Below are 230686 nucleotides of genomic sequence, written 5' to 3'. Positions count from 1 at the left end.
CCAAAGGTGCGTAGCGCTTCGGCCTGTTCAGGCGTGGCGCCGGCGAGGATTGCGGCACTGTGGGTCGAGGCCTCGAAGAGCATCGCGGTTTTGCCGCGGATGACTTCCATGTAGGTTTCTTCGGTGGTGCTGGCGTCACGAACCTTCGACAGTTGCAACACTTCGCCTTCAGCGATGATTCGCGTGGCTTGCGAAAGGATCTTCATCACCGGCATCGAGCCCAGTTCGACCATCATTTCGAAGGAGCGCGAGTACAGGAAGTCGCCGACCAGCACGCTCGGGGCGTTGCCCCACATGGCGTTGGCGGTCGAGCGGCCACGGCGCATGCCGGACATGTCAACCACGTCGTCGTGCAGCAGGGTGGCGGTGTGCAGGAACTCGATGGTCGCGGCGAGCAGACGCATGTCGTCGCCTTCGCGACCCAGGGCCTTGCCACACAGCAACACTAATAACGGACGCAGGCGTTTACCGCCGGCCGAGGTAATGTAATCGCCGATTTTCGATACCAGCGGCACTCGAGAAGTCAGCTGCTTCTTGATGATGCCGTCGACGGCGCTAAAGTCGTCCGCCACCGCGCGGTAGAAAGCTTGGGGTTGCATCAGCGACAGGTGCTCCAGAAGGGTTGCGCGGCATGCTAGGACCCATGCCCGCGGGTGTCAAGGCACTATGCTCAGGCACTTGCATCGACTTCGCCGCTTGCGTACAATCGCGCACCCTGAACTTCCTGGGCAGCACCTGCCTTACGCAATTGCATCTGGGCCGTTCCAGCCTCATGCAGCCATGCCAGCCAATACCTCTTCTTATAAAGAGCTGGGTGAGCAGGATTATCGGAGAAATACCATGTCTTACGCAGTAATCGTTACAGGCGGCAAGCAGTACAAAGTCGCTCCAGGTGAATACCTGAAGATCGAAAAGCTGGAAATCGCTACCGGCGAATCCGTTACTTTTGATCGCGTTCTGTTGGTTGCCAATGGCGACGACGTGAATATCGGTGCTCCAGTTGTTCCTGGCGCTACCGTTGTTGCTGAAGTGATTTCCCAAGGTCGTCACGATAAAATCCGCATCATCAAGTTCCGTCGTCGTAAGCACCACATGAAGCGTATGGGCCACCGCCAGTGGTACACCGAGATCAAAATCACCGGTATTCAGGCTTAATTTCAGCCTAATTCCTCACTAGGAGAATTGAACTCATGGCACACAAAAAAGCTGGTGGTAGTACCCGTAACGGTCGCGACTCAGAAGCCAAACGCCTTGGCGTGAAGATGTATGGCGGCCAGGTTATCATTCCGGGCAACATCATCGTGCGTCAGCGCGGCACCCAATTCCACGCCGGTTACGGTGTTGGCATGGGCAAAGATCACACCCTCTTCGCTAAAATCGAAGGCGTGATCAAGTTCCAGGTTAAAGGCGCCTTCGGTCGCCGTTATGTAAGCATCGTTCCGAAGACTGAAGTCGTCGCAGCGTAATTGCATAGTTGCTGGAAAAGCCCTGTCTTGCGACGGGGCTTTTTCGTTTGTGGGGTGAGTCTCTTGCAAAACTGTTTGTATGGGCTGCCAGCGCTGGATTTTGCGGTCGTTGATTGAGGTCGCTGCGCTCATTTTTGCAAGAGTCTTATGTCTTAGTGCTTTTCAGCTCGCCCGCGCGGCGAGGGGCGTTTTGTTATGAAGTTTGTTGATGAAGTTTCGATTCGAGTAAAGGCCGGTGACGGCGGCAATGGCTGCATGAGTTTCCGTCGGGAAAAATTCATCGAAAACGGTGGTCCGAACGGTGGTGATGGTGGTGATGGCGGCTCGATCTACATGCTTGCCGACGAAAACCTCAACACCCTGGTGGACTACCGCTATACCCGGCATTTCGATGCCGAGCGCGGCGCCAACGGCGGCAGCACTGACTGCACCGGCAAGAAAGGCGAAGAGCTGATTCTGCGGGTTCCAGTCGGCACTACGGTGATCGATGCGAGCACCCAGGAAATCATCGGTGACTTGACCAAGGCTGGTCAGCGCCTGCTGGTGGCCAGCGGTGGCTGGCACGGTCTGGGTAACACCCGTTTCAAATCCAGTACCAACCGTGCGCCACGCCAGACTTCTCCGGGTAAGCCGGGTGAGGCGCGTGACCTCAAGCTGGAAATGAAGGTATTGGCGGACGTCGGTCTGCTCGGTTTGCCGAACGCCGGCAAAAGTACCTTTATCCGTTCGGTGTCGGCTGCCAAGCCGAAAGTCGCCGACTACCCGTTCACCACGCTGGTGCCGAACCTGGGTGTGGTCAGTGTCGATCGCTGGAAGAGCTTCGTGGTTGCGGACATTCCGGGTCTGATCGAAGGCGCTTCCGATGGCGCGGGTCTGGGGATTCGTTTCCTCAAGCACTTGTCGCGTACCCGTTTGCTGCTGCATCTCGTGGACATGGCGCCACTGGATGACGCTAGCGCCCCGGATGCTGCTGAAGTGATCGTCAGTGAGTTGACCAAGTTCAGCCCGTCTCTGGCTGAGCGTGATCGTTGGTTGGTACTGAACAAGTGCGACCAGATCCTTGAAGAAGAGCACGATGCTCGCGTCAAGGAAATCGTTGATCGCCTGGAGTGGACGGGGCCGGTTTACGTGATCTCCGCTATCTCCAAGCTGGGCACCGAGCGTCTGTGCCACGACATCATGCGTTACATGGAAGATCGTGCTGATCGCCTGGCTAACGATCCGGTTTACAAAGAAGAGCTGGCCGAGCTCGATCAGCGCATCGAAGATGAAGCCCGTGCCCAGCTGCAAGCGCTGGATGATCAGCGTGCCCTGCGTCGCAGCGGCGTGAAGAGCGTCCACGACATCGGTGACGATGACTGGGATGAAGAAGATGTGGATGATGAAGATGGTCCGGAAATCATTTACGTCCGCGACTGATTCTTGTAGGAGCGAGCTTGCTCGCGAAGACGGTTAATCTGGCTGGATGCGGTGTTATCATCGCGACAAGCCAGTTTCCAAGGCGCCGCTCATTGAGCGGCGTTTTGGTGTCTGCAAAACGCAAATACAAATAATTTCATGGGTGGCGCTGGGTCGCGTCACTCGCCGGCATAGGTTGAAGAAGATGCGGAGCAAGGTGGCAGGTGCGCAGCGCTGGGTCGTGAAGATCGGCAGCGCTTTGCTGACGGCGGACGGCAAGGGCCTGGATCGCGCGGCAATGGGTGTCTGGGTCGAACAGATGGTGGCTTTGCATGAGGCCGGTGTCGAGTTGGTGCTGGTTTCCTCCGGTGCGGTAGCGGCCGGTATGAGTCGTTTGGGTTGGACTGTACGACCCAGTGCCATGCATGAGTTGCAGGCTGCTGCGGCAATCGGCCAGATGGGTCTGGTGCAGGCCTGGGAGTCGAGCTTTGCCGAGCATGGTCGGCACACCGCACAGATCCTGCTGACTCATGACGATCTGTCTGACCGCAAGCGCTACCTCAATGCTCGCAGTACCTTGCGAGCGCTGGTCGAGCTCAAGGTGATCCCGGTCATCAACGAAAACGACACCGTGGTGACCGACGAAATACGTTTCGGCGATAACGACACGCTGGCGGCGTTGGTGGCCAACCTGGTCGAGGCTGATTTGCTGGTGATTCTCACGGATCGCGACGGCATGTTCGATGCGGACCCGCGCAATAACCCCGATGCGCAGCTGATCTACGAGGCGCGCGCCGACGATCCGGCCCTTGATGCAGTGGCGGGCGGTACTGGTGGTGCGCTCGGGCGCGGTGGTATGCAGACCAAGTTGCGGGCTGCGCGTCTGGCTGCTCGTTCCGGTGCTCACACGATCATCGTGGGTGGGCGTCTGGAGCGTGTGCTGGATCGGCTGAAGGCTGGCGAGCGCATTGGCACTTTGCTGTCGCCTGAGCGCGGCATGCTGGCGGCGCGCAAGCAGTGGCTGGCGGGGCATCTGCAAACCCGCGGGACTCTGGTGCTGGATGCGGGTGCGGTGGCTGCATTGTCCCAAGGCAATAAAAGTTTGCTGCCGGTGGGGGTCAAGCTGGTCCAGGGCAGTTTCCGTCGTGGCGAAATGGTGGTCTGCGTGGCGCCGGACGGTCGTGAAATCGCCCGTGGCCTGGCCAACTACAGTGCCTTGGAGGCGCAAAAAATCATCGGTCAGTCGTCTGAGGCGATTGTCGGTTTGTTGGGTTACATGGCGGAGCCGGAACTGGTTCACCGCGATAACCTGATTCTGGTCTGAAGGAATACCTGAATGCGTGTGGCAAAAGGATTGTTGGGTTTGTTGTTGGCAATGCCACTGCTGGCCTCGGCCGAGGAAATTGGTCAGGTGTCGACGGTGTTCAAGTTCGTCGGCCCGAACGACCGTATCGTTGTCGAGGCGTTTGATGATCCGAAAGTGGATGGCGTGACCTGCTACCTGTCGCGCGCCAAGACGGGTGGTGTGAAAGGTGGGTTGGGGTTGGCTGAGGATCGCGCTGAGGCGTCTATTGCGTGCCGTCAGGTCGGGCCGATCAGCTTCAAGGGTGAGCTGAAGGATGGCGACGAGGTGTTCAAGGAGCGCACCTCGTTGGTATTCAAGACCATGCAGGTGGTGCGGTTCCTCGACAAGAAGCGCAATACCCTGGTTTACCTGGTCTATAGTGACCGCTTGATCGAGGGCAGTCCGCAGAATGCGGTGACGGCCATTCCGATTCTGCCTTGGGCGCACGCTCAGTAATTTAGCGAAGATCAAATGTGGGAGCGAGCTTGCTCGCGAAGGCGGTGTCACAGTCAACGATGATGTTGAATGTTATGGCCTCTTCGCGAGCAAGCTCGCTCCCACATTTTTTTTGCGGTGTACCCACCAAATCGCAGGCAATAAAAAACCGACCCTAGGGTCGGTTTTTTAACAAGCGTGTCGCTTAGGCTGCAACGGCAAGGTTCAGAGCCTTGACGTGGCCATTCAGGCGGCTCTTATGACGAGCAGCCTTGTTCTTGTGGATGATGCCTTTATCGGCCATACGGTCGATAACTGGCACGGCCAGAACGTAAGCAGCTTGAGCTTTTGCAGCGTCTTTTGCGTCGATGGCTTTAACTACATTCTTGATGTAGGTACGAACCATGGAACGCAGGCTGGCGTTGTGGCTGCGACGCTTCTCAGCCTGTTTTGCACGTTTTTTGGCGGAAGGTGTGTTGGCCACCGTCGAGCTCCTCGAAAGACTTTTTAGGAAATAGCAAACAAAATAGGCCGCGAATCATGCCGATGAGTTGAAGTCTTGTCAAGGGCAGGTGATGCGCTCCGCTGAGTGGTAGATGAAGAACACCGGGATATTTCTTTCCGGCGTGCGACCTGTAAACTCGCGAGCTTTGGCTCTGTGCTGTTGCGGCGCGGAGTATCGCATATGTGGGCGCTTTGTTCGCCTGCTCTTTATCTACAGGCAAAAACTCTTTCAATGAATCTGCTCAAGTCGTTGGCCGCCGTCAGCTCTATCACAATGCTTTCCCGGGTTTTGGGGTTTGTGCGTGACACCATCATCGCGCGCGCATTTGGCGCAGGGATGGCCACCGATGCATTCTTTATTGCATTTAAACTGCCTAATTTGCTGCGGCGGATCTTTGCCGAAGGGGCTTTTTCCCAGGCCTTCGTACCGATTCTGGCGGAATACAAAAGTCAGCAGGGCGATGAGGCGACGCGCACCTTTATCGCCTATGTCTCGGGTTTGCTGACGCTGGTTCTGGCCTTGGTCACGATAGCGGGGATGCTCGCCGCGCCTTGGGTGATCTGGGCGACCGCGCCGGGTTTCGCCGTTACTCCGGAAAAATTCGCGCTGACGTCCGATCTGCTGCGGGTGACCTTTCCCTATATATTGCTGATCTCCCTGTCTTCGCTGGCCGGAGCGATCCTCAATACCTGGAACCGTTTCTCCGTACCCGCCTTCGTGCCGACCCTGCTCAACGTCAGTATGATCATCTTTGCGCTGTTCCTGACACCGTATTTCGATCCGCCAGTGATGGCCTTGGGCTGGGCGGTACTGGTTGGCGGTCTGGCGCAATTGCTGTACCAACTGCCGCATCTGAAGAAAATCGGCATGCTCGTACTGCCGCGCCTGAACCTGCGCGATACCGGCGTCTGGCGGGTGTTGAAGCAGATGCTGCCGGCGATCCTCGGGGTTTCGGTCAGCCAGATCTCGTTGATCATCAACACCATCTTCGCCTCGTTTCTGGTGGCCGGCTCGGTGTCCTGGATGTATTACGCCGACCGTTTGATGGAGCTGCCGTCCGGCGTACTGGGCGTAGCCTTGGGGACGATTCTGTTGCCGACGCTGGCCAGGACCTACGCCAGCCAGGATCGTCACGAATACTCGCGGATTCTCGATTGGGGCTTGCGCCTGTGTTTCATGCTGGTGCTGCCGTGCGCTCTGGCGCTGGGGATTCTGGCCGAACCGCTGACCGTTTCGCTGTTTCAGTATGGCCAATTCAGTGCGTTTGATGCGTCCATGACCCAGCGTGCGTTGATCGCTTATTCGGTGGGCCTGCTCGCAATTATCCTGATCAAAGTGCTGGCTCCCGGCTTTTATGCGCAACAAAACATCCGCACGCCGGTCAAAATCGCTATCTTCACGCTGATCGTCACCCAGTTGCTCAACCTGGCCTTTATCGGGCCGCTGAAGCATGCGGGCCTGGCGTTGGCCATCAGCGTCGGTGCCTGCATCAATGCCGGTCTGCTGTTTTATCAACTGCGCAAGCAGCAAATGTTTCAGCCGCAACCGGGCTGGGGCAAGTTTGCTCTGAAGCTGGTGGTCGCGGTGGCGGTAATGTCCGGGGCATTGCTGGGTTTGATGCAGTTCATGCCGGCTTGGGATCAGGGGCACATGCTTGAGCGTTTCTTGCGTCTGGGGGCATTGGTCGTGGCGGGCGTGGTGACGTATTTCGGCATGCTGGCGCTGATGGGCTTCCGTCTGCGGGATTTCAATCGCAAGGCGCTGAACTGAAGACTTTTCACGGATAAGTGCGGGTTAAACGTCGGTTTTATCGATTCGATCACTTTGGGTTACGGTGTTGCCTGTCGTCGGCCGCCGGGTGTGGTTATAATCGACCACTTTATGAGCAAGAAGCGCGTTATGCAGCTGGTTCGAGGCCTCCACAACTTGCGTCCCCGGCATAGGGGCTGTGTCGCCACTATTGGCAACTTTGACGGTGTTCACCGTGGTCACCAGGCTATCCTGGTCCGACTGCGTGAGCGAGCGCTTGAGTTGGGCGTGCCCAGCTGCGTGGTGATATTTGAGCCGCAGCCCCGTGAGTTCTTTGCTCCGGACACGGCTCCGGCCCGTCTGGCGCGCTTGCGCGACAAGCTGCAACTGCTGGCTGACGAGGGTGTCGACCGGGTCTTGTGCCTGGCCTTCAACCAACGGTTGAGCAAGCTCAGTGCGGCCGGGTTCGTCGATACCATTCTGGTCGATGGCCTCGGCGTGCAACATCTGGAGGTCGGTGATGACTTCCGTTTCGGCTGTGATCGGGCAGGGGATTTCAATTTCCTGCAACAGGCCGGGAGCGATCGAGGTTTTACCGTCGAAGCGGCGCAGACCGTTGAACTCGACGGGATACGGGTCAGCAGCACCCAGGTACGCAATGCCTTGGCTGCTGCCGATTTTGCTTTGGCCGAGCGTCTGCTTGGTCGTCCGTTCCAGATTTGCGGGCGGATACTGCATGGGCAGAAGCTGGCGCGCCAATTGGGCACGCCAACGGCCAATGTGCAACTCAAACGCCGTCGTGTGCCGCTGTCCGGGGTTTACCTGGTGAGTGTCGAGATCGACGGTCAACCATGGCCGGGAGTCGCCAATATCGGTGTTCGGCCAACGGTTGCAGGTGACGGCAAAGCCCACCTGGAAGTCCATCTTTTAGATTTTGCCGGCGATTTGTATGACCGGCGTGTGACGGTGGTTTTCCACCACAAGCTGCGCGAAGAGCAGCGTTTCGCCTCTCTGGAGGCGCTTAAGACGGCGATCCATGCGGATGTCGCCGCAGCCCGTGCTTATGCCGCACCTAGCGCCAATCGCTAATGAAGAGCCTTAAATGACCGACTATAAAGCCACGCTAAACCTTCCGGACACCGCCTTCCCAATGAAGGCCGGCCTGCCTCAGCGCGAACCGCAGATTCTGCAGCGCTGGGACAGCATTGGCCTGTACCAGAAGTTGCGTGAGATTGGTAAGGATCGTCCCAAGTTCGTTCTGCACGACGGTCCTCCGTACGCCAACGGCACTATTCACATCGGTCATGCACTTAACAAGATTCTCAAGGACATGATCGTCCGTTCGAAAACCCTTTCGGGTTTCGACGCGCCTTATGTTCCAGGCTGGGACTGCCATGGCCTGCCGATCGAACACAAAATCGAAGTGACTCACGGCAAGAACCTGTCCGCTGACGAAACCCGCGAGCTGTGCCGTGCTTACGCCACCGAGCAGATCGAAGGGCAGAAGTCCGAGTTCATCCGCCTCGGCGTGCTCGGCGACTTCGCCAATCCCTACAAAACCATGAATTTCACCAACGAAGCCGGCGAAATCCGCGCTCTGGCAGAAATGGTCAAGGGTGGTTTCGTATTCAAGGGCCTCAAGCCCGTGAACTGGTGCTTTGACTGCGGCTCGGCACTGGCTGAAGCGGAAGTCGAATACCAGGACAAAAAATCCTCGACCATCGACGTGGCCTTCCCGATTGTCGACGTAGCCGAACTGGCGACCGCTTTCGGCCTGGCTACGCTGAGCAAGCCAGCCTCGATCGTGATCTGGACCACCACGCCGTGGACCATCCCGGCCAACCAGGCACTGAACGTTCACCCGGAGTTCGACTACGCCCTGGTCGATGTCGGTGACAAGCTGCTGGTGCTGGCTGAAGAACTGGTCGAATCCTGCCTGGCTCGCTACAACCTGGAAGGGTCGGTCATTTCCACCGTTCCGGGCGCGGCGCTGGAAATGATCAATTTCCGTCACCCGTTCTACGATCGTCTGTCGCCGGTTTATCTGGCCGAGTACGTCGAGCTGGGTGCGGGCACCGGTGTGGTTCACTCCGCGCCAGCCTACGGTGAAGACGACTTCGTGACCTGCAAGCGTTACGGCATGGTCAACGACGACATCCTCACACCCGTGCAGAGCAACGGCGTATACGCCACCTCGCTGGAATTCTTCGGCGGCCAGTTCATCTGGAAAGCCAACCCGGCCATCGTCGACAAGCTGGCTGAAGTCGGTGCGCTGCTGCACACCGAAACCATCAGCCACAGCTACATGCACTGCTGGCGCCACAAGACCCCGCTGATCTATCGCGCCACGGCGCAGTGGTTCGTCGGCATGGACAAAGCGCCTGCGACCGGCGAGACCCTGCGCAAGCGGGCGATCAAGGCTATCGAAGACACCGCGTTCATTCCGGCCTGGGGCCAGGCGCGTCTGCACTCGATGATCGCCAACCGTCCGGACTGGTGCATCTCCCGTCAGCGTAACTGGGGTGTGCCGATCCCGTTCTTCCTGAACAAGGAAAGCGGCGAGTTGCACCCACGTACCGTCGAGCTGATGGAAGAAGTCGCCAAGCGCGTCGAAGTGCAAGGCATCGAAGCCTGGTTCAAGCTGGATGCCGCCGAGCTGCTCGGTGACGAAGCGCCGCTCTACGACAAGATCAGCGACACCCTGGACGTCTGGTTCGACTCGGGCACCACTCACTGGCACGTGCTGCGCGGTTCCAACTCGATGGGCCACGAGACCGGCCCGCGTGCCGATCTGTACCTGGAAGGCTCGGACCAACACCGTGGCTGGTTCCATTCGTCGCTGTTGACCGGTTGCGCCATCGACAACCACGCGCCGTACCGCGAGTTGCTGACCCACGGCTTCACCGTCGACGAAAGCGGCCGCAAAATGTCCAAGTCCCTGGGCAACGTGATCGCGCCGCAGAAGGTCAACGACACCTTGGGCGCCGACATCATGCGTCTGTGGGTCGCGTCCACCGACTACTCGGGCGAGATCGCGGTTTCCGAGCAGATCCTGCAGCGCAGTGCGGACGCTTATCGGCGGATCCGCAACACCGCGCGCTTCCTGCTTTCCAACCTGAGCGGTTTCAACCCGGCCACCGACCTCCTGCCGGCTGAAGAAATGCTCGCGCTGGACCGTTGGGCGGTGGATCGTACGTTGCTGCTGCAACGCGAGTTGCAAGAGCATTACGGCGAATACCGTTTCTGGAACGTCTATTCCAAGGTGCACAACTTCTGCGTGCAGGAGCTGGGCGGTTTCTACCTGGACATCATCAAGGACCGTCAGTACACCACTGGCACCGACAGCAAGGCCCGGCGTTCCTGCCAGACCGCGCTGTTCCACATCTCTGAAGCGCTGGTGCGCTGGATCGCGCCGATCCTGGCCTTCACCGCCGATGAGCTGTGGCAGTACCTGCCGGGCGAGCGTAACGAATCGGTCATGCTCAACACCTGGTACGAAGGCCTGACCGAACTGCCGGAAGGCATCGAGCTGGACCGTGCCTACTGGGAACGGATCATGGCGGTCAAGGTTGCGGTCAACAAGGAAATGGAAATCCAGCGCGCGGCCAAGGCCGTCGGTGGCAACCTGCAAGCCGAAGTCACGCTGTTTGCCGAAGAGGCGCTGAGCGCCGACCTGGCCAAACTGAGCAACGAACTGCGCTTCGTGTTGATTACCTCGACTGCAAGCGTTGCACCCTTCGTGCAAGCGCCGGCCGATGCGGTGGAAACCGAAGTGGCTGGCCTCAAGCTGAAAGTGGTCAAGTCCGCTTTCGCCAAGTGCGCCCGTTGCTGGCACTGCCGTGAAGACGTGGGCGTGAACCCGGAGCATCCGGAAATCTGCGGTCGCTGCGTCGACAACATCAGTGGTGCCGGCGAGGTTCGTCACTATGCCTAATGCTGCTAGCCGTTTCGGACGGCTGAGCTGGCTCTGGTTGAGCTTGCTGGTACTGGTCATTGACCAGGCCAGCAAGTTCTACTTCGAAGGCTCGCTGACGATGTACCAGCAAATCGTGGTGATCCCGGATTACTTCAGCTGGACGTTGGCCTACAACACCGGCGCTGCGTTCAGCTTCCTGGCTGACAGCTCAGGCTGGCAGCGCTGGCTGTTCGCCGTGATCGCAATTGCGGTCAGTGCGGTGCTGGTGGTCTGGCTCAAGCGTCTGGGACGCAGTGAAACCTGGCTGGCGGTTGCGCTGGCGTTGGTGCTCGGTGGCGCTCTGGGCAACCTGTACGACCGCATTGCCCTGGGCCATGTGATCGATTTCATTCTGGTGCATTGGCAGAACCGCTGGTATTTCCCGGCGTTCAACTTTGCCGACAGCGCCATCAGCGTGGGTGCAGTGATGCTGGCGCTGGATATGTTCAAAAGTAAAAAAACCGGAGAAACCGTTCATGACTGAACAGTTATTGGCTGAGCAACGCATCCGCCAGAACACGGAAGTCACCTTGCATTTCGCATTGCGCCTGGAGAACGGCGACACCGTCGACAGTACCTTCGACAAGGCCCCGGCGACCTTCAAGGTCGGCGATGGCAACCTGCTGCCAGGTTTCGAAGCCGCACTGTTCGGCTTCAAGGCTGGCGACAAGCGCACCCTGCAGATCCTGCCGGAAAACGCTTTCGGTCAGCCTAACCCGCAAAATGTGCAGATCATCCCGCGTTCGCAGTTCAAGGATATGGAACTGTCCGAAGGCCTGCTGGTGATCTTCAACGATGCGGCGAATACTGAGCTGCCCGGTGTGGTCAAAGCCTTCGATGACGCCCAGGTGACCATCGACTTCAACCACCCGCTGGCCGGCAAGACATTGACCTTTGATGTCGAGATCATCGACGTCAAGGCGTTGTAACTGACCAAATGCGGTCAAAATGTAGGAGCGAGCTTGCTCGCGAAGGCTGACTGACATTCAACATTGATGTCGGCTGTTACACCGCTTTCGCGAGCAAGCTCGCTCCCACAGTAAGTTTTCTACTGTCTACGCTATTTCTTGCGCGCAAGCCACGAGGCACAGTATGCAAATCAAACTCGCCAACCCCCGTGGCTTCTGCGCCGGTGTAGACCGGGCGATCGAAATCGTCAATCGCGCTCTGGAAGTCTTCGGGCCGCCGATCTATGTGCGCCACGAAGTGGTCCACAACAAATTTGTCGTCGAAGACCTGCGCTCTCGCGGAGCGATCTTCGTCGAAGAGCTGGATCAGGTGCCGGACGACGTCATCGTGATCTTCAGCGCCCACGGTGTTTCCCAGGCCGTGCGTACCGAAGCGGCGGGCCGTGGCCTGAAAGTCTTCGATGCGACCTGTCCGTTGGTGACCAAGGTTCATATCGAAGTGGCGCGCTACAGCCGCGACGGTCGCGAGTGCATCCTTATCGGCCACGCCGGTCACCCGGAAGTCGAAGGCACCATGGGCCAGTACGATGGCAGCAATGGCGGGGCGATCTACCTGGTCGAAGATGAAAAAGACGTCGCCGCGTTGCAGGTGAAAAACCCTGAAAGACTGGCGTTCGTCACCCAGACCACCTTGTCCATGGACGACACCAGCCGCGTGATCGACGCCCTGCGTACACGCTTCCCGGCAATTGGCGGTCCGCGCAAGGACGACATCTGCTACGCCACGCAAAACCGCCAGGACGCAGTCAAGCAACTGGCGGACGAGTGCGATGTGGTGTTGGTGGTCGGCAGCCCGAACAGCTCCAACTCCAACCGTCTGCGCGAACTGGCCGAGCGCATGGCCACCCCGGCCTATCTGATCGATGGTGCCGAAGACCTGCAGCGCAGCTGGTTCGATGGCGTCGAGCGGATCGGCATCACTGCCGGCGCTTCGGCACCGGAAGTGCTGGTGCGTGGCGTGATTCAGCAATTGCAGGCCTGGGGCGCAACCGGAGCCGATGAGCTGGCCGGTCGCGAGGAGAACGTCACCTTCTCCATGCCCAAAGAGCTACGCGTTCGCTCGCTGCTGTGAGTTGTTGCTCTGCGCGCACAGTTTCTGCTCGGTCTTGTCGCTGCGCAGGCTGATGCGGCCACTCTTGGCCAGCACCACTTGATGCTGGCTGATGCCCTGGTCCGTGGCACAAACATGCACGGTCCCGGCACGAAAGCCGCCGCCTGGCAGCAGCGCTTCGCCCAAACCGGTGAAACGAACATAGGTTTTCACCGGTCTATTGCCGACAATTGTCACCCGTCCGCTCTCCTGGCGCTCATGCAGCACCGGGTTATCGGCGTCTTCATGGCCCTTGCCGCTGATATCCAGAATGATTCTCCAGCCCTGGCCCCAGTTGTCGTCCACGGCATGGATGACGATGGTCTGGTTGCGCAGGATGGCTTCGGCACGGGCGTTGCGCAGGCCGCTGACGAGCGTCTGAGCGGCATTCTCCCGACGCACCGATTCGATCAGCTGCTTGAAATGCGGGCCGACAAACTGCAAGAGCGCGGCGGCAATCGCCAGTCCTGCGAGCAGTTCGATCAGGTTGAAACCTTTCTGATGCATAGCGTCTCCCTCCATGGAGATGGTGTTGGCGTGCGCGATCCGTGCGCGGGTCCTGGCAAATCAACCGTACATTCAGGTGTCGAATGTTCTAGCTTGTATAACCAGTTATAGACGATGGCAGTTGAGGAGTGTGCGATGCGCCACCGCGTAAAGGGTTTTACGCTGATTGAGTTGATGGTCACTCTGGCGGTTTTTGTGATTATGCTGACCATGGCCATTCCGGCATTTACCCGGTCGGTACAGAGTGCCAAAGCCGATACCGAGGTCAGCGACCTGCTGCGCGGGCTCAATCACGCACGTTTGACGGCGATGGACCGGGGCATCACCACCCGGTTCAGACCGACCGCGGAGGGTGGCAGCTGGACCGGGGAACTGTCGGTTTACGATGGCACCGGCACCCCGGCGAATGTATTGCGGGTTGTGCCAGCCATGAGCAGCGGCGCCACGTTGACGCTAACCTCAGGCGTAACCAACATCGATTTCAACAACCTGGGAGGGTTGTCGGCACCTGCTACAGCCGTGACCATAAATTATGTGTTGGGGGCGCAAACAAGGACGATCAATGTGTGTCTGAATGGACGAATCGTTTTGGGCGGAAATTGCGGATGACGGGATCGGACAAGCGTGCACAGGACGGCATGACCCTGATCGAAGTATTGGTTGCGGTACTGATCCTCGGCGTGGGGTTGCTGGGCGCGGCGTCAGTTCAGTTGAATGCGCTGAAATACACCGACAGTTCGCTGATGACCAGCCAGGCCAGTTTTATCGCCTACGACATGCTGGACCGGATCCGCGCCAATTCCAGCGCCGATTACACCGTCACGCCTCCTGGCTCGAGCAACCTTAGCGTCGCTCGGGATCAGGACCTTTATGACTTCACCACCAATATCGTCGCTTTTGGCGGTCCGACGGCGACCGGTAGCATCACGGTGAACCAGCGAGTGTTCACCATCACCATCAACTGGGACGATTCACGGGCTGTGGGAGCGGCCGACCCGGCTCAGGGCAGTGCGCCCCAGCGGACCTTTGTGCTGACCAGCCGCGTCGCCGTCGACCCTGCGGTGTCGCCATGAGAAGCACCAGAGGTTTCGGCCTGATCGAGTTGATGGTGGCGCTGGCGTTGGGCCTGATCGTGGTGCTGGGTGTTGCGCAGATATTCATTTCGGCGAAAAACACCTACGTCAGCCAGAACGCGTCAGCCAGCATGCAAGAGGATGCGCGTTTCGTCCTGAGCAAAATGCTCCAGGAAATCCGTATGGTCGGTATGTTCGGTTGCCTTGGATCGATTACCGATTCGAGCTCGGGCTCGGACTTCGCCGCCAACTCGGCAACACCCATCAGCTGGGACAACGCCAACCTCAAGCTGACCCTGGTGACCGCCGATGTCGGCAACAACGGCGGTGCGCCGACCTGGACCGTCATCTCCGATTGTCGAAACAGCGCCACGGCCTATTCCGGCACCCATGCGGCCTCGACCGGGCAGTTGGCGTTCCCGATCCGGCGACTGACCTACACCTTCAGCAACAATCAACTGTTGATGGGTACTGGCACCACCGCCAGCCAAGTGTTGGTGGACCACGTCAGCGCATTCGGGGTGACCTTCGGCGTCGCCAGTTCGGCCACAGAGATCGCCGCTTCCAGCTACACCAGCAACCCGTCCGATCCAGCACGCATACGCAGTGTGCGCTTGACCTTGACCCTGACGGACCCGAACAACCGCGTCCGCAACCAGACCTATAACGTGGTTGCCGCTTTGCGCAACCGGTTGCTGTAGGTGGAGTGCCGATGAGTATTCCCCGAATGACGGCAAAATCCGAGCGCGGCATGGCGCTGTTGGTCAGCCTGGTGTTTCTCCTGCTGCTGACCCTGATCGGCATTTCGTCGATGCAGAATGCGACCTTGCAGGAAAAAATGGCCGGCAGCGTGACCCTGCGCAATCAGTCTTTTCAAGTGGCCGAGGCGGCATTGCGAGTCGGTGAAAGTGCGGTGCAGGTGGAGGCCTACTCACTACCGATGTGTGCGGGTACCCAATGCAGGCCGCCTGCCGAGTCGTCGGTGGTGATTGCAGCAGGGCACAACTCCAGCTCAGGGGTGACCTGGATTGCCGCCGGTAGCGGCTTTTATGGGGTGCAGAACATAGGTACCACAAAAGGCGCCGTCAACGTGCCGAGCGGCACCTCCTCGACGCTGTACCGGGTCACAGCGGTAGGGCTGGCAGGTAATTCGCGCAGCGTGCTGGAGAGTATTTATGCGAAGTAATGAAGCCCGCACAGATTGGCGTCGCTGGTTGTTGCAGCTGTTCTGTGGCGCCGTCTCGAGCCTTTACCTGGCAGCGCCGACTTACGCCTTCACGCCCTCGGACTCGCCGCTGTTTAGCGGCGCCGCCGTGGCACCCAATGTGATGCTGTTGCTCGATGATTCGGAGAATATGAACAACATTATCTGGGAGGCAGGCTTCGACCCGACGGTCGCACGCGCCCCGGTGACTACTTGCCACTCGAATGGCGCGTGCAACAAAGGCCGGGATCTTGACATGGCCGATACCAATATTTCTTTGTCGAGTTTGATTCGTGGGACATGCTCGCCGGGTTGGTACGGTTTCTATCGCGGCTCAGGTTTGAATGCGATTTGCCTGAGGCTTCCCGATCCGGTGGGTGGCGAGGAGACTCGTTACTCAGCCAATTACCTGTCCTATCTGATAAGTCTGGCCAACAATTCCGACCGGGATTTCACCGACGGTTCGATTCCCAATGATTACCGGATGAACGTGGCGCGCAACTCCACCACGGCGTTGGTGGCCGGCAACCGCGCGCTGCGCATCGGCCTGGCGACGTTCAATCCAGCATCCGGCAATAAAAATGTCGGCGGTTACATCGTCCGTTCGGTCAGTGATTTGTCGGTGGTTAGTGCAAGCGTGACTCAGGCTCAGGCCGATACCAACTACAACGCACTGATCGCCGGGATCAACGGGTTGAGCGTCACAATCCACGGACAAAGCTCCGGGAGCAGTGGAGTGAGCGAGGTGCCCCATGCGCCGCTGGCCGAAACCTATTATGAGGTCACCCGCTATTTCCGTGGTATGACGCCGTACTACAACTCCACGCCTGCCACCTACACCGGCCCGATCCAGTATCGCTGCCAGAAAAATTACGGTGTGGTGATTAGCTCCGGTTTACCGACCTATGACAGAACGTTCCCCACCGACGATCCTTTGGGCGGCAGCAATCTGCCTAATTGGGATGGCGTGAACAATGACGGCAATAACCTGAATGGCAATGAGATAGGCGACACCTTGTACCTGGATGACATCGCCAAGTTCGCCTTCGACATCGACATGCGCTCAACGGGGACCGATGCCGCAGGGAAAAGCTGGAGCTCGGTGGATTTCCCCAGGCAGTACATGAATACCTACACCGTGGGTTTCACCACAGCGAACCAGATGTTGTCCGATGCAGCCACCTACGGGCAGGGCAAGTATTACCAGGCCAGTAACAGTACCGGTCTCAGTAGCGCTCTGTCTTCGGCCTTGAGCAGTATCATCGCCACGGCGGGCTCCGGCGGCAGCGGCACGACCAGCGGGACCACCCTGGCCGCGGGTTCGAGGTATTACCAGACCAGCTACGACCCCAAGGACTGGCGCGGCACGATCAAGTCCTTTGGCTTCACCTCAAGCGGCGCGGTCAATACCGCATCGGTGCTCTGGAACACCGACACAACCATCGTGCCGGCCGCCACGGCACCGACCTTCCAGTCCTGGAACACCACGAGCAACGCGGCCATCACCCTGGCATACAGCAACTTTTCCAGTGCTCAGCAGACTGCGCTCAGCCAGAGCCTGCCGACGGGCATCACTGGCAATGACCTGGTGGAGTGGAGCAAAGGCATCAATAAAACCGGCTTGAAGGTTCGTACCGTTCTGCTCGGGGACATCATCAACTCACCGTTGGTGCTTGCGTCACCCTTGGACAAAACCGCCTCCGATCTGGCCGGTGACACCAGCTACAGCACCTATCTGACCACCAAAACGGCAAACATGAGTGCCAGTCTGGTGGTGAATGCCAACGATGGTTTTCTCAACGTCATCAATGCGGCTAACGGCGCCCGACGTTACGCCTACATGCCCTCCAGCGTGCTGGCGTCCCTGCATTCGATCGCCGATACCGACTACATCAATGGCCTTGGCCACAAGTTTCTCGTTGACGGTCAGATCGGCGTCTTTGATGCCCAACTCAATAGCGCCTGGAAAACCCTCGCCCTTGGCGGAGTCGGGGCAGGCGGCAAGACCTTCTATGCCGTACAACTTTTCGACGCCTCGGCAGGGAATGAGACCAAGGTGTTGTGGGAAATCAGTGCCCCGGCGACGGCCAGTACCGACCCATTCAATGATCTGGGTTATGCCTATGCCCGTCCGGAAGTGGCACGCTTGTCGGATGGCCGCTGGGCGGCATTCATTGCCAACGGCTATGGCAGTCACTCCGGGGTGGCCGCGTTGTACGTGGTGGATATTCGCGACGGTTCGCTGATCAAGAAAATCGTCATCGACAGTACTGAGACGACCAATGGACTCTCTTCCGTGAAGCTCAGGGTCAATGCGCAGAACGTGGTGCAGGCTGCGTATGGCGGCGACTTGAAGGGCCGGCTATGGAAGTTTGATTTGAGCAGCGCCTCCACCGACGGCTGGGGCCTGGCCTTTTCCGGCAATCCGTTATTTACCGCCCCCGGTGGCGCGACCCAGTCAATCACTGCGCAACCCGTGCTGGCGGATCATCCCACCAGCGGTGAAGTGGTATTTTTCGGGACGGGAAAATTCAACGAAACCGCAGATAAATTGACCACGGATCCACAAGGGTTCTATGCCATTTGGGATGCAGACGGCGGCGCAGGGCAGCTCACGGTCGCCAGTTTGCAGGCCCAGGCGGTGACAGGGGTGTCGTCGGGGTTCATCACCACCACCCAGAATGAGGTGACCTACCCGGCACAGAAGGGCTGGTATCTGCCTTTGGTTTACAACAGCGCGCTGACTGGCGAACGTGTCATCAATCAGGCCAGTCTGGTGGCGGGGCGCATTGTGTTTACCAGCGCCGGCATGGGCAGCACTGATCCCTGTTCCAGCTTCGGTACCGGCAAACTGGTCGAACTGGATGCGTTCAGCGGTAAGATGCTCAGCTACGCGGTACTCGATACCAACAGTGATGGGGCGATCGACAGCACGGACGTCCCGTCCAGTGGGGTGGTTTTTACCGGTGGTATCCCAACGCTGAATGCGGTCGTCAACGACGCGACCCGCAAGATTGTCAACGACTCCAGCGGCGGCGTTACTACGCTGGTTGAGGCAGCGGGCGACGGCGGCACAAGCCGACGGATCATGTGGCGACAAATACAGTAAGTGAGAGATGAGACATGCGCAGATTCAACCAGGGTTTTACCTTGATCGAAATCATGATTGTGATCGCGATCATCGGTATTGTGGTGACCATCGGCTACCCGAGCATTACCGAGTATGTGAAGAAAACCCACCGCACCGAAATCGCCGGACTGCTCTCCGAACAGGCACAAAACCTGGAACGGTTCTATTCGAAGAACAGTGTGTATACCAATGCCTCCGGCCTCAGCGCGGGTAACGACTACTACACCATCACCCCGACGCTGACCGATCAGACCTTCTCGCTGACGGCGGCCCGCAAAAGCGGATCGATGATGGCGAGCGACAAATGCGGGGACTTCACCATCACCAATACCGGCCTCAGAACCATTGCCAATGCGACCACCGGCCTGACCACCAAGGATTGCTGGGGTCGTTGAGTACATTTTTCGGGCGCACTTTGCGCCATTTGTCTATTTATTGTTGGATCAGAAGATGACCAAGCAACAGCAAGTGGTGATTGTCGGCGGTGGCGTGATCGGCCTGCTGACGGCGTTTAATCTGGCGTCTGAAGGGCAGGGTGTGATCCTGCTGGATCGCTCGAATGTGGGGCAGGAGTCGTCCTGGGCGGGTGGCGGGATTGTTTCGCCGCTGTACCCATGGCGCTACAGCCCGGCGGTCACGGCACTGGCCCATTGGTCGCAGGATTTTTATCCACAGCTCGCCGAGCGCCTTTTTGCGGCAACCGGGGTTGACCCCGAAGTGCACAAGACCGGTCTGTACTGGCTTGATCTGGATGACGAAGCCGAGGCGCTGGCCTGGGCCGTGCGGGAAAACCGTCCGCTGAGCACTGTGGATATCTCGGCCGCGCACGATGCGGTGCCCGTGCTGGGTGCCGGGTTCTCCCGGGCGATCTACATGGCGGATGTGGCCAATGTGCGTAATCCGCGGCTGGTGAAGTCGCTCAGGGCCGCGTTGTCGGCGTTGCCCAATGTCACGATCCATGAGCAATGCGAAGTCAGTGGTTTTGTTCGCACGGGTGAGCGTGTCGTTGGCGTTCAGACGTCAGCGGGCGAGATTCAGGCTGATCAGGTCGTGCTGTCGGCGGGTGCCTGGAGCGGCGAGTTGTTGCAAACCCTTGGCCTGGAGTTGCCGGTCGAGCCGGTAAAAGGGCAGATGATTCTCTACAAATGCGCGCCCGGCTTTCTCTCGAGCATGGTCCTGGCCAAAGGACGTTATGCGATTCCACGCCGTGACGGCCATGTGCTGATCGGCAGTACGCTGGAGCATGAAGGCTTCGACAAGACGCCTACTCAGTCCGCGCTGGAGAGCTTGAAGGCCTCGGCCATCGAGCTGATTCCGGTGCTGGCGGATGCCGAAGTGGTGGGGCATTGGGCGGGGCTGAGGCCGGGTTCGCCGCAGGGCATTCCCTATATTGGTAAAGTTCCGGGCTTTGCAGGGCTGTGGCTGAACTGTGGACATTATCGCAATGGCCTGGTGCTGGCGCCGGCCTCCTGCCAGTTGTTCGCCGACTTGATGCTGGGTCGCGAGCCGGTCATTGATCCAGCGCCTTATGATCCAGAAGGTCGCATTTAGCGGGGTTTGGGTGGCTTAGGAGATTTCGAGGCATGAGGTAATTCTGTGGCGAGGGAGCTTGCTCCCGCTGGGTCGCGGAGCGGCCCCAAAGTCAGGCGCTGCGGTTTATCAGATAAATCTCGTTGTTTGGTTTTACGACTGCTGCGCAGCCGAGCGGGAGCAAGCTCCCTCGCCACAATGAATCACCTGACAGGTGCTTTCGCAAAAGCCCTCACTCAATCGAGCCCCAGCTTCTTCAAACGATAGCGCATCGAACGAAACGACAGATTCAAACGCTGAGCCGCCGCCGTGCGGTTCCAGCGGGTCTCTTCGAGAGCCTGGAGAATCAGTTTGCGTTCGACGTTTTCCAGGTAGTTTTCCAGATTGTCGATGTGCGCCAGATCCGCCTCTGCGGGGGCGGCTGTGGGACTTGTTTCTGCCAGACGCAGGTCGCTCGCTTCGATCTGTTGGTTTTCGCAGAGGGTATGCGCCCGTTCGAGCATGTTCTCCAGTTCGCGCACATTGCCGGGAAAACGATAGCTTCTGAGCGCTTCCAGGGCTTGCGGGTGGAGCTTCGCTGGCGGCAGGCCGCTGTCTGCCGCCAGTCGCTTGAGGACATTGCTGGCCAGACATTCGATATCGTCGCGCCGCTCGCGCAGGGGCGGTACGCGCAATTCGATCACATTCAACCGATAGTACAGATCCTGACGAAAGCGTTCGGCGGCGACTTCGGCGTCCAGGTCCTTGTGCGTGGCGCATAAAATGCGCACATCAACCACGACTTCCTGTTGGCCGCCGACGCTGCGAACGGCTTTCTCCTGAATGGCCCGCAACAGTTTGACCTGCATCGCCAAGGGCAGATCGGCCACTTCGTCGAGGAACAGCGTGCCGCCGTTGGCTGCTTGAAACAGCCCGGGCTTGTCTTCGATAGCACCGCTGAAGCTGCCTTTGCGATGGCCGAAAAATTCGCTCTCCATCAGTTCGGACGGAATCGCTCCACAGTTGACCGGTACGAAAGGTCGACTGGCGCGAGGACCTTGCCCATGAATCAGCCTGGCCACCAATTCCTTGCCGCTGCCGGATTCGCCGCTGATGTACACCGGTGCCTGGCTGCGGGCCAGTTTATTGATGTGTTTGCGCAGGTTGCGCATGGGCAATGAGTCGCCGAGCAGGCGACTGTCGATGGAGGGCGGCACACCGCTCGCAGTCGGCAGGCGAAGGGCACTTGCTACCAGCTCCCGCAGACGAGCGAGGTCCACTGGTTTGGTCAGAAAATCGAAGGCGCCCGCTTTCAAAGCATTGATTGCCGTCTCCAGGCTGCCGTAGGCGGTGATCATCGCCACCGGAACCTGCGGGTGACGCTGCTGGATGTGCTGCACCAGTTCCAGTCCTGTGCCATCGGGCAGGCGCATGTCGGTCAAACACAGATCGAAGGGCTCCTGAGCCAGCCACTCACGAGCCTCGCTGACGTTGCGGGCACTTTGGGTGTCGAGCTTCATCCGGCCCAAGGTGATTTCCAGAAGTTCGCGAATATCCGGCTCATCATCGACGATCAGGATTTTTTGCCGTGGGCTTATGTTCAACACTGTTTCCGTCCGTGAGCAAAGGTGATGCAAAAACAACCGCCGCCTTGGCGTGATTTGAAGTCTAGGCGGGCCTGGTTGCTTTCGCACAGCTCACGGGACAGATAGAGACCCAGGCCAGTGCCCTGGCTTTCGGTGGTGAAGAAGGGTTCGAACAAATGCGGCAGTTGCTCATCGGCCACACCGGGGCCGTTATCCAGCACTTCCAGGGTCGGTAGCTCTCTATCGGGTTCGATAAACAGCTTCAGCCAGACCGTGGCGGTTTCGTGAGCCTGAGCGCTATGGCGCAAAGCATTTTGCAGCAAGTTGTTCAGCACCTGGGTCAGTTGATCCGGGTCCATCAGGGTGTCGAAAGAGCCCGTACCGATCTCCAGATGAATCTGTTGCTTATCAGCAACGCCGCTGCGCGCGTCACTGACAAAATGCTCCAGCCACGGCTTCAGATCGAGTCGTTGCGGCTCGGTTTGCTGGCGGCGAGACAGTTGCAGAACGTTTTCTATCACCCGATTCATTCGTTGGGAGTGGTCTTGAATAATCTGTGTCAGACGTCGATCGGCGCTGATCAGTTCCTCGGATTCGTTCAACAGCTGTGCGGCATGGCTGATAGCGCCCAGCGGATTGCGGATTTCATGGGCGATCCCGGCGGTCAGGCGGCCGAGGGCGGCCAGTTTGAGTTGCTGGGCTTGTTGGGTGACTTGCGCGATGTCTTCGAGAAACACCAGCGTCTGGCGCTGTGGGTCCAGGCCCAGCGCGATGAAGCTCGGTTGTAGCACCAAACCGTTGCCTGCGACTTTCAGGCTGTGCGGCCGCAAGGTGGGATTGTTGAGCCACAGCTGCAGGCGTTCGACCAATTGCGGCGAACAGATATCGATCAATTGGCCACTCAGGCTTTCCTGGCCCAAAAGGCTCAATGCGCCCTGATTGGCCAGCAGGATTCGGCGTTGACTGTCGAGCACCAGAATGCCGGTGCGCATGCGTTGCAGAATCAGCGCGTTAAGGGTTTCAAGGCTGGTGACTTCGCTGGCACGCTGCTGCGACAGCATCTCGCTGACTTCCAGCAGGCGGGTCAATCCCTGCACCAGCAGCGCGGCAGCGAAGCACAGGACGCCAAGAGCGCCGGCCTGCAAGTAATAGTTGGCGAGCGTCGGGCGGCTGAGGTTCAGGTAAAAGGTCAGGGAAATGATACCGATGGACGCGACCGCAGCAATCACCAGGCCGATGCGCCCACGCAATAACACGTTGCTGATGGCCACCGAGGCAATCAGCAGGTTGCCAATAGCACTTGGCGCTCCGCCGGCGGCATAAAACAAGCCTGAAAGCAGCACGACGTCAGCCAATGCCAGGCTGAAGACTTCAGCGGGCCTTTTGGGGTTGTCCAGGAGGACAACCGCCAGAATATTCAGAATCAGATACACCCAGCTGCCGGCGCGAAACAACTCGCCGTTCGCGAGCTCCAGTAGCTGGCTGTCCATGTTGCTGGAAATCAGCAACACCAGGGTGATGCCGATACTTAAACGGTAGAGGTGATAGAGCCGCAGCAATCGCCGGGCTTGTTTGCCGCCGGGACTCAGGGTCTCAGCGGTCACGTGAACCCGGGCCTTGTTCCAGGTGGGCCTGGCTGCAATACCATTGTTGTTGAAGGCTTAGCGCCCGGTCACGGGGCAAATGTACGCCACAGTGGGCGCAGCGAACCATGGGCGGCGCGTTTTGCTCGCTGGGCGTATGGGGCACGGAAGCAGAGCGCTGGAATTTACGCCAGAGCCATACCGCGGCGGCAATCAGAGCGATCCAGAACAGTAAACGAAGCATGGTGATCAGCTATTCGACGGATAATCTGGCAGTTTAGCCAAGGACATGGCAGGCGCACAGCGCAATAAAACGCCGCAATAAAAAGGGAGACTCGAAAGTCTCCCTTTTGGCACCACGCTGACGTCAGTCGAACACGCCAAAGGTCATGCGGCTGAACCACGAACGGTCGCTGTCGTTACCTTGCGCCTCGGGTTGTTCTTCTTCGACCGCATCGCCGTTTTCATCTTTAGGCTTGAGTTCGGCCGGGATCGCGTCCTTGGCATCCTGGAACTGCCTCTGCACGTCCTGGTTGGCGCGGGTTTCGCCCGGCGGCAGCGGTGGACGGGATTCGATCAGGCCCAGGGTCGCCTTGCTCAGCCATGAACGGTTGTCTGCTTCGGCAACCCGCGGCACGAACTGACCGTCCACCAGCGTCGGGTGGTTCGGGTAGTTGAGTTTCAGGGTTTCCAGGCTGGAGTTGGCCAGTTCGTCCAGGTGCAGGCGCTGGTAGGACTCGACCATCACCGCCAGGCCGTCACCGACTGCAGGGGTTTCCTGGAAGTTTTCCACCACATAACGACCACGGTTGGCAGCAGCTACATAGGCCTGACGGGTCAGGTAGTAGTCGGCCACGTGGATTTCGTAGGCCGCCAGCAGGTTGCGCAGATAAATCATGCGCTGCTTGGCGTCCGGCGCGTAGCGGCTGTTCGGGTAGCGACTGGTGAGCTGGGCGAACTCGTTGTAGGAGTCACGAGCGGCACCCGGGTCACGCTTGGTCATGTCCAGCGGCAGGAAGCGCGCCAACAGGCCGACGTCCTGGTCAAAGGAGGTCAGACCCTTGAGGTAATACGCATAATCCACGTTCGGGTGCTGCGGGTGCAGGCGAATGAAACGCTCGGCGGCGGACTTGGCGGCCTCTGGCTCGGCATTCTTGTAGTTGGCGTAGATGAGCTCGAGTTGAGCCTGATCGGCGTAGCGACCGAACGGATAACGCGACTCCAGGGCCTTCAGCTTGGCTGTGGCGCTGGTGTAGCTATTATTGTCCAGGTCGGTCTGAGCCTGCTGGTACAGCTCGACCTCGCTCAGGTTTTCGTCGACGACTTCCTTCGATGAGCAAGCAGCAGTCAGTGCGAGGATGGCGATCAGCAGCAGGTGTTTCACTTGCATGGCGGCTTGCGTCCCTATGACGGCCGCTGTCTTGGGCGGGGCCGTCCTGTTATGATGAGCACCCCGTTGAAAAGCCTCGGGGCAAAAGACGCCGTATTTAACCACAAGCGCGCAGCCGAAACCAAAGGCTGTGCCGACGCCTAGTCTGAGCATGTCCGATAAAATTGAACTTCGCGCAGAGGTGCCGTCCGAATTGGGCGGCCAACGCCTCGATCAAGTCGCCGCACAATTATTCGCTGAGCACTCGCGCTCGCGCCTTTCCGCCTGGATCAAAGACGGCCGCCTGACTGTGGATGGAGCGGTTATCCGCCCGCGAGACATAGTCCATGGTGGCGCCATTCTTGAGCTGACTGCCGAGCAGGAAGCCCAAGGAGAATGGATCGCTCAAGACATCAAGCTCGATATCGTCTACGAAGACGACGACATCCTGGTGATCAACAAACCTGCGGGTCTGGTGGTACACCCGGCGGCCGGTCATGCTGACGGCACCTTGCTCAACGCCTTGCTGCATCACGTGCCGGACATCATCAATGTGCCGCGTGCGGGTATCGTGCACCGTCTCGACAAGGACACCACCGGTTTGATGGTGGTGGCCAAGACGATTCAGGCACAGACCCAGCTGGTGACTCAATTGCAGAGCCGCAGTGTCAGCCGGATCTACGAGTGCATCGTGATCGGTGTGGTCACCGCCGGCGGCAAGATCAACGCGCCGATCGGTCGTCATGGCCAGCAACGTCAGCGCATGGCGGTGATGGAAGGCGGCAAGCAGGCGGTCAGTCATTACCGCGTGCTCGAGCGTTTCCGCTCCCACACTCACGTGCGGGTCAAGCTGGAAACCGGTCGTACGCACCAGATTCGTGTGCACATGGCTCACATCAACTACCCGTTGGTCGGAGATCCTGCCTACGGCGGACGTTTCCGAATTCCGCCGGCAGCCAGTCTGACCATGGTCGAATCGCTGAAGACTTTCCCGCGTCAGGCTCTGCACGCGCGTTTCCTCGAGCTGGATCATCCGACGACCGGGAAGCGCATGAGCTGGGAATCGCCGCTGCCGGATGACTTCGTCTGGTTGCTGTCGCTGCTCAAGCAGGACCGTGAGGCGTTCATCGGATGACCAGCTGGCTGATTCCTGACTGGCCTGCGCCGGCCGGGGTGAAAGCCTGCGTCACCACCCGTGCGGGCGGCGTCAGTCTGGCGCCGTTCGACAGCCTCAACCTTGGCGACCATGTCGAAGACAGCCCTGAGGCTGTTGCCGAGAATCGCCGTCGTCTGACCGAGCGCTTTGCTATTCGGCCGGCCTGGTTGCAGCAAGTTCACGGCATTGCCGTAGCTCATGCCGATCCCGGTCTGGTCGCGACCGCCGACGCCAGTTGGTCGGCGACGCCGGGTGTTGCCTGCACGGTCATGACGGCGGACTGCCTGCCTGCGCTGTTCTGTGACCGCGCCGGTACTCGTGTCGCAGCGGCCCATGCCGGTTGGCGCGGGTTGGCGGCCGGGGTGCTTGAGGCCACGCTGGGCAGTCTTGCCGTGCCGCCTTGCGAGGTGCTGGTCTGGCTGGGCCCGGCCATCGGTCCGCAAGCGTTTGAAGTCGGTCCGGAAGTCCGTGAAGCGTTTGTTCAGCATCTTGCGCAAGCGGCGCAAGCCTTTGTGCCAAGTCGTAACGCCGGGCGCTTTATGGCGGACATTTATAAGCTGGCGCGCCTGCGTCTGGCTGCGTGCGGTGTAACAGCCGTCTATGGCGGCGGTTTCTGCACTGTGACCGATCCGCGCTTCTATTCTTACCGCCGCAGTCCGCGCACCGGTCGGTTTGCCTCTCTCATCTGGCTTGAACGCTAGACTCTTCTGATCTGCATCAACTCTGCATTGCTTGAATCTTCCAGAATCGACCTCATCTACTGAGGTATCTGGCAGGTTTTCTTCATTAAGGTGTGTCCATCGCTCCGGCCTGCCCAACTAGGAAGGTGACTCATGCGTATAGACCGTTTAACCAGCAAGTTACAGTTGGCTTTATCCGATGCTCAGTCTCTGGCGGTCGGCCTCGATCATCCGGCTATTGAACCCGCGCACTTGATGCAAGCGCTGCTTGAACAGCAGGGCGGCTCGATCAAGCCGTTGCTGATGCAAGTGGGCTTTGACATCAACAGCCTGCGCAAAGAGTTGAGCAAAGAGCTCGACCGTTTGCCGAAAATCCAGAACCCTACCGGCGACGTCAACATGTCGCAGGATCTGGCGCGCCTGCTCAATCAGGCGGATCGCCTGGCGCAGCAAAAAGGCGATCAGTTCATTTCCAGTGAGCTGGTTTTGCTCGCGGCGATGGATGAGGGCAGCAAGCTCGGCAAGTTGCTGCTCGGTCAGGGCGTCAGCAAAAAAGCGCTGGAGAATGCGATCAACAACCTGCGTGGCGGCGAAGCGGTCAATGACCCCAACCACGAGGAGTCGCGCCAGGCCCTGGATAAATACACCATCGACCTGACCAAACGCGCCGAAGAAGGCAAGCTTGACCCGGTGATCGGCCGTGACGACGAAATTCGCCGGACTATCCAGGTGCTGCAACGCCGCACCAAGAACAACCCGGTGCTGATCGGCGAGCCTGGCGTGGGTAAAACCGCCATCGCCGAAGGGCTGGCTCAACGGATCATCAACGGCGAAGTGCCGGACGGCTTGAAAGGCAAGCGTCTGCTCTCGCTGGACATGGGCGCGCTGATCGCCGGTGCCAAGTACCGCGGTGAGTTCGAAGAGCGCCTCAAGTCGTTGCTCAATGAGCTGTCGAAGCAGGAAGGGCAGATCATCCTGTTCATCGACGAACTGCACACCATGGTCGGTGCCGGTAAGGCCGAAGGCTCGATGGATGCTGGCAATATGCTCAAGCCGGCTCTGGCGCGAGGCGAGTTGCATTGCGTTGGCGCGACCACGCTCAACGAGTACCGCCAATACATAGAGAAGGACGCGGCACTCGAACGGCGTTTCCAGAAGGTCCTGGTAGACGAGCCGAGCGAAGAGGACACCATTGCGATCCTGCGCGGCTTGAAAGAGCGTTATGAGGTCCACCACAAGGTGGCGATCACCGACGGTGCAATCATCGCAGCGGCCAAGCTGAGTCATCGCTACATTACCGATCGTCAGTTGCCGGACAAGGCTATCGACCTGATCGACGAAGCGGCCAGCCGCATTCGTATGGAAATCGACTCCAAGCCGGAAGTGCTGGATCGGCTGGAGCGGCGCTTGATTCAACTGAAGGTTGAAGCCCAGGCCCTGAAGAAAGAAGACGACGAAGCTGCGATCAAACGCCTGGAGAAGTTGCAGGAAGAAATTGCCCGGCACGAGCGTGAGTATTCGGATCTGGAAGAAATCTGGGCCTCGGAAAAAGCCGAAGTGCAGGGTTCGGCGCAGATTCAGCAAAAAATCGAACAGTCCCGTCAGGAGCTGGAAGCTGCCCGCCGCAAAGGCGACCTCAACCGCATGGCCGAGTTGCAATACGGGGTGATCCCGGACCTGGAGCGCAGCCTGCAGATGGTCGATCAGCACGGCAAAAGCGAAAACCAGTTGCTGCGCAGCAAGGTGACTGAAGAAGAGATCGCCGAAGTCGTTTCGAAGTGGACCGGTATTCCAGTGTCGAAAATGCTCGAAGGCGAGCGCGACAAGCTGTTGAAGATGGAAAGCCTGTTGCACCAGCGTGTGATCGGTCAGGACGAGGCGGTGATAGCGGTAGCCAATGCGGTGCGGCGTTCCCGTGCCGGACTGTCCGATCCGAATCGCCCAAGCGGCTCGTTCATGTTCCTGGGCCCTACCGGTGTGGGTAAAACCGAGCTGTGCAAGGCGCTGGCCGAATTCCTCTTTGATACTGAAGAGGCCATGGTGCGGATCGACATGTCCGAATTCATGGAGAAACACTCCGTGGCGCGTCTGATCGGTGCTCCGCCGGGCTACGTGGGCTACGAGGAGGGCGGTTACCTGACGGAGGCGGTGCGTCGCAAGCCTTACTCGGTGATCCTCCTGGACGAGGTCGAGAAGGCCCACCCGGACGTGTTCAACGTGCTGTTGCAAGTCCTGGAAGATGGCCGATTGACTGACAGTCACGGGCGGACTGTGGATTTCCGTAATACGGTGATCGTGATGACCTCCAACCTGGGCTCGGTGCAGATCCAGGAATTGGTCGGTGATCGTGAAGCGCAGCGGGCTGCGGTGATGGATGCGGTGTCTAGCCACTTCCGTCCGGAGTTCATCAACCGGATCGATGAAGTGGTGATCTTCGAGCCTTTGGCCCGGGATCAGATTGCCGGCATCACTGAAATTCAGCTGGGCCGTTTGCGTATCCGTCTGGCTGAGCGCGATCTGAAACTGGAGCTGAGCAGCGAGGCGCTGGATAAGTTGATCGCGGTAGGTTACGACCCGGTCTACGGCGCGCGGCCGCTCAAACGAGCGATCCAGCGCTGGATCGAGAACCCGTTGGCGCAGCTGATCCTTGCGGGGCGTTTCATGCCCGGGGCCATCGTGAAGGGGACTGTGGAAAACGACGAAATCGTTTTCGCCTGATCGTTCGCTACGTCCCTCATAGAGGAGGCCTCGCACTGCGAGGCCTTTTTTTTGCGATAGGGCGTTGAACTGTAAGGCAAAGGCTTGTAAAGTGCGCCCCGCAGTATGTCAGCCCAAGGGTTTCTTCTCCCCAAGGAGAAATCTTGAAACAAGCGCAAATCATTGTCTTAAAAGCAATTTAAAGGGTTGACAGGGGTTTTTAAGATTGTAGAATAGCGCGCCTCAGACACACGAACGCAGCGATGCGAACATGTAGAAGAGAGTGAAGTACGTAGCAAATGTTGTAATTGAAATGTGTAGTTCCGTGATAGCTCAGTCGGTAGAGCAAATGACTGTTAATCATTGGGTCCCAGGTTCGAGTCCTGGTCACGGAGCCAATTTCAAACCGGGGTATAGCGCAGTCCGGTAGCGCGCCTGCTTTGGGAGCAGGATGTCAGGAGTTCGAATCCCCTTACCCCGACCATTTTTGGGTCGTTAGCTCAGTTGGTAGAGCAGTTGGCTTTTAACCAATTGGTCGTAGGTTCGAATCCCACACGACCCACCATTTTTGAAACCAGCTCGCTGGGATTAAATCTTAAGATCCAAGGCCAAAAGCCTGGATCGCAGAAGGCGCCTTTCAAGAGGTGCCTTTTTTTTACCGGGGTATAGCGCAGTCCGGTAGCGCGCCTGCTTTGGGAGCAGGATGTCAGGAGTTCGAATCCCCTTACCCCGACCATATTAAAAATCCTCGTATCGAAAGATACGGGGATTTTTTTTGCCTGCGTGAAAAGCTAAGACACCCTGCTGGTGCCGCGCTCGGTCTTGATCGTTCCCACGCTCTGCGTGGGAATGCAGCCCGTGACGCTCCGCGTCATGGACGCAGAGCGTCCGGTGAGGCATTCCCACGCGGGAGCGTGGGAACGATCAGGCGATCAGGCGAGGGAGTCAAACCCGGAAGTGGCTGACCATCATCTGCAACTGGTTGCCCAGTCGCGCCAATTCAACGCTCGATGCCGCGGTTTCGTCGCTGGCGGCGGCGGTCTGTTCGGACACGTCACGCACGTTGATGATGCTGCGGCTGATCTCTTCGGCCACGGCACTTTGCTGCTCGGCAGCTGCGGCGATCTGTTGGTTCATCGACTGGATGTTCGACACAGTGCGAGTGATGTTTCCCAATGAGGTGCCGGCCTTGCGGGTCAGCTCGACGCTGCTGTCGGTCAGGCTACGGCTGTTGTTCATCACTGCGGCCACTTGCTTGGTACCGTTGTGCAAACCGGCGACCAGCCCTTCGATTTCCTCGGTGGACTTTTGCGTGCGCTGAGCCAGGCCACGGACTTCGTCGGCGACCACCGCGAAACCACGACCGGCTTCACCGGCGCGAGCCGCTTCGATGGCTGCGTTGAGCGCCAGCAGGTTGGTTTGTTCGGCCACGGCTTTGATCACGTCCATGACGCTGCCGATCTTGTCGCTTTCCTGTTGCAGCACGGTCATGGCGGCGGTGGAACGCTCGACTTCAGTGGCCAGGCGTTCGATCTGGGCGATGGCTTCGGCAACCACTTTGTCACCTTCGCGGGCTTGGCCGTCGGCATCTGCAGCGGCTTGCGAGGCTTGCTCGGCGTTGCGCGCGACTTCCTGCACGGTGGCGGTCATTTCGTGCATGGCAGTGGCGACCTGGTCGGTCTCGATTTTCTGGCTGTTGACTCCAGCGCTGGTTTCTTCGGTGACGGCCGACAGCTCTTCGGCAGCGCTGGCGATCTGCGTGACGCCATCGCGAATGCCGCTGATCAGATCGCGCAAGGTCACGCCCATGCGCGCAATGGTTATTCGAACCCTCTCGTCCCTTTAAGCCGTCATCCACTACTTGAAAGGCCATACCAGCGTGTATTGCCCGGTAGAAACCACCCGATACGCCTGCGGTGCACTGGCTCAGGCTTTGCCTGTTAGCGCTCACGGAGCGGTGAGCGTGGTCGGTTCTGATGTTTGATCGACCTGAGGTGCCGAAGGTGGGGGGCGGCGAAGAGGGGAGATCAGGTTGGTGTATTCCTCGATCAGGCGCTGAATGCCTTCTGGTGGTTCGCATGCTTTGAACTCCATGCTGATTTGCACTTCATCCGGGTCTCTATCATTGGTCGCTCGTTTCTCTTTGCAGAAGGTAACGAAGAACCGCTCACTCTGCAGCTCGCCATTCTCCAGGTCATGACTGGCCTTCTCTTGCTCGGTGCCGTGCATCTTGACTGACAGATCGATCTTCATGGCCTCCAGCATCAACCCTTTGGGGGCCACCAGCGCAATCAACGGGACGCTCATGCTGTGCTGTTCGTCGAGCTGCACCTCGACCATCTTGGCCTTCATCGGTGTGCCCAACTCGTCGATGTCGTAGTCGAAAAACTGATCGAACAGCTTGATGTACTGTTGCGCAATGAGGTTTTGGGTAGCGGCTGCCGCTTGTTGCAGGCCACGGGTAATGTGGCTTAGATCGCTGGCGGACATGGGTTCCTTGCGGGCAGAGAAAAATGCCATGCGGGCGAGCTCCAGAGGGTGTTGGCAGATGCCCCGCCTTTTGGGGTGGGGCAGTTTTTACGGGATGGGGACAGATTCCAGATGTTCGTGGTTACGGGGCTGGAGCTGCGGCCTTGTCTGGCAGCGGTAGTACCCCGGTTTCCGGCATGTTCGAGGTGTCATCCAGTGCTGCCTGGGGCAAGGTGACGGGCTTGACGGCAGCATCCGTCAAAAAGTCGATCACTCGCATCAGTGCTTCGGGAGGCGGTTGGCGCATCACTTTGGTACTGATGGCGTAGCGCGCCCGGGTGTCGGTTTTACGGGTCTGGGACGAGCTGTGGCTGACCGAGCCCTTGACGCTGACTTTAAACGGCCCCCAACCCAGCGATGCATCAAATCCGGCCTCAGCGCTGGTGGTACTGGTGTCCTCGGCCATTTGGCTGATGTTCAGCTCGAAGTCGATCGTGCCTTCTTCGATGGAAATATTTGGATGCGTAATGGCCGCAAGGAGCGGGATGCGCATTTTCTTGCTGACAGTACCTTGATAGACGCCTTTGTCGTCGACCATGGTTTCGTCGTAATCGAACTGTACCGAAACGGCCTTGCCGTCCTGGATGCAGACGCCCAACAGGAAGTCGGCATAGGACTTGCTCGCCTGTACCTGTGCCTGAATCATTGCTTGCAGAGGACCAGAGATCATCCGGTCCAGAGGAAGAGAGTTTATTACTGCGCCGATGAGGCCGTTGTCTATTGCTGCCATTATCAAGATCCTTCTTGTTTGTGAAATACTTGGGCCGATTTATTCAGCGGCTCTGTAGGTGATTTGATTCGTTTGAGGGTGTTGCAATAGTTGGTTTGTTAGTTTGTTTCTGTAAGTTGGATTGTTATATCTGAATATAAGATCGGTTGTATAGGGTTGACCTTGGTGTTTGTCGAGTAATGTGTTTCCGGTCATGAAGAGTTAGGCTTGGTCAAGCCTGGTGTGGGTCGTGCATGTACAAGTAAAGTTGCTGTTGTGACGTGGGCAGTATGCGTGGAAACTGAGACTAACAAGGCCGGGTCAGCATCAGGCTGACCATGTACATCGCTCTTCCGTCAGCGGGTGTTGCATAATCCGGCAGACTGCGCCAGTCAACCCAAAGGCAGATAGCGGTCATCGGGGTTTTGTCATGAACACCGACTACCCTGGGAGCAAAATCATGGCGGTAAAGCGCTTGGGTCGTTTTTCGCGTTGTCGTGCTGTGAGCCTCGCCCAACGTGGTTGAAAGCAATGCTGGAAGTTCATTCATCGGCACCGTGAATCGGTGCGACGGGCCTGCCGTGTCGAAATGGCCGGCATCGCGGGTATTTTTCCAAAGTTGTTGCCACTGATAGGTTGTCGCCGTTTTGCTCAAGGTCTTGCCATAAATCTGTAGTGTGGCAGGGGAAAGGTTTTCGGTATCAAGTGCATAAGCAGGTGGGATTCCCAGCACGAGGCTGACAATCAATAAACGAAATAGCATCATGGAACTCCTTTGTCATAGTCGAAGCCCAGGTAGGCGTTATGGGAAAACGGGTGTCGGGTCTGATGGGGTTAAATATGACGTGTTGGGGGTATGTCTACAGTATGTTTTTGATTTTATATGTTTGTAAATTTTTACTGGATAAATCGTCTGTAACATACGAAGGTTGAAATGGTTTTATTATAATTCGGATTTTATACCCGTTCTCCTGAATAACTCTGCGGGAGACCTGCATTCAATATGAAAACGGCACCTGATGAAGGTGCCGTTCTTTACCTGTGGCTAAACGCGGTTCTGTCGTTAAGTGATTGGTGACTATCGGCCTGAGAGAAGGCTCAGCTCCGTTCGATAAATCGTGCAATGACCGCATTGACGATGTCTGGATGCGTAACGGGCCCCATGTGGCCGAGCCCTTCAAATTCTACAAGCTCGACGTTAGGGAGAGCGCCGGCCAGTAACCGCGCCACCCCAAGTGACGACGACGGCGAGAGCTTGCCTGTCATGTAGAGCACTGGGAGGTCGAGCGAGCGAAAAACCTGCAGCGACGTCGGCTCGGTTAACAAGGCGTGGGCCCAGCCCCGCACATTTGCCACCGCGGCGGCGATAGGTTGCTTGCGTTGTTCCGGCGTCCGCTTCCAGGTCGCGGACCCCATCCAATAGTCAATGAATCGCTCGGCGGCGGCGTCCTGGTTACCTGCATCGAGGGCACGCCCGGCGTCGGCCACTACCTCACGGATTCCGTCCGCCTCGTTGGGTGGAGGCATTTCAGTGTCAAGGAGCGCAAACAGCGTTGGTTCATACACCGCGATGGCGCGCACCCGGTCGGGGTTCAGCAATGCTGCAATCAGTGCGACTGCGCCACCGTAAGAATGGCCAACCAGTGTCAGCGGTGTGCCCGCTCTGGCGAGAACCGGCTCTGCGAGGGCAACTTCGTCGCTGAGGGTGACGATCCGATCGGATGGCCATGCCGGGCTCTTGCCGGCGCCATAGGAATCGGGAGCCAGTACGTGAAAGCGCGGAGCCAGGCGCTCCAACAGCCCCCGCCACTGCGCCGAGCTGCTCGCGTTGGCGTGAAAACACACCACTCCAGGGCCCGCGCCCGACTCCTGGAAAAAGGGTTCGATGAGTTCCATGCATGCCTCCTGAAGGAGGGGGATTGGGAACAGGCCATTTGGTGTCTGCCTGATCACTCAACCAGAAACCGTGGCGTGTCCCGGAATTATTTGCCTGATCGGAAAAACAGGACAGCGTTATTTATTTTGGGCGATCAAGAACTTGAATTCAGCTGCGATCCGAAATTTCCTACACGGGGCGGCGGTTGACGGAGAAGTCGGGTATGGCCTAAAGTCCGCTCAACAGCTCAGTACAGCGCGTAGGCAATCGTTAGAACCTGCCCAGCAGTCCTGGGCTTTTTTTTGCCCAAGGAAAACCCTATGAAGCGAACAGCCGTCCTCATAGATGGGGGATTCTTCTTTCAGCGGGTTATGTTTTTCACCCGGAAATACTTTGCCGACGATCTGTTGCTCAGCGCTCAGCGCTCAGCGCTGAGCAGCTTGGGCAGATCATCAAAAAAATTGTGAAGCTTCACATCGAGGATGAGCGTTCGGCCAGCCGGGAGCTTTACCGCGTCTACTATTATGATTGCCCTCCACCCTCGAATCAGGTTCGCTTGCCGATTATCCCGGCGGGACATAAAACCTCAGGGCACATGAATTTCAATTCGCACCCTCCCTACCAGCTTCGGCGCGACTTGCACGATCAGCTTCGGTCCAGTCGCAAGACCGCTCTGCGTCTAGGGGAGTTGGCTAAAAATGGGGAATGGCAGCTCAACACCCATTCGCTCAAGACTCTCATCAACGGGCAAAAGACCTGGGACGACCTCACAAATGATGACTTCCATTACAGGATTGAGCAAAAAACCGTTGATACCAAACTTGGTATGGACATAACCACGCTGGCGCTGGACAAGCTGGTCGATGTAATTGTTCTGGTTGCGGGAGATTCAGACTTTGTTCCAGCAGCAAAACTGGCCAGGATGAAGGGCATCGACTTTGTGCTTGATCCCATGTGGGCCAATACCACTGGAAGCCTAAGCGAGCATGTGGACGGGCTGCGATCCTTTGATCTGGTGCGCATTATCCGCGACCTGACAGGTGCTGCCTTGGCCAAACAACCGGAATGGTGGGCGGAGCGGGGAGGTGCTGTTGCCCAGCAGGCGGATAATGTGGGAATCGCAATATCAGGGAATTTTGACGCAGTTCCGGGGCTAAGGGCAGCAGCCGAGATTGGCTAGAGCTATAGGCAAGTTGCCAATACGCAGCCAAAACGATGTGGCCAGATACAACAAAGCCCGCACAAGGCGGGCTTCGTTGATGCTTCGTTTGGTGGGCCGGGGGGATTTGAACCCCCGTCTAGTTCCCGTATTGCTTGGCTCACAGCATCGGAGCTGTCATTTTGCTGTCATTGTTCATTATGCTCTGTAGACGATATAGGAGATGGACAGGCGTATGGCGAGTAAAGACAAGAAGCAAAAAGTACAAACGCCACGGGAGGGGATGTGCGGGCTTCTAAATGTTCACGGAAAATTTGCCAAGTCCCATCTCATTCCCCGAGCTTTGACTGGAGCACAGACGCCAGGTGAGCGATTTATAGAAACGGGAAGGGGGACCAGGCCTATTCGTAGATTTACGAGTTGGTACGACCATCAGCTTGTCATAGCTGCGGGTGAAAAAATACTTTCAGAGATTGATGACGCTGGAATTGCCGAGCTGAGGAAGCATCGTCTAGTTTGGAGCGGCTGGGAAGGTAAAAAAAGACTTCATATCAAAGAGTTTATAGTTGCGCCAGATCCAACTTCAGGTGTCGGTATGCGTAGCATTAAGGGTGTAGATGCTCGCAGCCTCCGTCTTTTCTTTCTAAGCCTATTATGGCGCGCGCTAAAAACCAAGATAAAAGAGTTTGGTTATCTTCCAAATCTCGGAATCGACTTGGACCTACTCGGTCAGCATCTAATCAAGAAAGACTCCGGCGATCCAGCATATCTGCCGGTGGCAATTTTGCAGATTTCCACTATGGGCTTTACCCACAACCATTCACCAACCGTGCAGGAACTTGTCATCCCTGACGAAGACGGTAATGAAGCCGTTTATCAGTTTTATCGATTTTATATGCAGGGAGTTATTGCGCATATATATCCAATGGACTGTGCAAAGTTATACTCTAGCTCGACGCCCATGTTTGTTGGTGGCGATGAAAATCTAGTGGTTATCACTCATAAGTTTGAAAACTCCAGACAGCTTGCTGAGGCGACAGACTCAATAGTTGAAGCGGTTACGCTTTGGCCCCAAGCGAACCCTTAACGGCAGTCTGCTCCAGTAATTGATCCTTCCACATTGTTTCTGCGCGGGTGCCGGCCGCACTGTCTGCCGCCGGCATCCACCTGCCATAAACCCGAGCAATCATTGTCCAGTCCGTATGCCCCATCTGCTTGGCCACCCACATCGGATGCTCGCCGGCGGAAAGCATCATCGAGGCGTAGGTGTGCCTGGTCTGGTACGGCCGCCGGTATCGAACACCAGCCTTCTTCATCGCCGGCACCCACATCGTTTTCCTGATTGGCCCGTCGCCGGCCCAGCGCTCGAGTGTGCGAGGGTTCTGGAAGACTTCGGCGTCAGCCAAGAATGTGTGGAGCTTCTGGGCTTTTAGTGCTTCCAGGGCGGGTCTGAGTAGCTTCACGCTACGGCGCCCGGCGGTGGTTTTTGTGGTCTCGGCTTTACCGCGTGCGGCCTGGGTCATCGCCCGGCTAATCATCACTTCCTCGCGCAGCCAGTCGATATCGCCCCAGTCCAGCGCCACCAGTTCGCTGGTGCGCAGGCCAGTCCACAGCGCGAACTGCATCATATTGCGGGCCTGGCCGGAGAGGGCGCTCAGCACCTCTTGCTGCTCTTCGGGACTGAACGGGTCGACGTCATCCTCTTTCAGCGGCGCGGCTTTGCGGGAGTACGTCCAGCCGGCAAGAGGATTCAACTCAATCAACTCCTCCTCGGTCGCATCATTGAGCGCGGATCGTAGGCAGCTCTGGATATTGCTCAGGGTTTTGTTGCTCACCTTTAGGGTGTCGAGCCAGTCGCGTACCGCCTTTCGCTTCAGTTCGACCATCATCGTATCTCCCAAAGCGGGAATCAGGCGCAGCGTGACTAGCTTCCGGTAGCCATGAAAGGTGCTGCTTGCAATGTGCTTCTGCTTACCATCAAGCCACCTAGTCAGAAACCCGTTCACGGTTTCGCGGGAGGCCTCGGGCGCGAACTTCGCCGCCCGGGCAGATCCCGGGAACGTCACCGAGTAGTCGAAGGTGCCGATCGATATCGCATGCTCGATCGCCGCTTTGTGCTGCTCAGCCTTCTTCAAATTAGTGGCGGTGGGCTTGAGCGTGATCCGCTCGCGGCACCTGACGCCCCGATACATGAACGTGATTTCGACACTCGTATCGGAGACTGCCCGAACTCCCCTCCCGCCTCTACCCATGACTCATATCCTTCCACATCAATTAACGTCCTGCCATCCGGGGCCTTGATCCATATTTCTCCGAGTCGCCAGATCCCGTCGCGGATCTTTGAGCGAATCGCATCCTCGGTGTAGCCAGACTCGCTGGCGAATTTCCTGATGGTGACATAGCGCATATGTCGTCATTCCTGACCCTTCAGATTCATGATTGACCCCTGCGTGGAGGGCTCATCGATTTGCTGTTCCTCATGACTAGCATTGTTTGGTGCATCACTACGATCTCCTCGGAATATGTGGCTAGGTTAGCGAGGAAAAATCGGGTTGAGTTTCGTTTTCAAGCGCTAAAAGCGTCTGAAAAAATGTTGGCAAGATCCCTGCCAAGGGGCGATTTTTCATAAGTCTGTGTTCTCGGGTAGTGGGGTGAAACGTTGCTGGTCGGGCAACAAAAAATGGAGGTTCTTCTCCGTCGATTGAGATGAGTACAGTTAAATTCGATACATCTTTTGCTGCTCAAAAACGAGCCGATTCATTAGGCATAAAGGGATGGTGTACCCTTGAATACGGGCTATAAAAATATTGCCCGTATTTAGAACCATTACGCAGGGCATGCCACGGCGGAAGCGCAGACTTTTCCCAGGATAGTTGCGAAAAATAATTTCCCAGTAATCATCGTTGTAGTAAATGCCGAGGATTTCCGACCAGAGAGTTTTAACGTCGGCGCTAATTATTCCCTCCGAAGTCAGACATAAATTTCCCACCTGGTTCTCCTGTTCAGTAAGTACCGCGTAGATGCGGCCGTTGGGAGCGATTGGCGGGAAGTAGCGATTGTTGCCGAGATGGCGGAATTCCAATGTGTTTCTCCATATGTTTAAGGTCGCATACCACCCTATGTCAGCTCTGGAAAAACCCAAGATGGAGGTGCAGTTGGGATTTCTGAGCAATGGCGCAGTATCAGCTCATGAAGAACGAGCCGAGGTGCGACATGCGACACTCCATGGTTACTTGCCAATGCTGTGGAAACACGATGGTCCCAAGAACTAGTTACACACGTTGTTTCTGGGGATACACCCCTTCGTCGAACCACTGCCCCTTTTGTCTCAGTGAAAACTGGCATCAGGGCAACCCTGGGTTGGGAGCTCGCTTGTTTGCATTGCTTGGCCTAGCCCTAGGAATTCTGGCCTGCGTGTTGGTAGGGGCTTTCTTGTTTAAAGTGCAGTGGTGGTTGGGAATTGAGGGGCAATACCCATTACTGTCCATTGGTACCTGTGTAGTGTCGGTTTGCGCCGGGTATCTCTTCTACAACTGGTTTGTGGATTGTTGATTCCGCAGAGCTAAAGCGTTTGCGTGTATCAACGATTTCCGGAGCTGAACAGATGCTCGGTCGACTGCTGAGGCTAATTCGCCGGATATCAGCCTCGTGTCTGATTTCATTCTCGGGAGGCTGCCTGGAAGGCCGCTGGAGGCGTTTTTTCTGTGATGTGGCTGTTGGTGTATTATTTAGCGCTCCGCGAGCACTACAGCGCTTCTAGCGATATGACAACAGACCAAAGAGCTAGCAGATGAGTCGCTAGGAGGGGCCAATTGGTCACAGAGGCCCACAAGCGCTCCGAAGTGTCTGATCCTTATGCGAATCTACGCCCATCATTCCAGCCACCACAGCCGCGTGCTGTCTTCAAGACTCAGTCGGTATCATTTTTTTTGTCGAGGCGATCCGCAATTATGTAGGCCACTGCAGCAGCTATAGCAAGTGTGCCAAGCACCCCGACTACCGAGTAAAAAAGTAGCTCAATCGAGTTCATGGTGTTTTTCTCCTGACTGCAAATTTGCGGTGGAATCAGCTTCTCACTCTCAGTGTAAATCCCAAGGATTTAACCCTCTCCAATGCGCCCTCCCCGCAGTTCAGATCCGGATCTATCCCATTCACCCCTTACATCCGCTTCGCGACACGGTTTTCTCATAAACAGACTCACACCTCATAGCTTGCTTATGGGAGTCTGACCATTCACTTCCCATAGGGAAAAGCTAGTTTTTCTGTATCGAAGGTGAGCGTCGGAGGTGAGTGGCTGGAAGCCCCGGATTTAAAGGGCTCCAGCCATTCACCTCCGATGCTGGTAACGAGGATGGCCAAGGCGGTGAGTACCGGAGGTGAGCGTCGGAGGTGAGTGCCAGAGGTGAGTGGCTGGAAGCCCCGGATTTAAAGGGCTCCAGCCACTCACCTCCGATGCTGGTAACGAGGATGGCCAAGGTGGTGAGTACCGGAGGTGAGCGTCGGAGGTGAGTGCCGGAGGTGAGTGGCTGGAAGCCCCGGATTTAAAGGGCTCCAGCCACTCACCTCCGATGCTGGTAACGAGGATGGCCAAGGCGGTGAGTACCGGAGGTGAGCGTCGGAGGTGAGTGCCAGAGGTGAGTGGCTGGAAGCCCCGGATTTAAACGGCTCCAGCCATTCACCTCCTGACTTCGGTAAGGGGTGAATGGTCGAATGGGTATCCGGGCAGGCAAGCACCAAAATCCCAGGCAATAAGGACTCCAAACTATTTATGCGTAGAGACAACGATGTATGGATGGGCGCTGATTGGCGCTCGATTTGCCCATGGCCACTGGCCGCAGGATGATCGTTTTGACCAGTTATTGATGATCGCGACGGGCCGGAGTTGGCCGATTTCTGCCTGTCGCCACCGTCAGCTTTGGGTCGCCGCTCCCTTCGCCTGTGGCGACCGGCAGAGAGCTGCCAATATCAGCAGCTCAACACCAACGAAATCGTGCGCGATTCAGTCCACTTGGCTCTACCTTTTGGCGGGTTTGTAGTGGGTAGTTTTCCCTCTGTCAAAAGGGGCAGATAAAAATCAACACAGAAAAACCGTGACCAGTCCCTGAAGTTTTCTATTTAACATTTATCTCACCTTGCCCCTTAAGCAACTGACGAATTTTATAATCCCATCGGCCGTCATGAATAATTCTATCGTGCTCGTATTCACCATTTATGATTTCATCTTTACTCAAAGACGAGAGCTCTTCCCAGTCATGACCGAAGACATATGTAGCGTTATTTAGATGTATGCTTTCTAGGAAATATGCCTTTTTCTTGGCGAATCCATATACAAAATACCCTGAATAGCCGCCTCGACCAGTTGCCAAAAAATCCGGCTCATATTGAGAAAGGAGCCTCATACGATGCTCGATTACACCTTTTGCAGAAGGAGTTAATCGTTGAAGATGTGGCTCAACGTACCCTTTGGCTTCATTCCATGGATACTTACCTGGCGGCAGTACTTCCCACTGAAGCTGGCGAATAGGTACGTTGGCAATTTTGTGGTCTGCGATATCAAATATTTTGAAGTAACCAAAGCATTCGAGGAGTAGATTTGCCAAGTGCAAAACAGCACTTTCGCCATCTGTATCAAAATCAATTTCGCGAGTTGTGAGATACAACTCACCATCTATGTTTTTTAGGATAATTCGTTCAATTGGTGCATGGATAAAATCTATAGGGTAAACATCCATGATCCGATGCTGTACACCAGAGTGTTCTTGACCATGCCAGTCCTTCCAAGTCCGATATGTTGGTATTGCCTTTTTTATCATGGGGAGATCTCTTCTTTTAATCTCCTTCCCGCTTATATTGAAATCACTTACTTTCCCTGCGTTACTAGGGAGAGCTGCATCGCCATCTCGCCCAAGCTTATCCAAACCTAATTTACGAAGATTGTCGTCGGCTATATTTTTAGCATCGACAACAAAATATACTTTCCTTGCACCTCTAGCTTCTGCGTAAATACGGGCTACACTTTTTATAACCTTTGCTTCAATCATAACTAGTCCCTGTGTGATCTCTGAGGTAGAGTCATGACGCTATCACTAGGCTGCTAATAATATCAACGACTATCCTCATCTACGTATGAGTCGTTTTGCTTCAGCAGGGTATTTCGAAAAACTTTAAACCGATAACTACAGATGTAGCGGGATCGCTTTCGACCGTTTTTATGTTTTACGGCTATCCTGAATAACCGCCTTGATTTCGTAGACGCTGAGTGACTGCTTTTGGCCGATTGCGGTCATTCAAATTCCCCTCCTGATGGGCAATTGTGCCTCATTCCTCATTCCAGAGCTGACGACTCACCTTGAGCATGACTAGCATCAACCGATAGCTAATGCGGCGGCCGACACCCGTAACGATTTCAGCAAGAAGAACATGGGCACATTTAGCAAGTCGCCCATTGACGTACCGCGCGACCATGACAACTTCGACCCGAGAACTGTCGGGAAGCACCAGTCCCGCTGGACAGGGTTCAAGGGCCAGAGCCTTTCGCTGTAGGCCCGTGAAGCACACGCCTCACGCCGATTACGAGTATTACAGCGCTCCAGATTCGAGCTGCTACGCTTGTGATAATAGCCTTCGTCGCTTGCCATGATGCTGGCGCAAGGGTTGTTCGCAATGGCGATTTAGGCCCGCTGAACAATGAGTAACCTCATCCAGTAAACACTGAGCCTAAGTGCTGATCGAGCAGAAATCTCTGCGCCATTCCAGCGAGGAGAGAGGCTGATTCAGTACGCCTATAGCCAGGTGTAACTGCACTACAGCCAAGGGGCTTGCCGGTGAGGTGAAGAATGGGACTCTGCGATCTCGGGCAAGTACTGGTTTTTTTACCTGTGACTCTGTGGGCTGATGGAGCCGGCGCGAGAACCGGTCTGGCGCACAAGCGAGTTCGACTTCGTTGAGCAAAGGAGTGGAAATGTCTCCCAGCAAAGAAAAGTCTGCCAAAGGTACGACAAAAACAGCGAAAGCCACGGGGGACGAGCCAGCCTTTCGCTCGCGCAAAGAACGCCTGATCGCGGGTGAGCAATTACGCCAGAGCGTGCCACATTCGGTTCACTCGGTATGGAAACCACCGCGCAAGCACCGTGACCCTATCGATCTCCTTGAAGAGTCCAACCGGTATCGACTCCCCATTCTGGTGCCTGTGCGCTATGGGCGCATGTTGCGCAGTCCATTCACCTTTTTGCGCGGCTCTGCGGGGTTGATGGCTCATGACTTGGCCACTATCGCGAACACCGGCATTCGGGTACAGGCGTGCGGGGATTGCCACCTCTTGAACTTTGGACTGTTTGCGACGCCCGAACGTAATCTGATTTTTGACATTAACGATTTCGATGAAACGCTTCCTGCCCCTTGGGAATGGGATGTCAAACGTCTGGCAATCAGTTTTGCCGTGGCCGCACGGGATAACCGTCTCAGCGACAAGGACGCCCGGGCTGTCGCCGTCGAATGTGTTCGTGCTTACCGTGAGTGCCTGCGCAAATTTTCGAAGCTGAGTCCGCTGGAGGTCTGGTATGACCATTTGGATGCCCAAACGATCGTTGATATGGCCCCCAATGCCAAAGACAAAAAACGTCGGGAACAGGTGGTTGCAAAGGCAAAGATGCGGGTCGGCGATTACCTTTATCCCATGATCAGTAGCGTAGTCGCAGGTCGACGGCGCCTGATCGATCAGCCCCCCATACTGTTTCACCTTCATGAAAAAGCCCTTGAGCAGCGCGCTCAAATGGCGCTGCAAGATTATCGATTGTCGCTGCCCCATGAACGGCGTGTGCTCTTCGATCGTTACCGACTCGAAGACGTTGCCGTCAAGGCGGTCGGGATCGGCAGCGTCGGCACATATTGTTTTATCGGCCTGTTCTTTTCCGCGGAAAACCATCCTCTACTCCTGCAATTCAAGGAAGCCTGTCCCTCTGTACTGGCACCTTATGCGGGCAAGAGCGTCTACGAAAATCAAGGTCAGCGCGTCGTCACCGGGCAGCGGCTGATGCAGTCCTCCAGCGACATTTTTTTGGGCTGGACGCAAGGCAAAAAAGGCCGACATTTCTTCGTACGTCAGTTACGGGACATGAAAATGTCCGCGCCTATCGAAGGCGCATCGACCGCACAAATGACGTTGTACGCCGAGTTGTGCGGTCTTACCTTGGCCCGAGCCCATGCCAAATCCGGGGATGCGGCGCTCATTAGTGGCTATTTGGGCAAATCGGACTCCTTCGACCAGGCCATCGGCAAATTTGCCCTAACGTATGCGGATCAAAATGCGAAAGACCATGCGGCGCTGGTGGCCGCAGAGAAATCAGGGCGGATCAAAGCGCTGAGAGAAGAAGACTGATGAAGCCGATCCAGTGTGTTGCCTTTGCCAAGTGCGCTAAACGGTTTGGCCTGCTGCAACAGCACTATGCGTCATGAGGCAAAACATGGATCACGCACCTTCAGCGTCGAAGCTCAGGCACCTGCCAGGCCGAATCCGCTTGATAGTACTGATCGTCACCACCTGCTACGTCGTCGGGTGCGGGACGCTGGGGCCGACCTCGATTCAGCGTGACCGCACAGACTATGGCGGAGTGATTGCCACGACCTGGAAAGAACAGACACTGCTCAATATCGTCAAGTTGCGCTACGGAGACGCGCCGGTGTACCTGGAAGTCTCCTCGGTGATCAGCTCCAGCGCGATGCAGAGTCAGGTCAGCCTCGCTGCGGGCTGGTTTTCGGGATTTCCTAGCGACGGAAACAGCCAGCTCATAGGCGCATCAGGCGTGTACACAGATCGTCCGACGATCAGCTATACACCGCTCTCCGGGGAGAGGTTCTCCCGCTACCTGCTGCGGCCGTTATCCCCAGCGGCCGTATTCTCTCTTATTCAGGCAGGCTACCCGGTCGATCGCTTGCTGCAATTGACCACCCGAGCCGCCAATGGCGTCTACAACCGATCCGCATCGCCCGCGCGTTTTCGTGCTGCTGACCCGCGGTTCTATCAGTTGCTGGAGGCATTAAGGCGGATACAGCGTTCGGAATCGCTAGGAATACGAATTAATTCACGCACGAACGATGACAGCACGCTGCTCATGATTACGCGGGACGTTCCCGATGATGTCGAGAACGATCGCCATGCTGTACGAGAGATTCTTCGCTTGCGCCCCGATTCGAATGAACTGACGCTGACCTTCGGCATGGTATCCAGGAGCGATACCGAGATTGCCTTGCTGACGCGCTCCATGTCGGAAATATTCCTGGAACTCGCCTCGACCATCGAGGCCCCTCCCGTCCATGTGCAGGAGGGACGTGCCAACCCAGCGCCTGTCCTGCCTGAGCATGCCAGTCCATGGGACGATCCGCTGGTGCGCATCCATTCGAGTGCGGAACGACCCGCCGATGCGTATGCAGCCGTTCACTATCGCGACTATTGGTTCTGGATTGACGACCGCGATATGAAATCCAAATCGGAGTTTTTGTTCATTCTCGTGCTGTTCTCTCTTGCCGAAACGGGCGTGTCACCGCAGGCGCCTGTGATCACCGTGCCTGCGAACTGAATCGCCCCTGATTCCATAGACACTCTGATCGTCCTCTTCTGGCCGTTTTCTGCCTGTCACGCCCGACCGGTTGGAATCGTTTTTTCCCTGTCAAAGTTGTTGCCTAGGTCTTGGAAAGGCGCGTCAGTGGGAAAGTGAAGTAAGAGGTATTTCTTTCAATACGTCGCCATTCCTGGTTGGAATTGCTACTGACAAATACAGAATTCAGGTAGTCCTCAGTTTCTCCAATCGCTGTCATCGGCTGCGTATCAGTCCGAGTGCGGGTAATCGGCCTTGTTCTGTCGTTGATTTTTAGGGTATGCCTATCCAGATACGGGCAGATTTTGCCTTTTTCAGCCTTTTCGCTTGATAAGTAACACCCAAAGTGAAACAGTGTTATGAGAACACCCTAACTGATACAGGCACCCATCATGTTCATCCGCGCATACCTCCGAGCATCGACCGAAGAGCAGGACGCCGGCCGCGCCCGCGAATCACTCGAGCAGTTCGCCGCCGATCACGACAAGACGATTGCCAGTGTGTACCTGGAGAATGCCAGCGGTGCGACCGCAGACCGGCCTGAACTGTTGCGTCTGCTCAAAGATGCGCGCAAGGGTGACGTACTGCTGGTGGAGTCGATCGACCGCCTCTCACGCCTTCCTGTAGAGGACTGGCAGAAGCTCAAGGCTGCGATTGATTCCAAGGGGCTGCGCATCGTCGCGCTCGACTTGCCAACGAGTCACCAGGGAATGCAGGACACCAAGGGCGACGAGTTCACCGGCAGAATGCTGGGGGCGATCAACTCAATGCTGGTGGAAATGATGGCCGCCATTGCGCGTAAGGATTACGAGCAGCGCCGCGAGCGTCAGGCCCAAGGCATCGAGAAAGCCAAGGCCGCCGGCAAGTACCAGGGGCGCCCGGTTGACGCCGATCTGCACAAACGAGTTAAGGAGTTGCTTGGCGCAGGCTTGGGAATCCGCGCAACAGCACGACACGCTGACTGCTCCACCACCACAGTGCTTCGAATCAAAGATTCATCGTCACGCTGAACACTCCCGTTGCTCTTGGCCAAGTTTGACCATCGCCATCAAAGTGCTAGCGTCAAGGTTTCCGCGTGAAGTGAACGCAGAAACGGGCAGCATAGATCTGCCCTGCCATGGATCGAATAAGGAAAACTATCATGGGTCTTGATTACAGGAATATTGACGCACGCTCACGTGAGCATATGGTTCAAGAAATTGAAGCAGACATTCGCGCGGATAAGCTTTTTTCTGGCAAGCGTCTAACTGAAGAGGGAGTAAAAGCCTGGCCCGAACTGTTGAAAGAGGCAGCAGCCAATCATTCGGATGACTGGCTAGCCGATCAGATAAGAGCTCGTCGACTGATAAAAACCCAAGAGCAAAAAGCCAAGCCAAAAGGTGGGTTCACGCTAGCGCAAGTCCCACATAACGCCCCAGAAACCCTCGCAGAGGGCGAATTCAACCGTTACTTCGTCCGCGGCCTATGCCTTAAAGCCATCGAAGAACAAATCCCTGAACTGGTAGCGTATCGTGCGCGACACTCAGCGGCACCTCGTCCAGAGTCAGAAGCGGTCATAGGAAGAAGGTTCGCCCCTGAGCAGTTACTCGAAGATCTCCGTAACTCCCCAGGCGTAGAGCCGGCATTGGGCGTTCCTCCGGGACCTAACTCTGGACTGTCTGTGAAAATCCCATAGTTGGCGATTCGATAGCCGACACAAAAAAGCCCCGCCAAGTTCAGCCTGAGCGGGGCTTTTTCATCTGCGCTTGCTGTCACCCTGCTGTCACGAGTATTTCATGCTGTTAGGGATTTTCCAGAAAGCGCCTTGTTTTATTGGTGTCCCAGGGCAGGTTCGAACTGCCAACCTTCCCCTTAGGAGGGGCGAATTAATTTCGTAGGAGCACCCGAATTGCGGTTTCTGGTCGGCTGTTGCCCCTCACCAGCGGCAACAGTTGATCCAATATAGATCGGCGGCCGCTAGTAGGAGTCGGGCAACTCCAGCACAAACAAATGCTGACATGGCCTGATACGCCCGCTTTTCCTGTTGGCTGATCTACTTCTCTCGGCTATGCGGAGCCGTTGCGGCTCCACTGCTGCTACCGCGTCTTCAGGGCGCAATCTGTCGCAGTTATCTCCCTTGGTTGCATCGTGAACACCGTCAGGAGCGCCTTACCAGGTGAGCGCGCTGCTAGATGTTTCACACTACGACATTGTTCGATTGTTCGATTGTTCGATTGTTCTGCCTCGGCCTTGGTAGCTATGTGCTTGCCGACGGCGGCTTACTTACCGACAAAGTACATGGCCTTCCCTTGGTTGAGTATTGCTGCTGGTTTAGCGTTCTTTCGCAGCTGTTGGCCAGGATGGTAGATGTAAAACCATTCAGGGAGGTTTTGCGACATGAGCTGCATGGCTTCGGCCGGTGTTAGATCGTTCTTGCTCCCGTCCACCGTGAACCGATTGTTCAGAATGAAGATCGGCCCGTAAGCGCTTTTCGCCTTCACGAATTCGGGTGGGGAGGCGTTAGTTGCAGTAAACGGAGTGGGGCGGTCTGCAAGAAACGCCGCCGGGTTCGGATAGGCACGAGAGTGATTACTTGGGTACATCCCGACTTGCAAAGCCAGAGAGGATCGAGCCTTCGGGAACGATTTTTTCCTTGCGTCCTCCATGGTTTTCAGCACAAGCGTGGATGCTTCCTCGGGTGAGTGTGCGAGTTCGCTGGGCACCCATGCGGCGGTCTGGTAAGTCCGTGCTGGATCGCTTGAACCGCCTAGTAGCATCAGGCCAATTCCAACCCCAGAAGCCACGCCACTGCTGAGTCCGGCAGGAGGGGCAACAAAGTTAACACCTGCCAAAGCTGCGTCTGCAGCTACACCACCAGAGGGTGCCGCTGTCATACCTCCTGGTGCTTTAGCAATCAGATCAAGCGGAACGTCACGCTGACCAGAAATCCCCATGGCGGTCAGGATGTTCATGGCATCAGACCATTTCTCTTTCGGTACATCTTTGGGATCGGGAAGCTGCACAGTGTTTTCCTGCGTTGCCCCTGCGCAGCCAACCAGTACCGCTATTGTCGCTGTAAGGATGGTCATGCGAATCGTTGTTTGTTTTTGCATCGTGAACTCCTTGTCTTGATGGCTATAGGCTACCAGTGTTGCTTGGTAACCCAAACAACACTGGTCCAAAGCAGGTAATGTCTTGCGATCCTTTTCTTGAACTGAATAAGCGGAGAGGGCAGCTATTCCCACCCAAGAAGAGCGCCCACTGAACGGCTTTTCTTGGTTGGGGGGCTTTATCTCGGTAATGGCTGGATTTTCCAAGCAGACCGTCCACCACTTACCGATTTCCATGAATAGGAAAAGAGAGGTACCTACAAAACCTACAAAACTGGCTTTCGTAGGTTTTGTAGGCGAGATCGCAGGCCTTTTTGAGTAAATCGGTCGGGTCGAGCCTACGTTCTCCGCCAAACATATCGTGTTGACGGACGTCCTCCTTTCTCGCCGGCAACCTCGTAACCAACAATGAAGTCGTGTTCCAGCAGAATTGCGAGTGCATTGTTTACAGCGTCCTGGGAGCCCAATCCCGTCCAGTTCTTCTGGCGTACCTCCCGTGGGGTAAACGGCTCGGGCAATTTCCGCTGTCGCTCCAAGATCAACCGTGCCCCCAGTAGCGGAGCGTTGATTGCAACGCCGTAAAACCTCTCGGCGTGGCTCATAAGGTAATCCGCCCACTTGACCGCTCGTGTGGTTGCAGCGCTACGTACCTCCTGCATTCCTCCGTCGATTAGCTCAAACAGAAGGGCCAATCCAGCAATGGTTTGCGGCATTTTCATGTAGTGAGATTGCAATGCTGGATGCAAATCTCCACATCTGATTTGCTGCATGTGACGGGAATACCACGCATTAAATATCTCCTGCGCCTCAGTGCTGAATCTGAGTTCGGAGCGAGGTGCATCGGGGAGTTGGTCTAGCTTTTCGATAACCCTCTCTGCTCGCTCAGCAGCGGCTTTATTGGGCATTCGGTCCACGAGTCGCCATTCACGAGCATCGTCGGGATATACGGCGAGTTGCATGCGTTGAATCAGACCATCATCCATTTCACCGTTGATTGCTGCACGTACAAGGGATTCTATTCGGGATGGTTGAATACATCCTATCAACGATAAGCAGCATGACTCGATGAAAATGGTGCCGCGACCGATTCGGTCGTAGGTGAACGATCCATTTCCATCAAAGCACTCCAGGTAGAAGGCTCTGGCTACGGAGCCTTCCTCACTCTGTATTGTCGCCAACCAACCACCGAGCTCGTCACGCGCGAGCAACAGTCCATTGGGGTTCTCGTTGAGCAGCTCTCCAAGCTTCTCAACGGAAGAGTCGTTGACAATGTATCTGCGCGGGACCGGAGCCTGTGGGTCACTGGAAAATCTGTTCAACTCAGCGAGTGCTGCACTTTTGTCTCCGTTGTTGAGAAGTTTTTTTGCTTTCTCTCTGGCGCTCTTGCGCTCCATCTCAAGCAGTTCGCAGTTTGCATTGTGGTCGGCTTCAGCCTGACAGTGCTTTGTTCGCTCCTTTGATTCCAGTGCTTCCAAAGGACGTAAAGCTCGTTTTAACGCGGGGGACTTCATCGCTGATGGGCGACCAATGATGACGCCCCACTGGTTGGGAATCACAGTCCAGTCATCATGTTGCTTCGGGTGGATGGAAAACTTGCGACCGACCACGGCGCTGATAGCAACCAGCAGCGCCACTCCAACAAAATCTGGCGGACACTGGGTGCGTTCAGCTATATCGCGAACGTGCTCGCACAGGTCCATTGGCAGGAGTTCATCGCGCCAAGGCATGACCTTCGGAAGACCGTTTGGGAGTGGGATTGGAACAATGCTCGGGTTCAAAAACAAGGAAAGCGCAGGATCAGGCATCTCCACTGTAAAAGCAGGGAGCCGCTCGTATTTGGTCATTGCTCATCCCGCCTTACGATGTCGAGTGCATCTCCATCTCGCTCGAGAATTTTTTTCTCCAGCCAGGCTTCCACCTCCGCGACGACAAAATATATTGCAGCCTGTTTGCTCTGCCCGAATTTGATTGGGCGGGGGAAGCTGAGATCTGATTCGCGCATTTTCTCTAAGCCGGAGCGGCTTTTGTCAAAGCAACGCTGCAGGGTGGCATGGCTGATCAGATACTTTTTGTGGGTATATGTCGGCATGTATGGGTCTCTGTGAGTAAGCCGACACCCATTTAATACGCCCTCCCGGTAGCTGGGGTGCGATTTCACAACACAAAAACGACTGAAAACATTCGTGAGGACGTGAGGCGGAGAATGGTTCGCAGGGTAGGTATAGAGGCTGTCATTAAGCTGGCATAACCGAGCCAAAACCACCCATTCAGGCACAAAAAAGGCACTTGCGATAATCGCCAAGTGCCTGATTTGTAACGCTTATTTGGTGGAGCCGGGGGGATTTGAACCCCCGTCCGCCAGTACTCCGCTGTCGGTACTACATGCGTAGCCGTGTCTATTAAGTTAACCCTCAGCGACCCGACGGGCAGGGTGCTTTGGGCGAGTTGTGTGAGTTTTAGCCGCTTCGTCCACAACGTACTGCACGGCGATTCTGTTCTATATGACAATCACTTTGGGTTTACAGACATCCCCTGATGATTGCTGGCACCGAAGTGACCAGGAGGGAAGGGCTAAGGCTGCTTACGCAGCGAGAGCGTATTCCCCGTAGGTTTCGTCATTGGCAACTATAAGTAGTTGCAACAGTGGATTTACGAGTTCTGTTACCAACTCGGCATGCACCTAGAGTTTCGCAACCGGCGTCGAATCCTAAACGGCCCCGAACCTGCTGTGTGTAACCAGCAGGTAGGCACAGTGTACGCCAATGCGCGCGGCGAGTCGACCTTCTGTCCGTGCTTGCGTGTCAGGGCCAACGCTGGATTGGCTCTGGGCCGGCCCTATTGGCTATTGGTGTGGCTTTGAATCTCCTGGAGCGCCTGCTGCGTCAGGGAAACACACTCTTTGTCATTCTTTGCTTCGTGGGCGGCTTTGGCTCGCTCGGTTTTGGTGATGGCCTCACCTTTGGTGGCGGCGTCCAGCGTGGCAGCGCTGGCCAGCTTGCTATTGACTGCCTGGAGGTTCATTACGCACTGATCGCTCTCGTTTGAAGCGTACGCGGGGGAGGCCAGCAGTGTTGCAGTGATGAGCAGTCCAGCCAGGGCGGAACGCTTCATGGGTATCTCCTAAAACGAATGGGCAGTGGGCCACGCTCATTGGGGCCTAATAAATGGACTGTGACGGCGCGCAAGGGTTCTGTTTTGCTTACGATGGAGTGAGAGATTTTTCCGGGACGCGGATACGAAAAAGGGGCAAAACGCCCCTTTTTTCGTTCCGCGGTGTCAGACCGCTCTGGCCTGGGTGACCCGGTCCACGAGGTAGACCAGCCCGTGATAATCGATCCCGCCGTGCCGAGTCAGACCAATTTCACAGGTGCGACTGGTGGAAATGCCTTCGCTGCAATGCTGTACCGCATCCTTCAAGCTGCGCAGCGAATGAGCATTCAACTCGGGTGTGGTGAAGCCTTTGTCGCCGGCAAAACCACAGCAGTGAATACCCTCGGGGATAACCACGTTGTTGCTGCAACGGCGGGCCAGATCGATCAGCGCCTGGCTTTCCCCGAGGTGCTGGGTACTGCAGGTGACATGTACCGCGATCGGTTCTTCCTGAGGCGTGAAGTCGAGTTTGTCCATCAAGTGGGTGCGGATAAACCGTACCGGGTCGTACAGGTCCAGCCGCACATCACCGAGGTCTTGTACCAGACGCAAGGTGCAGGGGCTGGTGTCGCAGTAGATCGGATCGAGCCCGCCGCGGCTGGCGTGCAGCAGTGCGCCGATCAGCTCCTGGCGCTTGTGTTCGGCCTGTTCCGCGTAGCCCTTGGAGGCGAACGGCTGACCACAGCACAGGCTGTCCTGATTGTCCGGGAACACCACTTGGTAACCGGCCTTTTCCAGCAGGCCACGGGTCTTGTCATAGAGCGGCATCTGCTCCTTGTCGCCCGCCGCGGGCCCCATGACCCGCGATACACAGGCCGCCAGATAGACCACCCGCGGCCGTTGATCTGTCACCGCCGGACTGAAGCGAATCGCCCGTTCCGGTTGCGGCATGGCGTTGGTCCATTGCGGGACTTTGCCTTTGGACAGTCTGGTCACTGCAGCAGAAATCTTCGCCAGCCGCGGCGCACCCAGCAACATGCGCGCCCCGTTGGCGGCGTGCAGGGTGAAGCGCGCGCCTTGCAGTGCGGTTTCAAAGTGCGTGCCCAGCCAGTCAGCGGTTTTTGTGTGGGTGGCGGTGCGGCTGCGCAGCTTCTTCACCAGTTCGCCGGTGTTGATGCCCACCGGGCAACGTTGCGCGCACAGACCGGTGGCGGCGCAGGTGTCGAGGCCCTGATATTGGTAGGCCTCTTCCAGCTCCGAGGTGTCGATGCCGGCGCGTTTTTTCGCCTGGATATCGCGCCAGATCACGATGCGTTGGCGCGGGCTCAGGGTCAGGCCTTTCGACGGGCAGACCGGTTCACAGAAGCCGCACTCGATGCACTTATCCACAATCTCGTCGGCGGCGGGCAGCGGCTTGAGGTGCTTGAGGTGGATTTGCGGGTCTTCGCTGAGGACCACGTCCGGATTGAGAATTGCGTTCGGATCGAGCAGTCGCTTGATTGCCCACATAAGCTGGTAAGCGTCGCTGCCCCATTCCAGCTCGACGAAGGGCGCCATGTTGCGCCCGGTGCCGTGTTCGGCTTTCAGCGAACCGCCAAACTCTACAGCCACCAGTTGCGCGACGTCGTCCATGAAGGCCTGGTAGCGCGCGACTTCCTCCGCGCTGTTGAAGCCCTGGGTGAAGACGAAGTGCAGATTGCCTTCCAGGGCATGGCCGAACAGGATCGCTTCGTCATAGTGATGCTTGTCGAACAGTTCGATCAGCCGGTTCACGCCGATGGCCAGTTGTTCCACCGGAAAGGTCACGTCTTCGATGATCACCGTGGTGCCGGTTTTGCGCACTGCGCCGACGGCGGGGAAGGTGTCTTTGCGGATCGCCCAGAGTTTGGCGTTTTCCACCGGGTCTTCGGTGAAGTCGACCTGCTTCTCCACGGGAAACGAGACCAGCGAAGTCATGATCTGCGCCAGTTGTTCCTGCAGCAGCGTTGAAGTGGCGGCGCGGGACTCGATCAACAAGGCGCAGGCGTTGGCCGACAGTTGCTGAACGAACGCCGGCATCCCCGGTTTGTCCTGTACCGAGCGCAGGCTGCGGCGGTCGAGTAGTTCGACGGCCGAGACCGGTTGGCTTTTCAGGACGGTGACGGCGTTGCAGCAGGTTTCGACATCAGGAAAGACGATCAGCGCCGAGGCTTTGTTCGGATGATCGATCACGGTGTCGTAGGTCACCGCGCTGATAAAGCCGAGCGTGCCTTCGGAGCCCACCAACAGGTGGCTGAGAATATCCAGCGGCTCGTCGAAATCCACCAAGGCATTGAGCGACAGGCCAGTGGTATTTTTCAGGCGATATTTGTGGCGGATTTTCGCGGCCAGTTCGGTGTTGGCGCGAGTCTCGCGGCTGAGGGTTGCCAGTCGTTCCAGCAGGTCCGCATGACTGTCACGGAAGGCAGCGACGCTCGCCGCGTCCTCGGTATCGAGACGACTGCCATCAGCCAGTACCAGACGAATGCCAGCGAGGGTGTGATAGGTGTTTTGCGCCGTGCCGCAGCACATGCCGCTGGCGTTGTTGGCGACGATGCCGCCGATTTTGCAGGCATTGATCGAGGCCGGGTCCGGGCCGATCTTGCGTCCGAACGGCGCGAGCCAGGCATTCGCCTGAGCACCGATGACACCCGGTTGCAGGCGGATCTGCGTGCCCTGGCCGCGAATCTCTTTGCCGCCCCAGCTATCGCCTAGGACGATCAGCACCGAGTCGCTGATGGCCTGCCCTGAGAGACTGGTGCCCGCCGCGCGGAAAGTCACCGGAACCCGGTCGCGTTGCGCCAGTTTCAGCAGGGCGACCACTTCGTCTTCGGACTCGACGCGAATCACCAGTTTGGGAATCAAGCGATAGAAGCTGGCGTCGGTGCCGAATGCGAGGGTCGAGAGCGGATCATCGAAACGCCGATCCTGGGGAATCAGTTGTTGTGCATCGCGCAGAAAAGCGGCCGGTAGACTCATTGGTCCTCCAGGATCAATACAACCAGGTCTTTCGGACCGTGAGCACCGTAAGCCAGGACTTGTTCGATGTCGGCAGTCTTCGACGGGCCGGACACCAGCAAAGCGTTGGTCGGCATGCCTTGGGCCCACTCGAACTGCATCTGCACCTGATAGAAATTGTCATGGATTTCGCTGGCCTTGAGCAGCGCGAAATGCACCGGCGGCACCAGGCTCATCAAGCGTGGCTCTTCGCGGGTCGGCCAGATGATCAGGCTGCCGGTGGCGGCAATGGCCCCGAGGGTGGTGGTAAGGCTGGCCGGGGTGTCGTTGAACAGCTCGGCTTTCCATTCTTCCACGGGGCGGTCGTAGGCTTTGAGTGTTGGCAGCGTCGGATGTTGCGCCCAGTGCTCGGTCACGCGCTGGCCGTGTGGCGTTGTCGGCGCGATCAACAGGCTTGGCAGCTGGCGGTCATGCAACAGTTGCGCGAGCAGCGCGGGCCACGCCTGTTCGGACGTCAGGTGGATTTCGGTGTGGACCGCTTCCATCTGTTTGCACAGTTGGGCGATGCGCTGCTGCGGTGGATAAGTCCAGGACTCGGTCACCAGTGCTTCGTCGAAGTTGTCGGCCACAGGCGTAGTGCCGGCCAGACTTTTGCGCAGCTTGTTGAGGATGTTCTGCTTGGCGCTCATCAACGATCTCCCTGTTTGGCCAGGTGCTCGCGGGCCATGTCGTGCAGTGAACGGGCGGCAGGTTTCGGCGCGCTGTGGTTTTGCGTCCAGGGGCCGACGTTGCTCGGAGTCAGGGCGCGCAGGCGGGTGGCGCAGAACACGAACAGCCGATACAAGGTTGGCGAGGCGTTCAGCCGGGCCCAGGCGTTCCAGATGAAACGCTCTTTGCGCGAGTACTTGCTGCCCTGGCCGCGCATCACTGGATGAGGGCTGTCCGGGGCTTTGACGTTTTCTTCGCGCAGGCGGCGCAGCAACGCCGGGATCGGAATTTTCACCGGACAGACTTCACCGCAGGCACCGCACAGCGATGAGGCGCTCGGATGATCCGGGACTTTTGCCAGACCGACCATGTGTGGGGTAATGATTTTGCCGATCGGGCCGGGGTAAACCTCGCCATAGGCATGGCCGCCGATGCGGGTGTAAACCGGGCAATGGTTCATGCAGGCGCCGCAGCGGATGCAGTTCAGGGTCTGGCGCAGTTCACTGTCGGCAAAGGCCTGGCTGCGACCGTTGTCCAGCAGCACCAGATGCACTGCTTGCGGACCGTCGAGTTCATGTTCCTTGCGCGGGCCGGAGATCATGTTGACGTAGGTGGTGATCGGCTGGCCGAGGGCTGAGCGGGTCAGCAGCGAAAGCAGGGGAACCACGTCGCGCAGGTTCTCGACGACTTTCTCGATCCCGGTGACGGCAATGTGCACCGGTGGCACGGTGGTGGACATGCGGCCGTTGCCTTCGTTTTCCACCAGCAGCAAGGTGCCGGTTTCGGCCACGGCGAAGTTGACGCCGGAGACGCCGATGTCCGCTTCGAAGAATTTCTGCCGCAGGACCTTGCGACCGATCTGAATGAGTTGGTCTACGTCCTTGGTGTACTCCACGCCAAGTTTGTCGTGGAACAAGGACGCGACCTGACCGGCATTCTTGTGGATCGCCGGCATAATGATGTGTGAAGGCTTCTCGTGATCGAGCTGGACGATAAATTCGCCCATGTCCGACTCCAGGCATTCAATGCCTTGAGCTTCGAGGACATGGTTCATCTCCATCTCTTCGCTGACCATCGATTTGCCCTTGATCACTTGCCGCGCCTCGTGAGCCCGGATGATCGAGAGGACGATGCCATTGGCCTCGTCCACCGTTTCCGCCCAGTGCACTGTCACACCGTTGCGGGTCAGGTTCTGTTCAAGCTGCTCGAGCAGGTCGGGCAGCTTTGATAACGCACGAGCGCGGACTGCATTGCCGAGCGATCGTAAATGTTCTCTTTCGTGAGCATCGCTGAACGACGCCGCACGTTTGCTCATCAGTGAATCCATCGCGCTGCGAAAGTTGTTTCGCAGTTGCGTGTCGGCCAAAGCCTTGTGAGCCCGGGCGCGAAAATCTTCCTGCACTTCTACGTGCTCTTGGTGAACAGGAATCAGCTCCGGCGTGCTCATTTCGCACCTCCGGTACGCTGCCAGAGGAAGCTGGCCAGATGTTGGCCGCGTAACGCTTCTTGCTGTTTTTCCAGCGAGCCATTGATGTTCATCAAACAGCCGCAGTCGGCACTCAGTACCTGGTGCGCGCCGGATTCCTTCAGCGCACGGGTCTTGTCGGCGACCATCGCACCGGAGATGTCCGGCATTCGGACGCTGAAAGTCCCGCCAAAGCCACAGCATTCACTTTCGTGGCTGTGTTCTACCCGTTTCACGTTGCTCAGCTGTGAGAGCAACTCACGCCCATGCAAATGGGTGTTCATTTCCCGCCGCGCCGAGCACGAGGTGTGCAGCGCCACTTTGACCGGTGCGCCGCTGTCCTTGAGCTGTACCTTGCAGACAAACAGCAGGAACTCGGCCAGCTCAAAGGTCCGCGCAGCCAAGGCTTGAACCTGTTTCAACGTATCCGGCTCGTCCTTGAACAAGTCGGCGTAGTGTTCGCGCAGCATCCCGGCGCATGAACCGGACGGCACCACCACCGGATAATCCCCGGCGAACAGCGCCAGTTGCGAGCGTGCCACCTGCCGCGCTTGCTCGGTGTAACCCGAGGTATAGGCCGGTTGCCCGCAGCAGCTTTGCCCTTGCGGGTACTCGACCCGAATGCCTTCGCGTTCGAGCAGGTGAATCGCGTCCATCCCGGCTTCTGGGTAGAACAAGTCGACCACGCACGTACCGAACAGATAGACCCTTTGCGGTTTCTCGCTCGGGTATTGGCGCGGTTCGGGCAGTGGCGGTGCGACGCGGGTCGCGTTGGGCACCGCGTTGTAAAAAAGCTCGCTCATCAGGCGTGTCTCCGGGTGGTCCCGGTTATCCGTCTGGTGCAGCCACTGAAATATAGAACCTGAAGCTTTCAGCAGCCTTGCAGACCGGGTTGTGAATAGCTGACGCCGAAGTCATGGTCCGGCGTCGGTTTTTACCGTAACGCGGGTGGTTCTTAATGCACCAGCATGCCGGTGAACCAGTAGGCCTGAGCCAGGGTGATCAGGCCGACGATGGTGGCAAAGAATAGGCTGTGCTTGAGAGTGAAGCGGAATAGATCGGATTCCTTGCCCACCAGACCGGTCGCGGCGCAGGCCACGGCGATCGATTGCGGCGAAATCATCTTGCCGGTCACGCCACCGCTGGTGTTCGCCGCCACCAGCAAGACATCGCTGACGCCGATCTGGTGTGCGGTAGTCGCTTGCAGCGAACTGAACAGCGCGTTGGATGAGGTATCGGAACCGGTCAGGAACACCCCCAGCCAACCGAGGAACGGCGAGAAGAACGGGAACGCCGCGCCTGTACCTGCCAGCACCAGGGCCATGGTCGAAGACATGCCCGAGTAGTTGGTGACGAAGGCGAAGGCCAGCACCATGCCAATGGACAAGATCGGCCAGCGCAGTTCGTAAAAGGTCTCTTTTAAAGTGGTCAGACCAGTTTTTAAGTTGATCTTCAGCACCAGCATCGAGATCAGCGCGGAGAAGAAAATCGCCGTGCCGGTCGCGGAAACCGGATCGAGTTTGAACACCGCCGGCATCGCCGTCGGGGCCGTCACGATCGGTGCGATCTTGATCACCATTTGATCCAGGTGCGGGATAGCGAAGTTGAATACCCAGCTATACATCGAGCCACCTGCAGCGAACATGGCCTTGAACGGTTTCAGCGTCCAGATCGTGACCAGCACGGTGAGGATCAGGAACGGCGACCAGGCTTTGAAAATTTCCCCCAGGCTGTAAGGCGAAGCCACGGTGGTGCGCTTCTGGCCGAAACCACCGACGCTGGCCACCACGGAAGCCGAGACGGCGCCGACGATGTGTGCGCCTGCGGCGCGTTTTGGCTGCCAGACTTTCAGGAATAGCGTCAGAGAAATCAGGCTGGCCAGCGCCGAGGTGATGTCCGGCAGCTCCGGGCCAATGAAGTTCGAAGTGAAGTATTGGGTGACGGCAAAGCTCAAACCGGCCACCAGTGCCGCCGGCCAGGTTTCCCGAACGCCGCGCAGGCCATCCATCATGAACACCAGCCAGAACGGCACGAACACTGACAACAGTGGCAGTTGGCGCCCGGCCATGGCGCCGATCTTGAACGCGTCGATGCCGGTGACTTGCCCGGCGACGATGATCGGAATCCCCAATGCGCCGAATGCGACGGGCGCAGTGTTGGCGATCAGACACAGGCCGGCAGCATACAGCGGGTTGAAGCCCAGGCCGACCAACAGTGCAGCGGTAATCGCTACCGGAGCGCCGAAGCCGGCGGCACCTTCCAGGAAGGCGCCGAAGCAGAAGCCGATCAGCAGCACTTGCAGGCGTTGGTCGTCGGTAATCGACAGCACTGAGCTGCGGATGACTTCGAACTGGCCGCTTTTGACCGTCAGTTTGTAGAGGAACACCGCTGCCACGATGATCCACGCAATCGGCCACAGGCCGTAGGCGAAGCCATACCCGGCCGCTGCGAAGGCCATATCGACCGGCATCTGGAACGCGAAGATTGCCACGGCAATGGACAACGCCAGGGTAATGCTGCCGGCGATGTGTCCTTTGAGACGGAACACGGCCAAGGCCAGGAAGAAAAATACGATGGGGATGACGGCCGCGAGCGCGGACAAGCCGAGACTGCCGAGCGGGCTGTAGAGCTGTTGCCAGGTTTGCATATGGGGTGGCCCCTAATTGTTGTTGGTCAGGCACTGGTCAGCGTTCTTGGTTAATTGGTAATACCAATTTACAATCGCTGTGGGCTAGGTTAAAAGCCTTATGTGTGACGTGTCAATTTGTCGCCCTCAGACTTTTGTCGAATGCGCTGCGCAAATGTCTTCTGATCGGGTCAATCAAACGCTGTCTGGTAGGTGCTGGCGTGGCGCCAATAGGCCAGAATAGAGAGCCCGGCGAGCCGTCGGGATCGTGGAGAATGAGTTATGGGGTTTGATCAGATTCGTCAGCGCCGTTTGTCTGACGATATTGTCGAGCAGCTCGAGGGGATGATCCTCGAGGGCACGCTGAAGTCTGGCGAGCGGCTTCCGGCCGAGCGAGCGCTGGCCGAACAATTTGGTGTGTCCCGTCCTTCATTGCGCGAGGCGATCCAGAAGCTGGCGGCCAAAGGGCTGCTGGTCAGTCGTCAGGGCGGGGGGAATTATGTGGTGGAATCCCTGGGTTCGACCTTCAGCGATCCGCTGCTTCATCTGTTGGAAAGCAACCCCGAAGCGCAACGCGATCTGCTTGAGTTTCGACATACCCTCGAAGCGTCCTGTGCTTATTACGCGGCATTGCGGGCGACCGAAGTCGATCGCGAGCGGTTGACCGCAGCGTTTGACGAGTTGCAGGACTGCTATTCGCGCTCAGGTGAAGTGAGCCGGCTGGAGGAGGGCGCGGCGGATGCGAAATTCCACCTGGCGATTGCCGAGGCCAGCCATAACGCGGTGTTGCTGCACACCATTCGCGGCCTGTTCGATTTGCTCAAGCGTAACGTGGTGACCAACATTGGAGGCATGTACAAGCAGCGCAGCGAAACCCGCGACATGCTGATCAGTCAGCATCGGGAATTGTATCTGGCGATTATCGAAGGGCGGGCGGAGCAGGCGCGGGAAGTCTCCAGTCGACACATTCTATATGTGCAGGAAGTGCTGGAAGAGGTGCGTCAGGAAGTGCAGCGCATGGCCCGGGCGGAGCGGCGCAAGGGGATGTAGAGCGGGAGTGGAGTTTACTGTGGCGAGGGAGCTTGCTCCCGCTGGGGCGCGAAGCGGCCCCAAGACCAGTCAACGCGATTCTTCAGGCAGAATGCATCCACAGGTTTTTACGACTACTACGTAGCCGAGCGGGAGCAAGCTCCCTCGCCACAAAAGCTCGCTCATTCAGCAGGCAAGAAGAACTAGTCTTCCTTGCCCTTGCTGCGCACCGCACGCTGCAATTCACGATCGGAATCGCGTTCGCGTTCGGTATGACGCTTGTCGTATTCCTTCTTGCCCTTGCCCAGAGCGATCTCGCACTTGATCAAGTGCTTGCTCCAGTAGAGCGCCAGGCAGACGCAGGCGTAACCCTTCTGCTGCACGGCGGCAAACAGCTTTTCCAGCTCTCGCTGGTTGAGCAGCAGTTTGCGACTGCGCGTGGGGTCGGCGATGACATGCGTACTGGCGGTGGTCAGGGGGGAGATATGGCTACCAAGCAGCCAGGCCTCGCCATCCTTGAGCAGCACGTAACTGTCGACCAGTTGTGCCTTGCCTGCACGCAGACTCTTTACTTCCCAGCCGGCCAGGACCAGACCAGCCTCGAAACGGTGTTCGATGAAGTAATCGTGACGCGCCTTTTTATTTTGCGCGATGGTCCCTGTTGGGTGTTTCTTTTGCTTAGCCATAGGGGCGGCATTATAGGGAGTTGCACGCTTGTCGGCTACGGTGAAGCTGCGTGCTTGAGCACGTTGAGTGAATCCCGGACAATGCGCCCTCTTTTTTGATCGGTTGGGCGTGTTAACGATGTCGACAGACAAGGTTTCTGTCCACGGCGGATGGGCTAGCCGCTGGGTCTTTATACTCGCTGCGACCGGTTCGGCCGTGGGCCTGGGTAGTATCTGGAAATTTCCCTACATGGTCGGCGTCTACGGCGGCGGTGCGTTCGTGCTGGTGTTCCTGGCCTGTATCGCGTTGATCGGCGTGCCAGTGATGCTGGCCGAAACCCTGATCGGTCGCCGCGCCCGGCAAAGTCCGGCGAATGCCTTGAAGGTGCTGGCGCTAGAGGCGGGGCACTCTGCCAAGTGGTCCTGGGGGGCTTTTGCCGGGATGATCACGGCGTTGCTGATTCTGTCTTTCTATAGTGTGGTGGGCGGCTGGTCGCTGGATTACATCATCGATATGGGGCGTGGCGACTTCCAGGGTGTGACGGCGGACCAGGTGGGTGCGTATTTCGGCGGCGTGATTGCCGACCCTTGGCGCCTGACACTTTGGCATACGATTTTCATGCTGCTCTCGGCCGTGGTGATCGCCAAGGGAGTGGTCGCCGGTCTGGAGCGCAGCCTGCGGATCATGATGCCGCTGCTGTTCGTGATGATAGTGATCCTGTTGGGCTACAGCCTGACCACAGGACACTTTATGGAAGGCGTGCATTTCATGTTCGACTTCCATCCGGACAAGCTGCTCGACGGCTTGCTGCCTGCCATGGGCCATGCGTTTTTCTCGCTGAGCGTCGGTGTCGGCTCGATCATGATCTACGGCGCTTATATGCCGAAGAATTCGTCGATCTCCGGGACGATTGTCGGCGTGGCGCTGCTGGACACTTTCGTCTCGCTGCTGGCGGGACTGGCATTGTTTCCGATTGTGTTTGCCGCCGGCCTGAACCCGAGCGAAGGGCCCGGGCTAATGTTCGTCAGCTTGCCATTCGCTTTTGGTAACGTGGCATTCGGCCAGGTGATGGGCGTCATTTTCTTCATTCTGGTGGCAATCGCTGCCTGGAGTTCGGCGATTTCCTTGCTGGAGCCGATGGTGGCTTACCTGGTCGAGCGGACTGATATCCGCCGTGGCTGGGTGACTTTCTGGCTGGCGTTTATCTGCTGGTTCGTGGGTTTGGGGACGGTGTTCTCCTTCAATATCTGGCAGCAAGCCAAATTTTTCGTGAACGATGGTGCCGGTTTTCATCTCTACCAATGGGGTGCGGCAAGCGGCCTGGACTTCTTTGGCGTGATCGATTTCTTCACCTCGCGCATCATGTTGCCCCTCGGTGGTTTGTGTTTCGTGGTGTTTGCGGGGTGGGTAATGGGGCGTGAGGCTGTACGTGATGAGTTGTCGATCCGCAGTCCGGTTCTGTTCGCTTTGACCTTGTTCTTGATGCGCTATGTGGCGCCAATCGGCATTCTCGTAGTGTTTGCCGCCCAGCTGTGGAAGTGACGCTGACATGACGACACATATTCAACGTTCGGCCCTGCTGCCTTATCCGGCGCAAGCCCTCTATGACCTGGTCAATGATGTGGCGCGTTACCCGGAGTTCTTGCCATGGTGCTCTTCTGCCGAGGTTCTGGAGGTCAGTGACGAGCACATGCGCGCCAGCCTTGCCGTTGCCAAAGGCGGGCTCAGCCAGCATTTCGTAACGAGCAACACCTTGGTCCCGGGGCATTCGATTGAAATGAATCTGGAAGAAGGCCCGTTCAATCAGTTGCACGGTGTCTGGGTGTTCAAGCCGCTGGGTGAGAAGGCCTGCAAGATCAGTCTTGATCTGGCCTTTGATTATGCGGGCCCGATTGTCCGGGCAACCTTGGGGCCGTTGTTCAATCAGGCCGCCAACACCCTGGTCGATGCTTTCTGCCAGCGCGCCAAGCAGCTTCATGGTTGAGTCATTGGTTGAGATCGAGGTGGTGTATGCCGCCGTTGATCGTCAGGTGTTACTCAAGGTCGCTGTGCCGGCGGGCTCTACTCTGCGTGCGGCCCTGTTGAGTTCGGGAATCGGCGTACAGTTTCCCGAGCTGGATCTGGCGAATTGTCCGCTGGGGATTTTTGGCAAAGTGGTAACTGATCCGGATAGTCGAGCAGTGCAGGCGGGGGATCGAATAGAAATTTATCGCCCGCTTCTGGCCGATCCCAAAGAAGTCCGCCGATTGCGCGCCGCTAAAGCCGCGCAAGCAAAAGCACGGGATCAATAGCTTCACTAAACGACAGGCAACAAAAAGCCCGGGCATGCCGGGCTTTTTGTTGTGTTGCAAATTATTGCGGCGAAGTTTCCAACGGCTCTGGAGTCGGGATCGGAACAGTTTCTACTTTGTCCACGTCCTTCTGAATCTGATCCAGCAGGGAGCCCGGCTTGACCGGTTTCTCTGGTTTTGGCTTCTCGACACTTTCCGCAGGAGCCGTCACTGTAGTGCCGCTGTCCTTGCCGAGAATGGCTTCGTCACGGCTTACACCAGGCATGAAATCGCCCGACAGGCTGACGAGTTGGTCATTGCCATTGAAGATAACGCTGACGCGTTCCTGTTGGCGTTCACCGCCACCGGGTTGCAGGCTATACAGGTAATCCCAGCGATCGGCATGGAACGTGTCGGTCAGCAGAGGGTTGCCCATAATAAACCGTACTTGCCGACGGGTCATTCCCGGGCGTAACTGGTCTATCATGTCCTGCGTGACGACATTGCCCTGCTGGATGTCGATTTTGTAAACCCCGGGGAATGAACAACCGGCGAGTGCGAGCAGTCCCACAAAGGTGAAACTGGTTAGCAGGAGCTTGGTGTTTTGCATCGGTGGGCGACTTCCACTATCTTGGCTGGGACAACGTAAACCCCGATCATACCCGCATTAAGAGAAGCTGCGAAGCAGCATCCGCGAGAAAGCTGACCATGGTTGAAAATAGCGAACTACGTAAAGCCGGCCTCAAAGTGACCCTGCCACGGGTCAAAATTCTACAAATGCTCGATTCTGCCCAGCAGCGACACATGAGTGCCGAAGATGTTTACAAGGCGCTGATGGAAGCTGGTGAGGATGTCGGTCTGGCCACGGTTTACCGTGTTCTGACTCAGTTCGAAGCAGCTGGACTGGTGGTCCGTCATAATTTCGACGGCGGTCACGCGGTATTCGAGCTGGATGACGGCAAACATCACGACCATATGGTCAACGTTGAGACCAGCGAGGTCATCGAATTCTTCGACGAAGAAATCGAGAAACTTCAAAAGGCGATCGTTGAGAAGCATGGCTTCGAGATGGTGGATCACAATTTGGTGTTGTACGTACGCAAGAAAAAGTAAGCATGTCGCGCGGGAGACCGCGAAACGATCGAAGGCGACTTTCGCAGACTGCGGGGTCGCCTTCGTGCTTTCTGCCGTCTCAGATTTTTGCGGTGACAACCATCTTCTTCGCGTGCGCCAGGGATTCCTTGGTGAGATCGATGCCGCCCAGCATGCGCGCCACTTCCTCGACCCGTTCGGTTTTACCCAGCCTTGATACAGCGGTGTGGGTGGCATCGCTGCCGCGGACTTTGTGCACGAAAAGGTGTTGGTGACCCTGGGCAGCCACTTGCGGCAAGTGGGTGACGGTCAGAACTTGTCCGCGCTCGCCCAGCCGTCGCAGCAGTTGACCAACAATTTCGGCGGTCGGCCCGCCGATACCGACGTCCACTTCGTCGAACACCAGCGTTGGTACCCGGGACGTTTGTGCGGTAATGACCTGAATGGCCAGGCTGATCCGTGAAAGCTCGCCGCCCGACGCCACTTTGGCCAGCGCTTTGAGTGGTTGTCCAGGGTTGGCGCTGACCAGTAGCTCCACCTGCTCCAGGCCATTAGGTAGCAGTTCATTACTGGTGTTGGGGCGCAGCTCGATGGTGAAGCGCCCACCGGGCATGCCGAGGCGCTGGATCTCGATTTCGACGGCGCTGGCCAGGCTGGTTGCCGCCTGTTGGCGCAAATCGCTCAGCTCTCTGGCTTTCTCCTGATAATGCCGGGCAAATGACGCCAGCTCGTCACCCAGGCGCTCAATGGATTCGTCGTTGGCGTTCAGTGTTTCGATCTCGTCCAGCAGCTTTTGCTGCATATCCGCGACTTCGGTGGGTTGGATGCGGTGTTTGCGGGCCAGTGTATAAATCGTATCGAGGCGTTCCTCGGTTTGCTGAAGGCGTGCCGGATCAGCGTCGAAGTGATCGAGAAACCGATTCAGTTCGCCAACGGCTTCTTCAACCTGAATCTGCGCACTCGTCAGCAAATTGGTCGCTTCGCCCAGGGCGCCTGTGGAGTTGTTCACGCTCGATAGGCGATTAAGGCTGGCCGTCAGGGCATTGAGGACATTTCCTGAATCGCTTTCACTGCACTGCTCGACAACCTGTCGGCAAATGCCCAGCAGGGTCTCGGCATTGGTCAGGTTTTTGTGTTCTTGTTCCAGTTGCTCCAGCTCATTCTCGCCAAGGCCGAGGTTTTCCAGCTCCTCGAGTTGGTAGCTGAGCAGTTGATGTCGGGCGCGCTGTTCATCGCCGGAGTTGGAAAGATGCTCCAGTTCCTGGCGGGTCTGGCGCCAGCGCTGGGCGGCGAGTTGTACCTGGCGGGCCAGGTCGGTGGCGCCGGCGTATTCGTCGAGCAGGCGGCGATGGGTGTCGGTTTTCAGCAGGGACTGGTGTTCGTGCTGGCTGTGAATATCGATCAGCAGTTCGCCGAGGGCTTTCAGGTCGCCGAGCGGGCAGGGGGTGCCGTTGATGTAACCGCGTGAGCGTCCTTCGGCAGTGATTACCCGGCGCAGAATGCACGGACCGTCACTGTCGAGGTCGCGCTCGGCCAGCCAGGTGCTGGCTTCTGGAATGTCCGCCAGATCGAAGGTGGCCAGAATATCGGCCTTGTCCGCACCCGGGCGAACGACGCCGCTGTCGGCGCGATCACCGAGGGTCAGGCCCAGAGCGTCGAGCATGATCGACTTGCCGGCGCCGGTTTCGCCTGTGATTACGCTCATCCCGCGATCCAGTTCGAGATCGAGGTGTTCAACAATGGCGTAGTTATGTACGGACAGGTGCACCAGCATAGAAGCCGCTCCCAGGTGTTAGGTATGGTTATTTATACAGTGTTTTGTTTCTGGCTGACAATGCCTCCCCTTAGCTCGATTTGCTTGAGTGCCTGTATTTTTTAGCGCACTCAGGAATGATGATGCCCGGATATTTTGAAGGGTTAAGGTCTTTTGCCCCTCTGTCAGCCCTTGAACCTGAAAATTGCGACCCCATATACCGGGGCAGAAGCGCGAGTTGAGCTCGCGGACGAAATTGAAAGGAGAAATCTATGGCTGACGAACAGACGCTGGATACGCAAAATCTCGACGCCGATCAGGCTTCCCAGGATTCGGGTGATGACCTGGCGGCTCGTGTACAACTGCTCGAAGAGCAACTGGCTGGCGCCCATGATCAGGCTTTGCGTGTCGCTGCCGATCTGCAGAACGTCCGCCGTCGTGCCGAGCAAGACGTGGAAAAAGCCCACAAGTTCGCGCTGGAAAAATTTGCCGGTGACCTGCTGCCGATCATCGACAGCCTGGAGCGTGGTCTGGAGTTGTCCAACCCGGACGACGAAAGCATTCGCCCAATGCGCGAAGGGATCGAGCTGACCCTGAAAATGTTCCAGGACACCCTGAAGCGTTATCACCTGGAGGCGATCGATCCTGAAGGTGAACCCTTCAATGCCTCGCAGCACCAGGCGATGGCCATGCAGGAAAGCGCCGACGTTGAGCCAAACAGCGTGCTCAAGGTGTTTCAGAAGGGTTATCAGCTCCATGGTCGCTTGCTGCGTCCGGCCATGGTTGTAGTCAGCAAGGCGCCTGCCGCGGTTGCGCCTTCGATTGACGAACAGGCTTGAAATTAGCCGCAAGGCCCCCATTTAGAAGTCAAGCGTTTAAGTGCTACCGCAGTTAGCCACCACTGCTGCGGCAACCAAATCAAAAGTTTATGGAGAGTTAACATGGGCAAAATTATCGGTATCGACCTGGGGACTACTAACTCCTGCGTCTCCGTGCTTGAAAACGGCAAAGCCAAAGTCATCGAGAACGCCGAAGGCGCGCGTACTACTCCGTCGATCGTTGCCTATGCCAACGACGGTGAAATCCTGGTTGGCCAATCGGCCAAGCGTCAGGCTGTGACCAATCCGCACAACACCCTGTATGCGGTGAAGCGTTTGATCGGTCGTCGTTTTGACGAAGAAGTCGTACAGAAAGACATCCAGATGGTCCCTTACAAGATCGTCAAGGCGGATAACGGCGATGCATGGGTCGAAGTCAACGGCCAGAAAATGTCTCCGCCGCAGATTTCGGCTGAAATCCTGAAGAAGATGAAGAAGACCGCCGAAGACTATCTCGGTGAGACCGTGACCGAAGCGGTGATCACCGTTCCGGCCTACTTCAACGACAGTCAGCGTCAAGCCACCAAAGATGCCGGTCGCATCGCGGGTCTGGACGTAAAACGTATCATCAACGAACCAACCGCAGCCGCTCTGGCTTACGGTATGGACAAGGCCAAGGGCGATCACACCGTGATCGTTTACGACCTGGGCGGCGGTACTTTCGACGTTTCCGTGATCGAAATCGCTGAAGTCGATGGCGAGCACCAGTTCGAAGTGTTGTCCACCAACGGTGACACTTTCCTCGGCGGTGAAGACTTCGACATTCGTCTGATCGACTACCTCGTCGACGAATTCAAGAAAGAAAGCGGCATGAACCTCAAGGGTGACCCGCTGGCGATGCAGCGCCTGAAAGAAGCTGCTGAAAAAGCCAAGATCGAGCTGTCCTCCAGCCTGCAGACCGACGTCAACCTGCCGTACATCACTGCAGATGCGACCGGTCCTAAGCACTTGAACGTGAAAATCTCGCGCGCCAAGCTGGAAGCGCTGGTTGAAGACCTGGTTCAGCGCACGATCGAGCCTTGCCGTATCGCACTCAAGGATTCCGGTATCGACGTTGGCGCGATCAACGACGTGATCCTGGTCGGCGGTCAGACCCGTATGCCACTGGTTCAGAAGCTGGTGACCGAGTTCTTCGGTAGAGAAGCTCGTAAAGACGTTAACCCGGACGAAGCTGTAGCCATGGGTGCTGCTATCCAGGGCGCGGTATTGGCCGGTGACGTGAAAGACGTTCTGCTGCTCGACGTCAGCCCGCTGACTCTGGGTATCGAAACCATGGGCGGCGTGATGACTGCGCTGATCGAGAAAAACACCACGATTCCTACCAAGAAATCCCAGGTGTTCTCGACTGCCGATGACAACCAGGGCGCAGTGACCATTCACGTCCTGCAAGGCGAGCGTAAGCAAGCCGCGCAGAACAAGTCCCTGGGCAAGTTCGACCTGGCCGAGATTCCACCGGCTCCACGTGGCGTGCCGCAAATCGAAGTGACCTTCGACATCGATGCCAACGGCATCCTGCACGTAGGCGCCAAAGACAAGGCTACCGGCAAGACTCAGTCGATCGTGATCAAGGCCAACTCCGGTCTGTCCGAGGAAGAAATTCAGCAGATGGTTCGTGATGCTGAAGTCAACGCCGAAGAAGATCGCAAGTTCGAAGAGCTGGTCTCTGCCCGTAACCAGGGTGATGCCCTGGTTCACTCGACTCGCAAAATGATCGTGGATGCTGGCGACAAAGTGTCTGCTGAAGAGAAAACCGCGATCGAAGCTGCTCTGGTTGCACTTGAGACCGCTATCAAGGGCGACGACAAGGCTGTCATCGAGGCCAAGGTTGAAGAGCTGTCCAAGGTGTCGGCTCCAGTTGCTCAGAAAATGTACGCCGAGCAAGCCAACCCGGCAGATGCGGCGGCCAAGCCAGCTGAATCGGCTGAAAAAGCTGATGACGTTGTCGACGCCGAGTTCGAAGAAGTGAAAGACCACAAGTAAGTTAGCTTTGGTCGGCCGGTTGACTGCGATTAAGCGGTGACTGGTAGGATGTCGCCGCGCGGGAGCTTGCTCCCGCGTTGGCGTGTCTGGAGTAAGTGAATTTTTACAGCATGCGACAGTGTTCGGATGCTGGCGGTACGGTCGGGATGCTCCTGCTTTCGGTCGACAATTACCGCGTCTGCTGGCCAGCTTGCTGGCCGCAAATCAAAGACCAGGATCGTTGAATTGACGTGAGTTGGGTCCGGGCCTGTATTGGGGCTCAACGAGTTTGGCGAGGCTCAGGAGGGGTTTGCCGAACGTCCTTAAGAGTGCAAAGACTTATGGCAAAGCGTGACTATTACGAAGTGTTGGGTGTGGAGCGCGGCTCCAGCGAGACGGAGCTGAAGAAGGCTTACCGTCGTCTGGCGATGAAGCATCACCCGGACCGTAATCCCGATGACAAAGCGTCGGAAGATATGTTCAAAGAGGCCAACGAGGCCTATGAAGTGCTGTCCGATTCCAGCAAGCGCGCGGCTTACGACCAGTATGGTCATGCAGGCGTCGACCCAAGCATGGGCGGCGGCGGTGCCGGTTTTGGCGGTCAGAATTTCTCGGACATCTTTGGTGATGTCTTCAGCGATTTCTTCGGTGGCGGTCGCGGTGGTTCTCGTGGCGGCGCTCAGCGCGGTAGCGATCTGCGTTACACGCTGGAGCTGAACCTCGAAGAAGCGGTGCGCGGTACGACCGTGAATATCCGTGTTCCGACTCTGGTCAACTGCAAGCCTTGCGATGGTTCCGGCGCCAAGAAGGGCTCCTCGCCGATCACTTGCCCGACCTGCGGTGGTATTGGTCAGGTGCGGATGCAGCAAGGTTTCTTCGCGGTGCAGCAAACCTGCCCGCGTTGCCATGGTCAAGGCAAGGTCATTGCCGATCCGTGCGACTCCTGCCACGGCCAGGGGCGAGTCGAAGAATCCAAGACCCTGTCGGTAAAAGTGCCGGCTGGTGTTGATACGGGCGACCGTATTCGCCTGTCCGGCGAAGGCGAGGCGGGTGCTCAGGGTGGGCCGACTGGTGACCTGTACGTAGTGATCAATGTGCGCGAGCATGCGATCTTCCAGCGCGACGGCAAGCACCTGTTCTGCGAAGTGCCAATCAGCTTCGTTGACGCGGCTCTGGGCGGCGAACTGGAAATCCCGACGCTCGATGGTCGGGTCAAGCTGAAGATTCCTGAAGGTACGCAAACCGGCAAGCAATTCCGGGTTCGCGGCAAGGGTGTTGCACCGGTTCGTGGCGGTGGTGCCGGCGACTTGATGTGTCGTGTTGCGGTCGAGACTCCGGTCAATCTGGGGCGTCGTCAGCGTGAATTGCTCGAAGAGCTTCGCAGCTCCCTGGCGGACGACGATAAGCATTCGCCGAAAACCACCGGCTGGTTCGAAGGCGTGAAGCGCTTCTTCGGTGACTTGTAGGAGGTTAGGTATGCGTATAGCTGTGATGGGCGCTGCAGGGCGCATGGGCAAGGCGTTGATCGAAGCCGTGCAGCAGACGCCGGGTGCGGATCTGACGGCGGCGGTGCATCGTCCTGACAGCACGCTGCTTGGCGTCGATGCCGGTGAGCTGGTTGCGCTGGGTCGTATCGGTGTGCCGTTGTCGGGTGATCTGGCCAGGGTGGCGGATGAGTTCGACGTGCTGATCGACTTCACTCATCCGACGGTGACCCTGAAGAACCTGGCGTTCTGCCGCAAGGCAGGCAAGGCCATGATCATCGGCACCACCGGTTTCAGTGTCGAAGAGAAGCAGTTGCTGGCAGAGGCGGGCAAAGACATTCCGATCGTCTTTGCCGCCAACTTCAGTGTTGGCGTCAATCTTTGCCTGAAGTTGCTCGATACCGCGGCGCGGGTGCTGGGTGATGACGTCGATATCGAAATCACCGAGGCGCATCACCGGCATAAGGTCGATGCCCCGTCCGGTACTGCGATACGCATGGGCGAAGTGATTGCCGATGCCTTGGGGCGTGATCTCAAGGAAGTGGCGGTTTACGGTCGTGAAGGCCAGACCGGCGCGCGTGATCGGCAGACCATCGGTTTCGCCACTATTCGTGCTGGCGATATTGTCGGTGATCACACGGTGTTGTTCGCTGCTGATGGCGAGCGCGTCGAGATCACTCACAAGGCTTCCAGTCGCATGACGTTCGCCAAGGGCGCGGTACGTGCTGCGTTGTGGCTGGAGGGTCGTGAAGCCGGCCTGTATGATATGCAGGATGTGCTTGATCTGCGTTGAGATGCATCCAAAACAGGGTTCGGGCCAGTGCTTGAGCCCTGTTTTATCCCGCTAAGCGATGTTCTGTCGCATTCCTCTGCCTTTAGGGCTCATTAGCGGTAGACCAAAAAAGCCTTTTTCTGTAAGCTACAGCTTTAGTGTGTCCACTAAAAGCGCGCAGATAATTCGACGAAGAAGCGGGGTGACGTGTCTATACGTCATTCCGCTTTTTTGCAACCTGCGATCGCCCTTTCAGGCTTTATTTACGGGAGGTCTTCTTGACTAAGCCAGCCATACTCGCCCTTGCTGATGGCAGCATTTTTCGCGGCGACGCCATTGGAGCCGACGGTCAAACCGTTGGTGAGGTGGTGTTCAACACCGCAATGACCGGCTATCAGGAAATCCTTACCGATCCTTCCTATGCCCAGCAGATCGTTACCCTGACCTATCCGCACATCGGCAACACCGGTACCACGCCGGAAGATGCCGAGTCTGACCGCGTCTGGTCGGCCGGTCTGGTCATTCGCGACCTGCCGCTGGTTGCGAGCAACTGGCGTAATACGATGTCCCTGTCCGATTACCTGAAAGCCAACAATGTTGTGGCGATCGCCGGTATCGACACTCGCCGCCTGACACGCATCCTGCGTGAGAAAGGTGCGCAGAACGGCTGCATCATGGCCGGCGACAATATTTCCGACGAAGCGGCTATCGCTGCTGCGCGCGGCTTCCCTGGCCTCAAAGGCATGGATCTGGCGAAAGTCGTCAGCACCAAAGAGCAGTACGAGTGGCGCTCCACTGTCTGGGATCTGAAAACCGACAGCCACGCGACTATCGACGCCAGCGAGTTGCCCTACCACGTGGTCGCCTACGACTACGGCGTCAAGGTGAATATCCTGCGCATGCTGGTCGAGCGCGGTTGCCGCCTGACCGTGGTGCCGGCGCAAACCCCGGCCAGCGAAGTCCTGGCCCTCAAGCCGGATGGCGTGTTCCTGTCCAACGGCCCTGGTGATCCGGAGCCTTGCGACTACGCGATCCAGGCGATCAAGGACGTTCTGGAGACCGAGATTCCGGTATTCGGCATCTGCCTCGGCCACCAGTTGCTGGCCCTTGCCTCCGGCGCCAAGACCCTGAAAATGGGTCATGGCCACCACGGTGCCAACCACCCGGTTCAGGATCTGGACTCCGGCGTTGTGATGATCACCAGCCAGAACCACGGTTTTGCGGTAGACGAAGCGACCCTGCCAGGCAACGTTCGGGCGATCCACAAATCGCTGTTCGACGGCACCCTGCAAGGCATCGAGCGTACCGACAAGAGCGCCTTCAGCTTCCAGGGTCACCCTGAAGCCAGCCCTGGCCCGAACGACGTAGCGCCACTGTTTGATCGCTTCATCAACGAAATGGCCAAGCGACGCTAATCGCTCGCCCTGATGTGGCGAAGCCTGAGGGCGGTCCCGAAACCGGTGGCCCCCTCAAGGCTTCAGAGATTGAACAAGACGGCTTGCCGACTGACCTGCGGATTTGAGTGACAACTAATGCCAAAACGTACAGACATAAAAAGCATCCTGATTCTCGGCGCTGGCCCGATCGTTATCGGCCAGGCCTGTGAATTCGACTACTCCGGCGCCCAGGCCTGCAAAGCCCTGCGCGAAGAGGGTTACCGCGTCATCCTGGTGAACTCCAACCCGGCGACCATCATGACCGACCCGGACATGGCCGACGCCACCTACATCGAGCCGATCAAGTGGCAGACGGTTGCCAAGATCATCGAAAAGGAGCGTCCTGACGCGCTGCTGCCGACCATGGGTGGCCAGACCGCTCTGAACTGCGCCCTGGACCTGGAGCGCGAAGGCGTTCTGGAGAAATTCGGTGTGGAAATGATCGGCGCCAACGCCGACACCATCGACAAGGCGGAAGACCGTTCGCGTTTCGACAAGGCGATGAAATCCATCGGCCTGGCGTGCCCGCGTTCCGGTATCGCCCACAGCATGGAAGAGGCCAACGCGGTTCTCGAGAAGCTCGGCTTCCCGTGCATCATCCGTCCGTCCTTCACCATGGGCGGCACTGGTGGCGGTATCGCTTACAACCGCGAAGAATTCGAAGAGATCTGCGCCCGTGGCCTGGACCTGTCGCCGACCAAAGAACTGTTGATCGACGAATCGCTGATCGGCTGGAAAGAATACGAAATGGAGGTTGTCCGCGATAAGAAGGACAACTGCATCATCGTCTGCTCCATCGAAAACTTCGACCCGATGGGCGTGCACACCGGTGACTCGATCACTGTTGCACCGGCTCAGACCCTGACCGACAAGGAATACCAGATCCTGCGTAACGCCTCCCTGGCGGTGCTGCGTGAGATCGGCGTGGAAACCGGCGGTTCGAACGTGCAGTTTGGTATTTGCCCGGACACCGGTCGCATGGTCGTGATCGAGATGAACCCGCGGGTATCGCGCTCCTCGGCGCTGGCCTCCAAGGCCACTGGCTTCCCGATTGCCCGGGTCGCAGCCAAACTGGCGATCGGTTATACCCTCGACGAACTGCAGAACGAGATCACCGGCGGCAAGACCCCGGCCTCTTTCGAGCCGTCCATCGACTACGTCGTGACCAAGCTGCCACGTTTCGCCTTCGAGAAATTCCCTAAGGCTGACGCTCGTCTGACCACGCAAATGAAGTCGGTCGGCGAAGTCATGGCCATCGGCCGGACCTTCCAGGAATCCCTGCAGAAAGCTCTGCGTGGCCTGGAAGTAGGCGTATCCGGTCTTGACCCGAAACTCGACCTGAGCAACCCGGAAAGCATGGGCGTGCTCAAGCGCGAACTGACTGTGCCGGGCGCCGAGCGTATCTGGTACGTCGCGGATGCTTTCCGTGCCGGCATGACTGTCGAAGATATCTTCGGCATGAACATGATCGATCCATGGTTCCTGGTACAGATCGAAGATCTGGTGAAGGAAGAAGAGCGGGTCAAGACCCTCGGTCTGGCCACCATCGACCGTGACGTGATGTACCGCCTCAAGCGCAAAGGCTTCTCCGATGCGCGTCTGGCCAAGCTGCTGGGCGTGACCGAGAAGGCCCTGCGTCGCCACCGTCACAAGCTTGAGGTCTATCCGGTCTACAAGCGTGTCGACACCTGCGCCGCCGAGTTCGCGACCGACACCGCTTACATGTATTCGACCTACGAGGAAGAGTGCGAGGCCAACCCTTCGACGCGCGACAAGATCATGATCCTGGGTGGCGGTCCGAACCGCATCGGCCAAGGCATCGAGTTCGACTACTGCTGCGTTCACGCGGCGCTCGCGCTGCGCGAAGACGGGTACGAGACCATCATGGTCAACTGCAACCCGGAAACCGTATCGACCGACTACGACACCTCGGATCGCCTGTACTTCGAACCGGTAACCCTGGAAGACGTGCTGGAAATCGTCCGTGTCGAGAAGCCTAAAGGTGTGATCGTTCAGTACGGCGGCCAGACTCCGCTGAAACTGGCCCGCGCTTTGGAAGAAGCCGGCGTGCCGATCATCGGTACCAGCCCTGACGCCATCGACCGTGCCGAAGACCGTGAGCGCTTCCAGCAAATGGTCGAGCGTCTGAATCTGCGTCAGCCGCCGAACGCTACCGTTCGCAGCGAAGACGAAGCCATTCGCGCTGCCGGCAAGATCGGTTACCCGCTGGTGGTGCGTCCGTCCTACGTACTGGGCGGTCGGGCGATGGAAATCGTCTACGAAGAAGAAGAGCTCAAGCGCTATCTGCGTGAAGCGGTGCAAGTGTCCAACGACAGCCCGGTGCTGCTGGATCACTTCCTCAACTGCGCCATCGAGATGGATGTCGACGCAGTTTGCGACGGCACTGACGTGGTGATCGGCGCAATCATGCAGCACATCGAACAGGCTGGCGTGCACTCCGGTGACTCCGCTTGCTCGCTGCCGCCATACTCGTTGCCGGCTCACATCCAGGACGAAATGCGCGAGCAGGTCAAGAAAATGGCCCTCGAACTCGGCGTTGTCGGCTTGATGAACGTGCAGTTGGCGCTGCAAGGCGAAGACATCTACGTCATCGAAGTCAACCCGCGCGCATCGCGTACCGTGCCGTTCGTATCGAAGTGCATCGGTGTTTCCCTGGCGATGATCGCGGCTCGCGTCATGGCCGGTAAAACCCTGAAGGAAATCGGCTTCACCAAAGAAATCATCCCGAACTTCTACAGCGTGAAAGAGGCGGTGTTCCCATTCGCCAAATTCCCTGGTGTTGACCCGATTCTCGGCCCGGAGATGAAGTCCACCGGTGAAGTGATGGGCGTTGGCGACACCTTCGGTGAAGCGTTCGCCAAGGCCCAGATGGGTGCTAGCGAAGTACTGCCGACTGGCGGTACTGCATTCATCAGCGTGCGCGACGATGACAAACCGCTGGTTGCAGGCGTGGCCCGTGATCTGATCAACTTGGGCTTTGAAGTGGTCGCGACCGCCGGTACTGCCAAGCTGATTGAGGCCGCAGGCCTGAAAGTGCGCCGTGTGAACAAGGTGACCGAAGGTCGTCCGCACGTGGTCGACATGATCAAGAATGACGAAGTCACGCTGATCATCAACACCACCGAAGGTCGTCAGTCGATCGCTGATTCCTATTCCATTCGTCGCAACGCCTTGCAGCACAAAATCTACTGCACTACCACCATTGCTGCTGGCGAAGCCATCTGTGAAGCGCTCAAGTTCGGTCCCGAGAAGACCGTGCGCCGCTTGCAGGATCTACACGCAGGATTGAAGGCATGATCAAATACCCAATGACCGTCCAGGGCGCCAAAGCCCTGGAAGAAGAGCACGCTCACCTGACCAAGGTCGTCCGCCCGAAGCTTAGCCAGGACATCGGTACGGCCCGCGAGCTGGGCGACTTGAAGGAAAACGCCGAATACCATGCGGCCCGCGAACAGCAGGGCATGGTCGAGGCGCGGATCCGTGATATCGAAGGTCGCATGCAGAATGCGGTGATCATCGACGTCACGAGCATTCCTCATACCGGCAAAGTGATTTTCGGCACCACCGTCGAAATCGCCAATGTCGAAACCGACGAGAGCGTGACCTATCACATCGTTGGTGAGGACGAGGCTGACTTCAAGTTGGGCAAGATTTCGGTCGGTTCGCCTCTGGCTCGTGCCTTGATTGCCAAGGAAGAGGGTGATGTGGTTGCGGTTAAAACGCCTGGCGGCGTCATCGAGTACGAGATTGTCGAAGTTCGTCACGTCTGAAAGAAGGCGCCCGCTGCGTGCGGGCGCCATGCTCTGGCAGCTGACCCAGATGCTGTGGGTCGGAGGCGTGTGGTTGCTGCATATCGGTCTGCTGCCGGTGCTGGATCGAATTGGTCTGGCGCCGCTGCTGATCGCAGAAATCGGAAACATGCTAGGTGCGTTGCTGGTAGGGTTTGCAGCCGCGTGCGGGATTCTGCAGGTTCTGGTGCTGATACAGGCCGAAGGGCTGGCGAGTCTGTGGCTGGATATTCGTGGGCAACTGCTGCTGATGGCGTTGTATGCGTGCGGGATGTATTTCGCGGTGCGCGTCGGCTTGCCGGAAGCGCTTCGCTGGCAGTTGTTCAGCTATCTTGTTTTAGGTTTTTCCGGCCTTGTGCTGGCATTGCAACCCGTACCGGGATGGAGCGGCAGGGTGCGCGAAGCACACCCTTGACCCTTGATATCACTTGAAGCGGTGAACGTTCGACAGTTGCTTGTTGGCGCTGAAGTTCTTGCGATAAATCAACGCCATTTTGCCGATGACTTGCACCAGATCCGCTTTGCCAGCCTTGCACAGCTCGGCAATGGCTCCCAGGCGGGATTCGCGTTCGAGGATGTTGAGCTTGATCTTGATCAGCTCGTGATCGCTCAAAGCGCGTTCGAGTTCGGCTAACACACCTTCAGTCAAACCGTTGTCAGCCACAGTCAAAACTGGTTTCAGATGGTGGCCAATGGATTTGTACTGTTTCTTCTGCTCTTGAGTGAGCGGCATAATCTGACCCCTGTGTCTGATCTTGTAAAAAGCGGCGGCCAGTTTACCCGAGCGAGTCCGGGACCGCCCGGTTAATCACGACCCGTTTGTTTTTGAGTTTATTTTTGAGGTGGCCCGTGGCCCGTTCCAAGACAAGTCTTAAATGGCTGCAAGAGCATTTCAATGATCCATTCGTCAAAATGGCGCAAAAAGACGGGTACCGCTCCCGTGCCAGCTACAAGCTGCTGGAGATCCAGGAAAGAGACCGTTTGATCCGTCCAGGCATGAGCGTGATCGACCTGGGTGCGGCCCCGGGTGGCTGGTCCCAGGTGACCAGTCGTCTGATTGGTGGGCAAGGCACGCTGATCGCTTCCGACATTCTGGAAATGGACAGCATCCCGGATGTGACCTTCATTCAGGGCGACTTCACCGAGGACGCCGTACTGGCGCAAATTCTCGAAGCTGTCGGAAAAAATGAGGTGGACCTTGTGATTTCCGATATGGCCCCCAATATGAGTGGATTGGCGTCTGTTGATATGCCGCGATCAATGTTCCTGTGCGAGTTGGCACTGGATCTTGCGACTCGGGTGTTGAAGCCGGGTGGTGATTTTTTGATCAAGGTCTTCCAGGGTGAAGGCTTCGACGAATACCACAAGAGCGTTCGCAAGCAGTTCGAGAAGGTCACGACGCGCAAGCCGAAATCGTCGCGCGACCGTTCCCGTGAGCAGTACCTGTTGGGCCGCGGTTTCCGTGGTCGCAGTGAGGAATAAAAGGTTTTTCGACCGGGGTGATAGGTTTTTCGTATTTCGCCGCGTGAGCATTAACGAATATTGTGTAGAAAGTGTTTCACAAAGGGTTACAGACGGCGCCTGCCAGAGTCGTAGGTAATGTAGTAAGTTAGGCCGGTGAATATCATGCGAAGCGCGCGCCAGTAGCGGAGCTTGCTTCAGAGGGTAGTTAATTGAACGATATGGCAAAGAATCTGATCCTGTGGTTGATCATCGCGGCTGTCCTGGTGACGGTGATGAACAACTTCTCCAGCCCTAACGAGCCGCAGACCCTCAACTATTCCGACTTCATCCAGCAAGTGAAGGATGGCAAGGTCGAGCGCGTAGCTGTAGATGGCTATGTGATTACCGGCAAGCGCAACGATGGCGACAGCTTCAAGACCATTCGTCCGGCGATTCAGGACAATGGCCTGATCGGCGATCTGGTGGATAACCACGTAGTCGTCGAAGGCAAGCAGCCTGAACAGCAAAGCATCTGGACCCAGCTTCTGGTTGCAAGCTTTCCGATCCTGGTGATCATCGCCGTGTTCATGTTCTTCATGCGGCAGATGCAGGGTGGTGGCGGCGGTAAGGGCGGACCGATGAGTTTCGGCAAGAGCAAGGCGCGCCTGCTATCCGAAGATCAGGTGAAAACCACTCTGGGTGACGTGGCCGGTTGCGACGAGGCCAAGGAAGAGGTTGGCGAGCTGGTCGAGTTCCTGCGCGATCCGGGCAAGTTCCAGCGTCTTGGTGGCCGTATTCCTCGCGGCGTGCTGATGGTCGGTCCTCCGGGTACCGGTAAAACCTTGATAGCCAAAGCCATTGCTGGCGAAGCCAAGGTGCCGTTCTTCACCATTTCCGGTTCCGATTTCGTCGAAATGTTCGTCGGTGTCGGTGCCAGTCGTGTTCGCGATATGTTCGAACAGGCCAAGAAACACGCTCCATGCATCATCTTCATCGACGAAATCGACGCCGTCGGTCGTCACCGTGGCGCCGGTATGGGGGGTGGTCACGATGAGCGTGAACAGACTCTCAACCAATTGCTGGTAGAGATGGATGGTTTCGAGATGAATGACGGCATCATCGTCATCGCCGCAACGAACCGTCCTGACGTGCTTGACCCGGCATTGCTGCGTCCAGGCCGTTTCGACCGTCAGGTGGTGGTGGGTTTGCCGGACATTCGTGGTCGCGAACAGATTCTGAAAGTTCACATGCGTAAAGTGCCGATGGGTGATGACGTCGCTCCTGCGGTCATTGCCCGTGGTACTCCTGGCTTCTCCGGTGCCGACCTGGCCAACCTGGTGAACGAGGCTTCGTTGTTTGCTGCTCGTACAGGCAAGCGCGTCGTCGAGATGAAAGAGTTCGAACTGGCCAAGGACAAGATCATGATGGGCGCAGAGCGCAAATCCATGGTCATGTCCGAGAAAGAGAAGCAGAACACTGCCTACCACGAAGCGGGTCACGCTATCGTCGGTCGCGTTGTGCCTGAGCATGATCCGGTCTACAAGGTTTCGATCATCCCTCGCGGTCGTGCGCTGGGTGTCACCATGTTCTTGCCGGAAGAAGATCGTTACAGCCTGTCCAAGCGTGCATTGATCAGCCAGATCTGCTCGCTGTACGGTGGCCGTATCGCTGAAGAGATGACCCTGGGCTTCGACGGTGTCACCACGGGTGCCTCCAACGACATCATGCGCGCCAGCCAGATTGCGCGGAACATGGTGACCAAATGGGGTCTGTCGGAAAAACTCGGTCCGCTGATGTACGCCGAAGAAGAAGGCGAAGTGTTCCTGGGTCGCGGCGGCAGCCAGCACGCCAGTTTCTCGGGCGAAACCGCGAAGCTGATCGACTCTGAAGTGCGCAGCATCATTGACCAGTGCTACGGTACGGCCAAGCAGATTCTTACCGATAACCGCGACAAACTCGACGCCATGGCAGATGCCTTGATGAAGTACGAGACCATCGATGCCGAGCAGATCGACGACATCATGGCGGGTCGTACTCCACGTGAGCCTCGCGATTGGTCGGGTGGCACCGGTACTTCGGGAACTCCTCCGGTGGTGCAGGGCGAACGCCCGGAAACCCCGATCGGTGGTCCGGCTGCTGATGTCTAAGGTTTGAAATGACTTCTGTACAGTCCTCGACCCGGTTGCCTTGCGGCAACCGGGTTCTTGATTTGGCCCGCACGCACGTGATGGGCATTCTCAATGTCACTCCCGACTCCTTTTCCGATGGCGGCCGCTTCAGCCAGCTCGATGCGGCCTTGCGCCATGCTGAAGCGATGGTTGCGGCAGGTGCGATGCTGATTGATGTCGGTGGCGAATCGACCCGGCCAGGCGCGCGGGTGGTTTCGCCGATCGAAGAGCTTGAGCGCGTGGCACCCATCGTCGAGCGGATCCATCGCGAACTGGATGTGATCATCTCGGTCGATACCTCGACGCCGGCGGTCATGCGTGAAACTGCGCGACTGGGCGCGGGTCTGATCAACGATGTGCGCTCATTGCGACGCGATGGAGCGCTCGATGCGGCGGCGGCCACAGGTCTGCCGGTGTGTCTCATGCATATGCTCGGCGAGCCCGGTGATATGCAGGACAATCCCCGGTATCGAAATGTGACAGACGAGGTCAGCGAGTTTCTGGTCGAGCGTATGGCTCAATGCGCGGCGGTGGGTATCTCTCCCGAGCAGATCATTCTTGATCCGGGCTTCGGTTTCGCGAAAAGCCTGCAGCACAATTTGAGTCTATTCAAGCATATGGAGGCTCTGCATGCCTTGGGGCGACCCCTGCTGGTCGGGGTTTCGCGAAAGAGCATGATAGGGCTGGCGTTGAACCGTCCAGTTGGGGAGCGGCTGTATGGCGGTCTGGCTCTCGCAGCGTTGGCCATGGTCAAGGGCGCGCGGATTTTGCGCGTGCACGACGTGGCCGAGACAGTAGATGTAGTACGGATGATCACGGCAGTAGAATCGGCCGAATAAGAATGATGGAGTACTTATGACTAAAAAATATTTTGGCACCGACGGCATTCGCGGTCGGGTCGGCGAGTTTCCTATTACTCCGGATTTCATGCTCAAGCTCGGCTGGGCTGCGGGCATGGCGTTCCGTAGCATGGGCGCCTGTAAAGTGCTTGTGGGCAAGGATACGCGGATCTCTGGCTACATGTTCGAGTCTGCCCTTGAGGCCGGGTTGTCTGCAGCGGGTGCTGATGTGATGTTGTTGGGGCCGATGCCGACGCCGGCTATCGCCTACCTGACTCGCACCTTCCAGGCCGAAGCGGGCATTGTTATCAGTGCTTCGCACAATCCGCATGACGACAATGGCATCAAATTCTTCTCCGGGCAGGGCACCAAGCTGCCGGACGAAATCGAGCTGATGATCGAAGAGTTGCTCGATGCGCCAATGACGGTGGTCGAGTCGAGCAAGATCGGCAAGGTTTCGCGAATCAATGATGCGTCAGGTCGTTATATCGAATTCTGCAAAAGCAGTGTTCCGACCGGCACCAGTTTTTCCGGTCTCAAGATCGTTCTCGATTGTGCGCACGGCGCTACCTACAAAGTAGCCCCGAGTGTCTTTCGTGAGTTGGGGGCGCAGGTCACCGTGCTTTCCGCTCAGCCTGACGGTCTGAACATCAATGAAAACTGCGGTTCGACCCATATGGGGCAACTGCAGGCGGCGGTGCTCGCTGAGCATGCCGACCTCGGCATTGCCTTCGATGGCGATGGCGATCGGGTGTTGATGGTCGATCATACGGGCGCGGTAGTCGACGGCGACGAGTTGCTGTTTATCATCGCTCGTGATTTGCAGGGGCGTAACAAGTTGCAGGGCGGCGTCGTGGGCACTCTGATGAGTAACCTGGGGTTGGAGCTGGCTCTGGCTGACCTGGGTATTCCATTCGTGCGTGCCAATGTGGGTGACCGTTATGTGATTGCGGACCTGCTGGAGCGCAACTGGCAGGTGGGTGGCGAGAACTCTGGCCATATCGTCTGCTTCCAGCACACCACTACCGGCGACGCGATCATTGCTGCGCTACAGGTATTGATGGCCTTGAAAGGTCGCAAGGAGACGCTTGCCCAGTCCCGTCAGGCGTTGCGCAAGTGTCCTCAGGTCCTGGTCAACGTGCGCTTTTCGGGCGGTGTAAATCCGGTCGAGCATGCTCTCGTGAAAGAGGCTTGCGCCCGTGTTACAAGGGATATGGCTGGTCGTGGGCGGGTGCTTTTGCGCAAGTCCGGTACCGAGCCGCTGGTTCGCGTGATGGTTGAAGGCGATGATGAAGCACTGGTTCGCGGCTATGCCGATGAGCTGGCAAAACTGGTTACTGAAGTTTGCGCCTGATTTCGGCTTGCCAGTGTTGATGCGGTTGGGTAACATCTGCGCCCACTTTGACCGACGAGGTACAGCATGCGTCGCCCTATGGTAGCTGGTAACTGGAAAATGCACGGTACCCGCGCCAGCGTCGCTGAGCTGATCAATGGCCTTCGTCATTTGGCCTTGCCGAGCGGTGTTGATGTCGCGGTATTCCCGCCTTGCTTGTATATCAATCAAGTGATTGATGGCTTGAAAGGCAAGTCGATTACAGTCGGCGCGCAGAATTCTGCGGTGGAAGCCATGCAAGGTGCCTTGACCGGCGAAGTTTCGCCAAGTCAGTTGGTGGATGCAGGTTGTTCCCTGGTACTGGTTGGGCACTCCGAACGTCGCCTGATCATGGGTGAGCAGGACGGTGTTCTCAATCGCAAGTTTGCAGCGGCCCAGGCGTGCGGTCTGATTCCGGTGTTGTGTGTAGGGGAAACCCTCGAGCAGCGCGAAGCCGGAAAGACGCTGGAAGTTGTCGGGCGTCAGCTGGGTAGCATCATCGAAGAGCTGGGTGTCGATGCGCTGGCAAAGGCAGTAATCGCTTACGAGCCGGTCTGGGCCATTGGTACCGGGCTGACTGCATCACCGCAACAGGCGCAGGATGTGCATGCAGCCATCCGCGCGCAGTTGGCGGCAGAAAATTCTGAAGTCGCACGAGGTGTGCGGCTTCTATACGGCGGCAGCGTGAAGGCGGCCAATGCGGTCGAACTGTTCGGCATGCCGGATATCGATGGGGGGCTCATTGGTGGAGCTTCCCTGAATGCAGATGAGTTCGGTGCGATCTGTCGCGCCGCGGGAAGCTGAGAAAATGCTGGAAACAGTCGTAGTCGTTTTTCATCTGTTGGGTGCTCTGGGCGTTGTTGCTCTGGTATTGCTGCAACAGGGTAAAGGTGCGGATGCTGGCGCGTCTTTCGGAGCAGGTGCATCAAATACTGTGTTCGGAAGCCAAGGTTCCTCTACCTTTCTTAGTAAGTTTACTGCTATACTTGCCGCAGGTTTCTTCATAACCAGCTTAGGGTTAGGTTACTTTGCTAAAGAGAAAGCTCATGAGCTGACTCAAGTAGGTTTGCCAAATCCAGCGGTGTTGGAAGTTCCAAAGCAAAAACCGGCTTCTGATGATGTTCCGGTGCTTCAAGAGCAAAAGTCGGCACCCAATGCGACTGACGTACCTCCAGCTCAAGAGCAAAAGTAAGAAGGGTTTCATGCAGTAACGTTGTATTGCCGAGGTGGTGGAATTGGTAGACACGCAACCTTGAGGTGGTTGTGCCCATAGGGTGTAGGGGTTCGAGTCCCCTTCTCGGTACCAATTATCAGGAGAGCCCGCTGTTGCGGGCTTTCTTGTAGGTGGAGGTTAGATTGACCCTGCAAGGGATCAGTCGTATACTTCTGCCCCAGCTTTGTCGCGGGGTGGAGCAGTCTGGTAGCTCGTCGGGCTCATAACCCGAAGGTCGTCGGTTCAAATCCGGCCCCCGCAACCAGTTTTAGCGGAGCCCCTTTTCAGGGGCTTTTTGTTAGCTGGACACTTTCTACGCCGCTGTTCGACGGCGTTTCAAGGATGGGCGTTTCGCCCATTTTTTTATTTTGCACAGCATGCACATACATGCACGAGGGGGTTCAGGTGTCGAGCAAGCTAGAAGAGTTGCAGGCCTTGCTGGCCCCGGTGGTCGTGGCCCTAGGCTATGAATGCTGGGGTATTGAGTTTTCGGCTCAAGGTCGCCACTCAATGTTGCGCGTTTATATTGATAAAGAAGGCGGCGTGCTGGTGGACGATTGTGCCATCGTCAGCCGTCAGATCAGCGGTGTCCTGGATGTTGAAGATCCGATCGCCGTTGAATACACCCTTGAGGTTTCCTCGCCTGGCATGGAACGCCCACTGTTCACTCTTGAGCAGTTTGCAAAATTTGCCGGTGAACAAGTGAAGATCAAGCTGCGCTCGCCTTTCGAAGGTCGACGCAATTTTCAAGGCCTTCTGCGCGGCGTAGAAGAGCAGGATATCGTGGTGCAGGTTGAAGACCATGAGTTCCTGTTGCCGATCGATATGATCGACAAGGCCAACATTATTCCCAGTTTTGACTGAGACGCGGATCCCGCGGATCCAATGGCTTGCGAAAGGCGAGGCGTACGATGAGCAAAGAAGTACTGCTGGTTGTTGAGTCGGTATCCAATGAAAAGGGCGTACCGGCAAACGTTATTTTTGAAGCGCTGGAGCTGGCTCTGGCCACGGCTACCAAAAAGCGTTTCGAAGACGAAGTTGACCTGCGTGTGGAAATTAACCGCCACACCGGTGCCTATGAGACTTTCCGTCGCTGGGCGGTAGTCGAAGAGGCAGATCTGGACGATCCGGCTATCGAGATGTGGGTCGAGCAGGCTCAGGAAACCCAGCCTGGCGCTAAAGCTGGCGACATCGTTGAAGTCAAAATCGATTCGATCGAGTTTGGCCGCATCGCTGCACAGACCGCCAAACAGGTCATCGTGCAGAAAGTCCGCGAAGCCGAGCGTGCTCAAGTCGTTGATGCCTATCGCGAGCGCCTGGGAGAAATCATCTCCGGCACCGTGAAGAAAGTCACTCGCGATAACGTGATCGTCGATCTGGGCAACAACGCTGAAGCGTTGCTGGCTCGTGAAGACATTATCTCTCGTGAGACTTTCCGTGTTGGCGTGCGTCTGCGTGCGCTGCTCAAGGAGATCCGCACCGAGAACCGTGGTCCTCAGCTGATCCTGTCGCGTACCGCACCGGAAATGCTGATCGAACTGTTCCGCATTGAAGTGCCGGAAATTGCCGAAGGTCTGATCGAGGTGATGGCAGCATCCCGCGATCCGGGTTCTCGTGCCAAAATTGCGGTCCGTTCCAAAGACAAACGCATCGACCCGCAAGGCGCCTGCATCGGCATGCGCGGTTCGCGCGTCCAGGCAGTGTCTGGCGAATTGGGCGGCGAGCGTGTGGATATCGTCCTGTGGGACGACAACCCGGCGCAGTTCGTGATCAACGCCATGTCACCGGCTGAAGTCGCGGCAATTATCGTTGACGAAGATGCCCATGCAATGGACATCGCCGTTGGCGCAGACAATCTGGCTCAGGCCATCGGTCGCGGTGGTCAGAACGTGCGTCTGGCTAGCCAGTTGACTGGCTGGACCCTGAACGTGATGACCGAATCGGACATCCAGGCTAAGCAGCAAGCAGAAACCGGCGACATCCTGCGCAACTTCATCGACGAGCTGGAAGTCGACGAAGATCTGGCACAGGTTCTGGTCGATGAAGGCTTTACCAGCCTGGAAGAGATTGCCTACGTACCGGTGGAGGAAATGCTCAACATCGATGGCTTTGACGAGGAAACCGTCAACGAGCTTCGCGCTCGTGCCAAGGATCGTTTGTTGACTAAAGCCATCGCTACTGAGGAAAAGCTGGCAGACGCCCATCCGGCCGAAGACCTGCTCTCGCTTGAGGGTATGGACAAGGATTTGGCGATGGAACTGGCGGTGCGCGGCGTAATTACCCGCGAAGACCTGGCCGAGCAGTCTATTGACGACCTGCTCGACATCGACGGCATTGACGATGATCGTGCCGGCAAGTTGATCATGGCCGCCCGAGCCCATTGGTTCGAGTAATTAGGCGCGGCCTGAGGAGAGAAGTGCATGACGCAAGTCACGGTGAAACAACTGGCCGATGAGGTCAAAACACCGGTAGAGCGCCTGTTGCAGCAGATGCGTGAGGCAGGTCTGCCGCACACCGCCGCCGAGCAAGATGTGACCGACAGTGAGAAGCAGGCTCTGCTGACTCACTTGAAAAGCAGCCACAAGGCGAAAGTGGAAGAACCGCGCAAGATCACATTGCAGCGCAAAACCACCAGCACCCTGCGTGTTGCTGGCAGTAAAAGCATCAGCGTTGAAGTACGCAAGAAGAAAGTCTTCGTACAGCGCAGCCCGGAAGAAATCGAAGCCGAGCGCAAACGCGAACTGGAAGAACGTCGCGCAGTAGAAAATGCTGCTCGTCAGAAGGCTGAAGAAGAAGCCAAGCGTCGCGCCGAAGAAGAAGCGCGCCGCCAGCCTGCTGCTGCGCAATCGTCCGCAAATGACGCTGTTGTAGCGCCTGCTGCTGTCGCTGCACCTGTGCATGAAGCCGCCCCTGTAGTGGCTGTTGTACCGGCAGTTGACGCTCGCAAGCGTGATGAGCAACGTCGCCCGGACAAACCACGCAGTGATGACAGCAGTCGTCGCGGCGATGGCGAGCGCAAGAGCAATGCTCCGCATCGTGCAACCGTTAAAGAGAAGGCACCGGCTCCACGCGTTGCCCCTCGTACTACCGACGAAGAAAGCGATGGCTTCCGTCGTGGTGGTCGCGGCAAGGCCAAGCTGAAGAAACGCAACGCCCACGGTTTCCAGAGCCCAACCGGCCCAGTGATTCGTGACGTCCAGATCGGCGAGACCATCACTGTGGGCGATTTGGCCGCGCAGATGTCGGTCAAGGCTGCTGAAGTCATCAAGTTCATGTTCAAGATGGGCACTCCGGCGACCATCAACCAGGTACTCGATCAGGAAACTGCTCAGCTGGTAGCTGAAGAACTGGGCCACAAAGTGACCCTGGTCAGCGACACCGCCCTGGAAGACTCCCTGGCAGAATCGCTGAAGTTCGAAGGTGAGACGTTCTCCCGTGCGCCAGTCGTGACCGTAATGGGCCACGTTGACCATGGTAAAACTTCGCTGCTCGACTACATCCGTCGTGCCAAGGTAGCTGCTGGCGAAGCCGGTGGTATCACCCAGCACATCGGTGCTTACCACGTTGAAACCGAACGCGGCATGGTCACCTTCCTCGACACCCCTGGTCACGCTGCGTTTACTGCAATGCGTGCTCGTGGTGCCAAGGCGACCGACATCGTGATTCTGGTAGTTGCGGCGGACGACGGCGTGATGCCGCAGACCATCGAAGCTGTTCAGCATGCCAAGGCCGCCGGTGTTCCGCTGGTTGTGGCGGTGAACAAAATCGACAAGCCGGGTGCCGATCTCGATCGCATTCGTAGCGAACTGTCCGTCCACGGTGTTACGTCCGAAGAATGGGGTGGCGATACTCCGTTCGTTTCAGTCTCCGCGAAAATGGGTACTGGCGTTGACGACCTGCTGGAAGCAGTCCTGCTGCAAGCCGAGGTTCTCGAACTGATGGCAACCCCGTCCGCTCCTGGGCGTGGCGTTGTGGTTGAATCGCGTCTCGACAAGGGTCGTGGTCCGGTTGCAACCGTTCTGGTTTCTGACGGCACGCTGCGTCAAGGTGACATGGTCCTGGTCGGTTCGAACTTCGGCCGTATCCGGGCGATGCTTGACGAAAACGGCAAGCCGATCAAGGAAGCCGGTCCATCGATTCCAGTCGAGATTCTCGGTCTGGACGGTACGCCGGAAGCTGGTGACGAGCTGAGCGTAATGACTGACGAGAAGAAGGCGCGCGAAGTTGCCCTGTTCCGTCAAGGCAAGTTCCGCGAAGTCAAACTGGCTCGTGCTCACGCTGGCAAGCTGGAAAACATCTTCGAGAACATGGGCCAGGAAGAGAAGAAGACGCTTAACATCGTCCTCAAATCCGACGTCCGTGGTTCGCTGGAAGCTCTGCAGGGCGCCCTCGGCGGCCTGGGTAACGATGAAGTGCAAGTGCGCGTAGTCGGTGGCGGTGTCGGTGGTATCACCGAGAGCGACGCCAACCTGGCACTGGCCTCCAACGCTGTACTGTTCGGCTTCAACGTGCGTGCCGATGCCGGCGCTCGCAAGATTGTCGAGCAGGAAGGTCTGGATATGCGTTACTACAACGTGATCTACGACATCATCGAAGACGTCAAGAAAGCCCTTACCGGCATGCTTGGCAGCGACGTTCGGGAGAACATCCTGGGTATCGCTGAAGTCCGCGACGTGTTCCGTTCGCCGAAGTTCGGTGCGATCGCCGGCTGTATGGTTCTGGAAGGTGTGGTTCACCGCAACCGTCCGATCCGTGTACTGCGCGAAGACATCGTTATTTTCGAAGGCGAGCTCGAATCCCTGCGCCGCTTCAAGGACGATATGTCCGAAGTGCGTGCCGGCATGGAATGCGGTATCGGCGTCAAGAGCTACAACGACGTCAAGGCCGGTGACAAGATCGAAGTCTTCGAGAAGGTCCAGGTTGCTCGCAGCCTCTAAGTCGCGAGCTTCAAGAGCCATGATGGGTCATTGCATGCAAATGCGCTGCGCTCACACGGGACTCTAAACGCAACGCCCGGTCCGGCTTCTGCCAGGCCGGGCGTTTGCCGCTTTCAGACCACACGGGTTTCACCGTGGGTCAGTGACAGGTAACAATACATGGCAAAAGAATATAGCCGTACCCAACGTATCGGCGATCAGATGCAGCGCGAGCTGGCACAACTGATCCGTCGTGAAGTCAAAGATCCGCGCGTCGGTCTGGTCACCATTACCGCTGTTGAAGTCAGCCGTGACGTCGGTCACGCCAAGATCTTCATCACCGTGATGGGCCAGGACAGTGCTGAAGAGATCGCCCAGAGCATCAAGGTGCTCAACTCGGCCGCCGGTTTCCTGCGTATGCAGCTGGCCCGCGAGATGAAGTTGCGCAGCGTTCCACAGTTGCACTTCCACTATGACGAAAGCGTCGTGCGTGGTGCCCATCTTTCGGCGTTGATCGAACGCGCCGTGGCTGAGGACAACCAGCACCCGGTAGCCGCTGATCTAGAAGACGCCAAGGAGTAATCGGTGGCTCAGGTCAAACGTATCCGTCGTAACGTCAGCGGCATCATCCTGCTCGACAAGCCGTTGGGGTTCACCTCCAACGCAGCGCTGCAAAAAGTCCGCTGGTTGCTCAATGCCGAGAAGGCCGGGCACACCGGCAGTCTCGATCCGCTGGCCACCGGCGTGCTGCCGTTGTGCTTCGGCGAGGCCACCAAGTTCTCGCAATACCTGCTCGATTCCGACAAGGCTTATGAAACCCTGGCGCAACTGGGCAAGACCACCACCACGGCGGATGCCGAAGGTGAAGTTTTGCAGGAACGCCCGGTGACCGTTGGTCGCGCCGATATCGAAGCTGTGCTGCCGAATTTTCGTGGCCAAATCAGTCAGATACCACCGATGTACTCGGCTCTCAAGCGTGATGGCCAGCCGCTTTACAAGCTGGCCCGTGCAGGTGAAGTGGTGGAGCGCGAACCGCGTTCTGTTACTATTGCGCGCTTGGAATTGCTAGCGTTCGAGGGCGATACTGCCCGGCTTGCAGTGGATTGCAGCAAAGGCACCTATATCCGGACCCTTGTGGAGGATATCGGTGAGCAACTCGGCTGTGGCGCTTACGTTGCTGAACTGCGACGGACCCAGGCCGGGCCTTTCACGCTGGCCCAGACGGTCACGCTGGAAGAGCTGGAAGCGGTACATGCCGAAGGCGGCAACGAGGCGGTTGATCGCTTCCTGATGCCATCGGACAGCGGCCTGCTGGATTGGCCACTGTTGCAGTTCTCGGAGCACAGCTCGTTCTACTGGCTTAACGGCCAACCGGTACGGGCCCCGGATGCACCGAAGTTCGGCATGGTACGGGTACAGGATCACAACGGTCGCTTCATCGGTATCGGTGAAGTGAGCGAAGACGGGCGCATCGCGCCGCGTCGACTGATTCGGTCAGAATGACCGGACGAGGGTGGCTGTTAACAGGCACGGTCACTACTCATTTTTAGATACAGGGATTTGTCCCTGGCCTGTTGAAACTGTTTTTCTGAAACAGTTTCCTGATAAAAGGATTGCCTCATGGCTCTCGACGTTCAAGAAAAAGCTCAAATCGTAGCTGACTACCAGCAAGCTGTTGGTGACACTGGTTCGCCAGAAGTGCAAGTTGCACTGCTGACCCACAACATCAACAAACTGCAAGGTCACTTCAAGGCCAACGGTAAAGATCACCACTCCCGTCGTGGTCTGATCCGCATGGTAAACCAGCGTCGTAAGCTGCTGGACTACCTGAAAGGCAAGGATCTGGGCCGTTACCAGGCTCTGATCGGTCGCTTGGGTCTGCGTCGCTAATAAGCGATTGCGCTAGAGGTTGGTTGTCTGTCGTACGTCAGTGGGTTCCCCGCTGGTGTATGGCAGGCTCCCAGCCTCAAGTTTTATCTGGATACCTGCTTTACCCTGGACAATCACAGTCGGGCCGATTCCCGGCGTTGCCCAAGAATTTCGCAAGAAGACAAGTTCCCCAAGAGCCACAAAAGAAGGTAGGACACCGTGAACCCGGTAATCAAAAAATTCCAGTTCGGTCAGTCGACCGTTACCCTCGAGACTGGCCGTATCGCCCGTCAGGCCTCCGGCGCAGTATTGGTCACCGTTGACGACGACGTCAGCGTATTGGTGACCGTAGTCGGTGCCAAACAAGCCGATCCAGGCAAGGGCTTCTTCCCGCTGTCCGTTCACTACCAGGAAAAGACTTACGCTGCCGGTAAGATCCCTGGCGGTTTCTTCAAGCGCGAAGGCCGTCCTTCCGAGAAAGAAACCCTGACTTCCCGACTGATCGACCGTCCGATCCGTCCGCTGTTCCCTGAAGGCTTCATGAACGAAGTGCAGGTTGTCTGCACCGTCGTTTCCACCAGCAAGAAAACCGATCCGGACATCGCTGCGATGATCGGTACTTCGGCTGCGCTGGCCATCTCCGGCATTCCTTTCGATGGCCCGATCGGCGCTGCCCGCGTTGCGTTCCACGAAAGCACCGGCTACCTGCTGAACCCGACTTACGAGCAACTCAAGGCTTCGAGCCTGGACATGGTTGTTGCCGGTACTTCGGAAGCGGTATTGATGGTTGAATCGGAAGCCAAAGAGCTGACCGAAGACCAGATGCTGGGCGCCGTACTGTTCGCCCACGACGAATTCCAGGTCGTTATCCAGGCTGTCAAGGAACTGGCCGCTGAAGCCGCCAAACCAACCTGGGACTGGCAGCCAAAGCCGGAAGCCACCGCTCTGCTGGGCGCCATCCGCTTCGAGTTCGGCGACGCGATTTCCCAGGCTTACACCATCACCGTCAAGCACGAGCGTTATGCACGTCTGGGCGAGTTGCGTGACCAGATCGTTGCCAAGCTGTCGGGCGAGGAAGGTCAGCCTTCTTCGAGCGATGTCAAAGCTGCCTTCGGCGAAATCGAATACCGCACCGTTCGCGAAAACATCGTTAACGGCAAGCCGCGTATCGATGGCCGTGACACCCGCACCGTACGTCCGCTGAACATCGAAGTCGGCGTTCTGCCAAAGACTCACGGTTCGGCACTGTTCACCCGTGGCGAAACCCAGGCCCTGGTTGTTGCCACTCTGGGTACTGCCCGTGACGCACAGCTGCTGGACACCCTGGAAGGCGAGAAAAAAGACCCGTTCATGCTGCACTACAACTTCCCTCCGTTCTCGGTGGGCGAGTGTGGTCGCATGGGTGGCGCTGGTCGCCGCGAAATCGGTCACGGCCGTCTGGCTCGTCGTTCGGTTCAGGCCATGCTGCCTGCTGCTGACGTGTTCCCGTACACCATCCGTGTCGTATCGGAAATCACCGAGTCCAACGGTTCCAGCTCCATGGCTTCGGTCTGCGGCGCTTCCCTGGCGCTGATGGACGCTGGTGTGCCGATGAAGGCGCCAGTTGCCGGTATCGCCATGGGTCTGGTTAAAGAAGGCGAGAAGTTCGCCGTCCTGACCGACATCCTGGGTGACGAAGACCACCTGGGCGACATGGACTTCAAAGTAGCCGGTACCGCCAAAGGTGTGACCGCGCTGCAGATGGACATCAAGATCAAAGGCATCACCGAAGAAATCATGGAAATCGCTCTGGGCCAAGCCCTGGAAGCGCGCCTGAATATCCTCGGCCAGATGAACCAGATCATTGCTCAGTCGCGTACCGAACTGTCGGAAAACGCTCCGACCATGATCGCGATGAAAATCGACACCGACAAAATCCGTGATGTCATCGGTAAAGGCGGCGCGACCATTCGTGCGATCTGTGAAGAGACCAAGGCTTCGATCGACATCGAAGACGACGGCTCGATCAAGATCTTCGGCGAAACCAAGGAAGCGGCTGAAGCTGCTCGTCAGCGCGTTCTGGGTATCACCGCTGAAGCCGAGATCGGCAAGATCTACGTCGGTAAGGTTGAGCGCATCGTCGACTTCGGTGCCTTCGTCAACATCCTGCCGGGCAAGGACGGTCTGGTTCACATCTCCATGCTGAGCGATGCTCGCGTCGAGAAAGTGACCGACATTCTGAAAGAAGGCCAGGAAGTGGAAGTGCTGGTACTGGACGTGGACAACCGCGGCCGTATCAAGCTGTCCATCAAAGACGTAGCAGCAGCCAAGGCTTCGGGCGTTTAAACACTCCCCACGCCTGACCGCTTCAACGTTGTAAAAATGCCCCGCAGTGAACGCTGCGGGGCATTTTTTTGCCTGCGAAAAATTGAAACGCTTCGTGAAGTTGCCGGACCCCGAAGCCAGTGCTAGGTTTAGCCCATCGCCCGTGTAGCTCAGCCGGTAGAGCAGCGCACTCGTAACGCGAAGGTCGCAGGTTCGATTCCTGTCTCGGGCACCATTCTCTTCTTCATTTCACCTTTGTGCTCAGGTCCTCGACGGACATGTTCCTGAAGGCTGCACAAAATGGCAGGAGGCGGTGATGACGTCCGGTTTTTTATGGATTTGATGCAACGATCCATATAAATCCTGAAGCAAAGGTCCTATATTCGAATCTAGTGAATGCACCACCCCGTTGTTTTCAGATGATCCCGAATGGTTCTGAAGGCCAGACAAACCGGGCTTCAAACGGTTTTTTTGCGTCAGAGAGATCCTTGATGATCCAGATCCATCTTCCATTCCCCAGATCAGCGAGAACGCCATGACCGTTAAAGAATTGACCCAAGAAGCCAGACACGAAGAAGCCCTGAAAAAATACGTGCTGGATGCGCCCCAGTTGCTGGAAGAGATCAAGGACTTGCCCGCCGACGATCAGAGAGACCAGATCCAGTGGGCGTTCGAGGATGAGGCAGAAGCTCAGGGCTTGCAGCCGTGGGAGCTGACGCTCAAGTACACCACAAGCCCCGAAGAGTTCGAGGCCGCGCGCCTGGCACTGCACAAGGAGGCGGCCGAGGTATTGGGCGTCGAGTGGGAAGAGTACTGCGAGATGAATAATCTGGTGGTCTGATAGCTTTTGATAAAAAAAATGCCAGCCTTTATGAGGCTGGCGTTTTTTTATACGGGACTATCAAAGGCGATATCAGAGACTCAGACGCATCGACAGGTCCACCGCCTTCACATCCTTGGTCATTGCACCAATCGAAATGTAATCCACCCCGGTTTGTGCAATCGGCAGCAAGGTGCTTTCGTTGATCCCGCCACTTGCCTCGAGTTTGGCCTTGCCAGCGTTAAGGCGCACAGCTTCGCGCATGTCGTCCTGGCTGAGTTCGTCGAGCATGATGATGTCGGCACCGGCAGCCAGCGCCTCTTTCAATTCCTCAAGACTTTCCACCTCTACCTCCACCGGTTTGCCCGGGGCGATTCTGTGCGCAGCGGTGATTGCCTGAGCAATGCCACCACAGGCAGCGATATGGTTTTCCTTGATAAGGAAGGCGTCATACAGGCCGATGCGATGGTTGTGGCAGCCACCGCAGGTGACAGCATACTTCTGCGCCAGTCGCAGGCCAGGCAGCGTTTTGCGCGTATCCAGCAGTTTTACCTGAGTGTCCGCGACCTGGTCGGCGTAGTACTGCGCGCGAGTGGCGATTCCAGACAGCAATTGCAGGAAATTCAGGGCACAGCGTTCGCCGCTGAGCAGCGAGCGAGCAGGGCCTTCGAGATTGAACAGTACCTGATCAGGGCTGACGCGCTCGCCGTCACGCACTTGCCAGTGCACCGCAACTCGCGGGTCCAGTTGCCGAAATACCGAATCGACCCAGGCGGTGCCGCTGATGACGGCCGCATCGCGAGTGATGATGGTGGCTTTGGCCAGGCGTTCAGCCGGGATCAGTTGTGCGGTGATGTCGCCGCTGCCGATGTCTTCAAGCAACGCACGGCGCACGTTGGCTTCGATTTCGGCGGTCAGGTCGGCGAGGCGTAGATTCGGCATAACGGGCTCCACAAACAAAGTGGCCCGATTATAGGGCCATGCAGCGAGCTAACCCAAGACGACAAACACCCGCGCTTTGCTCTCAGGCATGCATTTGGTCGCGTCAGCTGAGCCGTCAGGCCTGTGGGAAGGTCTGTGTTCGAGGGGCTGTTTCAAAATGAAGTGCAGGGTCTGCTAGTACAAGTGACACCTTTTACAAGATAATCTGCCTTGCAATTGACGTCATGGCTTTGACGTTACTGAAGAATGACCGTTTCAGGAGGCCTGGATGCACAATGACGGGAACGTAGTGCCTTTGCACAAGGCGGCTACTGATCAGGCGAGCCATTCGCCGCTCGCCCGCCTGCCTGCCATTCTGCTTCAGGTTCGCGACAAGGCCGCACAGCAGCTCAGGCATGGCTTGCAGGAATTGTTCGATAACGCCGATGACACCTTGTTCGAGATGGCTGACAGGGCTCAGAACAATGTCGATCAGAACACTTTCTTCGAAGCCATGCGCGACTTGCGGCTCAAGCGCAAAAGCATCGAGCGCGTCTTTCTCGAGAAACTCTTCGAGGGCTTTGTCAGCCTCGCTCAGTACGACATCGCGCAAATGTCGTTTCCCCAGTCGGTGATTTGCGATCCATCGGTGCAGATCCCCAGCGACGAGCTGGAAAGAGCCGTAGCGCTGGAGGCAATGGTCGCCAAGGCGCTCAGTCGTGACGGCTTTGCTCTGGGCCAATTGACCGCACGCTTGGGTGTGCTGCTCGGCAAGCAGCTTGACGATCAGCACAACCCGATGGGGCCGGCCATGCTCTGCGAGTATTTCCTCGAGGCCGGGCGCAATCTGGGCGTGGAGATCAGGGTCAAGCTGATCATTCTCAAGCTGTTCGAGAAGTATGTTCTGAGCGATGGCGACCAACTCTATGCCGAAGCCAATCAACTGTTGATCGCCACCGGTGTGCTCCCCGAGCTCAAACCTGCGCCCGCCCGCCGGGCTTGCGACCGGGCAGTCGTCAGCACCGGTACCGCGCAAACCGACCCCGGTACGGCCAGGTCCGGCAGCGCGCAGATCGACGAGAGCGTGCAGGAAGTCTTCGCGGCCTTGCAGGAGCTGCTTTTCCACGTCAGGGGCAGTGTTGCACCGATCCTCGAAGCCAGTGCGCAGACTCAGCCTGTTTCGACCCGGGATCTGCTGCGTCTGCTCTCGCATCTGCAGCAGTACGTACCTGGGCCCAGCGCTCAGGATGATTTCGATCTGCGTAATCAGCTTGAGCAATTGCTGACCCGAGTCAGCGTCAAAAGCGGCAAGTCCAGGGTCGTCGGCGTGGCTGACGAGGATGTGATCAACCTGATTGCGATGCTCTTCGAGTTCATCCTCGATGATCACAATTTACCCGATTCGCTCAAGGCCCTGATCGGGCGCTTGCAGATCCCGATGCTGAAAGTCGCGGTGCTCGACAAGAGCTTTTTCAGCCGCGCCAGTCATCCGGCCCGGCGTCTGCTCAACGAAATTGCCGCCGCTGCTTTGGGCTGGGGCGAATGTGATGACCACCAGCGCGACAGCCTGTACCTGCGCATCGAACAGGTCGTACAGCGACTGTTGAATGACTTTGTCGACGACCCGGCGATCTTCTCTGAACTATTGGCCGATTTTCTGGCGTTCACCAATGACGAGCGCCGTCGCAGCGAACTGCTGGAGCAGCGTACGCGTGACGCCGAAGAGGGACGCGCCAGGACGCACCTGGCCCGCCAGTATGTCGAGCAAGCGCTGAATCAGCGGCTATTGGGCAAGGTTTTGCCGCAAGTCGTCGTAGGCTTTTTGCAGGAGGCCTGGAGCACGGTGTTGTTGCTGACTTGTCTCAAGCACGGCGAACAGTCTGTCGAGTGGCAGACCGGCTTGCAGACCATGGATGACTTGATCTGGAGCGTTCAACGCCACGAAGACGCAGACGCCGGCCTGCATTTGCTCAGCTTGGTGCCGGGGCTGCTCAAGGCGCTGCGTGAAGGCTTGAGTAGCGCGGCATTCGATCCTTTTGCCACCCGTGAGTTTTTCAGTCAGCTGGAAGCGTTGCACCTCCAGGTATTTCGGCATCTCGCGGCTCAGGAGCTCGAGCAGAGCATGGCCATTGCGGGCAATGATGACTTGCCGACGATGGTTGAGGTGGTCCAGAAAATTGTCCTGAGGACCGCCGATGAAGGGCTCGTCGAGATGCCCCCTGTACGTCTGGCTGCAGATGACGCGGGCCTGCTTCAGGTCAATCAGCTGCGTCCGGGGTGCTGGGTCGAATTTCAGGAAGACGAAGAAAACACGCTGCGTTGCAAACTGGCAGCGATCATCCAGCCATCCGGCAAGTACATATTCGTCAACCGTACCGGCATGAAGGTGCTGGAGCGAACCCGTACCTCGCTGGCATTGGAATTCCGCTCCGGGGCCGTTCGCAAACTCGATGACACCTTGCTGTTTGATCGGGCGCTGGAGTCGGTTATCGGTAATCTACGCCAACTCAATCGCGGCAAGTGATCGCAACCTGAGTGCCGATCGCGGCATACTGGGCCATCGAAGTCGTTGCGCAAGGAACCTGTATGCAGTTGGACCCCGCTAGCGGTTGGTGTGAAGGCGTTCGTCATTGCCCGTCACCAAACTTCAATGCGCGCCCCACGGGTGAGATTTCCCTGCTGGTGATCCACAACATCAGTTTGCCGCCGGCGCAGTTTGCGACGGGTAAAGTGCAGGAGTTCTTTCAGAATCGTCTGGATGTCACGGAGCATCCCTATTTTGCAGGGATAGCCGACCTTCGCGTATCTGCACATTTTTTGATCGAGCGTGACGGCGCGATCACTCAGTTTGTCTCCTGTCTTGAGCGTGCCTGGCACGCGGGGGTCTCCCGCTTCGATGGGCGGGAAGGCTGTAATGATTTTTCCTTGGGCATTGAATTGGAAGGCACAGATGAGCTGCCGTTCACCGATGCTCAATATCAGGCGTTGATTGCCTTGACCCGGCAATTGCAGGAGGCCTTCACTGCGATCACTGCGCAACGTATCTGTGGTCATAGTGATATTGCACCCGGGCGCAAGACCGATCCAGGGCCTGCGTTCGACTGGGCACGTTTTCGCGGGGCTCTGGGAAAAGGGGAAGGACAATGAGTTTTCTGGTGTTACTGCTGGCGGTCTGGATCGAGAAATTCTCGGCCTTGCGTCATCGGGTCCAGCGCGACAGTGGATGGTTGCGCGAGTTGGCCAAACTTGAGGGCAGTCCACGATTTGTGAATCGACCCTGGCGGGTGCTGGCGTTGCTGATTTTGTTCCCGGTGGCAGTGCTGGGATTATTGCTGGTGGTGCTGGAGCCGGTGGCCTACGGTCTGTTGGCCTTTCCGATTCATCTGCTGGTGGTGATTTACAGTCTGGGGCGCGGTGATTTGTTGGCAGGTTTAGGGCCGTTTCGCGATGCCTGGCGTCGTGAAGACCTGCAGGCCGCCACTCATGTTGCCAAGCGTGACCTGGATATTGGCGCTGACAGTGGCGAACAGTTGCTTGAACGGGTTCAAGGACACTTGCTGTGGGAGGCCTATCAGAGCTTCTTTGCGGTGATTTTCTGGTACTTCCTGCTCGGTCCGGTCGCGGCGTTGAGCTATCGCCTGCTGGCATTGGCCGCGGAACACGGGAAAAACCCGGCGCTGGTCGAGCGCGCCGCGCAACTGCGGCATGCCTTCGACTGGTTGCCGGTGCGGCTGTTGGCCGCAAGCTTTGCGCTGGTCGGCAACTTTGTAGCGGTCAGCCGGGTGATGTTGCATGAGTTGCTCAACTGGAACATCAGCGCCGCGCAATTGGTGGAAAAAGTCGGCCTGGTGGCCGGCGAGATCCCGGCGCCGATGGTCGGTGCTGATGGCATTACCAGTCTGGACCGGTTGTGGGAGCTTCTGCTCCGGGCAGCGGTGCTCTGGTATGCGTGTTTTGCGCTGTGGACGGTGTTGCCCTGAGAGCCGAGGGGGCTTGCCCTTAACGCGGTAAGTTAAGGAAATGAGGTCTCTATGTGGGAGCGAGCTTGCTCGCGATGGTCTCAAGGGCGACGCGTTTATTCAGAAAACACGCGTTATCGTTAACGACCATCGCGAGCAAGCTCGCTCCCACAGGGGGGCCAGCGTTTCGCTTAACTTACTGGAATCTCCCCGCTCACAAGACCGCGGTTAACTTTAAGTTACAAAACCTCCCTTCGATTTGAGCTATACAGACGTAGCGCCGAATAGTGGCTATCTGCTGTCTTCGCGTGCCTGCCGATAACAATAAAAGAAAGGGAGACTTCCAGTGAAGAGCTTGCTCTATCCCGCCGTCGCGCTGATGAACCGCCTGAGCTTCGGCATGAAGTTCAGCCTGATCAGTGTTCTGTTTTTCCTGCCGATGCTGGTGACCAATTTCTATCTGGTTCGCGACTCCTATCGCGAATTCCAGGGCACTCGGGTCGAATTGCAAAGCCTTGACCTGCTAGGCAGCAGCCTGACGCTTCGTCGCGATCTGGAAACCCTGAACAACCTGGTGCAGATCAACGTGACCCTTGGTCAATCCGGCAAAGCAGGGGATCTCGAGTCGAAGATCAGCTCCCTTGAACAGAGCGTCCTGGCGCGTATGCAGGGGCTGGAGGCGGTGACTATCGACCCCGAGCAGATCAGCGTTTTCGATGGCAAACGCGATGAAATGATTAGCGCTTTCAAGGCTCAGCAAGCCGAAAACTCTTTGCAAAGCAAAAGCGCGTTGATCGGCAAGTTACTCGGCAGTGCGCAAATTTTCAGTCAGATCGTCGCCAGCCAATCCGGCTTGAGCCGCGACAATCAAAGTGACATGCGTCAGTTGAGTGAACTGATCACCAGTGTCACCCCGCAAGTCACGCAGATCCTCGGCGAAGGTCGGGCCATAGGCAGCTATTCGCTGGGTCAAGGTTTCCTCAATTCGTCTTCGAGCACGCGCTTCGATGAGCTATTACAGCAGATTGAAAAGCTCCAGGCCGAGTACGGCTTGAAGTTGCAGGATGCATTGGGCTCAAGCAAAGCGGCTCACGACACTCTGGATCAATTGGCCAGTGCCAGCGCAAGCACGCTCAAACAAGGCAGCGAGCTGTTTGAAGAACAGGTGGTGATGGCGGACACCCTCGATGCGCCCTGGCAGGCTTTTTACGATCAGGTCAGTGGATTGATGGCGCAAACCTACGAATTGAACGAGGCCACGCTGAAATTTCTGGGTGTGGAGCTGCAGCAGCGTCTGGAACAGAATCGCACGCACATGGTGTTGTTGGTGGTTGCGCTGGCGGCGGTGTTCTGGTTGATCGTTTACCTCTACGGCGGTTTCTATGCCTCGACCCGCACCACCCTCAAGCGCCTGGGAGAGGTGATGGACAAGGTGGCGGCGGGGGACATGACCGTGTCCTTCACCGCCCAAAGTCGCGATGAGTTGGGTGAGCTGGGCAATGTGTTCAACGGCACCGTGGCGAAGATCCATGACTTGATCGAACTGGTGGGCAAGACCGTCAGTGAAGTCGAGCGTCAGGCCGGTCAGGTGCAATCGGTATCGGCTCAGAGCAATCAGGCGGTGGCCGGTCAGCGCAGCCAGATCGAACAGGTTGCCACCGCGATGAATCAGATGTCGGCGACTGCCCAGGAAGTGGCCCGCAGCGCGGCAGCGGCGGTCAGCAGTGCCCACAGCGTCAACGATGAAACCATCAGTGGACGTGGCCTGGTGGAGTCGCAACAGGGCAGCATTGCCCAGTTGGCCAGCGAGATCGACCAGTCGGTGTTGGTGATCAATCAATTGGCCAGTGACAGCCAGTCCATCAGCCGTGTACTCGAAGTGATCAAAAGCATTGCCGAGCAGACCAACCTGTTGGCGCTCAACGCGGCCATCGAGGCCGCGCGTGCTGGTGAGCAGGGACGCGGTTTTGCGGTGGTGGCCGACGAGGTCCGCACGCTGGCCAAGCGCACCCAGCAATCGACTGAAGAAATCGAGCAGATGATTGCCAAGCTGCACAGCGGTGTAAGCGCGGCGGTGAAAGCCATGGGTGTCAGCCATCAGATGGCCAGTGGCACGGTCAGTCAATCGGAAAAGGTTCAGCAGGCGCTGGAAAACATCCTCGCTGCAGTAGGGATGATCGTCGATCAGAACCAGCAAATCGCTGCGGCTGTCGAGCAGCAAACCGCGGTGGCCCACGATATCGATCAAAACATCGTCGAGATCAACCGCGCGGGTGAACGTACAGCCGAAGGCGCACACCAGACCGAAGATGCCAGCCGTCAGCTCTCCGCACAGGTGGTGCAGCTCAAGCAATTGATCAGTGCATTCCGGGTTTGAAGTCAGCTCGGCCCAGCAGGCCAGTTGAACAACTCACAGGCATTGGCAGTGCTGGCCGCAGCCAGTTGCTGCGGGCTGATCGCCATGATTTCGGCCAGCGCGGAGCAAATCGCCGGCAGGTGTTGCGGGCTGTTGCGTTGACCGGGATACATGGCGGGCGCCATATCCGGCGAATCGGTTTCCAGCACCACGGCATCCAGCGGTAAGCCTTTGAGGACTTTGTGCATGCGCAGCGCTTGCGGCCAGGTCGCGGCACCGCCCAGGCCAAGTTTGAAACCGAGTTTGATGTATTCGCGGGCCTCTTCCTGACTGCCGGCGAAGGCGTGGATGATGCCGCTACGTTTGAGTCGAAAGCGTTTCAGCGTGGCGATCACCGCAGCATGGCTACGACGGACATGCAGCAGCGCCGGTAACTGAAAGTCCGCCGCCAGTTGCAACTGCGCTTCAAACAGCGCTTGTTGCCGCTCGCGGTCGAGATGTTCGAGAAAGTAATCCAGACCGAACTCGCCCACCGCACACAGCTGCCGATGACCGGCCAGACGCGTCAGCCAGTCAGCCAGTTCTGTCAGGTCAGCGGGGCGATGCTCGTCGAGATAGACCGGGTGCAGGCCGAATGCGGCGTACAGGTCCGGGTCGCTTTGCACCAGATCCCATACCCGCTGCCAATTTCGCTGATAAACCCCCAGCACCACCATTCGCCGCACTCCGAGGGCGCGGCTGTCAGCCAGCAGCGCCTGACGATCGTCGTCGAAATCCGGAAAATCCAGATGGGTGTGGCTGTCGATCAGCTCCACGTTCACGCCTCGTGAATGCGCTGCTTGAAGGTCCGCGCGATGGCCTGTACGCCTGGTTGGTAATGTTGTTCTTCAATCGCCGCCAACGCCAGTTGCAGGGCCTTGTCCGCAATCAGCTGATGTTGCTGGGCCATGGCGTTCACCGGCAGCGGCAGGAAGTCCAGTAATTGCGTATCGCCAAAGGTGCCGAGACGCAGCGGTCGGGATTTCAGCGGGAAGTCATGCAGGGCATCGAACACGCCCTGAAGCAGCACGTAGGATGTGGTGATCAGCGCATCCGGCAGATGGCCGAGGCGTTGTAGCAACTCCTCCATCAACTGCCGTCCGCAGTCGCGGCTGAAGGCTTCGCCGTGCTCGATCAGGATCTCGCCTTCGAACCCGGCCAGGGCCTGCTTGAAGCCTGCGGCACGCTCCTGGCTGATGCTCAACTCGGGCCGCGCACCGATCAGCGCAATCTGCTGCGGTACGGGCTGCAACAGGCTGCGGGTGAGTTGCAGGCTGGCTTCTCGATCATCGCTGATCACCGAACAGAAGTGCTCAGGCTCCATCACCCGGTCGATGGCGATGATCGGCAAGCCTTTGGCCTGCAACTGGCGATAGCTGTCATCATCGGGCGGCAGGCAACTGGCGACGAACAGCGCATCGCAACGCCGGGCACGGAACAGTTGCAGCAACTGCCGTTCGCTGTCCGGCGCATCGTCGGAGCTGGCGATCAATAATTGATAGCCGCGTGCCCGAGCACCTTGTTCCAGGAGTTTGGCGGTCCGCGCGTAGCTGGGGTTTTCCAGATCCGGGAGGATGAAACCCAATGTGCGCGTATGCCGGCTGCGCAGCCCGGCCGCTTGTGGGTTAGGCGTGAAGCCATGTTGTTCGACCACCGCCTGCACACGTTCGACGGTGCTGCGACTGATCCGCTGTTGTTCGGCCTTGCCGTTGATGACATAGCTGGCGGTGGTGACAGACACACCGGCCAGTTGGGCGATATCACTGAGTTTCAACCCGGTATTTCCTTGTTGTTTGGAGCGTGCCCCGACACTTTGTCCAATCGTAACCGATCTAGGCAGGCGACCATTGTCGTAAACGCGACCGACAGGAGGGCTTCAAGGATGAGCGATAATCGAGTAACGTGCCAAGCATTCTAGATTAAACGTTTCAGCAGGCGTATTTTCAGGACTATGAGCGAATTGGGCCGGTGCTGCCGAAAAGCCGCCCAAGGCTGTTCTGACGATAAACCTAAGCTGATTCATTCAAAACAATACCTAGCGCTACCTTGCGCTAAATAGGAGAAAGCATGCTCGAGCTCACCATAGAGCAGATATCCATGGGCCAGTCAGCTGTGGATAAGTCCGCGGCACTGCACTTGCTCGCCGAAAATCTGGTCGCTGATGGCCTGGTCGAAGAGGGTTACCTCAGCGGCTTGCAGGCGCGGGAAGCGCAGGGCTCGACCTTTCTCGGTCAAGGTATTGCAATCCCCCATGGCACCCCTGAAACCCGCGATAAGGTGTTCACCACCGGCGTGCGCCTGCTGCAGTTCCCCGAAGGGGTGGACTGGGGCGATGGTCAGATCGTCTATCTGGCGATCGGCATAGCCGCTAAATCCGATGAACACTTGCACCTGCTGCAATTGCTCACCCGCGCCCTCGGTGAAACCGATCTGGGCCAGGCCCTGCGCCGCGCCAGTTCCGCCGAAGCCTTGCTGAAGCTGTTGCAAGGTGCGCCGCAAGAGCTGGCACTGGATGCGCAGATGATTGGTCTGGGCGTGTCCGCCGATGATTTCGAAGAACTGGTTTGGCGTGGCGCGCGTTTGCTGCGTCAGGCCGACTGCGTCAGCAACGGGTTTTCCGCGGTATTGCAGCAGGTTGAAGCACTGCCGCTGGGCGATGGCCTGTGGTGGTTGCACAGCGAACAGACGGTCAAGCGCCCGGGCCTGGCCTTCGTCACGCCGGACAAGCCGATCCGTTACCTCGGCCAACCGCTGAGCGGTCTGTTCTGTCTGGCCAGCCTGGGGGAAGCCCATCAGGCCTTGCTCGAACGCCTCTGTGCGTTGCTGATTGAAGGTCGCGGCCATGAATTGGGTCGCGCCACCAGCAGCCGCGCGGTCCTGGAAGTGCTCGGCGGCGAACTGCCGGCCGACTGGCCAAACGCCCGAATCGCCCTGGCCAACGCCCACGGTTTGCATGCCCGCCCGGCGAAGATTCTGGCGCAACTGGCGAAAAGTTTTGAAGGCGAGATTCGCGTGCGGATCGTCGACGGTCAGGACACTGCGGTGTCGGTGAAGAGCCTGAGCAAGTTGCTCAGCCTCGGCGCCCATCGTGGCCAGGTGCTGGAGTTTATCGCTGAACCGAGCATCGCTGCCGATGCTTTGCCCGCGTTGCTGGCGGCCATCGAAGAAGGGCTTGGCGAAGAAGTCGAGCCGTTGCCGGCGGTCAGCGCACCCTGTGAAATCGTCGCTGAAGTGGAGCCGGTGCTGGTGGTCCCGGCCTCGGGCAGTCTGATTCAGGCGATTGCCGCCGCGCCCGGAATTGCCATCGGTCCGGCGCACATTCATGTACTGCAGCCGATCGATTACCCGTTGCGTGGTGAATCCGCCGCCATCGAACGTGAGCGTCTGAAACAGGCGCTGGCCGATGTCCGTGGTGACATCGAAGGGCTGATTCAGCGCAGCAAGGCCAAGGCCATCCGCGAGATTTTCATTACCCACCAGGAAATGCTCGACGATCCGGAGCTGACCGACGAAGTCGACACTCGTCTCAAGCAAGGTGAAAGCGCCGAGGCTGCATGGATGGCGGTGGTCGAGGCCGCGGCCAAACAACAGGAATCGCTGCATGATGCGCTGCTGGCCGAGCGTGCGGCGGACTTGCGGGATGTCGGTCGCCGGGTGCTGGCGCAGTTGTGTGGCGTCGAAACCCTGGTCGAACCTGAGCAACCGTACATTCTGGTGATGGATGAGGTCGGCCCGTCGGACGTGGCGCGTCTCGATCCAGTACGGGTTGCCGGGATTCTTACCGCCCGTGGTGGCGCCACCGCCCACAGTGCGATTGTCGCGCGGGCCCTGGGCATCCCAGCGCTGGTCGGTGCAGGCGCTGCGGTATTGCTGCTGGCGCCGGGTACGCCGCTGTTGCTCGATGGTCAGCGCGGTCGCCTGCATGTGGACGCCGATGCCGCAACCTTGCGACGCGCCACTGAAGAACGCGACACCCGCGAGCAACGTCTGCAAGCTGCTGCGGCCCGGCGTCACGAACCGGCGCTGACCAGCGATGGCCACGCCGTCGAAGTATTTGCCAATATCGGTGAAAGCGCAGGTGTCGTCAGCGCAGTGGAGCAGGGCGCCGAAGGCATCGGCCTGTTGCGCACCGAACTGATTTTCATGGCCCACACGCAAGCGCCGGATGAGGCGACCCAGGAAACCGAATACCGTCGCGTGCTCGATGGTTTGGCCGGCCGTCCGTTGGTGGTGCGCACGCTGGATGTCGGCGGCGACAAACCGTTGCCTTACTGGCCGATCGCCAAGGAAGAAAACCCGTTCCTCGGTGTTCGCGGCATTCGTTTGACCCTGCAACGTCCAAAGATCATGGAGGCCCAGTTGCGCGCCTTGCTGCGTGCTGCCGACAACCGGCCGCTGCGGATCATGTTCCCGATGGTCGGCAGCGTCGATGAATGGCGTCAGGCTCGGGACATGACCGAACGCCTGCGTCTGGAAATTCCGGTGGCCGACCTGCAACTGGGGATCATGATCGAAGTGCCGTCGGCGGCGCTGCTTGCGCCGGTGCTGGCCAAGGAAGTCGACTTCTTCAGCGTCGGCACCAACGACCTGACCCAATACACCCTGGCCATCGACCGCGGCCATCCGACCTTGTCGGCTCAGGCCGATGGCTTGCATCCAGCGGTCTTGCAACTGATCGACATCACCGTGCGCGCGGCCCATGCCCATGGCAAATGGGTCGGCGTCTGCGGAGAACTGGCGGCTGATCCGTTGGCGGTCCCGGTGCTGGTGGGGCTTGGCGTGGATGAATTGAGCGTCTCGGCGCGCAGCATTGCCGAGGTCAAGGCGCGGGTTCGCGAACTCAACCTCAGCCAGGCAAAAATCCTCGCTCAGCAGGCCTTGGCCGTGGGCAGCGCCAATGAAGTACGCGCTTTAGTGGAGGCATTGTAATGGCAAGCATTCTTACCCTGACCCTGAACCCGGCACTGGACCTGACCGTCCAGTTGACACGCCTGGAGCCGGGCCAGGTCAACCGCAGCGATGAGATGCACACCCACGCTGCCGGCAAGGGCGTGAACGTGGCGCAGGTTCTGGCGGATCTCGGCCATCAGCTGACCGTCAGTGGTTTCCTCGGCGAAGACAATCCGCAGGCCTTCGAAACGCTGTTTGCCCGGCGCGGTTTTGTCGATGCGTTCATTCGTGTGCCGGGGGAAACCCGCAGCAATATCAAACTGGCGGAAAGCGATGGGCGAATCACGGACCTGAACGGACCGGGCCCGCTGGTCAGCGAAGCCGCGCAACAAGCGCTGCTCGATCGTCTCGATCAGATCGCCGCCGGGCATGACGCGGTGGTGGTCGCCGGTAGTCTGCCGCGCGGTGTCAGCCCGCAGTGGTTTCAAGCATTGCTGATCCGTCTGAAAGACCTCGGCTTGAAAGTCGCCCTGGACACCAGCGGCGAAGCCTTGCGGGCAGGACTCGCGGCGGGTCCATGGTTGATCAAACCCAACACCGAAGAACTCGCCGAAGCGCTGGATAGCCCGGAGGTGTCGGTGGTTGCACAAGCCGAAGCGGCGAACCGGTTAAGGGCCCAAGGCGTCGAGCATGTGGTGATTTCCCACGGTGCCGACGGGGTGAACTGGTTTGGCGTCGGTTGTGCCTTGCATGCACAGCCACCGAAGGTCAGCGTCGCCAGTACCGTCGGTGCCGGCGATTCATTGTTGGCGGGGATGCTGCACGGATTGCTCAGTGCTCATACCCCTGAACAGACCTTGCGCACAGCCACCGCAATTGCCGCCATGGCCGTGACCCAGATCGGTTTCGGAATCAGTGATGCCGCGCAACTGGCGCAGCTCGAGCAGGGTGTGCGTGTTCACCCCCTGACAGAACAATAAGAGGGTTTGTAATGAAATTAGCCATTGTTACAGCCTGCCCGAACGGCATGGTCACCAGCGTACTCTGCGCGCGCTTGCTCGATGCGGCGGCGCAACGCCAGGGTTGGAGCACCAGTGTCGAAGTGCATGATGCTGCTCATCCGGAACGTCAGTTGTCGGCCGCAACGATCGAAGCCGCCGAGTGGGTGCTGGTGGTCAGCAGCACGCCTGTGGATATGTTGCGTTTTGTCGGCAAGCGAGTGTTTCAGAGCACGCCGGCTCAGGCGCTGCAAGACGTCGAAGCGGTGCTGCGACGCGGTGCCGAAGAGGCGCAGATCTATGTCGCGCCCAAAGTGGTTGCCGCACCTGTCGCCGTCAGCAAAAGCGCGCCACGACTGGTTGCCGTGACCGCTTGCCCGACCGGCGTCGCCCACACCTTTATGGCGGCTGAAGCCTTGCAGCAAGCGGCCAAGCGTCTGGGCTATGACCTGCAAGTGGAAACCCAGGGCTCGGTCGGTGCGCGCACTCCCTTGAGCGCCGCGGCGATTGCCGACGCCGATGTGGTATTGCTGGCGGCGGATATCGAAGTCGCTACCGAGCGGTTTGCCGGCAAGAAGATTTACCGCTGCGGCACCGGTATCGCCTTGAAACAGGCCGAAGCCACGCTGAACAAAGCGCTGGCCGAAGGCCGGCAGGAAAGCGCTTCGACCGGCGCCAAAGGCCCGGCCAGGCAAGAGAAGACTGGCGCCTACAAACACCTGCTGACTGGTGTTTCGTACATGTTGCCGATGGTGGTGGCCGGTGGTTTGATGATTGCCTTGTCGTTCGTCTTCGGCATCACCGCGTTCAAAGAACCAGGGACCCTGGCCGCGGCGCTGATGCAGATCGGTGGCGAGAGCGCGTTCAAACTGATGGTGCCCTTGCTCGCCGGCTACATTGCCTATTCGATCGCCGACCGTCCGGGTCTGGCGCCGGGGATGATTGGTGGCTTGTTGGCCAGCACTCTGGGGGCGGGCTTTATCGGCGGGATCATTGCCGGTTTCATCGCCGGTTACGCTGCGCAGGCGATCAATCGTTATGCACGCTTGCCGCAAAGTCTCGAAGCGTTGAAGCCGATCCTGATCATCCCGTTGCTGGCGAGCCTGTTCACGGGGCTGGTGATGATCTACGTGGTGGGTAAACCGGTCGCCGGGATGCTCGAAGCCCTGACGCACTTCCTCGACAGCATGGGCACCACCAACGCGATTCTGCTCGGAGTGTTGCTTGGTGGCATGATGTGCGTCGACCTCGGCGGGCCGATCAATAAAGCTTCCTATGCGTTCTCGGTGGGGCTGCTGGCATCGCAAAGTTATGCGCCGATGGCCGCGACCATGGCTGCCGGTATGGTGCCGCCGATTGGTATGGGCATCGCCACCTTCCTCGCCCGTCGCAAGTTTGCCCAGAGCGAGCGTGAAGCTGGCAAAGCAGCATTCGTGCTCGGCTTGTGCTTTATCTCCGAAGGAGCGATTCCGTTTGCCGCCAAGGATCCGTTGCGAGTGATTCCGGCAAGCATCGCCGGCGGTGCGTTGACCGGTGCGCTGTCGATGTACTTCGGCTGCAAACTGATGGCGCCACACGGCGGGTTGTTCGTGATGCTGATTCCGAATGCGATCAACCATGCGTTGCTGTATCTGTTGGCGATCGTTGCCGGGAGTTTGTTGACGGCGGTCACGTATGCGCTGATCAAGCGGTCTGAGGTGGTTGAATTGGCGCTGGAGCCGGTCAAGGCGTAGGAGCGAGCGGTGCGGCGATCCGACTTGCCCGCGATGAACGATAATGCGGTGCTCCGGCTAGACCGCGTTGACCTTATCGCGGGCAAGCCACGCTCCTACAGGCGTCGTCTGTCACATCCCATTCATCGCTCCCTGTCTAAGCTTCTCTTTTGGATTGTCGAGGGAGAAACAGCATGAGCGAATTCGATCCGGGTCGCCGTCGGGTGATCCAGGCCGTTGGTGCCGGGCTCTTGTTACCCGGGCTGGCACCAGCGGTGATTGCCTCGGTCAGGGATCGCCCGCAACTCACGGATGGCGTGCAGTCCGGTGACTTGCTGGGTGACCGGGCGATGATCTGGGGCCGCAGCGACCGCCCGGCGCGGATGGTGGTGGAGTGGGACACCCGCAGCCTGTTCGGCAATCCTCGACGCTTCGTCTCGCCACTGGCCGATGCCCGCAGTGACTTCACCGCCCGCGTCGAACTGACGGGGTTGCCCGCCGATCAGGCGATCTTCTATCGCGTGCAGTTCGAAGATGCCCAGACTGGTATCGCCAGTGAACCCTGGTTCGGCCACCTGCGCAGCGTGCCGCAGCGGCGGCGGGATATTCGTTTTGTCTGGAGTGGCGATACGGTCGGCCAGGGTTTCGGCATCAACCCCGACATCGGCGGTATGCGCATCTACGAAGCCATGCGCTTGCGCTTGCCAGACTTCTTTATCCACAGCGGTGACACCATCTACGCCGATGGCCCGGTGCCGGCACAAATCACCACCGAGAGTGGTCGTATCTGGCGCAATCTCACCACCGAAGCCAAAAGCAAAGTCGCCGAAACCCTCGACGAGTATCGTGGCAACTACCGCTACAACCTGATGGATGAAAATATCCGCCGCTTCAACGCCGAGGTGCCGCAGATCTGGCAGTGGGACGATCACGAGGTGGTCAACAACTGGTCGCCGGGCAAACAACTGGATGAGCGCTACCAGAGTAAAGATATCCACAGCCTGGTCGGTCGTGCGCGACAAGCCTGGCTCGAATACGCACCGATGCGTATGCAGAGTGCCGATGGTGGCGGACGGATTTATCGCAAACTCGGTTACGGTCCACTGCTGGACTTGTTTGTGCTGGACATGCGCAGCTATCGCGGAGCCAATGACGACAATCTGGGCAGCGAAAAAGCGTTCCTGGGGCGTGAGCAACTGGACTGGCTCAAGCGTGAGTTGAAGGCCTCGAAGGCCCAGTGGAAAATCATCGCCACCGACATGCCGATTGGCCTGGGCGTGCCCGATGGCGAAGTCAGCCCCGGCGTGCCGCGCTGGGAGGCAGTGGCCAATGGCGACCCCGGTCCGGCCCAGGGGCGTGAACTGGAAATCGCTGAATTGCTGGGTTTCCTGAGGGCGCAGCAGGTGCGCAATTACGTCTGGCTGACAGCCGATGTGCATTACTGCGCGGCGCACCATTACCACCCGGATCGGGCGGCGTTTCAGGACTTTGAACCGTTCTGGGAATTCGTCGCCGGGCCGTTGAATGCCGGCAGCTTCGGTCCCAATACGCTGGATAAAACCTTTGGTCCTGAAGTGGTGTTCGAGAAAGCACCACCTACCCAGAACAGTTCACCGTTTGCCGGTTTTCAGTTTTTTGGTGAAATGAATATTGACGGCCAGACCAGCGAAATGAGCGTCATCCTGCGGGATCTGGACGGGGTGGCGGTGTTTGAACAGCGGCTTGCGCCCGTCTGAGACATAGGTATCTACACATCTCTCAACTCTGGCCTGTAACAGGACTGCATGGATATCAAATGACTGGGTTTGAAGCCAGACCGGCTAAACAATGCGACGCGTTGGTCGTGAGGTTGAGTAATGGACTACCGGTTTTGACGGCCGGGATGAACGCCTTGCCGCGAAGCGACAAGGCGTTTGTACAGACGCCAGCCCTTTGGTGATGTTTGAGTAACGAGCGGGTCAAGCCGCTACGGACTGAGGAAGAGCTGGCTGGCCGCCTCCCGATCAATGTTGAGTAGCAGCGCGTGCTGGACGCAACAAAAAAACTTGGGGCAGTTTGGAGCCGCATGTATTCGACTACACCTCGTCAGTACTCAAGACTGCTATAGGTCAACTTGTACGCGGACATCGGCGGGTGGCTATTTTCCCATTCCTGGGCAAACGCCTTGCCGGCTTCGATCTGTTCAGGGGGCAATGTGCTGCCGATGCGTGCAAGGGTGTCTGCCGCTTGAGGACGCCGGAAGTACTGCCGAGTGCTGTTGACTACCAGCCACAGCAGGCCATACCCCTTGACCGGGTCATAGTTGTAGTCATAACGGTCGAGGTTCTGTTCGGTATCGAAGATATGCAGGAGCGCGTAGCTATAGGTCAGCACGGCGCTGAGCTGATTGTGCTCCAGTCGTTTGTTCAGCCAACGCTGCTGATAAGGGATGTTGGTGAGATATCTGATGTTGCTTAACCAGTACATCGCTGGGGGGAATCCGAGATTGGCGGATCTTCTCAATGTAATATCGAGTATGGAGCTCAGGCTGCTGGTATCGGGAATGAGAGACGGGGTCTTGTCATAAAGAATGGCCAGGATGTAGAGCGCTTCTGCGCAGCCTGCTGTACCCGCTTTTTTCAGCCAGGCAATATCCTGAGTCAGTTCGTACATTTCAAGCATGGCGTCGCCATCACCAATGTCGGCCCCTGCCTGAGCCAGCCTCTTGGCTTTTTCAATGGAGTCGGTATCGCCCAGGCGCATCAACGAGTAAACGTGATCTTGAGCGCCGGCCAGTCGATACCACGTTTTGGCCGCTTCGCTGGCACTGCCTTCGCGATGTCGAATGGCTTCGCCCAAGGCGTATTGTGATTCACGGTCACCTGCGGTGGCGGCGACGGTCAGGTTGGTTTCGGAGTCCAGGTATTCCCCCAGATTGTAGAGTTTCAGGCCTCTTGCTTGGGCAGCCCTTTGCGGATCGGTCAACGGTGAAAGCAGCGAGCGTATTGAAGTGAATAAGGTGTGTAGAACCGTGAATTCGTCTGAATGGTTATGCATGGTCAATACCTGTGTTGATGGAAGAAAGGAGTAGCCAACACAGGCTATTGGGGTTGCAGCGGGCAGGAGCGGTATATATGTATCTATTTACAGGTCAGGCGCGTGATGCGGTTGGCGGTGAAGGTTAAGACGGTATCTACGCCCATCCGTAGGAAATACCGTGGGCTGTGATTCGTCAGTAAACATCCCGACGGTAGCGGCCTTGCTCGATCAACCGCTCCACTTCATCAGCGCCGAGCACCTCGTTGAGCACCTGATCCACACCGGACGCCATCCCTTGCAGGCTGCCGCAGATGTAGATCGACGCACCGTCCGCCAGCCATTTTTTCAGCTCGACGGCGCGTTGATGCAAACTGTCCTGCACGTAAACCTTCTCGGCCTGGTCCCGCGAGAACGCCAGGTCCAGGCGCTCCAGATCACCTGAAATCAGCCATTCCCCCAGCTCCTCGCGGCAGAGGAAGTCATGCTCCCGATTGCGTTCACCAAACAGCAGCCAGTTGCGTTGCTGGCCATCGGCGATGCGTGCCTTGAGCAGGCTGCGCAACCCCGCCAGTCCTGTACCGTTACCCAGCAGGATCAACGGCCGAGGCTCGGCAGGCAGGTGGAACCCGCTGTTACGTCGCACTCGCAGGCTGATGGCGGTGCCTATTGATGCATGTTCGGTCAGCCAGCCGGAACCAATGCCCAAGCTGCCGTCGGCGTGACGTTCCTGACGCACGATCAGCTCCAACAGGCTGTCGGCGGCGATCGAGGCGATCGAATACTCACGCATGGCTAAGGGTATCAGCGCGTCCACCAGCGCCTGGGCGTGTAGCCCCACCAAATGCGCGCGATTGTCCGGTAATTGGCGGCTGGCCAATGCCTGTTCGAGGCTTTCCTGCAAACCACCGAGTTGCACCCGACTGTCGCCCGGGATGCCCAGACCTTGAAGGAAATGCTTGACCGCCGCGTCGCTGTTGCGCGGCAGCACTTCCACCAGATCACCCGCCAGCCAGCTGCTGGTATTGGGGGCTTTCAGTCCCAGCAAGTACACGCCTGAGCCACTGCTGTCGGGGTTGAGCAGCGTGCGCTGGCTCAGCGTCCAGTTGTCGAACCCCGGGGCCTGCCAGATGTCCACCGGTGCATGCCCGGTCAGCTGGCCGAGTTGCTGTTGCCAATGACGCAGGGCGTAGGGATCGCCGCTGTCGACTTCAATCGGGGCGAACAAGGTGTTTGCGCCATGCTTCCCGAGCCAGGCATGCAAACGGCGGGCAAAGCCACAGAAGTGCTGATACTGCCGATCGCCGAGGCCCAGCACCGCGTACTTGAGCCCGTCCAGCGTCAACGCCTGCCCCAGCACTTTGCGTTCGAAGCCGCGGGCGCTGTCCGGCGCGTCGCCGTCGCCAAAGGTGCTGACCACGAACAGTGCGTGGTTTGATTCGCGCAAGTCCTGCTCGCTGACATCCGCCAGCGGCTGCACTTTTACCGGCACACCCGCCGCTTGCAATTGGCCGGCGGTCTGCCACGCCAGTTGTTCGGCAAAACCGCTCTGACTGGCGAAACCAATCAGCCATGCCGGTGCGTCGCTGGCGTTTTGACTCAAGCCTTTGCGAGCGTCTTTCACCTGACGTTTCTTGCGTCGACGATCCAGATACAACAGCCAGCCGGTGATAAAGAACAGCGGCATGGTCAGGGCCGCAAGGGTCAGCACAATGCGCCCGACAATTCCGAAGTAACTGCCGACATGCAGCGCATAGATGCTCGTCAGCAACTGCGCCTTGAAGCTCTTGTCGGCGTAGCGATCATGGCGGCTGACAGTACCGTTGGCCGGGTCGAGCATGATCTGGTTAACCGCACGCTCGTGGGCTGAGTTCTTCAGCAGATAGAAGACCGTCGCCGGTTGCCCGGCCACTGGCGGCATGCGGATGTTGTAAGCGCTCAAGCCAGGGCCGGCAGCGCTGTAGATGCTGCTCCACATCGCGCGGTAATCGGCGATGGGCGCCGGACCTGAAGGCGGGGCGGCACTCCTGACTCGCTCGTTTTGCGGCGCGTCGGAGAGGAGCTTGTTCAGCCCTTTGCTGTACCACTCATAGGACCAGGACAACCCGGTCAATGCCGCCAGCAGATAGAAAATCAGGCACCAGGTGCCTGCCACCGAGTGCAGATCCCAATTGAAGCTGCGACCTTTTTTTGCCCAGTCGAAGGTTAGCCAGGCGCGCCAGCTTGCGACTTGACGCGGCCAGCGCAGATAGAGGCCGGACAGGCAGAAGAAAATCAGAATCAGCGTGCAGGCGCCGGTGATTTGCCGACCGGTATCGCCCATCGCCAGCATGCGGTGCAGCTCCAGCATCAGGTCAAAGAAGTCCTGGCCCGTGACATCACCCATGAAGTCGCCGGTATACGGGTCGAAGTAGCGCATCTGGCCACGGCGCTCGCCGGGCGGTGGGGTGAAGATCACTCGCGCGGCATTGCCGCTGTCGATGTCGACCCAGAGCTTCGAGATCTTTTTGCCTTCAGCTGCCTCGATTTTTTCCACCAGTTCGGCAGGCGGCAGCACCCCGGCAATGCGCTTCTCGACGTGCAGCACCGATGGATTGAGCGCGCGCAGGATCTCGTCCTGAAACGATACCGTGGCGCCGGTGATACCCATCAGGGCCAGGACCAGCCCGGCGCTGATGCCGAAAAACCAGTGCAACTGGAACAGTGTTTTCTTCAACACGTCGACCGCCTTCCTCATTCAAAAATAATCATCACGGCGCGCATTATGCCGTGTGTTGTCGAGAAGCATTCGTTATTACGCACAAAAGCCCCGCTCATGATCATGAGCAGGGCCTGGCGAACTTGCGCTTCTATCAGAAGTGGAAGTTGGTACTCAGCAACGCGGTACGGCCAGCGGCGACGTGGGCGTAATGATTCTGGAGTATCTGGTCGAAGTAGCGCTCGTCGGTCAGATTTTGTACGTTGAGCTGCAAGTCGACGTTTTTGCTCAAGTGGTAAGTCGCCATCGCGTCATACCGCCAGTAGGAAGGAATTTCCACCGTGTTGGCGACGTTGCCAAACTGCGAGTCAACGAAGGTGGCACCTGCGCCGATGGTCAACTCAGGTATCAGGTCATAGGTCGACCAGAAGGTGAAGTTGTTCCTCGGTGTGCTTGGCATGTGGTTGCCTTCATCGACTGGCAGGGTGGTCTTCACCACCTCGCTTTCCATGTAGGTGTAGCCGCCGTAGACCCTCCAGTTACGGGTGATCTTGCCGGCGTAGGTCAGCTCGATGCCGTTGACCTGTTGCTCACCATCCAGCACTTGAGTGGTGGCGCCATCCGGGTCGTCGATCCGTGCGTTGGTTTTCTCGGTGCGGAACAGTGCCGCCGTCACCGACAGGTCGTCACCAAAGAAGTCCCACTTGGTGCCGATCTCGTAGTTGCGGTTGCGTTCCGGATCGAGATCGCTGTTGGCCGCGGTCAGTTCCAGGCCACCGTTGCCGCTGGTTTCACCGCCCGGGTTGCTGGAGGTCGAGTACGCGGCATAAACGCTACCGTTAGGCAGTGGTTTGTAGACCAGACCCATCTGGTAGTTCACCAGATCGCTGGTGTTCTCGCGGGAGAAGTTACCGGCTGGAGCGCGGGTGGCGAAACCGCTGGAGGTGGTCTGGTAGTTGTCATACCGCAGGCCGAGATTCAGCGACCATTGCTCGTCGAACTTCAGCGTGTCGAACACGTAGGCCGCGCCGGTTTTGGTGTCGGTATCGGTATAGGCCAGGCCTTCGGTGATGGTACCCGACCAACTGTCACCCGGGCTCGGGTTGTTCAGGCTGGTGCAATCGCCACTGGCCAGCAATTGTGCCGAGCAGGTGGTCGAGGTACCGGCCGCAGATGTGACAACGTATGGGCGGTTATGCGTGTCCTGATAGGAAAACTCAATGCCGGTCACCAGGCTGTGCTCGATAAAACCGGTGTCGAACCTGGCGCTCAGGTCGGTCTGGTTGACCCAGCCGGAGGAGGTCGAATTGCGGTTTTTCGTGAGGCGAAGCACCGAGCCATTAGCCACGTTGCCTTTGCTGTCATCCGGGTTGGTAACGACGTAGTCGAGAGTCGAGCGCGACATGCGGAAGCTGTTGGACAGGGTCAGGTTGTCATTCAGATCGTGCTCGAGCTTGATCGTGCCGCTGTCATTGGTGGACTTGCGATAGTCACGACTGTTCAGGCCGTAGAAGTTGTCGCGGTCCACATCCACTGGCTTGTCGACCACGTATTTGCTGCGGTTCGCGCTCTTCGTCAGCGGGATGCCGTAGTCCGGCATGTCGTCGGTTTTCACATGGTAGTAACCGACGGTGAGACGGGTATCGGTGCCCAGGCCGAAGGCGAAGGACGGAGCAACGCCCCAACGGCTGACGTCGACATCGTCGCGACCAGCCACGTTGGCTTCGTGTTTCATCAGGTTCAGGCGAAAGGCCGAGGTATCGGTCATTTGCTGATTCAGGTCCAGCGTGGTGCGCTTGGTCTGATCGGAACCATAGGTAAAGCCGCCGTTGTATGAGTTGCCCAGCTTGGCGGTCTTGGTCACCAGGTTCAGGCTGCCACCGGTCGAACCGGCACCGGTGAACGCGGAGCCAGGGCCCTTGCTGACTTCAATCGATTCGACGTTGAAGATTTCCCGACTTTGCGAAGCGGGGTCACGCATGCCGTCGATGAACGTGTCGCTCTCCGCGTTGAAGCCGCGGATGATCGGGCGGTCACCCGCCGGGTTGCCGCCTTCGCCTGCACCGAAGGTGATGCCCGGAGTGGTGCGCAGCGCGTCGACCAGGCTGGTCGCTCCGGTATCGCGGATAACCTGCTGCGGGATGACGGTGACGCTTTTTGGCGTGTCACGCAGTGGCGCGGTAATTTTTTTGGAGGCAGAGGTGTCGGTCTTATAGGACGTGTCGTCCTGTTCGCCAACGACGCTGGTGGCCTCCAGCGAAATCGAGTTACGCGGTGCTTTTTCGTCGGTATTTTCCGCCGCGTAAGCCATGTGGGCTGCGGAGGTGGCGGTGATGGCCACGCCAATTGCAGAGGCGAGCAAGCGCGGTGAGCTGACAGGTAACTGTGATGGTTGGCGTGACATTGAATTCCCCTCCCCAGGGATTTGAGGCGCGGAATATAGGGTAAATACGTCTTTGTATCAATTGCGAAACATTAACATTTGCATTTATTTTGCAATCATTCCAATTGCTCTTTTCCGGTTTTTGCTCACCCATTCGTCACTGGGGTTTTACAGTTGCAATAAGAATCAATATCATTACGATCCTTTCCCTCTCAGGTATCACCCATGCTGCTGCATATTCCCGGCCTGTTCTCCCGTGAAGAAGTGCTGCGCATTCGTGAGGCGCTGGAGCAGGCGGACTGGGCGGACGGAAAAATCACCGCCGGCTACCAATCGGCCAAGGCCAAACACAATTTGCAGTTGCCGGAAGGGCATCCGCTGGCGCAGGAAATCGGCGTAGCGATGCTGGACCGGCTGTGGAAAAATCCGCTGTTCATGTCAGCGGCATTACCGCACAAAGTGTTCCCGCCACTGCTGAACTGCTACACCGCTGGCGGTAGTTTCGATTTTCATATCGACAACGCAGTACGCCAGCCCAAGGGCAGCGCCGAACGTGTACGCACTGATTTGTCGTCCACGCTGTTTTTCAGTGATCCGGACGAATATGACGGCGGCGAACTGGAAATTCAGGACACCTTTGGCACCCGCCAGGTCAAATTGCCGGCTGGCGATATGGTGCTGTACCCCGGTACCAGCCTGCACAAAGTCAACGCGGTCACTCGCGGTGCGCGCTACGCCTCGTTCTTCTGGACGCAAAGCCTGGTGCGCGAAGACAGCCAGCGCGCGTTGCTGTTTGAAATGGACGGGGCGATTCAGCAGTTGACCCAGGACATGCCTGATCACCCGTCACTGATCCGCCTCACCGGCACCTATCACAACCTGTTGCGCCGCTGGGTCGAGGTGTAAGCCGTGAGTTTTCATGTGCGTCGCGAAGAAGTCCTCGATGGCGATCGGCTCAAGGCCATGCTCCAGGAAAGCCCGGCGCGCGCGGCCCAGGCTATTTTGATTGCGGCGAAAGAAGGTGTCCTCGATGCCCAGGCGTTGCTCGGGCAGATCCTTCTCGATGGGCAGGGCATCGCCCGGGATCAGGCACTGGCCCTGCGCTGGTTCGAGATCGCCGCCAACGGTGGGCACCTGATGGCGCGCAACATGCTCGGTCGTTGTCACGAGCATGGTTGGGGTTGCGCCGCCAATGCGGTTGTCGCGGCGTCGCACTACCGTCAGGCTGCTGATGTCGGGCTGGATTGGGGCTTGTACAACTACGCCAACCTGCTCGCCACCGGTCGTGGCGTGGTCGAGGATCAGGTGCAAGCGCTGGTCTGCTATCGGCGTGCCGCTGAGCTTGGGCATGCGAAATCGATGAATCTTTTGGGGCGTTATCTGGAAGAAGGACAGTTTTGTCCGACCGATCCGGTTGCGGCTGTTGGGTGGTATCGACGTTCGGCTGAGGGTGGGGATTTTCGCGGGCAGTTCAGTTATGCGGCTGTTCTGGCCGACGAGGGGAAAATCGAAGAGGCGTTGGTGTGGCTGCGTAAGGCTCTGATCGGGGGCAATCTGAATTTCTTGCGGGTTGCCTGCAAGACCCTGTTAAGTGCCACCCATCCCGAGATTCGAGGTTTGGCCAAGGATTACCGCCACCGAGCAATGCAGTTGGGCGATGAGCGGGAGGTGATGGAGCTTGCCGCTGTGGTTAAATCATAATGATTGGAATTTAATCATTTATCATCATCTCGCCGCACGCCGCTTGTGGAGACGAAAATCATGGCCGAAACCAAAGTGCTTACGGCACACGTACCGATGGACCTCGCCAACAAGATCGATCAGCTGGCGACTCGGATGGAGCGCTCACGTGGCTGGATCGTCAAGCAAGCCCTTGCTGATTGGGTGGCTCAGGAAGAAGAACGAAGCCGTCTTACTCGCGAGGCTATGGCGGATGTTGATGCCGGGCGAGTGATCGACCAGCAGGCTGTTCAGGCATGGGCGGATAGTTTGAGCACCGACAATCCGTTGCCGGTCCCGCATTGATGGAGTTGAAGTGGACAAGTAACGCGTTGTCGGATCTGACTCGGCTCTTCGAATTCCTGGCGGTGGTAAATCGCACCGCGGCTGCGCGCACCGTGCAGTCGCTCTCTCTGGCACCGATAACCTTGTTGAGTAACCCGCGAATCGGTGAGCGACTTGAAGAGTTCGAGCCGCGAGACGTGCGACGGCTTTTAGTCGGTCACTACGAGATGCGTTACGAGATCCAGGGCTCCATGCTCTACATTTTGCGACTGTGGCATGTGCGTGAAGATCGATAATACTTCAGCCTGTTGATCGAGCTTATAAAGCAAAAAGCCCATGACTCGTCATGGGCTTTTTGCTTTCAGCGAACTGCGTTTACAGGTAGAACGACTTCAGTGGCGGGAAGCCATTGAATTCAACAGCGCTGTAGCTGGTGGTGTAGGCGCCGGTGGACAGCCAGTACAGGCGGTCGCCGATGGCCAGGTTCAGTGGCAGGCCGTACTTGTAGTTCTCGTACATGATGTCGGCGCTGTCGCAGGTTGGACCAGCGATGACCACTTCTTCCATCTCGCCTTTCTTCTCGGTCCAGATCGGGAACTTGATGGCTTCGTCCATGGTTTCGATCAGGCCGGAGAATTTGCCCACATCGGTATAGACCCAGCGCTCGACGGCGGTACGCGATTTACGCGCGACCAGTACCACTTCGCTGACCAGAATGCCGGCGTTGGCGATCAACGAGCGGCCTGGCTCGAGGATGATTTCCGGCAGATCGTCACCGAAGTCTTCCTTGAGGAAACGGATGATTTCTTCAGCGTAGGTTTCCAGGCTGTTGGTGCGGGTGATGTAGTTGGCCGGGAAGCCACCGCCCATGTTGATCAGCTTGAGGTGGATACCGTCTTCTTCTTTCAGACGCTCGAAAATCACTTTGACCTTGGCGATCGCCGCGTCCCAGACGCTGATGTCGCGTTGTTGCGAGCCGACGTGGAACGAGATGCCGTAAGGCACCAGGCCCAGGTCGCGAGCGAGGATCAGCAGGTCCATGGCCATGTCGGTCTGGCAGCCGAATTTGCGCGACAACGGCCAGTCGGCGGTGGTCGAGCCTTCGGTGAGGATCCGTACATAGACTTTCGAACCTGGCGCGGCCTTGGCGATGTTGCGCAGGTCGGCTTCAGAGTCGGTGGAGTACAGACGCACGCCCTTCTCGTAGAAGTAGCGGATGTCCTTGGATTTCTTGATGGTGTTGCCGTAGCTGATGCGATCAGCGCTGACGCCCTGGTTCAGCACTTTATCCAGCTCGTAGATCGAAGCGATGTCGAAGCTCGAGCCTTTGTCGCGCAACAGGTTGATGATTTCGACGGCCGGGTTGGCCTTGACGGCGTAATAAACCTTGGCGAATTCGAAGCCGGCGCGCAGATCGTCGTAGGCCTGGCTGATCATCGCGGTGTCGATGACTACAAAAGGGGTTTCTTGCTTGTCAGCGAAAGCCTTCATTTTCTCGAAGGTATCGCGCGCGTAATAGTCTTCGACCTTGATCGACATGCTGGGAACTCCTACTGGCAAACTGAATTAAACAATGGGTGCAAATGAACGTCCTCCGTATCCCCACTTTGGTTCGCCTACTTCCCAAGGCATGTCCGCCGAAAGCAAAAAGGTCAGCCGTGCAGTGCGCTACGGGTGACCTTGCTGTCTCGTCGTCAGTACTTGAGCCGGATGGATCGTTTCCAGCATGGACGTTCGGCGCGAACTTTAGGACGTGAGAGGCTTGAGATCAACAAAAAATGTCGCGTTTTTGCATGCGTCCGTCGTGTGGCCTCGGTCAGTCACTTATGTAACCGACCCAGATGACAGGCTGATGTTCCCCGATCGGGGATTTTGAAGGGGGATTTTCAGGAAGAATCGAGCTGCTCCATTCGCGGGCAAGCCCGCTCCCACAGGTATTGTGGTGACCCTGTGGGAGCGGGCTTGCCCGCGAAAGCGTCAGTCAGGCCACCGCAGCTTCTGCTGGCGAAACAATGCTGGTCTTGCCACCACGGGACTTACCGGAGCTGAGGTACTCGGCAATCGACTCTTGCGTCACCTCACCGAGGAACACCCGCTCGGCATCCATCACCGGCAACCACGAACGGTTGAACTCGTACATCCGCGACAACAAGATGCGCAGATGCTCGTCGTAAACCGCAGTGGCGTTGAATTCGCGCAGGTATTGCGCGCAGGTGCCGGTCTGACGATGCAGGTCGCGGCGACGGACGTAGCCCAGGGCTTTGTTCTCGGCGCAGGTGACCACCACGTAGCGACGGTCCAGTTCGTCCATCAACTCCAACGCCTCGGTCACCGGGGTTTGCGGGCTCACCGACGGCGCGTTGTCCGCCGCGTCTTCGGCTTTCACCAGCAGCAGGCGCTTGAGGGTGCTGTCCTGGCCGACGAAGCTGCTGACAAAATCGTCCGCCGGATGCGCCAGCAGGGTGTCCGGGTGATCGATTTGAATCAGCTTGCCGCCACGGAAGATCGCAATCTTGTCGCCGAGCTTGATCGCCTCGTCAATGTCGTGGCTGACCATGATCACGGTCTTGCCCAGCGCCCGCTGCATCTCGAAGAACTCGTTCTGGATCATTTCGCGGTTGATCGGGTCGACCGCACCGAACGGTTCGTCCATCAATAGCAGCGGAGCGTCGGCCGCCAACGCGCGGATTACGCCGATTCGTTGCTGCTGACCGCCCGACAATTCACGGGGATAGCGGCTCAGATACTGCTTGGGTTCGAGCTTGATCATGCTCATCAGCTCGCGGGCGCGGTCGTGGCATTTCTGCTTGTCCCAACCGAGCAGGCGCGGAACGATGGTGATGTTTTCCTCGATGGTCATGTTCGGGAACAGGCCGATCTGCTGGATCACATAGCCGATGTTGCGGCGCAGTGTCACGGCGTCGAGGTCGGTGGTGTCTTCGCCGTTGATCAGGATTTTGCCCGAGGTCGGTCTGATCAGCCGATTGATCATTTTCAGCGTGGTGCTTTTGCCGCAACCCGAAGGCCCGAGAAAGACGCAGATCTCGCCTTCGTTGACGGTCAAGTTCACGGAGTCGACGGCACGTACTTCTTTGCCATTGCTCTGCTTGAACACTTTGGTCAGATTTTGAAGTTCGATCATTTCAGCAGTCCTTTTGGGGTCAGCGTGCGTTGCAGCCATTGCACAAGCAGGTCGGCGAAGATGGCCAGAAGACTGACCAGCATGGCGCCGACGATCAGCATCGACATGTCGCTGCGGCTGATGGAAGCGAGAATGAGTACACCGAGACCACCGGCGCCGATGGTCGCGGCGATGGTCATCACGCCAATGTTCATCACCACGGCGGTACGCACCCCGGCAAGGATCACCGGCACGGCGATGGGCAGCTCGACCATGCGCAGGCGCTGGCCGAAGGTCATGCCGATGCCACGAGCGGCTTCGCGGATGCCCGGCTCGACACCGGTCAGGGCCAGGTAGGTATTACGCATAATCGGCAGCAGGGAATAGAGAAACACTGCGGTGATCGCCGGCATCGGCCCCAGGCCCTGGCCGAATTTCGAGTAGAACGGCAACAGCAGGCCGAACAGCGCGATCGACGGGACGGTCAGCAACACCGTGGCGCTGGCTTGCAGGGGGCCGGCCAATGTCGGGAAGCGCGTCATCAAAATGCCCAGTGGCACGCCGACGACAATCGCCAGGGTCACGGCGATCCCGACCAGGGTGATGTGCTGCCAGGTCAGGTGCAGGACGAGGGGCCAGTCCAGGTGGGAAAAGGCGTTGAGAAATTCCATGTCTTTTCTTCCTCCGGCTACTTATTAGAAAGCAAGGGATGCTGGCGCAGGAAATCTGCGGCAACGGCGGACGGGCTTTCGTGGTCGACATCGACCCGCGCATTGAGCTGGCGCATGGTTGTGTCGTCGAACAGTTCGGCCAGCGGCTTGAGTTCTTCCGCGAGTTTCGGGTGCGCGTCGAGGTAGACCTGACGCACCACGGGAGCTGCGGTGTAGTCCGGGAAGTAGTGCTTGTCGTCTTCGAGCAGTTTGAGCTTGAAGGCGTTCAATCGGCCGTCAGTGGTGTAGACCAGACCGGCGAACACCTGACCATTGCGCAGGGCGGTGTAGACCAACCCGGCATCCATCTGGCGGATGTTTTTGCGGGTCAGGTTCATGCCGTAAAGCTTCACCATGCCGTCCAGCCCGTCGGAACGGTTGGCAAACTCGGTGTCCAGGGCTACCAGGTGATTGGTCTTCGCCTCGGCCTGCAGCACCCTGTTCAGCTCGCTCATGGTGTTGATCTGCGGATAAGCCTTCGCGATGTTTTCCGGCAGCGCCAAGGCGTAGGTATTGCTGAATTTCGACGGGGTGAGCCAGATCAGGCCTTTTTGCGCGTCGAGTTCTTTGACTCGGGCGTAGGACTGAGCGCTGTCGAGTTTTTCGCTGACGTGGTTGTAGGCCACCAGCGAGACGCCGGTGTATTCCCACATCAGATCGAGCTGACCACTTTCGTGAGCGCTACGGGCCAGATTACTGCCCAGACCACCCGTCACCTGGGTGTCGTAACCCTTGGTGCGCAAGTATTGGGAGGTGATTTCCGCCAGCAGGGTTTGCTCGGTGAAGACCCGGGCACCGATGCGGATCACCGGTTCTTCGGCGGCTTGGGCAATTCCTGCGAACAGCAGGATGCAGCCTAGTAATAAGCTTGTTCTTTTCATAAATATTCCTTTGCCGAGGCTTAAGACGGGCGCAAGCCGCGTTCCAGCCAGAGGCGGCTGGCGAGTGTCACCAGACCGTCGAGCAGCAGTGCCAGCAGGGCGGTGCAAGCCGCGCCGAGGAGCAATTGCGGCTGATTGTTCAGGGCAATGCCGGGGAAAATCAGGCTGCCCAGACTGTTGGCGCCGATCAGGAATGCCAGCGGTGCGGTACCGACGTTGATCGCCAGCGCGACTCGAACGCCGCCCATGATGATCGGCACGGCGTTCGGCAATTCGACCTGACAGAGCACTTGGCGCGGGGTCATGCCGATGCCGACGGCGGCTTCCTTGAGTGAGCCCTGAACGTTTTTCAGGCCTTCGTAGGTGTTGCGCACGATGGGCAACAGGGAGGCGAGGAACAAAGCGAAGATCGCCGGGCCACTGCCAATCCCCAGTATCCCCAGGGCGATGGCCAGTACGGCGAGAGGTGGAACGGTGTTGCCGATGTTGAAGATCTGCATGAAACGTTCGGCGCGTCCGACCATGTTCGGGCGGCTGAGCAAGATACCGGCGGGAATGCCTACAACAAGGGCGGCCAGCATGGAGACAAGGACGAGAATCAGATGAGCTTGCAGGTAAAACAACAAATCGTCGCGGTAGTGTTCGATCGTATTAATGCCGATCCAGTGGACCAGCAGGGCCAGGAGGGCGATCACAATCGCGCACCCCATCAGCCCTTTGCCATAGCGAATAGCCACAGGCGGGACTCCTTTATTTCGTCGGCGGAAACATTTCCGTGCGGCAGGCCATTCCTGGCTGCCGGAAGATGTGTTCGCGAAAAGCAGCTCGCCCATCCCGGCAAAGCGGCATGAAGTCGAGCCATAAGCGCAGCCTCGTCAGGCTGACTTGCTGATAGTTCAGCCCCTGATACGAGGTTGTAACAGGGGAGTGGACGCCTCCACTGCCTAAAAGGTTCCCATCTAAGGCAGCATTTGGCCACCCTTAATGTGCTCAACGGTTCGGTTCTGTGTTCAAGTTGGGCTATAATCGCCGCCCTTTTTTGAATCACCTGCCAGGCGATTTCCCATGACCAAACAGGCCGCCGAAGTCGCGAAACGCCGCACTTTCGCCATTATTTCCCACCCGGATGCGGGTAAGACCACCATCACCGAGAAACTCTTGCTGATGGGCAAGGCCATTGCTATTGCCGGTACGGTGAAATCCCGAAAGTCGGACCGTCATGCCACCTCCGACTGGATGGAAATGGAAAAGCAGCGTGGTATTTCCATTACCACGTCGGTCATGCAGTTCCCGTATCGCGACCACATGATCAACCTGCTCGACACCCCGGGCCACGAAGACTTCTCGGAAGACACCTACCGCACCCTGACGGCAGTGGACTCGGCGCTGATGGTGCTCGACGGCGGTAAAGGCGTCGAACCGCGGACCATCGCCCTGATGGACGTCTGCCGTTTGCGCGACACGCCGATTGTCAGCTTCATCAACAAACTCGACCGGGATATCCGTGACCCGATCGAACTGCTCGACGAGATCGAAGCGGTCCTGAAGATCAAAGCTGCGCCGATCACCTGGCCGATCGGTTGCTACCGCGACTTCAAGGGCGTGTACCACCTCGCCGACGACTACATCATTGTCTATACCGCGGGCCACGGCCACGAGCGCACCGATGTGAAAATCATCGAGAAGCTCGACTCCGACGAAGCCCGCGCGCATTTGGGGGATGAGTACGATCGCTTCGTCGATCAGCTGGAACTGGTGCAGGGCGCTTGCCACGAATTCAATCAACAGGAATTCCTCGACGGCCAACTGACCCCGGTGTTCTTCGGGACCGCGCTGGGCAACTTCGGTGTCGATCACGTGCTCGACGCCGTGGTCAACTGGGCGCCCAAGCCGTTGGCCCGTGTTGCCAACGAGCGCACGGTCGAGCCGATTGAAGAGAAATTCACCGGTTTCGTGTTCAAGATCCAGGCAAACATGGACCCTAAGCACCGCGACCGGATTGCCTTTATGCGCATCTGCTCCGGCAAGTACGACAAGGGCATGAAAATGCGCCACGTACGGACCGGCAAAGACGTGCGGATCGGCGATGCACTGACGTTCTTCTCCTCCGAGCGTGAGCAACTGGAAGAAGCCTTCGCCGGCGATATCATCGGCCTGCACAACCACGGCACGATCCAGATCGGCGACACCTTCACCGAAGGCGAGGCACTGGGTTTCACCGGGATCCCGCACTTCGCCCCGGAACTGTTCCGCCGCGTGCGTCTGAAGGATCCGCTCAAGTCCAAGCAACTTCGCCAAGGCCTGCAACAGCTGGCCGAAGAAGGCGCGACCCAGGTGTTCTTCCCGACACGCAGCAACGACATCATCCTCGGCGCCGTCGGCGTGCTGCAGTTCGATGTAGTCGCCAGCCGCTTGAAAGAGGAATACAAGGTCGAGTGCGCTTACGAGCCGATCACCGTGTGGTCCGCTCGCTGGATCGATTGCAGCGATAAGAAGAAGCTTGAAGAGTTCAGCGTCAAGGCGGTGGAAAACCTCGCGGTCGACGGCGGCGGTCACCTGACCTACCTGGCCCCGACCCGGGTCAACCTGGCGCTGATGGAAGAACGCTGGCCGGACGTGAAATTCCGCGCGACGCGAGAGCATCATTAAGCGCTGAGTAGTAACACCCAAAGCCCCGTTGCGAAAGCTGCGGGGTTTTTTATTAGCCGGGTGAGGGGCTTTCCTCAATGCCTGTTAGTTAAGGATTTGAGGTGAACATAGCACCCTGTGGCGAGGGAGCTTGCTCCCGCTGGGCTGCGCAGCAGTCCTAAAACCTGCAATTGCGGTCTGTCAGGTATAACGCGTCCACCGGTTTTACGGGTGCTTCGCCCCCGAGCGGGAGCAAGCTCCCTCGCCACAGGTACGATGCTGGGCTGTTTATCTCCTGACTGGCCGAAGTCGCTGTTACTAAAGGCGTAACCTTTAGTCGAAACCAGTCTATCTGTGCAGAGGTGTTTCGGCCTGTCGGTAGCTCCCTATCTGGAAAACCCCGTCCAACGAGACTAGGTTTCAGACAGTGCTACGGCTATTGCAGACAAAGGCCTGTAGCCATCAGTGATTCATCTACGAAAGGATGGAATCGGCTATGAGCATTTTTCAACGCATTGTGTTGCTGATCAAAGTGCTGGTCATACTGTCGCTGGGTGCTGCTTCAGCGGCGTGGGCCGGTTGTCCGGAGCAGGATCAGGACGTGGGCTTCTCAACGGGAACGGCGGGAAGTGGTTTCCACTCGGTCTACGCAGATGACCCCGAGGAGGATGAACCAACCGACGAGGAAGAGGAGGGCGACAGCCAGACTTGACCTGCCGGGCTCAGATAAAAGAAAACCCTTCCCGCCGGACTGATGCGCAATTCGGCAGGAAGGGTTGGTTAACCTGTGAAAAGACGCTCCCGACTGAATATCGGGAGCGTTTTTTTATGCCCATTTCAACCGACGAACTGCTCGGCGTAATGGCACGCCACCTGACGGTTGTCGAGTGAGCGTAGTGCAGGTTCGTCGGTGCTGCATCGCTCGGTGGCGTACGGGCAGCGTTTGTGGAAGGCGCAGCCGGACGGCGGGTTGAGCGGGTTAGGCAGCTCGCCGACGATCTTGATTTTCGGCTTGCTCGGATCCGGGTGGATTGTCGGTGTGGCCGACAGTAATGCCTGGGTGTAGGGGTGCAGAGGACGCGTGTAGATGTCTTCTTTAGGACCCATTTCCACTGGCCGGCCGAGGTACATCACCATCACGTCATCGGCGACGTGGCGCACCACGGCGAGGTTGTGGGAGATGAACACGTAGGCGGTGTTGAACTCTTGCTGCAGATCCATGAACAGATTGAGTACCTGCGCCTGAATCGACACGTCCAGCGCCGAAGTCGGTTCATCCGCCACCAGCACTTTAGGCTGCAGCATCATCGCCCGAGCCAGGGCGATCCGCTGGCGCTGACCGCCGGAGAACATGTGCGGATAACGCTGGTAGTGCTCAGGACGCAAGCCAACCTGCTTCATCATCGCCTGAACTTTCTCGCGACGCTCGGCAGCAGACAGCTTGGTGTTGATCAGCAGCGGTTCAGCGAGCTGATCGCCGATTTTCTGCCGTGGATTCAGCGAGGCGTAGGGGCTCTGGAACACCATCTGCACGTCTTTGCGCAGTTGCTTGCGTTCGGCCTTGTTGGCGCCGCTGACTTCCTGCCCGGCGATTTTCAGCGAGCCGGAGGAGGGCTCTTCGATCAGCGTCAGGGCGCGAGCCAGGGTCGATTTGCCGCAGCCCGACTCGCCGACGACAGCGAGGGTCTTGCCGGCTTCCAGTTCGAACGACACGCCGTTGAGGGCGCGAACCAAGGCGGTGCCTTTGAACAGGCCACGGGAAACTTCATAGTGACGGGTAAGGTCGCGGGCGGTGAGAACGACGCTCATTACGCCACCTCCTGATTCAAGGGGTAGAAGCAGCGGGCGAGGCTGTTGGCTTTAGGGTCAAGGCCCGGACGTTGCTGGCGGCAGTTGTCTTGCACATAGGGGCAGCGCGGCGACAACAGGCAACCTTGCGGACGGTCATAGCGACCGGGAACGATGCCCGGCAGGGTGGCCAGACGCGCTGAACCCAGGCTGTGTTCCGGGATGGCCTTGAGCAGTGCTTCGCTGTACGGGTGCGCCGGAATGTCGAACAGCTGGGGAACCTGACCGACCTCTACCGCTTGCCCTGCGTACATCACGCAGACGCGCTGGGCGGTTTCGGCCACCACGGCCAGGTCGTGCGTGATCAGCACCAGGCCCATATCGTGCTCTTGTTGCAGGTTGAGCAGCAGCTCCATGATCTGTGCCTGAATGGTCACGTCCAGAGCGGTGGTCGGTTCGTCGGCGATCAGCAGTTTCGGTTCACCGGCAATCGCCATGGCAATCGCCACGCGCTGGCTCATACCGCCGGACAATTGATGCGGATAGGCATTCATACGGCTGGCAGCGCCAGGGATTTCGACCTTTTCCAGCAGTTCGATGGCGCGCTTGCGGGCGTCCTTGCGGGACATTTTCAAATGCAGGCGCAGCACTTCTTCGATCTGGAAACCCACGGTGTAGCTCGGGTTCAGCGCGGTCATCGGATCCTGGAACACCATCGCCAGGTCTTTGCCGACGATTTTTCGACGCTGGCGGGCATTGAGCTTGAGCATGTCCTTGCCGTCGAAGACGAGGGAGTCCGCGGTGACGATGCCGGGGTGCTCGATCAGGCCCATCAGCGCCATCATGGTCACGGACTTGCCGGACCCCGATTCGCCCACGATGGCCAGTACTTCGCCCTTGTCCACGGACAGGTCGAGACCGTCGACCACCGGTACCGCGTTGGCGTCGCCAAAGCGCACATTGAGATTCTTGATTTCTAGCAGTGACATGGGAATCTCCTCAGGCGGCGTTCTTGAGTTTCGGGTCCAGCGCATCGCGCAGACCGTCGCCCATCAGGTTGATTGCCAGCACGCTGAGCAAAATGGTCAAACCAGGCAGACTCACCACCCACCAGGCGCGTTCGATGTAGTCGCGAGCCGAGGCCAGCATGGTCCCCCACTCAGGGGTTGGCGGTTGTACCCCAAGGCCGAGGAAGCCCAGGGCTGCGGCATCGAGAATTGCCGAGGAGAAACTCAAGGTCGCCTGTACGATCAGCGGCGCCATGCAGTTAGGCAGCACGGTGATGAACATCAGGCGCGGCAGACCGGCACCGGCCAGGCGCGCGGCAGTCACGTAGTCGCGGTTCAGTTCGCCCATCACCGCGGCGCGGGTCAGTCGAACATAGGCCGGCAGCGAAACGATCGCGATGGCGATCACGGTGTTGATCAGGCCAGGGCCGAGGATGGCGACAATAGCAACGGCCAACAGCAGGGATGGCAGCGCCAGCATGATGTCCATCAGACGCATGATCGTCGGGCCGAGCAGGCGCGGGAAGAACCCGGCGAACAGTCCCAGCAGAATGCCCGGGATCAGCGACATGACTACCGACGACAGACCGATCAGCAGCGACAGGCGTGAACCATGGATCAAGCGCGACAACAGATCGCGTCCCAGCTCATCGGTACCGAGCAGGAACTGAATCTGCCCGCCTTCGAGCCAGGACGGCGGCGTCAGCAGGAAGTCGCGGTATTGTTCGCTCGGGTTGTGCGGTGCGACCCAAGGGGCGAACAGCGCGCAGAACACCACGAGGATCATGAACAGCAGGCCGGCAACCGCGCCTTTGTTCTTCGAGAAGGCTTGCCAGAATTCTTTGTACGGAGACGGATAAAGCAGGCTTTGGTCGACTGCTACTGAGGTAGTTAGAGTGTTCATTAATATGATCTCAGCGCTGATGACGGATGCGTGGGTTGGCAAAGCCGTAGAGGATGTCCACCACGAAGTTGACCAGGATCACCAGGCAGGCGATTAGCAGGATGCCGTTTTGCACCACCGGGTAGTCCCGGGCACCAATGGCTTCGATCAGCCACTTGCCGATGCCGGGCCAGGAGAAGATGGTTTCGGTCAGAACCGCACCGGCCAGCAGCGTGCCGACTTGCAGGCCGACCACGGTCAGAACCGGAATCAAGGCGTTGCGCAGGCCGTGGACGAATACCACGCGCGCCGGCGACAGGCCTTTGGCCCGGGCCGTGCGAATGTAATCTTCACGCAGCACTTCGAGCATCGAGGAGCGGGTCATCCGGGCGATCACCGCCAGCGGGATGGTGCCGAGCACGATGGCCGGGAGAATCAGGTGATGCAGGGCGTCGAAGAAGGCCCCGGTGTCATCGGCCAGCAGGGTATCGATGAGCATGAAGCCGGTTCTCGGCTCGATGTCGTACAGCAGGTCGATCCGCCCGGAGACCGGGGTCCAGCCCAGGGATACCGAGAAGAACATGATCAGGATCAGGCCCCACCAGAAAATCGGCATCGAGTATCCCGCCAGGGAGATGCCCATCACCCCATGGTCGAACAGGGATCCTCGCTTCAAGGCGGCGATCACCCCGGCTAATAGCCCGAGGATGCCGGCGAACAGCAGGGCGGCCATGGACAGTTCCAGGGTCGCCGGGAACAGTGAGGTGAACTCGGTCCAGACGCTTTCACGGGTACGCAGGGATTCGCCAAGGTCGCCCTGGGCGAGTTTGCCGATATAGTCCAGATACTGGGCATAGAGCGGTTTGTTCAATCCAAGGCGTTCCATTGCCTGGGCATGCATCTCAGGGTCGACCCGACGTTCACCCATCATCACTTCCACGGGGTCGCCGGGGATCATGCGAATCAAGGCGAAAGTCAGCAAGGTGATGCCGAAAAAGGTGGGGATCAACAACCCCACGCGGCGGGCAATAAAACTAAACATCTTCTGGTGTACCTCATCAGCCGGTTAGGCGTACCCGGCACCGTTGGGGTCAACGATGCCGGGCGTTTCTTATCTACTTCACTTGGGTGGTAGCGAAGTTGTTAGTGGTCAGGGGGCTCTGGTGGTAGCCCTCGACGTTTTTGCGCATGGCGGTAAACATTTTCGGGTAGGCCATGGGGATCCATGGTTGGTCCTGGTCGAAAGTCACCAAAGCTTTTTCATACAGTGCCGCACGTTCTGCCGGTTCCGTTCCCGCTCGGGCCTTGTCGATCAAGTCCTGAAATTCCTTGTTACACCAGCGGGCGTAGTTTTCGCCGTTTTCCGCTGCATCGCAACTCAGGTTTGGGGTCAGGAAGTTATCCGGGTCACCGTTGTCGCCGGCCCAGCCGGCCGAGACCATGTCATGTTCGCCATTCTTGGCGCGTTTGAGCATTTCGCCCCATTCCATGACGCGGATGTCGAGCTTGATGCCGACCCTTGCCAGGTCCGATTGCATCATCTGTGCGCCGAGCAGCGGGTTGGGGTTGGTCGGGCCGCCGCCGTTGCGGGTGAACAGGCTGAGGACCGTCCCTTCAGGCACGCCGGCTTCCTTGAGCAAGGCGCGAGCCTTGTCCAGGTCGCGAGACGGGTTCTTCAATGTGTCGTTAAAGCCTAGCAGGGTTGGTGGATAAGGGCCGGTGCCGACCACGGCATTGCCTTTGCCATACAGGCTGTTGACGTAGGCTTCCTTGTCGAAGGCGATATTGATTGCCTGCCGGACTCGCACGTCGCTCATGTATTTGCGGGTGGTGTTCATGGCGGTGTAGCTGGTGGTCATGGCCGCCAGTTCGTCGACCTTCAGGTTCGGGTCGGCCTTGATGCTCGGGATATCATCCGGTTTTGGATACAGCGCGATCTGGCATTCGTTGGCCTTGAGCTTCTGCAAACGCACGTTGTTGTCGGTGGCGATGGCCAGGATCAAGGCTTCGCTCGGCGGTGCGCCACGGAAGTAATCGGCGTTGGCTTTGAAACGAACCTGGGCGTCCTTGGCGTAGCGCTGGAAGACGAATGGCCCGGTGCCGATCGGTTTGCTGTTGAGGTCGTTGGTCTTGCCGGCCTTGAGCAACTGGTCGGCGTATTCGGCGGAGTAGATCGAGGAGAAGGCCATGGCCACATCGGCCAGGAACGGCGCTTCGCGACGAGTCAGGGTGAATACCACGGTGCGGTCGTCGACCTTCTCGACGCTTTTGAGCAATTCCTTGAAGCCCATGCTTTCGAAATACGGGAAGCCCACGCTGGATTTGTCATGCCACGGGTGCTTCGGGTCCAGCTGACGCTGGAAACTCCAGACCACGTCGTCGGCATTCATGTCGCGGGTCGGCTTGAAATAATCGGTGGTGTGGAACTTGATGCCTTTGCGCAAGTGAAAGGTGTAGCTCAGTCCATCCGCGCTGATTTCCCAGGACTCGGCCAGCGCCGGGACCACTTCGGTGGTGCCGGGCTTGAAATCCACCAGACGATTGAAGATGGTTTCGGCCGCCGCATCGGCGGTGACTGCAGTTGTGTACTGGACAATATCGAAGCCTTCCGGGCTGGCTTCGGTGCAGACCACCAGGGGTTTGGCCGAGACGCCGACAGCGACACTCAATAGCGCGGCGGCAATGGCGGCTTGTAAGGGGAGCATCTTCATCAGGAACCCTCTGCAATCAGTTGAACCAGGCTGGCTTGAATGGCGGATTCGTCATGAGTCCGCCGTTCAACTGGCGTTTTAGAGAATGTTGAATGGAATGGTGGTGACCAGACGGAATTCGTTGAGGCTGCCGTCGGACTGGTTTTTGCTCGCACGGTGCGCAGTGTAGGTCGCGCGAATCGCGGTGGCTTTCAGTGGGCCGCTTTGAACAGCGTAGGCAGCGCCGATGCCGTACTCGTAATGGTTTTCGCCGTCCATCTGGTTCACTTTGTAGGCGGTGCCCTTGTAGTGAGTCCCGTCAATACCCCAGCCGCGTGCGTTGTAGACATTGAACTTCAGACCAGGGACGCCGTACGCAGCCATGTTCAGGCCGTAGGCAACCTGAAAGGACTTCTCGTTCGGGCCGTTGAAGTCGGACAGTAGGGAGTTGGCCAGGTAAATACCGTTGGTTTCGTGCAGGTAGTCGAAGTATTCGTTACCGGCAACTTCCTGATAGGAGAAGGTCACGGTGTGAGCCTGGTGAGTCAGGCCGAATGACAGGGAGTAGGTGTCGTTGTCGATTTCACCCATCTCTTTTTTGCCGGTGTCGACGGTTTTGTAGTAGTTCAGGCCGGTGGTCAGGCTCAGGACCGAGCTGTCGCCCAGTTCGTGAGTGGCGCCGAAGTAGTACTGGTTCCAGAAGTCTTCGACCTTGGTGGCGTAGAGGCTGGTTTTCAGGCTCTTGAACGGTTGATAGTTAAGACCGGCGGTGTTCACGTGATCGGTTTCAATTGAGCTGTTGTTGGTGTACTCGGAGCGGAATTTCGACAGGCTTTGCTCACTACGTGGCGATACGCGGTCGAAGGTGCCGAGGTCAAACGACAGGTTGTCGAGTTCTTCGCTGTGCAAGGCCACACCCTGGAAGCTTGAAGGCAGCGGACGGTTGCCGATCACGTCAACGATCGGGCTGCTGAAGTTCTGGCGGCCGGCGGTCAGGGTGGTGTTGGAAATACGCGCCTTGACGTTGGCCAGACCCAGTTTGCTCCACTGGTCTACTGCTTCACCGTTGGCGTGCGCCTGGGTACGGTTACCGCCGCCGGCAATGTCCTTGCGGCTACGGTCCAGCGCGACCGCGTTGTAGGCTGCGACTTCAGTGCTGAAACCCACGGTGCCTTGGGTGAAGCCCGAGGTGTAGTTCAGGATAGTGCCCTGAACCCAGTTGATGCGACGGGAAGTCTCGATGGTCTGGCCGTGCTTCTCGTACTCGAATTTTCCCCCACGCTTGAGCATTTCGTTGGAGTACCAGTTACGGGTACTACCAGAAACGCTTTGGCCGTCGATAAAGCCTTTGGCTTCTGCCTGGGCGTTGGTGCTGTTGAGTTGGGTCGGAACGAATTCCTGGCTAACGCTTTCTGCGTAGGCGGTGGCTGTAATACTGCTGATGGCCAAGGCTAATAACGCGGTGCTGCTCAGTTTCATGGGTGAAGCTCCTTTTCTTTCTTGTTTAATGCCGGTCTTTTTTGCTGATCCGACTATTGGTTTTGAACTCAATCAAGGCATCGCAAACGATTGCTAATGGCTGGTTCGCCGATTTCAGGCAACACGAGTGCGGGAGAGCGAAATTCGCTCTCCTTGGATCCGGTTAGTTATTTATGGAGTGATGCTGACACCCGAAAAGACGTTACGGCCGAAGGGGCTGACCTTGAAACCTTCGACTTTGGCGCTCAATGGCTGGTTGACCGTCGAGTGGGCGATAGGGGTGATCGGTACTTGCTGCTTGAGCAATTGCTGAGCCTGTTTGTAGAGCTCCGTGCGTTGCTCGCGATCGGTGACGATCTTGGCTTGCTTGACCAGCTTGTCGTATTGCGGATCACACCACATGGAGTAGTTGTTACCGCCAATCGCATCGCAGCTGTACAGGGTGCCCAGCCAGTTGTCCGGGTCACCATTGTCGCCGGTCCAGCCGATCAGGCTGACGTCGTGTTCACCATTCTTGGTGCGTTTGATGTACTCGCCCCATTCATAGCTGACGATCTTGACGTTGAGCCCGATCTTCGCCCAATCGGACTGAAGCATTTCGGCCATCAGTTTAGCGTTGGGGTTATACGGGCGTTGTACCGGCATAGCCCATAGAGTGATTTCCGTGCCTTCCTTGACCCCGGCGGCCTTGAGCAGCTCTTTGGCTTTTTCCGGGTTGTAGGCGACATCTTTGATAGTGTCGTCATAGGACCATTGGGTCGGCGGCATGGCGTTGACCGCCAGTTGCCCGGCGCCCTGATACACCGCGTTCAGGATGCCTTGTTTGTTCACCGCCATGTCCAGCGCCTGACGCACTTCGAGCTGGTCGAAGGGTTTGTGCCGAACGTTGTAGGCGATGTAGCCGAGGTTGAATCCGGGCTTCTCGATGAGCTGCAGTTTCGGGTCTTTTTTCAGTGCCTCGACATCGGCCGGGCGTGGGTGCAGGGTGACCTGGCATTCGCCGGCCTTGAGCTTCTGCACGCGCACCGAGGCATCGGTGTTGATCGCGAAAATCAGCTGATCGAGTTTGACCCGGCTTGGGTCCCAGTACTGTTTGTTGCCGGCGTAACGGATTTGCGAATCTTTCTGATAACGCTGGAACACGAACGGCCCGGTACCAATCGGCTTCTGATTGATATCGCTGGGCTTTCCGGTCTTGAGCAGTTGGTCCGCATATTCGGCCGAAAGAATCGCGGCGAAACTCATGGATATGTTCTGAATGAACGCGGCGTCTACCGAGTTCAGCGTCATGACCACGGTCAGCGGCCCGGTCTTCTCGACCTTGGCGATGTTCTTGTTCAGGCTCATCCCGTTGAAATACGGAAACTCGGTCGGGTAAGCCTTACGAAAAGGTTGCTCGGGATCGAGCATGCGATTGAAGGTAAACAGCACATCATCGGCGTTGAAGTCGCGGCTCGGTGTGAAGTACTTGGTGGTATGAAACTTCACCCCTTCGCGCAGGTGAAAAGTGTATTTCAAGCCATCTTCGGAGATATCCCAGCTTGTCGCCAGGCCCGGTACGACACTGGTAGCTCCTTTTTCGAACTCGGCCAGACGGTTGTAAAGCGGTTCGGCGGCATCGTTGTCGGTTGCAGTGGTGTACTGCGCGGTGTCGAAGCCCGCCGGGCTGCCTTCAGAGCAAAACACCAGGCTATTGCTGGCGGCCTGGCTGATCGATGTGCCGGCCAACAGACCGGTGCCCAGCAATGCGGATAAAACCAAGGTATGGCGCATGACGCTCCCTCTTTTTTTAGTGTATTGATCAGCGAGCAACTGTCCCGTCCGGGGACGTGCAGGTATCGCTGATCCCAAACCATCACGTGCAGCGGTGCCGGCCAAAATCGCAGAACTGCCGTGCCTCGACGGTATGAGTCGCAGGCGCGGGAGTAAATGCGTAAGGCCTGATAGACACGTAGGAAAAGGCGACACGTCCTAAAACCGCTGCTGTAGTACGCAGTGATTTTTGGTGTAGGCGAATTCTTCGGGCCTGGCAGGTAAAGCAACGGCGACGTCAGGGACGCCGCCGTTGCCAGACCTTATTTGCTGACGCTGACGCCGTAGAAGGAGTTCAAGCCAAACGGGCTGATCTTGAAATCCTGCACAGTCGTGCGCATGGGTTGAAACACCGTCGAGTGAGCGATAGGTGTCATCGGGACCTGGTCTTTGAGGAGGTGTTGCGCCTGCTTGTACAGTTCGGTGCGCTTCGCCTGGTCAGGTGTTTTCTTGGCATCTTTGACGAGCTTGTCAAAGTCCTTGTTGCACCATTTGGAGAAGTTGTTGCCGGCCAGGGAGTCGCAGCCGAACAGCACGTTGAGCCAGTTGTCCGGGTCACCGTTGTCGCCGCTCCAGCCGATGATCATCGCCTGGTTCTCGCCGCCCTTGGAACGCTTGATGTACTCGCCCCATTCGTAGCTGACGATGTTGACGTTCAGACCGATTTTCTTCCAGTCCGACTGCAGCATTTCAGCCATCAATTTTGCGTTCGGGTTATACGGACGCTGAACCGGCATGGCCCACAGAGTGATCTGGGTACCTTCCTTGATGCCTGCTTCCTTGAGCAGCTCTTTGGCTTTCTCAGGATCGTATTTGGCATCTTTGATCGTGGTGTCGTAGGACCACTGGGTTGGCGGCATGGCGTTGACAGCCAGTTGGCCGGCGCCCTGATACACCGAATCGATGATCTGTGGTTTGTTCACCGCCATGTCCAGCGCCTGACGGACCCGCAGGTCGGCCAATGGGTTGTTGTCGGTGCGGCCCTTGAGCACGGGCATTACGTTATAGGCGATGTAACCCAGGTTAAAACCGGCCTGTTCTGGCAGCTTCAGGGTCTTGTCTTCGCGCAGTGCCTTAAGGTCGGCCGGACGAGGGAAGAGGGTGATCTGGCACTCGTTTTTCTTCAGCTTCTGGATACGTACCGATGGGTCGGTGGTGATGGCGAAGATCAGGTTGTCGATTTTGACGTCTTCAGGCTTCCAGTAGTCCTTGTTCCCGGTGTAGCGGATGTTGGAGTCTTTCTGGTAGCTCTTGAATACGAACGGGCCAGTGCCGATCGGCTTCTGGTTGATGTCGCCTGGTTTGCCTTCCTTGAGCAGCTGGGCGGCGTACTCCGCGGACTGGATCGAGGCGAAGCTCATGGCCAGGTTCTGGATGAAGGCAGCATCAACGCTGTTCAGCACAAACTTGACGGTGTGATCGTCGACTTTCTCGACCTTGGCAATGTTGGTGTCCATGGCCATATCGGTGAAGTACGGGAATTCGGTCGGGTACGCTTTGCGGAACGGGTCATCCTTGTTAATCATGCGATTAAAGGTGAACAGCACGTCGTCGGCGTTGAACTCACGAGTCGGTTTGAAATACGCGGTGGTGTGGAACTTGACGCCTTCACGCAGGTGGAAGGTGTAAGTCAGTACGTCCGGGGAAATGTCCCAGCTGGTTGCCAGACCCGGAACAACAGCGGTGCCGCCGCGTTCGAACTGAGTCAGGCGGTTGAACATGGTTTCTGCAGAGGCGTCGAAGTCGGTTCCGGTGGTGTACTGGCCTGGATCAAAGCCGGCCGGGCTCCCTTCGGAGCAGAACACCAGGTTAGTCGCCGCTTGGGCGAATGGTGCGCTAGCTAACAAGCCTGCGCCGACTAAAAACGGAATGACCGCGTGTTTGAGCATGGTGGCCTCATGATTTGTTGTCATTTTTTGAGTTAGAGGACGACCTCGTGAGTCGACCTGCCGATACTTATGCAGGCTCCATACCCAATGCAAGATCCCAGGCGGCCACAAACGTTAAACAGTGGAACGAACGTACAGGAATGTCGCATTCGTATAAGTTCTGACGCATTTGACCGTTTGCGAGCGCTTTTTTCGGTGCATTTGACGTCTTGCAAGGGGCGGTCGGAGCGTCTGGCGCACTTGATAGGGGCGCTAGGGTGTTACTTATTCATACCTAACCATAGCAGGCGTCTGGCCTGCCGGACGGATCTGTAGGGGTTGCCGCAGGCGATGGCGGCCTTGTGACCGACCCATCTCTTGCGGTTGTACACAGATCAAATGTGGGAGCGAGCTTGCTCGCGAAGGCGGCCTTATAGCCGGCCTGGCTCTCGCTGGTGTACATATCCATTCCTGCGGTAACGGCCACTTAGGGTTTCGCTTTTACAGCCAGCCCTTTCAAGGTGTTTTCCCTTTATGGGCCTTAAGCACTTTTCTAACGCGTTTTGGCGGTTGCGTGGGAGTTGGAGCTTGCCTAAACCTTCTGTCCGTCGCTGCGAATCAGCGATCGGGCGTGAGAACCCAGGAATCAGTGAATTGAAGACCCAATCGCGAGCAGGCTCGCTCCCACACTGGATCTGCATGAGGTCACGATTATGTGATCAGCACAGAATATATGTGGGAGCGAGCCTGCTCGCGATGACGGCGCCATAGCCAACACAGGCCGGACTGATTCGCTGCCTTAAGGCATCAACACCTCAATCGCCCCATCGGCCGTCATGCTGACCTGGCTGGTGCCGGCTTCGACTTCCGGGGTGACTGGCGCTGAATCCATGCTGGCGGCTTTCATCATCATTGGGGCGCGCATGTGCGGTTGTGGGTAGCCGCTGGTGTTGAGGTTCAGGTTGACGATTTTGTAACTCTTGCCACCCAGTGCCTCGGTGGCCAGTTGTGCGCGAGCCTTGAAGGCGCCGACGGCTTCTTTGAGCAAGGTATCTTCGCTGGCCTTGCGGGTCGGGTTGGCGATGGCAAAATCCATGCCGCCCATTTTCAGGTCCGTCAGCAACTCGCCGGTCAGCCTGGACAGTGCGGCGAAGTCCGAGCTTTCCAGGCGCAGTTCGGCACGTTCGCGCCAACCGGTGATTTTCTGGCCTTTGGAGTCGTAGATCGGGTAGCTGTTGCGGCTGCCCTGACGCAAGGTCAAGTCCTTGATCTGTTTGGCCTGGGCCAGCGCCTTGTTCATGGTGGTGCTGACGTCAGCGGCGAGTTTGGCCGGGTCGGTGTTCTGTTCCTCGGTGTAGAGGGTCACGATCATCAGGTCGCGGGCCACTTCCTGGCTGACTTCGGCGCGCAGGGAAATCTGGTTGTAATGAAGCTCGTCGACGGCCAATGCTGGCAGGCTGGCGAGGGTGCCAGCGCTGAGGGCGAGAAGGGCGGCGCTGCGGCTGAATGTATGCATGGAATCTCCTTGAGTGCGATCCGCAGGGATTGTGGTCCGGGCCTGCGTGAAACCATCAGACTGTAGCTTCTATTATCCGGTTCACCCGGTTACAACTTCTATACAAGTGGAACCGAGGCGACTGCTTCGCGGGCAAGCCCGCTCCCACAAGAACACCACAATACCTGTGGGAGCGGGCTTGCCCGCGAAGGCGGCATTACATTCACCACAGACCTCACTGCCATGTGGCCGTTTGCCGCAGTTTGCCTGTGCGGGGCGCGGCTTGGTTATACTCGACGCGATCCGCCTGGAGCGCTCATCAGGAGAGCTCATGCTCGCCCCCGTTCAACTGCTTTCCGCCACTCGCCAGAACCTTTGGCGACTGACCTTCATCCGCACCCTGGTACTGGCCGCCCAAGCCGGTTCGGTGGGGCTCGCCTACTGGTTCGATCTGCTGCCGTTGCCCTGGTTGCAATTGGCGCTGACCCTCGGTTGCTCGATGTTGCTGTGTGCCTTCACCGCCATTCGCCTGCGTACCTCGTGGCCGGTGACGGAGCTGGAATACGCCGTGCAACTGGCCTGTGACCTGTTTATCCACAGTGCCTTGCTGTATTTCTCCGGTGGCTCGACCAACCCCTTCGTGTCCTATTACCTGGTGCCGCTGACCATCGCCGCAGTGACCTTGCCCTGGCGTTATTCGGTGATCCTTTCCGGGATTGCCCTGACGCTCTATACCTTGCTGCTGGCGCAGTTCTATCCGCTGGAGACTTTCCCGATCGCCCGGGAGAAGATGCAGATCTATGGCATGTGGCTAAGCTTTGCCCTGGCCGCAGCGGTGATTACCTTCTTCGCCGCGAGAATGGCCGAGGAACTGCGTCGTCAGGAAGAGTTGCGGGCGATCCGCCGCGAAGAAGGGCTGCGCGATCAGCAACTGCTGGCCGTGGCCACGCAAGCCGCCGGCGCCGCCCATGAACTGGGTACGCCGCTGGCGACCATGAGCGTGCTGCTCAAGGAGATGCGCCAGGACCACCACGACCCGCTGCTGCAGGACGACTTGAGCGTTCTCCAGGATCAGGTAAAGCTGTGCAAGGAAACCTTGCAGCAATTGGTCCGCGCTGCTGAAGCCAATCGCCGCCTGGCGGTGGACATGCAGGACGTCACCGACTGGCTCGACGAAGCGCTGAACCGCTGGCACCTGATGCGCCCGGAGGCCAGTTATCGCCTCCAGCGTCTGGGCCAGGGCGAGGTACCGCGTCTGGCGCCGCCGCCGGACCTGACCCAGGCCTTGCTCAACCTGCTGAACAACGCCGCCGATGCCTGCCCCGAAGGCCTGGAAGTGCATCTGGACTGGGATGCCGAAAACCTCACCATCAGCATTCGCGACCACGGCGCCGGTGTGCCGCTGGCGATTGCCGAGCAGATCGGCAAGCCATTTTTTACCACCAAGGGCAAAGGTTTCGGCCTGGGCCTGTTTTTGAGCAAGGCCAGCGTGACACGCGCCGGCGGCTCAGTGAAACTCTACAGTCACGAGGACGGCGGTACGCTCACCGAGCTGCGCCTGCCCCGTGTCGCCCGAGGAGACGAACATGAGTGACGAGATCCAAGTCGAAGGCGAAGAACTGCCGCATTTATTGCTGGTAGACGACGACGCTACCTTCACCCGCGTCATGGCGCGCGCCATGAGCCGCCGTGGTTTTCGCGTGAGCACCGCAGGTTCCGCTGAAGAGGGCCTGACCATCGCCCAGCTGGACATACCGGATTACGCTGCGCTGGATCTGAAAATGGACGGCGACTCGGGATTGGTGTTGCTGCCCAAGCTGCTCGAGCTCGATCCGGAAATGCGCGTGTTGATCCTGACCGGCTACTCGAGCATCGCCACCGCGGTCGAGGCCATCAAGCGCGGCGCCTGCAATTACCTGTGCAAACCGGCGGACGCCGATGACGTGCTGGCCGCGCTGCTTTCCGAGCATGCCGACCTCGACACCCTGGTGCCGGAAAACCCGATGTCGGTGGACCGCCTGCAATGGGAGCACATCCAGCGCGTACTGACCGAACACGAAGGCAACATCTCCGCCACTGCCCGCGCCCTGGGCATGCATCGCCGCACCCTGCAGCGCAAACTGCAGAAGCGTCCCGTTCGCCGCTGAACGGGCGCTGAACGACTGTCTCCAGACTCGCGATAACCCGGGCCGATCATCTATGATCGGTTCGACGCGTGTTCTTTTCCCTATAGAGCCTGAACAATGAATCAGAACGCTGAATATTCTGCGGTCAATGATGCCGTGCGTGGGCAGTTTTTGCGGCGGGTCTGGAAGATGACCACGCCGTACTGGCGCAGTGAGGAGAAGGGCAAGGCCTGGACGCTGTTAATCGCCGTGATCGCGCTGTCGCTGATCAGCGTGGCAATTTCGGTGTGGTTCAACACGTGGTACAAGAATTTCTACAACGCCCTGCAAAAGAAGGACGAGGCGGCGTTCTGGACACTGATCCTGTATTTCTGCGCGATTGCAGCGGTGGCGATCATCGGCGCGGTGTACCGACTGTACCTGACCCAGATGTTGACCATCCGATGGCGAGCCTGGCTCACCGAAAAACACTTCGCCCGCTGGCTCGGCGACAAGAATTACTACCAACTGGAGCAGGGCGGTTACACCGATAACCCGGACCAGCGGATTTCTGAAGACCTCAACAAATTCACCACCAACACCTTGGGCCTGGGCCTTGGGTTGATCCAAAATGTCGTCAGCCTGGTGTCGTTCTCGATCATCCTGTGGGGCGTGTCCGGCAGCATCGAGGTGTTCGGCTTTACCATTCCCGGCTACATGTTCTGGTGCGTGCTGATCTATGCCGCGGTTGGCAGCTGGCTGACGCATTTGATCGGTCGCCGCTTGATCGGCCTGAACAATAACCAACAACGCTTCGAAGCCGACCTGCGTTTTTCTATGGTCCGGGTTCGCGAAAATGCCGAAAGCATCGCGTTGTACAACGGCGAGCCGAATGAGAACCGCCGCCTGAGCAGCCGCTTCGGGATGGTCTGGCACAACTTCTGGGACATCATGAAGGTGTCCAAGCGTCTGACTTTCTTCACTTCCGGTTACAACCAGATCGCTATCATCTTTCCGTTCATGGTCGCCGCACCGCGTTACTTCTCCGGCAAGATTGAACTCGGTGAACTGATGCAAATCAGCTCGGCCTTCGGCAACGTCCAGGAGAGTTTCAGCTGGTTCATCAGTGCCTACGCGGACCTCGCCGCGTGGCGTGCCACCTGCGATCGTCTGCTGAGCTTCCGCCAGGCCATGACCGAAAACGAAGAGCGCTCGCCATCGATCGATGTGCAGAGCCAGGGTGATGAGCTGAAAGTGCATAACCTGGGGCTGGACCTGGCCGACGGCCGCCACCTGCTCGCCGGCGCCAACATGACCGTTACGGCCGGTGAGCGACTGATGCTCAGTGGCCGTTCCGGAAGCGGCAAAAGTACCTTGCTGCGGGCCATGGGCCGTCTCTGGCCCAACGGCCACGGCAATATCCGCGTGCCGGCCCAGCGCTATCTATTCCTGCCGCAAAAGCCTTATCTGCCGATTGGCAGCCTGCGCGAAGCCTTGAGTTATCCACAGCCGGGAGACGTTTATCCTCACGAGCGTTATGTGCAAGTACTGGAGACCTGTCGTTTACCGCACCTGATCCCGCGCCTGGATGAGAGCAACCACTGGCAGCGCATGTTGTCGCCGGGCGAACAGCAACGCCTGGCCTTTGCCCGCGCGCTGCTTTATGCCCCGCAGTGGCTGTACATGGACGAAGCGACTTCGGCGATGGATGAAGAGGACGAAGCGGCGCTCTATCAAGCCTTGATTCATCAGTTGCCGGGCTTGAGCATCATCAGCGTCGGGCATCGCAGCAGTCTCAAGCGTTTCCATCCACGGCATGTGCGTATCGAGGGTGGTCACCTGGTCGAGCAAGTGGTGACGGCGTAGGGATGGTGGTTCAGGCGAACGCTTCAAGCGTAAAGGTCTGATCTTCTGTGCGACGCCGGCCAGTGATTTTGTCTGCGGCACCTTGCAACTGGCGGCCGGGATGAACCTGCATGTGTTCACCACCGGGCGTGGTACGCCTGCGCCTATTACCTGAGACCGCGTTATCGTTTATCGCGAGCAGGCTCGCTCCCACAGAGATCTCCGGTGTGAACACATTGTGTGCCGCAAAGAAGATCCACTGTGAGCGAGCTTGCTCGCGATAGCGGTCTACCAGACGCAAGGGTTCTTGTTGGCTTATCATTAGCCCCCTAACGACAGGCACAAGGTTCCCCCCGGCATGCTGGCAATCTTCCTCGAAACCCTGAACATCACCGCGCCGGTGTTTGCCATGTTGTTTTTGGGCGTGTTGCTCAAGCGCATTGACTGGATCAACGACAACTTTATCCACACCGCGTCGGCCCTGGTGTTCAACGTCACCATGCCGACGTTGTTGTTTCTTGGCATCCTGCATGCCGATCTGCATTCGGCGCTGCAGCCGTCATTGCTGATCTATTTCGCCATTGCCACGCTGGTCGGTTTTGCCATTGCCTGGGGCTGGGCGATCTGGCGTTGCCCGCGGGAAGATCGCGGGATCTACACCCAGGGCGCTTTTCGCGGCAATAACGGCGTCATCGGTCTGGCCTTGGCCGCGAGCATGTATGGCGATTACGGGATTTCCCTCGGGGCGATTCTCGCGGGGCTGGTGATTGTGTTTTACAACACTCTCTCGAGCATTGTGCTGGCGGTCTACAGCCCGGTGATCAAGTCCGATCCATGGAGCATCCTTAAAAGCGTGCTCAGTAACCCATTGATCATCAGCGTGATTGCCGCGGTGCCGTTCGCCTGGTTTCAGATCGGTTTGCCCAACTGGCTGGAAACCTCCGGTGGGTATCTGGCGAAGATGACTTTGCCACTGGCGTTGATCTGCATCGGTGGCACGCTGTCGGCGGCGGCGTTGCGTAAAAGTGGTGAGCTGGCGTTGAGTTCCAGCCTGGTGAAGATGATCGGTTTGCCGATATTGGCAACGTTCGGCGCCTGGCTGTGGGGCTTTCGCGGACCGGAGTTGGGCATTCTGTTTCTGTACTTCGGCAGCCCGACGGCCGCCGCCAGCTTCGTCATGGCCCGGCAGGCCAACGGCAATCACGAGTTGGCGGCGGCAATCATTGTGATCACCACGCTGATGGCGGCGGTGACCACCAATATCGGGATTTTTCTGTTGCAGTGGGGTGGGTGGATTTAGCCTTGGGTTTTGCGGGGTTCTTTAGATCCAATCGCGAGCAAGCTCGCTCCCACACTTTATCGATGGTGCCCACACTTTTTGTGGTCGACACCTGACCACTGTGGGAGCGAGCTTGCTCGCGATTGCGATGGGTCTGCCAAAACAGATTTCGGCTACTTACTCGGTCTTCTGATACTCATCAATCACTTCCTGCGCCGCACGAAACGCATCGATTGCAGCGGGCACGCCGGCATACACCGCGCAGTGCAGCAGCGCTTCACGAATCTCTTCCACGGTGCAGCCGTTATTCAGTGCGCCGCGCACGTGGCCTTTCAATTCCTGCGGGCACTTCAAGGCGGTGAGGGCGGCGAGGGTGATCAGGCTGCGGGTTTTCAGCGGCAAACCTTCGCGGTTCCAGACACCGCCCCAAGCGTGCTCGTTGACGAAGTCCTGCAGCGGTTGGGTGAACTCGGTGGCATTGCCCAGTGCACGGTCGACGAAGGCATCGCCCATCACTTGGCGACGCATTTCAACGCCGGCTGCTTTTGAAAACCTAGGCTTTTGGTCGGTCATGGCGATTCCCTTTTGTGTTGGCGACGCCAGGCGCGCAGTGACGTGAACAGCAGAAACGCCACCAGCGCCGGCAGGACGTAAAACAGCATCAAGTGTTCCAGCTTGCCGGCCAGCGGCATGCCGGTGGTGAACGACACCACGTGCAGTCCGTAGGCCAGGTACAAACTCAAGAACAGCAGGCCTTCGGCACGGGTAATCCGGTAGCCCGAATAGATCACTGGCAGGCACAGCACGGCAACTCCGAGCATCACCGGCAGGTCGAAATCCAGCGCATTAGGCGACACGGATAAAGGCGTCGGCGCCACCAGCGCGGCGAAGCCCAGCACCCCCAACAGGTTGAACAGGTTGCTGCCGATCACATTGCCCACGGCGATATCCCGTTGACCGCGAAAAGCAGCGATCAGCGAGGTGGCGAGCCCCGGCAGCGAGGTGCTGACCGCAATGATAGTCAGCCCGATGATGCGTTCCGATAGCCCCAGGTCGGTAGCCACTTCGACTGCTGCGTCCAGCAGCAGATGGCCGGCGAAAATCAGCAAAGCCAGGCCGCAGAGCATGATCACCAGGCTGCTGAACCAGGGGGCTCGGGCTCTTGCGGCGCCGTCATCATCGCTGGCTTGAAGGCGGCGGGCCGAATGCCGCGACTGGCGCAGCAACAGCCCGAGATACAGCACCAGCGCCGTCAGCAGTACCAGGCCATCCAGTGGCGTCAGCTCTTCGTTCCAGGCCAGCACGAATACCAACAGACTGGCGCCGATCATCAGCGGGATGTCCAGCCGCACCAGCTGCCGGGAAACCCGCAGTGGAATGATCAGTGCCGACAGGCCAAGGGTGACCAGGATGTTGAAGATGCTGCTGCCAATCACGCTGCCGACCGCGATGTCGGTGTTTGCCGACAGGGTTGCTTGCAAGCTCACGGCCATCTGCGGTGCGCTGCTGCCGAAGGCGACGATGCTCAGGCCGATGATCAGCGGGCGGACGTTCAGCCGGGCGGCCAGGCGCACGGCGGCGCGCACCATGAGCTCGGCACCGGCGATCAATAACACCAGGCCGCTGAGTAACTGAATCACGCTGAGCAGCGGTAAATCGGTCAGTCCGAAAATGTTCAGGCTCCGTCTATCAATCGTCGATGGCTTGCATACGAACCCGAGCGGTGCCGCTGCGCAGCATGCCCAGTTGTTCGGCGGCCTCGCGTGACAAGTCGATCAAACGGCCACGGGTATGCGGTCCGCGGTCGTTGATGCGGACCACGACAGTTTTGTCATTGCTCAGATTGGTGACCTTCAGCCGCGTGCCGAACGGCAATTGGCGATGGGCGGCGGTCAAGGCATGTTGGTTGAAACGCTCACCGCTGGCGGTGCGTTTGCCATGGTGTTTGGCACCGTAATAGGAGGCTGTGCCGGTTTTGTCATAACCGTGCGGATCAATGTCGACGTCCTGACTGGCACAACCGGCCAGCAGAGAGAGCAGGGCACAAGCGCTAAGTAGACGCTTCATAAAAGGTATCCCCGAAACAAATGTGGGAGCGAGCTTGCTCGCGAATGCATTCTGACAGTCAACCTTGTATTGAGTGCCGAACCGCCTTCGCGAGCAAGCTCGCTCCCACAGGGAATGGAGCCAGGCTGAAAATCTGGCTCCATTGCAATCAGCCTTCGAGCTTGCTTTTCAGCAGTTCGTTGACCTGTTGCGGGTTGGCTTTGCCTTTCGAGGCTTTCATTGCCTGGCCGACGAAGAAGCCGAACATCTTGCCGCGTTTGGCTTCATCGGCCGCGCGGTATTGTTCGACCTGTTCAGCGTTGGCTGCGAGCATTTCGTCCAGCACCGCCGAGATCGCGCCGGTGTCGGTCACTTGCTTGAGGCCGCGCTTGTCGATGATCTCGTCCGCGCTGCCTTCGCCGTTGGCCATGGCTTCAAAGACCACCTTGGCGATCTTGCCGGAGATGGTGTTGTCCTTGATGCGCAGCAGCATGCCGCCCAGTTGCTCGGCCGAGACCGGCGACTGATCGATGTCCAGGCCCTGTTTGTTCAACAGGCTACCCAGTTCAACCATCACCCAGTTGGCCGCCAGCTTGGCGTCGCCGCCGATGCTCACGACTTTCTCGAAGTAATCGGCTTGCTCGCGGCTGGTGGCCAGGACGCTGGCGTCATAGACCGATAGACCGAACTGTTCCTGGAAGCGCTCGCGTTTCTGCGGTGGCAACTCCGGCAGGGTGGCGCGGATGTCGGCGAGGAACGAGTCCTCGATGACCACCGGCAGCAGGTCCGGATCGGGGAAGTAACGGTAGTCGTTGGCTTCCTCTTTGCTGCGCATTGCGCGGGTTTCGTCTTTGTTCGGATCGTACAGGCGGGTCTGCTGAATGACCTTGCCGCCGTCTTCGATCAGCTCGATCTGGCGACGCACTTCGGTGTTGATCGCCTTCTCGATGAAGCGGAACGAGTTGACGTTCTTGATCTCGCAGCGTGTGCCGAACTCGACCTGGCCTTTGGGGCGGATCGAGACGTTGCAGTCGCAGCGCAGCGAACCTTCGGCCATGTTGCCGTCGCAGATGCCCAGGTAACGTACCAGTGCGTGGATCGCCTTGACGTAGGCCACGGCTTCCTTGGCACTGCGCATGTCCGGCTCGGAGACGATCTCCAGCAATGGCGTGCCGGCGCGGTTCAGGTCGATGCCGGTGGCGCCGCTGAACTCTTCATGCAGGCTCTTGCCGGCGTCTTCTTCCAGATGCGCGCGGGTGATGCCGACGCGTTTGACCGTGCCGTCTTCCAGCGCGATGTCCAAATGACCTTTGCCGACGATCGGCAATTCCATCTGGCTGATCTGGTAGCCCTTGGGCAGATCCGGGTAGAAGTAGTTTTTGCGGGCGAACACGTTGTGCTGGCCGATTTCGGCATCGATGGCCAGGCCGAACTTGACCGCCATGCGCACCGCTTCCTGGTTCAGCACCGGCAGTACGCCGGGCATGCCCAGGTCTACCAGGCTGGCCTGGGTGTTGGGCTCGGAGCCGAACGTGGTGGCGCTACCGGAGAAAATCTTCGATTGGGTGGCGAGCTGGGTATGAATCTCCAGCCCGATCACGACTTCCCATTGCATGTGTTTCTCCTCAGAAGCCTGTTGGGGTGCGCGTGTGCCAGTCGGTATTCAACTGGTACTGATGCGCAACGTTGAGCAGGCGGCCTTCCTGGAAATACGGGGCGAGCAACTGCACGCCGACCGGCAGGCCATCGACAAAACCTGCAGGCATGGACAAGCCCGGCAGACCGGCGAGGTTGGCGGTGATGGTGTAGACGTCTTCCAGGTACGCAGCGACCGGGTCGCTGTTCTTGGCGCCGAGCTTCCAGGCCGGGTTCGGCGTGGTTGGGCCGAGGATGATGTCGACCTCATTAAAGGCAGCCATGAAGTCGTTCTTGATCAGACGACGAATCTTCTGCGCCTTCAGGTAGTAGGCGTCGTAGTAACCGGCCGACAGCGCGTAGGCGCCGACCATGATCCGGCGCTGCACTTCCGGGCCGAAACCTTCGCCACGGGAACGCTTGTACAGGTCGATCAGGTCTTTCGGGTCTTCGCAGCGATAGCCGAAACGCACGCCGTCGAAACGCGACAGGTTGGAAGACGCTTCCGCCGGGGCGATCACGTAGTACGCAGGAATCGCGTGCTGCATGTTCGGCAGGCTGATTTCCTTGATCACGGCGCCGAGCTTTTTCAGCTCTTCAACGCTGGCCATAACCAGGTCGGCGATGCGCGGGTCGAGACCGGCGCTGAAATACTCCTTTGGCACACCGATGCGCAGACCTTGCAGCGAACCGTTGAGACCGGCGCTGTAATCCGGCACGGGCTCGTCGATGCTGGTGGAATCCTGCGGATCGAACCCTGCCATGCCTTGCAACATAATTGCGCAGTCTTCAGCGGTGCGTGCCATCGGGCCGCCCTGATCGAGGCTGGAGGCGTAAGCGATCATGCCCCAGCGCGAAACGCGACCGTAGGTCGGTTTCAGACCGGTGAGGTTGGTCAGCGCCGCCGGTTGGCGGATCGAGCCGCCGGTGTCGGTGCCGGTCGCGGCTGGCAACAGGCGAGCAGCCACCGCAGCCGCTGAACCTCCTGATGAACCGCCCGGTACGTGTTCGAGGTTCCACGGGTTTTTCACTGCGCCGTAGTAGCTCGATTCGTTGGCCGAGCCCATGGCGAATTCGTCCATGTTGGTCTTGCCCAGGGTCACGGCGCCGGCAGCGGCCAGTTTGGCGACCACGGTGGCGTCGTACGGGGCCTTGAAGTTATCGAGCATCTTCGAGCCGCAGCTGGTGCGAATGCCCTGAGTGCAGAACAAGTCCTTGTGGGCGATCGGCGCGCCGAGCAGGGCGCCGCTCTCACCGTTCGCGCGGCGGACGTCTGCGGCCTTGGCCTGCGTCAGCGCGAGATCTTCGGTGAGGCTGATGAAACTGTTGAGCTGAGGGTCGAGCCGGGCGATACGCGCCAGCAACACTTTGGTCAGCTCTTCAGAAGAAAACTTTTTGTCGGCGAGTCCGCGGGCGATCTCGGCCAGAGTCAATTGATGCATTGCAGGCTCTTTCCCTTTAGTCGATGACTTTCGGAACCAGGTACAGGCCGTTTTCGACCGCTGGCGCGATGGACTGATAGGCCTCGCGATGATTGCTCTCGGTCACCACGTCTGCGCGCAGGCGTTGGCTGGCTTCCAGTGGGTGGGCCAGAGGCTCGATACCGTCGGTATTCACAGCCTGCATTTCATCGACCAGCCCGAGAATGCTGTTCAGGGCGGAAGTGATGTGTGGAAGATCGGCTTCATTCAGGCCAAGACAGGCCAGATGAGCGATTTTTTCCACGTCGGAGCGTTCAAGCGCCATGGGATTCTCCAGTGGAAGGAAAACAGAACGGATGCTATCCGTGTGTTAGATTGTCGGAACACTACCGCATTTCTACGGTCATAAGGCCGCGATTGTGGGGGTTGGTGCACGGAAAAGCGGTCAATTTAACATATTGGCGCCTTGCCCAAAATCCCTGTCGTTGTTAGAGTTTGCCGCACTTTTTTACCCACGCGTTGCCTAGGGTCCCTTTCCCATGTTCAAGAAACTGCGTGGCATGTTTTCCAGCGATCTTTCCATTGACCTGGGCACTGCCAACACCCTTATTTACGTGCGCGAGCGCGGAATCGTCCTGAATGAGCCATCGGTTGTGGCCATTCGGACGCACGGTAACCAGAAAAGTGTCGTTGCCGTCGGCACCGAGGCCAAGCGTATGCTCGGCCGTACACCGGGCAACATTGCTGCCATTCGTCCGATGAAGGATGGCGTGATCGCCGACTTCAGCGTTTGCGAAAAGATGCTGCAGTACTTTATCAACAAGGTTCACGAAAACAGCTTTTTGCAGCCTAGCCCTCGTGTACTGATCTGCGTTCCATGCAAGTCCACCCAGGTTGAGCGTCGTGCCATCCGTGAATCGGCCCTCGGTGCCGGTGCCCGCGAAGTGTTTCTGATCGAAGAGCCAATGGCTGCAGCGATCGGTGCCGGCCTGCCGGTTGAGGAAGCCCGCGGTTCGATGGTCGTCGATATCGGTGGCGGTACCACTGAAATCGCACTGATCTCCCTGAACGGTGTGGTTTACGCCGAATCCGTACGGGTTGGCGGCGACCGCTTCGACGAAGCGATCATCACTTATGTGCGTCGCAACTACGGCAGCCTGATCGGCGAGTCCACCGCAGAGCGCATCAAGCAGGAAATCGGTACTGCCTACCCGGGCGGCGAAATCCGTGAAGTCGACGTTCGCGGCCGTAATCTGGCTGAAGGCGTGCCACGGGCATTTACCCTGAACTCCAATGAAGTGCTGGAAGCTCTGCAAGAGTCTCTGGCAACTATCGTTCAGGCGGTGAAAAGCGCTTTGGAGCAATCGCCTCCGGAACTGGCTTCCGATATCGCCGAGCGTGGTCTGGTACTGACCGGCGGCGGCGCCTTGCTGCGTGACCTGGACAAATTGCTGGCCCAGGAAACCGGTCTGCCGGTGATCGTTGCCGAAGACCCGTTGACCTGCGTTGCTCGCGGCGGTGGCCGTGCGTTGGAAATGATGGATAAGCACACCATGGACTTGCTCTCCAGCGAATAATTTCGCCGGATGCATCTATGCTGTTCCGCTCCCAGGCAGCACTTTGCAGTGCTGCCTGTTGGCGTTTATCTTCTGTCAATCTGCTCCAGGCCGGTTTGATGCCGTATGAATAACGAGAACATTTGCCTGGGAGGAGCGGCTTATTAAACCGCTTTTCACCAAAGGCCCCTCACTGGGCGTGCGCTTGTTGGTGCTGGTCGTGCTATCGGTCGCGCTGATGGTGGTCGATGCCCGCTTCACACTGCTCAAGCCAGTGCGTAGCCAAATGTCGCTGGTGTTGATGCAGTCTTACTGGATCACCGACCTGCCGCAGCGGCTATGGCAAGGTGTTGCCAGTCAATTTGGCAGCCGCACCGAACTGGTCGCCGAAAACGAAAAACTCAAGACCGAAAACCTGCTGTTGCAAGGCCGCATGCAGAAACTGGCGGCCTTGACCGAGCAGAACGTTCGGCTGCGCGAGTTGCTCAATTCTTCCGCGCTGGTCAACGAGAAGGTTGAAGTGGCCGAGTTGATCGGCATGGACCCCAATCCGTTCACCCATCGCATCATTATCAACAAAGGTGAGCGTGACGGTGTGGTCCTCGGTCAGCCGGTGCTCGATGCCCGCGGCTTGATGGGCCAGGTGGTCGAGTTGATGCCGTACACCTCTCGTGTGTTGCTGTTGACCGACACCACTCACAGCATCCCCGTCCAGGTGAACCGCAATGGTCTGCGTGCCATCGCCAGCGGTACCGGTAATCCGGAACGCCTGGAATTGCGCCATGTGGCGGACACCGCGGACATCAAGGAAGGCGACCTGCTGGTCAGCTCCGGCTTGGGTCAGCGTTTCCCGGCGGGCTACCCGGTGGCCACGGTCAAGGAAGTGATTCATGACTCCGGCCAGCCATTCGCAATCGTTCGGGCCGTTCCGACCGCCGCGTTGAACCGCAGCCGTTATCTGTTGCTGGTGTTCAGCGATACCCGTACCGCCGAAGAGCGCGCCAACGACGCCGCGCAAGCTCAGGAAGCGCAGGATCAGCAAAACGGCGCAGCCCCGATCATTCCGGCAACCGTTCCCAAACCTGTCACGCCGCCAGCGCCTGCTGTTGTCCCGGCCGCCGCTCCGGTGGTCGCAGCGCCGGCGCCAGCTGCCGTGCCCAAACCGGTCGTTCATACCTCTGCGCGCCCGGTCAAACCGGCCACCCCGGCAGCGGCGAAACCGCCTGTTGCGGCCCCGGCGACCACCACTCGGGAGAGGCAATAATGGCAGGTGTTCATTCGCGCAATGGCTGGATGGTCTGGCTGACGTTCGCCATTGGTCTGTTGCTCAGCATTTCGCCGTTGCCACAGTTCATGGAGATCCTGCGTCCGTTGTGGCTGGCACTGTTGCTGGCCTTCTGGGTGTTGGCGCTGCCGCAGAAAGTCGGCATGGTCACCGCCTGGTGCCTGGGTCTGGCGGAAGACGTGCTGTATGGCACGTTGCTGGGGCAGAACGCGCTGATTTTGACGCTGATTACTTTCCTGGTGCTGTCGTTGCAGCAGCGCTTGCGCATGTTTCCGATGTGGCAGCAAAGCCTGGTGATACTGGTGATCTTCGGTCTGGCCCAACTGGTTCAGCTGTGGCTCAGTGCGCTGACCGGTAACCGTCAACCGACTCTGGCGCTGGTATTGCCGGCATTGGTCAGCGCCTTGCTCTGGCCGTGGGTCAGCTTCGGTTTGCGTGGGCTGAGTCGCCGCTACAAAATCAATTGATCCGGTCAGGCATTTGCCCGTACCTCGACAGGGAGATGTCTTGATGAACCCGCTCTATCTGGCCTCTGGCTCACCACGCCGACGTGAACTGCTGACGCAGATCGGCGTGCCTTTTACCGCCATCAGCGCGGACATCGATGAAACTCCTCTGATTGACGAATCCCCTGCGGCCTATGTCGAGCGTCTGGCGCGCGGCAAGGCCGAGGCCGGGCGCGCGGTGCTTGCGGTCAGCGAATCCGCGACACCGATTTGCGTGCTGGGTGCCGATACCGCCGTAGTGCTCGACGGGCAGATTCTCGGCAAGCCGGTCGATGAAGCCGATGCCGTGGCCATGCTCATGGCGCTGTCCGACCGTGAACATGAAGTCCTGACCGCCATAGCCGTGCTTGACGGCCAACGTTGTGAGTCGCGGGTGGTCCGCAGTCTGGTGCGGTTTCGGCCGATCAGTCGCGAAGAGGCCGCGGCTTACTGGGCCAGCGGCGAGCCGCTGGACAAGGCCGGTGGCTACGGGATTCAGGGGCTGGGAGCGGTGTTTGTCGCGGGGCTCAATGGCAGTTATTCAGCGGTCGTTGGCCTGCCTGTGTGCGAAACCTTCGAGCTGCTCGGCCATTTCGGCATACCCTGTTGGCAAAACCTTACAGTGCGCTAAGCGCCGTACCTGACTGACGCGGCCATTATTGTGAATACGCCTGAGCGAGACCCTGCCATGAGTGAAGAGATTCTGATCAACATCACGCCGATGGAATCGCGCGTGGCGGTGGTCGAAAACGGTGTTCTGCAGGAAGTGCATGTCGAGCGCACCCAAAAACGCGGGATTGTCGGCAATATCTATAAAGGCAAGGTGGTCCGGGTTCTGCCGGGCATGCAGGCGGCGTTCGTCGATATCGGCCTGGATCGCGCGGCATTCATTCACGCGTCGGAAATTTCCATGCGCGAAGGCCCGGCGGTGGAAAGCATCAGCGCCCTGGTCCATGAAGGGCAGAGTATTGTCGTGCAAGTCACCAAGGATCCGATCGGCTCCAAGGGCGCGCGCCTGACTACCCAGCTGTCGATTCCGTCACGCTATCTGGTGTACATGCCGCGCACCGCTCACGTCGGCATTTCCCTGAAAATTGAAGACGAAGCCGAGCGCGAGCGTTTGAAACAGGTGGTCAGCGACTGCGTGGCGAAAGAAGGCATCAAGGAAGCCGGTGGCTTCATCCTGCGTACCGCGGCTGAAGGCGCCGGTGCCGATGAGATCCTGATGGACATCCGCTACCTGCGAAGGCTGTGGGATCAGATCGCCGAGCAGATCAAGACCATCAGTGCGCCGAGCGTGATTTATGAAGATCTGGGTCTGGCCTTGCGCACCTTGCGCGATCTGGTCAGCCCGAAGATCGAGAAGATCCGCATCGATTCCCGGGAAACTTTTCAGAAAACCACGCAGTTCGTCGCGGAACTGATGCCGGAAATCGCCGACCGCCTCGAGCACTATCCCGGCGAGCGGCCGATTTTCGATCTGTACGGAGTCGAAGACGAGATCCAGAAAGCCCTGGAGCGCAAAGTGCCGCTCAAATCCGGCGGTTATCTGGTGGTCGATCCGGCGGAAGCCATGAGCACCATCGACGTCAACACCGGGGCTTTTGTCGGCCATCGCAATCTCGAAGAGACGATCTTCAAGACCAACCTCGAGGCCGCGACGGCGATTGCCCGCCAGTTGCGTCTGCGCAATCTGGGCGGGATCATCATCATCGACTTCATTGACATGGAAGATGAGGAACACCAGCGACAGGTGTTGCGCACGCTGGAGAAACAACTGGAACGCGATCACGCCAAGACCAACATCATCGGTATCACCGAGTTGGGCCTGGTGCAGATGACACGCAAACGTACCCGCGAAAGCCTTGAGCAGGTATTGTGCGAACCCTGCAGCAGTTGTCAGGGCCGCGGCAAGTTGAAGACGCCGGAGACGGTTTGCTACGAGATTTTTCGCGAGATCCTGCGCGAGGCTCGGGCATACGAGGCCGTGGGCTACAGAGTGTTGGCCAATCAAAAAGTGGTTGACCGGTTACTCGACGAAGAGTCGGGGAACGTCGCGGAACTGGAAGGGTTTATCGGACGGACCATCCGGTTCCAGGTCGAAACCATGTACTCCCAGGAACAATATGACGTGGTGCTGCTCTGAATCGGCGTTTTGTACATTTATTGGGCGCGGCGGGCTTCAGCGTTTGCATGACTACTGCCTTGGGGGCCACCTGACATGGAGCGTCTGATACGCTTTTTCGCTGCTCTGACCCGCTGGGGTCTGGGGCTTTGCGCGTTGTTGTTGGTGTTGACGGCGCTGTACGTCAGCCTTGGCCGCGAACTCATTCCGCTGGTCGCCGAGTATCGCGCTGAGGTCGAGGCCAAGGCGCGCGAAACACTGGATATGCCATTGAGCATCGGCAGCCTTGAAGGCAGCTGGAGCGGTTTGGCGCCCATTCTGTTGGCCCACGATGTGATGGTCGGCAAGGGTGCCAATGCGTTGCGCCTGGACCAGGTGCGGGTGGTGCCGGATGTCTGGGCCAGCCTGCTGGCTCGCGAAGTCCGTATCGCCCATCTCGAACTCAGCGGTCTGAAACTAAACCTGAAGGAAGACCAGGACGGCCATTGGGCGCTTGATGGATTGCCGGTTCAACAGGATCAACCTGTTGATCCCGAGCAATTGCTCAATCACATGCAAATGGTTTCTCAGCTGTCGGTGCTGGACAGCCAGGTCACTTTGCAACCGTTCAACGAAACCCCGCTGACCCTGACGTATGTCGGTCTGAACCTTAAAACCGGCGCAACCCGCCAGCGTCTCGACGCCCGCTTGACCCTGCCTGACGGTCAGCCCGTGGCCCTGAGCCTGCGCACTCGTCTGCGCGCCAGCCAATGGCGCGAGGGTGAAGCGGATGCTTACCTGAGCCTGCCGCAAAGTGACTGGTCGCGCTGGCTGCCGGCGCGGTTGACCCGGCAATGGACGTTTTCCGAGTTCAAGGCCGGTGGCGAATTTTGGCTGAGCTGGGGCAAGGGCACCGTGCAAAGTGCTGTCGTGCGCCTCAATGCTCCGCAAGTCAAAGGCGCCTACGCCGAGCGCAAACCGCTAAAAATCCAGAATCTGGCGCTCAATGCCTGGTTCCAGCGCAGCGACCAAGGCTTCAACGTTCTCCTCGATTCGCTGGCCATGAACCTCGACGAAACCCGTTGGGAGTCGCATGTGCAGCTCCAGCAGTTCGCCGCGACCGAAAAAGCCGAAGAGCGCTGGCATGTTCAGGCCGATCGCCTCGATCTGACGCCGATCACGCCGGTGCTGGATGCCCTGGTACCGGTGCCGGAGAAGGTTGCGGTGGTTATCGACAACCTCAAGGTCACCGGGGTCTTGCGCAACGTGCTGCTCGACTACCGTCCGCAGGCGACCGACGACCAGCGCGTCAGCTTCGCCGCCAATCTTGAACGTGTGGGTTTCAACGCCTATCACGGTGCTCCGGCGGCTCGAAACGTCAGCGGCAGCATCAGCGGCGACCTCGGCCAAGGCGAGCTGCGCATGGACAGCAAGGACTTTTCCCTGCATCTGGACCCGATCTTCGCCAAGCCATGGCAGTACATTCAGGCCAATGCGCGGCTGACCTGGAAGCTCAATAAAGAAGGCCTCACCCTCATCTCGCCGTACCTGAAAGTACTCGGCGAGGAGGGCAAGATTGCCGGTGACTTCCTGATCCGCCTGTATTTCGATCAAGCCCAGGAAGACTACATGGACCTGCGGGTCGGCCTGGTCGATGGCGATGGTCGTTACACCGCCAAGTACCTGCCCAAACTGCTCGGCCCCGCCCTGGATGAGTGGTTGCGCACGGCAATTCTCAAGGGCGCGGTAGATGAAGGCTTCTTCCAGTATCAGGGCTCGTTGAGCCATGAAGTCACCGGTGCAGAGCGCAGCATCAGTCTGTTCTTCAAGGTGCACGACGCCGAACTGGCGTTCCAGCCGGGCTGGCCGCATGTCAGCAAGGTCAGCGGTGATGTGTTCATCGAAGACAGCGGTGTACGGATCCTGGCCAGCAAGGGCCAATTGCTCGATACCCAGGTTCGCGATATCTACGTCAGTATCCCCCATGTCCCCGCCGGCCAAACCAGCCGCCTGTTTCTCGATGGCAAGTTCGCGGGTGGCCTGGGCGACGGCTTGAAAATTCTGCAGGAGGCGCCGATCGGCACCGCCGCAGCCTTTGCCGGTTGGCAGGGCGAAGGTGACTTGCAGGGCAAGTTGAAACTGGATATTGCGCTGGTCAAAGGCGAGTTGCCGAAAATCCTGGTGGATTTCAAGACCGCCAAGGCTCGGCTGAAACTGAGCGAGCCAGAACTTGAACTTAGTCAGCTCAAGGGTGATTTCCGCTTTGACAGCAGCAAAGGTTTGAGTGGGCAGGGCATCACTGCGCAAGTCTTCGACCAGCCTGTTACCGCACAGATTTTTGCCGATGGTAGAGAGGGCAAGCTCAACACTCGCGTCGTCGCCAAGGGCCAGGTGGCGGTGAAGAAACTCACTGACTGGCTGAAAGTCAGCCAGCCGCTGCCGGTTACTGGCGATCTGCCTTATCAATTGCAGCTGAGGCTCGACGGCGCCGACAGCCAGCTCATGGTCAACTCCAGCCTCAAGGGCGTTACGGTGGATCTGCCTGCACCTTTCGGCATGTCAGCCAGTGAAAGTCGCGACACTGTATTTCGTATGACCCTGCAAGGGCCTGAGCGGCGTTACTGGGTCAACTACGGCGATCTCGCCAGCCTCACCTTCGCCGCGCCGAGCGGCAGCATCGCCGATGGTCGGGGCGAGCTGTTTCTCGGTGCCGGGAATGCGTCGTTACCGGGTGCCAAAGGCCTGCGTGTACGCGGCGCGCTGTCCGAGCTGGATCTAGAGCCCTGGAAAGCCTTGGTCGATCGCTATGCCGGGCAAGACCCCGGTGGCAGCGCCAAGCAGCTGCTGAGCAGCGCCGACGTTCAGGTGGGCAAGCTCAGTGCATTGGGCACCACACTCGATCAGGTCTCGCTGCAGTTGAATCGCAAACCGAGCGCCTGGGCTTTGCAGGTCGATAGCCAGCAGGCCAAGGGCAGTATCGGCATTCCCGATGCCAAGGCCGCGCCGGTGGCGATCAATCTGCAATATGTGCGTTTGCCTGCGGTAGATCCAAAAGTTCAGGCCGACGAAAACTCGCCGGACCCTTTAGCGTCAGTCGATCCGACGAAAATCCCGGCGCTGGATATCTCAATTAGCCAGCTGTTCCAGGGTAATGACCTGATCGGCGCCTGGTCACTCAAGGTGCGTCCAACCGCCAAGGGGATCGCCCTCAACAACCTGGATCTGGGCCTCAGGGGCATGGTGTTGCAGGGCACTGGCGGCTGGGAAGGTCTGCCTGGAGCCAGCAACAGTTGGTACAAGGGCCGTCTGGGCGGTAAGAATCTTGCCGATGTGCTCAAGGGTTGGGGCTATGCGCCTACGGTGACCAGCGAAGATTTTCATATGGATGTGGACGGTCGCTGGCCGGGCTCGCCAGCCTGGGCCGCGCTCAAGCGCTTTTCCGGCAGTCTCGATGCAACGTTGCGCAAAGGTCAGGTCGTCGAAGTCGAAGGCGGCGCCCAGGCGTTGCGGGTGTTTGGTCTGCTCAACTTCAATTCGATCGGTCGGCGCCTGCGGCTGGACTTCTCTGATCTGTTCGGCAAAGGCTTGAGTTACGACCGGGTAAAAGGCCTGCTGGTGGCCACTAACGGGGTGTACGTGACCCGTGAGCCGATCACGTTGACCGGGCCGTCGAGCAATCTGGAGCTCAATGGCACGCTGGATCTGGTTGCCGATCAGGTCGATGCCAAGCTGCTGGTGACATTGCCGCTGACCAACAACCTGCCGATCGCCGCCTTGATCGTCGGTGCGCCGGCGATTGGCGGTGCGTTGTTTCTCATCGACAAGCTGATCGGTGATCGCGTGGCGCGTTTCGCCAGCGTGAAATACGACGTCAAGGGCCGGTGGAAAGAGCCGAAAATTACCTACGACAAGCCTTTTTGAAAAACCACGATACAAGCCTATGGAGTAGCATGGCTGCATCCCTTTCAAGGAATACGCCATGTCTCTTGCGGTGATTCAAATGGTCAGCCAGAGCGACGTGCTGGCCAATCTGGCTCAGGCCCGACGCTTGCTTGAGCAAGCCGCGGCCGGCGGTGCCCGGCTCGCGGTGCTGCCGGAAAACTTCGCGGCCATGGGCCGCCGGGACATCGCCGATATCGGGCGTGCCGAAGCCTTGGGCGACGGTCCGATCCTGCCCTGGTTGAAACAGACCGCTCGCGACCTCACCTTATGGATAGTGGCCGGCACCTTGCCGTTGCCGCCCAGGGATCAGCCCGGCGGCAAGGTCAATGCCTGCTCCCTGTTGATCGACGAACATGGCGAGGCGGTGGCGCGTTACGACAAACTGCATTTGTTCGATGTGGATGTTGCCGACAATTGCGGGCGTTATCGTGAGTCCGATGACTATGCTCATGGAGACGCGGTAGTGGTTGCGGACACGCCCGTCGGCCGAGTGGGCCTGACGGTGTGTTACGACCTGCGCTTCCCGGAGTTGTACAGTGAGTTGCGCGCAGCCGGCGCCGAGTTGATCACCGCGCCGTCAGCATTTACTGCGGTGACCGGCGCGGCTCATTGGGAGGTGCTGATTCGTGCACGGGCTATCGAGACTCAGTGTTATGTGTTGGCGGCCGCCCAGGGTGGGACTCACCCGGGACCGCGAGAAACCTATGGTCATGCCGCGATTATCGACCCTTGGGGGCGTGTGCTGGCTGAACAGGATCAAGGCGAGGCCGTGCTGCTGGCCGAACGCGATAGCAGCGAACAGGCGTCCATACGGGCGCGGATGCCGGTGGCCAGCCATCGGCGCTTTTTCTCGCAGGGCGCGCAGCGACCTGCCTCAGAACGATGAATTTAAGGCGCAAAGCATATGAGCGAGTTGTTGTCCTCAGTCAGTGAACACCTTTTAGCGCCCGGCGGCGTGACCATCGAAAGCCTGCAAGCAGTGCTCGGCGATCTGGCCGGGCCGGGCATCGATGCCGCCGACCTGTATTTCCAGGGGCAGATTTCCGAGACCTGGGCGCTGGAAGACGGCATCGTCAAGGAAGGTAGCTTCAACCTCGACCAAGGGGTCGGCGTGCGTGCGCAATCGGGCGAGAAGACCGGTTTTGCCTACAGCAACGCCATTACCCTCGAAGCCCTGGGTCTGGCCGCCCGTGCTGCCCGTTCGATCTCCCGTGCCGGGCAGAATGGCACCGTGCAGGCATTCAGCACTCAGGACGTGGCTCAGCTCTACGCGCCGGACAACCCACTGGAAGTCATCAGCCGCGCCGAAAAGGTCGAGCTGCTCAAGCGTATCGATGCCGCGACCCGGTTGCTGGACCCACGCATTCAACAAGTCACCGTGAGCATGGCCGGGGTCTGGGAGCGGATTCTGGTGGCGTCCACCGATGGCAGCCTGGCGGCTGACGTGCGACCGCTGGTGCGGTTCAATGTCAGCGTCATCGTCGAACAGAACGGTCGTCGCGAACGCGGTGGTCATGGCGGCGGCGGCCGTACCGATTACCGTTATTTCCTCGGCGAGGACCGCGCCATGGGCTATGCCCGTGAAGCGCTGCGTCAGGCGCTGGTCAACCTCGAAGCGATTCCGGCACCGGCTGGCACTTTGCCGGTGGTCCTCGGTTCCGGCTGGTCTGGCGTGCTGTTGCATGAGGCGGTAGGTCACGGTCTGGAAGGCGACTTCAACCGTAAAGGCGCCTCGGCTTACAGCGGCCGCATGGGTGAAATGGTTGCTTCCAGACTCTGCACCATTGTCGACGATGGCACTCTGGCCGGTCGCCGTGGCTCCTTGAGCATCGACGACGAGGGCACTCCAACCGAGTGCACCACGCTGATCGAAAACGGCGTGCTCAAAGGCTATATGCAGGACAAGCTCAATGCCCGACTGATGGGCGTGGCCCGCACCGGCAACGGTCGTCGCGAGTCTTATGCGCATCTGCCGATGCCGCGGATGACCAACACCTACATGCTCGCTGGCGAAAGCGATCCGGCCGAAATCATCGCCTCGGTGAAGAGGGGCATCTACTGCGCCAACCTCGGCGGCGGTCAGGTGGACATCACCAGCGGCAAATTCGTGTTCTCCACCAGCGAGGCCTATTTGATCGAAGACGGCAAAATCACCGCGCCGGTCAAAGGTGCGACCTTGATTGGTAACGGGCCGGAAGCCATGAGCAGAGTGTCGATGGTCGGTAACGACCTGGCGCTGGACAGCGGTGTGGGGACGTGTGGCAAGGATGGGCAGTCGGTGCCGGTGGGTGTCGGCCAGCCAACCTTGAAAATTGACGCGATCACCGTAGGTGGCACGGGCGGGTGAAGTGGAGCCTTGGGTGGGCGAACCGCAACGCGGCACAACCCACCCGGGGTCGAAGACTAACGCAGGCCGCGTTGTGTCTCGTCCAGCTCACGGATGTACTTGAAGATTTTTCGGCTGGCAGCAGGTGGCTTGGTATGCGCAAGCTCATGCTGGGCCTGACGGATCAAGGAGCGCAGTTGCTGGCGATCCGCGTCCGGGTAGTCGAGGACGAACTTCTCCAGGACGCCGTCATCGCCCGCGATCAAGCGATCGCGCCAGCGTTCCAGGCCGTGGAAACGTTCGTTGTACTGCCGAGTGGAGGCATCGAGTTGATCGAGCAAGGCCAGAATGGCGTCAGTATCCTGATCGCGCATCAGTTTGCCGATGAACATGAGGTGCCGTTTACGCGCGATATTCGCGGTGTGCTTGGGCGCATCGTTCAGAGCCCGGCGCAAGGCGTCGGTCAATGGCAGTTTTGCCAGCAAGTCAGGCTTGAGTGTTGTAAGGCGCTCGCCGAGGTCAACCAGAGCATGCAGCTCACGTTTGACCTGGGATTTGCTTTTCTCCCCATCGAGGGAGTCGTCGTAAGAATCAACCATGGTGGCAGTCCGCAAAGAAACGCCGCCATGATAACCAGTCGGGGGCCGCTTGTCCGGCCCGGTCGCTCGAAGGCCTTAACCGAAAGCAGAATTTGAGTGGAGAACACCATGAGTGCAGCAGAAAGCGTCGGCCCACAAGCTTTGCCGGCACTGCAGGAACAAGTCGAGCAGATCATCGCCGAGGCCAAGCGCCAGGGCGCCAGTGCCTGTGAAGTGGCGGTGTCGCTGGAGCAGGGCCTGTCGACCACGGTGCGTCAGCGGGAAGTCGAAACCGTTGAGTTCAACCGCGACCAGGGCTTTGGCATCACCTTGTATGTGGGGCAGCGCAAAGGCTCGGCCAGCACCTCGGCCAGCGGTCCGGAGGCGATTCGCGAAACCGTCGCCGCGGCACTGGCCATCGCCAAACACACCTCGGAAGACGAAAGCTCGGGTCTGGCCGATGCCGCCTTGATGGCCAGGGACTTGCCGGATTTCGACCTGTTCCACGCCTGGGACATTACCCCGGAACAAGCCATCGAGCAGGCATTGGCCTGTGAAGCGGCAGCGTTTGCCGCCGACAGCCGGATCAAGAACGCCGATGGCACCACCTTGAACACCCATCAGGGCTGCCGGGTGTATGGCAACAGCCACGGGTTTGTCGGCGGTTACGCGTCGACCCGGCACAGCCTGAGCTGCGTGATGATTGCCGAAGCCGACGGTCAGATGCAGCGCGATTACTGGTATGACATGAATCGCCAGGGTGAACTGCTGGCCGATCCGGTCAGCATCGGCCAGCGTGCTGCGCAACGGGCAGCGAGCCGTCTGGGCGCGCGTCCGGTTCCCACCTGCGAAGTGCCGGTGCTGTTTTCCGCAGAACTGGCCGGTGGTCTGTTCGGCAGCTTTCTGGGGGCGATCTCCGGCGGCAATCTGTACCGTAAATCGTCGTTCCTCGAAGGCACGCTGGGTCAGCGGTTGTTCCCTGAGTGGTTGACCCTTGATGAACGCCCGCACTTGATGCGCGGCCTGGGCAGCTCGGCGTTCGATGGCGACGGCCTGGCAACGTATGCCAAGCCTTTCGTCGAAAACGGTCATTTGGTTTCTTATGTGCTGGGGACTTACTCCGGTCGCAAGCTGGGCATGCCAAGCACCGCCAACGCTGGTGGCGTGCATAACCTGTTCGTCACCCATGGCGACGAAGACCAGGCTGCGCTGTTGCGGCGGATGGGCCGCGGGCTGTTGGTCACCGAGTTGATGGGGCAGGGCTTGAACATGGTGACTGGCGACTATTCCCGTGGCGCCGCGGGCTTCTGGGTCGAGAACGGCGAGATTCAGTTCGCGGTGCAGGAAGTGACTATCGCCGGCAATATGCGCGACATGTTCCAGCAGATTATCGCGGTCGGTAATGACCTGGAATTGCGCAGCAATATCCGCACGGGTTCGGTGTTGATCGAGCGGATGACTGTTGCTGGCAGCTAAACGACCACAGCTTCAAAAAAAGGCGTGTCACCCAATGGGTGGCACACCTTTTTTGTGGGCGTCAGCGCGAGATCTGTGGCGAGGGGGCAAGCCCCAATGCCAGCCAGTTAACGTAAGTCTTTAGTCTGGTGAGTACTCGTGGCGAGGGAGCTTGCTCCCGCTGGGCTGCGAAGCGGCCCCAAAACCTGCAACTTCATTTTTCCAGGCACACCGCATCGACTGGGTTACGACTGCTTCGCAGCCGAGCGGGAGCAAGCTCCCTCGCCACAGGGTAGGTATTACTCGCCTTCGTCGAAATAGCGGTTGATCAAATCGACCAGCGCGTCCAGCGCTTCCTGCTCCTGCTCACCTTCAGTGCTCAGGTGGACTTTCGTCCCTTTGCCGGCAGCCAGCATCATCATGGCCATGATGCTTTTACCGTCGACCGTGGATTCGGGTGTGCGTCCTACTCTGATCGTGCAATCCTTGAACTGACCGGCAACGCCAACGAATTTTGCAGAAGCGCGGGCGTGCAGGCCCAGCTTGTTGATGATTTCAATTTCCAGAGCAGGCATCGCGATGTGGATCCTTTAGCTTAGGTCGCGGTGGCGAACCTGGACATTCTTCAGGGACTTCTGCAGGGCCTGGCCCAGACGTTCGGTCAGGTAGACGGAGCGGTGATGCCCGCCAGTGCAGCCAATGGCGATGGTAACGTAGGCGCGGTTGCTGGCGGCAAAACGGGGCAGCCACTTCAGCAGATACGTTGAGATATCCTGGTACATTTCCTCGACATCCGGCTGAGCAGCCAGATAGTCGGCGACCGACTGATCCAGCCCGGATTGCTCGCGCAACTCCGGTTTCCAATAAGGATTGGGCAAGCAGCGTACATCGAACACCAGGTCGGCATCGACCGGCATACCGCGCTTGAAGCCGAAGGATTCGACCAGAAATGCCGTGCCCGGCTCCGGCTGGTTCAGCAGGCGAAGCTTGATGGTGTCACGCAACTGATACAGGTTCAGATGAGTGGTGTTGATCTTGAGGTCGGCGAGGTCGGCAATCGGCCCAAGCAGATTGGTTTCATCTTCAATGGCTTCGGCGAGGGATCGATTGGCGGTGCTCAGGGGGTGGCGCCGACGGGTTTCCGAGAAACGCTTGAGCAGGGTTTCTTCATCGGCATCCAGATACAACACATCGCATTGGATGTGCCGGCTGCGCACTTCTTCCAGAAGCTCCGGAAAACGCGACAGATGGCTGGGCAAGTTGCGTGCGTCGATGGATACCGCAACCAGCGGTTGCGCCAGTTCGGTATGAATCAACGCGCGTTCGGCCAGTTCTGGAAGCAGGCCTGCCGGCAGGTTGTCGATGCAGTAGTAACCGTTGTCCTCCAATACATCGAGGGCGGTGCTTTTACCCGAGCCGGATCGGCCGCTGACGATAATCAAACGCATGATTAGTGACCGTTCTGCTCGTCCAGGACAACCTGGTACAGGGCTTCATTAGTTGCGGCGCTGCGAAGTTTTTCGCGCACTTCCTTGCGATCAAGCATGCTGGCAATTTGCCGAAGCAGTTCCAGGTGCGCATCGGTAGCGGCTTGCGGGACCAGCAGGACAAACAGCAGATCGACCGGGGCGCCATCGATGGCGTCGAAATCTATGGGGGCGTCCAGGTGCATCAAGGCACTGATGGGCGAGGTGCAGCCTTTGAGGCGGCAGTGTGGAATGGCGATGCCGTTGCCAAAACCGGTGGAACCGAGTTTTTCACGGGCGATCAGGGCCTCGAAGACATCCTGCATTTCCAGATCCGGCACTTCGCGGTGGATCAGGTTGGCAATTTGTTCGAGGGCTTTCTTTTTACTGCCGCCCGACACGTTCACGCAGGAACGGCCGGGGGTCAGGATGTTTTCAAGTCGGATCATGGGTTGGGAGTGTTAACGACCTGTTGCGCCCTGGAGGACACTTTGGGTCTTTTCCTTATGCTTTTTGAGTTGGCGATCCAGCTTGTCGGTGAGTGCATCGATCGCCGCGTACATGTCTTCATGTTCGGCGTTGGCGACCACTTCATTGCCGGGGATATGCAAGGTAGCTTCGATTTTCTGCTTCAGCTTCTCGACCGTCATCGTGACTTGCACGTTGGTGATCTTGTCGAAATGCCTTTCCAATCGCTCCAGCTTTTCGCCGATGTAGGCGCGCAGAGGTTCGGTCACTTCCAGTTGGTGTCCACTGATGTTGACTTGCATACAGCTTCTCCTTCGTTGCCAGTGCATAAGGCGGCAGGCTGGGTTGCCTGCCACTAGGCTGTGTCCGAAAACTGCCTGCGAGTTTTCGAACGCACCCTGGAACGCTGTGGCGTGGCCCGTTACATCAACCGCTTGCGTTCGCTCGAAGGCGCAATCCCAAGGGATTCACGGTACTTGGCGACGGTGCGGCGGGCTACCTGAATGCCTTGTGCCTCCAGTAAACCAGCGATCTTGCTGTCACTCAACGGCTTTTTCTGATTTTCCGCTGCGACCAGTTTTTTGATGATCGCGCGGATCGCTGTGGACGAGCATTCACCGCCTTCAGAGGTGCTGACGTGGCTGGAAAAAAAGTATTTCAGTTCGTAGATACCCCGTGGGGTATGCATGAATTTCTGGGTGGTGACCCGGGAAATCGTCGATTCGTGCATGCCCACCGCTTCGGCGATGTCATGCAGCACCAGCGGTTTCATCGCCTCATCGCCGTACTCGAGAAAGCCGCGCTGATGCTCGACGATCTGGGTGGCGACTTTCATCAGGGTTTCGTTGCGGCTTTGCAGGCTCTTGATGAACCAGCGGGCTTCCTGCAACTGGTTGCGCATGAAGGTGTTGTCGGCGCTGGTGTCAGCGCGACGCACGAAACCGGCGTACTGCGGGTTGACCCGCAGGCGCGGCACGGATTCCTGATTCAGCTCCACCAGCCAGCGTTCGTTGTCCTTGCGCACGATCACGTCGGGGACGACATACTCGGCTTCACTGGACTCGATTTGCGAGCCCGGGCGCGGGTTGAGGCTTTGCACCAACTCGATGATCTGCCGCAGCTCGTCTTCCTTGAGTTTCATGCGACGCATCAGCTGGCTGTAGTCGCGGCTGCCGAGCAGGTCGATGAAGTCGCTGACCAGGCGTTTGGCCTCGGTCAGCCAAGGGGTCTTGGCGGGCAATTGACGCAGTTGCAGCAACAGGCACTCGCTCAGATTGCGCGCACCGATACCGGCCGGCTCGAATTGCTGGATGCGATGCAGGACGGCTTCAATCTCGTCCAGTTCGATATCCAGCTCCGGGTCGAAGGCTTCGAGGATTTCCTCGAGCGTCTCGTCCAGGTATCCCTGATTGTTGATGCAATCGATCAGGGTCACGCCAATCAGGCGATCGGTGTCGGACATCGGGGCCAGGTTCAGTTGCCAGAGCAAATGGCTCTGCAGGCTCTCACCGGCCGATGTGCGGGTGGTGAAGTCCCATTCGTCGTCATCGTTGCTCGGCAGGCTGCTGGCGCTGGTCTGGTAAACATCTTCCCAGGCAGTATCGACCGGCAGTTCGTTGGGGATGCGCTCGTTCCAGTCACCTTCCTCGAGGTTATCCACCGTTGGGGCGGTTTCCTGATAGGAGGGTTCCTGAATATCGGTATTGGGTTTCTGCTCGACGTTGTCGGCCATAGGGTCGGCGTTATCGAAGTCGTCGCCTTCTTCCTGGCGTTCGAGCATCGGATTGGACTCCAATGCCTCCTGGATTTCCTGTTGCAGGTCCAGGGTCGACAATTGGAGCAGGCGGATGGCCTGTTGCAGCTGCGGTGTCATCGTCAGCTGCTGGCCCATTCTCAAGACAAGCGATGGTTTCATGGCAGGGGCTTAACACCTTATTCGCCGGCGCGCATGCGCCATCCACTACAGGGCGCCGAAGCGCCAAACATAAGCAAATTATATGCCTGAAGCGGGAGTGTTTGCCTAGAGCGCTGTAACAATAAATTTTTATAAGGCTTTATTGAGGTAGCGCTCTGGTGATTGGCTGAACACCTTGGGGCGAGTGTTTGCCTAGAGCACTGTAACAATAAATTTTTATCAGGTTTTATTGCTACCGGCGCTCTGGTGACTAGCCAGTCGCCTCGACTTACAGGCGGAACTCATGGCCCAGATACACTTCCTTGACCAGTTCGTTGGCCAGGATGGTTTCAGAGTCGCCTTCGGCGATCAGTTGGCCGTCGTTGACGATGTAGGCGGTCTCGCAGATATCCAGGGTTTCACGGACGTTGTGGTCGGTGATCAACACGCCGATACCCTTGGCCTTCAGGTGATGAATGATCTGCTTGATGTCACCCACCGAGATCGGGTCCACGCCGGCAAACGGTTCATCGAGCAGGATGAACTTCGGTGCGGTGGCCAGGGCACGGGCGATTTCCACGCGACGGCGTTCGCCGCCGGAGAGGCTCATGCCGAGGTTGTCGCGGATGTGGTGGATGTGGAATTCCTGAAGCAGGCTTTCCAGCTCCTGGCGACGCCCGGCCTTGTCGAGTTCCTTGCGGGTCTCGAGAATGGCCATGATGTTATCGGCAACCGACAGTTTGCGGAAGATCGACGCCTCTTGCGGCAGATAGCCGATACCGGCCCGTGCACGGCCGTGCATCGGCTGGTGGCTGACGTCCAGATCATCGATCAATACCCGACCCTGATCGGCCTGGACCAGCCCGACGATCATGTAGAAGCAGGTGGTCTTGCCGGCACCGTTAGGGCCGAGCAGGCCGACGATCTGACCGCTGTCGATGGACAGGCTAACGTCACGCACGACCTGACGGCTCTTGTAGCTCTTGGCCAGATGCTGAGCTTTCAGAGTTGCCATTACTGGGCCTTTTGCTCGTCGGTTTTCTTTTTCGGCTGGATGACCATGTCGATCCGTGGGCGTGGCGCAGTGACCGAACTACCGGTGGCGCGGCCTGCGTTAGCAACCTGCTTGACGGTGTCGTAGACGATTTTCTCGCCTTCGGTGGTGTTGCCGTCGTTGATCACTTTGGCACGGTCAATCAGCACGACGCGGTTTTGCGCCGCATGGTACTGGATAGTCACCGCATAACCCTGGACGGGTTTCGCGTCGGTTGGCTTTTGCAACTGCTCGAAGTAGGCCAGGTTGCCCACCGAGGTCACAACGTCGATCTCGCCGGCCGGGGTGCGGGTGATGGTCACGGTGTTGCCGGTGACCTTCATCGAGCCCTGGGTGATGATTACATCACCTTTGTAGGTGGCGATACCTTGCTTGTCGTCCAGTTGGGCGTCGTCAGCCTGAATCCGGATAGGTTGCTGGCTATCGTCCGGCAGGGCCCAGGCGCTCACGCTTCCCAGTGCTGCGCCCAGACTGAGCAAAATAGGGAGGGTTTTAACGAGCCTCATACTGTCCTCTTACGTTCGATAGCAGGTGTATCCTGCTTTCTTTCAAATACGCTTTCATTCCGTTACCAGTCGATACGCCACCAGCGCCGTCGATTCTAACGGCTTGCTCGGTCTGCGCATATTCCTTCTGGGGGAATACAGTCATACGACTACTGGTAATGATCGTCGTACGGTTTTTCTCGTCGGTACGCGCAATGCGCACCGAGTCAATCAATTCAACTTCAGTGCCGCCCGGATTGACCTCGCCACGTTCGCTCTGAATGTGCCAAGGGAATGTCGTGCCGCGATACATCTGCAGGTCGGGTTTGGTCAGCAGCGTGATGTCGGTTGCTTTCAGGTGCTCGACCTTGTCGGACGTCATTTCGTACTGCAACTTGCCATCGGGCAGAAACTGCACGCTGTGGGCGTTGATGGCGTAGTAGTCGATAGCGCTTTCGTCGACGACCGCCGTCGGCCGCTCCAGAAAGCGTTCCGGGCTGATGTTCCAGTAGCCAACGGCCGCGAACAGGGCGGCGATGACTCCGAAAATCAAAATGGTGCGAATTTTTTTGCTCAGCATAAAGGGCTCTACAGGTAGGCGGCGTTGGCCGCTTCAAGGCTGCCTTGGGCGCGCAGGATTAACTCGCAGAATTCGCGTGCCGCCCCTTCGCCGCCACGGGCGTGCGTAATGCCGTGTGCATGTTCGCGGACAAAACTGGCAGCGTTGGCGACAGCCATGCCCAAGCCGACGCGACGAATCACTGGCAGGTCGGGCAGATCGTCACCCAGGTAGGCGACTTGTTCATAGCTTAGGTTGAGCTGGGCAAGAAGCTCGTCAAGGACGACCAGTTTGTCTTCGCGGCCTTGATAAAGATGAGGAATGCCGAGATTCTTCGCTCGCCGCTCCACCACCGGGGTCTTGCGGCCGCTGATAATGGCGGTCTGCACGCCCGCGGCCATCAACATTTTGATGCCCTGGCCGTCGAGGGTGTTGAAGGTCTTGAATTCGCTGCCGTCTTCGAGAAAGTACAGGCGGCCATCGGTCAGCACGCCGTCGACGTCGAAAATCGCCAGTTTGATGTTTTTACCGCGTTGCAGCAGGTCCGTGCTCATTACATTACTCCCGCACGCAGCAAGTCGTGCATATTCAAGGCGCCAACCGGGCGATCATCGCTGTCGACCACCACCAGTGCACTGATTTTATGGTCTTCCATGATTTTCAGGGCCTGGGCTGCGAGCATCTCGGCCCGTGCGGTCTTGCCATGAACGGTCATCACTTCATCGATGGTGGCGCTGTGGATGTCAATGGTGCGATCCAGTGTGCGGCGCAAATCGCCGTCCGTGAAGATCCCGGCCAGACGCCCGTCGGCCTCGAGAATCATGGTCATGCCAAGACCTTTGCGGGTCATTTCCATCAAGGCGTCTTTGAGCAGGGTGCCGCGCTGCACTTGAGGCAGCTCCGCGCCCGAATGCATGACGTTTTCCACTTTCAGCAGCAGGCGACGGCCCAGGGCGCCCCCCGGATGAGAAAAGGCGAAGTCTTCGGCCGTAAAACCCCGTGCTTCCAGCAAGGCGACCGCAAGTGCGTCGCCCATGACCAGGGCGGCGGTGGTCGAGGACGTCGGCGCCAGGTTCAGCGGGCAGGCTTCGTGCTCGACGTGAACATTCAGATTGACCTCGGCGGCCTTGGCCAGCGCTGACTCGGGATTGCCGGTGATGCTGATCAACTGGATACCCAGACGCTTGATCAGTGGCAGCAGGGTGACGATTTCATTGGTGGAGCCAGAGTTGGACAGAGCGATGATGACGTCGTCGCGGGTAATCATGCCCATGTCGCCGTGGCTGGCTTCTGCCGGGTGTACGAAAAATGCCGTGGTGCCGGTACTGGCCAGGGTCGCGGCAATTTTATTGCCGATGTGTCCGGATTTACCCATGCCGACCACGACCACGCGGCCTTTGCTGGCCAGAATCATCTCGCAAGCGCGTACGAAATCTGCGTCGATATGAGCCAGCAAACCTTCTACGGCTTCAATCTCGAGGCGGATGGTGCGTTGTGCTGATTGAATCAGGTCGCTGGATTGGCTCATGTCAGAAATCGTATACCCAGATGAAAAGGCGGCGATTATAGCGGTTATGATTGATTCCCTCACGCAAGTTCGTCGAGCTTTATCAAGGCGCTCTTGTGCAATGGCTTTAAAAGGCGACTTTTAGCCTGTCTTGATGCTGAACAGGTCTGGCTTCGGCCTTGGGCGCTTTGCATCAGCAATGATATAGTTCGCCGCCAGTTCGGCCTGCCAGGATGTGCTTCCGACAGGGAGTCGGGCGTCCGAGTGAGAGGCTGCATCGCAAGGAGTTTAGATGAGTGCCGATAACGCCTACGCGGTCGAGCTGAAGGGACTGTCCTTCAAGCGCGGTACGCGCAGCATCTTCAATAACATCGATATTCGCATCCCGCGGGGAAAGGTCACCGGCATCATGGGGCCTTCCGGCTGCGGCAAAACCACACTGTTACGCTTGATGGGTGCGCAGCTGCGGCCCACCCGCGGAGAAGTCTGGGTCAACGGCCAGAACCTGCCGAAGCTTTCGCGCAGCGATCTGTTCGATGCACGCAAGCAAATGGGTGTGTTGTTTCAAAGCGGCGCACTGTTCACGGATCTGGATGTTTTCGAGAACGTGGCTTTTCCGTTGCGCGTTCATACCCAATTGCCGGATGAAATGATCCGCGACATCGTCTTGCTGAAATTGCAGGCGGTGGGGTTGCGTGGCGCCATCGATTTGATGCCCGACGAGTTGTCGGGTGGCATGAAGCGTCGTGTCGCGTTGGCGCGCGCCATTGCCCTCGATCCGCAAATCCTCATGTACGACGAGCCCTTTGTCGGGCAGGACCCTATTGCCATGGGCGTGCTGGTGCGCCTGATCCGTCTGCTCAACGATGCTCTGGGGATCACCAGTATCGTGGTTTCCCACGATTTGGCCGAAACCGCGAGCATTGCCGATTACCTGTACGTGGTCGGTGATGAGCAGGTGTTGGGGCAGGGGACTCCCGAGGAGTTGATGAACTCCGACAATCCGCGCATTCGCCAATTCATGACGGGCGAACCGGACGGTCCGGTACCGTTCCACTTTCCGGCGGCGGATTACCGCACAGATCTTCTGGGGAAGCGCTGATGCGCAAGAAATCACTGATAGAGCGGGTTCGCCTGTTCGGGCGAGCGGCTATCGACATCCTCGAGGTGTTGGGACGTTCGACGCTGTTTCTGTTTCATGCACTGTTCGGTCGCGACGGCATTGGCCGCGGGTTCGGCTTGCTGGTCAAGCAACTGCATTCGGTGGGCGTCATGTCCCTGGTGATCATCGTGGTCTCCGGGATATTCATCGGTATGGTGCTGGCGCTGCAAGGCTTCAATATCCTGTCCGGCTACGGTTCGGAGCAGGCGGTTGGGCAGATGGTTGCGCTGACGTTGCTGCGTGAATTGGGGCCGGTGGTCACTGCTTTGCTGTTCGCCGGGCGTGCCGGTTCGGCCCTGACCGCCGAAATCGGCAACATGAAGTCCACCGAACAGCTCTCCAGTCTGGAAATGATTGGTGTGGACCCGCTCAAGTACATCATTGCCCCGCGCCTCTGGGCCGGCTTCATTTCACTACCGCTGCTGGCGATGATTTTCAGCGTGGTGGGGATCTGGGGCGGCTCCTGGGTGGCTGTCGACTGGCTTGGCGTGTATGAAGGTTCCTACTGGTCGAACATGCAAAACAGCGTGACGTTCGCCGACGACGTGCTCAATGGTGTCATTAAAAGCATCGTCTTCGCCTTTGTAGTGACCTGGATTGCCGTTTTTCAAGGCTACGACTGTGAGCCCACATCCGAGGGGATCAGTCGCGCCACCACCAAGACCGTGGTGTATGCCTCATTGGCCATTCTCGGCCTCGACTTTATTCTGACTGCCTTGATGTTTGGAGATTTCTGATGCAAAACCGCACCCTGGAAATCGGTGTCGGCCTTTTCTTGCTGGCTGGCATCCTGGCGTTGCTGCTGCTTGCCTTGCGGGTCAGTGGACTGTCCCCGAACGCGAGTAGCGACACCTATAAACTTTATGCGTATTTCGACAATATCGCCGGTTTGACTGTCAGATCCAAAGTGACCATGGCCGGTGTGACCATCGGCAAGGTCACGGCAATCGATCTGGATCGCGACAGTTTCACAGGGAGGGTCACGCTGCAGCTGGAAAAGCGGGTAGATAACCTGCCGACTGACTCCACTGCATCTATCCTGACCTCTGGCCTGTTGGGCGAGAAATATATCGGCCTCAGCGTGGGCGGGGAGGAGACCTTGCTCAAGGATGGTTCCACCATCCATGACACCCAGTCGTCGCTGGTGCTCGAAGACCTGATCGGTAAATTCCTGCTCAATACCGTTAGCAAAGAAGCCAAATAAGGAGTTTTTACATGATCTCTATCTTGCGACGTGGCCTGTTGGTATTACTCGCGGCGCTGCCGTTGATGGCTAACGCCGTGGCTGCGCCTTCCGCGCACGATCTGGTACAGGACACCACCAACCGGATGCTTGCCGATCTGGCGGCCAATAAAGAGAAGTACAAACAAAGCCCCGAGGCGTTCTACGATGCCCTGAACGGTATCGTCGGCCCGGTGGTCGATGCCGACGGCATTTCGCGCAGCATCATGACCGTCAAGTTCTCGCGTAAAGCCACGCCTGAGCAGATGGCGCGCTTTCAGGAAAACTTCAAGCGCAGCCTGATGCAGTTCTATGGCAACGCTTTGCTCGAATACAACAACCAGGGCATTACCGTTTCTCCGGCCAAGGAGGAAGCTGCAGACCGCACCACCGTCGATATGCAGGTCAAAGGCAGTAGCGGCTCGATCTATCCGGTTTCCTATACGCTGACCAAAATCCAGGGTGAGTGGAAAGTACGTAACGTGATCATCAATGGCATCAACATCGGCAAGCTGTTCCGCGATCAGTTCCAGGACGCCATGCAGCGCAATGGCAACGACCTGGACAAGACCATCGATGGTTGGGCCGGTGAAGTCGCCAAAGCCAAGGAAAAGACCGCCGATGCCGCCGAGAAGCCTGCGCAATGAGTGAGTCGGCCGTCCGTATGAGCACAGCTGGCGAGCTGATGCTCAGTGGTGTGCTGGATTTTCGCAGTGGTCCTGGTCTGCGCAAAGAAGGCCAGGCCTTGATCAAGTCCAGCACTGCGACAGCGCTGGTGGTCGATTGCTCGCAGGTGGAGAAGTCCAGCAGCGTCGGTTTGTCGCTGCTGCTGGCCTTCATGCGTGATGCAGCAGCTGCCGGCAAGGCGCTGAGTATTCGTGCGCTGCCCGATGATATGCGTGAAATTGCTCAGGTCAGCGGTTTGACCGAGCTATTGGAGCACTCTTAACTACCATCTATAAAGAGGCCCCCCGTCAGAGTCCTGCTTAGCGGGGTTCGCAGGCGCGGGGCTTTTTTGTATGATGTCCGACCCGCGCGCACAGGGCGCCGATTGAGGTTGAGCATGCAGGCCAACGAAGTGAAGAGCTTTCTTGAAGGAAAGCTGTCCGAGACTCTTCTATCAGTGCAGGTAGAAGTTGAGGGCGAAGGCTGCAATTTTCAGCTGAACGTGATTAGTGACGAACTGGTGGCTTTGAGCCCGGTCAAGCGTCAGCAGAGCATCTATGCCCATTTGAACCCATGGATCGCCGATGGCAGCATCCACGCGGTCACTATGAAATTTTTCAGCAGCGCGGCCTGGGCCGAGCGCACCTGAGCCCAAGGGCGTCGAGATTCTTATGGATAAATTGATTATTACCGGCGGTATTCGTCTTGATGGCGAAATCCGCATCTCCGGGGCAAAGAACTCCGCCCTGCCGATTCTGGCTGCAACCTTGCTGTGCGATGGCCCGGTGACGGTCGCCAACTTGCCGCACCTGCACGACATCACCACCATGATCGAGCTGTTCGGTCGCATGGGCATCGAGCCGGTGATCGACGAGAAACTCAGCGTCGAAATCGATCCGCGCACCATCAAGACCCTGATCGCTCCGTACGAACTGGTGAAAACCATGCGTGCCTCGATCCTGGTGCTGGGCCCGATGGTTGCCCGGTTCGGTGAAGCCGAAGTCGCATTGCCTGGCGGTTGCGCCATTGGCTCGCGTCCGGTTGACCTGCACATCCGTGGCCTCGAAGCCATGGGCGCGACCATTGACGTCGAAGGTGGCTACATCAAGGCCAAGGCGCCTGAAGGTGGCCTGCGCGGTGCGCACTTCTTCTTCGACACCGTCAGCGTGACCGGTACCGAAAACATCATGATGGCAGCCGCTCTGGCCAAGGGCCGCAGCGTTCTGGCAAACGCCGCTCGCGAACCTGAAGTCATCGATCTGGCGAACTTCCTGATCGCCATGGGCGCCAAAATCTCTGGCGCCGGCACCGACACCATCACCATCGATGGCGTCGAGCGTCTGCACCCGACCACTTACAAGGTGATGCCTGACCGCATCGAAACCGGTACCTACCTGGTCGCTGCTGCCGTGACCGGCGGCCGTGTGAAGGTCAAGGACACCGATCCGACCATCCTTGAAGCCGTACTGGAAAAACTCAAGGAAGCCGGTGCCGAAATCACCTGCGGTGAAGACTGGATCGAGCTGAACATGCACGGCAAGCGGCCAAAAGCCGTCAACATCCGTACGGCTCCGTACCCGGCGTTCCCGACCGACATGCAGGCGCAGTTCATCTCCCTCAACGCCATTGCCGAAGGCACCGGCGCGGTGATCGAGACGATCTTCGAAAATCGCTTCATGCACGTTTACGAACTGCACCGCATGGGCGCTCACATCCAGGTCGAAGGCAACACCGCCATCGTCACCGGCATCGAAAAGCTCAAGGGCGCGCCAGTGATGGCCACCGACCTGCGTGCATCGGCCAGCCTGGTCATCTCGGCACTGATCGCCGAAGGCGACACGCTGATCGACCGCATCTACCACATCGACCGTGGTTACGAGTGCATCGAAGAAAAACTGCAGATGCTCGGCGCGAAGATTCGCCGCGTACCAGGCTAGTTTTTGCGTCAAGGGCACAGGGATGTGCCCGACAGTTGGTTTCGTTTCAAGTCGAGCCCGTAATGTTCAGGCTCGATGGTTGTCCGGCGCCGTTTGCGACCGGGCATAAGTATCCTGATAAGGACTTACGTTTCCCATGCTGACCATCGCACTGTCCAAGGGCCGCATTCTCGACGACACCCTGCCGCTTCTGGCTGAAGCAGGCATCGTGCCGACCGAGAATCCGGACAAGAGCCGCAAGCTGATCATCCCCACGACCCAGGCCGATGTGCGCCTGCTGATCGTGCGCGCCACCGATGTGCCGACCTATGTCGAGCATGGTGCCGCCGACCTCGGCGTCGCCGGTAAAGATGTGCTGATGGAATACGGTGGCCAGGGCCTGTACGAGCCGCTGGACCTGCGAATTGCCCTGTGCAAGCTGATGACCGCCGGCCGTGTCGGTGACGTCGAGCCCAAGGGCCGCCTGCGAGTGGCGACCAAGTTCGTCAACGTCGCCAAGCGTTATTACGCCGAGCAGGGCCGTCAGGTCGACATCATCAAGCTCTATGGTTCGATGGAACTGGCGCCGCTGATCGGTCTGGCCGACAAGATCATCGACGTGGTCGACACCGGCAACACCCTGCGCGCCAATGGCCTGGAACCCCAGGACTTCATTGCCGACATCAGCTCCCGGCTGATCGTCAACAAAGCTTCGATGAAAATGCAGCACGACCGTATCCAGGCGTTGATCGACACCCTGCGCAAGGCAGTGGAGTCTCGACACCGCGGCTGATTCACCTGCGCGACCTTGAGTCGCGCCCGTCTATCCGCCTCATAGCCAGAATTCTCAGGTGCCCAAGCGGATCGGCTGCTAGCTTAGGGCGCCTGAGTTTTTGCCATTCCTATGAGGCTCTCGCTATGACCGCACCGACTGCAATTCGCCGACTCAACGCTGCTGACCCGGATTTCGCGCTTCATCTGGATCATCTGCTGAGCTGGGAAAGTGTGTCTGACGACTCGGTCAACCAGCGGGTGCTGGACATCATCAAAGCCGTGCGCGAACGCGGCGATGCGGCGCTGGTGGAATTCACCCAGAAGTTCGATGGCCTGGAAGTCGCGTCCATGGCGGACCTGATCCTGCCTCGCGAACGTCTGGAACTGGCCCTGACCCGGATCACCGCGCCCCAGCGCGAAGCTCTGGAAAAGGCTGCGACCCGAGTACGCAGCTACCACGAAAAACAGAAACAGGATTCCTGGAGCTACACCGAAGCCGACGGCACGGTGCTGGGCCAGAAGGTCACACCACTGGATCGCGCCGGTCTGTACGTACCGGGCGGCAAAGCGTCGTACCCGTCATCGGTGCTCATGAACGCGATTCCGGCCAAGGTTGCCGGCGTGACCGAAGTGGTCATGGTGGTGCCGACCCCGCGTGGTGAAATCAATGAACTGGTGCTGGCCGCAGCCTGCATCGCCGGTGTCGACCGGGTGTTCACCATCGGTGGCGCTCAAGCGGTTGCCGCGCTGGCTTACGGCACCGAAAGCGTGCCCAAGGTCGACAAAGTGGTCGGCCCGGGCAACATCTACGTCGCCACCGCCAAGCGCCACGTGTTCGGCCAGGTCGGTATCGACATGATCGCCGGCCCGTCGGAGATTCTGGTGGTCTGCGATGGTCAGACCGATCCGGACTGGATCGCCATGGACCTGTTCTCCCAAGCCGAGCACGACGAAGATGCCCAGGCGATTCTGGTCAGTCCGGACGCCGAATTCCTCGACAAGGTCGCTGCCAGCATCGCCAAACTGCTGCCGACCATGGAGCGCGCCGAGATCATCGAGACCTCGATCAATGGCCGTGGTGCGCTGATCAAGGTCCGCGACATGGAACAAGCCATCGAAGTGGCCAACCGCATCGCGCCGGAGCACCTGGAGCTGTCGGTCGCCGATCCGCAAGCCTGGCTGCCGCAGATCCGCCACGCCGGGGCGATCTTCATGGGCCGTCACACCTGCGAAGCCTTGGGCGATTACTGCGCAGGTCCGAACCACGTGTTGCCGACTTCCGGTACGGCGCGGTTCTCCTCGCCGCTGGGTGTTTACGACTTCCAGAAACGCTCGTCGATCATCTTCTGCTCCGAGCAGGGTGCATCCGAACTGGGCAAGACCGCTTCCGTGCTGGCCCGTGGCGAGTCACTGACCGCTCACGCCCGCAGCGCCGAATACCGCGTCATTGACGAACACTTTCTTCAAGGGCAGGGGAACTGAACATGAGTAAATTCTGGAGCCCGTTCGTCAAGGATCTGGTGCCTTACGTGCCGGGCGAGCAGCCGAAGCTGGCAAAGCTGGTCAAGCTCAACACCAACGAAAACCCGTACGGTCCATCGCCTAAAGCCTTGGCGGCGATGCAGACCGAGTTGAACGACAACCTGCGTCTGTACCCGGATCCGAACAGCGATCTGCTCAAGCAAGCCGTGGCCAGGTACTACGGCGTGCAGAGCAAACAGGTGTTCCTCGGCAACGGTTCCGATGAAGTGCTGGCGCACATCTTCCACGGTTTGCTGCAGCACGATAAACCGCTGCTGTTCCCGGACATCAGCTACAGCTTCTATCCGGTCTACTGCGGGTTGTATGGCATCGCGTTCGACGCGGTGCCGCTGGACGAGCAGTTCCAGATTCGTGTCTCGGACTATGCCAAGCCGAACGGCGGGATCATTTTCCCCAATCCGAACGCGCCCACCGGTTGCCTGTTGGCGCTGGACGCTGTGGAGCAGATCCTCAAAGCCAGCCCGGATTCAGTGGTGGTGGTCGATGAGGCTTACATCGACTTCGGTGGCGAAACGGCGATCACGCTGGTGGACCGCTATCCGAACCTGCTGGTGACTCAGACCCTGTCCAAGTCCCGTTCGCTGGCCGGCCTGCGGGTTGGCCTGGCAGTGGGGCATCCGGACCTGATCGAAGCGCTGGAGCGGATCAAGAACAGCTTCAACTCCTATCCACTGGATCGTCTGGCGATTGTGGGGGCTGCGGCGGCGTTCGAGGATCGCGAGTACTTCGACAAGACCTGCAAGCTGGTCATCGACAGTCGTGAATATGTGGTTGAGCAACTGCAGGCGAAGGGGTTTGAGGTGCTGCCGTCGGCGGCGAACTTCATCTTCGCCCGTCACCCGAAGCACGATGCGGCAGGGCTGGCGGCGAAGTTGCGCGAACAGGGGGTGATCGTGCGGCACTTCAAGCAGGAGCGGATTGCCCAGTTCCTGAGGATTTCCATCGGCGCGCCAGAGCAGAATCAAGCACTGATCGACGGCCTCGGCGACCTCTAAACCATCCCCGATCCTGTGGGAGCGAGCTTGCTCGCGAAAGCGGTCTGGCATTCAACATAAATATTGAATGTTATGGCCTCATCGCGAGCAAGCTCGCTCCCACAGGTTTTGTGTGGTGGCTGGTTACTCGTGATGCGCCTCACCAACGAACGTCAGCGAACTGAACAGTCCGCGTGTCGCCACATCAGCATTGTCCTTCAGCGGGATTTCCACCTGCGCTGCAATCACATTCAACCCTTCATTGCGCACCAGCACCTGTGCCCGGCCTTCGGCATCCGTCTCGGTGCTCAAGGTGTTCGGCGCGCTGCGGTAGTCGCCCACCAATTTCACCCCCGCCGCCGGTTTGCCATCCAGTAGCACCCGCACTGGCAACGATTTCCCCGGCCCGACCGTCAGCGGATCAACTTCCGGCAAAATCAGCAACTTCATCTGATCGAGCTTTGGCAGCTTCGCCCCAGGCTGATAAATCGCCAGGCTGTACTTGAAGGTCTGGGTCGACTCGATTGCCCCTGGCACCTTGCTGCGTCCCTCATTGATCCACTTTTTGTCGGCGGTCTGCGACCACATGCCGTTATCCAGTGCGACTGCCAGCACGGCGGGTGGTTTGAGTGGCTGCAGGCGCGCATGGTCGGCCAGGCGTTGCACGGTAACCGGGATCATCTTGCCCTCGGCGTCATAGGCCCAGGCACCGCTGATTTTCTGCGCCTTGAAGGCATCGTCCTCGGCGCCATCACCGTAGATGGCTTCGATATTGCCGCGACGTTGTTCGGTCCACAGGCCATGGGCCGAGACGTGAGTGGCGAACATCGCGCCGAGCAGACCCAGCAGAGCCAGTGATTTAGCGTGTTGCATGGCGATTTCCTTTTACAGATTAAGTGTCAGGCTGACGGTGAAATTGCGCGGCTCGCCGGGGTTGACCCAGTAGTTGCTGTAGGAGCGCTCGAAATATTTCTCATCGAAGAGGTTGTTCAGATTCAGCCCCACGGTGACGTTTTCGCTGGCCTTGTAATGGGCCAACAGGTCGACGGTGTGGTAGGCCGGCAGTTCGAAGTCGCCGCCGGCTTCACCCGAACGATCGCCGACATAGGTGAATGCCGCGCCGAGGTCCGAACCGCGCAAATGGCCATCCTGAAATTCATAAACCCCCAACAGACTGCCGCTGCGTTTGGCCACGCCGAGGATTCGACTGCCGGTGGGAATGACCTTGTCGCCTTGGGTGACTTCGGCGTCGATGTAAGCGAAGGCTCCGATCACTCGCACGGCGTCGGTCACTTGCCCGGTGACTTGCAGGTCGACACCCCGGCTGCGGGCCTTGCCCATGGCGCGGCTGGAGTCGGTACTCGGGTCAAGTGCGAGGACGTTTTCCTTTTCGATATGGAAGGCGGCGAGGGTGGTGCTCAAGCGATCGTCGAACAGCTCACTCTTGATCCCGACTTCGTAGCCGACACCTTCTTCCGGGTCGAAGGATTTGCCAGCGGCATCCAGACCGTTGTTCGGTTTGAACGAGGTGGAGGCGTTGGCGAACAGCCCGACTTGCGGCGTCAGCTGATAGAGCAGACCGGCCCGTTGAGTCAGTGCGTCGTGGCTCTGGCGACTGGTGGCGTTGCGACTGTGATCGTCGATGCGTTGTTCGAAGTGTTCGACGCGTGCACCGAGCATGCCGCGCAGTTTGTCGGTGAAGACGATTTGGTCCTGTAGATTCAGCGCCTGGCTTTCGACGTGTTCGAAGAAGTCGCTCCCTGAACGCGTGCCATTGGGTTTCGGCTGACCGTAAACCGGGTTATAGATATCGATGGCATACGGGCTGCCGGCGATGGTGGTGACCCGTTCGTTCTTGCGCAAATTCTCGTATTCGCTGCCGATCAGCAGTTCATGCTGCCAGCTGCCGATGTCGAACAGGCCGCGCAGCTCGAGTTGGGTGATGCTGTCATGCCAGTTGGTATCGCGCTCGCGGTAACGGCGGTTGACGGTGTGGCCGTCGGCGTTCAATGGCCGGTTTTCGGAGGCGAAGCCCCAGAGCTTGCCCTCCTTGTAATGACTGGCCAGGCGCAGCTTCCAGCTGTCGTTGAGCTGATGTTCGAGTGCGGCTTGAAGCATGTTGTTGTGGTTATCGATATCGCCGTCGTTGGGCTCGCCGAGGAAGGTCGAGCGCGAGACACCGCTCCATTGGTTATTGGGCGCGACGATGCCACGGTCGAAGGTCGAGCTGTGGCGAACGAATTCGCTTTCCACCAGCAGATGGGTATCCGGGTTGAGTTGCCAGCTGAACGACGGCGCGACGAACACCCGCTTGCTGTCGACGTGATCGCGGAAGCTGTTGTTGTCCTCCACCGCGAGGTTGACCCGGGCCAGCACATCGCTCTGATCGTCCAGCGGAGTGTTGACGTCGAGGGCGGTGCGATAACGATCCCAACTGCCAGCGCTGGTTTGCAAGGTCGTGAAGGCTTCGGGCTGGGGTTTCTGGGTGACGATATTGACCGTGCCGCCGGGATCGCCCCGGCCATACAGGCTGGCCGCAGGGCCTTTGAGCACTTCGATGCGCTCGATGTTGGCGGCATCCGGCGTGCTTGGGTAACCGCGGTTGGCGCTGAAACCGTCCTTGTAGAACTCCGAGGTGGTGAAGCCGCGCACGCTGTATTCGTAGAGGGTCAGACCGCCGAAATTGTTTTGTTTCGAGACGCCGCCGGCAAACTCCAGTGCGCGTTCGACACTGGTGCTGCCCAGATCCTTGAGCACGCTGGCGGGGATTACGCTGATGGACTGCGCAATGTCTCGAATGGCCGTATCGGTTTTGGTCGCGCTGGAGGAGCGAGTGGCGCGATAGCCCTTGACCGGACCGGTGGGGGATTCGTAATCGGAGGTGACGCTGATGGCGTCCAGCTCAAGGGTTCGCGGTTCGTTGGCGAAGACCGGAGCTCCCAGCAGACCAAGGGCCAGACCGGCCAGGGAGACAATATTGCGAGACGTCATGTCATGGTTCCAATAGCGATATTGAAACAATATAACATGACTAGTGAGAATTCATCTCAATAATAGAGCTCGCTTTTGATCGTTTGCCTGGGCTTACTCGCCTTCTTTGACAGGCGCTGGCGGCGGACGCAGGCCGATCTCCGCCGTGAGCTTGAGCTCTTTGCCGTTGCGTATGACCTGGATGCTGACCTTGTCGGTCGGCTTGATCCGCGCCACCTGGTTCATCGAGCGACGTCCGTCACCGGCCGGTTCACCATCGATGCTGAGGATCACGTCACCCAGTTGCAGGCCGGCTTTCTGCGCCGGGCCGTCACGGAAAATCCCTGCGACCACGATGCCCGGACGCCCGGAGAGGCCGAAGGATTCCGCCAGTTCCTGGGTCAATGGCTGGACTTCGATACCGAGCCAGCCACGGATCACCTGGCCGTGCTCGATGATCGACTTCATCACTTCCATGGCCAGTTTGATCGGGATAGCGAATCCGATGCCCTGGGAGCCGCCGGACTTGGAGAAGATCGCCGTGTTGATCCCGGTCAGGTTGCCATTGGCGTCCACCAAAGCACCACCCGAGTTGCCGGGGTTGATAGCGGCGTCGGTCTGGATGAAGTCTTCGTAGTTGTTCAGGCCGAGCTGGTTACGCCCGGTGGCGCTGATGATGCCCATGGTGACGGTCTGGCCGACGCCGAACGGGTTGCCGATGGCCAGCGCAACATCGCCGATACGGATGTTGTCGGAGCGGCCGACGGTGATCGAGGGCAAATTCTTCAGATCGATTTTCAGCACCGCAAGGTCGGTTTCCGGGTCGCTACCGATCACCCGGGCCAGGGTTTCGCGGCCATCCTTGAGCGCCACCACGATCTGGTCGGCGCCGCTGGTGACATGGTTGTTGGTCAGCAGGTAGCCTTCCGGGCTCATGATCACGCCCGAGCCGAGGCTGGATTCCATGCGCTTTTGCTTGGGCGAGTTATCCCCGAAAAAACGCCGGAACTGCGGATCCTCGAACAGCGGATGAGCAGGTTTGTTGATCACCTTGGTGGTGTACAGGTTGACTACCGCAGGCGCGGCGGTGGTCACGGCATCGGAGTAAGACACCGGCCCCTGTTGAAGCATGCTGGTTTGCGGAGCTTGCTGCATGTTGACGTCAAGGCTTGGCAGCCCGACCCATTGCGGGTAACGCTGCATAATCAGCAACGCGATAAGCACACCGGCCAACAGCGGCCAGCCAAAAAAACGCAAAGCCTTGAGCATTGAGCAAGTCCTGGGAGGTTACGAAGGACCGCATACGGCCCATAATGTCGCGCATTATAGAGGCGTGCGAGCGCCTCGGAACGGGATATTTAGGAGTCTTTTATGGCCGTTGCCCTGAACACCCTGGTAGAAGAAGCGGACCGCTACCTTAACAGTTCGCGGATTGCCGATTACTGTCCTAACGGCTTGCAGGTCGAAGGCCGACCACAGGTCATGCGCATCGTCAGCGGCGTTACGGCCAGCCAGGCGTTGCTGGATGCGGCGGTGGAGGCCAAGGCTGATCTGGTGCTGGTGCATCACGGTTATTTCTGGAAGGGCGAGAACCCGTGCATCACCGGCATGAAGCAGCGCAGGTTGAAAACCCTGCTCAAGCACGATATCAGCCTGCTGTCCTATCATTTGCCGCTGGATCTGCACCCGGAAGTCGGTAATAACGTGCAGCTTGCCCGGCAACTGGACATCACGGTCGAAGGCCCGCTGGATCCGGACAATCTGAAAATCGTTGGCCTGGTCGGCTCGTTGAGCGAACCGATGACCCCTCGCGATTTCGCCCGCCGCGTGCAGGAAGTCATGGGGCGCGAGCCGTTGCTGATCGAAGGCAGCGAGATGATTCGTCGGGTCGGCTGGTGCACCGGTGGCGGCCAGGGTTACATTGATCAGGCAGTGTTGGCTGGCGTCGATCTGTACCTCAGCGGCGAGGCCTCCGAACAGACGTTCCACAGCGCCCGGGAAAACGACATCAGTTTCATCGCCGCCGGTCACCACGCCACCGAGCGTTACGGGGTGCAGGCTTTGGGCGATTACCTGGCGCGACGTTTCGCCCTCGAGCACATCTTCATCGATTGCCCGAATCCCATCTGATAGCGGATTTGCCAGGCACCCCCGACTCCTGTGGGAGCGAGCTTGCTCGCGATAGCGGTATATCAGTCGACATCAATGTTGAATGTGAGTCAGTCATCGCGAGCAAGCTCGCTCCCACAAGGGGTCCGTGGTGGCCAAACGAGGGGGTATATTCATATACCCTTTCGATCTAGCCGCGGTCCTGATTAGAAGGGAGCGCTGTGCTAGGATTCCCCGCTCGAACACGGCCCGCTGGCCGTCCACAAGATCGTTTTCGTGAGTAGCTATGGTCGACAAACTGACGCATCTGAAACAGCTGGAGGCCGAAAGCATCCACATCATCCGCGAGGTCGCCGCCGAGTTCGATAACCCGGTGATGCTGTATTCCGTCGGTAAAGACTCCGCCGTAATGCTGCATCTTGCGCGCAAGGCATTCTTCCCGGGCAAACTTCCGTTTCCGGTGATGCACGTCGACACCCAGTGGAAGTTCAAGGAAATGTACGCGTTCCGCGACCGCATGGTCGAAGAACTGGGCCTGGACCTGCTGGTACACGTCAACCCCGAGGGCATTGCGCAGGGCATCAACCCGCTGACCCACGGTAGCGCCAAGCACACCGATATCATGAAGACCGAAGGCCTCAAGCAGGCTTTGGACAAATACGGCTTTGACGCCGCTTTCGGTGGCGCCCGTCGCGACGAAGAGAAGTCTCGCGCCAAAGAGCGCGTGTATTCCTTCCGTGACAACAAGCACCGCTGGGACCCGAAAAACCAGCGTCCCGAGTTGTGGAACGTCTACAACGGCAACGTCAACAAAGGCGAGTCGATCCGGGTATTCCCGCTGTCGAACTGGACCGAGCTGGACATCTGGCAATACATCTACCTCGAAGGTATCCCGATCGTGCCGCTGTACTTCGCCGCCGAACGCGATGTCATCGAGATGAATGGCACCTGGATCATGATCGACGACGAGCGTCTGCTTAATCACCTGAGTGATGAAGACAAGGCGCGTATCGTCAAGAAAAAAGTCCGCTTCCGTACGCTCGGCGACTACCCGTTGACCGGTGCGGTCGAGTCCGAGGCCACCAGCCTGACCGACATCATTCAGGAAATGCTCCTGACGCGAACTTCCGAACGCCAGGGCCGGGTCATCGATCATGATGGCGCCGGCTCGATGGAAGAAAAGAAACGTCAGGGTTATTTCTAAGGGGTTGTCATGTCGCATGCATCTGATTTGATCAGCGAGGACATCCTCGCCTATCTGGGCCAGCACGAACGCAAGGAAATGCTGCGCTTTCTTACCTGTGGCAACGTCGATGACGGCAAGAGCACCCTGATCGGGCGCCTGCTGCACGACTCCAAGATGATCTACGAAGATCATCTGGAAGCCATCACCCGCGATTCGAAGAAAGTCGGCACCACCGGCGACGATATCGACCTGGCGTTGCTGGTCGACGGCCTGCAGGCCGAGCGCGAGCAGGGCATCACCATCGATGTCGCCTATCGCTATTTCTCGACCGCCAAGCGCAAATTCATCATCGCCGACACCCCCGGCCATGAGCAGTACACCCGCAACATGGCCACCGGCGCCTCGACCTGCGACCTGGCGATTATTCTGGTGGACGCCCGCTACGGTGTGCAGACCCAGACCCGTCGTCACAGCTTCATCGCCTCGTTGCTGGGCATCAAGCACATCGTCGTCGCCATCAACAAGATGGACCTCAACGGCTTCGATGAAAATGTGTTCGAGTCGATCAAGGCCGACTACCTGAAGTTCGCCGATGGCATCGCGTTCAAGCCGAGCACCATGGCATTCGTTCCGATGTCGGCGCTCAAGGGCGACAACGTGGTGAACAAGAGCGAGCGTTCGCCCTGGTACACCGGTCAGTCGTTGATGGAGATTCTCGAAACCGTCGAAATCGCCAGTGACCGCAACTACACCGACTTGCGTTTCCCGGTGCAGTACGTCAACCGCCCGAACCTGAATTTCCGGGGTTTCGCCGGTACGCTGGCCAGCGGCATCGTGCACAAGGGCGATGAAGTCGTGGTTCTGCCGTCGGGCAAGAGCAGCCGCGTCAAATCCATTGTCACCTTCGATGGCGAGCTGGAACACGCAGGTCCGGGTCAGGCAGTGACGCTGACCATGGAAGACGAGATCGATATCTCCCGCGGCGATTTGCTGGTGCATGCCGACAACGTGCCGCAAGTGACCGACGCCTTCGACGCCATGTTGGTGTGGATGGCTGAAGAGCCGATGCTGCCGGGCAAGAAATACGACATCAAGCGCGCTACTTCCTACGTGCCGGGTTCGATCACCAGCATCGTCAATCGCGTCGATGTGAACACCCTGGCTGAAGGTCCTGCCAGCGCGTTGCAGTTGAACGAGATTGGTCGGGTGAAGATCAGCCTCGATGCGGCCATTGCACTGGACGGCTACGCCAGCAACCGCACCACCGGTTCGTTCATCGTCATCGACCGTTTGACCAATGGCACTGTCGCGGCGGGCATGATCATCGCCCAGCCTGTGGCTCACGACAGCGTCACTCATCACGGCAAACTGGCTCATGTAGCCGTTGAAGAGCGTGCCCAGCGTTTTGGCCAGCAACCAGCCACCGTGTTGTTCAGCGGCTTGTCCGGCGCGGGCAAAAGCACACTGGCTTATGCGGTTGAACGCAAGTTGTTCGACATGGGCCGTGCAGTGTTTGTACTCGACGGCCAGAACCTGCGTCATGACCTGAACAAAGGTCTGCCGCAGGATCGTTCCGGGCGTACCGAGAACTGGCGTCGTGCGGCTCACGTCGCGCGTCAGTTCAACGAAGCCGGCCTGCTGACACTGGCTGCGTTCGTTGCCCCGAGTGCCGAAGGTCGTGAGCAGGCCAGGGACCTGATCGGCAAGGAGCGTCTGCTGACGGTCTACGTCCAGGCCTCGCCGACGGTCTGCGCCGAGCGCGATCCACAAGGCTTGTACGCGGCGGGCGGGGACAACATCCCTGGCGACTCCTTCCCGTACGACGTGCCGCTGGACGCCGACCTTGTGGTCGATACCCAGTCGCTGTCGCTGGAAGAAAGCGTCAAGCAAGTGCTGGAACTGCTGCGTAAACGCGGCGCGATCTAAGCTTCACGCGCACTAAAAAGCCCGCAGCCGAGTGATCGGTTGCGGGCTTTTTATTGATCCAGGATTTGTATTGGTCTGAAGATCGCTTTCGCGGGCAAGCCCGCTCCCACAGGTTATGTGTTCACCTGCAATCCTTGTGGGAGCGGGCTTGCCCGCGAAGAGGCCCTCACAGCCACTTTATTTTGTGGCCGGATACTCCCGATGCATCTGCGCCAGCAAGGCATCCTTGTTTTCCCACAGCACATTGATCCACTGCTGGAACTCCAGTCGGTATTGATCATCCTGGTCGTAGTTCTTGCCGATGAACTGCGGTGCAATGCGTACTTCCTCGAAATGCACTACAACGTCCTGCACATTCCCGCACAGCAAGTCCCAATAACCTGGACGTCCGGCCGGGTAGTGAATGGTGACGTTGACGATCGACTCCAGTTGCTCGCCCATGGCGTCCAACACAAAAGCGATGCCGCCGGCCTTGGGTTTGAGCAGATAGCGGAACGGTGAATTCTGCTGTGCGTGCTTGCCTTCGGTGAAACGCGTACCTTCGACGAAGTTGAAGATCCCGACAGAGTTGTTCTGAAACTTCGCGCAGGTCTTGCGGGTGGTTTCCAGGTCCTTGCCTTTCTTCTCCGGGTACTTGGCCAGGTAGGCCTTGGAGTAGCGCTTCATGAACGGGAAGCCCAGCGCCCACCAGGCCAGACCGATCACCGGGACCCAGATCAGCTCCTGCTTGAGGAAGAACTTCAGCGGGCGGATGCGCCGGTTCAGTACGTACTGCAACACCATGATATCGACCCAGCTCTGGTGGTTGCTGGTGATCAGGTACGAGTGCTGATAGTCCAGGCCGCCAAGGCCGCTGAGGTGCCAGCGGGTGCGGCGCAGCAGGTTCATCCAGGCTTTGTTGTTGCTGATCCAGGCTTCGTGGATGTGGCTCATCAGCCAGTCGGTGAAGCGTTGGGCGGCCGGGAATGGCAGTAGCAGTTTGAAGACCGCCACCACGAATAGCGGCGTGCAGCAGACGATAGTGTTCAGCGCCAACAACAGCGAGGCGATCACGCCGCGCACGGGTGCAGGTAGAAAATCCAGCATTTAAACATCCATAGGTCGGTTGGCAGCTTGGATCGCGGTCAACGCGATGGTGTAGACGATGTCATCGACTTGCGCGCCGCGCGGCAGGTCGTTCACCGGCTTGCGCAGGCCTTGCAGCATCGGCCCGAGACTGACGCAATCGGCGCTGCGCTGCACGGCCTTGTGGGTGGTGTTGCCGGTGTTCAGGTCGGGGAACACGAACACCGTGGCGCGGCCGGCGACCTGGCTGTTGGGCGCCAGTTGCCGGGCGACGGTTTCGTTGGCGGCCGCGTCGTATTGCAACGGGCCGTCGATCAGCAGTGAGTTCTGCGCTTCATGGGCCAGCAACGTCGCTTCCCGGACCTTCTCGACTTCTTCGCCGCTGGCCGATTCACCGCTGGAGTAGCTGATCATCGCCACGCGCGGAGTGATGCCAAACGCCGCTGCCGAATCGGCGCTTTGCAAGGCAATCTCAGCCAGTTCGCTGGCACTCGGGTGCGGGTTCATCACGCAGTCGCCGTAAACCAGCACCTCTTCGGGGAACAGCATGAAGAACACCGACGACACCAGCGTGCAGCCCGGCGCCGTTTTAATAAGCTGCAGGGCCGGGCGGATGGTGTTGGCCGTGGAGTGAATGACCCCGGACACCAGCCCGTCGACTTCATCCAGCGCCAGCATCATGGTGCCGATCACCACGGTGTCTTCCAGTTGCTGCTCGGCCATCGGCGCGTTGAGGCTTTTAGTCTTGCGCAGCGCAACCATCGGCTCGACGTAGCGCTCGCGGATCAGGTCCGGGTCGAGGATTTCCAGCCCCGGCGGCAACTCGATGCCTTGGGCGCGGGCGACGGCTTCGACGTCCGCCGGTTTGGCCAGCAATACGCAACGGGCAATGCCGCGCGCCTGACAGATCGCGGCGGCCTGCACAGTCAACGGCTCGCTGCCTTCGGGCAACACAATGCGCTTGTTGGCGGCCTGGGCGCGCTGGATCAGTTGATAGCGGAACACGGCGGGCGACAGGCGCATTTCCCGTGGCGTGCCGCAGCGTTGGTGCAGCCAGTTGGCGTCGAGGTGGCTGGCGACGAAATCGGTGATGATCTCCGCGCGCTCGCGGTCATCGATCGGGATTTCCTTGTTCAGCCCGTTCAGCTGGTTGGCGGTGTCATAGGAACCGGTGCTGACCGACAACACTGGCAGGCCGGCCTGCAAGGCGCCACGGCACAGATCCATGATGCGCGGGTCGGGCAGGGTGTCACTGGTCAGCAACAGGCCGGCCAGGGGCACGCCGTTCATCGCCGCGAGGCTGACCGCGAGGATGATGTCGTCGCGATCGCCAGGGGTCACCACCAGCACGCCGGGCTTGAGCAGCTCTACGGTGTTGCGCATGGTGCGGGCGCAGATGATGATTTTGGTCATGCGCCGGGTTTCGTAGTCGCCAGCGTTGAGCACCTGAGCGCCCATCAGATCGGCCACGTCGCGGGTGCGCGGCGCGTTCAGTTCCGGTTGAAACGGGATGCAGCCGAGCAGGCGGAAGTCGCCACTGCGCAACAACGGCGAGTGTTCCTTCAGGCGCGAGGCGAAGGCCTCCATGCTTTCGTCGGTCTTGACCTTGTTGAGGATCACGCCAAGGACTTTCGGGTCTTTCGGCCCGCCGAACAATTGCGCCTGCAATTCCACCCGGCCGGACAATTCGGTCAGCACTTCGTTTTCCGGTGCCGAGACCAGAATCACGTCGGCATCGAGGCTTTTGGCCAAGTGCAGATTGACCCGCGCCGCGTAACTGGCGCTGCGGGTCGGGACCATGCCCTCGACGATCAGCACGTCCTTGCCGACGGCGGCCTGCTGGTAAAGGGTGATGATTTCTTCGAGCAGTTCGTCCAGTTGACCGTCGCCGAGCATCCGCTCGACGTGGGCCAGGCCCAGCGGTTGAGGCGGTTTCAGACCATGGGTGCGGGCCACCAATTCAGTGGAGCGCTCAGGACCCAGGTCACCCGGATGCGGCTGGGCAATCGGTTTGAAAAAGCCGACTTTGAGGCCGGCCCGCTCGAGGGTACGCACCAGCCCGAGGCTGATGGAGGTCAGACCCACACCAAAATCGGTGGGCGCGATAAAAAAAGTCTGCATGCGAGATTCTCGGAATGTGCGCAAGGGTGAGGCCTATGGCTGGCCATCTACCGGATATCAATCGCTAAGGTTATCGCTATCCGGGCCTTGAGCACACCAGCCGCAGTCAAAGGGCTGAGCTATTTTTTCCTGGCGTTGCACAGGATCCGTCACCCAGGCCCGGGATTGCCACGGTGGCTGGTGGCGCAGGTGCTGGGTATGGCCGCAGGAAAGCATGACAACCCAGTGCCCGTCTTCATCCTGACGAAAGCCGGTGATCGTCGAGCCTTTCGAAGCGACCCGTCCGTCCGTGTTCTGTTCGCTTTCGGGCGATTGCTTCGCTAAACTTGGTCTTTCTATCTTCTTATGCAAAAGGTCTCGCCCCATGCTGATCGCCGCCAATAAGGCTGTCTCCATCGACTATACCCTGACCAACGACGCTGGTGAGGTCATCGACAGCTCCGCCGGCGGCGCGCCGCTGGTCTACCTGCAAGGCGCAGGTAACATCATCCCGGGCCTGGAAAAGGCTCTGGATGGCAAGAAGGTCGGTGACGAACTGACTGTTGCCGTAGAACCTGAAGATGCCTACGGCGAATACGCTGCCGAACTGGTCAGCACCCTGAGCCGCAGCATGTTCGAAGGCGTCGACGAGCTGGAAGTAGGCATGCAGTTCCACGCATCCGCTCCGGACGGCCAGATGCAGATCGTCACCATCCGTGATCTGGACGGCGACGACGTTACCGTCGACGGCAACCATCCGTTGGCTGGCCAGCGTTTGAACTTCCAGGTCAAAATCGTTGATATCCGCGACGCCAGCCAGGAAGAAATCGCTCATGGTCACGTCCATGGCGAAGGTGGCCATCACCACTGATTTTCTGCGCTAAGCTCAGATAGCTGGAGAGGCGCCCGAGGGCGCCTTTTTAGTCCGCGGCTGTTTCTGACTGCAGTGCGGTTGCACTGTCGAGTGGCTATTTCGAGAAGAACACGGGAAATTTGGAGTTCGTCATGAGTGCTTTTCACGACCTGAAATTGAAAGCTCTGGATGGCCAGGACCTACCTCTCGCGCCCTTCAAAGGGCATGTCGTGCTGGTGGTCAACGTCGCCTCCAAATGTGGTTTGACGCCGCAATATGCGGCGCTGGAAAACCTCTACCAACAGTACAAGAAGCAAGGCTTCAGTGTGCTGGGTTTGCCGTGCAATCAATTTGCCGGGCAGGAACCGGGTACTGAACAGGAGATCAAGGAGTTCTGCAGCCTCAACTATGGCGTGACGTTCCCGTTGTCCAGCAAGCTGGAAGTGAACGGCCATGATCGCCATCAGCTATACCGTCTGCTGGCGGGCGAGGGTGCCGAGTTCCCTGGCGACATTACCTGGAATTTCGAGAAATTCCTGCTGGGTAAAGATGGACGTGTGCTGGCGCGTTTCTCACCACGTACCGCACCCAATGATCCGGCCGTGGTTCAGGCGATCGAAAAAGCGCTGAGCTGAAACACAATCAAAAGATCGCAGCCTGCGGCAGCTCGCGCCTGTGGGCACCGCCAAAAGTTGCGATCCTTCCCTCTCTTCTGATCCTTAATCACCCAAATCAATAGTGCTATCCAGGGCAAAGCGCTCCGCATATTATCGCCGTCATAAAACTTCCGTCCCGTCGATAGCGTATTTCGTGGAGCGCCCCATGCCTGTCAAAGCCCTGTTCAAACCGTTCCACCTCGGCAACCTCGAACTGCCGACCCGTGTGGTAATGGCCCCGATGACCCGTTCGTTTTCCCCGGGTGGCGTGCCGAATTCGAAAGTGATCGAGTACTACCGTCGTCGCGCCGCCGCGGGCGTGGGCCTGATCATCACCGAGGGCACGACCGTCGGTCACAAGGCTTCCAACGGTTACCCCAACGTCCCGCATTTCTACGGTGAAGCAGCGCTGGCGGGCTGGAAGAAAGTCGTCGATGCGGTGCACGCTGAAGGCGGCAAGATTGTTCCGCAGCTGTGGCATGTCGGTAGTGTTCGGCGGATCGGCACAGAGCCGGATGTCAGCGTGCCGGGTTATGGCCCTTCGGAAAAACTCAAGGACGCTCAGGTCGTCGTTCACGGCATGACCAGGCAAGATATCCAGGACGTCATCGCCGCGTTCGCCCAGGCTGCCAAAGACGCTCAGAGCATCGGCATGGACGGTGTGGAGATTCACGGTGCCCATGGTTATCTGGTGGACCAGTTCTTCTGGGAAGGCAGCAACCAGCGCACCGACGAATACGGCGGCAGCCTGGCCAATCGTTCGCGTTTCGCCATCGAGTTGATCCAGGCTGTGCGCGCTGCGGTCGGCCCGGGCTTCCCGATCATTTTCCGCTTCTCCCAGTGGAAGCAGCAGGATTACACGGCTCGTTTGGTGCAAACCTCAGAGGCCTTGGGTGAGTTCCTCAAGCCACTGTCCGACGCCGGTGTGGATATCTTCCATTGTTCGACACGACGTTTCTGGGAGCCGGAGTTCGACGGTTCCGAGCTGAACCTGGCCGGCTGGACCCGCAAGCTGACCGGTAAGCCGACCATTACCGTGGGCAGCGTTGGCCTGGATGGCGAATTCCTGCAGTTCATGGTCAACACCGACAAAGTCGCGCAACCGGCCAGCCTGGAGAAACTGCTGGAGCGCTTGAACAACGATGAGTTCGACCTGGTTGCCGTCGGTCGCGCACTGTTGGTCGATCCGGACTGGGCGCTGAAGGTGCGCGAAGGCCGCGAGCAGGACATCCTGCCATTCAGCCGTGAGGCGTTGATGAGCCTGGTTTAAGCAGCGTCTGGGCTGACGCCATCGCGAGCAAGCTCGCTCCCACAAGGATCCGGATCAGATCCCAATTATTGTGATTGACCCAAAACCTGTGGGAGCGAGCTTGCTCGCGATGGCTTTATAGAATGCACTGAAAGAATCAGATCGAACTAGATACATTCCCAACCACCTGCTCTTCCTGACAAACCCCACGCAACTGCCCTTCAAACTGCTCGATGACCGCAGCCCAGCCTTGTCGACTGGCATGCTGGCGGGCATTGAGTCGCACCCGACGCAAGCTTTCCTGTTCCTCCAGCAACCAGCACGCGGCATCGCAGAACGCGTCTTCGTCGCCGGGCATGGCCAGCACGCCGTTGTAACCATGGCGAATGTGCTGGGCCGCCGCTGCCTGATCGTAAGCCACCACGCCTAATCCCGACGCCAAGGCTTCGAGCACTACGTTGCCGAAGGTTTCGGTCAGGCTTGGAAACAGAAACAGATCCCCTGATGCATAGTGGCTAGCCAGCGTTTCCCCGCGCAGCGAGCCGCAGAAAATCCCTTCCGGCAATTCCTTCTCCAGTGCAGCACGTTGCGGCCCATCACCTATCACGACCAATTTCATCCGGCGCTGTGGATACATTGTCTGCAAGGTCGTGAAGGTGCGCTTGAGCAATCCGAGGTTTTTCTCCGGCGCGAGGCGTCCTACGTGAATGACCGCAATATCGTCGTCATCCAGGCCCCAGGTTTCCCGCAGTGCGTTCTGGCGCTTGGCCGGGTGAAACAGCTGGCTGTCCACGCCACGGGAAAGCAGCGCCAAGCGTTCAAAGTGCCGACGCTCCAGCTCCATACGCTGGCTGGCGCTGGGCACCAGGGTCAATGTCGAGCGGTTATGAAACCAGCGCAGATAATGGGTCAGCAGCCGGGTCAACAGGCTCAGGCCGTACTGGTTGGAGTACTGCTGAAAGTTGGTGTGAAAACCACTGACCACCGAGATGCCCAAGCGTCGAGCGGCCCGCAGGGCCGACAAGCCCAAGGGGCCTTCGGTGGCGATGTACAGCACATCGGGCCGTTGGCGCTTCCAGCGACGCAGCAGCTTGTGCATCGAAGAATGTCCCCATTGCAGGCCGGGGTAGCCGGGTAACGGCCAACCGCGACAGAGCAGCAGTTGCTCGTCACTCGGCCGGCTCTGGTCGCTGCCCTGGCGTGGCCGGACCAGTTCGACCTGATGCCCGCGCGCGCGCAATCCATCGTAAAAGCGACCAAGGGTATTGGCCACGCCGTTGATTTCCGGGGGGAAGGTTTCGGTGATCAGGGTAATACGCAGAGCTGTCGTCATGACCTCAGTGTCGGCTGAGGCCATGTCGTCATTGTGTCATCGCGATGACGGATTTGTGACGCAGGGTCAGCCTTGTTTGACCACCAGGTTCTCAGCCCCACGCTCACGCACCCAGAACAGCGTCGCGCCAGCCACCGCGGCCGGCATCATCAGGATGTTGACCAGCGGAATCAGCAGCACCAGATACACGCTCCCGCCGAAGCCCAGGCTCTGCCAGCGTTTCTCCCGCAGCCAGGCGAGCATCTCGTTCCAGCCCAGCTTGTGGTTGTCCGCCGGGTAGTCGATGTATTGGATAGCCATCATCCACACGCCGAACAGCAGCCACAGTGGTGCGGCGACCAGGTTGACCACGGGAATGAACGAGAGGATGAACAAGCCAATGGCTCGCGGCAGGAAATAGCCGAGTTTGCGCATTTCCCGGGCGAAGGTCCGCGGGACCATGGCGATCAACTCGCCCCAGCTGAAGGCCGGGAAGTCGTCGGTACCGCGCAGCACCACTTCGACTTTCTCCGCGAGAAAACCGTTGAACGGCGCGGCGATGATGTTGGCCAGCATGGTGAAGGTGAAGAACACCATCAGCACCACCAGCACGACGAACAGCGGCCAGATGACATAGCTGAGGAAACTCAACCAATCAGGCAGTGAGGGCATCAAGGTATCGACCCATTGGCTGAACTGCTGGCTGGCCAGGTAGATCAATCCGACGAACAGCACCAGGTTGATTGCCAGGGGCAGCAGGACGAACAAACGCAGGCCGGGACTGAGAACCAGCTTCAGGCCTTCGCGCAGGTATTGCGGGCCGGACAGAACGGGGGCGGGCATAGCGTGTTCCTTGCGATGAGAAAACTCGCCGACCTTAACGGCTTTGCACTACAGGCGAAAGCGCAGCAATGGCGTCGACATTAACTGTAACAAAGGCGTCCTTAAATCAGCCTCTTGGGGATAGAGACCGCCTATGAGCTGGATTGTTAATCCGTATTTCCTTAATCTTCGCCCCCTCGATACGCTGCACCCATTATTTTCAGGACTGTCGAGCTTCTCAAGTGCTTTAGCAGTCCTTTTTTATTCCAGCCGGTTTCCGGCATCCGTGCCAGATGCCTGGGCCGGTCAATAGGAGTGAGTCATGTCTGATGTACGTCATTCGCGAGTGATTATTCTCGGTTCCGGCCCTGCCGGTTACAGCGCTGCGGTCTATGCCGCTCGTGCCAACCTCAAGCCGTTGCTGATCACCGGCATGCAGGCCGGCGGCCAGCTGACCACCACCACCGAAGTCGACAACTGGCCGGGCGATGTCCATGGCCTGACCGGCCCGGCGCTGATGGACCGCATGAAAGAGCATGCCGAGCGCTTTGAAACCGAAATCGTGTTCGACCACATCAACGCCGTCGACTTCGCCGCCAAGCCTTACACCCTGACCGGCGATAGCGCTACTTACACCTGCGACGCACTGATCATCGCGACCGGCGCCAGCGCCCGTTACCTGGGTCTGCCTTCGGAAGAAACCTTCATGGGCAAAGGCGTTTCGGCCTGCGCCACCTGTGATGGGTTCTTCTACCGCAACCGTGAAGTGGCAGTGGTCGGTGGTGGTAACACCGCCGTTGAGGAAGCGCTGTACCTGGCCAACATCGCCAGTAAAGTCACGCTGATCCACCGTCGCGAAACCTTCCGTGCCGAGAAGATCCTGATCGACAAGCTGCACGCGCGGGTTGCCGAGGGCAAGATCGTCCTCAAGCTGAACTCGACCCTCGACGAAGTGTTGGGCGACAACATGGGCGTGACCGGTGCGCGCCTGAAGAACAACGATGGCAGCTTCGACGAGCTGAAAGTCGACGGCGTGTTCATCGCCATCGGCCATACGCCGAACACTTCGTTGTTTGAAGGTCAGCTGACCCTGAAAGACGGCTATCTGGTGATTCAGGGCGGCCGTGAAGGCAATGCCACTGCGACCAGCCTCGAAGGTATCTTCGCGGCGGGTGACGTGGCTGACCACGTTTACCGTCAGGCGATCACTTCGGCGGGCGCCGGCTGCATGGCTGCACTGGACGCAGAGCGTTATCTGGACGACCTGCAGAACGCTAAGTTCTGAGTCTGATGGAATGAAAAAAAACCGGCGAAAAAGCCGGTTTTTTTATGCACGCAATTTCACAAACAACAACTTTCTAATGTGGGAGCGTCAGCCACAGGTAGTGTGCACACCGCCAATCCACTGTGGGAGCGGGCTTGCCCGCGAAGAGGCCATCCCAAACAAACCCGCTCCCACAGGGATCAGGCTTTACGCTGCAGCGGCTGAGCTTCGAACTTCACGCCTGCCAACCCATGAGCAATCAACGCGCGGATATTGCCGTGATCGCTGCCCTCAGGTGTGGCGACCACCGAGCGGTAGTGCTCACCGAACGCCAGCAAGGCTTCTTCATCGCTCAAGCCTTCCAGCAGCGCCAGACCCAAGGTCTTGCACGAGCCTTCGTTCTGCCCGGCAGCGTTTTCCACGCCGCCGTTGTTGAAGGCCTGGGGCTGGTAGTCGTAGCCGGCGGCGATAAACGCCAGGGTCTCGGCGAAGGCGTGTTCGCCGCTCTTGAGGCTGGCGCACAGGGTGTTCAGATCAGTCATGGGTTTTTCCTTTGGCAAACGCCGCTTGCTGTTCGGCGTTGGCTTCTTGCTGGTATTGAGCTTTCCACTCGGCGTACGGCATGCCGTAAACCACTTCGCGGGCGTCGTCGAGGCTGACTTCGATCTGGCGATCGTCGGCCTCGGCCTTGTACCACTTGGACAGGCAGTTGCGGCAGAAACCGGCAAGGTTCATCAGGTCGATGTTTTGCACATCCTTGCGGCTGTCCAGGTGCGCGACCAGGCGGCGGAAGGCGGCGGCTTCGAGTTCGAGGCGTTGTTGATCGGTCATGATGGGCTCTGTGCTGTCTATCGTGGTGCGGATGATAAAAGCCTGACGGGTAATTCGCCAGGCATTGGTCAGCGGCTCGCGGCGAGGGTGATCGACACCGACTCGGCGAAACGCAGGGCATGGGGTTTATCGACTTCGACTTCGGCGTACAGCACCGATTCGTTGGTCATCACCAGATCGAGCAGTTCCTGGGTCAGGCGTTCGAGCAAGGCAAAACGATTGCCCTCGACATGGGCAATGATCGCTTTGGTGATGGTGCGGTAATTCAGTGCATGGTCGATGTCGTTGTCGCGTACGGCGTCTTGTGCTGCGTAGAGGATGGTCAGATTGATCAGCACATCCTGCTTGTTGCGGATTTCGTCCTCATTGATTCCGATGAAGGTACGCAGGCACAGGTCCTTGACCCGGATGCGCGCCATTCCTGGTTGAAGTTGTGGCATTGCTACTTGCTCCGTCCAATCAATTGCAGGAATTCCTGGCGGGTGGTGCTCGACTCGCGGAAGGCGCCGAGCATCACCGAGGTGTTCATGGTCGAATTCTGCTTCTCGACGCCGCGCATCATCATGCACATATGTTTGGCCTCGATCACCACCGCGACGCCGGCGGCCTGGGTCACTTGCTGAATCGCGTCGGCGATTTCCCGGGTAAGGTTTTCCTGGACCTGCAGACGGCGGGCGAACATGTCGACAATCCGCGCGATCTTCGACAGCCCCAGAACCTTGCCGGTTGGAATATAAGCCACATGAGCCTTGCCGATGAAGGGCAGCAGGTGATGTTCGCAGAGTGAGTAGAGTTCGATGTCGTCGACGATCACCATCTCGTCGTTATCCGAGTCGAACAGCGCCCCGTTGACGATCTCCTCGACGCTTTGCTCATAGCCATGACAAAGGTACTGCATGGCCTTGGCCGCCCGGGCGGGCGTCTCGAGCAAACCCTCGCGATCCGGGTTTTCACCCAGACCTATCAGGATTTCCCGGTAATTTTGCGGCAGGGATAACGTCATGCAACATCCTCGCGGGGCGGCTTATTTGACGTGCCGTCCGCCGTTGACGGTCAGGGTCGTGCCAGTGACATAAGGGTTGTCCAGCAGATAGCGCAGGCCCTGGTACATCACCTCAGCGCCGGGTTCGATACCCAGCGCGGACTTGGCCAGGGCCTTGGTGCGGTACGCCGCGTCGTCGTCGGGGTTGAACAGCAGCAAAGCCGGGGCAATGCCGTTGACCTTGATCCGCGGCGCAAATTTCGCCGCGAAGGACAGGGTCAGACTTTCCAGCCCGGCCTTGCTGGCGCAGTAGGCGATGTGCTTGCTGCTGCCCCTGCGGGTTACATCGTCGCTGATATGCACAATGTCCGACGGGCTTGAACGTTCCAGCAAGTCAGCACAATGCAGGTTGATCAGATAGGGTGCAAGCATATGCACGTTGACCATCTGAGTGAATGCGCTCGTTTCGCTGTCAGGCGTTTCGGCCAGCCAGGCTGAAGCGTTGTGAACAATCGCTCGCAGACTATGGGTTTGGGCCTTGAGTTCGGCAATGAACGCCAGAATGCCGGCTTCGCTGGAGAAGTCGGCAAACAGTGCAATGGCACCGCGCTCGCGCAGAGTCTGCACGCCCGGCCGCTCAGTGCGGTAGCTGATGATCACCGGATGACCTTCCTCCAGCAGCCGCAATGCGCAATGCAGGCCAACGCGCTGGCCGGCGCCGGTGATCAGGATCGGGGCAGGGGAAAGAGTCATGGAAAGCTCGCGTCGAGGTATAGGCAAAACTATACCAGCGACCACGGGGGTACAGCCATGGAGCCTATGAGCCCGCAGCCTGTGGGAGCGGCGGTGCGGCGATCCGACTTGCCCGCGAAGCGAGCGCTGCGGAGTGTCAGGTTGAACCGGTCATCGTTCTTCGCGGGCAAGCCCGCTCCCACAGGGGAGTCGGCGTGCCGGTGTGCTGTTCAACCAGCCTGCCAGCATCCGGGTGGACAACGGAATAAAGAAGTACACCATCAACGGGGTCAAGGCCAGAGTGCTGAGGAACACTCGACTCAACAGGTCCAACTCACCCAACAACGGACCCAGCAGCAGGTTGAACAGCAGCGAAACCGGAAAGAACGCCAACCAGATCGCCACGGCCTGCTTCCAGCGAGGAGGGCGGTGACCGGCTGCGCCAAACCAGCCATCGATGCCCCTGACCCGATGTTCCGAAGGATGCGCGAACAAATCGCTGCCACGCGCCAGCCAGGCACTGCGCGAGGCGGAGTGTTCCCAGGCATGCAGGGTCTGTTCATTGGCAAAGCGGAAGATGATCTGGAATTCGTCATCGTCGGGCGGCGGAGCAAGCACGCCAGAGCCCAGATAGCCGGGAAAGTCGGTGGCCAGTTGTTCGCCTTCGCCAAGCCAGGCGATCAGGTCCTGGTAACGACCGTTGGCGACGCGGCGCGCCACCATCAGGGTGACGGGTGAGGTAGACATCGTGTATCTCCGTATTACAGACGCGCAGCCCCAGGATAAGGGGCGCACTGCACGCAGCGCCGGGGTGGTGGGCTGCGTTTAAGTACAAGCAAGGATTATTCCTGATTTCGGCCAATACACCAGCGATGTTTGTCGTCTATACCCTTGGATAAATGGCACTTATGACGCGTAGCATGGGATCCAGGTTATTACCAAATAATTCCGTGCTCAGATGACCGTCATTACTGAACTTGCCCCTGCTTCTCTGACCTTCCGACACTTTGAGCAGGAGGAACTGTTCCCGATCCGGGAAGTGGCAAGACTGACCGGCGTCAACCCGGTAACCCTGCGTGCCTGGGAACGTCGCTACGGTTTGATTGTTCCCACGCGCACCGACAGTGGGCATCGGTTGTATTCAATGACCGATATCGAGACAGTGCGCAGCATCCTGAGCTGGATCGAACGTGGGGTTGCGGTCAGCAAGGTCGGCAAGATCCTGGCCAGAACCAGCGCAGTTCAGGCGCTGTCCAATGCCAGTCCCGGTGAAGGCACCCAAAGCGAATATGCGCAATGGCAGACGCAACTCAAGACGACTGTCAGCGCGTTTGATGATCTGAAACTGGAATGGCTATACGGGCGGATTTTTTCCAGTTACCCACAGACCGTGGTGTTTCAGGACATCCTGATGCCTCTCTGGAAACAGTTATTGCAACAGCAGGATACGTTTGGTCAGACCAGCGAGTGGTTGTTCCTGGATGGCTTTTTACGTGCCCGGGTTGAGCAACGTTTACTGTTGCTACGTGGCTCGCAACCGCAACGGGTGCTGCTGACTGCCAAGGTCAGACAGTGTCGCGAACTTGAATTGCTGGTGGCTGCCTTGTTCATGGGAAGCATGGAGATCGGTGTCAGGGTGCTGACGGTGGGGCAGCCGTACGATGAGTTGACCCTGGTCTGCGAAAAGATCAAACCCCGGGCGCTGGTGCTGTTCTCCAGCCATGCGCCAGCTCCCTAGTTACCCAGACGCTTGAGTCGTCTGGCCATGACCCTCAATTGCCCGGTAATGCTGGCGGGTGAAGTGGCGGATCTGGCGCAGGAGAGTCTGGCGGGGTCGTCGATTGGCTGTCTGGGCAGTGATGGCCAGTTGATGCAGGAGCGCCTGCAGCGATTCCTCGCAGGTACGCTGGATCCTGAAGGAAAAGCCGTCAGACATGCAGCGCGGGATGGGTCAGACGATGCTGCTGAAGGATGAACTGACGCAGGCGTTCGGTCTCATCCTTGTCACTCTGGTTCAGGCGATAAGCGTAATAGCCATGCTCGGTTTCGCGTTCGAAAGTGCCACGCAAGGCAATGCGTTCATAACCCGAAGGGCTGAACCAGAGGGCGAATTGCTTCGGTGGTTTGGTTCGATTGCGAATTTCCAGCAATACCCCTTTGCACGACACTTCGTGGACCCACAACGTGCCGGGCTGACCCTTGGCGTTTTCCAGGGCAACCGGTTCCTCCAGCATCAAGCGCCATGGTCTGACCATGGGTCCGTCTTCATAAATGCTGGGAACACCGAGGCGTAAATGCAACGCATGAAACTCGTCTTCCACCAGGTGCAGCGGAAAAGTCATCTGCTGGTTTTCGAAGTGCGCCTGGATGGTGACTTGCTCATGGGCGGCCAGGCGCGTGAGTAGATCGCGGATCTGTGAGCCGCCGTTGACCAACAGGCTCGACGTCGCATCCCGCACATTGAGTTGCGGGTTGTGGTGCATGGTCTGGATGAAATCCAGCTCATCCTGGGTCAGGAGGGTGTCACGGTGCATGATCTGCTCGAAAGATATAATTACAAAGTCGTCGGTGATTGTAGTTAATGACAACTAATTCGACGAATTGTTTAAACCGTTCGTCGGCTTGAGCCGTGGACGGTAATAGAGAGGCAATCGCCGGTTTTTTGCCTCTGCTGTTAATATCCCGTTTTTTACTCAGCTTCAGGATCAGATTGATGAAAGTCGCCATCCTTTCCGGCTCGGTGTACGGCACGGCTGAAGAAGTCGCCCGGCATGCCGCAAACATTCTAAATGCCGCGGGTTTCGAAGCCTGGCATAACCCACGGGCAAGTCTGGCCGATGTTCTGGCATTCGGTCCCGAGGCGTTCCTGGCCGTGACCTCGACCACCGGCATGGGTGAGTTGCCGGACAACCTGCAGCCGCTGTATTCGATGATTCGTGATCAGCTGCCTGCGGCCTGGCGCGGTCTGCCTGGCGCAGTGATCGGTTTGGGCGATTCGAGCTACGGCGATACCTTTTGCGGCGGCGGTGAGCAGATGCGTGAACTGTTCGCCGAACTGGGCCTGCGTGAAGTCCAGCAAATGCTGCGTCTGGACGCCAGCGAAAGCGTCACCCCGCAAACTGACGCCGAGCCTTGGCTGGCGCAGTTCGCGAGCGCTCTGCGCGGTTGACCGGGCTGTTGAATCTGTTCGCAGCGCCATTGCTGGCGTCTGTAAATTGGATCCTGAGTTGAGCTGATCGATACCCGACTCAGGTCTGACTCGCTCGGCCAGTAAGCTGGCTGCCAATGCAACTACCGCAAGCCCGGAGGCTGACTAGACTGGTTGGACGTTAGCAAAATAATAAAAAAATAAAACTGCCGAGGTCATTGCCGTGAGCGTAGGGCCCATTCAATCGAAACCCGATCAACAAGACTCGGGATACAAACGCTAATGCCACTCGCCGAGATCCCTCTTTGCGTCTGGCGCAAACGCGGACAGAGCTTTGTGTTTCGTGGCCAGACCATTCGCTACTGGATGGCGGGGCAGGGTGAACCGCTGTTGCTGATTCATGGCTTCCCGACCGCCAGTTGGGATTGGCACTACCTCTGGCAGCCGCTGGCTCAGCGCTACCGGGTGATTGCCTGCGACATGCTCGGCTTTGGCGACTCGGCCAAACCGCAGGATCATGAGTACAGCCTGCTGGAACAAGCGGACCTGCAACAGGCGCTGCTGGAGCATTTGGGTATCGAGCAGCCGGTGCATGTGCTGGCCCATGATTATGGCGATAGCGTTGCCCAGGAACTGCTCGCCCGGCATTACGAAGCCAGTATCCATATTGCCAGTTGCGTGTTTCTCAACGGTGGCCTGTTTGCGGAAACCCATCGTCCGGTGCTGGTGCAGAAACTCTTGCTCAGCCCCTTGGGCTGGATGATCGGCCGGGCGTTCAGCCGTGACAGGCTGGTCAAGAGCTTCAGCCAGATCTTCGGTCCTCAGACCCGGCCCAGCGAAAGTGTGCTGGATGACTTCTGGAGCCTGATCGACAACAACCATGGGACGCGGATCCTGCACAAACTGATCGGCTACATCCCGGAGCGTCGGGTGCAGCGCGAGCGGTGGGTCAGCGCCATGCAGCGTGGTGCTGTGCCGCTGCGGGTCATTGATGGTGAGGTCGACCCGATCTCCGGTGCGCACATGGTCGTGCGCTACCGGGAATTGATCCCGGAACCGGACACCATCCTGCTGGCGCAGATCGGCCATTACCCCCAGACCGAAGCACCAACGCAGGTGCTCAAACATTATCTGGATTTTCGTGATCAGCTGGTTTCCCCTGCCCGGAAAATGGCCTGTTCCTGAAATAGCTTTGTAACGCAGACCCTGTGGCGAGGGGGCTTGCCCAAATGCCGGTCAGTTAAGGCGCAGAACCTGTGGGAGCGGGCTTGCCCGCGAAGAACGATGACGCGTAATACCTGAAAAGCCGCGGTGTTTTCTTCGCGGGCAAGCCCGCTCCCACAGGGTTTTTCGTTCAGCCACCAATCATCCCCCAGCCTTATCGCGCAGCATTCAGCCTGCGCCGTGTTTATTGTGACCGGCAAGCCTGTGCCTGACACTTGGCATATTGTCCATTGGCCTGCTGGAGTTCCGTATGAATGAGTCTGTGCGCTTCGAAGATAAAGTGGTGATCGTCACCGGCGCAGGCGGTGGCCTCGGGCGGGCTCACGCGCTAATGTTCGCCAGACATGGCGCGAAAGTGCTGGTCAACGATCTTGGTGGCTCGGCTCAGGGTGACGGTGCCAATGCTTGCGCAGCAGACCGTGTAGTGGCTGAGATTCGTGAAGCCGGCGGCACCGCGCAGGCCAACCATGACTCGGTGACCGACGGCGACAAAATCGTCCAGAACGCTCTGGATGCATTCGGCCGCGTTGACGTCGTCGTCAATAACGCGGGTATCCTGCGGGATAAAACCTTCCACAAAATGGACGACAGCGACTGGGACCTGGTTTACCGCGTTCATGTCGAAGGCGCCTACAAAGTCACCCGCGCCGCCTGGCCACATATGCGCGAGCAAAACTATGGCCGAGTCATCTTCACCGCCTCGACTTCAGGCATCTACGGTAACTTCGGCCAGTCCAACTATGGCATGGCCAAACTCGGCCTGTATGGATTGACCCGCACTTTGGCCATCGAAGGCCGCAAGAACAACATCCTGGTCAACGCCATCGCCCCAACCGGCGGTACGCGCATGACCGAAGGCCTGATGCCGGCGCAAGTTTTCGAACTACTCAAGCCGGAGCTGGTCAGCCCGCTGGTGGTGTACCTGGCCAGCGAAAACTGCCAGGAAACTTCGGGCTTGTTTGAAGTGGGCGGTGGCTGGATGGGTAAAGTCCGCTGGGAACGCAGCCTTGGCGCCGGGTTCGACCCCCGTGAAGGATTCGCCCCCGAAGACGTGGCTGCCCATTGGCAGCAGATCTGCGACTTCGAAGGTGCGGTGCATCCTAAGGACAACCTTGAAGCGTTGAAGGAAATGATGGCGAATTTGCAGAGGTATTCGCTTTAACGGATCTAGCAGGCAAAAAAAAGCCGCTGCATCAGCCGCGGCTAAAATAAGACGTTAGATCAAGGAGCAATAAATCTACGTCAGTGAATTCAGGGATGACGAATTGAAACAGGATTTTCAATCCGTCTGAAATCTGTCGATTCAGAAGTGGCGTCGTCACACTTCAACCGTTACTCTTTCTCGCTGTTTGCCGTGAAAGCCCAGCAAGAATAAGTACTTATCTCCCCATGAAAAATAGCGATTCAGGACATTGACTGTTACAGCTTCAGTAACAGTCACCGTTCAGACTTCACGCGTCCCCGTAGAAAGCGTGCACTGCCTCGCGCTATCCATCCCCCTGATAACCCCCCATCCAGCCCATGCATGCTTCGCTGCAAGTCCCGGCAGGCGCAGGCATTCATCCTTTAGAGGTACACCGCGAATACCTCCTTGGTGCGCTTATCGCCCCCGGTTGCCGGCAGTAGGGTGGGGCCTTCTGTCACTCACCGGGGAAGACGCATGACAAAAACAACAATGCGCGCCATCTTCAGGCCGCAGGCGCTGGCTGTCGCGGTTGCCTTGGGTTGCTGTGCCCAGGCGCAGGCTGTTTCATTCAATATCGGGGAAATCGAGGGTCAGTTCGACTCCTCGCTGTCGGTGGGTGCGAGCTGGGGGCTGCGCGATGCCGACAAGGACCTGGTCGGCATCGTCAATGGCGGTAGAGGGCAGGCGTCGACCGGTGACGATGGACGTTTGAATTTCAAAAAGGGCGAGACATTCTCGAAAATCTTCAAAGGCCTGCACGACCTCGAGCTGAAGTATGGCGACACCGGTGTGTTTGTCCGCGGCAAGTATTGGTATGACTTCGAGCTGCAGGACGAAGATCGCGAGTTCAAGCCGATCAGTAACCACAACCGTAAAGAAGGCGCCAAATCATCCGGTGCGCAAATTCTCGATGCCTTCGTGTACCACAACTATTCCATCGCCGATCTGCCTGGCACGGTGCGGGCCGGTAAACAGGTGGTCAGTTGGGGCGAAAGTACCTTCATCGGCAACTCGATCAACAGCATCAACCCGATCGACGTTTCCGCTTTCCGTCGTCCTGGCGCAGAGATCAAGGAAGGCCTGATTCCGGTCAACATGTTGTTCGCCTCTCAAGGCCTGACCGACAAACTGACCGTGGAAGGTTTTTACCAACTGGAGTGGGATCAGACCGTTGTCGATAACTGCGGCACTTTCTTCGGTAACGACGTCGTTGCGGACGGCTGCACCACCGGCTACACCGTCGGCAGTCCGGCAATCCGACCGCTACAACCGCTGGCGGCGGCTTTCGGTCAGGGCTTCGAGGTCGGTTCCGAGGGCGTTATCGTGCCCCGCGGTGGTGACCGTGATGCCCGCGATTCCGGACAATGGGGTACCGCGTTGCGCTGGCTGGGTGATGACACCGAGTATGGCCTGTACTTCATGAACTATCACAGCCGCACGCCGACGGTCGGCACCACCACTGCCGGGCTGTCGACACTGGCCAGCCTGCCGGCAATGATCAGTATCGCCAACCAACTGGCACCGGGCAGCGGCGCGGGACTGGCGCAAAGTGTGATGCTCGGGCGCGGTCAGTATTACCTCGAATACCCGGAAGACATTCGTCTGTATGGCGCCAGCTTCGCTACCACCTTGCCCACGGGCACTGCCTGGACTGGAGAAATCAGCTATCGCCCGAATGCGCCGGTACAGGTCAACTCCACCGATCTGACCCTGGCCATGCTCAACCCGATTGCCGGTGGTGCTGCGTCGCCGATCCAGACTAGGCCTGGGGCTGACAATACCGGTTACCGACGTAAAGAAATCACCCAGATGCAAAGCACCCTGACGCACTTCTTCGATCAGGTGCTGGGGGCTGATCGCCTGACCCTGGTCGGGGAAGCGGCGGTGGTGCACGTCGGTGGTCTGGAGTCCAGGAGCGAGCTGCGTTACGGCCGTGATTCGGTTTACGGGCAGTATGGTTTTCGCGGCGATACCGATGGTTTCGTCACGTCCACCTCCTGGGGGTATCGCGCCCGGGCAATCCTCGATTACAGCAACGTGATCGCCGGGATCAACCTCAAACCCAACCTGTCCTGGTCCCATGACGTCAGCGGCTATGGCCCCAACGGGCTGTTCAACGAAGGCGCCAAGGCCATCAGCCTCGGAGTCGATGCCGACTACCGCAACACCTACACCGCCAGCCTCAGTTACACCGACTTTTTCGGTGGTGACTACAACACCCTGACTGACCGTGACTTCGTCGCTTTGAGCTTCGGCGTGAACTTCTGATATGGCTGAGAAGGACAACAACATGCGCAAGATGATTCTGCAATGCGGTGCCCTGGCCTTGAGCCTGCTGGCTGCCAACGTGATCGCCGCGGTCTCGCCCGAGGAGGCCGCCAAACTGGGCACGACGCTGACGCCGCTGGGGGCCGAGAAGGCCGGCAACGCCGACGGCTCGATTCCCGCGTGGACCGGTGGTCTCCCGAAAAACGCCGGTGCGGTGGACAGCAAAGGCTTCCTCGCCGATCCGTTCGCCAATGAAAAACCGCTGTTTACCATCACCGCCGCCACAGTCGATAAATACAAGGACAAGCTCTCGGACGGGCAAGTGGCGATGTTCAAACGCTACCCCGAAACCTACCGGATTCCGGTGTATCCAACTCACCGTACCGTTGCATTGCCGGCCGACATCTATGAGTCGGCCAAGCGCAGCGCCCTCAACGTGACGCCGATCAACGACGGCAATGGTCTGGCCAACTTCACCGGCAACCGCTACTACGCCTTCCCGATTCCGAAGAATGGCGTCGAGGTGATCTGGAACCACGTCACCCGCTACCACGGCGGCAACCTGCGCCGCACCATCACCCAGGCCACGCCGCAGACCAATGGTGACTTCACCGTCATCCGGTTCAAGGACGAGGTCGCCGTGCCGTCACTGCTCAGCGACCTGAAACCTGGCAGCGACGATAACGTCCTCAACTACTTCAAGCAGGAGGTGACCGCGCCTGCGCGGTTGGCGGGCAACGTGCTGTTGGTCCATGAGACCCTCGATCAGGTCAAGGAACCGCGCAAGGCATGGATCTACAACGCCGGCCAACGTCGTGTACGGCGTGCTCCGCAGGTGGCCTATGACGGTGTGGGTAGCTCGTCCGACGGCCTGCGCACCACCGACAACTTCGACATGTTTTCCGGTGCACCGGATCGCTATGACTGGAAGCTGATCGGCAAGAAAGAAATGTACATCCCCTACAACAGCTACAAGCTCGACTCGCCGAATCTCAAATACACCGACGTGATCAAGGCCGGGCATATCAACCAGGACCTGACCCGCTACGAGTTGCATCGGGTCTGGGAAGTCGTCGCCACGGTCAAGCCGAACGAGCGGCACATCTATGCCAAGCGTCACATGTACATCGACGAAGACAGCTGGCAGGTGGCTCTGGCCGATCACTACGACGGTCGTGGCCAGCTCTGGCGGGTAGCCGAAGGGCATGCGCAGTTCTACTACGATAACCAGGTTCCGGCCTATACGGTCGAAGCCCTGTACGACATCATCGCCGGTCGCTACATCGCACTGGGGATGAAAAACGAAGAGAAGCGCAGCTTCGAATTCGGCATCACCGATGCCAAGGCAGGGGACTACACGCCTGCGGCCTTGCGGAGTACAGGGGTTAGGTAACGAATCCTACGAACTCCTACATAAAGGGTGACCATTTGGTCACCTTTTTTATGGGCACAAATCAACGCGCTGAATACTTCTTCAACAAGCTGTAGCGACAGGGCTAGGGTTGGCCTACAAAAATAAACATAAAAGGCACGCCGTAATGACTGCCATGACCCTGTGCCTGGATCGTCCTGGATTCCTGCCCCGCCTGTCGTCCCAGCACTTGTCACGCAACCGTTTGACGGCGCCGTTACTGGCCTCGCCAGCGCGGGTGAAGCTGCTCTGCGCCCCCGCCGGTAGCGGCAAGAGCGCCTTGCTGGCCGAGTGCCTGCTACAGGCGCCGCCTCACTGCCAGGTCTGGTGGCTGCCCTTGGCCGGCGCGGCGCAAAGTCCCGCTGATTTCTGCGCGGCACTGGCGCGGGCATTAGGTCTTGAGTCGATGGACGAGTCATCGCTGCTGGCTTACCTGACGCGTTTGCAAACGCCCACCTGGTTGTTCCTCGATGACTATTGTCGAGGCCCTGCGCCTGCGCTGGATATGCTGCTCGATCGCTTGTTGGCCGTCAGCAGCCCGGCCCTGACCTGGTGGCTGAGCGGTCGTCGACGGCCGCAATGCAACTGGCCGCGCTTGCTGCTCGACGATGAGTTGTACGAGTGCGATGGTCATGGTTTGCCGTTCGATCAAGGGGAGATCCAGCAACTGCTGCTGCGATTGCCGCAACCGCACTGTGCGCAAACGCCGCAGAGGATCTTGCGGTGCAGCGGCGGATGGTGCGCCGGGGTCCGCCTTGCGCTGCTCGACGGTGGTGACTGGACGGTCAATGAAGGCAAGCAGGGGCGTTCGGGCACCTTGCTCGATTATCTGGAGCACGAGCTGTTCAGCACCTTGGCGCCGGAGCTGTCGGAAGCCTGGCGGGTGCTGGCGCATTTGCCGCGATTTAATGCCCGGCTGTGCGAGCATTTGTTCGGCGCAGGCGAAGGCGCGCAGTGGTTACGCTCACTCCAGGAGCAAGGGTGTTTCATCGAGCCCTGGGAAGACTCGGCAGACTGGCTACAGGTATTCCCGCCGCTGGCGCAATTGATGCGTGAAGAAGAATGGCCGGCGGGGCGCTCCTGGCATCGTCGAGCGTGTCAGTGGTTCGCGACTCAGGAGGACTGGCAGGCAGCCTTCGAACAAGCCTTGTTGGCCGAGGAATACGAAGTCGCTGTCAGCCTGTTGCAGCACTTCAGCTTCGAGCATCTGTTCGAGCAGCAGAACGTGGTTCTGCTGTTGCGCCTGCATGAACAGCAAGGTGAAGAGCTGATGCTCGGCACCCCGCAACTGGTCGGTCTGATCACCGCCGCCTTGCTGTTCGCCGGACGCTTCGAGGAGGCCGCCATCTGCATCGATCAGATGGCGCGTTTCGCTCCGCAACCTTGCGCCACTCTGCAACGGCAGTTAGTGGCGCGTTGGCAGGCTCAGCAGGGATGGTTGTTGCACTTGCTCGGCAGAGTCGAGCCGGCACGCGCGCACTTTCTCGAGGCGCTGACCGAGCTTCCGGCAACGGCTTGGGCTGCGCGTTTGCTGTGCCTGTCCGGGCTGACGCAGCAGGCGCTGCTCAAGGGCGAACTGGATGGGGCTCAGGCGATCAATCGCGAAGCGCTGTGTCTGGCGCGTGCGCAAGGTTCGTTGCTGTTCGAGGGCTTGCTGGAACTGGATCACGCACAACTGCTGGAGCAACGTGGGGCGCTTCACCGGGCTGACAGCCTGTTGGGTAATGTCTATGAGCTGCTGTGCAAGCAATGCAATCGCGCTACACCCTTGCTGGGGCGGATTGCCTTGCGCCGCGGACGCCTGGCGTTGCGCCAGGGACAGGAGGTGCAAGCGGCGGAGTATTTTCAGTCGGGGCTCGAGGGGTGTTCGCGCAGCCAGGACAAGCTCGCCTTGTACGGTTTTCTCGGGCAGGCGCTGTTGGCGGCCAATCAATCTGACTATGCCCAGGCCTTTGTCCGTTTGCGTGATGCCGAGCGGTTGATGCAACAGCGGCATATCCCCGATACCGTCTACCGCGGCGTATTGCTGCAAATCAGCAGCCATTTCTGGTTGCAGCAAGGGCGACCGAAACTGGCCCACGAAGCCTTGAGCCGGGTGCTGTGTCATTACCGCGGGCCGCATGCACGGCAGGCGCCACCGGCGACTCTGGAGTTGATTCCACGAGTCGAATATCTGCTGATACTGGCCAACGTCTATCTGCATCAGGCGCAACAACCGCTACAGCAGCTCACGACCCTGGTAGAGACCGCTCAACGCCAGGGCATGCTCGGCCTTGAGGCTGAGTTGCAACTGGCGCGGGGCGAAGTGGCTCATCTGTGCGGTGATCCGAGATTGGCCAGGCAGTTCCTGGAAGAGGGGCTGAGTCTGATCCGGCGCTGCAATCTGCAACAAGCCTTGTGCGAGCTGCGCCTGCGTCAGCCGAACCTGCTGCGAGACCTGGGTCTGGACGTGCAGGATGTCGACGAGACGTGCGCGGCCAATGGCGAAAACCCTCTTAGCCAGCGTGAGTTGGAGGTCCTCAAGTTGATTGCTCTGGGGAGTTCCAATCAACAGATTGCCGAGCAACTATTCATCTCGTTGCACACGGTGAAAACCCATGCCCGGCGGATTCACAGCAAATTAGGGGTGGAACGCCGGACTCAGGCGGTGGCGAAAGCCAAGGCGTCAGGGTTAATGAACTGAGCCCAATCGCGCAGGCGTTCGCTGACCATTGGTTTTACGGTTGGTAACCCATCCGCCAACTCACCGCCCGGGTCGCGGCCAACAAACGTTGCGCCGCCGGACCATTCTCATCGGCATGAAACAGCGACGCTGGTCCAACCACCGTCAGCACCGCCGCGACCTTCCCGACTGCGTTGAACACCGGCGCGGATAACGCGTCCACCCCCGGCAGCAGCAAGCCATGCACATGGTGCAGGCCGCGTGTGCGAATCTGTTCGCACAGCGCCGCGTAAGCCGTTTCATCGGCCAGTAGATGACTATCGCTCGCCTTCAGTTCCTGCTCACGCAACTCGACGGTTTCGCGGTTCGGCAGGAAAGCGCCGAACACCAACCCGGTCGACGAACTGAGCAATGGCAGCACCGAACCCAACTGCGTCACGACGGTGACCGCGCGTACTGCCGGCTCGATATGCACCACAGTCGCGCCCTGGTTGCCCCATACCGCGAGGAAGCAGGTTTCGTTCAGCTCATCGCGCAACTCGGCCAATGGCAGGGCGGCGACTTTCAGCACGTCCATACTATTCAGAGCGGCCAAACCCACACGCAACGCTTCACGGCCGAGGCCGTAATGGTTGGTGGCGGTGTTCTGCTCGGCAAAGCCGCTGGCAATCAGCGCCTGCAAATAGCGATGGACCTTGCTCGCCGGCATCTGCACGTGTTCGGCCAGGCGCGACAAAGAAGTGGCCGGCGACAGTTCCGCCAGGGCCTTGAGGATGTCGGTACCGACCTCGGCCGAGCGGACTTTCTGTTTACCGTTGCTGGCGCTGGTGTCGCGCGGCTTTTCCATGGGTTAGTCATATCTGGAGATGAATGGGCGTCTTTATAGCTTGACGGTCAATACCAATCAAATTACGTTATGCGTAATTGAATTACGACAAAAATAATGCAGGCGTGCTGAGACTTCTTGATCGGAAGGTGCGGCCCTCTGCCCACTCCACTCAAGGAGGCTTCATGACCCTCGATTCTTCGACGCCAGCGCTGGCTTACCAGTCAGGCTTTGGCAACGAATTTTGCAGTGAAGCGCTGCCCGGCGCATTGCCCGTCGGCCAGAATTCCCCGCAAAAAGCCCCTTACGGTCTCTACACCGAACTGTTTTCCGGCACCGCATTCACCATGGTCCGCAGCGAAGCGCGGCGTACCTGGATGTACCGCATTCAGCCGTCGGCCAATCACCCGGCATTCGTCAAGCTGGATCGGCAACTGGCTGGCGGCCCATTGGGTGACGTCACGCCCAATCGACTGCGCTGGAACCCGTTGGACATTCCCTCTGAGCCGACCGATTTCATCGACGGTCTGGTGAGCATGGCGGCCAATTCGGCAGCGCAAAAGCCGGCCGGGATCAGCATCTATAACTACCGCGCAAATCGCTCGATGGAGCGGGTGTTCTTCAATGCCGACGGCGAGTTATTGGTGGTGCCCGAGCAGGGCCGTCTGCGGATTGCCACCGAACTGGGCGTGCTGGAGCTGGAACCGCTGGAAATCGCCGTGCTGCCTCGTGGGCTGAAATTTCGCGTCGAGTTGCTCGATGCCCAAGCGCGCGGCTACATCGCCGAGAACCATGGCGCGCCGCTGCGTTTGCCGGACCTGGGGCCGATCGGCAGCAATGGCCTGGCCAATCCGCGAGACTTCCTGACCCCGGTCGCCCATTACGAAGATCTCAAGCAGCCAACGACTCTGGTGCAGAAATTCCTTGGCGAACTCTGGGGCTGCGAGCTCGATCATTCGCCACTGAACGTGGTCGCCTGGCACGGTAACAATGTGCCGTACAAATATGACCTGCGGCGTTTCAACACCATCGGCACCGTCAGTTTCGACCATCCCGATCCGTCGATCTTCACCGTCCTCACGTCGCCGACCAGCGTCCACGGCCTGGCCAACCTCGATTTCGTGATCTTTCCGCCACGCTGGATGGTGGCCGAGAACACCTTCCGTCCACCCTGGTTCCATCGCAATTTGATGAACGAGTTCATGGGCCTGATCCAGGGCAGCTACGACGCCAAGGCCGAAGGCTTTCTGCCGGGCGGCGCGTCCCTGCACAGTTGCATGAGCGCCCACGGGCCGGACGGCGAAACCTGCACCAAAGCGATTGCCGCCGAGCTTGCACCGAGCAAGATCGACAACACCATGGCCTTCATGTTCGAGACCAGCCAGGTGTTGCGCCCGAGCCGCTTCGCCCTCGACTGCCCGCAGCTACAGAACGACTACGATGCTTGCTGGGCTGCATTGCCCGCTACTTTCAACCCGAACCGGAGATAACCCATGAATCAGCCAACCATCACTCGTAGCTGGGTTGTCTCCGCCAACGACCACGCCGACTTCCCGCTGCAAAACCTGCCGCTGGGTATCTTCAGCGTCAACGGTTCTGCACCGCGCAGTGGCGTAGCCATCGGTGAGCACATCTTCGATCTGGAAGCGGCGCTGGACGCCGGCCTGTTCGACGGCGCAGCACGTACGGCGGTCGAAGCCACCCGCGGCGGTCAGTTGAACGCATTTTTCGACCTGGGGCGTGGCGCTCGCGTCGCGTTGCGCGAACGTTTGCTGGAACTGTTCACCGAAGGCAGCACCCTGCGCGGCAAGATCGAAGCTCAGGGCGCGAAACTGCTGCCACTGGCTGCGAACTGCCACATGCACCTGCCAGCGAAGATCAACGACTACACCGACTTCTACGTCGGCATCGAGCACGCACAGAACGTCGGCAAGCTGTTCCGTCCCGATAATCCGCTGCTGCCGAACTACAAATACGTGCCGATCGGCTACCACGGCCGCGCCTCGACCATTCGCCCGTCCGGCACCGACGTGCGTCGACCAAAAGGCCAGACCCTGCCGGCCGGCCAGACCGAGCCGACTTTCGGCCCATGCGCGCGCCTGGACTATGAGCTGGAGCTGGGCATCTGGATCGGGCAGGGCAACGCCATGGGCGACTCGATCGCCATTGGCGACGCAGCCGAACACATCGCCGGTTTCTGCCTGCTCAACGACTGGTCGGCCCGGGATATTCAGGCGTGGGAATACCAGCCGCTGGGTCCGTTCCTGTCGAAAAGCTTCATCACCAGCATCTCGCCGTGGGTGGTGACCGCCGAAGCGCTGGAACCATTCCGCCGCGCCCAACCGGCTCGCCCGGAAGGTGATCCACAGCCGCTGCCGTACCTGTTCGACAAACGCGATCAGTCCTTAGGTGCGTTCGACATCGAACTGGAAGTGCTGTTGCTCACCGAAGCCATGCGCGAACAGAACCTGCCGGCCCATCGCCTGACCTTGAGCAACACCAGACACATGTACTGGACCGTGGCGCAGTTGGTTGCGCACCACAGCGTCAACGGCTGCCAGTTGCAGGCCGGCGATCTGTTCGGTTCGGGGACGTTGTCAGGGCCTGAAAACGGTCAGTTCGGCAGCCTGCTGGAAATCACCGAAGGCGGGAAAAAGCCGATCGAACTGGCCTCGGGCGAAGTGCGTAAATTTCTTGAAGACGGCGACGAAATCATCCTGCGTGCTCGCTGCAGCGCTGAGGGTTTTGCCTCCATCGGTTTCGGCGAATGCCGCGGCAAAATCCTGCCGGCACGTTAAGAGGGGCGCGCCATGGAACTCTATACCTACTACCGCTCGACCTCGTCCTATCGAGTACGCATCGCGCTGGCACTCAAGGGGCTGGATTACCAGGCGCTGCCGATCAACCTGATCGCCGCCCAGGGTGGCGAGCATCGGCAGCCGGCGTACCTGAGCGTCAACCCGCAGGGTCGCGTACCGGCCTTGCGCACCGATGAAGGCGACGTGTTGATCCAGTCACCGGCCATCATCGAGTACCTCGAGGAACGTTATCCACAGGTGCCGCTGCTGTCCAAAGACCTCGCTGCCCGCGCCCACGAGCGTGGGGTCGCGGCGTTGATCGGTTGCGACATCCATCCGCTGCACAACGTCAGTGTGCTCAACCTGCTGCGCGAATGGGGCCACGACGAGGTTCAGGTGGTGCAGTGGATCAGTCACTGGATCACCCAGGGACTGGCGACGGTCGAACACTTGATCGGCAACGAGGGCTACTGCTTTGGCAGTGAGCCGGGGTTGGCGGATGTCTACCTGATCCCGCAGCTGTATGCGGCCGAGCGCTTCAATATTTCCCTTGAGGCCTACCCACGGATTCGCCGGGTCGCCGCATTGGCGGCCCAGCATCCGGCGTTTCTCAAGGCCCATCCGGCACAGCAACCCGATACCCCTTAGCTCGAGCGGACACTGACGGCCTTTGTGGCGAGGGAGCTTGCTCCCGCTCGGCTGCGCAGCAGCCGTAGAACCTGCCAATGCGGTGTGCCTGACAAAATTGGGTTACTGATTTTAGGGCCGCTACGCGCCCCAGCGGGAGCAAGCTCCCTCGCCACAGGAGGCACTGCGATCTTTTCGCTTCAATGCACTACCGAATTAGGCGGCAAATGCCCCAGCCGCTCGGTCAATCGCAACCGCTGAATCGGATCGTCACTGAGCAGCAACGCATGCTCCAGATCGAAGCGTTCGGCGTTCGGGCAATCCAGGCGTTGGTAGAGGCTGGCGCGGGCCAGGTAATCGGCAGCGGTGGAGTTGCCGATTTCCAGCACACGCTCGGCGTCGATCAGTGCGCCGAGGCTGTCGTCGTTGGCCAGGTGCAGCTGTCGCAGGTTGCGCGACAGGCGCTGCAGCATCTGGATCGGTTCGGCGCTGACCAGATGTTCTGCGCTGAGCTTGATGTTCGGGCCGTATTGGCGTTGCAGCAGTTCGCGGCAGTCATTGGGGTACAAGCGCCGTCCACCGCACGGATCGAGCAGATAGTCGGCGCCGGGCACGCGCAGCAGGAAATGCCCCGGGAAGTTGACGCCGACCATGGGGATCTCCAGGCACCTGGCCAGTTCCAGAGCAATCAACCCCAGCGCCAGCGGTTGTCCGCGTTTGCGCTCCAGTACTTTATCGAGCAACGCCGCCTGAGGGCGCAGCGGGGTGGAGTCATCCTGCGCAAAGTGCAGGTCATTCATCCGGCGCAACAAGGGTTGCCCGAGTTCACTCACCGGCAACATCGGCAACCCCGAGCTGACTCGTAGCAGCAGTTCCTTGAAGTTGTGCAACACCACCTCTGGCGCTACCGTCGGATCGTGCTCGGCAGCGATCCACAGCGCCGCTTCGAAGAGCGCCGGTGGAGAGCGTTGCAGGCAGTCGAAAAAAGCTTGGCGGGGGGTCATCAAAATCTCCGGTGAATGCCTCGTTTTAGCCCCGTCGCCGGCTTTCGTCCAGTACTGTACACAGGGTGTTGCGGGTTATGTCTTAAAGCCTGCAAAGCGGCTCGGCTTATTCCCGTGCGCTTCAGCAATCTTTCGCGGGAAGCCTATACTGGCGCTATAAGCTTGATTCGGGAGCCCGATGATGTTCGCTCTCATGCAAAGCACTCGCCTTGAATCGTTGCACCTCAGCGTCGACTCTGCGACCGGGTTGAAGGCGGTGATTGCCATCCATTGCAGCCGTCTGGGGCCAGCCCTCGGTGGTTGTCGTTACCTTGCCTACCCCGACGACCAAAGTGCCGTGGAAGATGCCGTGCGCCTGGCCCAGGGGATGAGTTACAAGGCCGCATTGGCCGGTCTGGCCCAAGGCGGCGGTGTAGCCGTGATCATTCGTCCGGCCCATGTCGAAAGCCGCGCCGCCTTGTTCGAGTCCTTCGGTCGCTGCATCGAACAGCTCGACGGTCGCTACATCACCGCCATCGACAGCGGCACTTCGGTCGCCGACATGGATTGCATCGCCCAACAAACCCAGCATGTCACCAGCACCACCGCGGCGGGCGACCCTTCGCCGCATACCGCCATGGGTGTCTTCGCCGGAATTCGCACCACCGCCATGGCCCGTTTGGGCAGCGATAACCTCGAAGGCTTGCGGATTGCCGTTCAAGGCCTGGGCAATGTCGGCTTCGCCCTCGCCGAGCAGTTGCACGCGGCGGGCGCCGAACTGCTGGTCAGCGACATCGACCAAGGCAAAGTGCAGTTGGCCATGGAGCAACTCGGTGCCCATCCGATTGCCCATGACGCGTTGCTCAGCACCCCGTGCGACATCCTCGCGCCTTGTGGTCTGGGCGGTGTGCTCAACCGTCATAGCGTCGCCCAATTGCGTTGCGCGGCAGTGGCAGGTTCAGCCGCCAGCCAACTGACCAATCTGGAAGTCGCCGATCAACTGGAGAATCGCGGAATCCTGTATGCGCCGGACTATGTGATCAATTCCGGCGGGCTGATTTATGTCGCGTTGAAACATCGCGGCGAAGAGCTGACGACCATTACCGCCCATCTTTCGAAAATCGGAATGCGGCTGACCGAAGTCTTTGCTCATGCCCAAGCCGAAAAGCGCTCCCCTGCGAGGGTGGCGGACGATTTGGCGGAACGTTTGCTGTACCGATAGGAGCAAAGGCCCCACCCCCGGCCGATCTGCTCGAAAGGCCCGCGCCACAAGCGCGGGACTCAACGGCATCACGCTTACCCGGCGTGGAAGGAGCTGTGCCATGCCCCAAAAGGTCAACCTTCCCTATACCCGTTACGTCTCCCCTGAAGGCCAATTGCTCGGAGAACTTCCTGCCTGGGCGGATGATTTCAATCTGCTGACGCGCCTCTACCGGCAGATGGTCCTGACCCGCCTGTTCGATCAGAAAGCCGTCGCCCTGCAACGCACCGGACGCATTGGCACCTACGCGCCGACCCTGGGCCAGGAGGCGATCGGCGTGGCGATCGGCAGCCTGATGCACCCTGAAGATGTGCTAGTGCCCTATTACCGCGACACCGCCGTGCAATTGATGCGCGGTGTGCGCATGGAAGAAATCCTTCTGTATTGGGGCGGCGACGAGCGTGGCAGCGACTTTGCCGAACCTGCGGTGGCTCAGGACTTTCCGATCTGCGTGCCGATTGCGACTCAGGCGTTGCATGCCTGCGGCGTTGCCAGTGCGTTCAGGATTCGCGGCGAACACCGGGTGGTGGTGACCACCTGCGGCGATGGTGCCACCAGCAAAGGCGATTTCCTCGAAGCCCTGAACGTGGCGGGAGCGTGGCAGTTGCCGGTGGTGTTCGTGATCAACAACAACCAATGGGCGATCTCGGTACCGCGGCGGATTCAGTGCGGTGCGCCGACCCTGGCGCAAAAGGCGATCGGCGCTGGCTTTCACGGCGAGCAGGTTGACGGCAATGACATGCTCGCGGTGTATGAGCGCATGCAAATCGCCCTCGAACGGGCCCGCCACGGCAAAGGCCCGGTGCTGCTGGAATGTGTGAGTTATCGCCTCGGCGACCACACCACTGCGGACGACGCCACGCGTTACCGTCCGGCCGAAGAGGTCAAGCAAGCCTGGCTGGAAGAGCCGATCAAACGCCTGCAAACCTTCATGGCCGGGCAGGGCGTCTGGGATGAGGGGCGCGAGCAGGCGCTGATCGCCGAATGCCAGGGACTGGTGCAGCGCGCTGTGGATAAGTTCGACGCAGCCGGCAATCAGCCACCCGAAGCGATAATGGACTACGTCTATGCACAGTGGCCGGCGGCTTTGGCTGAACAGCGCGAATGGCTACTCGAGCGGGCCGCGCGCCGCGCGGGAGGTTCGGCTCATGAGTAATGGAAAAGTCAGCCTCCTGGAAGCGGTGAATCTGGCGATGCACCGGGCCATGAGCGAAGACGAAAACGTCATCGTCCTCGGCGAAGACGTCGGCGTGAACGGTGGGGTATTTCGCGCCACTCAAGGATTACGGGACAGCTTCGGCTTCAAGCGGGTGATCGACTCGCCGCTGGCTGAAACCATGCTCGGTGGACTGGTGGTGGGCATGGCTGCCCAGGGCTTGAAACCGATAGTGGAAATTCAGTTCATGGGGTTCATCTACGCCACCATGGAACATCTGGTGTCCCACGCCAGCCGCATGCGCAACCGCACGCGGGGGCGGATTACCTGCCCGATGGTGCTGCGTTCACCGATGGGCGCCGGGATTCGTGCGCCGGAGCATCACAGCGAAAGTACCGAGGCTTTATTGGCGCATATTCCGGGCTTGCGAGTGGTGATTCCCTCGTCGCCCGCCAGAGCCTACGGCCTGTTGCTGGCGGCCATCGACGATCCCGATCCGGTGGTGTTTCTTGAACCGACCCGGCTCTACCGAATGAACCCGCAACCGCTGGTCGACGATGGCAAACGCCTGCCGCTCGACACTTGCTTCACCCTGCGCGAAGGCAGCGACATCACCTTGATCAGCTGGGGCGCCAGCGTCATGGAAACCCTGCAGGCCGCCACCGCGCTGGCCGAGCAGGGCGTTTCGGCGGAAGTGATCGATGTCGCCTGCGTCAAACCTCTGGATCTCGACACCCTGGAGGCTTCGGTGCGCAAAACCGGTCGCTGCGTGATCATCCATGAAGCGCCGCGCTCCTGTGGCGTCGGCGCGGAAATCGCTGCAAGCCTCTACGAACGGGCCTTGCTGGAACTACATGCGCCGATCCAGCGCGTCACCGCGCCGGACATCCCGCCGCCGCTGTATCGACTTGAACAGCTGTATATCCCCAACGTTGAAGACATCCTTCACGCCTGCGATACCGCGCTGCTGCACCACTTCTAAAGAGGCGCCTGAGCCCGAGGAGGGAGCAATGAAATATTTCAAACTGCCCGATCTTGGCGAAGGTTTGCAGGAGGCGGAGATCGTCGAGTGGCACGTCAAGGTCGGCGATACGGTGAAGGCCGATCAACTGCTGGTCTCGGTGGAAACCGCCAAGGCGCTGGTGGATATTCCTGCGCCCTATGACGGCGTGGTGGCAAAAATCTACGGCGGTGAAGGCGACATTTTGCATGTTGGCGAACCCTTGCTTGGCTATGAAGGCGAAGCGGATGCGGGCACCGTCGTCGGGCGTCTCGAAGGCGGCGGTAACAGCCAGGACGATCAATTTTTCGTCGGCGCCGCGCCCTCGACCCGTGAACACATGGCGACTCGCGCCACCCCGGCGGTACGGCAATTGGCGCGGCAACTGGGCGTCGACTTGAGTGCTTTAAGCGGTTCCGGCACTGCTGGGGCGATTACTCGCAGTGATGTTGAAAGCGCGTCCCAGACCGAGCGCGACAAATTCGGCGGCGAGAAACTACGCGGCGTGCGTCGCAGCATGGCACTGAACATGGCCAGGTCCCACGCCGAAGTGGTGCCGGTGACGATCTTCGGTGATGCCGATCTGCATCGCTGGGGCCAGGCCCGGGATCCGTTGATTCGCCTGGCCAAAGCCATGGCCGCCGCCTGTGCCGTGGAGCCGGTGCTGAACAGCGCGTTCGACGGCAAGTCGTTATCGATCAAACAACACCGGACACTCGACCTGGGGATTGCCGTGGACACGCCGGACGGCTTGTTCGTGCCGGTCCTGCGCGATGTGGGCAATCGTGCATCGGCAGACCTGAAAGAAGGCGTGAGTCGATTGCGAGCCGACGTGCAGGCCCGTTTGATCCCGCCCAAGGAGATGATGGGCGCGACCCTGACGCTGTCCAATTTCGGCACCTTGTTCGGGCGTTACGCCAACCCGGTGGTGGTGCCGCCGCAAGTGGCGATTCTTGCTGCCGGAGCCATTCGCGAAGAGCCGGTCGCCATGAACGGCAAGGTTGTCGTGCACCCGATCCTGCCGCTGTCCCTGACCTTCGATCACCGGGCGGTGACCGGCGGTGAGGCGGCGCGGTTTTTCAAGGCGTTGGTCGAGGCGTTGGAGCAACCTGAGGATTAGACCTTTCTTGAAGGCATGAAAAAGGCCCTGAGCCATTTGACTCAGGGCCTATTCAATTCGGGCGTTGCTTACTTGGCGGGCTTGGCGGCTTTCGCGGGCTTGACGGGCTCCGCTGCTTCAGTCGCTTCAACTGGTTCAGCTACTTCGACTACTTCTGCCGGCACGTTGAGCAACTCGGACAGTGCGTCCGGTTGGCTCTTGAATGCCTTGGCGAACACATCGCGGTTTTTCGCCATGTAGATCCCGGCTTCTTCCACCTGCTGCTCGGTCAGCGACGGAACCGCTTTTTGCAACACTTCAGCCAGCAATTCAGCCAGTTCAAGCATTTTGTCATGACGGTCAGCTTCGGCTTTATCCATGAACAAACGCTCCAGATCTCGGCTGCTGCGGTATACCACTTCGACGGCCATTCACCACCTCACATGCCTTCACGAAAAATTGTCTTTTGCGACTACTGTATTTTTATACAGCTAAAAGCATAAGCGAATCCCTGCGCTTTGGGTAGTGGCTTTTCAATGTAGCTGTGTTTTTGGGTTTGTCAGGTAGACCTGGTCGCCTGATTCGCGGGCAAGCCCGCTCCCACAGGGTGCACGATGCTTTTGTGGGAAGGGCCGGGCGACGTTCGCTTGCCCGCGAAGGCGTCGGTACAGACATCGCAGAAAGTGCCTCATGCCATGCCGCCATCATCTCACCTCTCAATCCCTGGCCTTTTTTCTGCATGCAGAGAAACCGTAACGTCAAACCCGCATGATCCGGTCGAACCGACCTAAGGAAGTACCATCGTGAAAATCAATTGGGCCGAGAACCTTCGCCAGAACGTTCATCAGGTGGCCGAGTCGCTGGGCAATCTGTTCGTCGAGACGTTCCATTACCTGGCGCTGTTCGCCATTGGTGCGGTGACAGCCTGGGCGGCGATTATGGAATTTCTGCAGATGATCGAAGAGGGTCATATCAAGATCGATGACATTCTGCTGCTGTTCATCTACCTCGAGCTGGGGGCGATGGTCGGGATTTACTTCAAGACCAACCATATGCCCGTGCGCTTCCTGATCTATGTGGCGATCACCGCACTCACGCGATTGCTGATCTCGAACGTCTCGCATCACAATCCGCCAGACGTGGGGATCATTTACCTGTGCGGTGGGATTCTGCTGCTGGCGTTCGCGATTCTGGTGGTGCGTTATGCCTCGTCGCAGTTCCCTTCAGTGAAGATCGAACACCCGCAACGCAAGGTCGGTGCGGGCTCCAGTGAGCATCCGGAAGTCGAGAAGGGCGAACTTTAAATCCCTGCCGCACGCAAGGAGTGGCCGGCCGGCCAGCCCTTGCGTGGTGGCGCCATCAGTTTGAGGTTATCGCCATCGGTCATGGCTTCGAGAATCGCCAGGGCGCTATGGCCCTGTTCGATGGCGATGCCGAACTGAATGCTTTGCACCAGCCGTTTCAGGCGCTGCGGATCATCACGTTGTTCGGCGCTGATCATGCGTTTGGCCACCACACGGCCGGCGTTGGAAAGGGTCAGCATGATGCTGCCGTCGAGCCCTTGAATGCTCAGGTTGACCTGATACTGCGGGGCAAAAGCATCGGTAATGATCTGAAAGGGGTTGTCCATAATGCGTCACCGCCTGATTGGATCGTGCAGTCATTGACCGGCCATGATCGGGATTAGTTCGTATTTCCGGACCATCGGCAGGCCGTTCGCTGAGGTTTCACAAGTCCATTTTTCCTCATGACTGACAAAGCAAAGGGCATGCCGGGAAAATGGTCAGGCAATGAAGCGGCGGTAAACCGCTCATAAAAAGGCGGGCTCACAGGCACGCTTTTCAATTCGGTGCCCGCTTCAGGGCATGAGCAAGAAGATGATCGCCGAAAACGCCACCAAACCGGTCACGAATCCATTCGACAATTGCCTGAAATTGCCCTTGGCGTCGTACATGTCTACGTGCGCTTGGCAAAGGAGTGGCGCTTGGCCACCCTCACCTGAGCTTCCACCACCCACACGCGATGTTGCTCATAGCGCTGAACATCGGCCTGAGGCGATACGGCCAATGGCTACACACAGTCGTTCGGCATGATCTAAGCTCCACAAGGTATGGCTTTTCGAGCAGGGGGGTTCAATGCGAAGCACACCTGAAAACAGTCTGCAGAATGCGTTGAAAGCCTGTAGAGACAGCTTTGTTTCTGTGGGTTTTTTCAGCTTTTTCATCAACGCGCTAATGCTCGTTCCTACCTTCTATATGCTTCAGGTGTATGGGCGAGTGTTGGCCAGCGGAAGTCTAACGACCCTGGCAATGCTGACGCTGATCATGACCGGGCTGGTGGTCACGCTCGGCTCCCTGGAGTGGGTTCGTTCGCGCATCATGGTTCGGGTCAGTACCCGGCTGGATGTGTTGCTGAGTCGCCAGGTCTATAAGGCCAGTTTCAAACGGGCTCTGGACAGTGGCGGCATGGATGCCTCGGCCCAGTCGCTCAACGACTTGACGGGCTTGAGACAGTTTCTCTCCGGTAATGGATTGTTCGCCTTTTTCGATGCGCCCTGGTTGCCTATCTATATCGCTGTGATGTTCATGTTTCATCCCTGGTTTGGCTGGGTAGCGACGGGCAGTGCTCTATTGTTGTTATTGCTCGCATTTATCAATGAGAAGCTGACGGGACCCGCACTGGCCCAGGCCAACAAGGAGCATATCGGCGCGACGCTCTACACCACGAAAAATCTGCGCAACGCTGAAGTCATCGAGTCCATGGGCATGCTTGAAACCCTTATGGACCGTTGGGGGCGTCGTCAAAGAAACGTCCTGTTGCTGCAGGCCCAGGCGAGCGATAGAGGTGCCATCGTCAGCACGCTTTCCAGGACCTTCCGGATTCTGGTGCAGTCACTGATCCTTGGTCTGGGGGCGTACCTGGCCGTAGACCAGCAGGTGGGGGCAGGCTTGGTGTTTGCCGGGTCCATTCTGCTAGGGCGCGCATTGGCCCCCATCGATCTGATCATCGGCAGCTGGAGGGGCTTTATTGCGGCCCGCTCGCAGTACCGCCGTCTCAACGACATTCTCGACAAACAACAGGCTCAGCCCGAGCGTATGTCATTGCCTGCGCCTCACGGGCACGTGCAGGTGGAGAATTTAATAGTCGCGGCACCTGGCTCGAAAACCCCGATCATCAACAACATAAGTTTCAGCGCACCTGCCGGCTGCGTTGTCGGAATCATCGGTCCAAGTGCCGCGGGCAAGTCCACCCTGGCCAGGGCACTGATGGGGGTATGGGCGCCGCAGCATGGCGTGGTCCGGCTCGATGGCGCGGACATCAGCGCGTGGGACAAACATGAACTTGGGCCGTATATAGGTTACTTGCCCCAGGACATTGAACTATTCGAAGGCAGCATCAGCGAGAACATTGCCCGCTTCACCGAGGTCGATTCCGAGAAAGTCATTCTGGCGGCCAGGACTGCTGGCGTTCACGAAATGATTCTGCTGTTTCCCGATGGCTATGACACCGTCATTGGCAGCGATGGCGTCATGCTTTCGGGGGGGCAGCGCCAACGCATAGGCCTGGCCCGTGCCCTGTATGGCAACCCGCGGCTGATTATCCTCGACGAGCCCAATTCCAATCTCGACGAAGTCGGTGATCGCGCCCTGGCTGCGGCCATCCGGCAGCTCAAGCTGACAGGTGCAACCCTTTTTGTGATTACTCACCGAACCAACATCGTGTCCCAACTTGACCGGCTCATGGTGATGAACGGTGGCGCTATCAGTCTCTATGGGCCACGCGAGCATGTGCTGGCCGAACTCAACGCGCAGCACCAGCAGGCACAAAAGCACGCCATGCCAGCAGGCGCCAGCATGGCTTCGGTCAATACCAGAAAGGGCGATGCCGATGAACCCTATGATGCCCAGTCGTCAAATTGATAGCTTCGCCGACCTGGCGGTATCCGATCGAAAAATACGTCGCCTGGGTTTTGGCATTGTACTGGTGATCTTCGGTGTATTCGGCACCTGGGCGGCGATCGCACCGCTCGAGGGTGCTGCTTACGCGCCAGGGGTGGTCACCGTGCAGACTTACCGAAAAACGGTACAACACCTGGAAGGTGGCATCGTCAAAGAGGTGTTGGTCCATGACGGTGACATCGTCAAGCGTGATGCTCCGCTGATCATTCTTGATGATGCCCAGTTGCGCTTCGAATACGAGATGACCCGAGGCCAACTGGTCGCGACCCAAGCCATGGAGGCAAGACTCAGAGCCGAGCGCGACACACAGTCGGCGATCAGCTTTGGGGAGATAGCCGATCCCGCCAGTCTGCGAGGTGCCGAAGCACGCCAGGGCGAGACCCAGGTATTCAACGCGCAACGGGGATCACGTCTGGGCCAGATAGCGGTGCTGCAGGAGCGCATTGGTCAGTTGAATCAACAGATCAAGGGATTGGAGGCGATAATCGGCGCCAAGCGCCATCTGGAGAAATCCTACAGCGGTGAAATCGATGAATTGACCGACCTGCTGTCGCAAGGGTTCGTTGACAAACAACGTCTGCTCGAGCAGGAACGCAAGCTTGGGATGCTCAGGTCCGAAGTGGCCGATCACCGATCCACGATTAACACAACTCGTCTGCAGATCAACGAAACACAGCTGCAGATTCTCCAAATCGATAAAGATTTCAATGCCGATGTCGTCAAACAGCTGGCCGAGGTTCAGACCAGGATGTACGACCTGCAAGAGAAAACTTCAGCCCTGGAAGACCGACTCGGTCGTATCGTCATCCGTGCACCCGACGCGGGTATGGTGATTGGCATGACGGTGCATACGATTGGTGGAGTCGTGAGCCCGGCGACGCCGCTGCTGGACATTGTTCCCTCGGTTTCCGAACTGGTCATAGAGGCCCAGGTAGCACCAGTCGATATTGATCGTATCGCCATCGGCAAACGCGCCGATATCCGTTTCGGCGCGTTCAACAGCTCGACCACTCCGGTGATCGAAGGCGAGGTCAGCAGCGTATCGGCTGACCGGCTGACCAACGAAAAGACCGGGACGGCCTATTACCTGGCGCGGGTCCGGGTAACCGAAGCCGGTGTGCGTACCTTGGGTGAGCGCACGTTATTGCCGGGGATGCCAGCGGACGTATTGATCATCACCGGGGAACGCACGCTGTTGCAGTACTTGATGCAGCCGGCCCGCGATGCCATCTCTCAATCGATGATCGAGGAATAACCATGCGAGCGTCGGCAGTTCTGCTGGGCGGTGCATTCCTGCTTGCAGCGGGTGCCGCCTTGGCGCAAACCACTGTAGCAACGCCGACCGGGGTCAGTGCCTCGACGTTTTCCACCGACCTCATGCAGTTGTATCGCGAGGCCCGGCTGGAAGATCCGCGGGTATTGGCCTCCTATGCGCAAGCGCAGGCGGGCCAGGAACATCAGCGCGAGGCCATGGGTTCACTGTTGCCGCAAGTCTCGCTCAATGCAGGGACGAATCGGATTCATCAGGAGAATGACCTGGTGCAGCGCAGTTACGATAGCGAAAACTACAGCCTGGTGCTGCGTCAGTACCTCTACAACAAGGCCGCGTGGGAGAACTACCAAAAATTCAAAAGCCTGGCCAAGCAGTCCGAATCGGACGCGCTGGAAGCCCAGACAGAGGCCACAATGGAGTTGGCGCGGCGGTACTTCACCGCGTTGGCGACCGAGGATGAACTGGAGTTGGTGAAGGCGGAGCGTCGAACCACGCAAAAGAGTCTGGACCGAGTCAATGCGTTGTACGAAAAGCAGCTGGCAATGATTACTGATCAGCTCGACCTCAAGGCCCGGGTAGATTTGCTGGCGGCACAGGAACTGGATGCCCGCAACCAGGCCAGTATCAGTCGCGAGGCACTGGCGGAGATCGTCGGCCGGCCGGTCAAGGAGAAGCTCAACCGGATTCGCGATGATGTGCAACTACGGGCTTCGGCGCAGAGTCTGGAAACCTGGGTCCGCGAGGGTATAGCGCTAAACCCGGCGCTCAAGGCCAACGAGAGCGGTGTCGAAGCAGCGGGCGCTGCGTTGCGCAGCGGCAAGGGCGGGCACTATCCGACCCTGAGTCTTACTCTGAGCGCGCAGCAGACCAACGAGGGCTACAACAATGCCCTGCAGCCGCGCACCGACAGTTATGTCGCCGGTATTGGCGTTCAGGTGCCGCTGTACAGCGGCGGCTCGACCTCGGCGCGGGTCCGTGGGCTCTACCAGGATCAGATTACCGCCGAGCAGGAACTGGAAGCGATCCGGCGCCGGGTGGTCAAGGAGATCACCAGCGCTTACCTGACCGCCAATTCGAGCGCAGAGAAGATCGGTGCGAGCCGCAATGCCCTGGCCTCGGCACAGCTGTCCAGAGTGGCGGCAGAGAAAGCGCTCAGTTACGGAATGGTCAATGCCGTCGATGTACTGAACAGCGTACGCAACGAATTCCGGGCTCGTCGTGATCTGCTCAAGACGCAATACGAGTTCGTCACCAATGTCCTCACGCTCAATCGCTGGGCGGGAAAGCCGCCTGCCGAGAGTGTCGAAAGCGTTAATGCCTGGTTGAGCCCCGGCAGCTCCAGCCAAAACCTCACATCCCCCTGATCCTGCAGGCAATACCGACTTTATCCCCGTCCCGACTGGACGCTGCCGGTTGGTTTTTCGATGCATGTCCCACTCACCATGTCCCAGCACACGAATCCATGACTTTGCCGGACGCCTATGCGCTGGCGCGGGCGCCAGTTGCTATTTCTACCAGCAGGACGGGGCGGCCAGTGCTATTCGCTGATTTCGCCAAGGTCTGGCTCGTGGGTGGCTCTGCGAAGAAGGTTTCGCCGGCAAATTGACGCCAGCATTACTGCTGTACTTGTTTGCACACCATTCGTCGGTTAATTGACGATTTTGATCGGGTCAGGCCTTGGCCGCTGGTCGCCCGCGGCGAGCCTAAGACCTTGATTTCTTAGGGTGATAGCACCCCTTGGGAACATCGACCGGGCTACCCGTATGGGGCTTGAGTCGACGACTGGCGGATGGGCGGGCTGGCAGTGCGCTGGGCTGGCCTAGACTCAGTTCAGCGGCTCTAGGGAGCACATCATCATGCGCAAGCTGTTGATGATTATTCCTATTTATGTTGTATCGATTGCTTTACCCGGCTTTTGGGAACGTCCGCAACCCCTGCCGGTCAACTGGTGGAAGTGTCCCCAGGGCCGAATACCCGGGCGGGCACCGTCAAGGCCTATCGACGCTCGCATCTGTCCTTCAATCGCGAAGGCCAGGTAAGCGAGCTGCTCATCAAGGAGGGTCAGCGGGCGGAGGCCATCGTTCATTTTTCAAGGGAGTCAGGAAGGTAATGACGACCCAAATAAAACCAATACGCAAACCAATACGCGTGATGCTGATCGATTGTCGTCCCCTCGTTCTCATGGGCCTTCACGACTTGATCAATGCCAGAAAGCCTCAGATGGAAGTGAGCGGCCAGGCCACCACCTATACCAATGCGCTGGATCTTGCCGATCAGTTGCGTCCCGATGTCATTTTTTTCAGTTTCTTTCCGGATGCACTGAACCCGCTGGAGGTCGTCGCGGAACTCACCCGCAGCGCCGAAATGAAAGTGCTGGTGCTCAAGGGCCTGTACGAAGCCGTCCCCGTTGCCCAGGCGATAGAGGCGGGCGCACGCGGCATCGTGCTGGCGGAAGACCCGACGGAGTCGATCATCCGGGCCATCATCAAGGTCCACCATCGCGACGTCGGACTGGATAGAGCCTGGGCTGGTGGGCTTTCCGGCTATTCCGCGATCGGGCATATAACCTTGAAATGCAATTCGGAGCAGGCGAAACAGGCCCGGCTAACGCTGCGCGAGAGGGAACTGATTCGCGCCATCGTGGGGGATCCGTCCGCCAAATACATCAGCATCGCCGGGCGCCTGGGCATCAGCGAGCACACCGTGCACAACCACCTCAGCAACATCTATCAAAAGCTTAATCTCATCAACCGCATCGACTTGCTGATGTACGCGCTGAAGCACGGGCTCACCAACAACGAACAACCGCCCGAGTCCACTTGGGTGGAACTGGATTGAATTTCACGTGCGGATCTCATATTAGAACTGCAAAAACAATGCGAGGGTGGTTTGCACCACCCTCGCATTCTTTTAGGCGCGCGCTGCCTCAGACGCCGCCAAACACAATGTCGCTACTCAGAAGATCGACCCCGACCAAGGTGATGGTCGTTACTTGTCCGCCCGTTTCGGCAACCGTCACGATGCTGTCTGCGCCAGTGTTGTCGATCTGGACAATGGCGCTCTGGTCGCCGTTGAGCACCAGGGCGTCTCGCAGGTTTGCGTTCACGTCGAAGCCGGTGACCTGATACAGGTTCTCATCGACTGACAAGTCGATGTTGAAGGCATCACGTTCACCGCCCGTGCCCACCAGCGTGAAGTCGAAGAGGGCGTTGTCCAAGTCGTTGGCGAACAGGTTGGCGTCAAACGTACTTGTCGCCGAGTCCCCATCCTTGTCCGTCAGCGTCGCGTTGAACGTCAGCTGGACATCGCTGGCCAGGCTTTCGCTCTCCTGAATGAACTGGATCGTCGGGATCTTGATCTCGCCTCGGGCCATTGTGAGCTGAACAGCGTCGATCAGATTCGTGCCATCGCTCTCAATGAGGAAGGACACCTGTCCGCCGGCCTCCGGAGTCAGGGTGTTCACCTCGATGAGGTTCGAGAATGTGCCATCCTCGTAGTAGGCCCTGTAGTACAGGTCCTCGGTCGCCGTGTTGTAACCCCCCACGGAGTTGTCGATAAAGACCCTCATGGCCGTCAGCAGGCTCTCCGGATTGATGACGAAACTTTCGTCGTCAGCGCCGATTGCCGCCAGGTTGTCTCCCTGGAACAGGTTATTGGCGACGCCGATGCCGGCCGTGCTGACGTTCATGGCCGCCGGGTCGATGTACGAGGGCAGGGGGTTGGTCTGTAGCGTGGCTTCGGTGGGGTCGGGTGCTCCGAGCCCGATGCCGGTCAGGATGTCCGCAGTCGACGCAAGCGCCTTCGCGGAAAAGAACACAACCTCCTCAGATGGCGAAGGAATAGTCGGCGGATCCTGCTCCGGAATTAACAATGTACGCACTGGGTCCGGGCCGCCGGCAGCGAGCGCGCCGTCGGCACTGCTGAGCACGATCTCCGAACTGAAGCCTTGCACCAGATCCAGTGCATAGCTGCCATTGGCAAAGGCGGTCAGCGTGTAGTCGACGGTGGTATCCGCCGTGGTGGCGTTGTTGTCGAAATCGCCGGTCAACGTCCCTGCGAATTGGTACGCGCCATTGGCGTCCGGTGAGGGCACCAGCTCGGTGAGCGTGGCGGTTCCGGTGGTGGTCGTGTTGTCTGGTCTGACGAGGGTGAACTGGTTATTCACCGAAATATCCAGACCGGTCGCCCCAACCCGTCAGCGCCGGCCGACTTGCTCCAGAACCCAGTTTGCGGCAGGACGCTACCGGTACCGATCAGGTTACCGAACGCGAGTGCTGGGCCGTCATCCTTGAACACCAGGTTCTGCCCGATGTTGAGGGTCGCCTGGGCGCTGTCGCCGTCCTTGTCGGTTTTGGTCGCTGTCAGCGTCACCAGATTGTCCGCCGACAGACTCGTCGAATCATCGGGATTGGTAGCATCGGGATGCACCACCGCGCGGATCTGATCGAGCGTGACGTCGCCATTGGCGGCCACGCTAACCGTGAACACCAGCAGGTTGGTCGTGGCCGTGCGGCCTTGCACCACACCGCCGTTGAGCGACAGGTTCACCGCCTCACCGGTGGCCGTGTCGGTCAGCCCGGAGGCACCCGCCACCACGCCCAGCGCATAGGTCAGGGTACCGGCGCCATCGGCGCCAAACGCCGAGCTGAAGTTGGCGGCAAAGCTCTTGGTATCGTTGGTCGCCAGCACCGTTTCGTCCACCGTCAGCGTCGGCTCCTCGCCGGTGGTGTTGATGCTCGGTCCGTCGTCCTTGAACACCAGGTTCTGCCCGATGTTGAGGGTCGCCTGGGCGCTGTCACCGTCCTTGTCGGTCTTGGTCGCCGTCAGCGTCACCAGATCGTCCGAGGTCAGGCTCGTCGAATCATCAGGGTTGGTGGCATCGGGATGCACCACCGCCCGAAGCTGGTCGAGCGTGACGTCACCATTGGCGGCGACGCTGACCGTGAACACCAGCAGGCTGGTCGTGGCTGTGCGGCCTTCGACCACTGTGCCGTTGAGCGACAGGTTCACTGCCTCGCCGGTGGCCGTGTCGGTCAGCCCGGAGGCACCGGCCACCACGCCTAGCGCATAGGTGAGGGTGCCCGCGCCATCAGCGCCAAACGCCGAGTTGAAGTTGGCGGCAAAGCTCTTGGTATCGTTGGTCGCCAGCACCGTTTCGTCCACCGTCAACGTTGGCTCCTCGCCGGTGGTGCTGATGCTCGGCCCATCGTCCTTGAACACCAGGTTCGAGCCGATGTTGAGCGTTGCCTGGGCACTGTCGCCGTCCTTGTCGGTCTTGGTCGCCGTCAGCGTCACCAGATCGTCCGAGGTCAGGCTCGTCGAATCATCAGGGTTGGTGGCATC

The 230686-nt window shown here is 58.6% G+C and carries 202 protein-coding genes, 7 tRNA genes, 1 other RNA gene and 4 pseudogenes (2 of these 214 running past the window's edge); 126 read left to right on the top strand and 88 right to left on the bottom strand.

The features are described 5' to 3' along the window. On the bottom strand, nt 1-599 hold the 5' portion of the coding sequence (locus tag AC3I0A_RS23610; RefSeq protein WP_489374974.1) for a polyprenyl synthetase family protein. It extends 370 nt beyond the left edge of the window; only the first 599 of its 969 coding nucleotides appear in the window; its start codon is at nt 597-599; its stop codon lies off the left edge, out of view. A gap of 241 nt (nt 600-840) precedes the next feature. Between AC3I0A_RS23610 and rplU the strand changes: the two genes are divergently transcribed. The 5 genes from rplU to AC3I0A_RS23585 all read left to right on the top strand — a co-directional run bounded on the left by rplU (nt 841) and on the right by AC3I0A_RS23585 (nt 4665). Then, the gene (rplU, locus tag AC3I0A_RS23605) at nt 841-1155 is read left to right on the top strand and encodes a 50S ribosomal protein L21 (protein ID WP_003443915.1); all 315 of its coding nucleotides are present in this window, start codon (nt 841-843) and stop codon (nt 1153-1155) included. Nucleotides 1156-1190: 35 nt separating this feature from the next. Further along, the gene (rpmA, locus tag AC3I0A_RS23600) at nt 1191-1466 is read left to right on the top strand and encodes a 50S ribosomal protein L27 (RefSeq protein ID WP_150641122.1); all 276 of its coding nucleotides are present in this window, start codon (nt 1191-1193) and stop codon (nt 1464-1466) included. Nucleotides 1467-1661: 195 nt separating this feature from the next. Beyond that, entirely contained in the window at nt 1662-2885 is a 1224-nt protein-coding gene (gene cgtA, locus AC3I0A_RS23595) for an Obg family GTPase CgtA (RefSeq protein WP_489374973.1), read from the top strand. Nucleotides 2886-3069: 184 nt separating this feature from the next. Beyond that, complete coding sequence (gene proB / locus AC3I0A_RS23590) at nt 3070-4188, top strand: glutamate 5-kinase (protein WP_489374972.1); 1119 nt, start codon at nt 3070-3072, stop codon at nt 4186-4188. A 12-nt stretch (nt 4189-4200) separates the two neighbouring features. Further along, the gene (locus AC3I0A_RS23585) at nt 4201-4665 is read left to right on the top strand and encodes a CreA family protein (protein WP_008022496.1); all 465 of its coding nucleotides are present in this window, start codon (nt 4201-4203) and stop codon (nt 4663-4665) included. 184 nt (nt 4666-4849) lie between these two features. On the opposite strand, the gene rpsT is transcribed toward AC3I0A_RS23585, so the two are convergent. After that, nucleotides 4850-5128 (bottom strand): 30S ribosomal protein S20, encoded by a 279-nt coding sequence (rpsT, locus tag AC3I0A_RS23580; RefSeq protein WP_007942340.1) that lies wholly within the window; start codon nt 5126-5128, stop codon nt 4850-4852. Between the two features lie 252 nt (nt 5129-5380). On the opposite strand from rpsT, the gene murJ reads away from it, so the two are divergent. From murJ to ispH, 6 genes are all read left to right on the top strand, one after another. Beyond that, nucleotides 5381-6919, top strand: a complete 1539-nt coding sequence (gene murJ / locus AC3I0A_RS23575; protein WP_489374971.1) for a murein biosynthesis integral membrane protein MurJ — start codon at nt 5381-5383, stop codon at nt 6917-6919. A 129-nt stretch (nt 6920-7048) separates the two neighbouring features. Further along, nucleotides 7049-7987 (top strand): bifunctional riboflavin kinase/FAD synthetase, encoded by a 939-nt coding sequence (ribF, locus tag AC3I0A_RS23570; protein WP_489374970.1) that lies wholly within the window; start codon nt 7049-7051, stop codon nt 7985-7987. A gap of 13 nt (nt 7988-8000) precedes the next feature. Continuing rightward, complete coding sequence (gene ileS, locus AC3I0A_RS23565) at nt 8001-10832, top strand: isoleucine--tRNA ligase (RefSeq protein ID WP_489374969.1); 2832 nt, start codon at nt 8001-8003, stop codon at nt 10830-10832. Then, nucleotides 10825-11337, top strand: a complete 513-nt coding sequence (gene lspA, locus AC3I0A_RS23560; protein WP_489374968.1) for a signal peptidase II — start codon at nt 10825-10827, stop codon at nt 11335-11337. The genes ileS and lspA overlap by 8 nt, the downstream gene beginning before the upstream one ends. A 7-nt stretch (nt 11338-11344) precedes the next feature. Then, on the top strand, nt 11345-11782 hold the full coding sequence (gene fkpB, locus AC3I0A_RS23555; protein ID WP_489378589.1) for an FKBP-type peptidyl-prolyl cis-trans isomerase: 438 nt from the start codon (nt 11345-11347) through the stop codon (nt 11780-11782). 163 nt (nt 11783-11945) lie between these two features. Next, nucleotides 11946-12893 (top strand): 4-hydroxy-3-methylbut-2-enyl diphosphate reductase, encoded by a 948-nt coding sequence (ispH, locus tag AC3I0A_RS23550; protein ID WP_489374967.1) that lies wholly within the window; start codon nt 11946-11948, stop codon nt 12891-12893. Here the strand turns inward: ispH and AC3I0A_RS23545 are convergent. Continuing rightward, nucleotides 12870-13418, bottom strand: a complete 549-nt coding sequence (locus AC3I0A_RS23545; RefSeq protein ID WP_489374966.1) for a GspH/FimT family pseudopilin — start codon at nt 13416-13418, stop codon at nt 12870-12872. The genes ispH and AC3I0A_RS23545 overlap by 24 nt on opposite strands. A gap of 135 nt (nt 13419-13553) precedes the next feature. Here AC3I0A_RS23545 and AC3I0A_RS23540 point away from each other — a divergent pair, with 135 nt between their 5' ends. From AC3I0A_RS23540 to thiO, 7 genes are read left to right on the top strand one after another with little or no spacing between them, the layout of a single operon-like run. Then, nucleotides 13554-14027 carry a GspH/FimT family pseudopilin gene (locus AC3I0A_RS23540; RefSeq protein ID WP_489374965.1) on the top strand — a complete coding sequence of 158 codons (474 nt, stop codon included), beginning with the start codon at nt 13554-13556 and terminating at the stop codon, nt 14025-14027. Next, the gene (pilV, locus tag AC3I0A_RS23535) at nt 14024-14491 is read left to right on the top strand and encodes a type IV pilus modification protein PilV (protein WP_489374964.1); all 468 of its coding nucleotides are present in this window, start codon (nt 14024-14026) and stop codon (nt 14489-14491) included. Before AC3I0A_RS23540 ends, pilV begins: the two co-directional genes overlap by 4 nt. Then, complete coding sequence (locus AC3I0A_RS23530) at nt 14488-15192, top strand: PilW family protein (RefSeq protein WP_489374963.1); 705 nt, start codon at nt 14488-14490, stop codon at nt 15190-15192. The genes pilV and AC3I0A_RS23530 overlap by 4 nt, the downstream gene beginning before the upstream one ends. A gap of 11 nt (nt 15193-15203) precedes the next feature. Beyond that, nucleotides 15204-15677 carry a pilus assembly PilX family protein gene (locus AC3I0A_RS23525; RefSeq protein ID WP_489374962.1) on the top strand — a complete coding sequence of 158 codons (474 nt, stop codon included), beginning with the start codon at nt 15204-15206 and terminating at the stop codon, nt 15675-15677. Next, a complete protein-coding gene (locus AC3I0A_RS23520; RefSeq protein WP_489374961.1) occupies nt 15667-18804 on the top strand; it encodes a pilus assembly protein in 3138 nt (1045 codons plus the stop codon). The genes AC3I0A_RS23525 and AC3I0A_RS23520 overlap by 11 nt, the downstream gene beginning before the upstream one ends. Nucleotides 18805-18818: 14 nt before the next feature. Then, nucleotides 18819-19220 (top strand): type IV pilin protein, encoded by a 402-nt coding sequence (locus AC3I0A_RS23515; RefSeq protein WP_489374960.1) that lies wholly within the window; start codon nt 18819-18821, stop codon nt 19218-19220. 55 nt (nt 19221-19275) lie between these two features. Further along, on the top strand, nt 19276-20376 hold the full coding sequence (thiO, locus tag AC3I0A_RS23510) for a glycine oxidase ThiO (RefSeq protein ID WP_489374959.1): 1101 nt from the start codon (nt 19276-19278) through the stop codon (nt 20374-20376). A gap of 215 nt (nt 20377-20591) precedes the next feature. Here the strand turns inward: thiO and AC3I0A_RS23505 are convergent, their stop codons facing one another. From AC3I0A_RS23505 to AC3I0A_RS23490, 4 genes are all read right to left on the bottom strand, one after another. After that, entirely contained in the window at nt 20592-21932 is a 1341-nt protein-coding gene (locus AC3I0A_RS23505; RefSeq protein WP_489378588.1) for a sigma-54-dependent transcriptional regulator, read from the bottom strand. Between the two features lie 2 nt (nt 21933-21934). Beyond that, entirely contained in the window at nt 21935-23524 is a 1590-nt protein-coding gene (locus tag AC3I0A_RS23500) for a sensor histidine kinase (protein WP_489374958.1), read from the bottom strand. Beyond that, nucleotides 23514-23747 (bottom strand): PP0621 family protein, encoded by a 234-nt coding sequence (locus AC3I0A_RS23495; RefSeq protein WP_489374957.1) that lies wholly within the window; start codon nt 23745-23747, stop codon nt 23514-23516. The genes AC3I0A_RS23500 and AC3I0A_RS23495 overlap by 11 nt, the downstream gene beginning before the upstream one ends. Nucleotides 23748-23870: 123 nt before the next feature. Continuing rightward, complete coding sequence (locus AC3I0A_RS23490) at nt 23871-24893, bottom strand: outer membrane protein assembly factor BamD (RefSeq protein ID WP_489374956.1); 1023 nt, start codon at nt 24891-24893, stop codon at nt 23871-23873. 151 nt (nt 24894-25044) lie between these two features. Between AC3I0A_RS23490 and rluD the strand changes: the two genes are divergently transcribed. The 7 genes from rluD (at nt 25045) to AC3I0A_RS23455 (ending at nt 30141) form a co-directional block, all read left to right on the top strand. Continuing rightward, nucleotides 25045-26007, top strand: a complete 963-nt coding sequence (gene rluD / locus AC3I0A_RS23485) for a 23S rRNA pseudouridine(1911/1915/1917) synthase RluD (RefSeq protein ID WP_150641101.1) — start codon at nt 25045-25047, stop codon at nt 26005-26007. Beyond that, entirely contained in the window at nt 26004-26729 is a 726-nt protein-coding gene (pgeF, locus tag AC3I0A_RS23480; RefSeq protein ID WP_489374955.1) for a peptidoglycan editing factor PgeF, read from the top strand. The genes rluD and pgeF overlap by 4 nt, the downstream gene beginning before the upstream one ends. Before the next feature lie 132 nt (nt 26730-26861). After that, a complete protein-coding gene (gene clpB / locus AC3I0A_RS23475) occupies nt 26862-29426 on the top strand; it encodes an ATP-dependent chaperone ClpB (protein ID WP_489374954.1) in 2565 nt (854 codons plus the stop codon). 301 nt (nt 29427-29727) lie between these two features. Then, nucleotides 29728-29803 (top strand) — tRNA-Asn (locus tag AC3I0A_RS23470). Nucleotides 29804-29812: 9 nt separating this feature from the next. Then, nucleotides 29813-29889: transfer RNA gene (locus AC3I0A_RS23465), tRNA-Pro, on the top strand. A gap of 5 nt (nt 29890-29894) precedes the next feature. Then, a tRNA-Lys gene (locus AC3I0A_RS23460) sits at nt 29895-29970 on the top strand. A 94-nt stretch (nt 29971-30064) separates the two neighbouring features. Then, nucleotides 30065-30141: transfer RNA gene (locus tag AC3I0A_RS23455), tRNA-Pro, on the top strand. 209 nt (nt 30142-30350) lie between these two features. Here the strand turns inward: AC3I0A_RS23455 and AC3I0A_RS23450 are convergent. The 5 genes from AC3I0A_RS23450 to AC3I0A_RS23430 all read right to left on the bottom strand — a co-directional run bounded on the left by AC3I0A_RS23450 (nt 30351) and on the right by AC3I0A_RS23430 (nt 34539). Continuing rightward, nucleotides 30351-31055, bottom strand: a complete 705-nt coding sequence (locus tag AC3I0A_RS23450) for a methyl-accepting chemotaxis protein (RefSeq protein WP_489378586.1) — start codon at nt 31053-31055, stop codon at nt 30351-30353. Nucleotides 31056-31352: 297 nt separating this feature from the next. Beyond that, entirely contained in the window at nt 31353-31925 is a 573-nt protein-coding gene (locus tag AC3I0A_RS23445; protein WP_489374953.1) for a DUF2589 domain-containing protein, read from the bottom strand. A 91-nt stretch (nt 31926-32016) separates the two neighbouring features. Continuing rightward, a complete protein-coding gene (locus tag AC3I0A_RS23440) occupies nt 32017-32664 on the bottom strand; it encodes a DUF2589 domain-containing protein (RefSeq protein WP_489374952.1) in 648 nt (215 codons plus the stop codon). Between the two features lie 286 nt (nt 32665-32950). After that, complete coding sequence (locus tag AC3I0A_RS23435) at nt 32951-33409, bottom strand: hypothetical protein (protein WP_489374951.1); 459 nt, start codon at nt 33407-33409, stop codon at nt 32951-32953. 332 nt (nt 33410-33741) lie between these two features. Beyond that, on the bottom strand, nt 33742-34539 hold the full coding sequence (locus AC3I0A_RS23430; RefSeq protein WP_489374950.1) for an alpha/beta fold hydrolase: 798 nt from the start codon (nt 34537-34539) through the stop codon (nt 33742-33744). 443 nt (nt 34540-34982) lie between these two features. Between AC3I0A_RS23430 and AC3I0A_RS23425 the strand changes: the two genes are divergently transcribed. Then, nucleotides 34983-35699 (top strand): NYN domain-containing protein, encoded by a 717-nt coding sequence (locus AC3I0A_RS23425; protein ID WP_489374949.1) that lies wholly within the window; start codon nt 34983-34985, stop codon nt 35697-35699. A gap of 214 nt (nt 35700-35913) precedes the next feature. Continuing rightward, entirely contained in the window at nt 35914-36765 is an 852-nt protein-coding gene (locus AC3I0A_RS23420; RefSeq protein ID WP_489374948.1) for a hypothetical protein, read from the top strand. Here AC3I0A_RS23420 and AC3I0A_RS23415 read toward each other — a convergent pair. From AC3I0A_RS23415 to AC3I0A_RS23405, 3 genes are all read right to left on the bottom strand, one after another. Beyond that, nucleotides 36737-37930: an Arm DNA-binding domain-containing protein gene (locus AC3I0A_RS23415; protein ID WP_489374947.1), complete on the bottom strand. Its 1194-nt coding sequence runs from the start codon at nt 37928-37930 to the stop codon at nt 36737-36739. The genes AC3I0A_RS23420 and AC3I0A_RS23415 overlap by 29 nt on opposite strands. Nucleotides 37931-38394: 464 nt before the next feature. Continuing rightward, a complete protein-coding gene (locus AC3I0A_RS23410; RefSeq protein ID WP_489374946.1) occupies nt 38395-38760 on the bottom strand; it encodes a hypothetical protein in 366 nt (121 codons plus the stop codon). Between the two features lie 2029 nt (nt 38761-40789). Next, complete coding sequence (locus tag AC3I0A_RS23405; protein ID WP_489374945.1) at nt 40790-41719, bottom strand: hypothetical protein; 930 nt, start codon at nt 41717-41719, stop codon at nt 40790-40792. 1163 nt (nt 41720-42882) lie between these two features. Between AC3I0A_RS23405 and AC3I0A_RS23400 the strand changes: the two genes are divergently transcribed. From AC3I0A_RS23400 to AC3I0A_RS23385, 4 genes are all read left to right on the top strand, one after another. After that, entirely contained in the window at nt 42883-44055 is a 1173-nt protein-coding gene (locus AC3I0A_RS23400; protein ID WP_489378585.1) for a DUF2252 domain-containing protein, read from the top strand. 85 nt (nt 44056-44140) lie between these two features. After that, entirely contained in the window at nt 44141-45253 is a 1113-nt protein-coding gene (locus AC3I0A_RS23395; protein WP_489374944.1) for a hypothetical protein, read from the top strand. A 410-nt stretch (nt 45254-45663) separates the two neighbouring features. Continuing rightward, nucleotides 45664-46281, top strand: a complete 618-nt coding sequence (locus AC3I0A_RS23390) for a recombinase family protein (protein WP_489374943.1) — start codon at nt 45664-45666, stop codon at nt 46279-46281. A gap of 131 nt (nt 46282-46412) precedes the next feature. Continuing rightward, complete coding sequence (locus AC3I0A_RS23385) at nt 46413-46946, top strand: hypothetical protein (protein ID WP_489374942.1); 534 nt, start codon at nt 46413-46415, stop codon at nt 46944-46946. 583 nt (nt 46947-47529) lie between these two features. Here the strand turns inward: AC3I0A_RS23385 and AC3I0A_RS23380 are convergent. The 10 genes from AC3I0A_RS23380 to AC3I0A_RS23335 form a co-directional block, all read right to left on the bottom strand. Further along, entirely contained in the window at nt 47530-48567 is a 1038-nt protein-coding gene (locus AC3I0A_RS23380) for a hypothetical protein (protein WP_489374941.1), read from the bottom strand. A 131-nt stretch (nt 48568-48698) separates the two neighbouring features. Beyond that, nucleotides 48699-50204, bottom strand: a complete 1506-nt coding sequence (locus AC3I0A_RS23375; RefSeq protein ID WP_489374940.1) for a YfjI family protein — start codon at nt 50202-50204, stop codon at nt 48699-48701. Further along, nucleotides 50201-50449 (bottom strand): helix-turn-helix transcriptional regulator, encoded by a 249-nt coding sequence (locus AC3I0A_RS23370; protein WP_489374939.1) that lies wholly within the window; start codon nt 50447-50449, stop codon nt 50201-50203. The genes AC3I0A_RS23375 and AC3I0A_RS23370 overlap by 4 nt, the downstream gene beginning before the upstream one ends. Before the next feature lie 236 nt (nt 50450-50685). After that, nucleotides 50686-51079: a transfer-messenger RNA gene (gene ssrA, locus AC3I0A_RS23365) on the bottom strand. Nucleotides 51080-51195: 116 nt separating this feature from the next. Beyond that, a complete protein-coding gene (locus AC3I0A_RS23360) occupies nt 51196-51471 on the bottom strand; it encodes a hypothetical protein (protein ID WP_489374938.1) in 276 nt (91 codons plus the stop codon). Nucleotides 51472-51636: 165 nt separating this feature from the next. Further along, complete coding sequence (locus AC3I0A_RS23355; RefSeq protein ID WP_489374937.1) at nt 51637-54447, bottom strand: FAD-binding and (Fe-S)-binding domain-containing protein; 2811 nt, start codon at nt 54445-54447, stop codon at nt 51637-51639. Further along, entirely contained in the window at nt 54444-55115 is a 672-nt protein-coding gene (locus AC3I0A_RS23350) for a LutC/YkgG family protein (protein WP_489374936.1), read from the bottom strand. The genes AC3I0A_RS23355 and AC3I0A_RS23350 overlap by 4 nt, the downstream gene beginning before the upstream one ends. After that, nucleotides 55115-56581, bottom strand: coding sequence for a LutB/LldF family L-lactate oxidation iron-sulfur protein (locus AC3I0A_RS23345; protein ID WP_489374935.1), 1467 nt, complete (start codon nt 56579-56581; stop codon nt 55115-55117). The genes AC3I0A_RS23350 and AC3I0A_RS23345 overlap by 1 nt, the downstream gene beginning before the upstream one ends. Then, nucleotides 56578-57402 (bottom strand): (Fe-S)-binding protein, encoded by an 825-nt coding sequence (locus AC3I0A_RS23340; protein WP_489374934.1) that lies wholly within the window; start codon nt 57400-57402, stop codon nt 56578-56580. Before AC3I0A_RS23340 ends, AC3I0A_RS23345 begins: the two co-directional genes overlap by 4 nt. Nucleotides 57403-57554: 152 nt before the next feature. Further along, the gene (locus AC3I0A_RS23335) at nt 57555-59246 is read right to left on the bottom strand and encodes a lactate permease LctP family transporter (RefSeq protein WP_489374933.1); all 1692 of its coding nucleotides are present in this window, start codon (nt 59244-59246) and stop codon (nt 57555-57557) included. A 261-nt stretch (nt 59247-59507) separates the two neighbouring features. Between AC3I0A_RS23335 and AC3I0A_RS23330 the strand changes: the two genes are divergently transcribed. Continuing rightward, nucleotides 59508-60275 carry a GntR family transcriptional regulator gene (locus tag AC3I0A_RS23330; protein ID WP_489374932.1) on the top strand — a complete coding sequence of 256 codons (768 nt, stop codon included), beginning with the start codon at nt 59508-59510 and terminating at the stop codon, nt 60273-60275. Between the two features lie 182 nt (nt 60276-60457). Here the strand turns inward: AC3I0A_RS23330 and smpB are convergent, their stop codons facing one another. Continuing rightward, entirely contained in the window at nt 60458-60940 is a 483-nt protein-coding gene (gene smpB / locus AC3I0A_RS23325) for an SsrA-binding protein SmpB (protein WP_489374931.1), read from the bottom strand. 118 nt (nt 60941-61058) lie between these two features. Between smpB and AC3I0A_RS23320 the strand changes: the two genes are divergently transcribed. From AC3I0A_RS23320 to AC3I0A_RS23310, 3 genes are read left to right on the top strand one after another with little or no spacing between them, the layout of a single operon-like run. Beyond that, nucleotides 61059-62462 (top strand): sodium-dependent transporter, encoded by a 1404-nt coding sequence (locus AC3I0A_RS23320; RefSeq protein ID WP_489374930.1) that lies wholly within the window; start codon nt 61059-61061, stop codon nt 62460-62462. Nucleotides 62463-62469: 7 nt separating this feature from the next. Next, nucleotides 62470-62904 carry a type II toxin-antitoxin system RatA family toxin gene (locus AC3I0A_RS23315; RefSeq protein ID WP_489374929.1) on the top strand — a complete coding sequence of 145 codons (435 nt, stop codon included), beginning with the start codon at nt 62470-62472 and terminating at the stop codon, nt 62902-62904. After that, nucleotides 62897-63211, top strand: a complete 315-nt coding sequence (locus AC3I0A_RS23310; RefSeq protein ID WP_489374928.1) for an RnfH family protein — start codon at nt 62897-62899, stop codon at nt 63209-63211. Before AC3I0A_RS23315 ends, AC3I0A_RS23310 begins: the two co-directional genes overlap by 8 nt. Nucleotides 63212-63272: 61 nt before the next feature. Here AC3I0A_RS23310 and AC3I0A_RS23305 read toward each other — a convergent pair whose 3' ends face one another. Then, entirely contained in the window at nt 63273-63800 is a 528-nt protein-coding gene (locus AC3I0A_RS23305; protein ID WP_489374927.1) for an outer membrane protein assembly factor BamE, read from the bottom strand. A gap of 98 nt (nt 63801-63898) precedes the next feature. Between AC3I0A_RS23305 and fur the strand changes: the two genes are divergently transcribed. After that, on the top strand, nt 63899-64303 hold the full coding sequence (gene fur, locus AC3I0A_RS23300) for a ferric iron uptake transcriptional regulator (protein ID WP_489378584.1): 405 nt from the start codon (nt 63899-63901) through the stop codon (nt 64301-64303). Nucleotides 64304-64382: 79 nt separating this feature from the next. Here the strand turns inward: fur and recN are convergent, their stop codons facing one another. Continuing rightward, entirely contained in the window at nt 64383-66056 is a 1674-nt protein-coding gene (gene recN / locus AC3I0A_RS23295) for a DNA repair protein RecN (RefSeq protein WP_489374926.1), read from the bottom strand. Between the two features lie 251 nt (nt 66057-66307). On the opposite strand from recN, the gene grpE reads away from it, so the two are divergent. The 8 genes from grpE (at nt 66308) to AC3I0A_RS23255 (ending at nt 76788) form a co-directional block, all read left to right on the top strand. Beyond that, a complete protein-coding gene (gene grpE, locus AC3I0A_RS23290; RefSeq protein WP_489374925.1) occupies nt 66308-66874 on the top strand; it encodes a nucleotide exchange factor GrpE in 567 nt (188 codons plus the stop codon). Nucleotides 66875-66976: 102 nt separating this feature from the next. Then, nucleotides 66977-68893, top strand: coding sequence for a molecular chaperone DnaK (gene dnaK, locus AC3I0A_RS23285; protein WP_489374924.1), 1917 nt, complete (start codon nt 66977-66979; stop codon nt 68891-68893). 320 nt (nt 68894-69213) lie between these two features. Next, nucleotides 69214-70338 (top strand): molecular chaperone DnaJ, encoded by a 1125-nt coding sequence (dnaJ, locus tag AC3I0A_RS23280; RefSeq protein WP_489374923.1) that lies wholly within the window; start codon nt 69214-69216, stop codon nt 70336-70338. A gap of 10 nt (nt 70339-70348) precedes the next feature. Beyond that, nucleotides 70349-71149, top strand: coding sequence for a 4-hydroxy-tetrahydrodipicolinate reductase (gene dapB, locus AC3I0A_RS23275; RefSeq protein ID WP_489374922.1), 801 nt, complete (start codon nt 70349-70351; stop codon nt 71147-71149). 257 nt (nt 71150-71406) lie between these two features. Continuing rightward, on the top strand, nt 71407-72543 hold the full coding sequence (gene carA, locus AC3I0A_RS23270; RefSeq protein ID WP_489374921.1) for a glutamine-hydrolyzing carbamoyl-phosphate synthase small subunit: 1137 nt from the start codon (nt 71407-71409) through the stop codon (nt 72541-72543). A 117-nt stretch (nt 72544-72660) separates the two neighbouring features. Next, nucleotides 72661-75882, top strand: coding sequence for a carbamoyl-phosphate synthase large subunit (gene carB / locus AC3I0A_RS23265; RefSeq protein ID WP_489374920.1), 3222 nt, complete (start codon nt 72661-72663; stop codon nt 75880-75882). Beyond that, nucleotides 75879-76355, top strand: a complete 477-nt coding sequence (gene greA, locus AC3I0A_RS23260; protein WP_489374919.1) for a transcription elongation factor GreA — start codon at nt 75879-75881, stop codon at nt 76353-76355. The genes carB and greA overlap by 4 nt, the downstream gene beginning before the upstream one ends. Nucleotides 76356-76383: 28 nt before the next feature. Next, the gene (locus tag AC3I0A_RS23255; protein ID WP_489378582.1) at nt 76384-76788 is read left to right on the top strand and encodes an MFS transporter; all 405 of its coding nucleotides are present in this window, start codon (nt 76384-76386) and stop codon (nt 76786-76788) included. Between the two features lie 9 nt (nt 76789-76797). Here the strand turns inward: AC3I0A_RS23255 and AC3I0A_RS23250 are convergent, their stop codons facing one another. After that, nucleotides 76798-77106: a YhbY family RNA-binding protein gene (locus AC3I0A_RS23250; protein WP_489374918.1), complete on the bottom strand. Its 309-nt coding sequence runs from the start codon at nt 77104-77106 to the stop codon at nt 76798-76800. A gap of 116 nt (nt 77107-77222) precedes the next feature. Between AC3I0A_RS23250 and rlmE the strand changes: the two genes are divergently transcribed. The 17 genes from rlmE (at nt 77223) to AC3I0A_RS23165 (ending at nt 93338) form a co-directional block, all read left to right on the top strand. Next, a complete protein-coding gene (gene rlmE / locus AC3I0A_RS23245; RefSeq protein ID WP_003177853.1) occupies nt 77223-77855 on the top strand; it encodes a 23S rRNA (uridine(2552)-2'-O)-methyltransferase RlmE in 633 nt (210 codons plus the stop codon). A gap of 200 nt (nt 77856-78055) precedes the next feature. Continuing rightward, nucleotides 78056-79963 carry an ATP-dependent zinc metalloprotease FtsH gene (gene ftsH / locus AC3I0A_RS23240; protein ID WP_489374917.1) on the top strand — a complete coding sequence of 636 codons (1908 nt, stop codon included), beginning with the start codon at nt 78056-78058 and terminating at the stop codon, nt 79961-79963. 8 nt (nt 79964-79971) lie between these two features. Further along, the gene (gene folP / locus AC3I0A_RS23235) at nt 79972-80823 is read left to right on the top strand and encodes a dihydropteroate synthase (RefSeq protein ID WP_489374916.1); all 852 of its coding nucleotides are present in this window, start codon (nt 79972-79974) and stop codon (nt 80821-80823) included. Between the two features lie 16 nt (nt 80824-80839). Further along, complete coding sequence (glmM, locus tag AC3I0A_RS23230) at nt 80840-82177, top strand: phosphoglucosamine mutase (protein WP_489374915.1); 1338 nt, start codon at nt 80840-80842, stop codon at nt 82175-82177. A gap of 66 nt (nt 82178-82243) precedes the next feature. After that, nucleotides 82244-82999 (top strand): triose-phosphate isomerase, encoded by a 756-nt coding sequence (gene tpiA, locus AC3I0A_RS23225; protein WP_489374914.1) that lies wholly within the window; start codon nt 82244-82246, stop codon nt 82997-82999. 4 nt (nt 83000-83003) lie between these two features. Then, nucleotides 83004-83387, top strand: coding sequence for a preprotein translocase subunit SecG (gene secG / locus AC3I0A_RS23220; protein ID WP_489374913.1), 384 nt, complete (start codon nt 83004-83006; stop codon nt 83385-83387). A gap of 28 nt (nt 83388-83415) precedes the next feature. Then, nucleotides 83416-83501: transfer RNA gene (locus AC3I0A_RS23215), tRNA-Leu, on the top strand. A 95-nt stretch (nt 83502-83596) separates the two neighbouring features. Further along, a tRNA-Met gene (locus AC3I0A_RS23210) sits at nt 83597-83673 on the top strand. Nucleotides 83674-83813: 140 nt separating this feature from the next. After that, nucleotides 83814-84272, top strand: a complete 459-nt coding sequence (gene rimP, locus AC3I0A_RS23205) for a ribosome maturation factor RimP (protein WP_259499261.1) — start codon at nt 83814-83816, stop codon at nt 84270-84272. Nucleotides 84273-84319: 47 nt separating this feature from the next. After that, a complete protein-coding gene (gene nusA, locus AC3I0A_RS23200; RefSeq protein WP_489374912.1) occupies nt 84320-85801 on the top strand; it encodes a transcription termination factor NusA in 1482 nt (493 codons plus the stop codon). Nucleotides 85802-85828: 27 nt separating this feature from the next. Next, the gene (gene infB / locus AC3I0A_RS23195) at nt 85829-88345 is read left to right on the top strand and encodes a translation initiation factor IF-2 (protein ID WP_489374911.1); all 2517 of its coding nucleotides are present in this window, start codon (nt 85829-85831) and stop codon (nt 88343-88345) included. 159 nt (nt 88346-88504) lie between these two features. Next, complete coding sequence (gene rbfA, locus AC3I0A_RS23190; RefSeq protein WP_489374910.1) at nt 88505-88906, top strand: 30S ribosome-binding factor RbfA; 402 nt, start codon at nt 88505-88507, stop codon at nt 88904-88906. 3 nt (nt 88907-88909) lie between these two features. After that, nucleotides 88910-89827, top strand: coding sequence for a tRNA pseudouridine(55) synthase TruB (gene truB / locus AC3I0A_RS23185; protein ID WP_489374909.1), 918 nt, complete (start codon nt 88910-88912; stop codon nt 89825-89827). Nucleotides 89828-89944: 117 nt separating this feature from the next. Beyond that, nucleotides 89945-90214, top strand: coding sequence for a 30S ribosomal protein S15 (gene rpsO / locus AC3I0A_RS23180; RefSeq protein ID WP_003176135.1), 270 nt, complete (start codon nt 89945-89947; stop codon nt 90212-90214). 198 nt (nt 90215-90412) lie between these two features. Beyond that, nucleotides 90413-92518, top strand: coding sequence for a polyribonucleotide nucleotidyltransferase (pnp, locus tag AC3I0A_RS23175; protein ID WP_489374908.1), 2106 nt, complete (start codon nt 90413-90415; stop codon nt 92516-92518). Between the two features lie 138 nt (nt 92519-92656). Then, nucleotides 92657-92732, top strand: a tRNA-Thr gene (locus tag AC3I0A_RS23170). Between the two features lie 300 nt (nt 92733-93032). Further along, complete coding sequence (locus AC3I0A_RS23165; RefSeq protein ID WP_489374907.1) at nt 93033-93338, top strand: DUF6388 family protein; 306 nt, start codon at nt 93033-93035, stop codon at nt 93336-93338. Nucleotides 93339-93410: 72 nt separating this feature from the next. Here the strand turns inward: AC3I0A_RS23165 and nadC are convergent, their stop codons facing one another. Further along, nucleotides 93411-94259, bottom strand: a complete 849-nt coding sequence (gene nadC / locus AC3I0A_RS23160) for a carboxylating nicotinate-nucleotide diphosphorylase (RefSeq protein WP_489374906.1) — start codon at nt 94257-94259, stop codon at nt 93411-93413. Nucleotides 94260-94527: 268 nt separating this feature from the next. Between nadC and AC3I0A_RS23155 the strand changes: the two genes are divergently transcribed. The 5 genes and pseudogenes from AC3I0A_RS23155 (at nt 94528) to AC3I0A_RS23135 (ending at nt 100574) form a co-directional block, all read left to right on the top strand. Beyond that, nucleotides 94528-96762 (top strand): DUF1631 domain-containing protein, encoded by a 2235-nt coding sequence (locus AC3I0A_RS23155; RefSeq protein WP_489374905.1) that lies wholly within the window; start codon nt 94528-94530, stop codon nt 96760-96762. 62 nt (nt 96763-96824) lie between these two features. Next, a complete protein-coding gene (gene ampD / locus AC3I0A_RS23150) occupies nt 96825-97385 on the top strand; it encodes a 1,6-anhydro-N-acetylmuramyl-L-alanine amidase AmpD (protein ID WP_489374904.1) in 561 nt (186 codons plus the stop codon). After that, nucleotides 97382-98218, top strand: a complete 837-nt coding sequence (gene ampE / locus AC3I0A_RS23145; RefSeq protein ID WP_489374903.1) for a regulatory signaling modulator protein AmpE — start codon at nt 97382-97384, stop codon at nt 98216-98218. The genes ampD and ampE overlap by 4 nt, the downstream gene beginning before the upstream one ends. Before the next feature lie 358 nt (nt 98219-98576). Further along, nucleotides 98577-99668: pseudogene (locus tag AC3I0A_RS23140) on the top strand (methyl-accepting chemotaxis protein); the annotation flags it as partial. Continuing rightward, the gene (locus tag AC3I0A_RS23135; protein ID WP_489378580.1) at nt 99645-100574 is read left to right on the top strand and encodes a methyl-accepting chemotaxis protein; all 930 of its coding nucleotides are present in this window, start codon (nt 99645-99647) and stop codon (nt 100572-100574) included. The pseudogene AC3I0A_RS23140 and the gene AC3I0A_RS23135, both read left to right, overlap by 24 nt. 2 nt (nt 100575-100576) lie before the next feature. Here AC3I0A_RS23135 and AC3I0A_RS23130 read toward each other — a convergent pair whose 3' ends face one another. Together AC3I0A_RS23130 and cra are read right to left on the bottom strand one after the other, a co-directional pair. Beyond that, nucleotides 100577-101368: a TatD family hydrolase gene (locus tag AC3I0A_RS23130; RefSeq protein ID WP_489374902.1), complete on the bottom strand. Its 792-nt coding sequence runs from the start codon at nt 101366-101368 to the stop codon at nt 100577-100579. Nucleotides 101369-101370: 2 nt separating this feature from the next. Continuing rightward, nucleotides 101371-102366 (bottom strand): catabolite repressor/activator, encoded by a 996-nt coding sequence (gene cra, locus AC3I0A_RS23125; protein WP_489374901.1) that lies wholly within the window; start codon nt 102364-102366, stop codon nt 101371-101373. Nucleotides 102367-102659: 293 nt separating this feature from the next. Here cra and ptsP point away from each other — a divergent pair, with 293 nt between their 5' ends. From ptsP to AC3I0A_RS23105, 4 genes are all read left to right on the top strand, one after another. Next, a complete protein-coding gene (ptsP, locus tag AC3I0A_RS23120) occupies nt 102660-105521 on the top strand; it encodes a phosphoenolpyruvate--protein phosphotransferase (protein WP_489374900.1) in 2862 nt (953 codons plus the stop codon). After that, the gene (gene pfkB, locus AC3I0A_RS23115) at nt 105521-106462 is read left to right on the top strand and encodes a 1-phosphofructokinase (protein WP_489374899.1); all 942 of its coding nucleotides are present in this window, start codon (nt 105521-105523) and stop codon (nt 106460-106462) included. The genes ptsP and pfkB overlap by 1 nt, the downstream gene beginning before the upstream one ends. Before the next feature lie 11 nt (nt 106463-106473). Continuing rightward, entirely contained in the window at nt 106474-108213 is a 1740-nt protein-coding gene (locus AC3I0A_RS23110) for a PTS fructose-like transporter subunit IIB (RefSeq protein WP_489374898.1), read from the top strand. Between the two features lie 173 nt (nt 108214-108386). Next, the gene (locus AC3I0A_RS23105; RefSeq protein ID WP_489374897.1) at nt 108387-109928 is read left to right on the top strand and encodes an alkaline phosphatase D family protein; all 1542 of its coding nucleotides are present in this window, start codon (nt 108387-108389) and stop codon (nt 109926-109928) included. Nucleotides 109929-110277: 349 nt separating this feature from the next. Here AC3I0A_RS23105 and AC3I0A_RS23100 read toward each other — a convergent pair whose 3' ends face one another. The 3 genes from AC3I0A_RS23100 to AC3I0A_RS23090 all read right to left on the bottom strand — a co-directional run bounded on the left by AC3I0A_RS23100 (nt 110278) and on the right by AC3I0A_RS23090 (nt 116309). Beyond that, nucleotides 110278-111228, bottom strand: a complete 951-nt coding sequence (locus tag AC3I0A_RS23100; protein ID WP_489374896.1) for an SEL1-like repeat protein — start codon at nt 111226-111228, stop codon at nt 110278-110280. Nucleotides 111229-111403: 175 nt separating this feature from the next. Further along, the gene (locus AC3I0A_RS23095; protein ID WP_489374895.1) at nt 111404-113926 is read right to left on the bottom strand and encodes a PepSY domain-containing protein; all 2523 of its coding nucleotides are present in this window, start codon (nt 113924-113926) and stop codon (nt 111404-111406) included. Nucleotides 113927-114059: 133 nt separating this feature from the next. Further along, entirely contained in the window at nt 114060-116309 is a 2250-nt protein-coding gene (locus AC3I0A_RS23090; RefSeq protein WP_489374894.1) for a TonB-dependent receptor, read from the bottom strand. A 204-nt stretch (nt 116310-116513) separates the two neighbouring features. Here AC3I0A_RS23090 and AC3I0A_RS23085 point away from each other — a divergent pair, with 204 nt between their 5' ends. The 4 genes from AC3I0A_RS23085 to AC3I0A_RS23070 are packed head-to-tail and all read left to right on the top strand — an operon-like array spanning nt 116514 to nt 118588. Then, nucleotides 116514-117194: a Fe2+-dependent dioxygenase gene (locus AC3I0A_RS23085; protein ID WP_489374893.1), complete on the top strand. Its 681-nt coding sequence runs from the start codon at nt 116514-116516 to the stop codon at nt 117192-117194. Between the two features lie 3 nt (nt 117195-117197). Then, nucleotides 117198-117989 (top strand): tetratricopeptide repeat protein, encoded by a 792-nt coding sequence (locus AC3I0A_RS23080; RefSeq protein ID WP_489374892.1) that lies wholly within the window; start codon nt 117198-117200, stop codon nt 117987-117989. A 60-nt stretch (nt 117990-118049) separates the two neighbouring features. Further along, nucleotides 118050-118313: a CopG family ribbon-helix-helix protein gene (locus tag AC3I0A_RS23075; RefSeq protein ID WP_489374891.1), complete on the top strand. Its 264-nt coding sequence runs from the start codon at nt 118050-118052 to the stop codon at nt 118311-118313. Beyond that, entirely contained in the window at nt 118313-118588 is a 276-nt protein-coding gene (locus tag AC3I0A_RS23070) for a type II toxin-antitoxin system RelE/ParE family toxin (protein WP_489374890.1), read from the top strand. The genes AC3I0A_RS23075 and AC3I0A_RS23070 overlap by 1 nt, the downstream gene beginning before the upstream one ends. 79 nt (nt 118589-118667) lie before the next feature. Here AC3I0A_RS23070 and AC3I0A_RS23065 read toward each other — a convergent pair whose 3' ends face one another. From AC3I0A_RS23065 to AC3I0A_RS23045, 5 genes are all read right to left on the bottom strand, one after another. Further along, nucleotides 118668-119831, bottom strand: coding sequence for a type III PLP-dependent enzyme (locus AC3I0A_RS23065; RefSeq protein ID WP_489374889.1), 1164 nt, complete (start codon nt 119829-119831; stop codon nt 118668-118670). Nucleotides 119832-120273: 442 nt separating this feature from the next. After that, nucleotides 120274-121434 carry an osmoprotectant ABC transporter ATP-binding protein OsmV gene (locus AC3I0A_RS23060; RefSeq protein WP_489374888.1) on the bottom strand — a complete coding sequence of 387 codons (1161 nt, stop codon included), beginning with the start codon at nt 121432-121434 and terminating at the stop codon, nt 120274-120276. Next, a complete protein-coding gene (locus AC3I0A_RS23055; RefSeq protein WP_489374887.1) occupies nt 121431-122084 on the bottom strand; it encodes an ABC transporter permease in 654 nt (217 codons plus the stop codon). The genes AC3I0A_RS23060 and AC3I0A_RS23055 overlap by 4 nt, the downstream gene beginning before the upstream one ends. Nucleotides 122085-122101: 17 nt before the next feature. Next, complete coding sequence (locus tag AC3I0A_RS23050) at nt 122102-123004, bottom strand: glycine betaine ABC transporter substrate-binding protein (protein ID WP_489374886.1); 903 nt, start codon at nt 123002-123004, stop codon at nt 122102-122104. 20 nt (nt 123005-123024) lie between these two features. Next, complete coding sequence (locus tag AC3I0A_RS23045; RefSeq protein ID WP_489378579.1) at nt 123025-123714, bottom strand: ABC transporter permease; 690 nt, start codon at nt 123712-123714, stop codon at nt 123025-123027. Between the two features lie 355 nt (nt 123715-124069). Here AC3I0A_RS23045 and AC3I0A_RS23040 point away from each other — a divergent pair, with 355 nt between their 5' ends. Both AC3I0A_RS23040 and AC3I0A_RS23035 read left to right on the top strand, forming a co-directional pair. Further along, the gene (locus AC3I0A_RS23040; RefSeq protein WP_489374885.1) at nt 124070-125653 is read left to right on the top strand and encodes a peptide chain release factor 3; all 1584 of its coding nucleotides are present in this window, start codon (nt 124070-124072) and stop codon (nt 125651-125653) included. A 475-nt stretch (nt 125654-126128) separates the two neighbouring features. Beyond that, on the top strand, nt 126129-126344 hold the full coding sequence (locus AC3I0A_RS23035) for a hypothetical protein (protein WP_489374884.1): 216 nt from the start codon (nt 126129-126131) through the stop codon (nt 126342-126344). Between the two features lie 125 nt (nt 126345-126469). On the opposite strand, the gene AC3I0A_RS23030 is transcribed toward AC3I0A_RS23035, so the two are convergent. From AC3I0A_RS23030 to AC3I0A_RS22990, 9 genes are all read right to left on the bottom strand, one after another. Continuing rightward, nucleotides 126470-127441, bottom strand: a complete 972-nt coding sequence (locus AC3I0A_RS23030; protein WP_489374883.1) for a peptide ABC transporter ATP-binding protein — start codon at nt 127439-127441, stop codon at nt 126470-126472. Continuing rightward, nucleotides 127441-128409, bottom strand: a complete 969-nt coding sequence (locus AC3I0A_RS23025; RefSeq protein WP_489374882.1) for an ABC transporter ATP-binding protein — start codon at nt 128407-128409, stop codon at nt 127441-127443. The genes AC3I0A_RS23030 and AC3I0A_RS23025 overlap by 1 nt, the downstream gene beginning before the upstream one ends. A 10-nt stretch (nt 128410-128419) precedes the next feature. Further along, nucleotides 128420-129331 (bottom strand): ABC transporter permease subunit, encoded by a 912-nt coding sequence (locus AC3I0A_RS23020; RefSeq protein ID WP_489374881.1) that lies wholly within the window; start codon nt 129329-129331, stop codon nt 128420-128422. A 10-nt stretch (nt 129332-129341) separates the two neighbouring features. After that, nucleotides 129342-130352, bottom strand: a complete 1011-nt coding sequence (locus AC3I0A_RS23015; protein WP_489374880.1) for an ABC transporter permease subunit — start codon at nt 130350-130352, stop codon at nt 129342-129344. Nucleotides 130353-130425: 73 nt separating this feature from the next. After that, entirely contained in the window at nt 130426-132021 is a 1596-nt protein-coding gene (locus AC3I0A_RS23010) for an ABC transporter substrate-binding protein (protein WP_489374879.1), read from the bottom strand. Nucleotides 132022-132099: 78 nt separating this feature from the next. Beyond that, a complete protein-coding gene (locus tag AC3I0A_RS23005) occupies nt 132100-133479 on the bottom strand; it encodes an OprD family porin (protein WP_489374878.1) in 1380 nt (459 codons plus the stop codon). A gap of 171 nt (nt 133480-133650) precedes the next feature. Further along, nucleotides 133651-135252 (bottom strand): ABC transporter substrate-binding protein, encoded by a 1602-nt coding sequence (locus AC3I0A_RS23000; RefSeq protein ID WP_489374877.1) that lies wholly within the window; start codon nt 135250-135252, stop codon nt 133651-133653. A gap of 302 nt (nt 135253-135554) precedes the next feature. Beyond that, nucleotides 135555-137180, bottom strand: coding sequence for an ABC transporter substrate-binding protein (locus AC3I0A_RS22995; RefSeq protein ID WP_489374876.1), 1626 nt, complete (start codon nt 137178-137180; stop codon nt 135555-135557). A 778-nt stretch (nt 137181-137958) separates the two neighbouring features. Beyond that, entirely contained in the window at nt 137959-138675 is a 717-nt protein-coding gene (locus AC3I0A_RS22990) for an SIMPL domain-containing protein (protein WP_489374875.1), read from the bottom strand. 310 nt (nt 138676-138985) lie between these two features. Here AC3I0A_RS22990 and AC3I0A_RS22985 point away from each other — a divergent pair, with 310 nt between their 5' ends. From AC3I0A_RS22985 to AC3I0A_RS22965, 5 genes and pseudogenes are all read left to right on the top strand, one after another. Continuing rightward, complete coding sequence (locus tag AC3I0A_RS22985) at nt 138986-140248, top strand: ATP-binding protein (protein WP_489374874.1); 1263 nt, start codon at nt 138986-138988, stop codon at nt 140246-140248. After that, complete coding sequence (locus AC3I0A_RS22980) at nt 140241-140801, top strand: response regulator transcription factor (RefSeq protein WP_489374873.1); 561 nt, start codon at nt 140241-140243, stop codon at nt 140799-140801. Before AC3I0A_RS22985 ends, AC3I0A_RS22980 begins: the two co-directional genes overlap by 8 nt. A 96-nt stretch (nt 140802-140897) precedes the next feature. Further along, nucleotides 140898-142625: an ABC transporter ATP-binding protein/permease gene (locus AC3I0A_RS22975; protein ID WP_489374872.1), complete on the top strand. Its 1728-nt coding sequence runs from the start codon at nt 140898-140900 to the stop codon at nt 142623-142625. 7 nt (nt 142626-142632) lie between these two features. Continuing rightward, nucleotides 142633-142764 (top strand): annotated as a pseudogene (locus AC3I0A_RS22970) (hypothetical protein); the annotation flags it as partial. A gap of 198 nt (nt 142765-142962) precedes the next feature. After that, entirely contained in the window at nt 142963-143904 is a 942-nt protein-coding gene (locus tag AC3I0A_RS22965) for an AEC family transporter (protein ID WP_489374871.1), read from the top strand. A 156-nt stretch (nt 143905-144060) separates the two neighbouring features. On the opposite strand, the gene AC3I0A_RS22960 is transcribed toward AC3I0A_RS22965, so the two are convergent. From AC3I0A_RS22960 to gatC, 6 genes are all read right to left on the bottom strand, one after another. Then, nucleotides 144061-144456, bottom strand: coding sequence for a carboxymuconolactone decarboxylase family protein (locus AC3I0A_RS22960; RefSeq protein ID WP_489374870.1), 396 nt, complete (start codon nt 144454-144456; stop codon nt 144061-144063). Next, nucleotides 144453-145523 (bottom strand): calcium/sodium antiporter, encoded by a 1071-nt coding sequence (locus AC3I0A_RS22955; protein WP_489374869.1) that lies wholly within the window; start codon nt 145521-145523, stop codon nt 144453-144455. Before AC3I0A_RS22955 ends, AC3I0A_RS22960 begins: the two co-directional genes overlap by 4 nt. A gap of 49 nt (nt 145524-145572) precedes the next feature. Then, the gene (locus AC3I0A_RS22950; RefSeq protein WP_489374868.1) at nt 145573-145950 is read right to left on the bottom strand and encodes a septal ring lytic transglycosylase RlpA family protein; all 378 of its coding nucleotides are present in this window, start codon (nt 145948-145950) and stop codon (nt 145573-145575) included. Between the two features lie 148 nt (nt 145951-146098). Beyond that, complete coding sequence (gene gatB, locus AC3I0A_RS22945; protein WP_489374867.1) at nt 146099-147544, bottom strand: Asp-tRNA(Asn)/Glu-tRNA(Gln) amidotransferase subunit GatB; 1446 nt, start codon at nt 147542-147544, stop codon at nt 146099-146101. Between the two features lie 10 nt (nt 147545-147554). Further along, complete coding sequence (gene gatA / locus AC3I0A_RS22940) at nt 147555-149006, bottom strand: Asp-tRNA(Asn)/Glu-tRNA(Gln) amidotransferase subunit GatA (RefSeq protein WP_489374866.1); 1452 nt, start codon at nt 149004-149006, stop codon at nt 147555-147557. Between the two features lie 16 nt (nt 149007-149022). Beyond that, nucleotides 149023-149310: an Asp-tRNA(Asn)/Glu-tRNA(Gln) amidotransferase subunit GatC gene (gatC, locus tag AC3I0A_RS22935; RefSeq protein ID WP_003197816.1), complete on the bottom strand. Its 288-nt coding sequence runs from the start codon at nt 149308-149310 to the stop codon at nt 149023-149025. Nucleotides 149311-149524: 214 nt separating this feature from the next. On the opposite strand from gatC, the gene mreB reads away from it, so the two are divergent. The 8 genes from mreB (at nt 149525) to tldD (ending at nt 160704) form a co-directional block, all read left to right on the top strand. After that, nucleotides 149525-150562, top strand: coding sequence for a rod shape-determining protein MreB (mreB, locus tag AC3I0A_RS22930; protein WP_015093487.1), 1038 nt, complete (start codon nt 149525-149527; stop codon nt 150560-150562). 172 nt (nt 150563-150734) lie between these two features. Next, entirely contained in the window at nt 150735-151805 is a 1071-nt protein-coding gene (gene mreC / locus AC3I0A_RS22925; protein ID WP_489378578.1) for a rod shape-determining protein MreC, read from the top strand. After that, entirely contained in the window at nt 151805-152293 is a 489-nt protein-coding gene (mreD, locus tag AC3I0A_RS22920; protein ID WP_489374865.1) for a rod shape-determining protein MreD, read from the top strand. Before mreC ends, mreD begins: the two co-directional genes overlap by 1 nt. A 43-nt stretch (nt 152294-152336) precedes the next feature. Next, the gene (locus AC3I0A_RS22915) at nt 152337-152942 is read left to right on the top strand and encodes a Maf family protein (protein ID WP_489374864.1); all 606 of its coding nucleotides are present in this window, start codon (nt 152337-152339) and stop codon (nt 152940-152942) included. A gap of 57 nt (nt 152943-152999) precedes the next feature. Beyond that, nucleotides 153000-154457 (top strand): ribonuclease G, encoded by a 1458-nt coding sequence (gene rng, locus AC3I0A_RS22910; RefSeq protein ID WP_489374863.1) that lies wholly within the window; start codon nt 153000-153002, stop codon nt 154455-154457. 75 nt (nt 154458-154532) lie between these two features. Beyond that, nucleotides 154533-158336, top strand: a complete 3804-nt coding sequence (locus AC3I0A_RS22905) for a YhdP family protein (protein ID WP_489374862.1) — start codon at nt 154533-154535, stop codon at nt 158334-158336. 58 nt (nt 158337-158394) lie between these two features. Then, on the top strand, nt 158395-159243 hold the full coding sequence (locus tag AC3I0A_RS22900) for a carbon-nitrogen hydrolase family protein (RefSeq protein ID WP_489374861.1): 849 nt from the start codon (nt 158395-158397) through the stop codon (nt 159241-159243). A gap of 18 nt (nt 159244-159261) precedes the next feature. Beyond that, nucleotides 159262-160704 carry a metalloprotease TldD gene (tldD, locus tag AC3I0A_RS22895; RefSeq protein ID WP_489374860.1) on the top strand — a complete coding sequence of 481 codons (1443 nt, stop codon included), beginning with the start codon at nt 159262-159264 and terminating at the stop codon, nt 160702-160704. Nucleotides 160705-160760: 56 nt separating this feature from the next. Here the strand turns inward: tldD and yjgA are convergent, their stop codons facing one another. Beyond that, a complete protein-coding gene (gene yjgA / locus AC3I0A_RS22890) occupies nt 160761-161282 on the bottom strand; it encodes a ribosome biogenesis factor YjgA (RefSeq protein WP_489374859.1) in 522 nt (173 codons plus the stop codon). Nucleotides 161283-161390: 108 nt separating this feature from the next. Here yjgA and pmbA point away from each other — a divergent pair, with 108 nt between their 5' ends. Next, nucleotides 161391-162737: a metalloprotease PmbA gene (pmbA, locus tag AC3I0A_RS22885; RefSeq protein WP_489374858.1), complete on the top strand. Its 1347-nt coding sequence runs from the start codon at nt 161391-161393 to the stop codon at nt 162735-162737. A 278-nt stretch (nt 162738-163015) separates the two neighbouring features. Here the strand turns inward: pmbA and AC3I0A_RS22880 are convergent, their stop codons facing one another. From AC3I0A_RS22880 to AC3I0A_RS22835, 10 genes are all read right to left on the bottom strand, one after another. Further along, the gene (locus AC3I0A_RS22880) at nt 163016-163291 is read right to left on the bottom strand and encodes an HPr family phosphocarrier protein (RefSeq protein WP_489374857.1); all 276 of its coding nucleotides are present in this window, start codon (nt 163289-163291) and stop codon (nt 163016-163018) included. A gap of 15 nt (nt 163292-163306) precedes the next feature. Further along, on the bottom strand, nt 163307-164164 hold the full coding sequence (gene rapZ / locus AC3I0A_RS22875) for an RNase adapter RapZ (RefSeq protein WP_489374856.1): 858 nt from the start codon (nt 164162-164164) through the stop codon (nt 163307-163309). 2 nt (nt 164165-164166) lie between these two features. Further along, entirely contained in the window at nt 164167-164631 is a 465-nt protein-coding gene (gene ptsN / locus AC3I0A_RS22870) for a PTS IIA-like nitrogen regulatory protein PtsN (RefSeq protein WP_489374855.1), read from the bottom strand. 12 nt (nt 164632-164643) lie between these two features. After that, nucleotides 164644-164952, bottom strand: a complete 309-nt coding sequence (hpf, locus tag AC3I0A_RS22865) for a ribosome hibernation-promoting factor, HPF/YfiA family (protein WP_150805857.1) — start codon at nt 164950-164952, stop codon at nt 164644-164646. 119 nt (nt 164953-165071) lie between these two features. Then, complete coding sequence (locus AC3I0A_RS22860) at nt 165072-166565, bottom strand: RNA polymerase factor sigma-54 (RefSeq protein WP_489374854.1); 1494 nt, start codon at nt 166563-166565, stop codon at nt 165072-165074. 268 nt (nt 166566-166833) lie between these two features. Then, nucleotides 166834-167559 (bottom strand): LPS export ABC transporter ATP-binding protein, encoded by a 726-nt coding sequence (gene lptB / locus AC3I0A_RS22855; protein ID WP_489359425.1) that lies wholly within the window; start codon nt 167557-167559, stop codon nt 166834-166836. Next, nucleotides 167559-168104: a lipopolysaccharide transport periplasmic protein LptA gene (lptA, locus tag AC3I0A_RS22850; protein WP_489374853.1), complete on the bottom strand. Its 546-nt coding sequence runs from the start codon at nt 168102-168104 to the stop codon at nt 167559-167561. The genes lptB and lptA overlap by 1 nt, the downstream gene beginning before the upstream one ends. Beyond that, entirely contained in the window at nt 168091-168663 is a 573-nt protein-coding gene (gene lptC / locus AC3I0A_RS22845) for an LPS export ABC transporter periplasmic protein LptC (protein ID WP_489374852.1), read from the bottom strand. Before lptC ends, lptA begins: the two co-directional genes overlap by 14 nt. 8 nt (nt 168664-168671) lie before the next feature. Further along, nucleotides 168672-169196 carry a KdsC family phosphatase gene (locus AC3I0A_RS22840; protein ID WP_489374851.1) on the bottom strand — a complete coding sequence of 175 codons (525 nt, stop codon included), beginning with the start codon at nt 169194-169196 and terminating at the stop codon, nt 168672-168674. Next, on the bottom strand, nt 169196-170170 hold the full coding sequence (locus AC3I0A_RS22835) for a KpsF/GutQ family sugar-phosphate isomerase (protein WP_489374850.1): 975 nt from the start codon (nt 170168-170170) through the stop codon (nt 169196-169198). The genes AC3I0A_RS22840 and AC3I0A_RS22835 overlap by 1 nt, the downstream gene beginning before the upstream one ends. A gap of 271 nt (nt 170171-170441) precedes the next feature. Between AC3I0A_RS22835 and AC3I0A_RS22830 the strand changes: the two genes are divergently transcribed. The 10 genes from AC3I0A_RS22830 to hisC all read left to right on the top strand — a co-directional run bounded on the left by AC3I0A_RS22830 (nt 170442) and on the right by hisC (nt 178426). Beyond that, the gene (locus AC3I0A_RS22830) at nt 170442-171251 is read left to right on the top strand and encodes an ATP-binding cassette domain-containing protein (RefSeq protein ID WP_489374849.1); all 810 of its coding nucleotides are present in this window, start codon (nt 170442-170444) and stop codon (nt 171249-171251) included. After that, the gene (mlaE, locus tag AC3I0A_RS22825; protein ID WP_489374848.1) at nt 171251-172048 is read left to right on the top strand and encodes a lipid asymmetry maintenance ABC transporter permease subunit MlaE; all 798 of its coding nucleotides are present in this window, start codon (nt 171251-171253) and stop codon (nt 172046-172048) included. The genes AC3I0A_RS22830 and mlaE overlap by 1 nt, the downstream gene beginning before the upstream one ends. After that, complete coding sequence (gene mlaD, locus AC3I0A_RS22820; protein WP_489374847.1) at nt 172048-172515, top strand: outer membrane lipid asymmetry maintenance protein MlaD; 468 nt, start codon at nt 172048-172050, stop codon at nt 172513-172515. Before mlaE ends, mlaD begins: the two co-directional genes overlap by 1 nt. A gap of 11 nt (nt 172516-172526) precedes the next feature. Next, complete coding sequence (locus AC3I0A_RS22815) at nt 172527-173180, top strand: MlaC/ttg2D family ABC transporter substrate-binding protein (RefSeq protein ID WP_489374846.1); 654 nt, start codon at nt 172527-172529, stop codon at nt 173178-173180. Then, nucleotides 173177-173482 carry an STAS domain-containing protein gene (locus tag AC3I0A_RS22810; protein ID WP_489374845.1) on the top strand — a complete coding sequence of 102 codons (306 nt, stop codon included), beginning with the start codon at nt 173177-173179 and terminating at the stop codon, nt 173480-173482. Before AC3I0A_RS22815 ends, AC3I0A_RS22810 begins: the two co-directional genes overlap by 4 nt. 114 nt (nt 173483-173596) lie before the next feature. Beyond that, on the top strand, nt 173597-173848 hold the full coding sequence (locus tag AC3I0A_RS22805) for a BolA family protein (protein ID WP_095077854.1): 252 nt from the start codon (nt 173597-173599) through the stop codon (nt 173846-173848). A 22-nt stretch (nt 173849-173870) separates the two neighbouring features. Beyond that, on the top strand, nt 173871-175136 hold the full coding sequence (murA, locus tag AC3I0A_RS22800; RefSeq protein ID WP_489374844.1) for a UDP-N-acetylglucosamine 1-carboxyvinyltransferase: 1266 nt from the start codon (nt 173871-173873) through the stop codon (nt 175134-175136). 136 nt (nt 175137-175272) lie between these two features. Beyond that, nucleotides 175273-175908 (top strand): ATP phosphoribosyltransferase, encoded by a 636-nt coding sequence (gene hisG / locus AC3I0A_RS22795; protein WP_489374843.1) that lies wholly within the window; start codon nt 175273-175275, stop codon nt 175906-175908. Nucleotides 175909-176033: 125 nt separating this feature from the next. After that, nucleotides 176034-177371 (top strand): histidinol dehydrogenase, encoded by a 1338-nt coding sequence (hisD, locus tag AC3I0A_RS22790; RefSeq protein WP_489374842.1) that lies wholly within the window; start codon nt 176034-176036, stop codon nt 177369-177371. A gap of 2 nt (nt 177372-177373) precedes the next feature. Further along, nucleotides 177374-178426, top strand: coding sequence for a histidinol-phosphate transaminase (hisC, locus tag AC3I0A_RS22785; protein WP_489374841.1), 1053 nt, complete (start codon nt 177374-177376; stop codon nt 178424-178426). A 123-nt stretch (nt 178427-178549) separates the two neighbouring features. Here the strand turns inward: hisC and AC3I0A_RS22780 are convergent, their stop codons facing one another. From AC3I0A_RS22780 to algW, 3 genes are all read right to left on the bottom strand, one after another. Next, on the bottom strand, nt 178550-179278 hold the full coding sequence (locus AC3I0A_RS22780; RefSeq protein WP_489374840.1) for a DUF4198 domain-containing protein: 729 nt from the start codon (nt 179276-179278) through the stop codon (nt 178550-178552). Between the two features lie 12 nt (nt 179279-179290). Beyond that, a complete protein-coding gene (locus AC3I0A_RS22775) occupies nt 179291-181396 on the bottom strand; it encodes a TonB-dependent siderophore receptor (protein WP_489374839.1) in 2106 nt (701 codons plus the stop codon). Nucleotides 181397-181489: 93 nt separating this feature from the next. Further along, the gene (gene algW / locus AC3I0A_RS22770; RefSeq protein WP_489374838.1) at nt 181490-182644 is read right to left on the bottom strand and encodes a Do family serine endopeptidase AlgW; all 1155 of its coding nucleotides are present in this window, start codon (nt 182642-182644) and stop codon (nt 181490-181492) included. Nucleotides 182645-182746: 102 nt separating this feature from the next. Between algW and AC3I0A_RS22765 the strand changes: the two genes are divergently transcribed. The 3 genes from AC3I0A_RS22765 to cysN all read left to right on the top strand — a co-directional run bounded on the left by AC3I0A_RS22765 (nt 182747) and on the right by cysN (nt 186596). Then, nucleotides 182747-183505 carry a Nif3-like dinuclear metal center hexameric protein gene (locus AC3I0A_RS22765; RefSeq protein ID WP_489374837.1) on the top strand — a complete coding sequence of 253 codons (759 nt, stop codon included), beginning with the start codon at nt 182747-182749 and terminating at the stop codon, nt 183503-183505. A gap of 265 nt (nt 183506-183770) precedes the next feature. Beyond that, nucleotides 183771-184688 carry a sulfate adenylyltransferase subunit CysD gene (gene cysD / locus AC3I0A_RS22760; protein ID WP_489374836.1) on the top strand — a complete coding sequence of 306 codons (918 nt, stop codon included), beginning with the start codon at nt 183771-183773 and terminating at the stop codon, nt 184686-184688. Nucleotides 184689-184697: 9 nt separating this feature from the next. Beyond that, complete coding sequence (gene cysN / locus AC3I0A_RS22755; RefSeq protein WP_489374835.1) at nt 184698-186596, top strand: sulfate adenylyltransferase subunit CysN; 1899 nt, start codon at nt 184698-184700, stop codon at nt 186594-186596. A gap of 177 nt (nt 186597-186773) precedes the next feature. Here cysN and yihG read toward each other — a convergent pair whose 3' ends face one another. The 3 genes from yihG to AC3I0A_RS22740 are packed head-to-tail and all read right to left on the bottom strand — an operon-like array spanning nt 186774 to nt 190178. Then, nucleotides 186774-187682, bottom strand: a complete 909-nt coding sequence (gene yihG, locus AC3I0A_RS22750) for a 1-acylglycerol-3-phosphate O-acyltransferase, YihG family (RefSeq protein WP_489374834.1) — start codon at nt 187680-187682, stop codon at nt 186774-186776. Beyond that, nucleotides 187683-189782, bottom strand: coding sequence for a phosphate acetyltransferase (gene pta, locus AC3I0A_RS22745; RefSeq protein WP_489374833.1), 2100 nt, complete (start codon nt 189780-189782; stop codon nt 187683-187685). A 57-nt stretch (nt 189783-189839) separates the two neighbouring features. After that, nucleotides 189840-190178 carry a DUF3565 domain-containing protein gene (locus AC3I0A_RS22740; protein ID WP_489374832.1) on the bottom strand — a complete coding sequence of 113 codons (339 nt, stop codon included), beginning with the start codon at nt 190176-190178 and terminating at the stop codon, nt 189840-189842. On the opposite strand from AC3I0A_RS22740, the gene AC3I0A_RS22735 reads away from it, so the two are divergent. The 3 genes from AC3I0A_RS22735 (at nt 190147) to AC3I0A_RS22725 (ending at nt 192540) form a co-directional block, all read left to right on the top strand. Beyond that, on the top strand, nt 190147-190632 hold the full coding sequence (locus AC3I0A_RS22735; RefSeq protein ID WP_489374831.1) for an FKBP-type peptidyl-prolyl cis-trans isomerase: 486 nt from the start codon (nt 190147-190149) through the stop codon (nt 190630-190632). The two genes, AC3I0A_RS22740 and AC3I0A_RS22735, sit on opposite strands and share 32 nt — an antisense overlap. Nucleotides 190633-190766: 134 nt before the next feature. Next, nucleotides 190767-191249: a glutathione peroxidase gene (locus AC3I0A_RS22730; RefSeq protein WP_489374830.1), complete on the top strand. Its 483-nt coding sequence runs from the start codon at nt 190767-190769 to the stop codon at nt 191247-191249. Nucleotides 191250-191436: 187 nt separating this feature from the next. Further along, nucleotides 191437-192540, top strand: a complete 1104-nt coding sequence (locus tag AC3I0A_RS22725) for an NADH:flavin oxidoreductase (RefSeq protein WP_489374829.1) — start codon at nt 191437-191439, stop codon at nt 192538-192540. Nucleotides 192541-192676: 136 nt separating this feature from the next. On the opposite strand, the gene AC3I0A_RS22720 is transcribed toward AC3I0A_RS22725, so the two are convergent. Then, nucleotides 192677-193876, bottom strand: coding sequence for a glycosyltransferase family 4 protein (locus tag AC3I0A_RS22720; protein WP_489374828.1), 1200 nt, complete (start codon nt 193874-193876; stop codon nt 192677-192679). A gap of 42 nt (nt 193877-193918) precedes the next feature. Then, nucleotides 193919-194674, bottom strand: a complete 756-nt coding sequence (gene cysZ / locus AC3I0A_RS22715) for a sulfate transporter CysZ (protein ID WP_489374827.1) — start codon at nt 194672-194674, stop codon at nt 193919-193921. A gap of 301 nt (nt 194675-194975) precedes the next feature. On the opposite strand from cysZ, the gene trxB reads away from it, so the two are divergent. Beyond that, the gene (trxB, locus tag AC3I0A_RS22710) at nt 194976-195938 is read left to right on the top strand and encodes a thioredoxin-disulfide reductase (RefSeq protein WP_489374826.1); all 963 of its coding nucleotides are present in this window, start codon (nt 194976-194978) and stop codon (nt 195936-195938) included. A gap of 179 nt (nt 195939-196117) precedes the next feature. Here trxB and AC3I0A_RS22705 read toward each other — a convergent pair whose 3' ends face one another. The 6 genes from AC3I0A_RS22705 to AC3I0A_RS22680 form a co-directional block, all read right to left on the bottom strand. Beyond that, nucleotides 196118-196459 (bottom strand): HopJ type III effector protein, encoded by a 342-nt coding sequence (locus AC3I0A_RS22705; protein WP_489374825.1) that lies wholly within the window; start codon nt 196457-196459, stop codon nt 196118-196120. Further along, on the bottom strand, nt 196452-196748 hold the full coding sequence (locus AC3I0A_RS22700; protein ID WP_489374824.1) for a DUF1244 domain-containing protein: 297 nt from the start codon (nt 196746-196748) through the stop codon (nt 196452-196454). Before AC3I0A_RS22700 ends, AC3I0A_RS22705 begins: the two co-directional genes overlap by 8 nt. Nucleotides 196749-196816: 68 nt before the next feature. After that, nucleotides 196817-197188, bottom strand: coding sequence for a dihydroneopterin triphosphate 2'-epimerase (folX, locus tag AC3I0A_RS22695; protein WP_489374823.1), 372 nt, complete (start codon nt 197186-197188; stop codon nt 196817-196819). A gap of 2 nt (nt 197189-197190) precedes the next feature. Then, on the bottom strand, nt 197191-197751 hold the full coding sequence (gene folE / locus AC3I0A_RS22690) for a GTP cyclohydrolase I FolE (RefSeq protein ID WP_489374822.1): 561 nt from the start codon (nt 197749-197751) through the stop codon (nt 197191-197193). A 21-nt stretch (nt 197752-197772) separates the two neighbouring features. Then, entirely contained in the window at nt 197773-198483 is a 711-nt protein-coding gene (folM, locus tag AC3I0A_RS22685; RefSeq protein WP_489374821.1) for a dihydromonapterin reductase, read from the bottom strand. A gap of 150 nt (nt 198484-198633) precedes the next feature. Then, a complete protein-coding gene (locus tag AC3I0A_RS22680) occupies nt 198634-199209 on the bottom strand; it encodes an antibiotic biosynthesis monooxygenase (RefSeq protein ID WP_489374820.1) in 576 nt (191 codons plus the stop codon). 211 nt (nt 199210-199420) lie between these two features. Here AC3I0A_RS22680 and AC3I0A_RS22675 point away from each other — a divergent pair. After that, a pseudogene (locus tag AC3I0A_RS22675) lies at nt 199421-200374 on the top strand (MerR family transcriptional regulator); the annotation flags it as partial. A 16-nt stretch (nt 200375-200390) separates the two neighbouring features. Here AC3I0A_RS22675 and AC3I0A_RS22670 read toward each other — a convergent pair. Next, nucleotides 200391-200996: a hypothetical protein gene (locus AC3I0A_RS22670; RefSeq protein ID WP_489374819.1), complete on the bottom strand. Its 606-nt coding sequence runs from the start codon at nt 200994-200996 to the stop codon at nt 200391-200393. A 179-nt stretch (nt 200997-201175) separates the two neighbouring features. On the opposite strand from AC3I0A_RS22670, the gene AC3I0A_RS22665 reads away from it, so the two are divergent. From AC3I0A_RS22665 to AC3I0A_RS22640, 6 genes are all read left to right on the top strand, one after another. Continuing rightward, nucleotides 201176-201631, top strand: a complete 456-nt coding sequence (locus AC3I0A_RS22665; protein WP_489374818.1) for a flavodoxin — start codon at nt 201176-201178, stop codon at nt 201629-201631. 261 nt (nt 201632-201892) lie between these two features. Continuing rightward, a complete protein-coding gene (locus AC3I0A_RS22660) occupies nt 201893-202795 on the top strand; it encodes an alpha/beta fold hydrolase (RefSeq protein WP_489374817.1) in 903 nt (300 codons plus the stop codon). 289 nt (nt 202796-203084) lie between these two features. Next, nucleotides 203085-203996: an SDR family oxidoreductase gene (locus AC3I0A_RS22655; protein WP_489374816.1), complete on the top strand. Its 912-nt coding sequence runs from the start codon at nt 203085-203087 to the stop codon at nt 203994-203996. A 498-nt stretch (nt 203997-204494) separates the two neighbouring features. Continuing rightward, nucleotides 204495-206288: a DUF1302 domain-containing protein gene (locus AC3I0A_RS22650; protein WP_489374815.1), complete on the top strand. Its 1794-nt coding sequence runs from the start codon at nt 204495-204497 to the stop codon at nt 206286-206288. A gap of 22 nt (nt 206289-206310) precedes the next feature. Continuing rightward, complete coding sequence (locus tag AC3I0A_RS22645; protein WP_489374814.1) at nt 206311-207681, top strand: DUF1329 domain-containing protein; 1371 nt, start codon at nt 206311-206313, stop codon at nt 207679-207681. Nucleotides 207682-207826: 145 nt separating this feature from the next. Beyond that, entirely contained in the window at nt 207827-210382 is a 2556-nt protein-coding gene (locus AC3I0A_RS22640) for a LuxR C-terminal-related transcriptional regulator (RefSeq protein WP_489374813.1), read from the top strand. 34 nt (nt 210383-210416) lie between these two features. Here AC3I0A_RS22640 and AC3I0A_RS22635 read toward each other — a convergent pair whose 3' ends face one another. Next, nucleotides 210417-211208, bottom strand: coding sequence for an IclR family transcriptional regulator (locus AC3I0A_RS22635; RefSeq protein WP_489374812.1), 792 nt, complete (start codon nt 211206-211208; stop codon nt 210417-210419). A 164-nt stretch (nt 211209-211372) separates the two neighbouring features. Here AC3I0A_RS22635 and hmgA point away from each other — a divergent pair, with 164 nt between their 5' ends. From hmgA to maiA, 3 genes are read left to right on the top strand one after another with little or no spacing between them, the layout of a single operon-like run. Further along, nucleotides 211373-212677: a homogentisate 1,2-dioxygenase gene (gene hmgA / locus AC3I0A_RS22630; RefSeq protein ID WP_489374811.1), complete on the top strand. Its 1305-nt coding sequence runs from the start codon at nt 211373-211375 to the stop codon at nt 212675-212677. 3 nt (nt 212678-212680) lie between these two features. Further along, nucleotides 212681-213985 (top strand): fumarylacetoacetase, encoded by a 1305-nt coding sequence (fahA, locus tag AC3I0A_RS22625; protein ID WP_489374810.1) that lies wholly within the window; start codon nt 212681-212683, stop codon nt 213983-213985. Nucleotides 213986-213997: 12 nt separating this feature from the next. Next, nucleotides 213998-214633, top strand: a complete 636-nt coding sequence (gene maiA, locus AC3I0A_RS22620) for a maleylacetoacetate isomerase (RefSeq protein WP_489374809.1) — start codon at nt 213998-214000, stop codon at nt 214631-214633. Between the two features lie 179 nt (nt 214634-214812). Here the strand turns inward: maiA and AC3I0A_RS22615 are convergent, their stop codons facing one another. Next, a complete protein-coding gene (locus AC3I0A_RS22615; RefSeq protein ID WP_489374808.1) occupies nt 214813-215616 on the bottom strand; it encodes a SirB1 family protein in 804 nt (267 codons plus the stop codon). 181 nt (nt 215617-215797) lie between these two features. Here AC3I0A_RS22615 and AC3I0A_RS22610 point away from each other — a divergent pair, with 181 nt between their 5' ends. The 4 genes from AC3I0A_RS22610 (at nt 215798) to AC3I0A_RS22595 (ending at nt 220132) form a co-directional block, all read left to right on the top strand. Beyond that, complete coding sequence (locus AC3I0A_RS22610) at nt 215798-216817, top strand: Glu/Leu/Phe/Val dehydrogenase family protein (protein WP_489374807.1); 1020 nt, start codon at nt 215798-215800, stop codon at nt 216815-216817. Nucleotides 216818-216917: 100 nt separating this feature from the next. After that, on the top strand, nt 216918-218012 hold the full coding sequence (gene pdhA / locus AC3I0A_RS22605) for a pyruvate dehydrogenase (acetyl-transferring) E1 component subunit alpha (protein ID WP_489374806.1): 1095 nt from the start codon (nt 216918-216920) through the stop codon (nt 218010-218012). Further along, nucleotides 218005-218994 (top strand): alpha-ketoacid dehydrogenase subunit beta, encoded by a 990-nt coding sequence (locus AC3I0A_RS22600; protein WP_489374805.1) that lies wholly within the window; start codon nt 218005-218007, stop codon nt 218992-218994. The genes pdhA and AC3I0A_RS22600 overlap by 8 nt, the downstream gene beginning before the upstream one ends. 28 nt (nt 218995-219022) lie before the next feature. Next, a complete protein-coding gene (locus AC3I0A_RS22595) occupies nt 219023-220132 on the top strand; it encodes a dihydrolipoamide acetyltransferase family protein (RefSeq protein ID WP_489374804.1) in 1110 nt (369 codons plus the stop codon). 170 nt (nt 220133-220302) lie between these two features. Here AC3I0A_RS22595 and AC3I0A_RS22590 read toward each other — a convergent pair. After that, nucleotides 220303-220542: pseudogene (locus AC3I0A_RS22590) on the bottom strand (YebG family protein); the annotation flags it as partial. Between the two features lie 372 nt (nt 220543-220914). Here AC3I0A_RS22590 and AC3I0A_RS22585 point away from each other — a divergent pair. Beyond that, nucleotides 220915-221415 (top strand): phosphate-starvation-inducible protein PsiE, encoded by a 501-nt coding sequence (locus AC3I0A_RS22585; RefSeq protein WP_489374803.1) that lies wholly within the window; start codon nt 220915-220917, stop codon nt 221413-221415. On the opposite strand, the gene AC3I0A_RS22580 is transcribed toward AC3I0A_RS22585, so the two are convergent. Next, nucleotides 221412-221741: a DUF3509 domain-containing protein gene (locus AC3I0A_RS22580; protein ID WP_489374802.1), complete on the bottom strand. Its 330-nt coding sequence runs from the start codon at nt 221739-221741 to the stop codon at nt 221412-221414. The two genes, AC3I0A_RS22585 and AC3I0A_RS22580, sit on opposite strands and share 4 nt — an antisense overlap. Before the next feature lie 326 nt (nt 221742-222067). Then, a complete protein-coding gene (locus AC3I0A_RS22575; protein ID WP_489378576.1) occupies nt 222068-222121 on the bottom strand; it encodes a hypothetical protein in 54 nt (17 codons plus the stop codon). Nucleotides 222122-222246: 125 nt separating this feature from the next. On the opposite strand from AC3I0A_RS22575, the gene AC3I0A_RS22570 reads away from it, so the two are divergent. The 4 genes from AC3I0A_RS22570 to AC3I0A_RS22555 all read left to right on the top strand — a co-directional run bounded on the left by AC3I0A_RS22570 (nt 222247) and on the right by AC3I0A_RS22555 (nt 228181). After that, entirely contained in the window at nt 222247-224031 is a 1785-nt protein-coding gene (locus tag AC3I0A_RS22570; RefSeq protein ID WP_489374801.1) for a type I secretion system permease/ATPase, read from the top strand. Beyond that, complete coding sequence (locus AC3I0A_RS22565) at nt 224012-225325, top strand: HlyD family type I secretion periplasmic adaptor subunit (protein ID WP_489374800.1); 1314 nt, start codon at nt 224012-224014, stop codon at nt 225323-225325. The genes AC3I0A_RS22570 and AC3I0A_RS22565 overlap by 20 nt, the downstream gene beginning before the upstream one ends. Before the next feature lie 2 nt (nt 225326-225327). Beyond that, nucleotides 225328-226707 (top strand): TolC family outer membrane protein, encoded by a 1380-nt coding sequence (locus tag AC3I0A_RS22560; protein ID WP_489374799.1) that lies wholly within the window; start codon nt 225328-225330, stop codon nt 226705-226707. Between the two features lie 745 nt (nt 226708-227452). Further along, nucleotides 227453-228181, top strand: coding sequence for a response regulator transcription factor (locus tag AC3I0A_RS22555; RefSeq protein ID WP_489374798.1), 729 nt, complete (start codon nt 227453-227455; stop codon nt 228179-228181). Between the two features lie 88 nt (nt 228182-228269). Here the strand turns inward: AC3I0A_RS22555 and AC3I0A_RS22550 are convergent, their stop codons facing one another. Continuing rightward, a complete protein-coding gene (locus tag AC3I0A_RS22550; RefSeq protein ID WP_489374797.1) occupies nt 228270-229508 on the bottom strand; it encodes a hypothetical protein in 1239 nt (412 codons plus the stop codon). Then, nucleotides 229505-230686 carry the 3' end of a DUF5801 repeats-in-toxin domain-containing protein gene (locus AC3I0A_RS22545; protein WP_489374796.1) on the bottom strand. The gene runs 2172 nt beyond the window's last position, so 1182 of the gene's 3354 nt are visible here — the last part of the coding sequence; its start codon lies beyond the right edge, outside the window; the stop codon is at nt 229505-229507. Before AC3I0A_RS22545 ends, AC3I0A_RS22550 begins: the two co-directional genes overlap by 4 nt.

It is taken from the genome of Pseudomonas sp. KH_024_B2, assembly GCF_057839965.1.
The sequence above is the reverse complement of the archived record's forward strand: the minus strand, read 5'-3'. Positions and strand labels throughout refer to the sequence as shown.

Excerpts from the sequence above, each read along its gene's own strand:
- rplU (WP_003443915.1), top strand. The coding sequence starts at position 841 with ATGTCTTACGCAGTAATCGTTACAGGCGGCAAGCAGTACAAAGTCGCT.
- rpmA (WP_150641122.1), top strand. The coding sequence starts at position 1,191 with ATGGCACACAAAAAAGCTGGTGGTAGTACCCGTAACGGTCGCGACTCA.
- cgtA (WP_489374973.1), top strand. The coding sequence starts at position 1,662 with ATGAAGTTTGTTGATGAAGTTTCGATTCGAGTAAAGGCCGGTGACGGC.
- proB (WP_489374972.1), top strand. The coding sequence starts at position 3,070 with ATGCGGAGCAAGGTGGCAGGTGCGCAGCGCTGGGTCGTGAAGATCGGC.
- AC3I0A_RS23585 (WP_008022496.1), top strand. The coding sequence starts at position 4,201 with ATGCGTGTGGCAAAAGGATTGTTGGGTTTGTTGTTGGCAATGCCACTG.
- murJ (WP_489374971.1), top strand. The coding sequence starts at position 5,381 with ATGAATCTGCTCAAGTCGTTGGCCGCCGTCAGCTCTATCACAATGCTT.
- ribF (WP_489374970.1), top strand. The coding sequence starts at position 7,049 with ATGCAGCTGGTTCGAGGCCTCCACAACTTGCGTCCCCGGCATAGGGGC.
- ileS (WP_489374969.1), top strand. The coding sequence starts at position 8,001 with ATGACCGACTATAAAGCCACGCTAAACCTTCCGGACACCGCCTTCCCA.
- lspA (WP_489374968.1), top strand. The coding sequence starts at position 10,825 with ATGCCTAATGCTGCTAGCCGTTTCGGACGGCTGAGCTGGCTCTGGTTG.
- ispH (WP_489374967.1), top strand. The coding sequence starts at position 11,946 with ATGCAAATCAAACTCGCCAACCCCCGTGGCTTCTGCGCCGGTGTAGAC.
- AC3I0A_RS23545 (WP_489374966.1), bottom strand. The coding sequence starts at position 13,418 with ATGCATCAGAAAGGTTTCAACCTGATCGAACTGCTCGCAGGACTGGCG.
- AC3I0A_RS23540 (WP_489374965.1), top strand. The coding sequence starts at position 13,554 with ATGCGCCACCGCGTAAAGGGTTTTACGCTGATTGAGTTGATGGTCACT.
- pilV (WP_489374964.1), top strand. The coding sequence starts at position 14,024 with ATGACGGGATCGGACAAGCGTGCACAGGACGGCATGACCCTGATCGAA.
- AC3I0A_RS23530 (WP_489374963.1), top strand. The coding sequence starts at position 14,488 with ATGAGAAGCACCAGAGGTTTCGGCCTGATCGAGTTGATGGTGGCGCTG.
- AC3I0A_RS23525 (WP_489374962.1), top strand. The coding sequence starts at position 15,204 with ATGAGTATTCCCCGAATGACGGCAAAATCCGAGCGCGGCATGGCGCTG.
- AC3I0A_RS23520 (WP_489374961.1), top strand. The coding sequence starts at position 15,667 with ATGCGAAGTAATGAAGCCCGCACAGATTGGCGTCGCTGGTTGTTGCAG.
- AC3I0A_RS23515 (WP_489374960.1), top strand. The coding sequence starts at position 18,819 with ATGCGCAGATTCAACCAGGGTTTTACCTTGATCGAAATCATGATTGTG.
- thiO (WP_489374959.1), top strand. The coding sequence starts at position 19,276 with ATGACCAAGCAACAGCAAGTGGTGATTGTCGGCGGTGGCGTGATCGGC.
- AC3I0A_RS23495 (WP_489374957.1), bottom strand. The coding sequence starts at position 23,747 with ATGCTTCGTTTACTGTTCTGGATCGCTCTGATTGCCGCCGCGGTATGG.
- AC3I0A_RS23490 (WP_489374956.1), bottom strand. The coding sequence starts at position 24,893 with ATGCAAGTGAAACACCTGCTGCTGATCGCCATCCTCGCACTGACTGCT.
- rluD (WP_150641101.1), top strand. The coding sequence starts at position 25,045 with ATGTCCGATAAAATTGAACTTCGCGCAGAGGTGCCGTCCGAATTGGGC.
- pgeF (WP_489374955.1), top strand. The coding sequence starts at position 26,004 with ATGACCAGCTGGCTGATTCCTGACTGGCCTGCGCCGGCCGGGGTGAAA.
- clpB (WP_489374954.1), top strand. The coding sequence starts at position 26,862 with ATGCGTATAGACCGTTTAACCAGCAAGTTACAGTTGGCTTTATCCGAT.
- AC3I0A_RS23450 (WP_489378586.1), bottom strand. The coding sequence starts at position 31,055 with ATGACCGCCACCGTGCAGGAAGTCGCGCGCAACGCCGAGCAAGCCTCG.
- AC3I0A_RS23445 (WP_489374953.1), bottom strand. The coding sequence starts at position 31,925 with ATGGCATTTTTCTCTGCCCGCAAGGAACCCATGTCCGCCAGCGATCTA.
- AC3I0A_RS23440 (WP_489374952.1), bottom strand. The coding sequence starts at position 32,664 with ATGGCAGCAATAGACAACGGCCTCATCGGCGCAGTAATAAACTCTCTT.
- AC3I0A_RS23435 (WP_489374951.1), bottom strand. The coding sequence starts at position 33,409 with ATGATGCTATTTCGTTTATTGATTGTCAGCCTCGTGCTGGGAATCCCA.
- AC3I0A_RS23430 (WP_489374950.1), bottom strand. The coding sequence starts at position 34,539 with ATGGAACTCATCGAACCCTTTTTCCAGGAGTCGGGCGCGGGCCCTGGA.
- AC3I0A_RS23420 (WP_489374948.1), top strand. The coding sequence starts at position 35,914 with ATGGCGAGTAAAGACAAGAAGCAAAAAGTACAAACGCCACGGGAGGGG.
- AC3I0A_RS23415 (WP_489374947.1), bottom strand. The coding sequence starts at position 37,930 with ATGGGTAGAGGCGGGAGGGGAGTTCGGGCAGTCTCCGATACGAGTGTC.
- AC3I0A_RS23405 (WP_489374945.1), bottom strand. The coding sequence starts at position 41,719 with ATGATTGAAGCAAAGGTTATAAAAAGTGTAGCCCGTATTTACGCAGAA.
- AC3I0A_RS23400 (WP_489378585.1), top strand. The coding sequence starts at position 42,883 with ATGTTGCGCAGTCCATTCACCTTTTTGCGCGGCTCTGCGGGGTTGATG.
- AC3I0A_RS23395 (WP_489374944.1), top strand. The coding sequence starts at position 44,141 with ATGGATCACGCACCTTCAGCGTCGAAGCTCAGGCACCTGCCAGGCCGA.
- AC3I0A_RS23390 (WP_489374943.1), top strand. The coding sequence starts at position 45,664 with ATGTTCATCCGCGCATACCTCCGAGCATCGACCGAAGAGCAGGACGCC.
- AC3I0A_RS23385 (WP_489374942.1), top strand. The coding sequence starts at position 46,413 with ATGGGTCTTGATTACAGGAATATTGACGCACGCTCACGTGAGCATATG.
- AC3I0A_RS23375 (WP_489374940.1), bottom strand. The coding sequence starts at position 50,204 with ATGACCAAATACGAGCGGCTCCCTGCTTTTACAGTGGAGATGCCTGAT.
- AC3I0A_RS23370 (WP_489374939.1), bottom strand. The coding sequence starts at position 50,449 with ATGCCGACATATACCCACAAAAAGTATCTGATCAGCCATGCCACCCTG.
- AC3I0A_RS23360 (WP_489374938.1), bottom strand. The coding sequence starts at position 51,471 with ATGAAGCGTTCCGCCCTGGCTGGACTGCTCATCACTGCAACACTGCTG.
- AC3I0A_RS23355 (WP_489374937.1), bottom strand. The coding sequence starts at position 54,447 with ATGAGTCTACCGGCCGCTTTTCTGCGCGATGCACAACAACTGATTCCC.
- AC3I0A_RS23350 (WP_489374936.1), bottom strand. The coding sequence starts at position 55,115 with ATGAGCGCCAAGCAGAACATCCTCAACAAGCTGCGCAAAAGTCTGGCC.
- AC3I0A_RS23345 (WP_489374935.1), bottom strand. The coding sequence starts at position 56,581 with ATGAGCACGCCGGAGCTGATTCCTGTTCACCAAGAGCACGTAGAAGTG.
- AC3I0A_RS23340 (WP_489374934.1), bottom strand. The coding sequence starts at position 57,402 with ATGAGCGAGCTTTTTTACAACGCGGTGCCCAACGCGACCCGCGTCGCA.
- AC3I0A_RS23335 (WP_489374933.1), bottom strand. The coding sequence starts at position 59,246 with ATGCAAACCTGGCAACAGCTCTACAGCCCGCTCGGCAGTCTCGGCTTG.
- AC3I0A_RS23330 (WP_489374932.1), top strand. The coding sequence starts at position 59,508 with ATGGGGTTTGATCAGATTCGTCAGCGCCGTTTGTCTGACGATATTGTC.
- smpB (WP_489374931.1), bottom strand. The coding sequence starts at position 60,940 with ATGGCTAAGCAAAAGAAACACCCAACAGGGACCATCGCGCAAAATAAA.
- AC3I0A_RS23320 (WP_489374930.1), top strand. The coding sequence starts at position 61,059 with ATGTCGACAGACAAGGTTTCTGTCCACGGCGGATGGGCTAGCCGCTGG.
- AC3I0A_RS23315 (WP_489374929.1), top strand. The coding sequence starts at position 62,470 with ATGACGACACATATTCAACGTTCGGCCCTGCTGCCTTATCCGGCGCAA.
- AC3I0A_RS23310 (WP_489374928.1), top strand. The coding sequence starts at position 62,897 with ATGGTTGAGTCATTGGTTGAGATCGAGGTGGTGTATGCCGCCGTTGAT.
- AC3I0A_RS23305 (WP_489374927.1), bottom strand. The coding sequence starts at position 63,800 with ATGCAAAACACCAAGCTCCTGCTAACCAGTTTCACCTTTGTGGGACTG.
- fur (WP_489378584.1), top strand. The coding sequence starts at position 63,899 with ATGGTTGAAAATAGCGAACTACGTAAAGCCGGCCTCAAAGTGACCCTG.
- recN (WP_489374926.1), bottom strand. The coding sequence starts at position 66,056 with ATGCTGGTGCACCTGTCCGTACATAACTACGCCATTGTTGAACACCTC.
- grpE (WP_489374925.1), top strand. The coding sequence starts at position 66,308 with ATGGCTGACGAACAGACGCTGGATACGCAAAATCTCGACGCCGATCAG.
- dnaK (WP_489374924.1), top strand. The coding sequence starts at position 66,977 with ATGGGCAAAATTATCGGTATCGACCTGGGGACTACTAACTCCTGCGTC.
- dnaJ (WP_489374923.1), top strand. The coding sequence starts at position 69,214 with ATGGCAAAGCGTGACTATTACGAAGTGTTGGGTGTGGAGCGCGGCTCC.
- dapB (WP_489374922.1), top strand. The coding sequence starts at position 70,349 with ATGCGTATAGCTGTGATGGGCGCTGCAGGGCGCATGGGCAAGGCGTTG.
- carB (WP_489374920.1), top strand. The coding sequence starts at position 72,661 with ATGCCAAAACGTACAGACATAAAAAGCATCCTGATTCTCGGCGCTGGC.
- greA (WP_489374919.1), top strand. The coding sequence starts at position 75,879 with ATGATCAAATACCCAATGACCGTCCAGGGCGCCAAAGCCCTGGAAGAA.
- AC3I0A_RS23255 (WP_489378582.1), top strand. The coding sequence starts at position 76,384 with ATGCTCTGGCAGCTGACCCAGATGCTGTGGGTCGGAGGCGTGTGGTTG.
- AC3I0A_RS23250 (WP_489374918.1), bottom strand. The coding sequence starts at position 77,106 with ATGCCGCTCACTCAAGAGCAGAAGAAACAGTACAAATCCATTGGCCAC.
- ftsH (WP_489374917.1), top strand. The coding sequence starts at position 78,056 with ATGGCAAAGAATCTGATCCTGTGGTTGATCATCGCGGCTGTCCTGGTG.
- folP (WP_489374916.1), top strand. The coding sequence starts at position 79,972 with ATGACTTCTGTACAGTCCTCGACCCGGTTGCCTTGCGGCAACCGGGTT.
- glmM (WP_489374915.1), top strand. The coding sequence starts at position 80,840 with ATGACTAAAAAATATTTTGGCACCGACGGCATTCGCGGTCGGGTCGGC.
- tpiA (WP_489374914.1), top strand. The coding sequence starts at position 82,244 with ATGCGTCGCCCTATGGTAGCTGGTAACTGGAAAATGCACGGTACCCGC.
- secG (WP_489374913.1), top strand. The coding sequence starts at position 83,004 with ATGCTGGAAACAGTCGTAGTCGTTTTTCATCTGTTGGGTGCTCTGGGC.
- nusA (WP_489374912.1), top strand. The coding sequence starts at position 84,320 with ATGAGCAAAGAAGTACTGCTGGTTGTTGAGTCGGTATCCAATGAAAAG.
- infB (WP_489374911.1), top strand. The coding sequence starts at position 85,829 with ATGACGCAAGTCACGGTGAAACAACTGGCCGATGAGGTCAAAACACCG.
- rbfA (WP_489374910.1), top strand. The coding sequence starts at position 88,505 with ATGGCAAAAGAATATAGCCGTACCCAACGTATCGGCGATCAGATGCAG.
- rpsO (WP_003176135.1), top strand. The coding sequence starts at position 89,945 with ATGGCTCTCGACGTTCAAGAAAAAGCTCAAATCGTAGCTGACTACCAG.
- AC3I0A_RS23165 (WP_489374907.1), top strand. The coding sequence starts at position 93,033 with ATGACCGTTAAAGAATTGACCCAAGAAGCCAGACACGAAGAAGCCCTG.
- nadC (WP_489374906.1), bottom strand. The coding sequence starts at position 94,259 with ATGCCGAATCTACGCCTCGCCGACCTGACCGCCGAAATCGAAGCCAAC.
- AC3I0A_RS23155 (WP_489374905.1), top strand. The coding sequence starts at position 94,528 with ATGCACAATGACGGGAACGTAGTGCCTTTGCACAAGGCGGCTACTGAT.
- ampD (WP_489374904.1), top strand. The coding sequence starts at position 96,825 with ATGCAGTTGGACCCCGCTAGCGGTTGGTGTGAAGGCGTTCGTCATTGC.
- ampE (WP_489374903.1), top strand. The coding sequence starts at position 97,382 with ATGAGTTTTCTGGTGTTACTGCTGGCGGTCTGGATCGAGAAATTCTCG.
- AC3I0A_RS23135 (WP_489378580.1), top strand. The coding sequence starts at position 99,645 with ATGACCGTGTCCTTCACCGCCCAAAGTCGCGATGAGTTGGGTGAGCTG.
- ptsP (WP_489374900.1), top strand. The coding sequence starts at position 102,660 with ATGCTCGAGCTCACCATAGAGCAGATATCCATGGGCCAGTCAGCTGTG.
- pfkB (WP_489374899.1), top strand. The coding sequence starts at position 105,521 with ATGGCAAGCATTCTTACCCTGACCCTGAACCCGGCACTGGACCTGACC.
- AC3I0A_RS23110 (WP_489374898.1), top strand. The coding sequence starts at position 106,474 with ATGAAATTAGCCATTGTTACAGCCTGCCCGAACGGCATGGTCACCAGC.
- AC3I0A_RS23105 (WP_489374897.1), top strand. The coding sequence starts at position 108,387 with ATGAGCGAATTCGATCCGGGTCGCCGTCGGGTGATCCAGGCCGTTGGT.
- AC3I0A_RS23100 (WP_489374896.1), bottom strand. The coding sequence starts at position 111,228 with ATGCATAACCATTCAGACGAATTCACGGTTCTACACACCTTATTCACT.
- AC3I0A_RS23090 (WP_489374894.1), bottom strand. The coding sequence starts at position 116,309 with ATGTCACGCCAACCATCACAGTTACCTGTCAGCTCACCGCGCTTGCTC.
- AC3I0A_RS23085 (WP_489374893.1), top strand. The coding sequence starts at position 116,514 with ATGCTGCTGCATATTCCCGGCCTGTTCTCCCGTGAAGAAGTGCTGCGC.
- AC3I0A_RS23075 (WP_489374891.1), top strand. The coding sequence starts at position 118,050 with ATGGCCGAAACCAAAGTGCTTACGGCACACGTACCGATGGACCTCGCC.
- AC3I0A_RS23070 (WP_489374890.1), top strand. The coding sequence starts at position 118,313 with ATGGAGTTGAAGTGGACAAGTAACGCGTTGTCGGATCTGACTCGGCTC.
- AC3I0A_RS23065 (WP_489374889.1), bottom strand. The coding sequence starts at position 119,831 with ATGTCGATCAAGGTCGAAGACTATTACGCGCGCGATACCTTCGAGAAA.
- AC3I0A_RS23060 (WP_489374888.1), bottom strand. The coding sequence starts at position 121,434 with ATGATCGAACTTCAAAATCTGACCAAAGTGTTCAAGCAGAGCAATGGC.
- AC3I0A_RS23055 (WP_489374887.1), bottom strand. The coding sequence starts at position 122,084 with ATGGAATTTCTCAACGCCTTTTCCCACCTGGACTGGCCCCTCGTCCTG.
- AC3I0A_RS23050 (WP_489374886.1), bottom strand. The coding sequence starts at position 123,004 with ATGAAAAGAACAAGCTTATTACTAGGCTGCATCCTGCTGTTCGCAGGA.
- AC3I0A_RS23045 (WP_489378579.1), bottom strand. The coding sequence starts at position 123,714 with ATGGGGTGCGCGATTGTGATCGCCCTCCTGGCCCTGCTGGTCCACTGG.
- AC3I0A_RS23040 (WP_489374885.1), top strand. The coding sequence starts at position 124,070 with ATGACCAAACAGGCCGCCGAAGTCGCGAAACGCCGCACTTTCGCCATT.
- AC3I0A_RS23035 (WP_489374884.1), top strand. The coding sequence starts at position 126,129 with ATGAGCATTTTTCAACGCATTGTGTTGCTGATCAAAGTGCTGGTCATA.
- AC3I0A_RS23030 (WP_489374883.1), bottom strand. The coding sequence starts at position 127,441 with ATGAGCGTCGTTCTCACCGCCCGCGACCTTACCCGTCACTATGAAGTT.
- AC3I0A_RS23025 (WP_489374882.1), bottom strand. The coding sequence starts at position 128,409 with ATGTCACTGCTAGAAATCAAGAATCTCAATGTGCGCTTTGGCGACGCC.
- AC3I0A_RS23020 (WP_489374881.1), bottom strand. The coding sequence starts at position 129,331 with ATGAACACTCTAACTACCTCAGTAGCAGTCGACCAAAGCCTGCTTTAT.
- AC3I0A_RS23015 (WP_489374880.1), bottom strand. The coding sequence starts at position 130,352 with ATGTTTAGTTTTATTGCCCGCCGCGTGGGGTTGTTGATCCCCACCTTT.
- AC3I0A_RS23010 (WP_489374879.1), bottom strand. The coding sequence starts at position 132,021 with ATGAAGATGCTCCCCTTACAAGCCGCCATTGCCGCCGCGCTATTGAGT.
- AC3I0A_RS23005 (WP_489374878.1), bottom strand. The coding sequence starts at position 133,479 with ATGAAACTGAGCAGCACCGCGTTATTAGCCTTGGCCATCAGCAGTATT.
- AC3I0A_RS23000 (WP_489374877.1), bottom strand. The coding sequence starts at position 135,252 with ATGCGCCATACCTTGGTTTTATCCGCATTGCTGGGCACCGGTCTGTTG.
- AC3I0A_RS22995 (WP_489374876.1), bottom strand. The coding sequence starts at position 137,180 with ATGCTCAAACACGCGGTCATTCCGTTTTTAGTCGGCGCAGGCTTGTTA.
- AC3I0A_RS22990 (WP_489374875.1), bottom strand. The coding sequence starts at position 138,675 with ATGCATACATTCAGCCGCAGCGCCGCCCTTCTCGCCCTCAGCGCTGGC.
- AC3I0A_RS22985 (WP_489374874.1), top strand. The coding sequence starts at position 138,986 with ATGCTCGCCCCCGTTCAACTGCTTTCCGCCACTCGCCAGAACCTTTGG.
- AC3I0A_RS22980 (WP_489374873.1), top strand. The coding sequence starts at position 140,241 with ATGAGTGACGAGATCCAAGTCGAAGGCGAAGAACTGCCGCATTTATTG.
- AC3I0A_RS22975 (WP_489374872.1), top strand. The coding sequence starts at position 140,898 with ATGAATCAGAACGCTGAATATTCTGCGGTCAATGATGCCGTGCGTGGG.
- AC3I0A_RS22965 (WP_489374871.1), top strand. The coding sequence starts at position 142,963 with ATGCTGGCAATCTTCCTCGAAACCCTGAACATCACCGCGCCGGTGTTT.
- AC3I0A_RS22960 (WP_489374870.1), bottom strand. The coding sequence starts at position 144,456 with ATGACCGACCAAAAGCCTAGGTTTTCAAAAGCAGCCGGCGTTGAAATG.
- AC3I0A_RS22950 (WP_489374868.1), bottom strand. The coding sequence starts at position 145,950 with ATGAAGCGTCTACTTAGCGCTTGTGCCCTGCTCTCTCTGCTGGCCGGT.
- gatB (WP_489374867.1), bottom strand. The coding sequence starts at position 147,544 with ATGCAATGGGAAGTCGTGATCGGGCTGGAGATTCATACCCAGCTCGCC.
- gatA (WP_489374866.1), bottom strand. The coding sequence starts at position 149,006 with ATGCATCAATTGACTCTGGCCGAGATCGCCCGCGGACTCGCCGACAAA.
- gatC (WP_003197816.1), bottom strand. The coding sequence starts at position 149,310 with ATGGCGCTTGAACGCTCCGACGTGGAAAAAATCGCTCATCTGGCCTGT.
- mreB (WP_015093487.1), top strand. The coding sequence starts at position 149,525 with ATGTTCAAGAAACTGCGTGGCATGTTTTCCAGCGATCTTTCCATTGAC.
- mreD (WP_489374865.1), top strand. The coding sequence starts at position 151,805 with ATGGCAGGTGTTCATTCGCGCAATGGCTGGATGGTCTGGCTGACGTTC.
- AC3I0A_RS22915 (WP_489374864.1), top strand. The coding sequence starts at position 152,337 with ATGAACCCGCTCTATCTGGCCTCTGGCTCACCACGCCGACGTGAACTG.
- rng (WP_489374863.1), top strand. The coding sequence starts at position 153,000 with ATGAGTGAAGAGATTCTGATCAACATCACGCCGATGGAATCGCGCGTG.
- AC3I0A_RS22905 (WP_489374862.1), top strand. The coding sequence starts at position 154,533 with ATGGAGCGTCTGATACGCTTTTTCGCTGCTCTGACCCGCTGGGGTCTG.
- AC3I0A_RS22900 (WP_489374861.1), top strand. The coding sequence starts at position 158,395 with ATGTCTCTTGCGGTGATTCAAATGGTCAGCCAGAGCGACGTGCTGGCC.
- tldD (WP_489374860.1), top strand. The coding sequence starts at position 159,262 with ATGAGCGAGTTGTTGTCCTCAGTCAGTGAACACCTTTTAGCGCCCGGC.
- yjgA (WP_489374859.1), bottom strand. The coding sequence starts at position 161,282 with ATGGTTGATTCTTACGACGACTCCCTCGATGGGGAGAAAAGCAAATCC.
- pmbA (WP_489374858.1), top strand. The coding sequence starts at position 161,391 with ATGAGTGCAGCAGAAAGCGTCGGCCCACAAGCTTTGCCGGCACTGCAG.
- AC3I0A_RS22880 (WP_489374857.1), bottom strand. The coding sequence starts at position 163,291 with ATGCCTGCTCTGGAAATTGAAATCATCAACAAGCTGGGCCTGCACGCC.
- rapZ (WP_489374856.1), bottom strand. The coding sequence starts at position 164,164 with ATGCGTTTGATTATCGTCAGCGGCCGATCCGGCTCGGGTAAAAGCACC.
- ptsN (WP_489374855.1), bottom strand. The coding sequence starts at position 164,631 with ATGATCCGACTTGAAAACATCCTGACCCCCGGCCGTTCCTGCGTGAAC.
- hpf (WP_150805857.1), bottom strand. The coding sequence starts at position 164,952 with ATGCAAGTCAACATCAGTGGACACCAACTGGAAGTGACCGAACCTCTG.
- AC3I0A_RS22860 (WP_489374854.1), bottom strand. The coding sequence starts at position 166,565 with ATGAAACCATCGCTTGTCTTGAGAATGGGCCAGCAGCTGACGATGACA.
- lptB (WP_489359425.1), bottom strand. The coding sequence starts at position 167,559 with ATGGCAACTCTGAAAGCTCAGCATCTGGCCAAGAGCTACAAGAGCCGT.
- lptA (WP_489374853.1), bottom strand. The coding sequence starts at position 168,104 with ATGAGGCTCGTTAAAACCCTCCCTATTTTGCTCAGTCTGGGCGCAGCA.
- lptC (WP_489374852.1), bottom strand. The coding sequence starts at position 168,663 with ATGCTGAGCAAAAAAATTCGCACCATTTTGATTTTCGGAGTCATCGCC.
- AC3I0A_RS22840 (WP_489374851.1), bottom strand. The coding sequence starts at position 169,196 with ATGAGCACGGACCTGCTGCAACGCGGTAAAAACATCAAACTGGCGATT.
- AC3I0A_RS22835 (WP_489374850.1), bottom strand. The coding sequence starts at position 170,170 with ATGAGCCAATCCAGCGACCTGATTCAATCAGCACAACGCACCATCCGC.
- AC3I0A_RS22830 (WP_489374849.1), top strand. The coding sequence starts at position 170,442 with ATGAGTGCCGATAACGCCTACGCGGTCGAGCTGAAGGGACTGTCCTTC.
- mlaE (WP_489374848.1), top strand. The coding sequence starts at position 171,251 with ATGCGCAAGAAATCACTGATAGAGCGGGTTCGCCTGTTCGGGCGAGCG.
- mlaD (WP_489374847.1), top strand. The coding sequence starts at position 172,048 with ATGCAAAACCGCACCCTGGAAATCGGTGTCGGCCTTTTCTTGCTGGCT.
- AC3I0A_RS22815 (WP_489374846.1), top strand. The coding sequence starts at position 172,527 with ATGATCTCTATCTTGCGACGTGGCCTGTTGGTATTACTCGCGGCGCTG.
- AC3I0A_RS22810 (WP_489374845.1), top strand. The coding sequence starts at position 173,177 with ATGAGTGAGTCGGCCGTCCGTATGAGCACAGCTGGCGAGCTGATGCTC.
- AC3I0A_RS22805 (WP_095077854.1), top strand. The coding sequence starts at position 173,597 with ATGCAGGCCAACGAAGTGAAGAGCTTTCTTGAAGGAAAGCTGTCCGAG.
- murA (WP_489374844.1), top strand. The coding sequence starts at position 173,871 with ATGGATAAATTGATTATTACCGGCGGTATTCGTCTTGATGGCGAAATC.
- hisG (WP_489374843.1), top strand. The coding sequence starts at position 175,273 with ATGCTGACCATCGCACTGTCCAAGGGCCGCATTCTCGACGACACCCTG.
- hisD (WP_489374842.1), top strand. The coding sequence starts at position 176,034 with ATGACCGCACCGACTGCAATTCGCCGACTCAACGCTGCTGACCCGGAT.
- hisC (WP_489374841.1), top strand. The coding sequence starts at position 177,374 with ATGAGTAAATTCTGGAGCCCGTTCGTCAAGGATCTGGTGCCTTACGTG.
- AC3I0A_RS22780 (WP_489374840.1), bottom strand. The coding sequence starts at position 179,278 with ATGCAACACGCTAAATCACTGGCTCTGCTGGGTCTGCTCGGCGCGATG.
- AC3I0A_RS22775 (WP_489374839.1), bottom strand. The coding sequence starts at position 181,396 with ATGACGTCTCGCAATATTGTCTCCCTGGCCGGTCTGGCCCTTGGTCTG.
- algW (WP_489374838.1), bottom strand. The coding sequence starts at position 182,644 with ATGCTCAAGGCTTTGCGTTTTTTTGGCTGGCCGCTGTTGGCCGGTGTG.
- AC3I0A_RS22765 (WP_489374837.1), top strand. The coding sequence starts at position 182,747 with ATGGCCGTTGCCCTGAACACCCTGGTAGAAGAAGCGGACCGCTACCTT.
- cysD (WP_489374836.1), top strand. The coding sequence starts at position 183,771 with ATGGTCGACAAACTGACGCATCTGAAACAGCTGGAGGCCGAAAGCATC.
- cysN (WP_489374835.1), top strand. The coding sequence starts at position 184,698 with ATGTCGCATGCATCTGATTTGATCAGCGAGGACATCCTCGCCTATCTG.
- yihG (WP_489374834.1), bottom strand. The coding sequence starts at position 187,682 with ATGCTGGATTTTCTACCTGCACCCGTGCGCGGCGTGATCGCCTCGCTG.
- pta (WP_489374833.1), bottom strand. The coding sequence starts at position 189,782 with ATGCAGACTTTTTTTATCGCGCCCACCGATTTTGGTGTGGGTCTGACC.
- AC3I0A_RS22735 (WP_489374831.1), top strand. The coding sequence starts at position 190,147 with ATGCTGATCGCCGCCAATAAGGCTGTCTCCATCGACTATACCCTGACC.
- AC3I0A_RS22740 (WP_489374832.1), bottom strand. The coding sequence starts at position 190,178 with ATGGAGACAGCCTTATTGGCGGCGATCAGCATGGGGCGAGACCTTTTG.
- AC3I0A_RS22730 (WP_489374830.1), top strand. The coding sequence starts at position 190,767 with ATGAGTGCTTTTCACGACCTGAAATTGAAAGCTCTGGATGGCCAGGAC.
- AC3I0A_RS22725 (WP_489374829.1), top strand. The coding sequence starts at position 191,437 with ATGCCTGTCAAAGCCCTGTTCAAACCGTTCCACCTCGGCAACCTCGAA.
- AC3I0A_RS22720 (WP_489374828.1), bottom strand. The coding sequence starts at position 193,876 with ATGGCCTCAGCCGACACTGAGGTCATGACGACAGCTCTGCGTATTACC.
- cysZ (WP_489374827.1), bottom strand. The coding sequence starts at position 194,674 with ATGCCCGCCCCCGTTCTGTCCGGCCCGCAATACCTGCGCGAAGGCCTG.
- trxB (WP_489374826.1), top strand. The coding sequence starts at position 194,976 with ATGTCTGATGTACGTCATTCGCGAGTGATTATTCTCGGTTCCGGCCCT.
- AC3I0A_RS22705 (WP_489374825.1), bottom strand. The coding sequence starts at position 196,459 with ATGACTGATCTGAACACCCTGTGCGCCAGCCTCAAGAGCGGCGAACAC.
- AC3I0A_RS22700 (WP_489374824.1), bottom strand. The coding sequence starts at position 196,748 with ATGACCGATCAACAACGCCTCGAACTCGAAGCCGCCGCCTTCCGCCGC.
- folX (WP_489374823.1), bottom strand. The coding sequence starts at position 197,188 with ATGCCACAACTTCAACCAGGAATGGCGCGCATCCGGGTCAAGGACCTG.
- folE (WP_489374822.1), bottom strand. The coding sequence starts at position 197,751 with ATGACGTTATCCCTGCCGCAAAATTACCGGGAAATCCTGATAGGTCTG.
- folM (WP_489374821.1), bottom strand. The coding sequence starts at position 198,483 with ATGACTCTTTCCCCTGCCCCGATCCTGATCACCGGCGCCGGCCAGCGC.
- AC3I0A_RS22680 (WP_489374820.1), bottom strand. The coding sequence starts at position 199,209 with ATGTCTACCTCACCCGTCACCCTGATGGTGGCGCGCCGCGTCGCCAAC.
- AC3I0A_RS22670 (WP_489374819.1), bottom strand. The coding sequence starts at position 200,996 with ATGCACCGTGACACCCTCCTGACCCAGGATGAGCTGGATTTCATCCAG.
- AC3I0A_RS22665 (WP_489374818.1), top strand. The coding sequence starts at position 201,176 with ATGAAAGTCGCCATCCTTTCCGGCTCGGTGTACGGCACGGCTGAAGAA.
- AC3I0A_RS22660 (WP_489374817.1), top strand. The coding sequence starts at position 201,893 with ATGCCACTCGCCGAGATCCCTCTTTGCGTCTGGCGCAAACGCGGACAG.
- AC3I0A_RS22655 (WP_489374816.1), top strand. The coding sequence starts at position 203,085 with ATGAATGAGTCTGTGCGCTTCGAAGATAAAGTGGTGATCGTCACCGGC.
- AC3I0A_RS22650 (WP_489374815.1), top strand. The coding sequence starts at position 204,495 with ATGACAAAAACAACAATGCGCGCCATCTTCAGGCCGCAGGCGCTGGCT.
- AC3I0A_RS22645 (WP_489374814.1), top strand. The coding sequence starts at position 206,311 with ATGCGCAAGATGATTCTGCAATGCGGTGCCCTGGCCTTGAGCCTGCTG.
- AC3I0A_RS22640 (WP_489374813.1), top strand. The coding sequence starts at position 207,827 with ATGACTGCCATGACCCTGTGCCTGGATCGTCCTGGATTCCTGCCCCGC.
- AC3I0A_RS22635 (WP_489374812.1), bottom strand. The coding sequence starts at position 211,208 with ATGGAAAAGCCGCGCGACACCAGCGCCAGCAACGGTAAACAGAAAGTC.
- hmgA (WP_489374811.1), top strand. The coding sequence starts at position 211,373 with ATGACCCTCGATTCTTCGACGCCAGCGCTGGCTTACCAGTCAGGCTTT.
- fahA (WP_489374810.1), top strand. The coding sequence starts at position 212,681 with ATGAATCAGCCAACCATCACTCGTAGCTGGGTTGTCTCCGCCAACGAC.
- maiA (WP_489374809.1), top strand. The coding sequence starts at position 213,998 with ATGGAACTCTATACCTACTACCGCTCGACCTCGTCCTATCGAGTACGC.
- AC3I0A_RS22615 (WP_489374808.1), bottom strand. The coding sequence starts at position 215,616 with ATGACCCCCCGCCAAGCTTTTTTCGACTGCCTGCAACGCTCTCCACCG.
- AC3I0A_RS22610 (WP_489374807.1), top strand. The coding sequence starts at position 215,798 with ATGTTCGCTCTCATGCAAAGCACTCGCCTTGAATCGTTGCACCTCAGC.
- pdhA (WP_489374806.1), top strand. The coding sequence starts at position 216,918 with ATGCCCCAAAAGGTCAACCTTCCCTATACCCGTTACGTCTCCCCTGAA.
- AC3I0A_RS22600 (WP_489374805.1), top strand. The coding sequence starts at position 218,005 with ATGAGTAATGGAAAAGTCAGCCTCCTGGAAGCGGTGAATCTGGCGATG.
- AC3I0A_RS22595 (WP_489374804.1), top strand. The coding sequence starts at position 219,023 with ATGAAATATTTCAAACTGCCCGATCTTGGCGAAGGTTTGCAGGAGGCG.
- AC3I0A_RS22580 (WP_489374802.1), bottom strand. The coding sequence starts at position 221,741 with ATGGACAACCCCTTTCAGATCATTACCGATGCTTTTGCCCCGCAGTAT.
- AC3I0A_RS22570 (WP_489374801.1), top strand. The coding sequence starts at position 222,247 with ATGCGAAGCACACCTGAAAACAGTCTGCAGAATGCGTTGAAAGCCTGT.
- AC3I0A_RS22565 (WP_489374800.1), top strand. The coding sequence starts at position 224,012 with ATGCCCAGTCGTCAAATTGATAGCTTCGCCGACCTGGCGGTATCCGAT.
- AC3I0A_RS22560 (WP_489374799.1), top strand. The coding sequence starts at position 225,328 with ATGCGAGCGTCGGCAGTTCTGCTGGGCGGTGCATTCCTGCTTGCAGCG.
- AC3I0A_RS22555 (WP_489374798.1), top strand. The coding sequence starts at position 227,453 with ATGACGACCCAAATAAAACCAATACGCAAACCAATACGCGTGATGCTG.